This window comes from Streptomyces sp. FXJ1.172 (genome assembly GCF_001636945.3).
In the GTDB taxonomy this organism is placed as follows: Bacteria; Actinomycetota; Actinomycetes; order Streptomycetales; family Streptomycetaceae; genus Streptomyces.
In genome coordinates, this window is record NZ_CP119135.2 from 1 (window position 1) to 191,380 (window position 191,380).

Here is a 191,380-nt window from a genome sequence, read left to right on the forward strand (position 1 = left end):
AAGCTGTTGACGCGAGACTGGACAAGAAGGCAGTTCCCCTCAGGTGTGCTTCAAAATGAAGCCTGGACCAAAACTGGACAGCACGCCCCGCCGATGACACCCCTGCCGCGTCACCTATCGGCGGTCAGTGAAACTGCGCAACCACCCAACCAACCTGCGCATTCCACCGCACACCGCGAGGAACCACAGGTCAGAGAGCCAACAGCGTGCTGCAACGCGCAGATTGACTGACCAACACCAACCGCGATCCCAACCAGTCAATCTGCGAAACCCCAGGTCAGCACTCGCACCACTGCGCAGATCCACTGGCCAACGACAGCCGCCAGAACGTCACCATGACGTGTCACAGATTCAGCACACGACCCAGACGAGGCCTGTGGCGTACCTGGAGCCCCACCACAACGGTGTCGCGTGTGTGGCTGCGGCGGGGTCGTCAACCGCCTGGCGCAGCGCACCGAGCGCACCACTCAACCAGCCTAAGTAGCTCACCCTCCAACAAACCCCCAGGCCAGACCACTGACAAGCCCGGCTGCTGAGCCACCAGGGCGCGCTGCGTCTCGATCACCTGCGCGGGTACGCCGGGGACATCGGCCTGGAGCGCTTCGAGCGGGACCTGCATCCCAAGGTCCTGGCGCGCATCGCCGAGGACGTGGAGTCCGCAGACCTCAGCCAGGTGGCGGGGACGCCCACCTTCTTCGTGAACGGGCGCAGGCATCACGGTGCCTACGACATCGCAAGCCTCTCGGCGGCGGTGCGGGCCGCCCGGACCAGGGCGGCGCTCGTCACGCGCCGAGGTCCGCCGGCGCCGGGAATGCGGGGCCGGCGGATGCCGTTGTACATCTTGCCTGACATGCCCGGGTCAACCGACTCGGGTGCACGTGAAAGGGGCACCTCATGGCACGCAGCACCACGCGGCCCGTCGTGAAGCTGAGGTCGACTGCCGGCACCGGCGTCACCTACGTGACCCGCAAGAACCGCCAGAACGACCCCGACCGGCTGGTCCTGCGCAAGTACGACCCGAAGGCCAGCGCCCACGTCCTCTTCCGCGAAGAACGCTGACCCCTGCCCCTGTCGCCCGGCACCCCGGGCGACAGGGGCACCCAGGAAGGACACCGTCATGAGGCATGGCATCCATCCCGTTTCCCGCCCCGTCCTCTTCCGCGACCGCGCGGCCGGCTTCGAACTGCTCGTCCCCTCCACCGCCGCCGCACAGCACACGGTCCAGTGGAAGGACGGCAACACCTATCCCGTCGTCGACGTCGAGGTCTCGTCGGCGAGCCACCCCTTCTACACCGGCACCTCCCGCATCGTCGACACAGCGGGACGAATCCAGCGGTTCGAGCGGCGCTACGCAAGCACCACTCGGGCCGGCCGTTGACGGCAGTGCCATCGACGACGCCCCCGGTTCGACCGCACGGAAAGGAGACGGCCATGAAGGTACGCAAGTCGTTGCGCTCGCTCAAGAACAAGCCCGGCGCCCAGGTGGTCCGCCGGCACGGCGTGACATACGTGATCAACAAGAAGGACCCGCGCTTCAAGGCCCGCCAGGGCTGAAGCCCGACACACATGAGCGGCCCGGCACCGGCAACACGGTGCCGGGCTGCTCCGCGTCCGGTGGGCGCGACATCGGTCGGGCCGGTCCCGCCGGCCGGCGCCCGGCGGCAGTGGCTCCCCCGCCGACGCGTCGGCGGACGGACTGACCTCCGGTCCGGAGGCCGATCGTGTCGGGCAGGTGTTCCGGCCGTGGGGAGCCGCCCGGGCCCCCGACACCGTTGGATTGCCCGTCGCACGCGCAGTCGCCGGGCGCTTGTCCGCCCGGCGTCGCGCGCGGCCCCGCCGACGCGCGCGAGGACCACCAGCGGCGCCCGATCCCCTCGCCCGCCGCACGAGACCTGTCCCACCCACCCACTTTCCTTGTTCTTCCTGCTGTGGGACGTGGACTCGGGGGCGTAGAGGGGATGTCGGCCTGCCGACCACGGCCGGACCAGCGTGGTGACCTGCGGGTTCGCGGGTGGGCGCGGCAAAGGGTGCGGACGGTTGTCGGCCGGGTTGTCGGCGGGGATGTGGGCCTGGTCCACGGAGGTGTTGTCGCTTCGTGACCGTGGTCGGGCCTTCGTGGTCGGTGCTCTGGTCGGGGCCGGCTGCTGCTGTAACTGGTACGCGCAGCACCGGGCAGGCCGGTGCCGCACCGGGCAGGCCGGTGCCGCACCGGACGGGAAGCGAGCGGATCCGTGATGATCGGCGTGGACGTGGGTAGCGGGGACCGGATGGCGCTGGGCGTGCTGACGCAGTACCGGATGGCCACCAGCGAGCAGATGCACCGGGTGATCGCCCCTGAAGTGCGCATCGAGCAGACGAGGCGCAGGCTGGCCAGGCTGCGCGTGGAGGGGCTGGTCGACCGCATCACCCTGCCGCAGGCCGGACGGACCCGGGTGTGGTTCCCCACCGCGTACGGCGTGCAACTGGCCTTCGAATGGCCCGAGATGCGCGGGCGCCGGCCGTCCAGGACGGTGTCCGATCCGACCGCCGTACGGCTGAAGGCCGGCCACACGCTGACCGTGACCCAGACCGCGCTCGCCTTCCTCGAGGACGCCCGCCGCCACGGCGATCTGTGCCGGCCGCTGGACTGGATCTGCGAGGTCCACCACCCGATCGGGAGCGGCGAGGCCGTCATCCCCGATGCGCTCCTGTACTACCGGCGCGGCCCCGTCGACGGCGAGCACGGGCCGATGCTGCGGGCGTTCGTGGAAGTCGACCGGGCCACCATGGGCCCCGAACGCCTCGCCGCCAAGCTCACCGCGTACGAGCGCCTCTACCGCTACGTGCCCGCGGTCCCAGGGCGCCGACCAACCTTCCAGGAACCAGCGGTGGAGGAGTGGCACCGGCGCTACCCGCTCTTCCCCCGCATCCTGTTCGTCCTGGACGGCACCGGACCCGCCGGCATCGAGAACCGGATCAGCGCCCTGCGCGCGGCCGCCAGGCCACTGGCACCCTTCCTACGGGACGTCCCCGTCCTCGCGGCCCCGCTGGCCAGCCTGCTCCACCACGGCCCCGGCGCCCCCGGTGTGGCGCCCCGTCCACAACCCCGACCAGCGAATCCCCTGGACCGGCTCCGGGCATCGGCAGACATGAAGCACGGCCGCCGCAGAGAAGCGTCAGCCGTGCGCTGACCAGCCATGGTCGGGGCTGGGCGCGGCATGACCGTACCCGTGGTCGGCCTCACATGCCGCACGCCGAAGCGATCGAGGTCCGTGACAGGTGATGCAGTACTTCTCCCCCTCCGCCGCGGGCAGGGCTGGTGTCGTCTTGCGATCTGTGGGAGCAGTTCAGTGAGCTGGTCCCCGGCGCCATCCTGCCGGACTCTGCCGCCGTGGGGGTTTTAGTCGCAGCTGTTGAGCATCTCGGTGAGCTTGTTCTTCTCAGGGGCCGTGACGCTCAGTCCGTACACGTACTTCACGTCGGTCCAGGACCGCGAATAGGTGCACCAGTAGTCCTTGTTCGGCGGCGCCCAGGAGGACTTTCTCCAGGACGGTGGGCGGCTGGTCGTCTGAGGCGGGGATCAGGCGCTGGGCCCATTCATGGGCAGTGGCGCAGGTTTCCGGATGCACGCTGGTTACGGCTCCGGTGTGCCAGTCCTGGCCGCCGTCCCAGCGCTGGGCGAAGGTCGCGACGCGGTGCGCGAGGATGTCGCGGCGTTCGGTGATCGCCAGCCAGCCCGCGCGGCGGACCATCTCGGTCGGCTCCTGCGGATCAGGGCGTGTGAGCGGGGCCGGCACCGCGCCGAGGACCAGGTGAGCGCCGTCACCGCCTTCGGCGGCGTTCTCGCCCAGCTCGGCGATGTTACGGGTGGTCGAGGCGTGTCCCCGCCAACGGACTTCCCGGGCTAGGTCCCGGTTGCTGGCGTTCATCACTGACACTGCGGTCAGCACGTTCCGGGCCGACAGCCACTACGTTCTACTGCCAGTGGGAACCTGCGGGCCCGGGGCCGCTGTACACAAGCGATGACAGCCGATACCCCCCGGCAACGAGGGTCAGACCGGTTGGGTGGGGGCAGCCAGCACGGGCACCTTGTCGTCCGGCGTGACGGCGGTGCGCGAGCGGGTGCGGTGGTGGAAGGTGAGGAGGCTGATCAAGGCAACTGCCGCGAACCACAGCAGCTGAGCTAGTAGGTAGGCGGGTGTGCGCTGGGTGGAGAAGCAGGCGGCGGTGGCGGCTTGGACAGCGCCGTAGGAGGGCAGCAGCCGGATGAAGGGACTGTTGGCCCCGGAGCTCGCCAACGGGTTTTGCATGGCCACGTCGATGACGCTGGTCATGATCAGCGCGAACATGCCCTCCACTTCCCGACACAGCACCGAGCCGTAGATGACGCCGAGGGCTCCGTAGGTTAGGGCTGCGCTGAACAGGGCCGCGCCGAGCTGGAGTGGCTGCACAGGTGACCAGGCGGCGCAGATGACGGCGGTGGCGTAGGCGGCGACCGCTGCGGAGGCGAGGGTCAGGGAGGTGGTCTTGGCGGCGACCAGGTGAATGCGGGGGTAGCCCGCCATGGCCAGGCGCCGGTCGAAACGGCCTCCGCTGAAGGTGGCGGCAAACATCATGAAACCGGTGATCAGCGTGACGGCGTTGATTGCCCCCGTGATCTGCGTGAGCAGGTTGCCGGCCGGGGCCAGCCGCTCCCCGGTGGCGTCCAGCCGGAACGGCACAGGCCTGTCAGGGATGTTGAGGTACACGAGCGTGATCCACGCGGGGACGAATAGGACGACCAGCAGCATCGCGAAGCGGTTGCGGGCGTGCTCGACCAGGTCGTACCGGGTCGCGGTGGTGTACAGGGTGAGATGTCTCCTCATGCCGCCACCGCCGGGTCAAGCACGAGGATGCCGCCGTCCAAGCGCCACAGTTCGTCCAATCGTTCCAGGTCGTACGCCAGGTGGGATACGACGAGCACGGAGCGCCCCTCGGCGCGCAGGCCGTCGGCGAGGCGCCAGAACCGCTGGTAGGTGTCCCAGTCGAAGCCCTGGTAGGGCTCGTCCAGCAGCAGGACCTGCGGGTCGTGCATGAGCGCGAGCGTCAGGTTGAGCTTCTGCCGGGTGCCGCCACTGAGCACTCCAGCGCGCACGTCGGCGTACTCGGCGAAGCGCAGCTCATCCATGATCTCCTCGGCGCGCTGAAGGTCTGTCAGGCCATACGCGGCCTGGAAGAACTTCAGGTGCTGGCGGACGGTCAGGGCGTCGTTGAGGGCGACGTCCTGCGGGCAGTAACCGAAGCGTCCCTGGTGGAACACTGTTCCGGCATCCGGGCACAGCTCGCCGGAGAGAATCTTGAGCAGGGTGGACTTGCCGGCTCCGTTCTCTCCGACGATGCCGACCAGCACTCCCGGTCCGAGGTCCAGGTCGATACCGCGCAGCACCTGCCGCCGGCCGTAGGCGTGCCGCAGTCCCCGGACCTTCATCACTCACCTGACACGGTCGACGACCGTGACGGTCAGCGCTTCCAGCAGGTCCCGGGCCTGCGATGGGGGAAGTGCGGCCAACGCTTCGCGGGCCTTGACCGCGTACCCGCGAGCCATCTCGGCGGCCTGATCGACAGCCTCGCTGCGGGCGAGGATCTGAGCCAGCAGGCGGTGGGCGGTGACGGCGTCGGAGTCGTCACAGAACAGCTCCTGAAGCCTGTCCAAGTCCTCCGCGCTGGTGGCGTCCCGGGCCAGGAGGACCGGCACGGTCGGCTGCCGGTTGGCCACATCGGTCAGGCCCCCCGACTCCGCGGCGCCGACGTAGGGAAGAAGGTCATCACGGATCTGGAACGCCATGCCCAGTTCCTCACCGTAGGCGCGCAGCGCCGCCTCGTGGGCAGCGGGCGCGTCGGCCAGAATCGCTCCGGCCTGACACGCTGCGCCGAACAACGCGGCAGTTTTGCCGCGGATGATCTCCAGAACCTTCTCCAGCGTGCAGCCGAGATCCTCGCGTACCAGGGTCTCCTCGCCGATGGCGGCCACTGTGCGCTTGACCGCGGCTGCCACCACGCGAGTCGCCTGCACGGCACGGGCGGCCGGCACGCCTGCCTCCGTGGACGCGAGCATGGCCTCATAGGCGGTGGAGGCCAGCCCGTCGCCGGCCATCAGGGCCACGCTGATCCCGAAGTGCTCGGCCGAGGAAGCCCGCCCGCGACGCTCGGGGGCACGGTCGACGACGTCGTCGTGCATCAGCGTCGCCACGTGCATGCACTCCAGGCCCGAGGCGAAAGCCAGGGCCTGCTCCATGCTGCCGCCCACGGCGGCCGCCGACCACAGACACAACCGCGGCCGCAGCAGCTTGCCCGACGGAAACAGCGCGTCGCGGCAGGCCACCCCCATCAGATCCTCCTCGGCGCCCGCCCACCGCCGAAGTTCACCTTCCACCAGCTCATTGACCGCCCTCTCATCCTCTGAGGACTGCACCCCATCTGCGGTGTAGGGCCCCTTCGTCGTGGTCATGAGTTCCTTCCCAGAACTTTGCTCAACGTCATCTCATTCACCGGGAGGTCACGTGGGCGGAGCGCCACAAACTCATCCCTCCCCGGACCATCGGTCCTGTCGGCGGAACGGCCACTCGACGTAGCAGGGACGGCCCCGCTTCCAACACGGCCGCGCACAAGGGGCGGATGTACTCGTCCAGGGCCGAGCAGAACGGATACAGCCATGGATGAGCGCGTGCCATCTCCAGCACGGCCGGCATGCGGCCGGTGATGCGCGCTACTTCGAAGGCGACCAGGTCGGCCGTGGCCGACGTCCAGCGTCCGGCCTCCAGATCCTCCCTGCGGACACCGAACCGGTCGAGATCCTCAAGCGGCAGATACAGCCGGCCCTCCCTCGCATCTTCGGACACATCGGCCAGGCAATCCACCAGCTGAGCCATGTACCCGTACTCCCGGATGATGCGTTCGCCGCTCTCGCCGTACTCCCCCCGCATGGACAGCGTCCACAGCATCGCCGCGCCGGCACTGCCGGAGGCATAAACCTGCCAGTCGGCATAGGTGGGGAACTCGCGAAAATCAAGATCGCTGCGCGCGGCCGCGAAGGCCTGATCCATCAGCGCTCGCGTCGGCTTTACAGGAGCGACGCGGTGCGCGTGCGCCGCCGCGTGCAGAATGGGCTCGGCACTGGAACCGGAGTCCAGCGCGGCATACCAGGCGTCGACCCACTCGCCGAAACGCTCAAGACGCTGCTCGTGGGGCCCTTCGTCCGCCCGGGCGTCAGCCTCCAAGATCACCATTGCCGCGGCTGCAGTCAAAGGACGCGCGCGTGACGGTACTGACAGAATCCCCAGCCAGGTAACGCCGGCACGATCGCTCAGAGCCCTGCGGCATGCGACGGTGTAAGCCGCCCTCAACGCCGGATCAAAGACCCCGGCCACGTCCAACCACCGTCGTACCAGCACCAAAACCCCCCACTCAATGCCTCGGACCGACAGGACGCTCCCATGCCCGCTGGGCGATACGAGCCGGGTGGGGATCCGGTTGACTCGATCGAGTGAACCGACCAAGCTTCAGCTTGATCACCAAGGGTCAGCGCTGACGCCATGCGGCGTAGGTCTCTTGGTTTTGATCCAGTGACGCAAAGCTGAGCACGCACCTGGGCAGACGGGCCAACTACAGGGCTCGCACAGCCGATGTGACTGAGCGCCTCGACCTCGACGTAGTGGAAAACGTCGGCCCGGGCGGCCTCGCGGGTCTCCCACATGGTCGTCCCGATCTCCGCTTTCAGGATGGCGAACCAGCTTTCCGCGGCGGCATTATCGTAACAAGAGCCGACGCGCCCCATCGACTGCCTCATGCGCAACTCGCGTATTTCGCTGCGGAATTCGTCACTCGTGTACTCGCTGCCGCGATCCGTATGCATGACGCAACCCTGCTCCAGGCCGCCACGCCCGGCCGCCATCCGCAAGGCGGCGACCGGCAGCTCGGCGCGGTGGTGGTCGGCCATCGCCCAGCCGACCACCTCCCGCGTCGCGAGATCGATACAGGTCGCCAGAGATCATCGTGATGGAGGTGCGGGATCCGCTCGTGACGCCGGGGCGGCTGATGAGTGAGGAGCGGTATGAGGAGAAGGTGCGCGGGCAGCGGCTGGGTGCGCTTCAGGCCTCGCTGCTGGACACCATGGCGCAGCATCGGCTGCAGACGTGCATCACCTACCACCACCGGACGATAGAGGCGCAGGCGTACGCGGAGGGCCTTGAGCGGGTGGCGAAGCGGCTGCACGGGGATCAGCCCGAGCAGTATCCGGCGCGGGTGTGGGCGGACTGGCTGTGCGGGGAGCACGCGCCGGAGCGCCGGCGGGCGGTGCTCGCGGAGTTCGGGTCCACCGCGCGGCGGGCTGTCCTCTCGAACTGCCGCGTGCTGAGTGAGGGCGTGGACATCCGGGCCGTGGACTGCGTGGCGCTGCTGGATCCGAAAGGCGCGCCGCATGACATTGTCCAGGCGATCGGGCGGGCTTTGCGGCAGAAGCCCGGAGAGGGGAAACTCGCGTCTTTGATCGTGCCGGTATTCCTCCAGCCCGGGGAAGAGCCGGAAGACATGTTCACTTCCGCTTCGTACCGGCCTTTGGTCAAGGTGCTTGAGGGGCTTAGAGGTCATCTCATTTGGTGAGTCTGCGGTAGCAGATCAGGGTGCAGGCGATGCTGGTGAAGGCCAAGAAGTGGACGGCCTTGCGTTCATAGCGGCGGTGCAGGCGGCGGCATCCGGCGAGCCAGGCCATGGTGCGTTCGATGGTCCAGCGGTGGCGTCCCAGGCGCTGGGAGGACTCGATGCCTTTACGGGCGATGCGGTGCCGGATGCTGCGCTGGCGTAACCATCGGCGCAGGTGGTCGTAGTCGTAGCCCTTGTCGCCGTGGAGCTTGGCCGGCCGTCGTCGGCGCGGACCGCGACGGGAGCGGATGGGCGGGATGCCGCGAACGAGCGGTTCGAGGGCCTGGCTGTCGTGCAGGTTGGCGCCGGAGATGCCGATGGAGATGGGCAGTCCGGTCCGTTCGGTGATCAAGTGGATCTTCGAACCGTACTTGCCTCGATCTACTGGATTCGGACCTGTCAGGCCCCCCTTTTCAGGGCCCGCACGTTCACCGAGTCGATCGCACAGCGAGACCAGTCCAGTTCACCCCGGGAGCCGAGTTCGTCGAGGACCAGGCGATGGAGCTTCGCCCACACCCGGGCTTTCGACCACTCGGTGAAACGCCGGTGAGCCGTGGGTCCCGACGGTCCGAACGAGGCGGCCGGCAGCTGCTGCCACGTACAGCCCGACGTGGCCACGAACACGATCGCAGCCAGCACCTCCCTGTCACCGTGCCGGCGCCGGCCGCCTCCCTGAGGCCGACTCGGCGCCTCCGGCACCACTCGCTGGAACAACTCCCACAGCTCATCCGGCACCAGCCGCTCAACGATCCCCACACCCGGAGCCTATCGAATGCGCCAAATGAGATGACCTCTTAGGGCTCATGATGAGGAGGCCGTGGAATTGCTGGCTATTCCTCAGGAGCCGCAGAAGAACGCCGTTCAGCCGTCGGTGTCCATCGGTACGGAGCCAGAGGAGGGCGAGGAGGAGGCCCGGCTGCTGCTGCGGTTCGCGGCCCCACGCGACCCGGTGACGGTCGCCGAGTGGGTGTCGTGGAACGTGATCGACACGGAGAAACAGGACTGGGCGCGCGGCTGGTCGAAGCTGAAGGCGTTCACGACGCGGGAAGGGCACGCGCGGGTACCGTACGGGCACAAGGAAGGCGCCTACCCCCTCGGCCAGCGGGTCGCGGAACAGCGGCGCGCCTACGCGGCCGGGCAGATGACGGGCAAGCGCGCCCAGCGGCTGGAGCAGCTCGGCATGCTCTGGTCGGTAGCCGACGCCAGCTTCCAGGAGAACCTGGAAGCCGCCCGCGCGTACTACGAAGTGCACTGGACGCTGTGCGCGCCCAGGACCCCGACCGCGCTGGACCGGCCGATCGGGCAGTGGCTGTCCAACCTGCGCCGACCCGGCGCCCTCAACGGCCACCCCACATGGAAAGCCACACTGGAAGAGATCGACGAGCACTGGAACCCGGACTGGCCGGCCACCTGGCAGCGACACTACGCCGCCCTGCGTGAACTGGTCGGCGAAGAAGAGGGCCAGGCCGACGTCCTGCCCGGCGTCACCATCCACGCCATGGACATCGGCAAATGGCTCGCCCGGCAACGGCAGCACACCGTCTGGCAGAGCCTGACGGCCAAGCAGCATGAGCTGCTGGAGGCCATCGGCGTCGTACCACTGCCCCCGGAGCAGGAAGTACCGGCGGCGGCCTCCAAGGGCGGCTATGGGGCCTTCGAGCGGGGTGTCGCAGCCCTTGCGCAGTACAAGGCCCGTACGGGCTCTGTAGGGCCCATCAGCCGCACCCACGTAGAAGTCCTCCCCGACGGGACAGAGGTCCGGCTTGGGGTATTCCTCTCCAACACCAAGACCAGGCGCGGGAAACTCACCACCGACAAGCTCCACCAGCTCGCCGAACTCGGACTCCACTGGGCGGTGCAGGGCATGGTGTAGGACAGGGACAGGCACAACGGCGGGTGCCCGAGGAGATCGGTCCGGGCGCCCGCCCCGGGGCAGTCGCGGCGCCGTCCGGCGTGTTTACCGCACCGATTCGCCAGGCTGGCGACACCCGCCCTCGCGGGAGGGCCGGCTCACCACTGTGCGATCTCGTGCCGGGCTGCACGACAAACAGGCCCTGGCGCAGCCGCCTCCCGTAACACGGATCAGTCATGGCTTTCGTAGCGACACGCAGCCAGCGGAGGGTGAGCAGGCGTCAGCAGTTCATCCGGGGGGGCTAATGGTCATTCAATCTGCCTGGTCTTCGAGCTGCTTCACATTCTGACGGTGCACCAGGCAAGGCCGTATATACCCCGGTCGGCCCCCTGCCGCACAGCTTTCGATATGACCCGGTATGACAGCTGTGAGTACTTTTGGTCGCAGTCGGCTGACGAGCCGACATCTCCGAGACATCCAGACAGGAGAAGCGACATGAAGCTCGCTCGTTCCACCATGGTGGCTGCAGGTCTCTCGTCCGCCGCGGCGCTCGCCGTGACCGGCATCACCTACGCCTCGGCGGCCTCCGCCCCGGCGCCCCAGGCGGTCCCGGCCGCCGCCTCGGCAGCACCCTTCGGCGGCGACTCCGGACAGAACAAGGCCAACAACAACGAAGGACAGGGCAAGGGCAACGAAGGAAAGGGCAACGAAGGCCGGGGCGAGCGGCGCGAGGAAGGCCGGCGCCACGAGGACAGAGGCCGGATCGAGATCAACGAGCGGTCCTACTCCGCCCACCCCGGCGACTGCATCACCGTCGTCAGCGGCCTGGGCGCCAAGACCCTCAACATCCGCAACGACAGCCACAAGCGCCTCGAGGTCTTCCGCGGAGCCGTCTGCGACAACGGCGCCCCCATCGCCACCGTCGGCCCCTGGAGCTCCTCCGACGGCGTCTGCCCGACGATCAAGGACGAGGACGAGAAGAAGAACGGGAACGAGAACGAGAACTGCGAGGAGCGCGAGCACCACGAGAACGGCGAGCACGACGAGAACGGCAAGCACGACGAGAACGGCAAGCACGACGAGAACGGCAAGCACGACGAGCAGGGCGAGCACCACGAGAAGGGCGAGGACGGCGTGAAGGTCAAGAACGGAGTCGTCGCCAGCTTCCGCGTGGTCTGCGACCACGACGACCGCGGTGAGGGCGGCGAAGGCGGCTGGGGCGGCGAGGGCGGCCGGGACTGACCCCGAAGCCGAGCAGCCCAATACGGGGCCCCGGCCCGCCGGAATCGGGCCGGGGTACTCCCATCTCATTGTCCGACAACCCACGCGCCATGCGCGCACCACCGGCCCGGACACCAGACATCACACCCCTGGTGCCCGGGCCGACGCTCTTTCCCTTGTTGGTCGATCCACCTGGGGATATCCATCCCGAACGCTTCCCGCGGGCACAACTGACCGCGCCCTCGCCAAACGTTTTCCCTCCCGGCGTTTCCACCGCCCCGAACGGGTGAGAAAACGCGCTGGCGGAACGGACGAGGACGTATGCACGGACACGGGCACAGGCGGCCCATTGCGATGTGCCGTCTTCGTGGCAGTGAGCCAGCTGGGGACGTACCGCCCCATGACAGCCGCGAGGTCGCGAAGTACCACCGCCGTGTCAGTGGCAAGCCCCGCCAAGGGCCGACGACCAGCAGGAACACGGTGCTCCCGCTCAACAGTGACTGACACGCTCTCACTGACACGAAGCCGACACATCGCAGCGAGCCTCTAGAAGTGACGCGGGCGCTTTGGTGACGCCTTTGCGCGGGTGCACGTTGCGGGCAACGGCGAAGTACTGGTCCCATGCGTCATGATGCGTGTGCATCCCGTGATGCCCCATGTGCGGCTATCACGGGTGATCTGTCTGCCGACCGAGAGGGGCCTGTTCGTGGCGCTGAAAGAAGTGACCGACGCTTCCTTCGACGAGGACGTCCTCAAGAACGACAAGCCCGTCCTGGTGGACTTCTGGGCCGAATGGTGCGGTCCGTGCCGCCAGATCGCCCCGTCCCTCGAGGCGATCGCCGCCGAGCACGGCGACAAGATCGAGATCGTCAAGCTCAACATCGACCAGAACCCGACCACGGCCGCCAAGTACGGCGTCATGTCCATCCCGACCCTGAACGTCTACCAGGGCGGCGAGGTCGCCAAGACCATCGTCGGCGCCAAGCCCAAGGCCGCCATCGAAAGGGACCTGGCCGACTTTCTTGGCATGTGAGAGCACACCTCGCGGAACGACCATCCCCGACTGCGATGTGCCGCCTTCGTGGCAGTGAGCCAGCTGGAGCTGTACCGCCCCATGACAGCCGCGAGGCCGCGAGGTCGCGAAGTACCACCGCCGTGTCAGTGGCAAGCCCCGCCACGGGCTGACGACCAGCAGGAACACAGCTGAACGCGTCCGGCACAACCTCGAATGACTGATCAGACCACCGGCGGCCCCGCCTCGATGCGACGCAGCACCGGAGGGAGGCGGTCCAGGTCGGAGCCGGTCTGGACCTGCCGCTCGTCCCACCAGGTGGCGCCGGCGTCGTGCAGCGGGCCGATCACGTCCCTGGCTTTGGCCGCGTCCAGGGGTGTGGCACCGCCGAGCACGAACTCGAAGGGGCGCTCGGCCTCGGCCGTACGGTGCTTGCGCACATAGCCGACCAGCTCGCGTACGTCTGCCACGTCCGGCACATGCCCGTGTCGGGCCGTCTCGAAGAGCGGCACCGCGCCGTCCCACCGCGCTGCCCGCCGCATGGGCGCACGGCGCGGCCAGAACCCGCCGATCCACACCGGCGGACCGGGCCGTTGCACGGTGGGGGGCAGCAGCGCCACGTCCCGGATCTCGTAGTGCCGGCCGTAGTGGTTCACCGGCTCGCCGGACCAGAAGCGCCGCAACAGCTCCACTCCCTCGTCCAGCCGCTCGGCGAGGAGGCGCGGCTCAGCGGTGTCGCCGAAGCTGCGGTACTCGTCGTCGATCGGGCCGCCCAGGCCCGCGGCGAAGGTCACCCGGCCGCCGCTGAGGTGGTCCAGGGTGGCCACCTGGCGGGCGAGTTGCTGCGGACGGTAACGAGGGACCGGCGTCAGCAGTGTGCCCAGTCGGATCCGTGAAGTTGTCAGCGCGGCCGCGGTCAGCAGCATCCAGGGGTCTGCGAAGGGACGCCCCTGGTGCTGCCGGTGCAGTACGTGGTCCCAGACGAAGAGTCCGTCCCAGCCGGCCTGTTCGGCGGCAGCCGCAACGGTTGCGACATTACGGGGGTCGGCGAAATCACCGAAGTTCGGGATGTTGATGGAGAAGCGCATCCCAGCAGGATGCGCAGCCGGTCATGAAGCGGCAACCGGATTCGCATACAGGCCGCTTGGCGGCAGGCTGCGGACCACGCATGATCCATCAGGATCCCCGAACCACCGGACGGACAGGACTGACCAGTCGGACTCCGCATCACGAACGGGACGGTAGATGCTACGGCCGCCTGGGGAATTGTGTTTGACCGGCGACAGTCACGCAGGAGGCGGGCCACCGCATACGGCACCGAGCGGAGCCACGGCACGGCGCCCCGGTGACGCGGCGCCGCGTCAGCCGCCACCGCTATTTCCCGTTCCGATACCGAGACCCCTCGCCACGTTCAGGCATCCGCCACCACGTAGCCGAGCAAGCGGGCACGGTCGGCTACCGTCTCGAAGCCCGCCACCGGATTGAGCACACTGACCGTCCGACGGTCCAGTGGGGCGCCCGACAGGATCGCGGCAACAGCCTCCCGGTCCACCGGCCGTTCGTAGTAGTCCTGAGCGACACTGCAGACGGTCTCGGCACTGCCGTCGGTCAGCACCCTGAAAAGCCAACCGGCCCCATCCGACTCCCCCGGCGCGAACACGACCGGACCGCATCGCCACGAAGCCGCATCCGCCTCGCGCCACACGCACACCGTCGCGTCAAAGAACCCCTCGAACTGCAGCTCCGGATCGGCCGCATAGTGCGCCAGCGCAGCAGGCAGACCCTCCAGCAGCCCAGGCCAGTGCGCCCTGGGCCACTCACGCCACGGCGTGGCATCGCATTCATGGTCGAAACCGTAGAGAAAGACCCCGGCCGGATCGAAGACGACCCCGTACAGATCACCGGAGCCGTTCTCCATCGTGGCCAAGTCCACGCCCGCACGCCAGCCCGGGAAGTAGTCGTGCCTCGGAGCGGAACCGCCGAGCACAACGTCGAGCAGCGCCAGCGCCCGACAACGGGCACGCAGGACGTCGGGATCGGCCAGCACGGACACGAGCTCGTGAACATTCATGGCGGACATTGAACAGGCCGCCGCTGACAGCCGGCCGAGCAGCCTGCACCCGCCCTCCCATCAGCAGCGCGTCAGAGACGCGTCAGGCCGGCCTGGCACCGTAGTACTCGTGAACGGCAGCGCAGGGAACTGCGGAAGCCGGGAACGAGGAGAGGTGCCCGGAGCGGCTCATCGGGGACCAGGGCAGCAGCCCAGTGTCGGACCCTCGCGGTCCACGCAGGTTCGAATCCTGCCCTCTCCGCAACAGACGACAACCCCGTCAGGGCGTCAGGTCGAGCACGCGGACCGGCTCACCGATCCACCGGTCGGGGGCAGTGGTGGCGATGATCGCGCCATCGGGGCGATCCGCGGTGGGCTGTGCGGCATGCTGGGCATGCGCTGCCGCCCAGGTGTGCCGGCGAGCCACCGCCAAGGCTGCCGGCAGGTCCAGGTCCAGGACGATGACGCCCGGGAGGGCGGCGAGGTGCTCCGCTGTGCCGGGCCGGGCGCGGTCCGCTTCGACGAGCGCGCACGCCGGGGCATAGACGTGCCAGCCGTCCTCGGCATGAGCACGGTGGATCAAGCGGGAAACGAGGACGTTGCCCCGGCCGGCCGCCGCCATGGCCGTGTCGTCCAGAACGATGTGCATGGCATCACTCACCGCGCCGCCGCCCGCCCCAGCCGACGGTCCAGCTCACTGTCGAGATCCTGCTCCTCGGCCGCGGTCGGCGCGTAACCGGTCCACTTCTTCAGAACGGCCCTGGCCTGCTCGGCCTGCTCCGCCCGCTCGGCCGGGGTGAGCAGCGTCTCGGCGAGCCGGGCCAGATAGGCACGGAGCGACATCCCCTCGGCCGCCGCTATGGCCGCGAGCCGGTCCCGGGCCTCCTCGGGAATCTGGAGTTCGGCCTCCGAGGCGCCCGACTCCTGGGCCGCGAAGAGACGGGCCGCGTAATCCGGGGGCAGGGCCAGGCTGACGTCACGGATACGGGGGTCGTCCGTCGAGCCCTCGGCCGCCCTGAAGCCGAAACGGGCCCGGGTGGAGGTGAAGATGCCGCCCCTCGTCGCCGCCTCGCGGCGGGCACGGGCGCGTACTCCCGGCTGCCAGCGGTGGCGGACCTCCTTGTACAGCCGGTCCGCCAGGGCCCGGCGAGGCTTCTTCAGCTCTCCCTTCACGTAGCGTTCCACCGTGCGCTGGGAGATGCCCAGCAGGTCAGCCACCGGTTTCGTGCCCTTCAACTGCCGTACCAGAAAGCGCATCTGGGCCGATGCCGACTTCGGGAGCGGGCGCGTGAAGTGACGGGCGTCCGCCTCATCCAAACCATCCCCTACGTCCACCATCGGCCCTCCCTGCGGTCTCGCCCATTCGATCAAGAAACGCAGGACAGCGTGAGCCGGTCACGGATGAGAGCGGACAAGCCGGCGCCGTTACGTGATCGGGATGCCGGTCATGCCCGGCCTGGCAAGGCGTCAGCCCGGCGTCAGCGGAAGGTGTCACAGTATTTCTCGAGAGCGGGACGGGGAACCGGACCAAAACTCAAGGAGAGGTGCCCGGAGCGGCTCATCGGGGACCTATAAACGGTCGGGTCCACGGACCCACGCAGGTTCGAATCCTGCCCTCTCCGCGGAGCGAGACGCCCCCACCCCTCAGGGCTGGGTGGGCAGGAATCCCATGACCGGCGGGGTTCCGGCCCTCCCGGCCCTTTCGTGTACCTGGGCCCGGCGACATCAGCATCCGGTCAGGGAGGTGTCAGTACGAACTGATTCCATCAACACATATGACCCCCGACAGTCGGTCCACTGTCCCACTTCTGCCCTTCCCAAGGCCCGACCGCGCGACTCAAGCGGTCGCCCGGGCCGGTGACGCCCTACGGAGCATGTGATGAGCGAACAGGCCCCGGCGGTGGAGAGTCTCTCCGCACTCCCCCGGTCCGAGCGATCGGAATTCCTTGAGAGCGTCGTCGTCGCGGAGTTCAAGAAGGTTCTCCTCATGAGCGACGACGAGGTGTTCCCCATCGACCAAAGCTATTTCTCGCTGGGATTCACCTCGCTCCGCATCATGGAGGTGAAGACCCGGATCGAGAAGCTGCTCGGATGCACGCTGAGCACGAATGCCCTGTTCAACAGGCCCACCGTCGAGAATCTGGTCGAATACCTGGCGGACGAGGTCCTCGGCGACCTCATATCGTGACCGCTGCGGGCTATCGAGAAGGGGAAAGACCGTAATGTCGATAACGTCGAACACCACGGCGTCAGAAAGCAGCGGGCCCGCCACGGTGATGGCCGTCGAGCAGCACAACGAGCCCATCGCGCTGGTCGGCATGGGTTTCCGGCTCCCGGGCGGCAACGAATCCCCCGAGGGTTTCACCGAGTTCCTGCAGGCGGGCGGCTCCGGCATCCGGCCCGTCCCCGAGGACCGCTGGGACGTCGCCGCGCTGTCACCGCGCCCGGAGGAAGCGGCCGAGTTGGCCGCGGGCGACGCCGAGCCCGAGCGCGGCAAGGTCAGGACGACGGGCGCCGGTTTCCTGGACCAGATCGACCAGTTCGACGCCCCCTTCTTCAATATCTCGCCCAAAGAAGCCGCGTTCGTCGACCCCCAGCAGCGGCTGTTGATGGAGACGGCCTGGCAGGCACTGGAGCACGCCAACATCAACCCCGACACCCTGCGGCACGGCAACGGCGGTGTCTACGTGGGCGCCAGCTCCATCGACTACGCGCTGGAGCTGGAGGGTCTGCCCTACGAGGAGCTGGATGGCCACCTCGCGGCCGGCATCACGCTGTTCCCGCTGTCCGGGCGGCTGTCGTACTTCTTCGGGCTTCGCGGCCCCAGCCTCACTGTGGACACCGCGTGCGCGTCGTCCCTGACCGCGACCCATCTGGCCGTGGAGGGCCTGCGCAGCGGGTCCTGCGACATCGCGCTGGCCGCCGCGGTCAACTGCCTGCACAACCCGCGCATCTTCGTGATGTTCTCGCATGCCAACATGCTGGCCCCGGACGGCCGTTGCAAGACCTTCGACGAGGACGCCGACGGCTACGTACGTGCCGAGGGCTGCGCCGTGCTGGTGCTCAAGCGCCTGTCGGACGCCCAGCGCGACGGCGATCGGGTCCTGGCCCTGATCCGCGGCACCGCCATCGGCGAGGACGGCGAGAGCGCGGGGCTGACCGTACCCAACGGCACCGCGCAGGAGACCGTGATCCGCGCGGCGCTGCGCAACGGTGGCCTGACGCCCGCCGACATCCAGTACGTCGAGGCACACGGCACCGGCACTCCGCTGGGCGACCCGATCGAGATGGGCGCCATCAGTGATGTCTTCGCCGACTCGCACACCGCCGAGCGCCCGGTGAGCGTGGCGTCGGTGAAGACCAACATCGGCCACACCGAGCCGGTGGCGGGCATCGCCGGTGTGATCAAGACCGTGCTGCAGATGCAGGCGGGCACGATCTTTCCGCATGTGAACTTCACCAAGCCCTCCGGCCGTATCCCCTGGTCGAGCATTCCCGTGACGGTGCCCACCGAGAGCCGCCCGTGGCCTGCCGAGGGCACCCGCCGGGCGGTCGTCAACAGCTTCGGTTTCGCCGGCAGCATCGCCGCGGCCGTCCTGGAGGAGCCGCCGGCCCTTCCGGCACCCGAGCCGGCCCAGGCCGGCACGCCGGACACCGCCGACGAGGGCGGCCACGTCTTCACCCTCTCCGCGAAGTCCCGCCGCTCGCTGGGCATGCAGATCGAGCGCTACCAGCAGCACCTGGAGAACAACCCCGGCGTGGACATCGGCGACCTCTGCTACACCGCCAATGTCGGGCGCAGCCACTTCACCCACCGCGTCGGCGGTCTCGTCACCGATCACGCGTCGCTGAGCGCGCTGCTGGCCCGGCACGCCGAGAGCGCGGGCCGCCGCAACGACGTGCGCAAGACTGCGTTCCTCTTCGCCGGACAGGGCTCGCAGTACCCGGGCATGGGCGCCGCCCTGTACCGGCAGTTCCCGGTCTTCGCCGCCCATGTCGACGAGTGCGACGCGCTGTTCGCGGCGAAGCTGGGCCGTTCTGTGCGCGAGCTGATGTTCGCCACCGGGGAGCGGGCGGCCGAGGAGCTGAACCAGACGCTGTACGCCCAGCCCGCGCTGTTCACACTGGAGTTCGCTCTGGCCAAGCTGTGGCTGTCGTGGGGGCTGCGGCCCAACGTGCTGATCGGCCACAGCATCGGCGAGGTCACCGCGGCGGCGGTGGCCGGTCTGTTCAGTCTCACGGACGCGACCTCGCTGGTGGCCGCGCGCGCCCGGCTGATGCAGTCGGTCTCCGAGCCGGGCGGTATGGCCGCGGTGGGCGCTGCGGTCGAAGACGTGTCACCGCTGCTGGAGAAGTACGAAGACCTGGCGGTGGCGGGCGTCAACTCGCCGGAGCAGACGGTGATTTCCGGCGGCGTCCAGTCGCTGGAGGAGGCCGTCGCGGCGCTCGAGGAACGCGGACTGCGGGTCAAGCGGCTGAATGTCTCGCACGCGTTCCACTCCCCGCTGATGGCGGATGTGTACGACGCGTTCCGTGCGGAGATCGCCGGCATCGAGTTCCATGAGCCGACGCTGACACTGATCTCCAACGTCACCGGTGAGGTGTCCAGGTTCCGCGACATCGCCACCCCGGACTACTGGGTGCGCCACATCGGCGCCCCGGTCGAGTTCGCCAAGGGGATGCGCACGGTGGAGCGCCGGGGCCGGCACGCGATGGTGGAGATCGGTCCGTCGCTGGGACTGAGCGCCCCGGCCAAGCAGTGTGTCACCGCCCAGGACCACCTGTGGGTGGCCAGCCTGCACCCGAAGGACACCGACGGCCGGACCGTGCGCAGCGCCGTTGCGCAGTTGTACGCCGCGAACTTCAGGATTTCGTGGACCGGCTTCCACACCGGCCGGGAGCGCACGCCCGTCGCGCTGCCCGGCTACGCCTTCGACCGCAAGCGGTACTGGCTGCCGGCCAACGCCAACCGGCACGGTCTGGGCGCCCGGATCGCCGGTACCAGCGCAGTGCAGCACCCCCTGCTCGGGGCCGAGACCAGCACCCCTGAGCAGCGCGCCGCCGGAGTACGGGAGTTCTCGACCACGATCAGTGCCGACCGGCCGGGCTATCTCGCCGCGCACGTGGCGATGGGCAACGTGGTCTTCCCCGGCACCGGCTACCTCGAGATCGTCCTCGCCCTGCAGGACGCGGTGCTCGGCCACACGCGCAGGGCGGTCCACGACGTCAGCCTGCGCGAGGCGCTCATCCTCGATGCGGGCGTCGCGACCCGGCTGCGGACCCGGCTGCGTCCGGGCGACGGCGGCACCTCGCTGGTCGAGGTCGCCAGCCTGACCGGCAGCGGTCAGGAGGAGGTCGAGCGGCTGCACGCGACGGCGGTGCTCTCGGCGACGGACGAGGCGCCCGACGGCCCGAGCGGGGCGGCGCGGGCGCTGGTCGAGCTGGCTGCCGGGGACGAGCGTCCTGAGGACGTGCTGCAGGCCGAGGACGTGTACGCCGCCTACGCGGGCGCCGGGCTCGACTATGGTCCCGCGTTCCGGCTGATGCGTTCGGTGACCCGCTTCCCGAGCGGGCTCACCGTCGGCGACCTGCAAGGCGTGGATGCCGGCCCGCTGGAGCATGTGCCGCCGGCCCTGCTCGACGCGGCCATGCACAACATGGGCGCCCTCGCCGACGACGGCAACTCCTACCTGCCGGTCCGCTTCGGCCGCTTCACCCTGTTCCGCAAGCCGCGGGCGCGGTCGCTGCGCACCCTGCTGCGGCTGGTCCCCTCCGACTCCGCCGACGTCGACATCTGCGCCGACGTACTGGTGCTGGAAGAGGACGAGCCGGTCATGGAGCTGCGGGGGCTCGGGCTGAAGCAGCTCGCCGCCGCGCCCGGCTCCGCTCGCCGCAGCTTCTTCCACCAACTGCGGTGGACCAAGCGGTCGGCGACAGGCCCGGACGGCGTCGTGGACCGCCGGGTGCTGCTGGTGGGCCGCTCGGCCGACGACTTCCATGAGGTGGCGGACCGGCTGGCCGAGGGCGGCGTGCGGATGGTCTTCGCCGACGATGCCGACGAGGTCGGCACCCTGCTGGCGCAGGAGCGGATCACCGACGTGTGCTGGTTCTGGCAGCACAGCGGGGACGGCGCGGGAGCGAGCGGCCTTCGGGCGGAGTCCGAGCGCAATTACGCCCGGCTGCTGGCTTTGCTGGCCGAGCTGGACCGGCGCGGCTTCGGCCGCGACCAGCGTCTGTGGCTGGTCACCGAGCAGGCGCAGCCGCTGCGCGGGGATCGTCCCGGGCAGGTGCGGCTCGCCGGTGCCTCGCTGTGGGGGTTCGGCGCGGTGCTGCTCAACGAGTACCCGTCGTACCGGACCACGCTGCTCGACCTGCCGGCCGACGGCTCCGCCGCGGCCGCGTTCGCCGCGGAGCTGGTCTCGCGGGAGTCCGGCGACTTCCAGGTGGCCTACCGCGGCGGCCACCGGCACGTTCGCCGCCTGGTGGCCGACGACGCCCGGGCCCGCGGGGACAACGGCTTCGGCCTGGCCGTCAAGGAGTACGGCACGTTCGCCGGCATCCGGCCGGAGCGCGTCGAGGAGGTGGCGCCCACCGGCGACGAGATCCAGGTCCAGGTGTCGGCGGTCGGCCTCAACTTCAAGGACGTGCTCAACGCCCTCGGCATGCTGAAGGAGTTCGGCGAGCAGCCGCTCGGCTTCGAGTGCGCCGGGACGGTCGTCGCCGCCGGGCCCGACGCCTCGTTCTCGCCGGGCGACGAGGTGATCGTGAACTACCTCGGTCTGATGCGCCGGCGCGTGACCGTGCCGTCGGCGGTCGCCGTGCGCAAGCCGTCCGGGCTGGACTTCACCCAGGCTGCCGGGCTGATATCGGTGTACGTCACCGCCTACTACGCGCTGCACCGGCTGGCCGGTATGAAGGCCGGTGACCGGGTGCTGGTCCACGCGGCGGCCGGCGGCGTCGGGCAGGCTGCGACCCACCTGGCCCGGCTGGCCGGAGCGGAGGTCTTCGCCACCGCCAGCCCGCACAAGTGGCCGCTGCTGCGCGCACAGGGCGTCGAGCACCTGATGAACTCCCGCACGCTGGACTTCGCCGAAGAGATCGGGCGGATCACCGGCGGGCGCGGTGTCGACATCGTGCTCAACAGCCTCAACAAGGACTTCATCCCGGCCGGGATGAAGTCCCTGGGGCAGGGCGGCCGGTTCGTCGAGCTCGGCAAGGTCGGGGCGTGGACGCCGGACCAGGTCGCGGCGGAGCGGCCGGACGTGTCGTACTTCAACTTCGACCTCAGCGAGCTGCCGCAGGACCGGCTGATCCCGCTCAACCAGGAGATCATGCGCGTGATCGTGGATCTGGTGGAGGCCGGCAAGCTGCCGCCGCTGCCGGTGACCGGATACACCCTCGACGAGGTCGAGGAGGCGTTCGGCGTGCTCAGCCGCGGCGCCAACATCGGCAAGCTGGTGATCGAGTTCGACGACCCGGCGGCCGGTGAGCCGCGCCCGGTCGAGATCCGGCCGGACCGCGTCTACGTGGTCACCGGCGGCCTCGGCGGCCTCGGCCTGGTGGCAGCGCAGAAGCTGGTGGACCTCGGCGCCCGCAGGGTGGCCCTGGTCGGCCGCCGCACGGAACCGGTGCCGGACGTGGCGCACCTGCTGGCGCGGCTGCGGGAGCGCGCGGAGGTGACCGTCCTGCAAGGCGATGTCTCCGACCCGGCGGATATGGGGCGGATCACCGCCATGCTGCTGAGTTCGCCGGTGCCGGTCGGCGGCATCGTGCACGCGGCCGGCACGACCGCGGACCAGCCGGTCGCCGACCAGACCTGGCAGTCCCTCGACACGGTCTTCGCAGCGAAGGTCTACGGCTCGTGGCTGCTGCACGAGGCTGCCGGCTCCTTCCCGGAGCTGGACTTCTTCGTCGGCTTCTCCTCGGCCGCCCCGGTGGTCGGCGCGCCCGGCCAGTCCAACTACGCGGCAGCCAACGCGTTCCTGGACGCACTGATGGAATGGCGCCACGCACAGGGCCTGCCGGCGCTGTCGGTGAACTGGGGCCCCTGGGCCGAGGTCGGCATGTCGGCCCGGCTGGGCGAGGCGCTGATCCGGCGCTGGGAGGACGAGGGCATCAAGCTCTTCTCGCCCGGTCGCGGCGCCCGCGCCTTCGCCTCGGTGCTGGGCCGCCCGCTCGGCCGCATCGTGGCGGGCGAGGCGGACTGGGACCGGTTCACCGCGGCCAAGCCGGTGCGCAACGCCCTGTACGAAAGGGTGGTGCAGCCCGGCGGCGCCCAGGCGCACAGCCTCGACCTCGATGCCCTGCGGCAGCAGCCACAGGCCGAACGCCTGGCCGCGCTGGAGCAGTTCGTGCGGATCAGGACCGCCGACGTGCTGCACCTGGACGACCCGGATTCCATCGACCCGTACGCCGAGTTCACGCAGCTCGGTCTCGACTCCCTGGTGGCGGTCGAGCTGAAGAACAAGCTGGAGGCGGCACTCCAGCTGCCGCTGCCGCCCCAGCTGGTCTTCGACCACCCCTCGCCGGACCGGCTCGCGGCGTTCCTGGAGCAGCAGCTCACGGCCGCGGCGGCGGCCTGACACCAGGCCGGACCGCTTCCCGCCCGCCTCGACACCATCGCATGACCCGGCACACCGAAAAGGAGACTTCCGTGGCCGGACCGAGCACGGACACCATCGCGAGCCGCTCCGCCCTGCACGCCGCCCGGCGGCCGGATCACCCGGCGATCATCTGCGAGGGCCGCGAGACCACCTACGCCGAACTGCACCGGGCGAGCAACCGCACCGCCCATGCCCTCTTGGCGGCGGGTGTGTCCCGCGGCGACCGCGTCGCCTTCCTGGGCCGCGAGAACGAGCACTACTACGACCTGGCCCTGGGGTGCGCGAAGACGGGCGTGGTGCTGGTGCCCATCAACTGGCGGCTGACCGCCGGCGAGGTGGACCACATCCTGCGCGACTCCGGCGCCTGCCTGGCCTTCGTCCAGGGCGAGTTCCTGCCCGCGGTCGAGCGGGTCCGCGGCAGTCTGCCGCAGCTGCGGCAGGTCCGCCGCTTCGACGGTGCGGGCCACCGGGCCGAGGGGTTCCTCTCCTGGAAGGGCGATGCCCCCGACACCGATGTGGATGTGCCGATCGGGCCGCAGGATCCGATGGTGCAGATGTACACGAGCGGCACCAGCGGGCTGCCCAAGGGCGTGGTGCTCGCGCACCGCACCTTCTTCTCCTTCATCGAGCACATGCGGCAGGCCGACTGCGACTGGATCGACTGGCGGCCGCAGGACCGCACGCTGATCTGCTTTCCCGGCCTGCACTCGGGCGGAATGGCGTGGTTCATGCACGCCTTCAATGTCGGCGCGACCTCCGTGGTGATGGAGATGTTCGTGGCCGAGGAGGCGGTGCGGCTGATCCCCGCCCACAAGATCACCACCGTGTGGGCGGCGCCCGCGATGCTCGACATGATGATGGCCGAACACCACGCCGGTCCGGAGACCTTCGCCTCCCTGCGCAAAGTCGTGTACGGAGGCGCGCCCATCTCGCCCGCCCAGCTGGAGCGCTGTCTGTCGGTGTTCGCCTGTGAGCTGGCCCAGATGTACGCGGCGGCCGAGACCGGCAGCGTGGTCACCTGCCTGAGCCCCGAGGACCATGTGCCGGGCAATCCGCGGCTGACCTCGGCCGGCCGGGTCTGCCCCGGCAATGTCGTACGGATCGTCGACGAGGACGGCAACGAGCAGCCGGCCGGCACCATCGGCCAGGTCTGTGTGTGGACTCCGGCGCACTTCGTCGAGTACTTCCGGCAGCCGGAGGTCACGGCCCGCACCTTGGCGGACGGCTGGCTCAAGCTGGGCGACGCCGGCTATCTCGATGAGGAGGGCTACCTCTTCCTGTGCGACCGGATCAACGACACGATCATCGTCGCCGGCCAGAACATCTACCCGGTCGAGGTGGAGAACGCGCTGCGGGCGCATCCCGCGGTCGTCGACGTCGCCGTGGTCGGTGTGCCCGACGCCCGCTGGGGCGAGACGGTCCGCGCCTGCGTGGTCACGGCACCGGGCAGCGAGACCACCGGCCGCGAGCTGCTCCTCTTCCTGCGCGGCCGACTGGCCGACTTCAAGATCCCCACCAGCTACGAGTTCCTCGAAGCCCTGCCCCGCAACCCCACCGGGAAGGTGCTGCGCCGGGAACTGCGCGAGCGCATCGCCACCGCGGCGGCCGTCTCCGGATGACCGGTACCCCGTGTCCGCAACCACCCGAAGGAGAACGATGACCGAGCCGGTCGCCGCCAGCGCGGACCGCTGGTTCCAGCCGGAGAGCGCGCCCGATGCCGGTACCCGGATCTTCCTGCTGCACTACGCGGGGAGCGGGGCGTCGGTCTACCACGACTGGCCACCTCTGATACCCGCCGATGTCTCCACCCAGTGCGTCCAGCTGCCGGGCCGTCAAGAGCGGCTCGGGGAGCCGATGTTCACCGATGTCGGCCTGCTGGTGGAACAGCTGGCGGACTGCTTCACCGCCGAGCTGGACGGTCGCCCGTACGCTGTCTTCGGGCACTGCATGGGCGCGCTGGTCGGATACCGGCTGGCCGTCGAGCTGCACGAGCGGGGCGAGCAGCCGCCGGTGCTGCTGGGCGCTTCCGCGTGGGCGCCGAAGGGCTTTCGTACCCCGCCCCCGGAACAGCTGCAGGTGCCGCAGGACGAGCTGGTGGAGTGGGCCCGCGGCCTCGGCTCACTGCCGGAAAGCATCCTCAACGACACCGAGGCGCTGAGCCTGATGATGCCGGCCATGCGGGCGGACCTGGAGGTCTGCGCCAGCTACGCCGACGACGACGCCCAGGTGCCGTGCCCGGTGGTCACCTACTGCGCCGACACGGACCCGCTGGTGGACGCGGAGGCCATGGCGTCCTGGGCGCCACGCACCACGTCCTACCTGGGCAACCGTCTCTTCCGTGGCGGCCACTTCTTCCTCCATGAGGAGACGACGTCGATCACCGCGGACTTCGTACGCCTGCTGCGCGGCCGGGTCGCCGCCGAAGCCAGGCCCGTGTTCTGAACCAATCAGGGAGGAGCCCCACCTTGACCGCCATCAATCCCAATGAGTTCGCCGACCGCTACGTCGCGGTCTGGAACGAAGCCGAACCGGAGGCCCGCCGCAAGGGGGTCGAGGAACTGTGGGCGCCGGACGGCACGTACGCCAACGCTGTCGCCGTCGTCCGCGGCCCCGAGGACATCGCCACTCAGGTCGGCTACGCCCACGACGCCTACGCCGTGGGCGGCTTCACCTTCCGCTCGTGCAACAACGCGCGCGGCCAGCACAACACCCTGCGCTTCAACTGGGTGATGGTGTCGCGGTCCACCGGCGCCCTGGAGGCCGTGGGGTTCGACTTCATCACCCTGGACGACGACGGCCGCATCGTCTCCGACCACCAGTACTTCGACACCCCGCCGAGTTATGTGGTGCCGCCGCCCGGCGAGGCGGCCTGACCACCACTGCACGGCCTACGCCGCCCCTGCCGGATCCGGTCCGGTGGGGGCGGCGGCGTGCAGGCGCGTGAGCATCTCGCCGGTTGTCCCGTCGGCCGGCAGGAACGCCTCGACCGCCAGTTCGGCGACGGTGACGTCGAGCGGCATGCCGAAGGTGGCGATGGTGCAGAACAGGGAGAGCTCCATGTCCCGGTACCGCAGCCGCAGCGGGAGGGTGAGGTCGGCGTTGTCGGTGCGGGGCGGCCGGCTCGGCTCACCGCCGTCCGGATAGGCGCACAGCTCCCGGTACAGCTCGGCCAGCCCCGGCTCCGCGGTCAGCTCCACCCGACGCTGCAGCCGCAGCAGCAACTGGGCCCGCCAGTCCGCGAAGTTCACGATCCGCGGCTGCATGCCCTCGGGGTGCAGCGCCAGCCGCAGCGCGTTGACGGGGTGGCGCAGCAGGTCGGGCGCGGCGCCCTCGGCGAAGAGCGCGAAGCCGCTGTTGCTGAGCACGACGTTCCAGTGGCGGTCCACGACGAGCGCGGGGAAGGGTTCGTGCCCCGCCAGGATCTGACGGAGCGCATCACGTACAGGGCGCATCTCGGCGACATCCAGGGGGGAGTCCGTGTAGGCGGGCGCGTAGCCGGCGGCCAGCAGCAGTTGGTTCTGCTCGCGCAACGCCAGTTCCAGTTGCCGGCCCAGCCGCAGCACCATCTCGCGGCTGGGCTTGGACCGCCCGGTCTCCAGGAAGCTGAGGTGACGGGCGGAGATCTCGGCCCGAGTGGCCAGGGCGAGCTGGCTGTAGCCTCGCTGTTCGCGCCATTGGCGCATCAACTCGCCCACCGGCCGGGACAATTGCGGACTTGCCTGCACCTCGGTCATTCCCTCACCCTGCATCATCCCGAGCACCGGGTACAACCGAGTCGGAAAGGCCCGCGGAACCTGGGCGCCGCGGGCCGGGAGTTCACGCCGGGTACTGGCCGGCTCCGGTGAAGCGGCGGTGCTCGCGGATCAGTCCCCGCTCGTCGCGCAGCAGGAAGTCCACGCCGGTCACGCCCGACTCCGTGCGCCACGGGTAGCGGAGGGCGTCGTGCTGCGCCGAGGCTGTGCCCGCCCGGGCGCGCGCGCCACCGGCCGCGAGCGCGGCGGCGATGGCGTCCACGCCGTCGTGCACGCCGTTGTCGTCGACGAGCCGGGCGTCGGGCAGATAGCGGTCGGCGGTCTCCTTGCGCAGCTGCTCGATCCCGGCGCCGTCCGAGGCCAGGTAGCGCTCGGCCTGCTCGTCGAGTTCGGGGGAGGCCATCGGGGGCTCGTTGAACTGGTAGTCGCGGACGATGCGGCCGGCGTCGTCCAGCAGCACCACGTCGAATCCGACCGCGAGCACCGTGTCGGCGTCGGCCGGTGACATCAGCCAGTTGAACGTCAGCGCGCCCTGGTGGCCGACCGGGTTGCCGGCCGACCGGAAGCGCAGTTTCTGGCCGCCCACGAACTGGTCGTACGCCTCGGTCACCCGGGCCACCAGGTCCTCGGTGCCCTGGAAGCGGCGGGTCTGGGTGAAGTGCAGTCCCTCCGGGGTCCACAGTTCCGCCACCGCGGCACGTCGGGCGGCGGCGTCGGGCTCGTTCCAGACGGCGACGTAGCGGTCCAGCAGTTCGTTCGCACTCACGTGCAGCACTCTTTCCATCGTCGGGTCCGCAGCGGCACGGGAGCCGCTGCGGACGGTCGTTTCGCCGTGGGTCACTTGCCGGCGTTCGTGCGGGGCAGCGCCTGGACCAGCAGGGCCAGTGCGGCGGCCACCGCCACGAGGAAGACGATCCCCATGTCGAAGGCGTGCGGGTAGGACGACGGCAGGGGGCGCTTGCCGAGCGCGTTGTAGAAGATGACGCCGATGATCGCGACGCCGAGCGAGTTGCCGATCTGCAGGCCGGTGGTCAGCACACCGGAGGCCGATCCCGCGTACTGCGGGTTGACCCGCGCGAGCACCGTGGATGCCAGCGGGGCGACCGCCAGGCCCATGCCGGCGCCGTCGATCACCAGGCCGGGGATGAGCCATGCGGTGTGGCCGCCCGAGCCCAGGTGCGCGGCGGTGAGGCCGATGACGACCAGGCCCACCGCCATCAGCAGGGCGCCGACCGCGAGCACCTGGCGGCCGAGCTTGGCGGCGAACTTCGTGGCGTTCATCGAGGTGTACATGTAACCGGCGCCGATCGCGGCGAACAGGAGGCCCGCCTGGAGCGCGGTCAGGCCGCGGCCGGCCTGCATGTACAGCGCCAGCACCAGGAAGAACGACGCCTGGCCCATCCAGAACACCAGTTGGCAGGCGAGGCCGACGACGAAGGCGCGGTCCTTGAACATGTCGATGTTCACCAGGGGCGAGCCGCCCCGAGCGGCGGTCGACCGCTCGACCGCCACGAACACGCCCATCAGGACCGCGAACGCACCGAAGGAGACCCAGGTCCATGCCGGCCAGCCGTGCTGCCGGCCTTCGATGAGCGGCAGCACGAGCGCGACCAGGGCGAGGGTGATCACGGCGACACCGGGGAAGTCCAGCTTCGGCCGGCCCTCGGCCCGTGACTCGGGCACCAGCTTCACGGTCAGACCCATGATCAGCAGGCCGATCGGCAGGTTCACCAGGAAGCAGGAGCGCCAGCCCAGGCCGGCGATGTCCGCCTCGATCAGCAGGCCGCCGATCAACTGCCCGAAGACCGCCGCCAGGCCCATGGCCAGACCGTATCCGGCGAACACTTTCAATCGTGCCGGGCCGGTGAAGATGGTGCCCAGCAACGCCAGTACCTGGGGCGCGAGCATCGCCGCGGACAGCCCCTGCAGCACCCGGGCGAAGACCAGGAAGTCGGCGGACTGGGCAACACCGCACAGCAGCGATGCGACGGTGAACAGGCCCAGTCCCAGCAGGAACATTTTCCGGCGCCCGTACAGGTCGCCCAGGCGTCCGCCGGTGATCAGTCCCACGCCGTACGCCAGGCCGAATCCGGCGACCACCCATTCGATGGCCGAGGCACCCGCCCGCAGATCCGTCTGCAGCGAGGGAATGGCGACGTTGACGATGAAGAAGTCCAAAGTGGTGATGAAGACGCCCGCCAGCACCGTCGGCAGAATCAGTCGATGCGGCACGGCCGGACTTCCGGCAGCCGCCACGCCCGGTGGCGGCGCCGAGGCACTGCGGGTGGTCTCGGTGGTCATCGTTCGTACTCCCAACGATCACAGGGGTGTTCACCTGGCGCCCACGGCCGGGTGGCCCCGTGGGCGGGTGCTGTGTCAAGCGTGTCGTCGGATTGCCGGAGGGGTCAATTACCTACCAGGTAATCAACGGGCGGCTCGAGCCGTTCTCTTGTCCCACGTCAGCGCCGCGTCAGCCCGGTCCGGACCGAATCAGCAGCGCGTCAGTGCTCGGTCAGCAAGGACTGTAATCATCGTCCAGATTTCGCCTGAACTCCCACTTCGATTGCATTTCCGAAGGGTCCGCCAGATGAATCCCGGGAAACAATTGCGCAGCTACGGGCTGTTTATCGCGGGGAAAGACATCGAAGGCGACGGCTGGGTTTACACCGTGAGTGCCAAGTCACTCCTGGAAGATGTCTTCACCAGCGTCAGCGTCAAACGCAGCCTCGAGAAGGACGCGGACTCCGCCGCCGCACAACACCCCTACGTCATCGGCCGGTGCGCGATAGCCGACGACGCCGCCATCGACCTCGCCACCGAGGCGGCGGCCGCGGCCGCCCCAGGCTGGGCGGCGGTCCCGCTGGAAAGGCGCATACGGCTCGGCGGCCTGTTCCGGGAAGAACTCCTGCGCCGCAAGGACGAGTTCGTGGAGATGCTGGTCGCCGAGTCCCACCCGGTCAGGCTCGCCCGGTGGGAACTGAGCTGCCTGCTCCAGGTCTACAGCGAAGAGAGCATCCGGTGGTACGCGCGCCAGATGCACACCGAGTTCGAGGACGGCGGGCGCCGGCTGATCGTCCGCCGCCAGCCTGACGGTGTGGTCGCCTTCAACCCGCCGCAGAACGCCCCGGCCCCCAGCGCAGCCCTGGCCGTGCTGGCCCTGATGGCCGGGAACGCGGTCGTGGTCCGTGCCCCGCGCAGCATCGCGCTGAGCACCCTGTGGGTACTGCGGGACGTGGCGGCTCCCCTGCTGGACGAGGTCGGAGCGCCGCCCGGCACGCTCAACGTGGTCTGCGCCAACCCCAAGCAGACCCTGGACCGCTGGATCACCAGCCCGCTGGTCGACGACATCTTCTACATCGGCGGCAGCCAGGAGGGCCTCCGTTTCCAGGAGCAGTGCGTGGCCAACGGCAAGAAGCCGATCCTGGAGCTGGCCGGCAACGACGGGATCATCGTCTGGAAGGACGCCGACCTCGCCTACGCGGCCGAGGCGATCACCGAGTCGTTCTACGGTTCCGGGCAGATCTGCATGGTGCCCAACTACGTGCTGGTGCACCCCGATGTCGCCGACGACCTCATCGCCGAGGTGGAGCGCAAGCTCGTCGACGTGCGCCCGGGTTACCCCGACGAGGAGGACGTACTCCTGTCTCCGGTGCGCCGTACGGAGCGGTTCTTCGGCCTGCTGGAGCGGGCTCTGGAGCAGGGCGCGCAGCTGGTGACCGGCGGCAGGCGCACCGAACTGGACGGCACGCCCTCAGAGACGGGGGTCTTCCTCCAGCCGACCGTGCTGCGGGTGGACGGGCTCGGCGCGGCCCGCGAGCACGAGGTGGTGCGGCACGAGACGTTCTTCCCGCTGCTGCCGATCGTGGTCGCCGAACCGGAATCCGACGAGGTCCTGCTCGAACGCTTCCTGGACTTCGTCAACACCAACGAGTACGGGCTGCGCAACTCGCTGTGGGCCAGGGACGAGACCGTCGTCGACACCTTCGTGCAGCGGGTCGTCAACGGCGGCCTGCTGAAGGTCAACGACTCGCACATCGGCTTCCTGCCGTACCTGCCGAGCCACGGGGGGACGGGTCTGACCGGTGGGGTCTTCGGCGAGGCCAACTACCCGATGCTCAAGACCTCCCACGTCCAGGGCGTCAGCATCGCACGCGACGTCAGCCCGCATCGAACCGTCTTCGGCGGCTGACCCCCGCCCGCCGGCCCGTCGCCGGCCGGCCCGTCGTCGGCCGGCCGCCACCCGCGAACTTCCCTGAACGAGGTGACACCCGTGAGATCTCTCGACGCCGCCCGCGACACCTGCGAGCGCTTCCATCCAGGGCTGGTGAAGGCCCTTTCGGACCTGCCGTTCGAGGAGCGTGAGGCCCCCGGCAGCCCGGTGGTCGACCTGTTCCGGTCGGCCGCCGGGACGGGATTGCTGATCCCCACCGAGTACGGGGGCCTGGGCGCCGACCCGGTGGACGCCGTACTGGTGCAGCGGGCCGTCGGCTCGCTGTCGCCGTCCCTGGCCGTCGCCTCGACCATGCACCACTTCACCGCCGCGATGCTCTACGCGCTCGCGGACGGCCCGGGCCGCCTGACGCCCGCCCAGACCCAGGTGCTGCACACGGTGGTACCCGAACAACGGCTGATGGCCTCCGGCTGGGCCGAGGGCCGCACCCAGCAGAACATCCTCAGCCCGGCGGTCACCGCCACCCCGACCGCGGGCGGATACCTGCTCAACGGCGCCAAGAAGCCATGCAGCCTGTCGCGTTCGATGAGTCTGCTGACCGCGAGCATCGCGGTGCCCGGCGCGGACGGCGGACAGGAACTCGCGCTGGCTCTGGTGGACTCCTCGTCGCCGGGCCTGAGCGTCCACTCCTTCTGGGCCGGCGAGGTGCTGGCCGGCGCCCAGAGCGACGAGGTGCGCCTGGCCGATGTCTTCGTGCCCGAGGACATGGTGATCCGCACCACCGCGGACGACCCGGACCGGATCGACGATCTTCAGAACGCCGGCTTCGTCTGGTTCGAGATGCTGGTGTCGGCCGGTTACGCCGGCGCGGCCGCCGGGCTGACGGAGGAGGTGCTGGCCCGCGGGCGCGGCAGCGCGAGCGAGCGGGGCACCCTGCTGGTCCGCACCGAATCCGCCTTCGACCTGCTCCTGGGAACCGCCCGCGCGGTGCGCGACGGGGTCGGCGGCGAAGAGGCCGTGGCGCAGGTGCTGATCGCCCGGTTCGCGGCACAGGAGGCGCTTTCGCTCGCCGCTCAGCAGGCCCTCGAACTGCTCGGCGGCATCGACTTCATCCGCTCCGCCGCCCACTCCCGGCTGGCCGCCTCCGTGCGGCCGCTCGCCTTCCACCCACCGTCCCAGGGCTCCACCGTCGAGCCGCTGCTGGCGTACGCCGGCGGTGCCCCGCTCGACCTGTCCTGAGAGAAAGCGAGTCACCGATGACCCCGAACGCCGACGTCCCGGCCGGCCAGGAGGAGGAGATCCTCCGGCTCTACCGGGCCCATCTGAGCAAGGGCCGGGCGACCCTGGCCGAGCTCTTCGGCACCCATATGGAGGTCGAGTCGCGGGGAGCCTGGCTGACCACCTCGGACGGCGAACGCTTCCTCAACGCGGGCGGCTACGGCGTCTTCATCATGGGTGCCCGCCATCCCGTCGTCATGGAGGCGGTGCGTCGACAGCTGGAGACCCACCCCGTGGCCACCCGCATCCTGCTGGAGCCGACCGTCGCCCGCGCCGCCGAAGCGCTGGTCTCGGTCACCCCGGAGGGCCTGGACCGTGTGCACTTCGCCCTCTCCGGGGCGGAGGCGGTGGAGACCGGCCTGAAGCTCGCCCGCGCCAACGGCCGCCGGCGGACGGTCTCGATGAAGGGCGGCTACCACGGCAAGACGCTCGGCGCCCTGTCGGCCACCGCCAAGGACGTCTACCAGGCGCCCTTCCGCCCGCTGATCCCCGACGTGGTGCACCTGCCGTTCGGCGACATCGACGCGCTGCGCGCGGAGCTGTCCGGCCACCCCGGTGAGGTCTGCGTGATCATCGAGCCGGTCCAGGGCGAGGGCGGCGTGATCATCCCGCCCAAGGGCTACCTCAAGCAGGTCGAGGAGGCGGTCCGGGAGTTCGACGGCTTCCTGGTGGTGGACGAGGTGCAGACCGGCATCGGCCGGCTCGGCGAGTGGTGGGGCCTGGACACCGAGGGCGTCCGCCCGGACGTGCTGCTGGCCGGCAAGGCCCTCGGCGGCGGCGTGGTCCCGGTCTCGGCGGCCATCGCCACCCGCAAGGCCTTCCGCCCCTTCGACAAGGACCCCTACGTCCACACCGCCACCTTCTCCGGCCAGCCGCTGCTGATGGCGGCGGTGCAGGGCACCCTCCGGGCGATCCGCGAGGAGGACCTGGTGTCGCGGGCCCGCGAACTCGGCGCCCGGCTGCTGCCGAGGATCACCGAGATCGCCCGGCGCAACATCCCCGACCAGGTCGTTCAGGTGCGTGGCCAGGGCCTGTTGATCGGCGTCGAGCTGGTCGAGCCCGGGCTGGCCGGCGAACTGCTCATCGAGCTGTTCAACCACGGCGTGGTCGCCAACCACTCGATGAACGGCTCCTCCGTGGTGCGGTTCACCCCGCCCGCGATCCTCACCGACCGGGATGTCGAATTCCTGCTCGACTCCTTCGACAAGGCCACCGTCGACCTCGTGCGGCGCTCGGCCACGATGCCCGAAGGCGGCAACTGACCATGCGACACGTCGAACTCCACGCCCTGGTGCACCTCGCCTCCGCCGAGGAGGTCTTCACGACCCTCCCGCGTTGGGAGCGTTACCCGGAACTCGCCCCGCACGTGCGGTCCACGCAGGTGCACGCGACGCTGCCCGAACCCGTCGGCAGCTCCGACTGGGAGCTGCACTTCCGCAGCGGGCTGCTGCGCTGGACCGAGGAGGACACCTTCTTCCCCGACCGCCTGGAGATCCGCTTCGAGCAGACCGACGGCGACTTCGACAGCTTCCAGGGCGTGTGGACGCTGCGTCAGGAAGGCCCGGACGTCTCGGTCGTCTTCACCGCCGACTTCGACTTCGGCATCCCGAGCCTCGCCAGCATCCTCGATCCGATCGCCGAGCGCGTCATCCGGGAGACCGTGGCCTGGGCCGTCACCGGTTTCTTCCCCGGCACCACGATCCTCGACGCGGACATCGACATCGACGCGGCAGTCGCCCCGAGCGCGGGCTGATCCCAAGACCCGCGACGGGCAGCCGGCCCGCCCCGGGCACCACATCCCCCATCGGAGCCGAAACAGGAGTCCAACCGTGGACCAGGCCAACCCCTTCGAGACACCCAGGACCTTTTCCCTGCACCGTGCCGAGTACCAGGTCGGCCTGGCGGTGACCACCGGTCTGATCATCTATCACTTCACCGACATCCGCTGGCTGCCGGCCATCGCGCTCTTCCTCTACATCGACCTGATCGGCTACCTTCCCGGCGCGATCGCCTTCCGGCGCTCGGCCGGGGCCCCGATCCACAAGGGCTACTACGTCGCCTACAACGTGATGCACAGCCTGATCACGCAAGGCGCCGTCGCCGCCCTGTGGTGCTGGCTGGTCAAACCGGAGTGGGCACTGCTGGTGCTGCCGTTCCATCTGTTCGGCGACCGCGGCCTGTTCGGCAACTTCATGAAGTCCTTCGCGCTGCCCTTCGAGCCGATCCGCCAGTCCGGCTACCTGCGGCTGCTGGACGACCTGGGGCTGAAGCACCCCAAGCCGGTCGGTCACGCGAGCGACCCGGTCCCGGTGGGCCACATTTCCGCCCCCGCCGCCCGGACGCTCAGCGAGGCGACCGCCCCGGCCGGACAGAAGGTGTCCCGGTGAGCACTCTCACGCTGCGCAAGCGCTGGAGCGCCCAGGACGGCGCCCTGAGCGCACTGGCCATGCCGGTGTCGGTGCTCACCGCCGTCCACGAAGGCCACCAGCACGGCACCACTGTCAGCACGATCACCCGGATCTCCCGCCGCCCACAGGTACTGGGCGTATGCCTGAAGCCCCAGTCGGTGCTGGCGAGGCTGGCCACCGCCGAGGGCCGGTTCGCGGTCAACGTGCTCAGTGGCCGGCAGGGCCACCTGGCCCAGTACTTCGCCGAGAGTTCCCGGCCCGACGGTGCCGCCCAGTTCCAGGGCATCGACTGGCGCCCGGCCGCCTACTCGCGCGCGCCGCTCTTCCGCGGTGCGCTGGCGCATTACGACTGCCGTGTGGTGGGCCGCTTCCAGGTCGGTGACCACGAGGTGCTGCTCGGCGCGGTCGTCCACGCGGACAGCTCCGAGGGGGATCACCTCGTCAGCCGGTCCGGCGAACTGTTCGCCGGGGCCCTGATGCCGGTCACCGGCAACGACGGCCGCACTGCGCTCGGCCCGGGCGCGGATCTGCTCGACGGCGCCCGGCCGCTCACCGTGCCGCTCACGCAGCCCGCCAAGGAGGACGTGTTGTCATGACGACGCCCACCGCCCACGAGGCCGACTGGGACACCGCCCCCGGCCTGCTCGACGGAGCCAAGGACCTGACCCTCGGCCCGGACCGGTGCAACCTGGCGTACTGGTTCACCGAGGTCGCACAGGGCACCCTGCGGGACCGCGGCGCGACCGGGCACCACGAGAAGGCGGACCTGCCCGAATTCCTTCGCCGGCCCGGGCCGTTGCGCGAGGCCCTGATCCTGGAGTTCGGCTTCCGCAGTCTGTCGGAGGAGATCGCCACCCGTCTGCTGGGCCACTACGTCTCCCGCGCCCCCGGGATCCCGGAGATGGAGTTCTACGCCACCCAGCTGATGGACGAGGCCCGGCACGCCCGGGTGTTCCGCAACCATCTGGTGGAGCTGGGCCTGCCGGAGCGGACACTGCTGGCCGACATCGACAAGATGGCCGCCGACTACCGGCGTGAGGTGCTGCAGCCGGTGGAGGACTTCACCCTGGAGATCATCCGCGATCAGGGTGACTTCCCCGGCGGGGTGGCCGTGTTCGCCATTGTCATCGAAGGGGTGCTCGCCCCGGCCGCCGAGCTGAGCGAGCGCAAGTGGACGCCGCTGTCGCAGGCCACGCAGGAGATCTCCCGCGGCACCGCGATCGACGAGATCCGGCATCTGACCGTGGCCAGCACCATCCTGCGCGACCACATCCGCGACCACCCCGAGTACCTGCCGCGGCTGCTGGAGATCCTCGAGGCCGGCACCGAGCTGTGGGACCGGGTACCGGACCGTCCCTACGTGCTCCACCGCGAGGAGCTGTTCCAGCAGGGCATGACGGAGCAGGCCGAGCTGATCGGCGACTACGAGGTCTGGCCGGGGGTGCGGCTGCTGGACACGACCCCGGAGCAGCGCTACGAGATGGCCGAGCGGTGGACCGACGAGATGGCCGCGAGCCGGATGACCTACATGGGCATACCGGCGGTCGGCGTGGGACGGAGTGAGCGTCCGTGACGCCGTCGTCTCCCGGCGCCCAGCCCTTCGGCGCCCCCTCCGGCCGGGCGGCCGTGATCGCCGGTGTCGGCGGACATGTGCCGCCGAACGTGGTCACCAACGCCGATCTGGTGGCCCGTCTGGACACCTCCGACGAGTGGATCCGCAGCCGTACCGGGATCGCGTCGAGGCACGTCGTCACGCCGGGCACCGCCACCTCCGACCTCGCCGTCGAGGCGGGCCGCCGGGCCCTGAAGTCTGCGCAGGACTCCCAGGTCGACGCGGTGGTGCTGGCCACCACCACGCCCGATCACCCCTGCCCGGCGACCGCGCCCGCGGTGGCCAGCCGGCTCGGCCTGACCGGGGTACCGGCGCTGGACGTGGCGGCGGTGTGCACCGGCTTCCTGTACGCCCTGGCCACCGGTGCCGGATTCATCGCCTGCGGCCTCGCCGACCGGGTCCTGGTCATCGCCTCCGACGCGTTCACCACCATCGTCGACCCGGACGACCGCGGCACCGCAGTGATCTTCGCCGACGGTGCCGGCGCCGTGGTGCTGCGGGCCGGCGAGGCGGACGAGCCGGGCGCGCTCCGCTCGGTGGTGCTCGGCAGCGACGGCGAACTCAGCGATCTCATCAGCGTGCCGGCCGGCGGCTCGCGGCAGCGTTCCTCGGGCACCCCGGGACAGCCGGGCGACGAGTTCTTCCACATGGCCGGCCGCGCCACCTACCGGCACGCCGTGGAACGCATGACCGCGGCCGCGCTGCGTTCGCTCGAGGACACCGGATGGCGCCCTGAGGACGTCGACCGGTTCGCCGCTCACCAGGCGAACGCGCGCATTCTCGACGCGGTCGCCGAACGGCTCGGCATCGGGCCGCAGCGGCAGCTGTCCAACATCGAGCACGTCGGCAACACCGGCGGCGCCTCGATCCCGCTGCTGCTGTCCCAGAAGGCGGCGGACGGCAGCCTGACGGCCGGCGACCGAGTGCTGCTGACCGCCTTCGGCGGCGGCCTGGCCTGGGGCGCTGCCACCCTCACCTGGCCCGAGCTGTGAGCAGCGTCCGGCCCCGCACACCCGCACACACGTACCGACCGCACACTCCGAGGACCATCGACCGAAGGCGAGCGCGCCATGTTCGAGCAGTTGAAGGAAATCCTGGTCAACAAGCTCAAGGTCACCCCTGAGCAGATCACACCCGAGGCCACCCGGGAGGACATCGAGCTGGACTCACTGGCTGTCGTCGAGCTGTCCCTGGTCCTGGAGACCGAACTGGGCGCGGCCGTCTCCGACGACGAGTTGCTGGAGGCGAACACGGTCGCGGACATGGTGGCGCTCATCGAGCAGCGGTGTGCGCGGGTGTGATGGCCGGCACCGACATCGCCGTCACCGGTCTCGGCCTGGTCACCCCGGCCGGGGTCGGGACCGCCGCAAGCTGGTCGGGCGTCCGCGCCGGACGCCCGACCGCGTCGTTCGACCCCGCTCTCGAGGGCAATCCGGTGCGGATCTCGTGCCGGGTGCCGGACTGGGACCCGGACGCCCTGCTCGGCGCCCGGCGTGCCCACCGGCTTGATCGTTTCAGCCAGTTCGCGCTGGTCGCGGCGGGCGAGGCGATCAGCGACGCCGGCCTGGACCCGGCCACGTGGGACGGTGCCCGGGTGGGCGTGGTGCTCGGGTGCGCCGACGGCGGACCGGGCACGGTGGAGGAACAGCACCGGGCGCTGGTGGAGCACTCGCCGAACCGGGTGTCCCCCCTGCTGCTGCCGATGCAGCTGCCGAACATGCTGGCCGGCCAGACGGCCATCGAGTTCGGCGCCACCGGACCGAACCTGGTGGTGGCCACCGCCTGCGCGTCCGGGTCCACGGCCATCGGGACCGCCCGCGACCTGCTGCTGCTCGGCCGGTGCGACGTGGTCCTGGCCGGCGGCAGCGAAGCCATGATCACGCCCCTGGTGATGGCCGGCTTCGCCCGGATGGGCACGCTGTCGCGGCGGGTCGACGACCCGGCCGCTGCTTCCCGCCCCTTCGATGCAGACCGCGACGGCTTCGTGGCCGGCGAGGGTGCCGGAGTGCTGGTCCTCGAGCGGTCCGCCGACGCCCGCGCCCGCGGTGTGCGGATCCGCGCCCGGGTGGTCGGGTACGGCGCCTCCGCCGACGCCCACCACGTCACCTCCCCGCACCCCGACGGGGTGGGTCTCGAGGCGGCGGTGCACGGGGCACTCGCCGACGCCGGCGCGCTGCCGTCGGACGTCGGGCACGTCAACGCGCACGGCACGGCCACCCGGCTGAACGACCTCGCCGAGGCCCGGGTCGTGCACCGCCTGCTCGACGACCCTCTGGTGACCTCCACCAAGGGAGTCACCGGACATCTGCTGGGTGCGGCCGGGGCGGTCGAGGCCGCGTTCACCGTACTCAGCCTGGAGGAGCAGGTGGTGCCGCCCACCGCCAACCTCGAGGTCCCCGATCCCGACTGCGAGGTCAAGGTGGCCGCCACGGCCACCAGAACCCGTTTCGACCTCGCCCTGAGCAACTCCCTGGGCTTCGGCGGCCAGAACGCCGTGCTGGCCATCGCGGCCGCCTGAGCCTGCCCGGCTCGGCCGCCACCGCACCGGCCCCGCCCAGACCCCCCGGTCCACCACATCCCAGGAGCCCGCGATGACCGCCGGAAGCCCTGCGCCCCCCGCCCCCGCCAGAACCCTGACCACCAGCTACATCGTCTTCATGATCGTCGCCGCGGCGGCCCCGCTGTCCGCGATGGTCGGCACCGTCCCCCTGGCCTTCGCCATCGGCACCGCCGAGGGCGTACCGGCCGCGTTCGTGTTCGCCGGCATCACCCTGCTGTGTTTCGCCGTCGGGTACGCCATCAGCGCCCGCCGCACCGGCGGCTCCGGCGGCTTCTACGCCTCCATCGCCGACGGTCTGGGCAGGCCCACGGCGGTCGGCAGCGGCTGGACGGCGGTCGTCTCCTACAACTGCGCGACCGTCGGACTGGTCGGCGCGCTGGGCTACTTCACCAGCCTGGTGCTGGCCGACCACGGGATGCACGTCTCGTGGGTGTGGTGCGCCACGATCGGCCTGGCGCTCGTGGCCGTCCTGGGGTACCGGGACATCGCCATCAGCGCCCGCGTGCTGGCGGTGCTGATGCTCGCCGAGATCGGCATCCTGGCCGCTCTGGACGTGGCCGTGCTGTTCCGGCACGGCGTGCACGCGCTGCCGGGCAGCTCGTTCTCCTGGCATGCGGCCACCGGACCGGGTGTCGGCGTCTCGCTGATGTTCGCCTTCGTGTCGTTCATCGGCTTCGAGTCGGCCGCCCTGTACGGCAAGGAGGCGAAGGATCCCCGCCGCAGCGTGCCGCGAGCGACCTATGTCGCCGCGCTGCTGATCTCCGGCTTCTACGCGCTGACGAGCTGGGCGGCGGTCGGCGCCATCGGCCCGGGCCAGGTGCGGCAGACCGCCGGGAAGCAACTCGGCGACCTCTTCTTCGTCCTGGGCGACGACTACCTCGGGTCCACCGGCAAGACGCTCCTGCAGATCATGCTCTGCTCCAGTCTGTTCGCCGCGACCCTGGCGCTGCACAGCGCCGCCAACCGGTACGCGCAGGTGATGGCCGACGACCGCCTGCTGCCGTCGTTCCTGGGCCGGCTGCACCCGAAGTACGGTTCGCCGCACCTGGCCGGTCTCGCCCAGGTGGTGGTGTGCGCCGTCGCCGTCGCCGGCTTCGCGGCCGCGGGCCTCGACCCGTACGCGAACCTCACCACCAGCATGCTGGGGCTCGGCACGCTCGGGATCGTCGTGCTCCAGGCGCTGGCCGCGCTCTCCGCGGTGGCGCTGCGCCGCAAGGGCGTCCGGCTGGGCTGGACAGGCACGGTGGCACCGCTGCTGGGCTTCGCCGGGCTGGCCGCCACGGTCTACCTGGTGGTCGGGAACTTCGACGTGCTGACCGGCGCGAGCGGCGGCGTCGTCGTCCAACTGCCTTGGGTGATCCCGCTGGTGGGCGCGGCGGGCGTGCTGTGGGCGCTGCGGCTGCGGGCCGTCTCCCCCGAGCGCTACCGGATGCTGGCAACGGCGCACGTCGCCCCCGCCGCGGACCGGGCGAACACCACCGGGGTGCCCCAGTCCGTCGCAGCTGTGTCCGAACCGGCGTGACGCCGGTTGCTGTTCACGCGATCCGGAGGGAACGCCATGCACGACGTACGTGAACTGCTCGAGAGCGGACCGGAGGCGGAGCGCCGGCTGGCCCGGCGCGGCCATCTGCTCGACCTCGACGCGCTGCGGTCCGCACAGCAGCGGCGCCTGGCCGCCCTGGAGGCGGTGAACGGGCTGCGGGCCACGCTGAAGAAGTCGTCCCGCGGCCCGCGCGGAGCGGCCGACGGGCCGGCAGCCGAGGGCGAGGCGGGTCCCGAGGGCGGCGACCCCAGGGAGCGCAACCGGCAGCTGCGCGCACGCGTGCAGGCCGCGGAGGCCGAGGCCCGGGAGGCCGGTCAGGAACTGGAGCGGCTGCTGCTCACGGTGCCGAACCTGCCGTCGGACGACCTGCCCGACGGCTTCAGTGAGAAGGAGGCGGCGGAGGTGCGGCGGGTCGGCCCGCAGCGCGGCTCCGGTCCCGGCCTCGGCCGGCACCACGCCGACCTCGGCGAGAAGCTGGGCGTTCTGGACTCCGGGGCGGCGGCCAAGCTGTCCGGAGCGCGGTTCAGCGTCAGCACAGGTGCCGGGGCCCTGCTGGAGCGGGCCCTGGCATCCCTGCTGCTCGACCTGCACACCCGGGAGCACGGGTACACCGAGTACGCGGTGCCCCACCTGGTCAGCCGGGAGACGATGACCGGCACCGGGCAGCTGCCGAAGTTCGAGGAGGACCTGTTCGCCACGACGGTGGGCGGCCGGGAGATGTTCCTGATCCCGACCGCGGAGGTGCCGCTCACGAACCTGGTGGCGCGAGAGGTTCTCGACGAGCGCCGGCTGCCGCTGGCGCTGACCGCCCGTACCCCCTGCTACCGGGGCGAGGCGGGCTCTTACGGCCGTGACACCCGCGGCATTCTGAGGCTGCATCAGTTCGACAAGGTGGAGCTGGTACGCATCTGCCGGGACGAGGACGCCGCGGAGCAGCTGGAGCTGATGCTCGGCCATGTCGAGGAGTGCCTGAAGCGGCTGGAGCTGTCGTACCGGGTGGTGCTGCTGCCGGCCGGCGACATCGGCTTCTCCGCCCGCAAGACGTACGACGTCGAGGTGTGGCTGCCGGGCAGCGACAGCTACCGGGAGATCTCCTCGGTGTCGGACTGCGGGACCTTCCAGGGCCGCCGGGCAGCCATCCGCTACCGGACGGGCGGCTCCCGGCGGACCGCGGCCACACTCAACGGCTCCGGCCTGCCGATCGGGCGGACCGTGGCCGCGCTCCTCGAGCAGGGACAGCAGCCGGACGGCTCGGTCCTGCTGCCACAGGCGCTGGCACGCTACACCGGTTTCCGGCGGCTGCTGCCCGGGGGCGCCACCGAGTGACACCCGGCGCCGGCCGGGCGGACGTGCGGAGGTGCCGGGCGCAGCGCGCCCGGCACCTCTGTGCCGTGGCCGTCCCGCACGGCGGGGCCGCGTCGCGCGACCACTGGGCCCCGAGCGCGTGTCCGACGTGGGCACAGCGGTGGCCGCCGGGGGCGCGAATACGGGCGAGGAGGCCGTCCGGCAGCGTGACCGCGGTGCGTGTACGCCTGCCCGTACGGTGCGCCTGCTCGCGTATGACACTGCGCCACACGGCCGCGTCGCGCCATGGTCCGTCTCGGCGCCGGCGGCAGAGACCGGCGTCCGCCCGGCGGCGGCAGGGCGGACTCGGGACGCCCGGATGCGCGGGCGGCTGTCAGGGCCGTGAGCACCTGCGCCGGGGCAGCGGGCGCAGGCCGCGGCGGGAACTCGCGGCAGGACACCCGATGCCCGGGTCAACGGGCCGTACACCGGGGCGAGTTCGTGTGTGGTCAAGTGCCCAGCCGTGTGTCGTGCGGAACCTCGTGGCAGGGCACGGTGGTGGGCGGGGCCGTGGGCCGTCCGCTTCCGGTCGGGCGCGCCGTTCGGCGGTGCCGTCGCGGGCGGCGGGCACGGCGGGGAATGTCATCGGCCGCCGCGCCGGTGACACGGCCGCCCCAAGGAGGCGCCGGCGGGGGGCGCCGTGCGCGTGGTCAGGCCGCCTGGAAGCGCTTGAGGTCGCCGCCCAGGCTCAGCACCGGGTCATGGGCGAGGATCGCCCGTTCGACGCCGCGCAGTGAGGGCGAAGGCTGTACGCCGATCTCCTCGGAGAGCCGGTGCCACATGATGCGGTAGGTGTCCAGGGCGTCCGCCTGACGGCCGGCCCGGTACAGCGCGATCATGAGCTGCTCACAGAACCGCTCACGCAACGGGTTGCTGATGTGCGCCTCGTTCAGCTCCGCAAGGATGCTCCCGTGCCGGCCGGCCGCGAGTTCGGCCTCGAACAGCATCTCCGTCGCCCGCAGCCGGTGCTCCTCCAGCCGGGCCGCCGCGAGCCGGCACACCGAGCCGCCGGAGACATAGCCGAAGACCGGCCCGCGCCAGTGGGCGAGCGCGGAGCGCAGCAGTCCGGCGGCCGTGACCGGGTGTGCGGGGAGGAGCCGTTCGGCGTCCTTGACCTTGCGCTGGAACTGGGCCGCGTCCAACTCCTGCTCCGCCACTGTCAGCCGGTAGCCGGAGGGCTGCATCGTCAGACGGGATTCCGTACGGCCCGGCTCCAGCGACCTGAGCCTGCGGCGCAGCCGACTGACGTGCGCCTGCAGGGCGTTGGCCTGGTTGTCCGGGGCCGAGTCCCCCCACATCTCCTCGATGAGGGCATCCCCCGGCACCGCCTGCCGGTCGCTCACCAACAGGGCCTGGATCAGCGTGCGTTGCAGGTCACCGGGTATCTCGGCTTTGCCGGACGCCGTGTGTATCTCCAGAGATCCAAGTATCGAAAAGCTCAGCACGCCATGCTCCCTTTGCCGTTCAACGTTGTTGAAAGGAAATGCGGATGCGCTCTCGCTCCGAGCCGTCTGGAGGGCAGGTGCGGCACCGGGCCTCAGGCCCGGCACGGCCGCGGCAGCCGGCTCAAGTCAGGTGCTCCCCCGTGCTTCCAGGAGCCGTGGGCGGCCTGTCGGTCCGTCCGGGACGTGGCTCCTGCTCGTGCTGTGCGAACAATCCTGGCACAAAAAAATTCCCACCGGAAGGAATGTTCCTTGACCGGTGAGTCGTACGGCTCCGCGCGACGGCCCGAACCCCTTCCGCGAAGGCGTCCGGGCCGTGGGATCACGCCTGGTCAGTGCATGGGCCGAGGAAGGAGGCGAGTGTCGCTGCGTGTCCGGGAATATGTTCGACGGCACGCATCCGGACCACGGCGCCCCACGCCAGATCGCAGTCGAAGACCACCTCTCCGGCACGGTCCACCAGACGGGCCCGCACGCTCGCGGTGGCCGCGCTGTCCGGGGTCCGCTCGAGCACGTCGATCAGTTCCCGGGCGTTGCGCCGGACCATGTCGATCCGCTCCGCGTGGGTCGTCGCCGAGATCACCCGGGCGATCTCCGTCTTCGACATGGCCGAGGCGTTGTCGATCCGGCCCTCCTGGCCGGCCAGGACCTGGCGGGCCGCGTCGGCCAGTGCCCGGTCGCTCAGCGCGATGTGCGCGAGCAGCCAGTCGGTCTGGGCCCGGTCCGCCTCGGCGAGCGGGCCGACGTCCGTGATGGCCTCGGCTGCGGCCAGCAGCTCCTTGTACGCGCGGGACAGGTCTTTGGTCTCCACGGCGGGCTCCAGATCGTAGGGATGGCGGCGGGGTCGCGACCGGGCCCTGCAGCTTGGCGGGCAGGTGGCCGATCGCGCCCGGGTCACCGGCGGACAGCGCGGCGCCCGCCCGGTGGCGTACGGCGGGGGCCATCTGGACCTTGCCCAGCGCGCTCGGGACGCCGCTGCCGACGTTCCGGATCAGCTCCGGATCAGCAGGGTGCCGGTGCGGGCCACACCGAAGACGCTGCCGACCTGACGGAAGGTGCTGGAGACACCGGCGTCCACCTCCGGGCGCGCATCGGCCCGTTGCCCGTTTCCGCGCACACGTCGACCCCGGCGGACCCTCATCTTCGTGATGGTCCACCGGGGTCGAACGTCTCCTCGCCGCGGCCGGGGGAACCGCCGAGGCTGCGCGGCGCCGGTCGTCCCTGAACCGACACCGCTGCCTTATCTGTCACTCCATATCCATCCGCCAAATATGGAGAGCGGAGAGGGCAGGATTCGAACCTGCGCGGGTCGTGAAAACCCGACCAGAGCCGTAGCTCAAGGTCCCCGATAAACCGCTCCGGGCACCTCTCCTCGCTCCCTGACCTGCCTTTTTGGTCGGTTGCGAGTACTACTGTGACAGCCCTCTCTGATGCGGTGCTGACGCGGGACTGACATGGCCTGAAACCTCATTTTTCCTCTTTCCAACAGGCAGCTTCGGATGCTCTACTTTCCTCGGAATAATCCCGCGGAGAAGGAGCATGAATGTGTCCGTGACGGATACCGCCAATCCTGTTCTCCAAGCAGTGATGGCGCATACGCAGGCGGAGAATCCGAGCGCGTTCCTCGCGGTCAACGAGGGCAACAGCACGTTCACCGTCCCGGGCCTCGACGGGGCGATCGTGTACCGCCGGGTCGGCCGCTACGCCGTACAGTTCGGTGGCCCCTTCGCCGCCCGCGACCACTACGACGAACTGCTGGGCCGGTTCCTCGACCACATCCACGACGAGGGCCTGCGGCTGGTCGGCGTGCAGTTGCAGCGCGACGACGCCGAGGCGTACGCCCGACGCGGCTTCACGGTCAACCAGATCGGCGCGTCGTGGGCGGTGCGCATCCCGGAGCTGACCCTGCGCGGCACCCGCTTCATGCAGCTGCGCAACAAGATCTCGCGCGCCCACCGCAACGGCCTGACCGTGACGGAAGTGCCCGCCGGCGAGTGGGCCGAGGCACTGGCCGGCATCGACCAGGTGTGGCTGGCCTCCAAGGGCGAGCATGTGCGTCCGCTGGAGTTCCTGGTCGGTCAGGTCGGCGGGCCGATGCAGCCGCTGCGCCGGCTCTTCCTCGGCCGCATCGAGGGCAGGCCGGTCGGCTACATCTCGTACTCGCCGGTCTACGGCGCCCGCGCCGGCTGGATGCACGACCTCAGCCGCCGCATCCCGGACGACTCCCCCGGGCTGATGGAGGCCATCAACGCGCACGCCCTGGAGCAGTTCCGCCAGGAGGGCGTGGAGTGGCTGCACTTCGGCTTCACCCCGTTCACCGGCCTCGACCAGGCGCATGAGGTGACGGGCCACAGCCCGGGCTTCCAGTGGCTGATGCACTTCCTGTGGGACCAGGGCGCGGCCCTGTACCCCGCGCAGACCCAGCTCGCCTACAAGAAGAAGTGGGCCGCGGACGTGTGCTTCCCCGAGTACGTCGCCTTCGAGCCGCACGCCTCGCTCGCCGGGTTCATCCACATCTTCCGTGCCAGCAACGCCTGCTGACGCACCGTTTCATTCACCGTGAAGGAGCCACAGCGATGTCCGATGCCCGTCTGAGTACCGATGCCCTGCGCCAGAGCGTGGTCGAGCAGCTGATGCGCCTCGTCGGGCTGCCCGACGACGAGACGGCGGCCCGTGAGGCGGACGAGACCCTGCTGGCGCTGGACGCCCGGCTGGGCGAGGAGGCCACGCTGCCCACCGGTTCGATCGCAGCCTGACCTCAAAGCCGGTGTGCGCGAAACGGCCGCCCCGTCGTCGTCCCGTCACCGGGCGCATCGGCCCAAGGAGAGCCTGCTGGACTTCGATCTGCGCCACTGCATCGGCGGGCAGTGCCGGGTTTCCCGAAGGCCGCCTGACGGGCGGCGGATTGGCAGGTCGCACATGAGCGGAATACTCACGGGCAAGCGGATCCTGGTCTCCGGAGTCCTCACGGACCGTTCCATCGCCTTCCACGCGGCCCGCACCGCGCAGCTGGAGGGCGCCGAGGTCGTCCTCACCGGCTTCGGCCGGCTGAGCCTGATCGAACGGACCGCGGCGCTGCTGCCCAAGCCGGCGCCGGTGCTGGAGCTGGACGTCACCGACGCCGGGCAGTTGGAGGGGCTCGCCGAGCGGCTGCGCGAGCACGTGGACGGGCTCGACGGAGTGGTGCACTCGATCGCGTTCGGGCCGCGGAGCGTCTTCGACTTCCTCGGCGCGCCCTGGGAGGACGTCGCGGGCGCCGTGCACGTGTCGGCGTACTCGTACAAGTCGCTCGCCCTGGCCTGCCTGCCGCTGCTGCGGCGGGGGGCGGGGATCGTCGGCCTCACCTTCGACGCGCGGGTGACCTGGCCGCACTACGACTGGATGGGCGTGGCCAAGGCCGCGCTGGAGTCCGCCAACCGCTACCTCGCCCGCGACCTCGCGGAGCGTGGCATCCGCTGCAACCTCGTCGCCGCCGGGCCCCTCACCTCGGTGGCCGCCCGGTCCATCCCCGGTTTCGGCGACCTGGCCGGCGTCTGGGACCACCGTGCTCCGCTCCCGTGGGATCCCGCCGATGCCGAGCCCGCCGGACGGTCCGTGGCCGCCCTGCTGTCAGATTTCTTCCCTCAGACCACCGGTGAGATCGTCCACGTCGACGGCGGGGTGCACATGACGGGCGCCTGACGGCCCGGGGCACCGGGGCCCGGCGCCATGCCCAGGGGCCGGGGCCCTCCGGCGCTCATGCCGCGGGCTTTTGCCGGTCGGACGGCTGCCGGTCCGTGCGCAGCGGCGACGCCTCGGGCGGGCTGGTCCACAGCAAGTCGCACAGCAGGTCCCAGTCGGCCGACACCACCTCGCACACGCCCGGCTGATGGGTCCTGCGGTCGGCTTCCGGGGCGGTGCGGGCCCACGCCCAGGCGTAGGCGAGGAGCATGCGGGCGATCGCCTCGGCGGGGTGCCGCGCCACCACCGCGCCCTCCTGCTGGGCATGGCGGATCAGCTCGGTCAGCCGCTGCCGGACCTGCGCGAGCGCCGCTGCGGTGCCGGGGACCTCCGCCCCGTCCGCGAGCAACCGGACGGCCGCCCGGACCCGGACATCGTGCGACAGCCCCTTCGCCAGGTTGCCGGTCAGCCGGTGCAGCGTGTCCGCCGCCGTCTCCCCGGACGCCTGCCCGGCGTCGGTCCAGCTGTCGGTGAACTGCCGGACCAGCTCCAGGGCGAGGCACTCCTTGGAGTCGAAGTGCGCGTACAGGGCCCCCTTGGTCATCCCGATCCGGGACGCCACTGCCTGCATCGTCGCGTCGCCGTAGCCGTACAGGACGAACTCGGCGGCTGCGCCGTCGAGTACCTGCTGCCGGGTACGCCGTGACCTCTCCTGCACCAGCCACCTCCCGTCGTCGAGGTGGGGTTCCCCAACGGACACCAGAATGATTCCATCGGGAAGGAAAATACGGAGAGATACCGTCCGGTCGTAACCCCATTTCCGGTCGATCACGTCCAGTCAGCCGGCCAGCAGGGTGGGCGGACACAGCCGCGGCCCCGGGGCGCCCGGCAGACGCAGCCCGTCGCGCGAGCGCACCTCGGCCAGCAGAACGGGGTCCTCCCCCACCACCGCCGGGTGGCCGACACAGCCCAGCAGGGGCAGATCGCTGGCGTGGTCCCCGTAGGCGTAGCAGTCCTCGGGCCGTGCGCCGGTGCGCGTCATCAGTTCCCGGGCCGCGTCCCGCTTCGCCTCGCCGATCATCGGCCGGACGATGTCGCCGGTCAGCAACCCGCCGTCGTCGACGGCCAGTTCGGTGCACAGGACGGTGGCCACCCCGAAGTCCTCGGCGACGGGCTCCAGACAGGGCCGGAAGGAACCGGAGACCAGGGCCACGACGTGACCGGCCGCCTTGTGGCGTTCCAGGCGCCGTACGACCTCGGTGACGTACGCCTGCTCGCCCTCCCGGTAGCAGGCGTACCAGCGGCGCCCGGCGTTCCGCAGCCGGCTCAGCGGGATCCCGGCCAGGCCACGGTAGTAGGCGCGGTTCTGCTCGACGCGGGTGGCGCAGGTGCGCCGGATCTCCTCGAACCAGTCGCCACTGCCGCCGGTGGTCTCCTCCCACCAGGTCCGGAAGGAGACCATCGTCTTGGCGGTCAGCAGCGTCTCGTCGACGTCGAAGAAGGCGATCGGACGCGCTCGCCAGCTCACCGGTCGCCCTCCCCGGCCCGGGCGAGAACGGCCTGCGTGTAGCCGGCGGCAGCCGTCTCCGGGTCGAGGCTGGCATGGCCGGCCACCGCCAGCACATCCCGCCAGCACCGCTGCAGCCGGTCCGTGTCGGCCAGGCCCGCGGCCCCGGCGGTCTGGAACAGCCGGGTCACGGCCTGCCGGCACAGGTCGACGGCGGCGACGGCATCCCGCTGGTTCTCGGCCACGGCCAGCGGTGTGACGGGCCCTTCGTCGGCACGGCGAGCCGCGGCGAGCAGCAGATACCCGGCGGCCTCGATGTCCGCAGCGGAGCGAGCGAACGCCTGCCGGCCGCTCGCCGTCTCCCCCACGGCGCTCCCGCCGGGCCGCCGCTTGGGCGCAACCGTCCGCGTCCACTCCCGTACGGCCGCCCGTGCGGCGCCCAGCGCGGGGATCGCGAACAGCAGCCCGGCCACCATCGGATACGGCACCTGGTGGCAGCGTGCGGCGTCGTCCTGCGGGCGCAGCAGGTCCTCGAGCGTCATGGCACGGTGCGCCGGGACGAAGACGTCCTCGGCGGTGACCGTGTTGCTGCCGGTGCCGCGCAGGCCCATCGACCGCCAGGTGTCCGACACGCGCACCTCGGCGCGGGGCACGGCGAAGATGCGGTGGCGGCGCTCGGTACCGGTGCCGGTCAGGGCGGCCAGGAGCACCCAGTGCGCGTGGTCCACCCCGCTGGCGTACCCCCAGCTGCCGCTCAGCCGCCAGCCGCCCGGCGTCTCGAGGGCCGTGCCCTGCGGGGGGACCACCGAGGCGGCGATCCGCACATCGGGGCCGTTGTGCCACAGCTCCTGCTGTGCCGCGTGCGGCAGGTAGGAGGCCAGCCGGCCATGGGCCGCGTACAGCACCGCGCACCACGCGGCCGACCCGCCGGCCTCCGCCAGCCGGGCCCCGGTCCGGAGCAGGGCTGTGAAGGTGCCGGCCGTGCCGCCCCAGTGGCGGGCGACGAAGTGCCGTGGGAAACCGGCCTCGGCGAGCGCCTGGGCCAGGGGCGGGGTCAGCGCGCGCCGCTCCTCGACGGCCGTGGCGTCACGCCGGGCCGCCTCCACGGCCGCCTCCAGGGCCGTGTCGGCGTCCACCGTCCCCGGCCCCAACTGCCCCTGGAATAAAGTGTTCTGACTGGTCGTCATGCGCTTTCCTCTCCCGCCCATTCCCAGTCGGCCGGACGGGCCCCGCCCAGCCGGGCCCGCAGCAGCGTCTGGCCGTGCTGGGTGGCGGTCAGCTGGAAGTCGAAGTGACCGAAGACCCCGTTCTGCTCCGAGGCGGCGACGGCGATCAGCACCGGCGCGTCCGGCTCGCCGAACCGCTCGAACGAGGCCGCGAGCGACAGCGGCGTCCACAGTTCCTGAACGGCGCACCGGGGACCGGCCTGCACGCTCGAGGCGTACGCGGCCTGGCGCACGGCCTCCAGCAGCACCATGCCGGGAACGTGATCGCTGCCGTGGTCGAAGTAGACCGGGTGGGTGCAGTCCAGGACGAGCTGCCAGCGGTTGCGCACGCCCTGCGGGTCCGCCGCGAGCAGCACGTCCTGGGCCCGCTCCCGCCCCACCACGGCCGGCGGCAACAGGTCCCGCCGTCCGGCGGGCGGTGCCAGCGGCGCCCCGGCGACGGGCTTCGGGCGGTTGCGGCTGCGCACCAGTGCGTACCGGTGCTCGTCCATCACCTCCCACACCACGCGTGCGCGGCCGCGTCGTACGCCACGGATGTAGAGCGTGACCTCCATCGCCATGCCGAAGCGGCGCGGTGCGGTGGTGGTGCGCGTGCACACCGCCTCCAGCAGCACGGGCAGCGCGTGGACGGGGTCGTACGGCAGGCCGGGCGCGTCGATGTCGACCTCGATGCCGGTCATGACGAACGAACGGCCCGTCAGCGGGACGTCGTAGAAACGGTGGCACAGGTAGATCGCGGCCTGACGGACCGTCTCCAGCAGGAAGGTGGAGTCGCCCGTGCGCCCCGCCCCCGGCCGGTACAGCCGGTGGTCGCACGGCCAGCGCACCGCCACCGCGAAGCGGTCCTTGCCCAGCCGTCCGGCGTCGGCCAGCAGGACCTCGGCCGTGTCCGACTTGTGGATGGCGGCAGCGGGCACGAGCCCGTCGTAGGAGAGTCCTCGTCCCAGATCGGTCGCCGGCAGCACCGGACTTGGCAACTGCCGGTATATGGGCTCCGAGTCGATCACACTCATAGAATGTCTCCTAAGTGAGCACAAAAGATACCTGCCGGAAGGTATATTCCAGCGTTGGATCACCTGTGTTGTGGCGCCATCACCTCAGCGAGAGGCAGCTCCTGTGAACGGCAAGCAATCCACTCCAACACCCCCGGCCGGCCAAGAACTCAAGCAGGAGCGGGCCATCCAGACACGGGCCCAAGTCCTCACGGCGGCTGCGGAGTTGCTCTCCGCCAAGGGCTACCGCAACACCTCGATGCAGGATGTGGCCGACCGTGTCGGCATGACCAAGGGCGCGGTCTACTTCCACTTCCGCTCCAAGGAAACCCTCGCCGTGGCGGTCGTGCAGCATCACTACGGACAGTGGCCGAACGTGGCCGAGCACATCCGGGCGAGCGGGCTGGGGCCGATGGACACCATCGAGGAGCTGCTCAACCGCGCGACCACGGCCTTCCAGAAGGACCCGGTCATGCAGGCCGGTGCGCGCCTGCAGCTGGAACGCCCGCTCATCGACGCCGAGGTTCCCCAGCCCTACGTCGACTGGACCACCCTGCTCACCCGGCTGTTCGCCGAGGCCGAGGCCGCCGGTGAACTGCGTGCGGGCGTCACCCCCGAGGCCGCGGCCCGGACGGTGATCGCAGCGGTCTTCGGCATGCAGCACATCTCGGACACCCTGACCCACCGCGCCGACCTCGACGCACGCTGGGGCGAGACCCGCGAAATCCTGTTCCACTCGCTGCGCGGCGGGCAGCCGTCGGACCACGTCTGACAGAGGTGCGCAGAGCGGCCCCGTACCGCTGCGTGTTCGGCTCCGCCCGGCCCGCGGGCGGCCGCGGAGCAACAGCCGCGCCGTCCCGGCCGGCACGCGAAGGCGCCTGCAGGATCTGTCCCGGTGCGGCGGAAGGCGGCCGGCGCGGCACCGCGGTGCGCGCGAGCCGCCCCGCGAACGACAGACCTTCGGTCGCTTCCGCCCGCTGCGGCCGGGCCACCGTTGCTCTGCGCCCTGCGGTCGCGAGATGAGCAGCGCGAAGGCGAGAGGCACCGGCTCCTCTTCCCCGGTCCCACCCCGTTCCGCCCGGAACACGCTCTCCACGCATCGCATCCGCCCGATCCCCTCCCCTCGCGGCCCGGCCATGCTCGGTCGGACGGCTCGAGGAAAGGTGAGGAATCGCTCGAGACCGGCAAGAGAACCGAAAGGTGACAGATCGCGGACGGGTCTCAGCAGCGAGGTGGCAGCTCGGAGGTTGCCGGAAGGTCAATCAAGACGTCCTCGAGACCGCACCTCATTGACGTGACGTACATGAGGTGCGGTCCGGGGAACGTCAGGTGGCGCGCCGGAGGGGGACGACCACCTTCTCGCCCAGCCGCTTGGGGTCGAGGCGGTAGTACTTGATGTGCCCGATCCGCTCGGTCTCCTCCAGCCAGCCCGCCTCGATGACCTGCTTGCGGGTGCGGGAGAAGACGGGCGGGGCCATGCCGACGAGCTTGGCCAGGTTGGCGGCGGTCTCGAGGACGGCGCCGGAGCGGTCGGTCGGGTGCAGGGCGTACAGCATGACGACGAGACGCTGGTTGGCGCTCATGCCGGCCGTCTTCTCCAGCAGTTCGAGGTTCTTCTGCTTGTCGTCGATGCTGATCACTGGACCTCCCACCGTGCAGGAACATTGTCGTCGAACCCGGGGATGTCCGGCGGGTTGCACGTCTTCACGGCGTCACGCTGTTCGATCCCTGTGCCGTGGAAGGCGATGTACGGGCTGATCCGATAGAGGTTGTAGTTGCCGATCCGTCCTCGGACGATCAGGATGCGGTGTTTGACCAGCTTCCTGTTGATCTTTCCGACGGCGTCGGAGGACATCCCCACTCGTTTGGCGATGTCGGCGCCGGTGGCTCGCAGTGGCTCCATACCCTCGGGCGAGACCCCGATCCACCACAGGACGAGAAACTTCTGACTGGGCGTGAACGCCCTGGACTCGGTGATCGCCTCGACGCGTGCCTTGTCCACCTGCGTATGCCTGCCGGAGAAGGCGTACGGCGCATAGGGGACCGGCTCGCCCGTGTCGGCGTCGACCAGTCTGCGTACGGCTCCCAAAGGGCCCTCCGTGCAACGGGGGTGATGGGTGGTTCAGGGGTTCATGAAGGACGGCCCTCAGGCCGACCAGATGAACCTAACGTACATGAGCAGGAAGTCAATTAAGTACGCCTGCCGGCCGTGTCGGATGCCGTCGTGTTCAGCAGCCGGGGCCGTTGATTTCGGGCGCTTCGGGGCCAGAGACATGTACGTCACGTCAATCTGGTGCTGTTCCAGGAACTGGGCACTCAGTTCCTGGGAACCGGGTACCCAGTTCCTACGGACGTGGTGGCAGTTCCCAGGAACTGCCTGGCAGTTCCTACGGTCTTGGTCATCCAGGGTGTTTGTGCAGGTCAGAGGGCATTTGGCGGCTGCGCTCTCTTACCTTGTAAACAAGCCCGCCGTTGTTCCTTCCCCGGGGCGCGCAGGTCCGTTGCCCGGTATCCGTGTGACGCTGCGGCTCCGTCCTGGACCACAACCGCCTCTGCCCTGCGACGGGTGCCCTCAAGTGCGCCTGTAGTCGGCGTCGGTGCCGTACCCCGGTGAGTTCGCCGGGTACCTGCCCCCGCCCGGCACCCGGACCCTCCGCTTGCCGGCGCGCACGGTCTGGGCCACGACGAAACGGATGCGCGCCGGGAAGTGGAGGGGCAGCGGGGTCCAGGGGCCGGCGAAGGCCCCTGGTACCACGCTGCCCAGCCAGGTCCGGGAGCGAGCACGCACGCGCGCTCCCGGCACCGGCCGTGCGGTGACCGGGCGCTGGGCGGTGGTGACCCGCACGCGGGGACCGGGCGCACCGGCAGGAGAGTTCTGCGCGTGGCGGGCAGACAGAGGCGGGGTGATTACGGCGTAATCACCCCCAGAGCCTCGCAGCTCACTCAAGAACGTCAGCAAACTAACGTGTAGAGGCTCATGAAGGGTCAGGAACGTTAGTATGGTGACGTCATGAGTTCTCCAGCCTCCTTCAGCGACCGCGAGAAGGTCGTCTCCAAACTGCCGGGACGGCTCCGGCAGAACCTGAAAGTCAGAGCCGCTCAGTACGGCATCGACATCCAGACCGCCGTGGAGCAGAGCATCAGGGACTGGTGCGTCCTGGCCTCGCCCGCGCAGAGCGTCGACACCTCCGGGGCCGACTCCTTCTCCACGTTCCTGCCGCCCGGGCAGTGGGAGGAGTTCCGGCAGGTCGCGACCGACCGGCGGGTGTCACTGATTCAGGGACTCGCCCAGTCCGTCCAGCTGTGGCTCGACTCCAACCCTGCACCGGACGTGGAGCGGCCGGAGGTCACCCGGCGCATCATCGTCTGCAACCAGAAGGGCGGCGTCGGCAAGACGGCGATCACAGCGGGGCTCGGCGAGGCCCTGTCCGAGGACTCCAACGTCCTGCACTCCGTGCGCGTGGCCAAGGCACTCACCCAGGCCCTGCGCGCGAGCGAGACCCACACGGGAGACGCCGAGCCGGCGGACGACCCGCTCGACATCGAGAACCTGCCCGGGCCCGGACTGAAGGTGCTGCTCGTCGACTTCGACCCGCAGTGCCACCTCACCAACCAGCTGGGCGCCACTCCCCTGCCGATGAACGGTGACAGCCTCACCAACCACATGGCGGGCGAGCCCAAGGGAGAGCTGCGCGACCTCATCGTCTCGATCGACGAGGACGTCTTCGGCGGCCGGCTGCACCTCCTGCCGGCCTGCAACGACGCCTTCCTGCTCGACGTACGGCTCTCCGCCGTACGGGCCCGGGAAGCGGCGCTGGAGCGGGCGCTGGCTCCGCTCGAGGGTGATTACGACGTAATCATCGTCGACTGCCCGCCGAGCCTCGGCCTGAGCATGGACGCCGCGGCGTACTACGGGCGGCGGCGCGACGGAGAGCGGGCCGGGCAGTCCGGCGCCCTCATCGTCGTCCAGGCCGAGGACAGTTCGGCGGACGCCTATGAGCTGCTGACGACCCAGATCGACGATCTGCGCGGGGACCTGCAGATCGACATCGACTACCTCGGCATCGTGGTCAACCTCTACGACTCCCGGCGCGGGTACATCGCCACTTCCTCGCTGCAGGGGTGGGTCGACATAAAGGATCCACGGGTCATCGGTCTGATCGGGGACCTCAAGGAGCAGAAGGAGGCCGTGCGGGTGAAGCGGCCGCTGCTGTCGTACGCGCCGAAGTCCCAGCAGGCGGTGGGGATGCGCGCGCTGGCCAGGGAGGTGTTGTGAGCAAGGCCGATCAGCTCGGCGCCGGCCGCTTCGGCGGGGCGGTCCGCCCGGTCAGCGCCCGCCGCCAGGCCGTCGCCGCCGCAACCGGTGTTCCCACCGAGGGCGTTGCGGCCCCCTCCGAGCTTCCTGTCGAGCGCATCAGCCCCAACCCCGACAACCCGCGCTCCAGCCTGGGCGACCTCACCGATCTGGCCGGGAGCCTGAAGACCCACGGGCAGAAGCAGGCGATCACGGTCATGAACCGGGATGCCTACCTCAAGGCCAACCCGGACCAGGAGGACGCCCTCGAGCCCGACACCCTGTACGTGGTGGTCGACGGCAGCAGCCGGCTCGCCGCGGCCCGGGAGGCCGGACTGGCCACCGTCAAGGTGATGGTCAGCGACGACCAGGGGGCCACCGCCGAGGAACTCCTCGAGTCCGCCCTCGTCGCCAACATCCACCGGCAGGCCCTCGAGGAGATCGACGAAGCCCGGGCGCTGGAGCGGCTGCTGGTGATCCACGGCAGCCAGCGGGCCCTGGCCAAGCGCCTGCACCGCTCCCAGGGCTGGGTGTCGCAGCGGCTGGCCCTGCTCAACCTGACCCCCGCGCTGCAGGCGCGGATCGGCGAGGAGCCCATCGACCTGCTGCGGGCGGTCGGCAACAAGCCCGCCAGGGAGCAGGAAGCGGCACTGGAGGAGCTGAAGGCGGAACGGGCCCGGAAGGACGCGAGGGAGGCCGAGGAACGGGCGCGTGCGGCCCAGTCGCCGCGGGCCCCGGGTGATTACGGCGTAATCACCCCTCGCACGGAGCCGGGTTCGGCGGGCGGGGACCCCTCCGGTGATTACGGCGTAATCACCGGCCGTCCGGAGACGGACTCGGACCCCGCGAGTGATTACGCCGTAATCACCGACCGCTCCGAGGCACCGGTGCAGAGCCCCGCTGGTGATTACGGCGTAATCACCAGCCCTCCCGAAGAGCCCGCGGCGGCGGGGGAGCCGGGGCAGCCGGGCGCTGCCGAGGCCCTCGAGGTGATTCCCGAGCCCCGGGGGCGAGTCTCCCCCGGCGAGGCCGGGGCCGGGGACACCGAGCACGGCGGCCAGTCGGAGCAGCGGCCGCGGAAGGTTCCGTACGACGAGCCCGGATCGCTCGCCATGCTGCTGGACGCGAAGATCGCCTCGGACGAGGTCTTCTTCGATCTGCTGCGCTTCCTCGCGGCGAAGGGCCTGGAGCGGGACCAGGGTCGGCTCGTCGAGCTTGCCCAGTCCCTGGTCAAGCAGGCCGCCACCCGGGTGGAGTGATCCGGGAAGCCTTTTCCGTCCTCGCGCTGGGCCGAGGACATCGGCAGGGACCGAACCGCAGTGACTGTCGCGCGGTTCGGTCCCTGTGCTTCAGTCCCTCAGAAAACCGCAGGTCAGAGCGTTTTGAGTGGCCCTTGAGGGACCGAAGGGACTCAACTTCCCAGTTATAAGTCTTTCTGCGTGCGCGCGTATGCACGCGCGTATATAAACAGCCTAATAAACATAACTAGCTCATAATTGGCGCTTTGAGTCCCTTCAGTCCCTTCCGGGGCCTCCATCACCGGCCTGACCTGCGCAGACACCCAGGGACTGAAGGGAGGGTCCGAAGCAGGGACTGAAGCGTCCGGTCCCTCGGACCCGTCCCCCAGAGTCACTTGAGGCGGGCTCAAGAATCGGCGGAAGCTGCGGGGCTGATGCCCCGCCACGCGGGAAAGCTGTTCCCTCAGTGGTGATCCGGGGTCCTAGAGTGTCCCGAAATACAGTCCCTACAGTCCCTGGCAGAAGGACGGACGCTTGCCCGGCCCCGCTGTGACGAGAGAGTCCGCAGTCCCAGTGCGGCCCGCATCACCCCATGCCGTGGCCCGCTGGTGCGCGGAGCAGGGGTGGCCGGTGCACCCCCTGGCTCCGGGCCGCAAGACTCCGGTCGCGAACTGCCCCTCCTGCAGGGACCGGGCCCATCAGCCCGCCGACTGCGCCTGTCTGCCCGCCGGCCGCCCGTGCCACGGGTTCCACGCCGCCACCACCGACAGCTCGCTCATCGACAGCTGGTGGTCCCCGGCCCCGCCCCGGGGGGTCGGGATCGCCTGTGGGGGAGCGGGGCTGGTCGTCATCGACGTCGACGCGCACAGCACACTGGTCCCCGACCGCAACCGGCTGCTGCCCGGCATCCCCATCCACGACTCCGTGAACCTGCGCGGGCTCGCCTCCGGCTTCGACACCCTCGCGCTGCTCGCCGCGCTGCGCGGGCAGCCCAGCCCGGCCGAGGACACCGGCACCCTGCGCGTGCGCACCCCGTCCGGGGGCCTGCACATCTGGTACCGCAATCCGCACCCGGCCACCCGGCTGCGCTGCTCGACCGGGTCCAGCACCAAGGTGGCACTGGCGTGGCAGGTGGACGTGCGGGCGGACGGCGGCTACATCGTGGCCCCCACCACCCGTACCGCGCAGGGCACTTACCAGCCCGAAGGACCGGCCCGGCTGCCCGCCCTGCTGCCCGAATGGCTCGGCGAGGAACTCGTACGGACCGGGCATGTGATCCAGCCGCGGCGGCTGTACGTCCGGGACGGGTCCGCCGGGCACCGGAGTGATTACGGCGTAATCACCCGCCGTCCGGCCGCCTCGGCCGCCGCCGGGCACCGGGTGCTCGAGCCACTGCTGGCCGAGGTCGCCGCGTGCGCCAGTACGCCCGAGGGCGCGGCGTTCACCGAGAAGCTGAACAAGGCCGCCTACACCGCTGGAGGGCTCGCCGCCGCCGGGCACCTGGACGAGGACGCTGCACGGGCCCTGCTGCGCGAGGCCGCCGAGACCGCGCGGCCCCGGCAGAGTGCCCGCAGCACACGCATCATCGACGACGGCCTCGCCGCGGGGTCCGCACGCCCGCTTCATCTCAAAGGACGTTCATGAGCAGCGCCGAGACCCCGCGCTTCGACGCCAGCGCCGCCGCTCAGCAGATGCTGGACCTCGAGCAGGCACCCGCCCGCCCGGCGGCTCTGCCCGCACAGGCACAGACCTCTCCCGCCGCTCAGGGGCCGGGTGATTACGGCGTAATCACCACCCGTGCGGAGGCGGGGCTGGACCCCGCGGGTGATTACGCCGTAATCACCGGGCGCCCGCAGGGGGGCATGGAGCCGGCGGGTGATTACGCCGTAATCACCCGGGTGCCCTCCACGCCGCTGCCCAGCAGTCTGAGCGACCGCGGCAACGCCAGGCTCTTCGTCCGGCTCTACAGCGACCAGTTTCGCCATGTCGAGGGCCTGGGCTGGTATGCCTGGGACGGCTACCGGTGGAAACGGGCCGGGGGAGAGAAGGCCGCTCTGTGGGCCGCGGGGGAGATGGCCGAGGAGTTGCCGGAGAGCGATCCGCGCGGGCTGTTCAGCGACCGCGACCTGATCCGGCACAAGAGGCGGACCCTGTCGACGACCGGCATGAAGGCGCTGCTGACCCAGGCGAAGGCCTCCCCGGACCTGTCCATGGACCCCGACACCCTCGACGGCGACCCGTACGCGCTGTGCACGCCGGCCGGTGTCGTCGACCTGCGCACCGGTCTGCTGCGCAAGCCCGACCCCACCCGGGACTTCCACTCCCGCGCCACCAGCGTGGCCCCGCGGCGCGACGAGACACCGCGCTGGCACCGGTTCCTCGCCGACACCTTCGGCGACGATCCCGAGGGCCGGGAGATGATCGAGTTCCTGCACCTGCTGCTGGGGTACTCGATCACCGGTGACGTCGGCGCCCAGGTCCTGCCCTTCCTGCACGGGCACGGCAAGAACGGCAAGAGCGTGCTGCTCGACACGATGATCCAGATCCTGGGGGACTACGCGGACGCCGCGCCACCCGGTTTCCTCATGGACCGGGGCGCCTTCTCCGAGCACTCCACCGAACTCACCGAACTGCACGGCCGCCGGCTCATCGTGTGCAGCGAACTCAAGCCCAACGACAAGTTCGACGAGGCCCGGGTGCGGCTGCTGACGGGCGGCGACAAGATCAAGGCGCGCCGGATGAGGCAGGACTACTTCTCCTTCTCCCCGACCCACCACCTGTGGCTGCTGGGCAACCACCGGCCCGAAGTCACCACGGGCGGCTTCGCGTTCTGGCGTCGTATCCGGCTGCTGCCCTTCGAGCGCACGGTCCCCGAACACCGCAAGATCGACAACCTGGCCTTCGAACTCGTCCGCGACGAGGGACCCGGAATCCTGCAGTGGCTCATCGACGGCGCCCGCCGCTACCTCACCACCCGCGACAGCCTCGAGGGCCCCGACCGTGTCCGCATCGCGACCACCGCCTACGCCAACACCGAGGACCACATCGGCCGCTTCCTCACCGAGTGCTGCACCCGTGACCTCGAGGCCCAGCCCGACCTCCGCGTCGAACAGGGCCTGCTCTACACGGCGTACGTGGCCTGGTGCAGCGCGGGCGAAGGCATCCGCCCCGCCGGCGCGCGGGCCTTCGCCACCCGGGTCCGCCAGGAGGTCGGTCTCGCTTCACCCGCCGACATGATCAAATCCAACGGCCGCAAGTACTACCCCCGCCTCGCCCTGCTGGACACGCACTCATGAATCCACCGTCAGCGCATCTCCCTCGGCCGGTCGTGGGTGATTACGGCGTAATCACCCTGGGGTCTGATTACGCCGTAATCACCTCCAGGTCCACGCGGTCCACCGGGTCCACGGAGTCCCTCGAGTCCTCCGAGTCCTCCGTGGGTGATTACGGCGTAATCACTCCGGGGCCTGATTACGCCGTAATCACCCACGGGCCCCCCGGCCGCCAAGACCCGCAGCGGGACCGGACTCCCCTACCGACTTCCTTCCGTCCGGCCTACGATCGTCCGGCAGCGCCAGGCTGCACAGCGGACGGCCCGCCCCAGCCCGAGGCGGCCCGCCGTCCAGCCCGGCACACACAGGAGGGGCGGCGGCCATGAGTTCGCTACTGACCGAGGGCGATCTCACCCATGAGGCGCATGTGGTGTGGCTGGAGGACCCCGAGAACCTCGACTACGTCCGCCAGGCCCTCGACAAGACGCCCCGGCGCCGCAACAAGCCCCGCTACGCCCGCGACGGCCGGATGGTCGGCTACGCCGAACTCGACGACCACGCCGAGGCGGACCCCGACAGCGGCCTGTACCGCCGCCGGGTCTTCTTCCTGCTGCCGCACGACCGGGACACCCGGCCCGACGGCCTGTACCAGGAGGGCGCCCCCGGTGAGGCCGTGGACCCGCGCACCATCGACGTCCGCAAGGTGGGGGAGAAGACGCCCCGGTCCCAGCAGGGCCCGGCTGCCGCGCAGGTTTCCCGCTAGGGGCGCCCCTGGAGCCGCCCCGGCCGTGCCCGGCTGGAGGGGGGCTCCAGGGCCGCTCGAGGGTTTCTGCTGCCGTTCCGGATACGGTCGCTGGCTTTCAGTCGCTTTTCGGTCGCTGGGGCTGGGCGGCCCGAGGCGCAGCGACCGAAGGGAAGCGACCGTCCATGGCGTCCGTCGCTGCCCGTCTGTGGGAAGAACTCGCAGGTCAGAGCGGTGAGTTGAGCGAGACAGCGACTGAAGCGACTCAAGGGTCGGGTATATGAGCTGCAATGCATGTGCGTGTGTGCGTCATAGATAGGAACCTTCAGTCGCTTCAGTCGCTGTTCGGTCGTCATACCTGCTTCCACCTGCGCTTTTGTGCAGCACCTGAGCCCGAGAGAGCGGCGCTCCCGGTAGCTGCCCCGTTGGCTCTTCGGTAGCTGCCCTCGGTCAGGGTGTCGAAAATTGTTTCCCACGAGTCACTTTGGCCGACGTAGGGCTTCGCTAGGCTGTGTCGGTCGCTCAGTCGCTTCGGTCGCTGACGGGGGGTGCGCATGGCTTCTGAGCTGGGGGGCTCACGCGACGTCGCCCGCAGGCGCGGGCAGGAGACAGGCGCCGGCGGCGCGATGGGTACGGGCCGGACACGGCCGAGGCTCGGGGGAGGCCGGCGATGACCTCCGACGAGCAGGCGGCGCTGTTCCGCTTCGACGCCCGGGCCGCCGCCGCGCAGATCCTCGCCCGGCCCGCCCCCCTGCCCGCTCCTCGGGACTTCCGCGACAGCGGCGGGAACGGTGACGCCGGCGGAGGCGAGGCCACGGCGGACGGCCTGCTGCCGGACACACTCAGCGACCGGGGCAACGCCAAGCTGTTCGTGAAGTTCTACTCCAACGACTACCGGCACGTGCCCGGGCTCGGCTGGTTCCGCTGGGACAGCACCCGCTGGCAGATCGACGAGGACGAGACTGTGCTGTGGGCGGCCGGCGATCTGGCCGAGTCCATCGCCACCACCGACCCGCGCGGCGTGCACAGCAGCAGCGCGCTGCAGCAGCACCGGCGCCGGGCACTGAGCACCAGCGGCATCAACGCGCTGCTCGCCCAGGCGAAGTCGGCGCCGGGCATGGTGCTGGGCGCCTCGCAGCTCGACGCCGACCCGTATGCGCTGTGCACTCCGGACGGGGTCGTCGACCTGCGCACGGGCCTGCTCCACCGGCCCGACCCGAACCGGGACTTCCACTCCCGCTCCACCACCGTGGCCCCGCGGTCGATGCCGACGCCTCGCTGGGACCGGTTCCTCGCCGACACCTTCGGCGACGATCCCGAGGGCCGGGAGATGACCGAGTTCCTGCACCTGCTGCTGGGGTACTCGATCACCGGTGACGTCGGCGCCCAGGTCCTGCCCTTCCTGTTCGGCTCCGGCAAGAACGGCAAGTCGGTGCTGCTGGACGTGGTGATGAAGCTGATCGGCGACTACGCGGACGCCGCGCCCCCCGGGTTCCTGATGGCCCGCCCCTACGAGGGCCACCCCACCGACCTCGCCGAACTGCACGGCCGCCGGGTCATCGTGTGCAACGAGGTCAAGCCGGGGGACCGCTTCGACGAGGCCCGGGTCAAGCTGCTGACCGGCGGCGACCGGATCAAGGCGCGCCGGATGCGGCAGGACTTCTTCAGCTTCCGGCCCACCCACAAGCTCTGGCTCCTGGGCAACCACCGGCCCGAGGTGGGCACCGGCGGCTTCGCCTTCTGGCGCCGGATGCGCCTGATCCCGTTCGAACGTGTCGTACCGGACGACCGCAAGATCGACAACCTGGCGGACATCCTCGTCAACGAGGAGGGGCCCGGCATCCTCAACTGGCTCATCACGGGCGCACGCCGCTATCTGGCGGGGGAGAAGCAGCTCAGCGGGCCGGAGCGGGTACGGATCGCCACGACCGCGTACGCCGAGACCGAGGACTTCACCGGGCGTTTCCTGAGCGAGAGCTGCCGGATCGAGTCCGGGATGCGAGCGGAGCAAGCCAAGCTCTACGCGGCCTACAAGACCTGGTGTCAGAATGAGGGAGCCCCGGCCGTGTCGTCCCGGGCGTTCGCGGCACGGGTTCGCGAGATGGTGGGGCTCGCGTCGCCCAGGGAGATGGTCCTGTCCAACCAGCGCAAGTACTACCCGGGCATCGGACTGATCGCCGACGAGGAGACAGCATGAGTGCCCTCATCGCAGAGGACGAGATCGCCCACGAGGTCGACTTCGTCTGGCTCGAGGACATCAGCAGGCTGGACTACGTGCGCCAGAGCCTCGACCGGCTGCCCACCCGCCGCAGCAGGCCCGCCTACCACCGCGACGGCCGGATGGTGGGGTACGCACTGCTCGGGCCCGAGGCCAAACCCTCCCGTTCTTCGGGCACGTTCCGCCGCCGCGTCTTCTGGCTGCTGCCGCACGACCGTGACACCGAGCCCGACGGCCTGTACGCCACCGGGGCACCGGCGGAGGCAGTGGACCCGCGCACCCTCGCCCCGGGTACCAAGGGCCGCAAGACGGAACGCTCGGGCGGCGGCCCCCCACCCCCCGCGGTACAGAAACTGGGCATCACCCTGCCGCTGTGACGGCGCCGGAGCCCCCCGTACCGCCGAGCCCGCTTGGGTGATTACGGCGTAATCACCCACCTGGCGGGCGCCGTGGACCGCCACCGGAGTGATTACGCCGTAATCACCCAAGCGGCGGGCTCCCCAGGACGCCGGGGTGATTACGCCGTAATCACCCGAGGGGAGAGCCCCGCGGGCCCGCAGGGTGATTAGGGGGGTGAGGAACATCCGTGTCAGATCGTGCGCTAAGCCTTCGCGGCCCTGTTCGGCGCTTTGACCTGGGCTGATCGTACGGCGGAGCCTTCGCGGGTCGATGTTGTCGATCTTCGGAGGCCCTGGTGGCGGTCGAGTTCTTGTCGGATCAACAGGCAGCCCAGTACGCGGCGTTCAACGGAGCGCCGTCTCGTGCGGAGCTGGAGCGGTATTTCTTCCTGGATGACTCGGATCTGGAGAAGGTGCAGGCCAAGCGGCGTGCGCACAACCGGCTCGGGTTCGCGGTCCAGCTGACGAGTGTGCGGTACTTGGGCCGGTTCATGCCGGACCCGCGGCAGGTGCCGGCGGAGGTCGCCGAGTACTTGGCCGAGCAGCTGGGGATCGCCGATGCGTCATGCCTGAAGGAGTACGGGGAGCGTGACGGGACGGCCCGAACGCACGCTGGTGAGTTCGAGCTGACTCCGCCGCTCGACTCGGACGCGGACGAGGCATGGCGGACCCAGCTGGTCACCCGGTTCGGCACTGTGCGGCCGTTTCTGAAGCTGTTGGTGACGGTGGTCGACTTCGGCGCTACCCCGGAGGGCCTGCCTGAATGCCTTGAAGTCGCTGCCGGACCTGATGGGCCGGAAGAAGGTCGGCCCCGCCGAGATCGACACCGGTTTGCTGGTCGGGTCGTGGCGGCGGCTGGTGCTGTCCGCGCCGCACCTGGAGCCGGGCTGGAAGGCGTACGCGTTCTGCGTGCTGGAGCACCTGCACCGGATGGTGCGCCGGCGGGAGGTGTTCGCGAAGAACTCCTCCAAGTGGGGCGACCCCCGTGCCAAGCTCCTCGACGGCGAGGCGTGGCAACAGACCAAGCCCACCGTGCTCGCCTCCCTCAACCTGCCCGCCGAGCCCGGGGAGCACCTGGCCGCGCGGGCCGCGCTGCTGGACGGCACCTACCGCGAGGTCGCCGCCCGGGTGCCGGCGAACTCCCAGATCGTGTTCGACGACGACGGACGGCTGCACTTCGCCGCCCTGGAACCGGAACCCGAACCCGCCTCCCTGCGGGCCCTGCGGGAGGCGGTGGAGGCGATGCTCCCCCGCGTCGACCTGCCGGAGGCCCTGCTGGAGGTGTTCTCCTGGACCGGCGCCGACCAGGCGTTCACCTCTGTCACCGGCGGCGAGCGAGGCTGAAGGACCTGCACGTGACGATCGCCGCGCTGCTGGTCTCGCACAGCTGCAACGTCGGCTACACCGGTCATCGGGGCCGCGGACGCGCTGAAGTACGGCCGTCTCTCTCATGTCGACCAGACCTATCTGCGGCTGGCGACGTACCGGGCGGCGAACGCCACGCTGATCGACTACCAGGCCTCCGTCCCGCTCGCGCAAGCGTGGGGCGGCGGCCTGGTCGCCTCCGTGGACGGCATGCGGTTCGTCGTCCCGGTGCCGTCGGTGTACGCGCGGCCGAACCCGAAGTACTTCGGGCGCCGCGGCGGCGCCACCTGGCTCAACATGATCAACGACCAGGCCGCGGGGCTCGGCGGGAAGGTCGTGGCTGGCACCCCGCGCGACTCCCTGTACGTGCTGGACGTCCTCTACGACCGCGATGGCGGCAAGCGCCCCGAGATGATCGTCACCGACACCGCAAGCTACAGCGACATTGTCTTCGGTCTCCTGACCTTGGCGGGGTTCGCGTACGCGCCGCAGCTCGCTGACCTGCCGGATCAGAAGATGTGGCGCATCGACCGCAGCGCCGACTACGGCGTGTTCCAGGACGCGGCCCGTGGCCGGGTCGACCTCGCGAGGATCGAACGCCATTGGGAGGACATCCTGCGGATCACCGGCTCCATCCACACCGGCGCCGTGCGCGCGTACGACGTGATCCGGATGCTGTCGCGGGACGGGCGTCCGACGCCGCTCGGCGACGCGATCGCCCACTACGGGCGGATCTCCAAGACCTTGCATATTCTGCGCATCGCGGACGAGTCCGGCTATCGGCGGCAGATCAAGAGCCAGGCCAACCTCCAGGAGGGCCGCCACTCCCTTGCACGGAAGATCTTCCACGGCAGGCACGGGCAGCTCTACCAGCGTTACCAGGACGGAATGGAGGACCAGATCGGGGCATTGGGGTACGTCCTGAACGCCCTTGTCCTGTTCAACACCCGGTACATGGACGCCGCGGTGAACCAGCTGCGCGCGGACGGCTTCGACGTCCGCGACGAGGACGTGGCCCGCCTCTCCCCGTTCGTAAGGCACCACGTCAACATGCTCGGCCGGTACTCGTTCCAGCTGCCCGAACTGCCGGGCGGCCTGCGCCCGCTGCGCGACCCGGACGCGGCCGAAGAGGTGTGACCCGGGTGCGGTGACCGTCACCGCCGGGGCTGTCCCAGCGGTGACGCTTGCACTGGTCACCGGCTCGTAGGGGGCCGGGAGCCGCCACACCGGCGGAGGGTGTGGCGGCTATTGCGTGGCGGCGGGTGCGGTAGGCGGCCGGTGAGAGTTCCGGGCTGCTGCTGGGCCGGGACTGGGGTGCGGGCGGCCGCCACACCGGGTGGGGGCGGCGGCCGTGGGCGGAATCGGATCGTGGTTCGAGTCAGTCAGCAGAGCGGCGGATCAGCCCGGCGTCACCGCACCCGCTGGCACTCCGAACCACTCCTCCAGCGCCTCCGCCAGCCCGGCCGTCGATGTCGGCGCCTGCGCCCCCGCGTCGGCCGCCCAGGCCGTGAAGCCGTCCGGACGGACGAGGACCGCCGCCAGTTCCGGGCGGGACGGGCAGCCGGCCGTCAGGGTGTGGACGCGGCTGGCATACCCCGCAGCGAGGGCCCGGAGCTCCGGGTCGTCGGTGAGGTCGAGCAGGAGCGCCCGGCCACCGTGGAGGTGGTCCGCGAGGCGGCTGCCGTCAGTGAGTTCGAGGTCCGGGGTGCTGCGGCCGGTCAGCGGGTGCTCGCCCGGCATCTTGTACCGCACCCCGCCACCGTTGAGCCGTGCGGTGAGGTACGTGGTGCCCGCGACCGTCTCCGCCAGGTCGCTGACGATCTCGCGCAGGGCCCGGGACTGCGGGTCCGGGCGCATGGCCGCGACCTGGGACCGGGTCCAGTTTAGGACCCACGCACCGACCGGATGCCGCTCGGAGGTGTACGTGTCCAGCAGCCTTTCCGGCGCCCGGCCGCCGATCACCGCGGCGAGCTTCCAGCCGAGGTTCATTGCGTCCCCGATACCCAGGCTCAGCCCCTGGCTCCCGAACGCGGAGTGCACGTGCGCTGCGTCGCCCGCCAGCAGCACCCGGCCCTTGCGGTACTCGGTGACCTGGCGGGCGTGGTCGGTGAAGCGGGTCGCGGTCCGCACCCCGGTGATCGTGACGTCCACGCCGGATACGTGACGCAGCCGCGCTTGGAGGTCCTCGGTGGTGACCGGCGCGTCCCGGTCGGCCGGCGGGCCGTCGAACTCCACGGTGACGACGCGGCCCGGCATCGGCCCGTGGGCGTATACCCCGGTGTCCGTGGCGGTCCAGCCGACCTTCAGGTCCTCGGCGCCGGTCATCTCCACGACCGCCTGGTGACAGGTGATCTCCGGGTCCGTACCGGGAAATTCGAACCCCGCGAGCTTGCGGACCGTGCTGCGGCCGCCGTCGCAGCCCACGAGCCAGCCGGCGCGTATGGCCCCGTGGCTGGTTCGCACGGTGACGGCCTCGTCGTCCGCGTCGAAGCCGGTCAGCTCCACTCCCTGGCGCACGTCGACGCCGAGTTCGTCCGCCCGCTCGCCGAGCAGCCGCTCGATGTCCTGCTGCGTCACGAAAGCGATCTCGGCGGCGGGTCCGGCGTCGCCGAGGCCCGGCTCCGTACGGTCGACCAGGTCGGCGCGCAGCATGATTCCGGCGAAGTGCCCGACGATCCCGAGCCCTTGGCCCGCGGCCCCGCCTGCGTCCCCGCCGTTCCGCTCGCGTATGAATGCCTGGAAGCGGTCTATTGCCTGCTGGTGCACCTTGGCCAGCGCGGGCAGCAAACCCCGGCGGTACAGCGCCTCGGCGCTGGGCGTGGTGATCGCCCCGCCCTTGATCGTCGGGTTCACTTCGGTGAGGCGCTCCAGGACGGCCACCCGCGTGCCTCCGAGCCGGAGCTCGCAGGCCAGCATCAGTCCGACCGGGCCGCCTCCGGCCACCACTACGTCATAGTCCATGGCGCCCACTAGGAACTTCCTCTCCGGCCGCCGTGCGGGCGACCGCTGTTGACGGTAGGGGGGCGGGTCTGTTCAGGTGGCGCTGCCCACCGGAGCGATGCGGGCGAGCGCGCCGATCTCGAGCGCGGTCCACAGGGCGCCGTCGGGACCGACGGTGATGCCGTGCGGTTCGGAGCGGGGAGTGGGCAGGTCGTGGACGGTGACGGAGCCGTCGGGGGTGATCGTGCCGACGCGGTTGCCTCCCCATTCGGTGAACCAGGCGGTGCCCTGTTCATCGACTGTGACGGCGTGCGGCCGTGCGGCGCGGTCGGGCAGCGGGAACTCGGTGATCTGCCCGTCGGGAGTGATCCGGCCGATCTGGCCGGCGGCGATCTCGGTGAACCACAGAGCACCGTCGCGGCCCGCGGCGATCCCCACCGGCGCCGCTTCCTTCGTCGGCAGGGAGTGGAGGGTGACCGCGCCGTTCATGTCGATCCGGCCGATGGCGGTGGCCTGGTTGAGGGTGAACCACATCCCGCCGTCGCCGCCGGCGGTGATCGCGGACGGGAACGCACCCGTGACGGGGAGCGGGAACTCGGTGACGTCGCCGTCGATGGTGATGCGGCCGATGCGGTCGGCGGCGGTCTCGGTGAACCACAGCGCACCGTCGGGCCCCGCCGCGATGCCGAACGGCCCGCAGCCGGGTGTGGGCACGTCGAATTCGTCGATGTCGCCGTCGATGGTGATGCGGCCGATGCGGTCGGCGGCGGTCTCGGTGAACCACAGCGCGCCATCCGGGCCGGGCGTGATGACGGTCGGTCCGCAGTCGGGGTCGAGGCGGTGGCTCGCCGGTTCTTCGCCGGGGACGAGCCGGCCGATCCGGCCGCTCTGCACGAGGGTGAACCACAGCGCGCCGTCCGGTCCCGTGGTGAGGGCGTAGGGTCCGGCCACTCTGTCGGCCACCGTGTGCTCTTCGACGGTCACGTGGGTCACAGAGGCCTCCCCAGGCCGTGCTCGGCGGCGATGCGTTGGATGTCGGCCGGGGTTCCGGCCATGATGGTGCGGGCGTGCTCGGTGACCAGGTCGGCGGGCCAGTCCCACCACGAGGCGCGCCGCAGCCGCTCGATGTCGGCGTCGGTGAAGCGCTGCCGGATAGGTCTGGCCGGGTTGCCGCCGACGATCGTGTAAGGCGGGACGTCGGCGGTGACCATGGCGCCGGCCGCGATGATGGCGCCGTCGCCGATCCGCACGCCGGCCATGACGGTCGCCCGGTAGCCGAACCAGACGTCGTTGCCGACGACCGTGTCACCGCGGCTGGGCATGGCGGTGACGATGTCCAGGGTCTGCTCGGCCCACCGGCCGCCGAACATGGTGAACGGGTACGTGGACACCCCCATCGCCGGATGCCCGGCACCGGCCATCAAGAAGGTGGTTCCCGAGGCGATCGCGCAGTACTTGCCGATGACGAGACGCTCCGGCCCGTAGGCGTAGAGGACGTTGCGGCGCTCGAAGTCCGTGGCGCCGTCCGGATCGTCGTAATACGTGTAATCGCCCACGTCGATGTTCGGCGAAGTGACCAGTGGTTTGAGGAACGCCACGCGCTCGTGTGCGGGCAGCGGGTGGACGGTGGTCGGATCAGGCGACAAGGTGCGCTCCTTTGCTGGGCAGGAACCGGACGTGACTCCATGCGTTGGGCTGTCAGGCGCTCTCGGGGCCGGACGGGGTGACCCATTCGGGCAGCGCCGCTCCGCTGCCTACGACCGCATGCGATGCACCCATGCGGATCCCCCTCAATCGGTAGTTGCGCCCGGCCACGGTCGACGCGAGTGGCGATACACCCGAGCGCTCTAAAGCAGCCAGTGGCTGCGTTAGGCGACTATAAGGAGGATCGCCCCACAAACGCAAGTCCTGGCTGCGTTAAGGTGAGGGCATGAACGAACGACAGCGAGCCCGGCGGCCCGGCGGGCGCAGCGCCCGCGTCGGCACGCAGGTGCACCAGGCCGTCACCGACCTGATCAGCGAGCACGGCTACGGCAACTTCACCGTCGGCGACGTCGCAGCCCGCGCAGGCGTAGCCGACAGCAGCATCTACCGCCGGTGGGGCAGCCTGGAAACCCTGCTCACCGACGTGGCGCTCACCCGCCTCAACGCGCAGTCGCCGATGCCCGACACCGGGAGCCTGGCCGGCGACCTGCGCACTTACGCGGCCCAAGTGGCCCGAGAGATCACCGGACCCGACGGCCCGGCGGTGCTGCACCTAGCCGTCGCCCTGTCGAGCAGCGGTCAGCTGCAGGCTGGTGACGACCTCCGCGCCGAACGCATGCGGCAATTGCAGTCCATGCTCGATCGCGCCCGCGAACGCGGCGAGCACGCACCCGACGCGTTCGACGTGCTGGACCACATCCTGGCTCCGATGTATATCCGCGTCTTGTTCGGCATGGTCCCGCTCACCCCGGACTACGTCGACGGGCTGGTCGACCGATTGCTGTGACCTCGACCCGGTTCCCGCGATCACAGGTGTGATACTGGTGGGCTCGCCTATTCAACTGTCGCCAGTTCCCCGGGGAGTCCAGCCGCCGAGGCCCGGCTCCGTACGGTCGACCAGGTCGGCGCGCAGCCGAAGTGCCCGACGATCCCGAGCCCTTGGCCCGCGGCCCCGCCTGCGTCCCCGCAGCGGCGAGTACCACGCTCGGCTTCCTCGCGGCCACCTCACTGGGACACGGCTGGAGTGCCCCGGCCGTCGCCACGGTGTCCGTGGTCTGTACCATCGGCTGGACCTCGCGCCGGGCGATGAGCCGGTCCACGGCCGCCTTCGAGCGGGCCGGGGTCTCGGAGTCCGGCACTGCCAGCCGCTTCGTCCAGGCCGGGACCGCCGGGCCGTCGTAGCCGTACGACTCGCACCAGCCCAGCCACGACAGCACCGCCGCCCGGCGGGCGTTCCAGGTGTTGACCGCCGCGGTGCCCCACAGCCGTTCCAGGGCCTCGCCGATCTCGTCGTCCGCGACCGACCCCAGCGGGCGGGCCTCCCCGATCCGCTCGGCGGTCTTGCCGACGCCGGTCGCGTAGCTGCGGACCGTGTTCGGGTTGCGGAGCGAGTCGAGGAAGGCGTCGGCCGCCGCTCGGACGGTCAATGCCTTCCCGGCCGGCAGTTGCACGACGTGGGCACGGCTTCCCCCTTGCCACGGATAACAGGGCCGCTTCACGTACGGCCCGGAGAACGTCACCGCAGGTGACGAACCAAGCTCCGGTAGATAATGGGGCGTTATCTGCGGGACGACTTCAGGCGGATCGCGGAGCCGACACCCCGTCAGCCACCCACCAGGGCCGACGAAGGCTTAGCGCACGATCTGACACGGATGTTCCTCAACCCCCGATTACGGCGTAATCACCTGGGCGGCGGGCTGCCCGGGCCGGCGGAGTGATTACGGCGTAATCACCTGGGCGCGGCGGGCGCTACAGCCCCGTGCCGCCGGAGGCGTCGATGCACTGGCCCGTCACCCAGCGGGAGTCCGCGGAGGCGAGGAAGGCCACGATGTCCGCCACGTCGGCCGGCCGGCCCATCCTGCCGAACACGGAGAACGAGGCGTGCAGGGCCTCGGCCTCGGGTGTGGCCCAGCGCTGCTGGTTCAGGTCCGTCGTGATGAAGCCCGGCGCCACGCTGTTCACCGTGATCTGCCGTGGCCCCAACTCCTTGGCGAGCGTGCGGGTGAGGCCCTCCAGAGCCGCCTTGGCCATGGAGTAGGCGAGCGAGGTCGGCAGGGCGACCCGGGTGGCCGCGGAGCTGATGTTGACGATGCGGCCGCCCTCGCGCAGCCGCGGCAGCCCTTCCTGTACAAGGAACAGCGGTGCCCGGGCATGGACGGCCATGAGCCGGTCGAAGTCCTGTTCGGTCACCTCCGCCACGCCGCCCCGGACGTTGAAACCGGCGTTGTTGACCAGGATGTCCAGCGCGGCGGGCTCGCCCAGGGCGCGCAGGCCGGCGTCGAGCCGGTCGTACACCGTGCGGACGTCCTCGGGCACGCCGAGCGGGCCGTGCAACGGGAAGGCGCGTCCACCGTCGCCGGTGATCCGGGCGACGGTCTCGCGGGCCGACGACTCGTCGCTGCCGTAGTGCACGGCGACGAGCGCGCCGTCCGCCGCGAGCCGGCGGGCGATGGCCCGCCCGATGCCCCGCCCGCCGCCGGTGACCAGAGCCGTTCTGCCTGCCAGCATGCCCATCTTTCCCCCACCATGTCATGAGCGCGTCCATATCAATCCCCGCGACGAGCATACGCTGTTGTAAAAACCGCGCATCCGGTTTAATATCCGGAGCATCACTTCACATCGTGTGTGCATGGTTCGTGGCGGCTCGACGTCCGGGGGGTTCTGCGGTGAGCTTGCGGCATCTGCGTCTGATCGCGGTGAACATCGACGGAGTATTGCTGAACGACACCTTCAGTCCGGTCATCCACCGGATGGTGGTGCGCAACGGGGGCGTCTACACCGCGGAGCTGGAGCGGTCGGTGCTGTCGCAGCCGCAGCTCAGGGCCGCGGCGGCGCTGGGGGTACCGGGCACGCCCGAGGAGGTGGTGGAGGAGTACTTCCGGGAGCGCGCCGCCTACCTGGAGAACGACCCGGTGCGGGTCCTGGAGGGGGCCGGGGCCCTGCTGCAGCGCCTGCGTGCGACCGGCGCGCGGATGGTGTGCTACGGCGGGCTCGCCCGCGGCCACTTCGACCGTCATCTCGGCGCGTACGCCTCGTACTTCGACGGGCCGGGCTATGTGTGCACGGACGCCTTCCGGCCCGGCGTGCGGGAGATCGCCGAGGATGTCTTCGGGCTGCGCTGCGACGAGGCGCTGTTCATCGACGACGTGGCACGGGTGGCCGAGACGGCGCGGGTGCTGGGGGCGGCGTTCATCGGGCACCCGACCTCCTACGAGCACAGCTTCCAGCGGCAGTTGATGCAGCGGGCCGGGGTACGGCACCTGGTGCGGTCGCTGGACGACATCGACGGGCCGCTGGTGCGGACCCTGGACGCGGAAGCCGCCGAGGGCCGCCTGTGGTCCCGCCGGGCCGCGGTAGCGGGCCACGCCGGGCGGGTCGGGGCCGGCGCCTGAGCAGACCGGGGGCCGGGGGAGGACGAGAACGGCAGGAACTCCACAAAACCTGCACGAGGGATGGTTTTTGAGCCGGGTTCAGGCATCCGCCGCGGGTGCCCGAACCCGGCTCAGGTCTACGACACCGGGACTTCGGGTAGATGTCGCCTGGCCGACCTGACCAGCGCGAATGCACTCCGCCGAGAGGCCGGGTGCGAGAGGCCGACGCAAGGAGCGGGCAAACAACCGGGGAACTCGGGTCTGTCCTTTACCCGGGCATGGAGATAAGGTACCTCCTAGACGGTTTGTTTGTAGCGCTCCGGTGTACGGCTCCGGCTCGCGTGGCTCGGGTGTTAGGAAAGGGAGGTCCAGTGGCCCAGCAGGAACGTGCGGTCAGGACCCGTCGTGCAGTGCTCGAGGCCGCTGCGGAAGTCTTCGCGGAACACGGGTACACGTCGGCCACGGTCGCCGACATCCTCAAGACCGCCGGGGTGACCAAGGGCGCCCTGTACTTCCACTTCGACTCCAAGGAAGCGCTTGCCAAGGGCGTCCTGGAACTCCAGACGGACCAGGTGCTCCCCGAGCAGGAGATCAAGCTCCAGGAACTGGTCGACGTCGCGATGTCGGTGGCCCACCGGCTGGTGCACGAGCCCCTGCTGCGGGCCGGCGCCCGGCTCTCGTCGGACCCCATCGGCCGACGGCACTACGGCAGCGCCTGGCCGCTGTGGGTCGGCATGCTCACCGACATCCTGACCGTGGCCCACCAGCGGGGCGAGACCCTGGGGCACGTGGTGCCGCGGGAGGTCGCCGAGTTGGTGGTCAGCTCCTTCAACGGGGTGCAGCTGTATGCCCAGTTGGAGACCGGCCTGCACGACGTCGAGTACCGGGCCTCGGTCCTGCTGAAGCACCTGCTGCCGTCCATCGCCTCACCCGCGGTCCTGATGCGCCTGGACGTGGCCCCGGACCGGGGCGCCCGCATCACCCGCGAGGCGGTCCCGGCCTCGATGCCGGAGGCGGTGTCGGCCTGAACCCGAGCCGTACGACGGCGCCCCCGGCGCGGACCGACCGGTGACCGACCGGTCCGCGCCGGGGGCGCCGTCGTACCGGACCCGGCGAAGCAGCACGTGCCCGGCCTGCTCCTGCCGCCGCCGGAAGACGCCTGGCCGTCCGGCCGCCGTGGCGCTGGCCTCTGTCCGCAGGCCGCCGTGCTCCTCGGGGCGCGGGAGCGACTGAAGCGACCCAGGGGCGGAGTTCTCCTCGGGCGCGGCCGGTTTCTGCGCACGCCGATGCGGCGCCCCGGTCGGGGCACCGCACCGCTCACACGGTCGCCGGTGCCACGGCCACGGTGGAGGTGAAGACGACCGCACCGTCCTGACGGCCCGTCACAAGGACGCGTTCCCTGCCCCGCGGGCACGGGGGGAGGGCGCAGGCCTCGATCAGGCACGGGGCGCTGAGTTCCGCGTAGCGGGTGAACTCGCTGGTGACGGCCACCGGCAGGCAGTCGCGTCCCAGGAACGCGATGGTCGCCTGGCGGGCCGCCTCCAGCAGCACCATGCCCGGCACATGGTCGACGGGGTGGTCGAAGAGCACGGGGTGCCGGGTGTCCACCCGCAGCTGCCAGGAGTCGCGGGCCGGCACGGGGGACAGGACCACGCTCGTGGGAGACAGACGGCCGACGTCCTGGGGGGCCACCGGGCTCGTCAGCGGGATCGCCGCCGCACCGGTGTCGCCGATCCGCGGGGCCCGCAGGCGCTCGTAGACGGCGGGCGAGGCGCAGGTGAAGGTGGCGGCCGCGGTTCCGGCCGGCCGTCCGTCACGGTGGATCACGGCGTCGAAGTGAAGCCCTGCGAGGTTCTTGCCGCGGCGCTTGATGTCCGAGCAGGCGATCTCGATGGCGACGGCGGCCGGTTCGGCGCCGATGCGGAGCTGTTCGGCCTCGAGGTCGACCGAGAGGTCCCACATCAGGAACTGGTGGCCGAGCGGGACACCGAACTCCGTGTGCGCCACGAGGAGTCCCGCCTGCCGGATCGTTTCGGCTACCAGGAGCGGGTCGTGGTAGCCGTCGAGAGTGGCGAAAAAGCTGTGCAGCCGAGGCCACTGTGCGCTTACCGTGAAGTGCTGTTCGTCCACCCGGTCCCAGTCGGTGAGCATCACCTCGGCGATGCTGGCGCGATGCACGAATTCCTTCGGGACTGTGGTGGTCAGAGACGTGTAACGAGGCTCGACGATCCCCTGCAGGCTCCCGAGGTCGCTCTCCGCGCACCGGATGGAGGCTATGGCGGACTCGACACGGAACGTGCTCACAGACATGCCTGTTCCCCCTGAGCGTCGTTGGCGTGTATCTGTTGGTGCTTCCAGGCCTGTGAAGATACATACCACCCGGTTTACTTTCCAGCGGTACGAAGCCTTCCGCCCTCACGATTTCTGGAGGTGGTCGTTCCAGATCGGGCTACGGCCCGGTTTTCCGGGACCCGCCCCGTGGCAGCCGCCGGCGGCTTCGGCCGGTGGGACCTCGGACGATGCCGCGACCGACTGTAGCCCTTGTGCGGGAATCGTCGTCCGAATCCAAACTCCCCGTGTGTCGCTGGCCGGATGAGGCCTCGAGCTGTTCCTCAGCGCTTCTCGAGTGCCCTGATCAACGATGACAGGGCCGTGAGGGGGGAATCGCCGGATGGAGAGCGTACAAACCGTGCTACGCGTGGAACGCGGGCATGCCGATGAGGAGGAGCTGGCCGCCATCGCTGTGGTGCTGCTCGCTCTGCGGGCCTGCGGCCAGGAGGCGTCCGAGCAGCCGGAGCCGGCGGGCTGGAGCTGGTGGAAGCGGCCGAACGGCTATGCCTCGCCCGACAGTTGGCGGTGAGTCGACCGCCGCCCCAGGCATCCTCCACCGTAAGGAAACCTAACCGCATATGCGGTTTTAAATGTTCTCGATGGAACCGGGGCGGGATCTCCTCGGTCTTGTCCCAGGAAGGGACCAGAGATGGCGATGACGACTGCCCCTGCGCCGGCCGGGACAGCGCCGGCCGACATACGTGGTCATGTGGCTGAACTCCACGCGATACGGGCCCAGGCGACGGCCGGTCCCAGCGAGAAGGCGACCGCGGCGCAGCACGCCAAGGGGAAGCTGACGGCCCGGGAGCGGATCGAGCTGCTCCTGGACCCAGGGTCCTTCCAGGAGGTCGAGCAGCTGCGCCGGCATCGCGCGCAGGGGTTCGGGCTGGAGGCGAAGAAGCCGTACACCGACGGTGTGATCACCGGTTGGGGCACGGTGGAGGGCCGTACGGTCTTCGTGTACGCGCATGACTTCCGGATCTTCGGCGGTGCGCTGGGCGAGGCCCACGCGACGAAGATCCACAAGATCATGGACATGGCGATCGCGGCGGGTGCGCCGCTGGTGTCGCTGAACGACGGTGCCGGTGCCCGTATCCAGGAGGGTGTCAGCGCGCTGGCCGGGTACGGCGGCATCTTCCAGCGCAACACCAGGGCGTCGGGTGTCATCCCGCAGATCTCGGTGATGCTCGGCCCGTGCGCGGGCGGTGCGGCCTACAGTCCCGCCCTGACCGACTTCGTGTTCATGGTCCGTGAGACGTCCCAGATGTTCATCACCGGTCCGGACGTGGTCAAGGCGGTGACGGGCGAGGAGATCACCCAGAACGGCCTGGGCGGCGCGGACGTGCACGCCGAGACGTCCGGCGTGTGCCACTTCGCCTACGACGACGAGGAGACCTGCCTCGCCGAGGTCCGCTACCTCCTCTCGCTCCTGCCGCAGAACAACCGGGAGGCCGCGCCCCGGGTGCGCAGTGGCGACCCCGTCGACCGGCGCAGTGACGTGCTGCTCAGCCATGTGCCGGCGGACGGCAACCGGCCCTACGACATGGCCAGGGTGATCGAGGAGATCGTCGACGACGGCGAGTACCTCGAGGTCCACGAGCGCTGGGCGCGCAACATCATCTGCGCCCTGGCCCGCCTGGACGGCAGGACCGTGGGCATCGTCGCCAACCAGCCGCAGACCCTGGCCGGTGTGCTGGACATCGAGGCCAGCGAGAAGGCCGCACGCTTCGTGCAGATGTGCGACGCCTTCAACATCCCGATCGTCACCTTCCTGGACGTCCCCGGCTTCCTGCCCGGTGTCGACCAGGAGCACGGCGGCATCATCCGGCACGGCGCCAAGCTGCTCTACGCCTACTGCAACGCGACCGTGCCGCGTATCTCGCTGATCCTGCGCAAGGCCTACGGCGGCGCCTACATCGTGATGGACAGTCAGTCCATCGGCGCCGACCTGACCTACGCGTGGCCGACCAACGAGATCGCCGTGATGGGCGCCGAGGGCGCCGCCAACGTCATCTTCCGCCGCCAGATCGCCGAGGCCGCGGACCCCGAGGCCATGCGGCAGAAGATGGTCAAGGAGTACAAGGCCGAGCTGATGCACCCGTACTACGCGGCCGAGCGCGGCCTCGTGGACGACGTCATCGACCCCGCCGAGACCCGCGAGGTGCTCGTCCGGTCCCTGGCGATGCTGCACAGCAAGCACGCCGACCTGCCCTCCCGCAAGCACGGCAACCCCCCGCAGTGAGCGGGCGCCCCCCGGGCCGCAGGGCGAAGACAACCGCACGAATGGTTTGTTATCCCGGCCCGAGGTTGCCTGAAGTTCCTGCATGATGGCCCGTTTGGCGCGGTTGATTCCCTGTCAGTTCGACGGTCATCTGTACGTACGTCTTGCGGGGCGATGGCGCCGAGTCGGGCAAAGTCGCACGTCAAGGCCTACTCGGTGAGATCCTGTCTGTCCCGGTGCACGATGCATCAAAACAGCGCACCTGGTTTGGTATTGACAAACCGTCCGGCCTGTTTTGTACTCGATGGGTGCCGGTATGACAGCACACTCACCTAGGGGGCAGCGGCATGCAGATCGACGTACTGGGCATTTTGGACGTCAGGGAGAACGGGGTGTCCATCGCTCCTACTGCGCCGAAGCCCCGGCAGGTGCTCGCTCTCCTGGCGCTGCACGCCGACCAGGTGGTGCCGGTCTTCGCTCTGACCGACGAGCTGTGGGCCGGCCGTCCGCCGCGCAGTGCGCGCACCACGCTGCAGACCTACGTCCTGCAGCTGCGCGACCTCATCACCCTGGCGCTGGAGCAGGAGACGTCCGCCGGGCCCGAGTCGGCCCCGCGGCGCACCGCCAAGGAGGTCCTGGTCACCGCGCCCGGCGGGTACATGCTCGTCTCCGGCGGCGGAACCAGCGACGTCCGCGAGTTCGAGCGGCTCGCGGGCACGGGCTACCGCGCCATCGACGCCGGGGACTTCAAGGAGGCCTCCCGGCTGCTGCGTGAGGCGCTCGACCTGTGGACCGGCCCGGCCTTCGCCGACGTGCAGACCGGTGCGCGGCTGGAAATGGAGGCCAAGCGGCTGGAGGAGAGCCGGCTGTGCGCCCTCGACCAGCGGATCGAGGCCGACCTCAGGCTCGGCCGGCACCGCGAACTGCTCGCCGAGCTGACCGTCCTGACCAGCCGTTACCGTACGCACGAGAACCTGCACGCCCAGTTCATGCTGGCGCTGCACCGCTCCGGCCGGCGCGGCGAGGCCCTGGAGGTCTACCACCGGCTGCGCGGCACCCTCGTGCGGGACCTGGGCCTGGAGCCCTCGGCGCGACTGCGCCGGCTCCAGCAGTCGATACTGGTGGCCGCGCCGGAGAGCCCGCTGGCGGCGGAGCCGCAGCCGTCCGCCACGGCTCCGCTCGCCCCCGCCCGCGTGGGCGGCACCGCCCGGTACGCCTGAACTGCCGTGTGAGGGACGGGCCTTGCCACAGCGGCGCAGATCACCGTGCCAGTGGCTGCTGTGCGGCGCGATAAGTGGGTAACCTCAGACGAAATGGTTAAGTTACCGCTTAGTAACTGACTTTCGCCGGTTCCGAGGAGCCCACTCATGCAACTCGCCGCGATCATCGTGTCGCTGACCCTGATGGCGGTCGGCTTCGCGCTGTTCTTCCGAGCCCTCCTGCAGATCTTCCACTTCATACGGCTCGGCCAACCTGTCCCCAAGGGCCTGCGGACCAACAACCCGTACTCCCGTACGGTGACGCTGGTCAGGGAGTTCGTCGCCCACACCCGTATGAACCGCTGGGGCGTCATCGGGGTGGCGCACTGGTTCGTGGCGGTGGGCTTCTACACACTGCTCCAGACGCTCGTCAATGCCACCGGCCAGCTCTTCCATCCGGACTGGGTGCTGCCCATCGTCGGTGACTGGACGCCGTACAACGTCTACGTCGAGTTCATCGGCACGATGACGGTCCTCGGCATCGCGGTCCTGGTCGTGATCCGCCAGCTGAGCAAGTCGAACAGGCCGGGCCGCAAGTCCCGCTTCGCAGGCTCCAACAAGGGCCAGGCGTACTTCATCGAGACCGTCATCCTCGTCGTCGGCGTCTGCATCATGGTGCTGCACGCCCTCGAGGGCGCCCTGCACCACGTCGACCACTACGAGGCGTCGGTCTTTCTCTCCTACCCGCTGGTCGCCTGGTTCCGGGGGATGGACCGCTCCACCCTGGACAACCTCGTCTACTTCTTCGCGGGTCTGAAGATCGCGACCTCCTTCATCTGGATGATCGTGGTCTCGCTGAAGACCGACATGGGCGTGGCCTGGCACCGCTTCCTGGCGTTCCCGAACATCTGGTTCAAGCGCAACGCGACCGGTGAGACCTCGCTGGGCGCGCTGCAGCCGATGACCTCGGGCGGCAAGCCGATCAACTTCGAGGACCCGGGCGAGGACGACGTCTTCGGCGTCTCCCAGGTCGAGCAGTTCTCCTGGAAGGGCCTGCTGGACTTCTCCACCTGCACCGAGTGCGGCCGCTGCCAGTCCCAGTGCCCCGCCTGGAACACCGGCAAGCCGCTGTCCCCGAAGCTGCTGATCATGTCCCTGCGGGACAACGCGCACGCCAAGGCGCCCTACCTGCTGGCCGGCGGCGGCAAGACCGCGGAAGGCGAGGAGAAGGCCTCCGAGGAGCAGCTGGCCGGCGTCCCCGCCGCCGCGCTGGCCGAGGCCGAGCGGCCGCTGATCGGCACCGCCGAGGAGAACGGTGTCATCGACCCGGACGTGCTGTGGTCCTGCACCACCTGCGGCGCCTGCGTCGAGCAGTGCCCCGTCGACATCGAGCACGTCGACCACATCGTCGACATGCGCCGCTACCAGGTCATGATCGAGTCCGCGTTCCCCTCCGAGGCGGGCACGATGCTCAAGAACCTGGAGAAGAAGGGCAACCCCTGGGGCCTGGCCAAGAAGCAGCGCCTGGAGTGGACCAAGGAGGTCGACTTCGAGGTCCCGGTCGTCGGCAAGGACATCGAGGACCTCACCGAGGTCGAGTACCTGTACTGGGTCGGCTGCGCCGGCGCCCTGGAGGACCGCGCGAAGAAGACCACCAAGGCCTTCGCCGAACTCCTGCACATCGCCGGCGTGAAGTTCGCCATCATGGGCGGCGACGAGAAGTGCACCGGCGACTCCGCCCGCCGCCTGGGCAACGAGCCCCTCTTCCAGGAACTCGGCATGGAGAACGTCATGGCCCTCAACACCGCCTTCGGCGAGGAGCTGGACGACGAGGGCAAGGCCACCGCCGAGTCGAAGAAGCCGAAGTCCGCCAAGAAGATCGTCGCCACCTGCCCGCACTGCCTCAACACCCTCGGCAACGAATACCCCCAGCTCGGCGGCGACTACGAGGTCATCCACCACACCCAGCTGCTCCAGCACCTGGTCGACGAGGGCAAACTCGTCCCCGTCACCCCGGTCGAGGGCATCATCACCTACCACGACCCCTGCTACCTGGGCCGCCACAACAAGATCTACACGCCCCCGCGCGAGATCATCGGCAAGGTCCCGGGCCTCAGGAACGAGGAGATGCACCGCCACAAGGAACGCGGCTTCTGCTGCGGCGCCGGCGGCGCCCGCATGTGGATGGAAGAGCGCATCGGCAAGCGCATCAACAACGAACGCGTCGATGAAGCCCTGTCGTTGAACCCCGACATCGTGTCGACGGCCTGCCCGTTCTGCCTCGTCATGCTCACCGACTCCGTCAACGGCAAGAAGAACGAGGGAACGGCCAAGGAATCCATCCAGGTCGTCGACGTCGCCCAGCTCCTCCTCGACTCCGTCAGGACCCCCGTCGACCCCGCCGGCGAGCCCGAGACCGAGAACGCACCGGAGCCCGAACCCGTCAAGTAGCGCCGTACGGAACGGCGTTGTGAAGCACTGAGGGGCCGCCCACGTGCGGCCCCTCAGTCATTGGCCAGCCCCCTTCCATCCTGCATATATTCGACCCCGGATATATGAAACCGCCTACGCGGTTTGTTAGGCTGGGAGGCGGCTCCTGCGCAGCCGTGCCTGCGGAACCGCGGATCCGTGGGCACGTCACCCTCGCGATATAGGTGTGCGTTGCAAGGGGCCTGAGATGTCGGTGTCCTTGCCGGCTCTCGACGTCCCGGTGTCCAGGAGGCAGCACATGGTCAAGCAGGAGCGAGCCGCCCGCACGCGGCGTTCGCTGATCCATGCGGCGGCCGAGGTGTTCGCAGAGGCGGGCTTCGTCCCCGCGTCGCTGGGTGTCATCAGTGCACGCGCCGGTGTCAGCAACGGGGCGCTGCACTTCCACTTCGCCAACAAGGGCATGCTCGCCGAGGCGGTCGAGGCGGAGGCCGTCGAGACCGTGCGGCGGATCACCGAGGCGGCACAGGCCCGGCACGAGAACGACCCCCTGCAGGCGGTGGTGGACGCCATGCACGCGCTGGTCGGCGCCCTGGCCGAGGACGTCGTGGTGCGCGCCGGCTTCGAACTCGCCGGTGACATCGCACGCCGTGCGGCCTCCCCGCTGCGCCAGGAGTGGCAGCGCTGGGTGGAGGACAGCCTCCGCCGGGCCGAACGCGCCGGTGCGCTCGCCGAGGGGGTGTCCTGGAAGGACGCCGCCCGGGTCGTCGTCGCGGTGAGCGTGGGCCTGGAGGTGCTCGGCGGCGAGGACGCCTCCTGGCTCTCCCGGCAGAGCGTCACCCGCATCTGGGACCTGCTGCTGCCGCTGCTGACCGACCGTCCGGACCTGGGTGCCCCGGTGCCCTCGGGCTCGCGGGCGCGGGCGGTCGTACCCCCGCGGGCGCAGTCGCGGCTGACGCGGCCCGAGCAGCGGTAGCGGGCGCCGGGTCCGTGCGCTGCTCGGCGGTGCCCGCGGGGGTGTGGCCGCCCGCGCTTGAGGTGCCGTCCAGAACGCCTTGCGTTTCGCTTGAACTCCGGTACAGCCGGGGATGGTTGCCGCTCTGCTGAGCCTATGGTATTTCTGGCTCCGGATAAGATAAATACGGGCTGTGCGGTTTGGTTTTGGTCGGTCTGAGGCAGCTCGGGCATGAGACAGGGGAGACCCCGTGAACATCGAGGTGCTGGGCGCCTTGGACGTCAGGGAGAATGGTGTCCGCGTGACGCCCACCGCGCCGAAGCCGCGCCAGGTCCTCGCCCTGCTCGCGCTCCAGGCCGACCATGTGGTCTCCGTGGCGGCACTCAGCGAGGAACTGTGGGGCAGCACGCCCCCGCGCAGCGCCCGGACCACCCTGCAGACCTATGTGCTCCAGCTGCGTGAACTCATCGCCGAAGCCCTGGAGCGGGATCCCAAGGGCCCGGTGCAGGACGCCGGGGCGCCGCGCACGGCCAAGGACGTCCTGGTCACCGTGCAGGGCGGCTATGTCCTGCGCAGCGGCGGCGGCACCAGCGACGTGAGGGAGTTCGAGCGGCTGACGGCCCTTGGGTACGAGGCCATGGACGCCGGGGACTTCCGGAGCGCGGCGCGGCAGCTGCGCCAGGCCCTCGGGCTGTGGACCGGGCCCGCCTTCGCCGACGTGCAGGCAGGAGAGCAGCTGCGCACGGAGACCAGGAGGCTCGAGGAGGCCCGGCTGTGCGCCCTCGACCGGCGCATCGAGGCGGAGCTGCGGCTCGGCCGGCATCGCGACCTGCTCGCCGAACTGACCGTCCTCGTCGGCCGCTACCCGACCCATGAGACCCTGCGCGGCCAGTACATGCTTGCCCTGCACCGCTCCGGCCGGCGCAGCGAGGCGCTGGAGACCTATCAGCTCCTGCGGGCCACGCTCGTACGCGAACTGGGACTGGAGCCGTCGGTCGATCTGCGGCGGATCCAGCGTCAGATCCTCGCGGCCGGACCCGACGACCCGCTCGACGGCAGGTCGGACGGCGACGGCGACCGCCTGATGCCGAGCGTCTGACCCCGGGCGTCTGACCCCGGGTGCCGGGTGCCGGGCGTCCGCCGGCAGGCGGTTGCCGGGGTGCCCGAATCGTCGGCGCGTATTTCCAGCCGCGTTTCCCGGCGCTTTCTTCCGCCTTCTTCGCGGAACACCTGCCGTGTTCCGTTCTTTGAGGATTGCTCAAATGCCACTGAAGGAACCGATGCCTCCGGTGTTCGTGCGGCTAGCGTGCAAGCTCGCCGACGACTTTCCGCCATCGGGAGTGCCCGACGACGAACGGAGGGAACCATGGAGATTCAGGTTTTGGGTCCGCTGTGTGCCGCCGTGAACGGGGACTCGATCGTCCCGACCGCGGGGAAGCCCCGACAGGTTCTCGCCTTGCTCGCGCTGTATCCGAGCCGCGTCGTGCCGGTATCGACGCTGATGGAGGAGATCTGGGGAACGGAGCTGCCCCAGAGCGCGATGACCACGCTGCAGACGTACATCATGCAGTTGCGCCGCTGCCTCGGCACCGCGATGGGGCCCGACGCGCCGGGTGCGGTAAAGAACGTTCTGGCCACTCGGCACGGTGGCTATCTGCTCCAGATACCGCCGGAGTCCGTGGACGTGCACACCTATGAGCGGCTCGTCTCCGAGGGCCAGGAGGCCTTCGAGGAGGGCGACGACGAACGGGCCGCCCGCTGCTTCAGGCAGGCGCTCGCGCTGTGGCAGGGGCCCGCGCTGGTGGACGTACGGCTCGGTCCGGTGCTGGAGATCGAGGCCACGCGACTGGAGGAGTCCCGGCTGGTGACCATAGAACGGCGGATCGACGCGGATCTGCGGCTCGGCCGGCACGCCGAACTCATAGCCGAACTCACCGACCTGATCGCCCGCCACCCCCAGCACGAGGGGCTGCACGCGCAGGCCATGGTGGCCCTGTACCGCTCCGGCCGGCAGGCCTCCGCGCTGAACGTGTACCGCAAGCTGCGCGAGGGACTGATCGAGGAGCTGGGTGTGGAGCCCTCGCCGCAGCTGCAGCGTCTGCATCAGGCCATGCTCGCCGTCGACCCGGAACTCGACGTGACGGCGGGGCCGCGGCGGGGCTCGACATTCGACCGCTATGCGGCGTAGCCGTAGGGCGACACGGTCCCGCGCTCTTTTGGGGCGCGGCTGCCGGACCGTGTCCTGAAATACGTGCCCTCGGCTCGTTCTTGAGCGGCGCTCGAGGCTTTGTGGCGATTCTCGAAATCCACCCGTGTGACCGGGCGGACGTAAAGGAGGAGCCATGTCGGACGACCAGCCTGTGCGGCTGTACTGTTTCGCGCACTCCGCTGAAGGCGTCTCCGTCTTCGACGACTGGGCGGCGCGCGTTGGAGCCGGTGTGGAGCCCGTCCCGGTCCCTCTGCCGGGCAGCGCCCAGCGCCTCGCCGAACCCCGGGTGAGCACGCGCGAGGCGCTGCTCGCCGACGTACTGCCGCTGTTCGCCGAGCCGCACCCCGGCCCGTACGTGCTGTACGGGCACGGCCTCGGAGCGATGGTCGCGCTCACTGTGGCGCGGGCCCTGCACGAGGCCGCCCTGCCCGGTCCGGCCCTCCTCGCCGTCGGCGCCTGGCTGGCGCCGCACCTGCCCGCCGGGCTGGCGGACCCTCGCGGGGCCACCGACGCCGAACTGCTGCACGTCCTCAGCGGCAAGGGCGCCGTACCGGCCGGCAGCGACGAGGGAATCTGGCTCAGGTCCATGCTGCCGGTGCTCCGCGCCGACCTGGAGCTGGCCCAGGACCTGCACGCGGCCGCCGCGAGGCCTTCCCCGGCCGGCCTGCTCACCACCCCGGTGCTGGTCGTCGACTCGCAGGCCAACCGGCTCGCCCCGGGCTCGACGGTGGCCGGCTGGGACCGGTGGACCGCCGGGCCGGTCCGCTCGCGCACCGTCCCCGGGCGCCACTTCTTCGTACGCGGCGGCCGGGAACTGCCCCGGCTTCTGGGCCGGGCCTGCCGCGTTGCCCGACGGATCGCCGCGGAGCCCGCGCCCGTCGGCTGATCCCCGTGTTCCGGAGCCACCGGACCCGGTCTTCTCATTCCGCCGTCCCGCCCGTGTCAGCGGCCTGGGCGGCGCAATGTGCACAGAGAGGTGTTCAGATGTCTGGTGAGCGTGTCGACAGGGCGACGCATCACGTGCACGTGTCCGCGCCCGCGGGCGTGGTCTACGCCGTACTCGCCGATGGGGGGAAACTGCCCCTGTACTGCTCCGGAAGCGTCCATGTGGAGTGCCTGGAGTCCGACGGCGGGCGGGAGCGCGTGCGGATGTGGTCCCTCATGAACGGCCAGGTGAAGTCGTGGACCTCGTGGCGGCACCTGGACCCGGTGGAGCGCCGTATGGAGTTCCGCCAGGACGCGCCCGCGTCCTCGCACAACTCGGTGGGCGGCGTGCTCACCATCCGGGCCGAGGGCCCGCGCGAGACCCAGCTGGAACTGCGCTTCGGCACCGACGGCCCGCCCGACGCGGCATGGCTGGAGCAGATGGCCGGCCTGGACATCCGCACGCAGCTCATGCAGCTGAAGAGCTTCGCCGAGCGGTGGACGCGCCTGGACGACCTGGTGCTCACCTTCGAGGACTCGATCCACGTGCACGGCCCGGCCGAGCTGGCCTACGACGTCCTGTACCGGGCCGGGAGCTGGCCCGAAGCGGTGCCGGGCATCGCCCGGGTCGCGCTCGCCGAGGAATCGCCCGGAGTGCAGCGTATGACCCTGGACCGGCTCACCGAGAGCGGCGCGCACACCACTGAGGCGGTGCGGATCTGCTTCCCCCACGCGGGCCGGATCGTCTACAAGCAGACGCGGACCCTCCCGCTGCTGGCGGCACACACCGGCGAGTGGTCCGTGGTCCCCGATGAGCGGGGCGCGACCGTCACCTCGAAGCAGACCGTCGTGCTGCGCGAGGAGGACATCGCCGCGGTGCTGGGCCCGCGCGCGGATCTCGCCGACGCCCGCCGGTATGTGCGCGGGGTGCTCGGCCGCGACAGCCTGGCCCTGCTCACCCAGGTCCGGCGGCACGCGGAGAGCGCCGTCCGCATGCTGTGACGCGCGGTCGACAACTGCTGTGGAAGACACAGGAGTTACGGGTGAACGGTCCCGGCGCCGCAGACCTCGGGACCCGCTCGGACCCCGCTGCACACCTGCTCGGGAAAACGGACTTCGGGCGCGACTGCCACTAGCGTGCTCATCTCGACCGTTGTGGACATGGGCAGGCCAGGAGGCTGCGATGGGGGAGAGGCAGTACGGCTCGGTCCGGGCGGCCGCGGGCGCCCCCGGGGCATCATGACGTCCCACCGCGTCCCGCAGGCCCCGGTCTCCGTGATCGTCGCCCCCGGCCCCTCTCCGCACCCGGTGCCGTGGGACCTCGAGCTGCGCGGACCGCTCGACGAGGCCGCGCTGGAACGGCTGCTGGAGGAGCTGACCGCCGGCGGCGACCCGGACCGGCCCGGCTGGCGGCACCGGCTGCTGCGGCACGGCCCGGACCACCACACCCTGCGGTTCTCCGCGCCGCAGGGGGCGCCCGTCGCATTCGTCGCGGGCCGCGTCGCCGACCACCTCACCGCACCGCCCCCACCGGCCGACCGTCCGCTGACCCCGGCCCAGCGCGCGGCTCTCGCGCGGGAGGGGGAGCGGCGGTACGAGGCGATGGTGCTCGACGCGGCGGCTGCGACCGGCGCGGGCGCGAGCCCGGACGCGGGCGCACTGCGTGCGGCGCTGGATGCCGTCGTGGCCGTCCACCCTCAGCTGCGGTCCCGGCTCGCGGGCGGGGACGGCTGGCACACGGCGCGGGCTCACGACGCGGCCCGCAGCCGCCAAGAGCGGGTGGTGGAAGGGGAGTTCACCGACGAGGCCGGATTCGCCGCACTGGTGGACGCGGCCGGCCGGACCCTCGACGCGTACGCCGGCGACCAGCTGCGCGTGCTGCTCGCCAGGGACCGCCGTACGGACGGAGCGCGGGCCGACCGGATCGCCGTGGTCGCTCTCGAACCGGCCGTGGATGCCGCGTCCTGGCGCATCCTGCTCGACGACCTGACCGCCGCCCTCGCCGCGGCGACCGGCGGCACCGCGCCGCGGCCCGAGCCTGACGGCCTGGCCGAGTGGGTCACCGAACTGCGCGCACTGGCCAGTGACGTGGCCGAGGCCCAGCACTGGAGCCTGGTCGCCGAGCGCCGGGCCCGCGCGGCCCGCGCGGTGCTGCGTCCGCCGCAGCGGGCCCTTCGGCCGGCCGACGGCGACAGCCGGACGAACGTCCGGGTGACGGGGGCGGATGACGGGCCCGCCGTCGTACCGGCGGGCACCCCGGACACCGGGTTCGTGGAACGCGCGGACGAGACGGAATACGCGGCCGAAGAGCCGCCGGGCGGGGCCCGGCACACCGGCTTCACCCTGGGCGAGGACGCCACCGAGCGGATCGCCCAGGGCCTCGCCGGGCGGCTCGCGCTGACCGCCGGGCAGGTGCTGACCGGCGCGTTCGCACTGGCCCTCGCCCGCTGGCAGGGAACCGACGAGGTCGGCTTCGACGTACGCAGCGATCCGCGCGGCGACCGGCCGGGGCTGCGGCGTCTGGCGGGGCGGCTGGCCGAGCCGTACCCGGTCCAGTTCGCCCTCGGCGCGGGCGCCGGACCCGTCGGACAGCTGACCGAACTGGCAGGCGCGCTGGCCGCCTGCGCCGGGCTGGCCGGGGGCGGAGCGGGGTTCGGGGCGTGCCGTGAGTGGAGCCCCGATCCGCAGGTGCGCCGTACCCTGCGCGAGCTGGCACCCGCGCGGGTCTGCCTGGCCGTCGACGACGCCGGCGGGCCGCTGCCCGACTCCGCCCGGCCCATGCACCGTGGCGCCCACCCCGTCGAGGTACGGGCGGAGATCCGCAGCGGCAGGCTGCGCGTCGGGCTCGACTGGCCGCGCGACCCTGCGCACGGCGTCACCGACGCCTCCGCGGGCGAACTGGCGTGCCTGCTGCGGGAGGTGCTGGAGGAGCTGGCCGCCGCGCCCGCGGCTCCGATCCCGCGTGCCTTCTTGAGGGCCACCCCCCAGCAGTCGGTGCTGTACACGGGCGGCGACGCGCGGCCCGGCACCGGACGCCATGTCGAGCAGCTCGTCTGGGTCTGGCGCGGCCCGCTCGACGTGCGCCGCTTCACCCGGTCCTGGCAGTCGGTCTTCGACTGCGAGACCGTGCTGCGCACCGCGTTCACCGACGGCCCCGAACCGCTGCTCGTGGTGCACGAACGGGTCGTACCCGAGATCACCCGCCGGGCGTTCCCCGACGGCGACTGGTCCGCCTTCCTCGAGGGCGACCGGCTGCGCGGCTTCGACCTGCGCCGCCCCGGTGCGCTGCGGTTCACCCTGCTGGAGACGGAGCGGACCCGGTCTGCGGACCCCGTCGCGCCCACCCGGATCCTGGTCACCTATCACCGGGCACTGCTGGACACCTGGAGCGCGCACCTGCTGCTGCGCGAGTTCTACCGCGCATATCTCGCGGGCGGCACCCTGCCCGGGGGCGAGCGCCGGCCCGACCTGCGCGACTACACGGCCTGGGTGGCCGCCCAGGACCCGGAGCCCGCCCGCGGGTTCTGGGCGGCGAGCGCACCACCCGTCGGCGCGGCCTCCTGGCCGGTGCGGTCCGCCGCACGGGCCGGACTGACCGGTGTCGGCCGGGCCCGGCTGCGCCTGGACCCCGTCGAGACCACCCGGCTCGCGCACTGGGCGGGCACCTGGGGCACCGCCGAGAGCAGCGTGCTCCAGACCGTGTGGGCCATCCTGATCTACTGGGCGTCCGGCGCCACCGGACCGGCCCCGGTCTGCTTCGCGGTGACCGTGTCGGGACGCGGTATCGCGCTCGACGGCGCGGACCGGATGCCGGGCCCGCTGCGCAACCCGCTGCCGATGACCGTCGAGGTGGACCCGGCGGGCACCGTGCCGCGGCTGCTGCGCCAGCTGCGTGACCGCGCCCTGGACATGGCTGCCTACGAATGGGTGCCGGCCGACTGGATCCGGGCCTGGCGCAGCGGCGCGGACCCCGGCACCGTCATCGTCTTCGAGGACCCTCCGCATCCGCTGGACGGCCTGGAGGCGCAGCTCGCCGCTCACGGCATCCACGCCGAGCTGCCCGACACCCTGCCGGCCCGCTCGGTGCTGCCCATCGGGCTGCTTGCCCACCACGACAGCGCGGGCGGCCTGGTGCTGACCGGGGTGCACGACCGGGCGCTGCTGGACGAGGAAGCGGCGGCCGAACTGCTCGCGCAGTGCGCCCTGTTGCTGCGCTCGCTGCCGCTGTCGGCGGGCGAGGCCACCACCGTGGGGGAGGCGCTGGAACTGTTGGAGGAGAGCGCCGTACCAGGCCTGGGAGACACCGGCCGGGACACCCCTCTGGTGACGCTGCGGGCGGCACGCCGGGAGCGGGCGGGCACGATTTGCCTGATCCCGCCGCCGGGCGCCCCCGAGACCTGCTACGACCTGCTCGCCAGCAGCTATCCGGGACCGCAGCAGCTCCTGCTGCTCACCGCAGGCGCCGACCCGGACCGGGCCCGGTCGGCCCTCGCGACGCTCCGTACCGCCCGGTCCCTGCTGTTCGCCGGGTTCTCCGGCGCCGGAGTCCTCGCGTGCGACCTGGCCCGGCGGATCGCGGCGGACGGCGGCCGTCCGCCCAGGGTCGTGCTCGCCGGCGCCTGTGCGGACGAGCGGGAACGGTTCGGCGCGCTGGCCCAGGTCCTCCTGGACGCCACCGGACCGGGGGTGTGACGTGCCGGAGGCGTGCGACCGGTCCACTCCTGTTCCGTCGCTGTTCGAGACTCCCTCGTCCGCCGTTCTGCATCGTGGGCGTCAGCGGCCCGAGTTCCCCCGCTCGGGCCGCTGACGCCGTACGTGCCGTGGGCCCGCAACCATCTGGAGTGACATGTCCCGCCGTCTGTTCACCTCGGAGTCCGTGACCGAGGGACATCCCGACAAGATTGCCGACCGGATCAGTGACACCATTCTCGATGCGCTGCTGCGCGACGACCCGTCCTCGCGCGTCGCGGTGGAGACCCTGATCACGACGGGGCAGGTGCACATCGCCGGCGAGGTGACCACGCAGGCCTACGCCCCGATCGCCCAACTGGTGCGCGACGCCATCCTCGAGATCGGCTACGACTCCTCCGCCAAGGGCTTCGACGGCGCCTCGTGCGGTGTCTCGGTGTCCATCGGCGCCCAGTCCCCGGACATCGCACAGGGCGTGGACACGGCGTACGAGTCGCGGGTCGAGGGCGAGCAGGACGATCTCCTGGACCGGCAGGGCGCGGGCGACCAGGGCCTGATGTTCGGCTACGCGAGCGACGAGACGCCGAACCTGATGCCGCTGCCCATCGAGCTGGCCCACCGGCTCTCCCGCCGCCTCACCGAGGTCCGCAAGGACGGCACCATCCCCTACCTGCGCCCCGACGGCAAGACACAGGTCACCATCGAGTACGACGGCGACCAGCCCGTGCGGCTGGACACGGTCGTGGTCTCCACCCAGCACGCCTCCGACATCGACCTGGAGTCGCTGCTCACCCCGGACATCCGCGAGGAGGTCGTCGCACACGTCCTGAACCGGCTCGCCGAGGACGGCATCAAGCTGGAGACCGAGGGCTACCGGCTGCTGGTCAACCCGACCGGCCGCTTCGAGATCGGCGGCCCGATGGGCGACGCCGGCCTGACCGGCCGCAAGATCATCATCGACACCTACGGCGGCATGGCCCGGCACGGCGGCGGCGCCTTCTCCGGCAAGGACCCGTCCAAGGTGGACCGCTCGGCCGCGTACGCGATGCGCTGGGTCGCCAAGAACGTGGTCGCCGCGGGCCTGGCCTCGCGCTGCGAGGTCCAGGTCGCCTACGCGATCGGCAAGGCCGAGCCCGTCGGCCTCTTCGTGGAGACCTTCGGCACCCACAAGGTCGACACCGAGAAGATCGAGCACGCCATCACCGAGGTCTTCGACCTGCGCCCGGCCGCGATCATCCGCGACCTCGACCTGCTCCGCCCGGTCTACGCCCAGACGGCGGCCTACGGCCACTTCGGCCGCGAGCTGCCCGACTTCACCTGGGAGCGCACCGACCGCGCGGACGCCCTCCGCAAGGCCGCGGGCCGCTGAGCCCACCCTCCCGGCCCCGGACCGTCGACGACCAGCGACCGAAGCGATCGAAGGAATCGAAGGAGTTCCCGTGCGCATCGCGGTGACAGGATCCATAGCCACCGACCATCTGATGGTCTTCCCCGGGCGGTTCGCGGACCAGCTGCTGCCCGACCAGCTCGCGCATGTCTCGCTCTCGTTCCTCGTCGACCGGCTCGAGGTGCGCTGGGGCGGGGTCGCGGCCAACATCGCCTACGGACTCGGCGGCCTCGGGCTGTCGCCCCTGCTGGTCGGGGCGGTCGGCACCGACTTCGCCGAGTACGAGGTGTGGCTGAAGCAGCACGGCGTCGACACCGGGGGAGTGCGGGTCTCCGCCGAACGGCAGACGGCCCGCTTCCTGTGCATCACCGACCAGGACGACAACCAGATCGCCGCGTTCTACGCGGGCGCGATGACCGAGGCGTCCGACATCGATCTGCCGGCCCTGCTCGCCGGTGCCGAACGCCCCGGTCTGGTCCTCGTCTCGCCCGACGACCCGTCGGCGATGCTGCGCCACACCGCCGCGTGCCGGGCCCTCGGCATCCCCTTCGCCGCCGACCCCTCGCAGCAGCTGGCCCGCCTGGACGGCAGCCAGGTCCGCGACCTGGTGGACGGCGCCACCTGGCTGTTCACCAACGAGTACGAGGCCGCGCTGCTGATGGAGCACACCGGCTGGAGCCGCACCGACGTCCTCGCCGCCGTCGGCGCCTGGGTCACCACCCTGGGCGGGCGGGGGGTGCGCATCGAGCGTGTCGGACAGTCCCCTCTCACCGTCCCCGCCGTCCCCGGCATCGAGCCGGTCGACCCGACCGGCGGCGGCGACGCCTTCCGCGCCGGATTCCTGGCCGCCGCCGGCCACGGCGCGCCGCTGGAGCCCGCGGCCCGACTGGGGTGCGCGCTGGCCTCCGTGGCCCTCGGCGCGGTGGGTTCGCAGGCCCACGAGGTCGACCCGGTGCACCTGGCCGGCATTGTCGAGCGGTCCTACGGCCCCGGCTCCGCCGAGCCGCTCGCCCCTCTCCTCGGCCGGGGCGAAGGCGAGGGCACGTCGTCATGAACGCCGACGGCAGGACCCGTGTCTCCGCCCTGCGCAGGGCACTTGCCACCCGTGTGGTGGTGGCGGACGGGGCGATGGGCACGATGCTCCAGGCCCAGGACCCGACCCTCGACGACTTCGAGCAGCTCGAGGGCTGCAACGAGATCCTCAACCTGACCCGTCCCGACATCGTCCGCTCCGTCCATGAGGCGTACTTCGCGGTGGGTGTCGACTGCGTGGAGACCAACACCTTCGGGGCCAACCATTCCGCCCTTGGTGAGTACGACATCGCCGAGCGGGTCCACGAGCTGTCCGAGGCCGGCGCCCGGGTGGCCCGCGAGGTGGCCGACGAGTTCACCGCGAGGGACGGGCGGCAGCGCTGGGTGCTGGGCTCGATGGGCCCGGGCACGAAGCTGCCCACCCTGGGCCACGCCCCCTACACGACCTTGCGTGACGCCTATCAGCGCAATGCGGAGGGTCTGGCCACCGGTGGTGCGGACGCGCTGCTGGTGGAGACCACGCAGGACCTGCTGCAGACGAAGGCGGCCGTGCTGGGAGCCCGGCGGGGTCTGGAGGCCCTCGGTCTGGACCTGCCGGTGATCGTGTCGGTGACGGTCGAGACGACGGGCACGATGCTGCTGGGCTCCGAGATCGGTGCGGCGCTGACGGCGCTGGAGCCGCTGGGCATCGACATGATCGGCCTGAACTGCGCCACCGGGCCGGCCGAGATGGGCGAGCACCTGCGCCATCTCTCCCGGCACGCGCGTGTGGGCCTGTCGTGCATGCCCAACGCCGGCCTGCCGGTCCTCGGCAAGGACGGGGCTCACTACCCCTTGTCCGGCGCCGAGTTGGCGGAGGCGCACGAGGGCTTCGTCCGCGAGTTCGGGGTCGGCCTGGTCGGCGGCTGCTGCGGTACGACGCCGGAGCACCTGCGCCAGGTGGTAGAGCGGGTCCGGGGTCTGACGCCGACCGTGCGGGAGCCGCGTCCGGAGCCGGGAGCGGCGTCGCTGTATCAGTCGGTGCCGTTCCGCCAGGACACGTCGTATCTGGCGATCGGTGAGCGGACGAACGCCAACGGGTCGAAGAAGTTCCGCGAGGCCATGCTGGAGGGCCGCTGGGACGACTGTGTGGAGCTGGCGCGGGAGCAGATCCGTGAGGGTGCGCACATGCTCGACCTGTGCGTGGACTATGTCGGGCGGGACGGCGTCGCCGACATGGAGGAGCTGGCCGGGCGTTTCGCGACCGCGTCCACGCTGCCGATCGTGCTGGACTCCACCGAGGTCGAGGTGATCCGGGCGGGCCTGGAGAAGCTCGGCGGCCGTGCGGTGATCAACTCGGTGAACTACGAGGACGGTGACGGCCCCGACTCCCGCTTCGCCAGGGTCACCAAGCTCGCCCAGGAGCACGGCGCCGCCCTGATCGCCCTGACGATCGACGAGGAGGGGCAGGCCCGTACGCCCGAGAAGAAGGTGGAGATCGCCGAGCGGCTGATCGCGGACCTGACGGGGAACTGGGGCATCCGTGAGGAGGACATCCTCATCGACGCCCTGACGTTCACGATCTGCACCGGTCAGGAGGAGTCCCGTAAGGACGGCCTGGCCACCATCGAGGCGATCCGGGAACTCAAGCGCCGTCACCCGGCGGTGCAGACCACTCTCGGCCTGTCGAACATCTCCTTCGGTCTGAACCCGGCCGCCCGGATCCTGCTCAACAGTGTCTTCCTGGACGAGTGTGTGAAGGCGGGCCTGGACTCGGCGATCGTGCACGCGTCGAAGATCCTGCCGATCGCCCGGTTCAGCGAGGAAGAGGTCGCCACGGCGCTGGACCTGATCCACGACCGCCGCTCGGAGGGCTACGACCCCCTGCAGAAGCTCATGCAGCTCTTCGAGGGCGCCACCGCGAAGTCCCTGAAGGCCGGCAAGGCCGAGGAACTGGCCGCCCTGCCGCTGGAGGAGCGCCTCAAGCGCCGCATCATCGACGGCGAGCGCAACGGCCTGGAGGCCGACCTCGACGCCGCCCTCCAGGACCGCCCGGCCCTCGACATCGTCAACGACACCCTGCTGGACGGCATGAAGGTCGTCGGCGAGCTGTTCGGTTCGGGTCAGATGCAGCTGCCGTTCGTCCTGCAGTCCGCCGAGGTGATGAAGGCGGCGGTGGCGTATCTCGAGCCGTACATGGAGAAGTCGGATGCCGAGGGCAAGGGCACGATCGTACTGGCGACTGTGCGCGGGGACGTGCACGACATCGGCAAGAACCTGGTCGACATCATCTTGTCCAACAATGGCTACAACGTGGTCAATCTCGGTATCAAGCAGCCGGTGTCGGCGATTTTGGAGGCGGCCGAGGAGCACCGGGCCGATGTGATCGGTATGTCGGGGCTGCTGGTGAAGTCCACGGTGATCATGAAGGAGAACCTGGAGGAGCTGAACCAGCGTGGTCTGGCGGCCCGGTTCCCGGTCATCCTGGGCGGCGCGGCGCTGACCCGGGCCTATGTCGAGCAGGACCTGCACGAGGTCTACGAGGGCGAGGTCCGCTACGCCCGCGACGCCTTCGAGGGCCTGCGCCTCATGGACGCCCTCATCGGCGTCAAGCGCGGGGTGCCCGGGGCCAGGCTGCCCGAGCTGAAGCAGCGCCGGGTGCGTACGAAGCCCGTGCTCGAGGTCAACGAACCGCAGGAACAAGGCCGTTCGGACGTGGCCACGGACAATCCGGTCCCCACCCCGCCGTTCTGGGGCACCCGGATCGTCAAGGGCATCCAGCTCAAGGAGTACGCGTCCTGGCTGGACGAGGGCGCCCTGTTCAAGGGGCAGTGGGGGCTGAAGCAGGCCCGCACCGGTGAGGGGCCGTCGTACGAGGAACTGGTCGAGAGCGAGGGCCGGCCGCGCCTGCGCGGTCTGCTGGACCGGCTCCAGACGGAGAACCTGCTGGAAGCCGCAGTCGTCCACGGCTACTTTCCCTGCGTCTCCAAGGGTGACGACCTGATCATCCTGGACGAGCAGGGCATCGAGCGCACCCGGTTCACCTTCCCGCGTCAGCGCCGCGGCCGGCGGCTCTGCCTGGCCGACTTCTTCCGCCCGGAGGAGTCCGGCGAGACCGATGTGGTCGGCCTCCAGGTCGTCACCGTGGGCTCGCGCATCGGCGAGGAGACCGCGAAGCTCTTCGAGGCCAACTCCTACCGCGACTACCTCGAACTGCACGGCCTGTCCGTGCAGTTGGCGGAGGCACTCGCCGAGTACTGGCACGCCCGCGTCCGCGCCGAGCTGGGTATCTCCGGGGCCGACCCGGCGCACCTCGACGGCATGTTCCGCACCGAGTACCAGGGCTGCCGCTACTCGCTCGGCTACCCGGCCTGCCCCGACCTGGAGGACCGCGCGAAGATCGCCGAGCTGCTGCGGCCGGAGCGGATCGGCGTCCAGCTGTCCGAGGAGTTCCAGCTGCACCCCGAGCAGTCCACCGACGCCATCGTCCTGCACCACCACGAGGCCAGCTACTTCAACGCCGGAGGCCGGGAGTGACCACCCTGCGCGACGTCCTCGACCGGGCGGACCCGTCGAACCCGTCGTTCTCCTTCGAGTTCTTCCCGCCGAAGACCGACGCCGGAGCCCGCACCCTGTGGCAGGCGATCCGCCGGATCGAGCCGTTGGCACCGGCGTTCGTGTCGGTCACCTACGGGGCGGGCGGCTCCTCCAGGGACCGCACCGTCGAGGTGACCAAGCGGATCGCGGCCGAGACGACCCTGCGTCCCGTCGCCCATCTGACCGCCGTCGGCCACTCGGTGGCCGAGCTGCGCCACATCATCGGCCAGTACGCCGACGCCGGCGTCCGGGACGTCCTGGCGCTGCGCGGCGATCCGCCCGGCGACCCGAACGCCCCCTGGATCCCGCACCCCGACGGCTTCACCCACGCCCATGAACTCGTGCGGCTGGTCAAGGAGTCGGGGGACTTCAGCGTCGGCGTGGCGGCCTTCCCCGAACGTCATCCGCGCTCGGCGGACTGGGACAGCGACATCCGGCATTTCGTCGCCAAGTGCAGGGCCGGCGCGGACTACGCCATCACGCAGATGTTCTTCCACGTCGAGGACTATCTCCGGCTGCGCGACCGGGTGGCCGCCGCCGGCTGTGACACCCCGATCATCCCGGAGATCATGCCGGCCACCGACGTACGGCAGATCGCCCGCTTCGCCGAGCTGAGCGGCGCGGCCTTCCCCGAGGAACTGGCCCACCGCCTGGACGCCGCGCGTGACCACCCCGCCGAGGGCCATCGCATCGGTGTCGAGTACGCCACCGCGATGGCCGAGCGGCTGCTCGCCGAGGGCGCCCCCGGACTGCACTACATCACGCTCAACCGCTCGACGGCGACGCTCGAGATCCACCGCAACGTACTGAACTCAAGGAGCACACGGCATGTCCTCGCAGCCCAGCGCTGACTTCACCGACTTCAAGGTCGCGGATCTCTCCCTGGCCGAGTTCGGCCGCAAGGAGATCACCCTCGCCGAGCACGAGATGCCCGGCCTGATGGCGATCCGCAAGGAGTACGCCGAGGCCCAGCCGCTGGCCGGCGCCCGGATCACCGGCTCCCTGCACATGACCGTCCAGACCGCCGTGCTCATCGAGACCCTGGTCGCCCTCGGCGCCCAGGTCCGCTGGGTGTCGTGCAACATCTTCTCCACCCAGGACCACGCGGCCGCCGCCGTCGCCGCCGCCGGCATCCCCGTCTTCGCCTGGAAGGGCGAGACCCTCCAGGAGTACTGGTGGTGCACCGAGCAGGCCCTGACCTGGCCCGGACACGCCGGCCCGAACATGATCCTGGACGACGGCGGTGACGCCACCCTCCTCGTCCACAAGGGCGTCGAGTACCAGAAGACCGGCGTCCTGCCGACCGCCGACAACGAGGAACTGGCCGTCGTACGGGCCCTGTTGGAGCACAGCTCCCTGGACTGGACGGCGCTGGCCTCCGGCATCCGCGGTGTGACGGAGGAGACCACGACGGGTGTCCACCGGCTGTACGAGATGCAGCGTGACGGCGTCCTGCTGTTCCCGGCGATCAACGTCAACGACGCCGTCACCAAGTCGAAGTTCGACAACAAGTACGGCTGCCGCCATTCCCTGGTCGACGGCATCAACCGGGCCACGGACGTCCTGATCGGTGGCAAGACCGCGGTCGTGTGCGGCTACGGCGATGTGGGCAAGGGCTGCGCGGAGTCGCTGCGCGGGCAGGGTGCCCGGGTGATCGTGACCGAGATCGACCCGATCTGCGCGCTGCAGGCGGCGATGGACGGCTACCAGGTCACGACGCTCGACGAGGTCGTCGACCAGGCCGACATCTTCGTCACGACGACCGGCAACAAGGACATCATCATGGCCTCGGACATGGCCAGGATGAAGCACCAGGCGATCGTCGGGAACATCGGTCACTTCGACAACGAGATCGACATGGCGGGTCTGGCGAAGGTGCCGGGCATCGTGAAGGACGAGGTCAAGCCGCAGGTCCACACGTGGACCTTCCCGGACGGCAAGGTGATCATCGTGCTGTCCGAGGGGCGGCTGCTGAACCTGGGCAACGCGACGGGCCACCCGTCGTTCGTGATGTCCAATTCCTTCGCGGACCAGACCCTGGCCCAGATCGAGCTGTTCACCAAGCCCGACGCGTACCCGGTGGGTGTGTACACGCTGCCCAAGCACCTGGACGAGAAGGTCGCCCGTCTCCATCTGGACTCCCTCGGCGTCAAGCTCACCAAGCTGCGTCCGGAGCAGGCCGCGTACATCGGCGTGGAGGTCGACGGCCCGTTCAAGCCGGACCACTACCGCTACTGACGAGGACCCAGCAGGAGGTGCAGGAGGTGGACGACACCGAAGCGACAGAGGAGGAGGACAGCAGGCCCCCGGATGGGCCGAGGGGCGATTGTCCGTACCCACCGCCCCTGCGGCTCGCCGGAATCGACGAGGACGACCTGTGGGAGCCCCACGTCGTGCGCGGCATCGACTGACACACACCGGACCGGCCGCCCGACAGCGGCCGTTCTCCACTGAGCCACGAGCCGACCTTGGGAGTCTGTGGAGGAGTTCACGAGCGAAGGGGCAAAAGGGGGCGGACATGAAACGTTTGCTGCGGGGCGGCCGGCGGGCGTTGTCGGACTATCTCGTACGACGGCTCTGGCAGTCCCTCGTGGCCTTCGGGGCCGCGCACGATCCCTTCCTGCACCTCGCCGGGGATGATGAGGTGCCGCCACGGCAGCGGCCCGGAGGGCCGCCGCCCGCCCACCCCGAGCGGCTGCGTGAGGACGTACCGCTGTCCGCGGAGGAACTGCGGATCCTGCGCGAGCTGTGGCCGACGTCCTACGCCGAACAGCAGGCCCCCGACAGCAGGTGAGGTGCCGGCCACGTGGCCGGCACCCTGCACGGGTCAGACGGTCGTGACGACCTCGTCGAGTGCGAGGCGCGGGGCGCGCTCGCCCCAGGCGCCGGGACCGGGCCTGCCGATGTTGACGACCAGCAGCGGGGTGTGGTCGTCGTCCAGGAACTCCGCCTGTACGCCGGGGTAGTCGAAGCCGTTCATCGGCCCGGCGGCCAGGCCGGCCGCGCGGATGCCGATGATGAAGTACGCGGCCTGCAGGACGCCGTTGAGCTGGGCGGACCGCTCGCGGACCGGACGCTCGGCGAAGAACACGTCCTTGGCCTGCGGGAAGTCGGGGAGCAGCTTGGGCAGCTCCTCGTGGAACTCGTTGTCCGTGGACAGGATCGCTACCAGAGGGGCGGCGGCCGTCTTGGCCTGGTTGACCGGGGCCATGTGCTTGACCAGGCGCTCGCGGGCCTCGGCGGTGCGGACCAGGGTGATCCGCAGCGGGCTCTGGTTGAAGGCGGTCGGGCCGTACTTCACCAGGTCGTAGATCGCCTGGACCTGCTCGTCGGTCACCGGCTCGTCGGTGAAGGTCTGGGGGGTGCGGGCCTCGCGGAACAGCAGGTCCTGCGCGGCGGGATCAAGAACGAGGGACATGGGTGCAACCTTTTTCGACGAAGACGAAGGAGAGCGGTCGGTCGTGGTCCGCGGCGGCCCTGTGGCCGCCACGTCACCACTCGACCAGAGCGAAACTCGCTGCCATGCCGCCGCCGAAGCCGGCCATGAGAATCAGCTCGCCCGGACGGATGCCGCCCGCGCGGACGGCCGCGTCCAGGGTGATCGGGATGGAGGCGGCGCCCGTGTTGCCGTAGTGCGACACGGTCTTGTGCATGGTGGCGTGCGGCAGGCCCAGCTCGGCGAAGACATCGTCGAGCATGACGCCGTTGCCCTGGTGCGGGATGAAGTGGCTGATGTCCGCGGCCTCGACCCCGGCCTCGTGGAGGAACCCCTTGACCAGTTGTGGCAGTTGCTCCACGACGAATCGGCGCACCTCGCGCCCTTCCATCGCGAAGTACTGCAGCCCGGCGTCCAGCCCGGCCTGGTCCAGGGGCTGCCGGCTGCCGCCCGCGGGCACCTGGATCAGGCTCGAGAGTTCGCCGAAGGTCTGCAGAGCGACATGCCTCACGACCGGGCCCCGGGTGGTCGGGCCGAGGACCATCGCGCCGGCGCCGTCCCCGAACAGGATCACCGTCTTGCGGTCGGCCGGGTTCAGGATGCGCGAGTACACGTCGGCGCCGATGACCAGGGCGTAACCGCCACGGCGCAGGATCACGCTGCCGACCGCGGACAGCGCGAACACGGTGCCGGAACACACCGCGTTGACGTCGAACGCGGCCGTGCCGGACGCGCCGAGGTTCTGCTGGACGTAGGCGGCCGTCGGCGGCTGAGGCCGGTCCGGCGTGGACGTGGCGACCGCGATCACGGTCAGCTGCTCGGCGGTGATGCCGGCCGCCTTCATCGCGGCCCGGGCCGCGGCCGTCGCCAGGTCGGACGTGGCCTGGCCGGGGGCGGCCCAGCGGCGCTCGCGGATCGCGGTCTTGCGGGTGATCCACTCTCCGTCGACCCCGGCCGGCGCACCGACCTCGTCGTTGGAGACGACCCTCTCCGGCACACAGGTACCCGTACCGAGGATCCGGACGTCCCGTATGGGGCTGCCCGTACTGAGGATCGCTGAGTGATCCATGCGGATGCCCTCCCCTCATATTGGTTGGAGAAAGAGCGCCCCGACGGGGCGCGGGGTTGTGCCTGATGCGCGGCTTTGCCGCGTGGGCGCGACCAGCCACGACGGTGCCGGACGAAAGACCGCCCGTCGTGGCTGATCGCGCGGAGCGCCTAGCGCTTCTCGTAGATCCGCTTGTGCCCGCTGATCCCGGCCAGCCGGTACGGAGCACCGGTCTGGGCCGGGTTGGTGTGGTCGCCGCCGTCGGACGGCAGCTTGTGCTCGTGCAGCTCGCGGTACTCGGCGTACGTGACGGGCTTGCGCCGGTCGATCGCCTCGCGGTTCGCCGCGGTGCGCAGGTGCTCCTGGTAGCCGGCGACGACGGTCCCCGCGAAGAACTCCGCGACGGACCCGGAGCCGTAGCTGAGGAAGCCGATCGACCTGCCGCTCAGGTCCTCGGCCTGGTCGAGCAGTGCGGCCAGGCCGAGGTACACCGACGCGGTGTAGCTGTTGCCGATCACCCGGTTGTAGGCGGTGGTCAGCCCGAGCGCGGCCGCGATGGCGTCCTTGTCGGTGTCGTAGCCGTTGAAGTTCAGCAGGTGGCTGTGGGCCTTGTAGGCCATCTTGGTGAACGGCTGGTGGTAGCAGAACGCGGCGAACTCCTCCAGCGAACGGCCGCCCTGCTCCTGGTAGTCCTTCCAGGTGCCCTCGACGGCCTGCAGGTAGGCGCCGATGGACTCCTGCCCGTCGACCAGGGCCGCGTCGCGGTAGTTCGGCCGCCAGAAGTCCATGACGTCGGCGGTGAACAGGCCGGAGGGGTCCTCGATGCGCACCAGCGCGGGGTCCACGCCGACCAGCATGGCCACCGCCGCCGCGCCCTGCGTGGCCTCACCCGGGCTGTCCAGGTCGTACTTGGAGACGTCACTGGCGATCACCAGGACCTGCTGGGCGGGGTCGCGCCGCACCAGGCCGATGGCGAACTGCAGGGCCGCGGTCGCGCCGTAGCAGGCCTGCTTCAGCTCCACGACCCGGGTGGCGGAGGACAGTCCGATCAGCGAGTGGACGTAGATGCCGGCGGCCTTGGCCTGGTCGATGGAGGACTCGGTGGCGAAGACGACCGTGCGGATCCGGTCGGTGCCGTGCTTGGCGACGATCGGCGCGGCGGCCGCGGCGGCCAGGGTGACGATGTCCTCGTCCTTGGCGGGCACGCTCATCGACTCCTGGCCGATGCCGATGTGGTACTTGCCGATCTCGGTGCCGTTGTAGGCGGCGAGTTCGGTGTGCTGCAGGACGAACTCACTGGTGGCGAACGAGAGATCGTGGATTCCGATGGAGATGGACATGCCCTATGCACCAACCTTTGCGGAGTTGTTGTCGCGTTCCAGCTGGACGTGCGCGCGCATGAGTTCGCCGGGGTTCGTCTGTGCCGCGAGCAGGGAGAGTTCACCGCACAGCACGGTCGCCGCCGCGATGACGGCGAGCCGGCGGGCGTTCTCCCCCGGCTCGCGGTCGGCCCGGCAGCCGAGCCGGGTCAGGTTCGTCTCCACGAAGCCGAGGCCCTTGCCGTTGCCGACCGTGCCGACGATCAGGTTCGGCAGGGTGCAGGCGAAGTACAGGTCGCCGTCGCGGTCCTCGGCCATGACCACGCCCTGGGAGCCCTCCACGATGTTGGCCGCGTCCTGGCCGGTGGCCAGGTAGAAGCCGAGCAGCATGTTCGCGAAGTGGGCGTTGGCCGAGCGGATGCCGCCGGCGAGCAGGGTGCCGAGCATGTTCTTGCGGATGTTCAGCTCGACGATCTTGGCGGCCGTCGTGTGCAGCACGTTCTCGACCACGTCACGCGGTACGAGCAGCTCGGTGACCACGTTCTTGCCGCGGCCGAGGATGCCGTTGATCGCGGTGGCCTTCTTGTCCGTGCAGTAGTTGCCGGAGATCGAGGCGTAGGAGATGCCGGGGACCGTCTCCAGCAGGTGCTTGAGGAGCACGTCGGAGGCGAGGGTGGCCATGTTGTGGCCGGAGGCGTCGCCGGTGGAGAACTCGAAGCGGATGAACAGCAGGTTGGCGTTGATCTCGTGGTGGATGTCGATCAGCTGGGCGAACCTGCTGCAGCCGCGCACCACCTCGCGCAGCTCCTCGATGCGTGCCTCGATGGTCCGCACGGCCGCGAGCGCGGTCTGCGCGTCCACCGCCTCGACCAGCACCGAACGGGTCATCCGCTCGTCCACCAGGGTGGCGACGATGCCCTTGTCGGCCAGCCGGGAGACCTTCGCGCCCCGGCCGACCGAAGGCCACAGCGGCGACTCGTAGGTGGCGAGCGGGACCTGGGTCTCGGTCTGGGCGACGTTCCCGGAAATGCGAAGGGGGCCCACCCAGCGCATCGGGACCCCGGCTATGGCGTGCGTGTCGGTCATCGTGTGCTTCCCGTCGTCTCGTGGGGGGTTTCGGCGGAGCTGGAACGCCGGGCGAGCGGGCCCGTCCCGATGCCCCGGTCGGCGCAGAAGTCCCTGAGCGAGCCGTGGATCAGCACATCGCAGTGCCGCAGACCGGCGGGGGTGCGGGCGCCGAGCATCGTCTGCAGCGCGGCCAGCTGGTCGAGCCAGGTGGTGAGCTGGGCGATCAGCGCGTCCACGCCGCCGTCGAGCAGGGTGCGCAGGAAGCCGCCGGAGGCGCCGACGCCGTGCGCGCCGAGCGCCAGGGCGCGGGCGACGTCGAGCGGGCTGCGCACACCGCCGGAGGCGAGCAGCGGCAGGCCCGCGCCCTGCGCGTCCAGCAGACAGGCGGGCGCGGACTGGCCCCAGCCGTGCAGGAAGGCGTACTCGCCCAGCTCCCGGCGGCCGTTCTCGATCCGGGCGAAGTCCGTGCCGCCCCGGCCGCTGACGTCGGCGACGGACACGCCGAGGTCCTTCAGCGTCTCGACGGTCTGCCGGCTCAGGCCGTTGCCGACCTCCTTGACGATCACCGGGATGTCGACGGCCGCCGCGATCTTCTCGATCTGCCCGGCCCAGGCGGAGAACGACCGGTCGCCCTCCGGCATCGCCGTCTCCTGCGCGGTGTTGATGTGGATCTGCAGGGCGTTGGCCTGGATCAGCTCGATGGCGCGCCACGCGTTGTCGACCGACGCGTTCGCGTTGACGTTGGCCATGACGAACCCGTCCGGGTTCTGCTCGCGCAGCACGCTGAACGTGCCCGCGCAGGACGGGTCCTTGAGGTAGGCGTTCATGGAGCCCGACGCGATCGGCACCCCGGTCTCGCGGGCGGCGATGGCCAGGTCCCGGTTGATGACACCGGTCTTGACGCTGCCGCCGGTCATCGCGTTGATGTAGATCGGCACCGGCCAGGAGATGCCGGCGAAGTCCGTGGCCAGGGACACGTCCGGGCGGTCGATGCCGGCCAGGGCGTGGTGCACGAACGACACCTCGTCGAACTGGTTGACCCCGCGGGGTGCGTCCTGCTGCTCGATGGCGAGCCGGACGTGGTCGTCCTTGCGTTGAGCGCTCATTCCTCGATCCCTTCCAGGGCGGGACGAATGGGCAGGGGCAGCACCCCGGCCGTGGCCCACCGTTGCCGTACATGGGAGATGTCGTGTGCCGCCTCGGCGTCCAGCAGGGCGATTCCGCAGTCGCCGCCCCCGGCCCCGGAAGGCTTGGCGGCGCCGCCGACGGCCTCGGCGGCGTCGCACAGTCGTGTCAGCTTGGGTGTGAAGATGCCGAGCCCGACCTCGTCGTCCAGGCGGGCCAGTTCCTGGCGGGCCGCGCGGATCTGGTCCAGCAGGCCCTGGCGGTCGCCGGATGCGAGCGCGTCGGCCGCGGCGCGCACGAAGCCGTTGCTGGTCTCGACGAACCTCTGGTGGGAGGCGGTGCCCCGCCAGGTCTTGCGGTGCAGGTCGGAGACCAGGGAGGCGGTGGAGACGGGTTCTCCGGTCCAGCCGATCTCCAGGGTCAGGTCCTTGGGCGCGGACAGCCGGTGCACCTCGTGGCCCGGCCAGGGCGCAGAGATCGTCCGCTCGACGCCGACGCGGCGGGCCAGGTCGAGGACGAAGGGCCGGTCGGGTGCCCGGTAGGCGATCCAGCCGCCCCAGGTGCTCGCGGCGAGGTCACCGCCGGAGGCCTTGGGGTCGATCCGCGCGGTGGCGAGCATGGCCAGCCGGTAGCGCTCGTCGGCACTCAGCTCCAGGCCGCAGTACGACGCGACGGCCGCGACGGTCGCCACGGTCACCGCGCCGCTGGAGCCCAGCCCGTACTTCCTGCCGCCGTCGTGAAGCCGGCTGCTGACCGTGACGCCCAGCGTGGGGATGGACAGTTGGCGTTCGGTCAGCAGCCGGCCCACGGTCTCGATGGCCGACACGACATGTGCCAGCCCGCCGCGGGTGTGCCCGTCGTCGTCCCCGCCCGGCCCGGTCAGCCGGCCGTCGTGCCAGCGCCAGGGCACCGACCGGGCACCGAGGTCGGTGGAGATCACCACGGCGGGCCCGTCGGCGCCGGCGCCGGGTTCCGGGCCGGAGACGGTGACGGTGATGTGCCGGTCGACCGCGACCAGGATGGCCGGGTTCCCCGGGTCGACCACCGCATACTCGCCCGCGACGAACAACTTGCCCGGCGCGTGCCGGACCACCGTGCGCCGCGGGGTCACCGTCCGTCCTCGTTCAGCAGCCGGGCGCCGCGGCCCGGCCCGGCGACGAGCACCCGGCCGTCGGGGACGGCGTCACGGACGGCGTCCGCCACCCGCTCGGCGTCCGTGCGGTGGCACAGCACCTTCACGTTGGGCCCGGCGTCCATGGTCGCGTAGGCGGGCACCCCGTCCTGGCGGAGCTGGAGCACCCGGTCGAGCACGGTGACCGTGGCCGACGACAGGTAGCGCACCGCGGGCCGCGCCGCCAGCATCGTGGCGTGCATGCCGAGCGCGTTGCGCTCCGCGATCTCGCCGACCGCCTCGAGGTCGCCGCGCCCGAGCGCCGCCCGCATGTCCGTCAGGTCGTCCCGGCTGGAAGCGGCCCAGGGCCGGTACAGCGGCGAGGTGTCGACGGTGCGGCGCATCGCCTCCCGGCTGGAGACGGCCTTGGGCCCGGCATTGACGACGGCGATGACCAGCGCCGGGTCGATGTCCGCCGTCGGGACCGGCTCGGCGTAGGAGCCGAGGTCCGCCTCCGCGTCCGTGCCGCCCTCAGGGCCGGCGTGCCAGACGGCGAAGCCGCCGAAGAGCGAGCGTGAGGCCGATCCGGAGCCGCGCCGCGCGAGGCGGGAGAGCGCGGTGGCGTCGAGGTCGATGCCGTACGCGGCCGCGGCGGCGACGGCGAGTGCGGCGAACCCGCTGGCGGAGGACGCCAGGCCCGCACCGGTGGGCACGGTGTTGCGGGTGTCCACGACGGCCCGCTGCTCCAGTCCGGACAGCTCCCGCACCAGCTCGAGGAAGGCGGTGATGCGCCGGCCCGCCTCGCCGGTGGCCGCCTCGCCGTTGAGGGTCACCTCGTCGTGCTCGGCGTCGGCGTCGAGCCGGACCCGGGTGGTCGTCGGGAAGACGTCGAGCGTCATCGACAGGCTGTCGGTCCAGGGCAGGATCAGGCGCTCGTCGCGCTTGCCCCAGTACTTGATCAGGGCGATGTTGGGGTGCGCGACCGCGGTGGCACCGTGTGTGGTGTCCCGCTGTGACGGCCGCGGCACAGTGGCCGGTTGTTCACGCAGCATGGTTGTCGAGCCCCTTCAGCGGTACGACCCACGTCTGTACGGCGCCTGCCTCGTGCAGCCGCCTGGTGACCTCCCGGGCCCGCTCCGGCGGGGCCAGCGCGATCATGCAGCCGCCCAGACCACCGCCGGTGATCTTGGCGCCGAGGCTGCCGGCCCGCAGCGCGGTGTCGACCAGGGTGTCGATCAGGCCGGTGCTCAGCCGGGCCGCGCGCAGCAGGGCGTGATAGTCCGTCATCCGCGTGCCCAGTTCCTCGGGCTTGCCGTCGGCGAGGGCCTGCCGGGCTCCCTCGGCCAGCTCCGACGCCCGCTCCACGAACCTGTCCTGCGCTCCGGCGTGGCGGCGGAACCCGTCGCGCAGCAGCTCGACCGCCTCCCTGGTGCTGCCCAGGGCGCCGCTGTCCGCGACGATGAACAACCCGTCGCAGCCGAGCTTGAGTTCCTCGGTGCGGCCCTGCTGGAACAGCAGCGGGCGCAGGGCGCCGACGGTCATGGCGTCGACGCCGCTGGCCTTGCCGTGCGCCATGTTCTCGGCCGTCTGCACCAGTTCGTACGCGGTGGTCTCGGTCAGTTCACGGCCGAAGAGGTCGGCGAGGGCGAAGGCGATCGCGCGCGAACTGGCCGCGCTGGAGCCAAGACCCCTGCCGTGCGGGATCGCGCCGTCGAGGATCACATCGAGATGCGTCCTGCCGGTCACGCCCATGCGCGCCTTGAACTCCGCGGTCAGCCGGCGCAGGCCGTCGGAGGCCTGCGTGACCAGCGCCCGCGAGGGAGTGCCGGTCATCGTGTACGACAGGTCGTCCTGGCTGTCGGAGGTGTGGGAGGACCACCCGGCGCTTGCCGTGACCGTGAGCTGCGGAATCGGAACAGCGAGCGCCGGAGCTCCGTAGACGACCGCGTGCTCCCCCAGCAGGATGGCCTTGGCGTGGGCGCGACCGATGCCGACCGAGCGGGCCCGGCGGCTTTCTGACACCCCCTCCGCTGAGGTCGGTAGAGTCAACGCACTCAGCTCCCTTTGTCTTTTCTGCATGGTGATCGCATGGTCATGGGGATCGATCGTCCAGAGTTCTGAGATGGAATGAAGCAGGACGTCGCGACAGCACCCAGGAAATGTGATGGACCGGATGCGGAAGAAGGCTGATGCCGTATGCGCCGGGATCCGGTCCGTATGTGCGCGGACGGGCGGCACGGCACGCGATCGACTGCCCCGCAGCAACTTTTGGGCAGGGTAGACGTGGGTAGATAGTGACACGGGTTTGACGCCACGTCCAACACCGCACCGAAGTGACCTGGGTCACCTGTTCCGGAAGAGGGAGCACAACACGCAAGGACGGCATGGTCGAGTGGAATTCCCCTTTGAATCCAGGGGTGTTCCAGGGGAATTCGAGCGGATGCCCAGAGGATTGCAAGCACACGAAATACACCGAGAGCCGCCCCGGGTTCCCGGGGCGGCTGGGGTACGTCGGTGTGTGTGAGGGTGCGTGGCCGGGGGTGTGCCGGGCACCGGGGCCCGGTCAGGGCCGGCGCTGCAGGGCGATCTCCGTGAGTTCCTCGATGTCGAACTCCGAGCGGCGGTGCGGCGCGCCGTAGCGCGTGATCTTCCCGCGGCTCACCCACTTGCGGATCGTCGCCTCGGACACCCCCACGGCGAGGGCGGCCACGTTGGTGGGGACCAGCCGGTGGCTCGGTGGCTTGGTCATGCGCTGACACCCTTTCGCTGCCGCTCCATGAGCTTCCTGAGACTCAGCCATTCGCGCACTTCCCATGAATGTCCTGAAGAGCAGGTGATGCTGCTGCCCGCACCCGCGCGGCGCTGCGCGGAGGCGCTGATCGTGCCCGGGCAGTTGTCCACGACGCACTGCCGGATGAGTGTGTGGAGGTCATTGGGTTCGGGATCTATGGTCCGGCGCAGCTCGCCGGTCAGAGCCTCGATCTCGTCGGCGAAGTCGACCGCTGGGGCCTGGCCGGCGAGCCAGTGCAGATGCAGCGTGAGAAACCGCGCCAAGGAGACGACGGTACGCGGCGGAGCGGGGGTCCTGAGCTTGTCCACGACCATTCCTGACCACGACTCGAGAATGGTCAGAATGTTGTGGCGGGCGTCGAGCACGGAGATGTCCAGACAGTCCTTGCTGCGGCTGCCCGAGACCTTGGTCGGGTTGGTGCGCCGGCCCGTCGGCGACACCTGGTGCAGGCATTCCTGGTAAAGACCGGGAAGTACGCGCAGATTCTGTTCCACCGTGTGGATGCAGGCAGCACAGAGGACGGATCCGGCGGCAGCACGGCTTTCCTGAGTGTGGCTTCTCGGACACGGCTGAGACTTCATCGAGGCTCCTTCACGAGGCGTCTCGCCTCCGGGCGAACAATCTCATTACCCGATGAGCGACTCGAGTCCCGATACAGCATCGTTCGGGGGCTGCCTCCGTAACTGTCCCGTCCTGACTGCTCCAGGCCGCTTCCACCCGGAACCGAGCCCTGATTGAGCGCCTGCACCGACGGTTGCCCGAGGAAGGAGGAACTGTGGACGGTACGCACGGAGGCGAACGCGCAGTCCGCGTCGAACTCCCCGCAGGGCCGATCGTCATGACGGCCGCTCAGTTTCCCCCGGGTGAGGCCTTTCCCCCCGGAGACCCAGGCACCCGCGCAACCGCCGCGCCGGCCGGGAACGGCACGCCGGCACACCTGGAGGTGTGTCTCATCGGCGCCGGCCCCCGGGGCCTTTCCGTACTGGAACGGCTCTGTGCGCAGGAACGGAAGTCGCCCCGCTGGGACACCGTCACCGTGCATGTAGTCGATCCTGACCCGCCGGGCTCGGGGCGGGTGTGGCGCCCGACGCAGTCGAGGCACCTGCTGATGAACACCGTCGCCTCCCAGGTGACGGTCTACACCGACGCCAGCGTCCGCATCGACGGCCCGCTGGAGGAGGGGCCGAGCCTGTACGCGTGGGCCAAGGCCCTGGAGTCCGGCACCCTCGAGAGCGGCCCGGAGGGCGGCTACGACGACGAGGTCATCGCCGAGGCACGCGCGCTCGGCCCCGACGTCTATCCCACCCGCGCGCTCTACGGCTCCTATCTGACCTGGGCGTTCGAGCGGGTCGTGGCGAACGCCGCCGCACATGTGACCGTACGCACCCACGCGGTGCGGGCCGTCGCCCTGGAGGACGCCGACGACACCGCCGCGGGCGCGGGCGCGCAGACCGTCACCCTCGAGGACGGCACCCGGCTGACCGGGCTGTCCGCCGTCGTCCTCGCCCAGGGCCATGTGCCGGCCCGCCCCTCCGACACCGAGCGTCGCCTGGCCGCCTTCGCCGCCCGGCACGGGCTGACGTACATCGCCCCCGCCAACCCCGCCGACGTGGACCTCTCGTGCGTCCGGCCCGGCCAGAGCGTGCTGCTGCGCGGGCTCGGGCTCAACTTCTTCGACTACATGGCGCTGTTCACCCACGGCCGGGGAGGCACCTTCACCCGCGTCGACGGCCGCCTGGTCTACCGGCCCTCGGGCCGCGAGCCGCGCCTGTACGCCGGATCCCGGCGCGGCGTGCCGTACCAGGCGCGCGGCGAGAACGAGAAGGGCGCCCACGGCCGCTACTTCCCCCGGCTGCTGACCGCCGGGTACATCGCCTCGCTGCGCGCCCGGGACCGGCACAGCGGGGCCATCGACTTCGCCGCCGACCTGTGGCCGCTCATCTCCAAGGAGGTGTGCGCCGTCTACTACACGGCCCTGCTCGCCGAACGCGGTGAACCCGCCTCGGTGACCGAGGAGTTCACCGAGCGGTACCTGCAGGCCGAGCCCGGCCCGGCCGAGGACCGGCTGCTCGACGCGGCCGGGATCGAGGCGGCCGCGCGCTGGGACTGGGAGCGCATCGCCCGCCCCTACGGCAGCCGCGTCTTCGGTGACCTGGCCGCCTTCCGCAGCTGGCTGCGCGGCCACCTGGACGAGGACGTCCGCCTCGCCCGCCAGGGCAACGTCAGCGGACCGGTCAAGGCCGCCCTCGACATCCTGCGGGACCTGCGCAACGAGGTGCGGCTCGCCGTCGACCACGCCGGACTGACCGCCGCCTCCCACCGCGACGACCTCGACCGCTGGTACACCCCGCTCAACGCCTACCTGTCCATCGGCCCGCCCGCCTCCCGCATCGAGGAGATGGCCGCGCTCATCGACGCCGGTGTGCTCGACGTGACCGGCCCGGACCTGCGTGTCGGCACCAGCGCCAACGACCCCTCGGGCCCCTGCTTCACCGCCACCTCCGGCGAGATAGACGACGTACGGATCCGGGCCGGCGTCCTCATCGAGGCCCGCCTGCCCGAGATCGACCTCAGGCGCACCGCCGACCCGCTGATGAACCAGCTGCTGCGCACCGGCCAGTGCCGCCCCTACCGCATCCCCGGGGACAACGGCGGCGCGGACTACGAGACCGGCGGGCTCGCCGTCACCGAGCGGCCCTACCACCTCATCGACGCGGCGGACGTACCGCATCCCCGGCGCTTCGCCTACGGCGTGCCCACCGAGTCCGTGCACTGGGTGACCGCCGCCGGCATCAGGCCCGGCGTCGGCTCGGTCACCCTCGAGGACTCCGACGCCATCGCGGCGGCGGTCCTGGCCGTGCCCGAAGCCGTGCCGGGGGCTGCCGCGCTCCCGCACCGGCCGTCCGCGGCCGTGGCCGTCACCCCGGGCACGAAGGCAAGCGCATGACCTCCCCGCAGCCCCCCGCGCAGCACTCCCCGCGTCCCGCGCCGCGGTCCGCCGCCCTGCCCGGCCACCTCGACGCCGGGCTGCTCTCCCCGGTGCGCGCGGGCACCCCCGTCGAGGCGGCCGTCGGCGACAGCGCCTGGCTGCAGGCCATGCTCGACGCGGAGGCGGCCCTGGCCCGCGCCCAGGCCCGCTGCGGCACGGTGCCCGCCGACGCGGCCGAGGCCATCACGGCCGCCGCCCGCGCCGACCTGCTCGACGTACGCCAACTCGCCCTGACCGCACGGGAGACGGCGAACCCGGTGGTGGGCCTGGTCAAGGCGCTGACCGCGGTGGTGGCGGAGCGCTCCCCGGCCGCCGCCGAGTACGTCCACCGCGGCTCCACCAGCCAGGACGTCTTCGACACCGGCGCGATGCTGGTGGCAGCCCGCGCACTGCGCCTGATCGTCGCGGACCTGCGGGAGGCCGCCGACGCCCTCGGCGCCCTCGCGGTCCGGCACCGGGACACCGTGATGGCGGGCCGCACCCTGGCCCTGCACGCCGTCCCCACGACGTTCGGGCTCAAGGCCGCCGGGTGGCGCCGGCTGGTCCTGGACTCCGTCGAGCGCCTCGAGCGCATCGCCGACGGCGGGCTCCCGGTGGCGCTCGGCGGCGCGGCCGGCACCCTGGCCGGCTATCTCCAGTACGCGGGCAAGGACGCCGACCCGGCGGCCGTCCTCGAGGAACTCGGGGCCGCGTTCGCCGCCGAGACCGGCCTTGCCGCCCCCGACCTGCCCTGGCACGCGCTGCGCACCCCCGTTGCCGACCTGGGGGCCGCCCTCGCCCACACCACCGGCGCCCTCGGTAAGATCGCCGCGGATGTGCTGGTCCTCACCCGCACCGAGATCGGCGAAGTGGCCGAGCCCGCGGTCGCCGGGCGGGGCGCCTCCTCGGCCATGCCCCACAAGCGCAACCCGGTGCTCGCCACCCTGATCCGCTCCGCCGCCCTGCAGGTGCCCGCCCTGGCCGCCGTACTGATGCAGTGTCTGCCCACCGAGGACGAACGCTCGGCCGGGCTCTGGCACGCCGAGTGGCAGCCGCTGCGCGAGGCCCTGCGGCTCACCGGCGGCGCCGCGCACACGGCCGTCGAACTCGCGCGGGGACTTACCGTGCATCCGGAGCGGATGCGCGCCAACCTCGCCGCGACCGGCGGACAGCTGGTCTCCGAGCGGGTCTCGGCCGTCCTCGCCCCGCGCATCGGCAAGACGGCCGCCAAGGAGCTGCTCACCCAGGCCTCGCACCTCGCCGCCGCCACCGGCCGGCCGCTCGCCGCCGTGCTGTCCGAACTCCCGCAGCTGGCCGGGGTGCTGGACCCCGGTGAAGCGGCAGCACTGCTCGACCCGGACGGCTACACCGGCCTCGCCGGCCCCCTGGTGGACCGGGCCCTTGGCGCACCGGCGCTCAAGACCCCCTAGGAACACGCTTGAGCGCCCCTCGAACTCCCCTTCCCGATTGCCCGAACGCCTGCCCCACCGGCGGCCGGTGCGCGCATGATGCAAGCACAACGCAGTGAAGGGGTGGGGGAGTTGGGGGAGCCGACGCAGGGCGTGCAGGTCACCGGCGATCATGGCGGCGGCCACGGCCGTGCCGTGGTCATCGGCTCGAGTTACGCCGGGCTCACCGCGGCACGGGCCCTGGCCAACTTCATGGACGAGGTCACCGTCGTCGAACGCGACTGGGTGCCCCGCGGCCCCGGGCGGCGCCGGGGTGTGCCCCAGGCGCGGCACACCCACACCCTCATGACCGCCGCCCAGCAGGGCCTGGAGGAGCTGTTCCCTGGCATCGGCCAGGACCTGACCCGCGCCGGCGCGGTGCGCGTGCGGATGCCCGAGGACATGCTGCTGCTCGGCCCGGGCGGCTGGCTGCCGCGGACCGGCGGCGCACAGCTGTCGATGCTGAGCGCCGGCCGCGATGTGATCGACGCGGTGATACGCGACCGGCTGCGCGCCGATCCCAAGGTGTCCTTCCTGCCCGAGCACGAGGCCGTCGCGCTGGAACCGGGCCGCAACGACACCGTCACCGGCGTCTGGGTGCGCGGCCGCGACCGCAAGGCACAAGGCGGCTGGACCGCCCGGCGGCTGATACCGGCCGACTTCGTGGTGGACGCCACCGGACGCGGCTCGCGCGCCCCCGAGTGGCTCGCCGAACTCGGCTACGCGCCGCCGAAGGAGACGCGGTCGGAGCCCTGCACCGCCGTCGCCACCGCCCTGTACGCGCCGCCCATCGGCCATGTCGCCGACTGGAAGAGCCTGCTGCTCCTGCCCGCGCCCGGCCACCTGGCCCAGGGCATGCTGCACCCCGTCGAGGGCGGCCGCTGGTCGGTGTCCCTCGGCGTCGGCGACGGCGCCCGCCCGCCCGCCGACCACACCGAACTGCTGCACGCCGCGGGCCTCCTGCGCCACCCGCTGCTGCGCGACGTCCTCGAGGCCGCCACCCCGCTCGGCCCCGTCTACACCAGTGCGCCCGCCGGCAACCGCTGGCGCCACTACGAGAAGCTGCGCCGCTGGCCCGACCAGTTCCTCGTCGTCGGCGACGCCTTCGCCGCCCTCGACCCGGCCTACGGCCAGGGCATGACGGTCGCGGTGAGCTGCGCCCTCGTCCTCGACCACCTGCTGGCCGGCCACGGCACGGCGATCGGCCTCGGCTACCGGTTACGCCGGGCCATCGCCCACCGGCTGGCCCCCCTCTGGCAGACCTCCACCCTCGCCCTGCGCGCCGCCCACGGCTGCCAGGACCCGCGGGCCGGCCTGCGCGCCCGGCTCAGCGGGCGCTACGCGGCCCGGCTCGCGGCCGCCGCGACCACCGACCCGTCCGCCGCGGCACTGCTCCTCGGCCTGATGCACTCGGCGGCCACGCCCGCCGCGGCACTGCGCCCGGCGCTGCTGCGCGCCGCACTGCTCGGCCCGCGCGGCCCGCTCCCCGCGGCCCCGCCCAGCACCACCCACGGCCAGGGCGCGCGCCGCCGCCGCTCGATCGCCCCGGACCGGCCCGCCATCGGCGTCTCCACCGGCTCCGCCCGCTGGCGGTCCACCGCCGGATCGTCGGCCCAGTGGCCGCCCGCGGCCCCGGTCTGCGACCAACGCCGCCCCTGAAAACAACACACCCGTGAAACCCGGTGGCAAGGCGTACCCGGCCGTGCGCCGAAAAGTCGGCGGGCCTACTCTGCACGCATGAGAAAAGCAGATCAACTGGCATCTGCTGGAGGCGACTTGCCGGACGTGTGGCTGTATTGCGCACGTAACGGGCCAGCAAAACCAGCCCAGTTGAGACAGAGGAAGATCGAATTCCGCTCTCGCCACTCGAAACTCACTCAAGGATCACTTGAGTTGAGCCTGGACTTAGACTCAAAGGCGGTTGTGGAGCCGCATCGCGCGTCGATAGCGTTCCAGCTGCTCGAAGGCACGGGCCTGCTTGCGCCGCGGCAGGCCACCCCGGCCACCGACCGCTTGCCGGCCGGACCGGATGTGCCGGTGACGGCCGAGCGGCGAGGGGAGGGTGCGCGGGTATGAGCACGACCGAAACGGCGCCACCGGGTGCCCGCACCGAGGTACCGAAAGGCGAGCGCGTCGCCGACTGGGTGGACGGACGGCTCGGGATCTACAACTTCAGGTTCCTGATCCGGAAGGTCTTTCCCGAGCACTGGTCGTTCATGTTCGGCGAGATCGCGCTCTACAGCTTCGTCGTCCTGCTTCTGACCGGGCTGTGGCTCACGTTCTTCTTCGACCCGAGCATGTCCGAGACGGTCTACCACGGACCGTACGCCCCGCTGCAGGGCGTGCAGATGTCGCAGGCCTACTCCTCCACCATTCACATCAGCTTCGAGGTGCGCGGCGGTCTGTTCATCCGCCAGCTGCACCACTGGTCGGCGCTGACCATGATCGGTGCGCTGTGCATCCACACGCTGCGGCATTTCCTCACCGGCTCGTTCCGCAAGCCGCGTGAGGTCAACTGGCTGATCGGCTTCGTGATGCTGGTCCTGGTCACCCTCGAGGGCTTCGTCGGGTACTCGCTGCCCGACGACCTGCTCTCCGGCACCGGCCTGCGCATCGCCGAGGGCGTCACACTCGCCATTCCGCTGGTCGGCACGTATCTGTCGATGTTCCTGTTCGGCGGCGAGTATCCGGGCCACAACGTGATCGGCCGGTTCTACAGCTTCCACATCCTGCTCATCCCGGGCATCGTCGTGGCGCTGCTGACCGTGCACCTGATCCTGGTCTTCTACCACAAGCACACCCAGTTCCGGGGTGCGGCCCGCACCGAGAAGAACGTCGTCGGCCAGCCCCTGTTCCCGCACTACACGGCCAAGGCGGGCGGCTTCTTCTTCATCATCGCCGGTGTGCTCTCGCTGCTGGCGGGCATCGCCCAGATCAACCCGGTGTGGACGTACGGCCCCTACCGGCCAGACCAGATCTCCCAGGGCTCCCAGCCCGACTGGTACATGGGCTTCCTCGAAGGCGCCCTGCGGGCCATGCCGGCCTGGGAGTTCTCGGTCGGCGGCTACACCGTCAACATGGGCGTGGTGCTCCCCGCCGTCGTCCTGCCCACGCTGATGATGGCCGTGATCGCCCTGTGGCCGTTCCTGGAGGCCTGGGTCACCGGGGACCGCCGCGAGCACCACCTCCTCGACAAGCCGCGCGACCACCCCACGCGGACCGCGTTCGGCGTCGCGTTCGTCGCCCTGTATCTGGTGCTGTTCTTCGGCGGCGCCAACGACGTCCTGGCCGAGAAGTTCCACCTGTCCCTGAACGCGATCACCTATTCGGTGCGGGTCGGCATCTTCCTGGTCCCGGCGGTGGCGTACGTCGTCACCCGGCGCATCTGCCTGGGCCTGCAGCGGCGCGACCGCGACAAGCTCCTGCACGGCCGCGAGACCGGACGCATCAGGAGGCTGCCGCACGGCGAGTTCGTCGAGGTGCACGAGCGCCTGGACCGCCAGCGCGAGTACGCGCTGCTGGCCCGCAAGGGCTACGAGCCGCTGCCGGCGCCCCAGACGGAGCACAACGGGGTGCCCAACCCCCACCTGCGCAAGCAGATGCTGCGCTACAAGCTCAGCCGCTGGCTGTACGGCAACCAGATCGCGAAGCCGACCGAGCAGGAGATGCAGGAGGCCCTGGCCCACTTCGCCCACGCGAACGGGCATGGCGCACTGGGCGGTCACGGCTCGGCGGGCGGCCACGCGGAGATCGGCGCCCAGCGCTCCTCCGCCGAGGGACGGGAGCCGGACCAGGAACTGCTCTGACCCGGCACACCGCACAGGACCGGGCCAGTGAGGGCGGCGCGGGCGACCAGGGGACGGTCACCCGCGCCGCAGTCTTTCCAACTCCCCATCTGAAGCGGGCCGTTCGACGCCCGCACGGCCTGCGCCACCCTCTTTGATCCCACGCTGCCGGCCGCCCGGCCGCCGCATGCCGCGCAGCAGCCCCCAAGAGCCCACCCCGTACGGCACCGGCATGCCCGCGTACCGGTCCTGTTCCCCATCCGGTTCCGGCCCTCGCGCCGGAGTGTCCACGGAGGCCCGATGAGCAAAACCCCATGGCGCCGGGACGCCCTCCCGGCCGAGTCCATCACCCGCGCCCGCACCGGCCTGACCCGCGACCTGCGCGGCCGCCAGCGCCGCTACCTCATGGCGATGCTGGTGCGCACCGCCTGTGTCGTCCTGATGGCCGCCACCTGGAACCGCTGGCCCGTCGTCGCGGCCTGCGCCCTCGTCGGCGCGGTCGTCATCCCGTACGTCGCCGTGGTGGTCGCCCAGGCCCACTGGCGCCAGCAGCGCGGCACCCGCTACACGGTGACCCTGACCCGCGAAGAACCGGCTCCCGCCACCCGCGTCGTGCTCGAGCCGACGCTGATCCTGCCGCCGGAACGGGAGACGGCGGGCTGAGCGCCCACACGAAAGGGGCGGCGCACTCCGACGGGGTGTCGGTGTACGCCGCCCTCGGGCGGGACGGGGTGCGGTGGTGGCCCGCGTCGTCATGCCGGTCGGTCTACAGGCTGCGGGCGGTGATGTCTCCGTAGGACGTGGTCGCGTGGATGCTCAGGCCGGCGGCGTCGCCGTCGGTGTTCCTGAGCGCGTTGCTGACACGGCCGCAGGAGGTGCCGGCGTCCAGGGACGCGGAGACCTCGCGGGCGGCGCCGACGGTGATGTCACCGGCCTGGGTGCTCAGGGTGACGGTGCCGCTCACGGCCTCGGCGATCCGGATGTCGCCCTTCTGGGTGCTGATCTGCGCGGGGCCGTTCAGGCGGCCGACCGTGACCTCGCCGTCGTGGGCGGTGAGGCGGGCGCTCGCGGCCTCGTCGAGCTTGACCGAGCGGTAGCCGCCCGTGAAGTCGACGTCACCGAGCCGTCCGACGCCGCGGAACTCGGCGGCCCCGGACTTCGCCTCGACGCGGAGCCGGCGGGCAGTTGGACCGTGACCTCGACGGAGCCGGGGTGTCCGAGGACCCGGTTCTTCGCTTCCCGGGCCTGGATGCGCAGGACGCCGTCGGCGTAGGCGACGTCGATCTGCTCGGCGGTCTTGATGTCGCGGTTCTTGCCGGGGCTGGCGGGCCGGACCTCGACGGTGGTGTCGGCGCGGTCCGCGGCGATGAGCTGGATGCGTCCGGCGGGGATGTCGACGACGGCCTGGACGGGGGCGGGGGTGAGGAACTTCTGCATCGTGCTCTCCTTCGGCTGCGTTGTTTCCGATGCAGGAAAAGCTACGTTGCGTTCGCGTCGCTGGCAACAACATCGTTGCACTTGAACGTCATAACTGCAGGTAGAGGCAGGGAAATTGTTGCAACGACCTGAAGGGTAACGCAACATCCTTCATCATCTTCGTTGCAATGGAGTGGAGGTGAACGCTATGCTGGAGACATCAGGGCCACGAGAGACCGCGAAGGAGACCGCGATGCCGGGAGGCAGGCTCACCCAGCAGGAACGCCAGCAGATCGCGCTGGGGCTGGCCGACGGCCTCGCCTACGCCGAGATCGCCCGAGGCCTGGACCGTCCGACCTCGACCGTCACACGCGAGGTCATGCGCAACGGCGGCCCCACCGCCTACCGCGCCGACCTCGCCCATCGCGCCAGCGGACACCGCGCCCAGCGCCGCAGGCAGGCCGCGCCCCGGAACCCGAAGACGCCGCCGCAGCCCCACGGACGCGACGCCGAGGCCGTGCGCGCGTACGAGGAGAGGCTCACCACCGTCTTCATACAGTCGGGCACGCCCAAGATGATGGCCCGGGTCCTGGCCTGCCTCTGCATCAGCGACTCCGGCGGCCACACCGCGTCCGAACTCGTCCAGCACCTCCAGGTCAGCCCGGCATCCGTCTCCAAAGCGGCCGCGTTCCTCGAGAGCCAGGACCTCATCCGCAGGGAACGCGACGAACGCCGCCGCGAACGCTACGTCGTCGACGACGACGTCTGGTACCAGTCCATGATGGCCAGCGCCCGCGGCACCGCCCAGGTCGCCGAGACCGCACGGCAGGGCATCCCCGTCCTCGGCCCGAACACCCCCGCCGCCACCCGCCTCGAGAACATCGCCCGCTTCCTCGACTACGTCTCCGAAAGCATCACCCGCGCCGCGGACCAGGCCCGCGAAGTCCTCCACACAAGGCCCGAAGCGACCCCGGATGGCGCCGTGCGCCCGTGACCGCTAGGTTCGTTGCCGGACATGGGGGAGTGAATCTTTGCAGACCGAGTTAGAGCCCGAGGCCGAGACCACCGACAAGCGATCTGTACGGCACGCGCTGCTGATCGCGCTGGCGAATGGGATCGGCTACCTGCCGTTCGCTTTGACCATCCCGATCCTGCCCGGCTACGTCACGGACCGGCTGCACGGCGGCCCGGCGGAGGTCGGCGCGGTCATCACCGCCTACGCGCTGACCTCGCTGCTGTCCCGCCCGGTGTCGGGCGCGCTGATGAACCGCCTCGGTGCCCGGGCCCTGACCATCGGCGGAACGGTGCTGACCACGCTCGCCACCGTCTGCTATCCGCTCGCCGGCTCGATCGCCGAACTCATCGCCCTGCGCCTGCTGGTGGGTGTCGGCATGGGCGTGATGCTGGCCGCGGCCGGGGTCTGGCCGGTGCAGCTGGTCGGCAAGGACCGGCAGAGCTGGGCGCTGGGACTGAGCGGCACCGTCAACTATGTGGCCATCGGCCTGGGCGCTCCGCTGGGTACGTTGACCGAGAACCTGGTGGGCACGGCGAGCACGTTCGTGATCGCCGGGCTGATCGCCCTGCTCGTCATCCCCATCGCCCTGTGCGTACCCGAGGTGCGCTTCCCCCCGAAGGCGGAGCGGACCGGCATCGAGCAGGGCCGGGCGCTGCTCGGCACCGTGCTGCCCAGCGTCGCGCTGATCTTCACCGCGTTCGGCTTCGCGGCCGTCTCCAGCTTCGCGGTCGCGAAGTTCAACGCCCTCGGCATCTCCGGGGGAGCGGCCGTGGTCACCGCGTACTCCCTGACCGTGGTGCTGTTGCGCATAGCCGGCACCTGGATCCGCTGGGAGGCCAAGCAACCAGTGGCGCTCGCCGGTCTGTTCCTCGTCGAGGCTCTGGGGATCGTGCTCATCGGGGTGTCGCACGGCCTCGGTGTGGGTGTGCTCGGCGGCGTACTCATCGGTGTGGGCATGTGGCAGATCTACCCGGTGCTGGGACTGTTCGTGGTGCGCTCGGTCAGCGAACGCCAGCGCGCCACGGCGCTGTCGGCCTTCGGGGCCTGCTTCACCGCGGGCCTCGCCGCCGGCAGCGGCTGCCTCGGCCTGGTCGCCCAGGCCACCGGATACCAGGTGATGTTCCTCGTCTGCGCAGCCTGTGTCGTTCTGGGACTGCTGGTGGCCGTGGCCGCGGCCCGCGTCGCCCGGATCGGCTGACACCTCCCGATGACGGGGTGTCCTCGGGAGGTGAGCGGCGTACGCGCGCGATGTGTCCTGACGTCCCGCCGGACCCGTGGACGCGCTGACCGGGTCCGGCGACCGACGTCACCGGTCGGCTTCGCCGAGCCGCCGGACGAGTTCGACGAACTGCGCCGCGGTCGAATGACCGTAGAACTGCTTCGGTGACACCTTCGGCAGGTTTCGTTCCCGCATCTCGGCGAGAACCCGGACGACCAGCAACGAGTTCCCGCCCAGGGTGAAGAAGTTGTCCTGCAGGCTCACCCGGGTGTTCAGCAGCTTGCTCCAGATGCTCAGGATGTCATCGGCGATTCCACTGGAGGCGGCCTCCTGGGCATCGGGCGCGTCCGGTGCGCCGGGTGCGCCGGACGCACCGGCCGGCCCGGTACGTGGATCGGGCAGACCGGAGACATCCGCTTTCCCGTTGATCGTCAGCGGAATCTCCGCGACCTCGGTGATCGTCGCGGGCATCATGTAGTCGGGAAGTACCGCCTTGGCATGCGCGAGCACCTGTGCGGGGTCCGCGGCTTCCTCGAGGACGACGTAGGCGTCGATCCGGCTGCTCGCCGGATCATCCGGCTGGTCCCGGTTGACCACGACGGCCGCGGCGGTCACCTGGGGTGCACCCAGCAGCACCGTGCGGATCTCATCCAGTTCGATGCGGTGCCCGCGCACCTTGACCTGGTTGTCCAGCCGGCCGAGATGGTCAAGGCGGCCATCGGGGTGCAGCCGCCCCTTGTCGCCGCTGCGGTAGATCCGTTCACCGGTCAGCTCATCGAGGATGAACCGCTGCTCGGTCAGCTCGTGCAGGCCGAGGTAATGGCTGGCCACCCCCGCGCCGCCCACGTAGATCTCACCCGGGGGACCGGGCGGAAGGACCCGCCCCCGTTCGTCCCGGATGGACACCGACCACCCCGGCAGCGGACGGCCGACCGATCGTGAGCCCGCCACGACCTCCTGCGGGGTGATCGTCTGGGCGGTCACGTGCACGGTGGTCTCGGTGATGCCGAACATGTTGACCACCCGGCAGTCGGTGGCCGGGTGCCGGGCGAACCAGGGAGCCAGCATGCGCACGTCGAGTGGTTCGCCGCCGAAGATGACCAATCGGAGGGCCAGGTCACCGCGGACGCGCTGATCGGTGTGGATGAGTTGCGCGAACGCCGACGGCGTCTGGTTCAGCACCGTGACGCGCCGCTCGGCCAGCAGGGCGTAGAACTCCTCGGTGTCGCGGGTGGTCCAGTAGGGCACGACGACGAGGCGGCCGCCGGTGAGCAGGCACCCCCAGATCTCCCACACGGAGAAGTCGAAGGCACTGGAATGGAACAGCGTCCAGGTGTCGTCCGGGCCGAGGGCGAAGTCCTCGGCGGTGGCCCGCAACAACGCCAGCACGTTGCGGTGCGGCACGACCACGCCCTTGGGCGTGCCGGTGGAACCGGAGGTGTAGATCACGTAGGCGGGGTCGTCACCCTCGGCGGAAGGCCGTGCACCGGCCAGCGGCCGGCCCGCTCCGAGTTCCGTCAGCGCGCCGGGGGCCAGCAGCCGGATCCCGGGAACCGGGGGAAACTCCGGTGCGGACGTGATGATGACGGGCATCCCCGCGTTCTGCGCGGTGAAGCGCAGGCGCTGCGCCGGATAGCGCGGATCCATCGGCACGTACGCACAGCCCGCCTTGAGCACGCCGAGCAGGGTGACCACCAGATCGGCGTCCCGTTCCAGGCAGACACCGATCCGGCTGCCCGGCTCGATGTCCAGCGCGCACAGGCCCGCCGCCACCGCGTCCGCCCGCTCGTTCAGCTGACGGTAGGTCAGCTGCTCCTCGCCGGCCAGCAGCGCCACGGCTTCCGGCTGCCTCGCGGCCACCTCCTCGAAGGCGCGATCGATCCGCCCCCGCACGTGCGGAGCGTCACCCGCTCCGCCCGCCCCGAGGAGCGCCGCCTGTTCGGCGCGCGGCAGCAGTTCCAGCCCGGACAGCGGCCGATCCGCTGCGCCGCCCGCCAACTGCCCGGCCAGATGCGCCACATGCGCGCAGAACCGCTGCGCGACGCCGGCGTCCACGATGCCCCGGTCGAACCGGCAGATGGCGTGTGACGAGCCCCGGTCCAGCTGGACGGTGAGCGGGAAGACCGGCGTCAGACAGGCCGTATAGCTGCCCTCCTCGAAGGGCGGGCTCAGGACGACCCCGACCGACGGCGGCTCCTGCGGTGTGCTCGGCGCCTGGTCGAACCGGCGGAGGAAGTCCGCGACCGAGGACTGCGGATGCTCGTCCACCGAGTGGACGCGGACATGTTCGCCCGTGCTGTCGTCCAGGTCCAGCACACCCAGCTCCGCTCGGCTCCCGCCGCCGTACCGGCTCAAGGCCAGGGCGATCGCGGGAAGGAAGAGCCGTTCGGCCTGCCCGCCGAGGACGGTGAGGTCGATCCGCGCACTGCCGACGACCCCGCGCAGCTCCGGATCGCCCAGGCCCCACTCGAGGCCGCCGCGATGCACGAAGCCCGGCCGGGCGGCGGCGGGCCAGCGCGGCACGCCGTCGCCGGGCCCCTCCAGCGCCAGATGGGCGATTCGCCGCAGTGCGGCCGGCGGGACCAGCGCGCGGACGGCCACCAGGACCAGGTCCACGGCTCCGTCGGCGTACCGCAGGGCCACGACTCGTAATGGGGGGGCATCCCGATGGATGGGCCGCAGGGACTCGGCGCGCCTGCGCTCCTCGGCCGCCGGCTCGTCCGCGCCGGCCGGCACCGAGGTCTGCCAGACCTGGACCGGATCGGGCAGCACCCCGGACAGCAGGCGCTCCGGATCCGCCGTGCCGGGCAGCCGCAGCACGAGGCTGTGGCATCCGGCGGCGGGATCATCGATCGTCGTTGTCGTCACGGGTGGGCTCTCCTGGTCATCGGGAGGTGAAGCCGCCGTCCACGGTCAGCACGCTGCCCGTGACCTGGCGGGACTCGTCCGCCGCGAGCCACAGCGCCGCGCTCGCGATGTCGGACGGCTCGATCAGCGCGTTCATCGGCTGATCCCGGACGAAGATCCGCTCGTGCTCGGCGACCGGGACCTCCAGCGACCGGGCGATCTCGGCGAGCATCCGGCCCTCCAGCACCGGATCGTCCCTGACCGACCCGGGGCACAACGCGTTCACCCGTACCCGCATCGGGGCGTAGTCCAGGGCCGCGGCCTTGGTCAGTCCGATCAACCCGTGCTTGGCCGCGACGTAGCTCGCGAAGTGCCGGTATCCGACCGTGCCCGCGGTCGAGGACACGTTGATGATGCTGCCGGATCTGCGGTGGACCATCACCGGTGCGACCGCCTTCATCATCCGCCAGGCGCCGGAGAGGTCGATGTCGAGCATGAGCGACCACTCCCGCTCGGTGATGTCATGGGCGATCTTCCCGGAGGGCGAGGCGATTCCGGCGTTGTTGACCAGTGCGTCCACCGTGCCGAACCGGTCCAGCGCCTGGTCGACCGCCAGTTCACACTGCCGGGCGTCCCGCACGTCGACGGCGGCGGTCACGGTCGCGGCGCCCGCGCGTTCGCACAGGGCCGCGGTGTGTTCCAACTGGCTGGAGGATCCGAGCGGGTAGGGCACGTCGGCGAGATCCCGCGTGATGTCCAGCAGGAGCAGGTCGGCTCCCTCGTCGGCGAACCTGAGCGCGCAGGCGCGGCCGAGGCCGCGGGCCGCGCCGGTGATGATCACGGACTTGCCGGTCAGCCGCCCCATGCCGGACTCCCGGCTATCGCGCGCAGCACCTGGTCCGGCTCGTCGACCAGATACATGTGACCGCCGGGAAGTTCCCGGTAGGCGAACGCACCCCGCGTCTGGCCGGCCCATTGTTCGGCCTGCTCCCGGGAGACGAGTTCGTCCTGTTCGCCGCGCAGGGCGGTGATCGGCACCGAGAGCGGCTCGGTGCCGGTCGCCCGGTAGTTCTCGTGCATCTGCACGTCGGCGCGGAGCACCGGGAGCAGGACCTCGGCCAGTTCGGGATCGTCGAAGGCCGCATGCCGGTAACCGGCGAACCGTTGTACTCCGGCCAGGAACTCCTTGTCGGGCAGGCCGGTCGCTCGTTCGGCCCGTCCGTTGTGCGGCCCCGGTGATCCACTGACGAACAGGTGACACAGTCCAGGGTGACCGATCCGCTCGAGTTCCCTGGCGATCTCGTAGGCGAGCACCGCGCCGAGGCTGTGCCCGAACAGCGCGAGGGGCGCTCGTCCGCCGGCGTCGGCGAGGATCTTCGGTGTCAGTTCGGCGACGGCGTCGGCGACTTCGGTGAACGGGTCATCGAGGAATCGCTCCTCGCGCCCCGGCAGCTGGACCGGAAGCACAGTGACTTCCGACACACCTAACTTTTCCCATCCCCGGAAGAAACCGGCACCACTGCCCGCGAAAGGCAGACAGGCGAGAAAGAGCTGCTGCGACATGGACCCCCATCTTTCCCCGTCGTTCATGACGTGTTCCGACAACCCAGTTCCCAGTGCCACTTCGCAGCGTAACCCCGTGAATGAGTAATCGTAAAGACCGTGAATAATAGGTCGGCTTTGGTGTGGTATGGGTGAGGTTTGCGGGTCTGCGGGCGAGGGTATGGTGGTCCATCGGGAAAGCCGCTGGGGTTTATCGGACGGGGTGATGTGATGGCTTCTTTACACTGGGCGATATCCACTGATCAGGGAAACGGGCGACGCCGGGACGTGATGCGGTGAGTACCCGTCAGCCCCCGGTCACCCAGACGGAGCGGATCCTCGCCGAAATCTGGTGTGACGTGCTCGAACTCGACGAGGTTGGCGTGCTCGACAACTTCTTCGAAGTCGGCGGGTACTCGATGCTCATGCAGCTGGTGCGAGAGCAGATCACCCAGCGCATCGGTATCCGGCCGACCTTGCCCGAACTGTTCATCCACTCCACGATCCGGTCGTGCGCCGCTTTTCTTGACGGATCGGCACAGGAGCAGGAACCGGTTACGGTTTCGCAGGGCAGGGCTGAGAGTCCGGACTCCGTTGATTCAGGAGCCGGACAGCGTGATACGGATATCGCCGTCATCGGACTGGCCTGCCGTTATCCGGACGCCGTGAATGTCGACCAGTTCTGGGACAATCTCGTGTCCGGTGTGGACAGCATCAGTCGTTTCTCCCCGAAGAGCATGGCCGGTGTCGGCGGCAGAACGCGGGAATATGTGCCCGCGCGTGGATTGCTGCAGGAACCGGAATGGTTCGACGCGAGTTATTTCGGCTACACCCCGCGTGAGGCCCTGCTCATCGATCCCCAGCACCGGGTCCTGCTGGAGTGCGCGGTCGAGGCGATCGAGGGCGCCGGCTACGACCCGGACCGATTCCCCGGCCTGATCGGCATCTACGCCGGGTGCAGCCTGTCCTCCTACACGGAGATCCTGCGGGCCAAGCAACAGGAAGACGGCTCGATCACCGACTGGGACATCCTGACCGGCACCACCAGCGACTACCTGGCCAGTCGCGTCGCCTACAAGCTGGGTCTGCGGGGACCGACCGCCAACGTGCAGGCGGCGTGCGCGACCTCGCTGTACGCCGTGCATTTCGCCGCGCGGGCACTGCTCGCCGGGGAATGCGATCTCGCCCTGGCCGGCGGCACTTCGGTACGGCTGCCCGCCAAGCTGGACAACGCCCGGGTCAGTGGAATCACCTCGCCCACCGGCACGTGCCGCCCCTTCGACGCGGCCGCGGACGGGCTGATCGGTGGTGAGGGATGCGGCATCACCGTGCTGAAGCGGCTGTCCGAGGCCATCGCCGACGGCGACCACATCCATGCCGTGCTGCGCGGTTCCGCGGTGAACAACGACGGCAGGGACCGTGCGGGGTTCACCGCGCCAGGAGTCCGCGGGCAGGTCGAGGTGATCAGGGCCGCCCACAGCGCCGCGGGCGTGACGCCCTCGTCCATCACCTACGTCGAGGCACACGGCACCGGCACCCGGGTGGGAGATCCGATCGAGGTCGCCGGGCTGAACCAGGCGTTCGCCGACGGCAAGCCACGCGAACAGCCGTGTCTGCTCGGCTCGGTGAAGGGCAACATCGGTCACACCGATGCCGCCGCCGGTATCACCGGGTTCATCAAGACGGTGCTCGCCGTGGAACGCGGGATCATCCCGCCGAGCCTGCACTACTCCGAGCCGAACCCGGACATCGACTTCGCGGCGGGCCCGTTCGCCGTGGTGACCGAGCCCACGCCGTGGGCCCCCTCCGGGCTGCCGCGGCGGGCCGGTGTCACCGCGCGCGGGCTCGGCGGTGGCAACGCGCACGTCGTGCTGGAGCAGCCGCCCACGCCGCTGCCGAGGGCGAAGACCGCGGACGACCAGGTGCTGGTGCTGTCCGCGCACACCCCGGCCGCCCTGGACGAGCTGACGGCGCGGCTCGCCGGCCGGCTGGCCGATCACCCCGAGCTTGAACTGCGGGATGTGGCGTGGACGCTGCAGGTCGGCAGGCGGCTGCACGGGTACCGCCGGTATGCGGTGGTACGTGACCGGCAGGACGCACTGCGGGTGCTCGGCGGGGACGCGCCGCAGCGGCTGGTCACCGGTGACCACGCCAGGGACGGGCGAGCCGTGGCCCTGCTGGTGCCGGAGACGGCCGACGCGGAGGAGGTGCGGCGCTGGAAGGCGCTCGGGCTGAATCCGGACCTCGTCCTGCACCCGGACAGCGGCGACGCCGAGATCCGGTCCGCTTTGGACACTCCGGGCCGGCTGTTCCTGGAGACCGGCGGCGCAGGGCTGTCCGCGCGCCTGCGGGAGCATCCACAGTGGACGCCGGAGCACATCGCCGTCACGGTCACCGATCCACTGGCAGCACTCGGTGAGCTGTGGCTCGCCGGGCTGCCGATCGACTGGGCGGCAGCCCACACGGGACAGGTGCGAAGGGTGCCCCTGCCCGGCTACCCGTTCCAGCGGCAGCGTTACCTGCTGGAGGCGGGGACCGCCGCACAGCCGCCGTCGTCCGCTGCGGACGCCGGGCTGGACACGGAACAGACGGTGTCCATGCTGTTCACCGAAATGCTCGGCCTGCCGAACATCGACCCGCACGACAGCTTCTTCGATCTCGGCGGGGATTCACTGGTCGCGACCGACCTGGTGGCCAGGCTCGAGCAGTTGCTGCCGGTGGAACTGGAGGTGCGGTCGATGTATCTCGCGCCGTCGGTGCGGGAACTCACCGCGCTGATCGAGGAGCAGATGCGCGACTCGACGAGTGCGTCATGACCAAAATACGGGTGATCGAGCGCCCGGCGCCGGCCACCGCCGTGACCACCCTGTACTGCTTTCCGCACGCGGGCGGCGCGGCGGGAGAGTACGCGCGGTGGGCGGCGCACACACCTGGCCTGGGGCTGTCGGCCGTCCAGCCACCGGGCAGGGCGCACAACCTCGGGGAGCGGGCGTTCACCGAGATGCCGGAGCTGGTGCGCGAGATCCTCGCGCAGGTGCGGTTCACCCCGCCGTTCGCCCTGTTCGGCCACAGCCTCGGCGCGCTCGTCGCGTTCGAGGTGGCCAGGGCCCTGGAGCCGAAGCCACTACGGCTCTTCGTCTCGTCGTGCCCGCCTCCGCCACTGCACCGGCCGGCCCAGCCGCTGCACGCGCTGGACGATCCCGGGCTGCACGCCGAGATCGAACGACGCTGGGGCCCGCTGCCCGCAGCGACCAGATCCGACAAGGACCTGCTCAGCGCCGCACTGGCCTGCTACCGCGCGGATCTCCAGGTGCTGGAGACCTACGAGTACGTGCCCGGCCCCCGGCTGCGCTGCCCCGTCACCGTCATCGCCGGCGCACAGGAGCCGAACGGCCGGGCGTGGATGACGGGATGGCAGGAACACACCGACGCGGCCGTCGAGTCGTGCGAGCGGCCAGGAGGTCACTTTCACACCCGGGAGGACCTCGACGGCCTGGGCAGGCTGCTCAGCGACACGGTACGCACCGATCTGATCCGAGCCGAGAGAGCCGTGACCAGATGACAGGCCAAGGGGCCGGCAGGGCGGTTGTGGGCCGCCGGGATCGGCACTGAGCGGCCGTCGCCTGCCCGAGTGATCGCCCCCGTGGGGACGTCGGCGCCGCCTACGGGGGTGAACAACCCGACGTGCGAACAAGACACAGTGGAGTTCAGCCGTGCACCGGAGTATCACCGGGACCTACCTCAAGCATTACGCGAACGTCCGCGACGGAGCCGACGAGCTGATGCCACTGACCGGCGCGCAGCGCAGGTTCCACCACACCAGGTCCGCCGATCCGCACGACCGGGTCAGGATCCTGCCGGTCTTTGTGGAATTCCCGCCCGGCCTGTTGTCGGCTCACCGGCTGGAACAGGCAGCGCGATCGGTCCTGCTGCGGCATCCGGCGTTGCGCGGCACGGCGGACACGGCCGGCGGGGTGCCGGTCCTGCGGATAGGTCCGCTTCCCGCGGATCCGGTCGTGCGGGAAATCGTGGCCTCGGACGACGGCGCCGTATGGGCCGCGCTGGACGACTGGCCCGCCGGGCGGGGTTCGTTCCGGGTGCTCCTGGCCAGGGACGAGAAGCGGGATCTGCTGGCCATCGGGTTCGACCACCTGGTCTGTGACGGCGAGTCCACCGGCCTCGTGCTGGACGCGCTGGTGTCCGGCTATCAGAGCGGGGAGCGGGTGCCGGACTCCGTGGCCGCCGCCGAACTGCGCCGCTACCGGGAAGCGGTGGAGCAGCAGCTGACGAGGGAACACGAGGCGAGCGGGCCGGAGGCGTTGGCGCACTGGACATCACGGGTGCGTGACGCGGGGCCCGGCCTGTGGAGCAGGAACGCGGGCGAAGCGGGCGGGCAGGCCTCGGCCTGGCAGCGCGTCGCGCTGCCGGATTCGGCCACGGACCGGCCGTTCCCGGTGTTGCTGGCCGCCTGCCACACGGCGCTGACCCGGATACCGGGAACCGCGCCGGTCGCCTATACCTGGGGAGGCCACGACGAGGCGGGTGTGGTCGGCTGCTTCATCAACACGGTGCTGGCCAACCCGCAGGGCGAGGGCGTTCGCGAGAGCTGGTGGGAGGACCTGGAGTTCGTGGACACCCCGTTCGACGAAGTCGTCCGGGCCGCCAGGGCGTCACACGCGCCGTGGACCGGCCACCTCGACCTCGTGCTGACCCTCATCGATCGCACGCGCCGCCCGGCGCCGGTGCTGGACGGCGTGCCCGGCCGGTTCAGGTATCCGCCGGGCAACAGCATCGAGGAACCGGTGATCGTCACGGCCGTCCACGACCAGGGGGAGTTGTCGCTGCGCATCGATCACGATCCCACGATCGTGCCCGGCGCCGCCGCAGCCGGGATCGCCGGCGTACTGCGTGAATCCCTCGTGGACGCCGGCCATGCCGAGGGCTGAACCCACCGCCCGGTCACTGTTGATCTGCGTTGACGAGCGCTCACCGGTCGTGGAGGTGCCCAACGGCGACAGTGTGCTGTTCGGCTGGCGGGGCGGGGAGATCACCGTCGGCACCGACCAGGCGCTGACCGCGGGCCGGATCCACGCGTTCGGCGACTACTGGCTGATGTCGAACTGCGGCGCGGTGGGCACCTACTGCGTGGAGAACCTGGAGGGCGCGGGGGAGTACGTGAAGGTGCGGGCGGGCCGGGTCGGGGTGCCCATTCCCTTCGAGCTGAGCCGGGTGACGCTGACCGTGGGCGCCGGGGGCAACAGCTTCACCGTCTATGCCCCCGAACGCCGGACCACCGCCGGGCCGGGCGGCGCCGGGATTCCATTGCTGGACGAGGAGAGCCGGTACTTCCAGGTGCTGGTCTGCCTCTGCGAGCCGAGACTGCGGGACTGCGGTGTGGCGGCGGTACCGACCCCGGCGCAGGTCTCGGCCCGGTTGTCCGCCGCCGACCGGCCGCTTGGCCGCTCGGCGGTCAACTACCACATCGACTACCTGGCCACGAAACTCGGGATCGTGGCCCCGCGCGGGATGACCCGGGCGTGGAAGCGGGACACGCTGGTGACGCTGGCGTTGAAGTTCGACCTGGTGCGCCCCGAGCATCTCGGTCTCATTCCCGGACCCGTGCCGGCCTGAGGACGCGTCCCGGCGGGCTCACCCGGAGGTGACGATCTCCGTGACCGCCTCGGTGAACTCACCCAGGGTCGTCTTCTGGAACATGATCCGCGCCGGTACGCGGTGGCCCAGCTCCGCGCGGATCCGGCCGACCGCGCGCACCGCGAGCAGCGAATGCCCGCCGCGCTTGAAGAAGTCGTCGTCCTCCCGCAGCTCGATGCCGCCGAGAAGTTCGGACCACACCCGCCGGACCACCTCCCGCACCGGGTCTTCGGCGGGCGCCGGGCCGTTCGCGGTGCGCACCGGGCTCGCGGCGGGCGTTGCGTGCGTGGCACGCAGGGCCGCGAGATCCACCTTGCCCCGGTCGGTCATCGGCAACCGGTCCACGAACGTGATCACGTTGGGCACCATGTGGTCCGGCAGCCTGTCCCGCAGGTAGTCGTGGATCTCATCGGCCGACCGCCGGTTCGCCGTGGCCACCACGTACCCGGCGAGCGTCTGGTCCTGGGGCAGGACCACACAGTCCGCGACGTCCGGATGCGTGCGCAGAGCGGACTGCACCTCCCCGATCTCCACCCGGTGTCCGTTGACCTGAACCTGGTCGTCATCCCGGCCGAGGAACTCCCACACGCCCGCAGCGGTCATCCGGACACGGTCACCGGAGCGGAACACCCGCCCCCCGTCCGGCAGTTGGACGAAACGCTCCGCCGTGAGCGCGGCATCGCCGAGGTAGCCGCGCGCTACGCAGGCGCCGCCGATCAGCAACTCCTCCTCCGGCGAGACATGCAGCTCGGCCCCGGTGACGCCGAGGCCGATCGGCACATCCGGCCCGGTGTCCGTGCCGGCGTCGAACTCGTGGTAGGTGACCGCAACGGCCGCTTCGGTCGGTCCGTACCGGTTGAACAGCCTTACTCCGGGCAGCAGTTCGGTGATACGGCGGGCCACCGAGGCCGGCAGCCGGTCCCCGCCGCTGATCAGGTACCGCAGGCCGGTGGCCTTGCGGAAGGCCGGCTCGTCGAGCAGCAACGGCAGCATCGCCGGGGGGAGCCGGACCGCGGTGATCTCGTGCTCGACGAGTGCGGTGGCGATGGCGAGCGGGTCCAGATGATCGCCCTCGGCGAGTGAGATCACCGTGGCGCCCGCACCCAGTGGCCAGAAGAAGTCGGTCAGCGAGGCGTCGAACGTGTAAGGCGCCACCTGCAACAGCCGGTCGCCCGGCCCGAGCGGCAGTCGCTCGGCGAGCCAGTCCAGGTGGGGCGTGAGGTTGCGGTGCTCGACGACCACGCCCTTGGGCGTGCCGGACGATCCGGAGGTGTAGATGACGTACGCGGGATCGTCCGGGGTGGTGCCGACGGCGGCCGGTTCGCCTTCCGCGTCCCCCGCCACGCCGAGCGTGCGGACACCGTCGTGCCGGAACCGGGCCGTCGTCGCGTCGTGCACCAGCACCACGGCCGGTGCGCAGTCCGCGAGGATCCGTGCCAGCCGAGGGGCGGGTTCCTGCAGACCGAGCGGCACGAACGCCGCACCCGCCCGCAGCACACCGAGCATGGCGACCGCCATGTCGGCCCCGCGCTCCAGGAACAGCGCGACCCGCTCGCCGGGGCCGGCTCCCGCGTCGGCCAGACGCCTCGCGAGCCGTGCCGACCGCTCGGCCAACTCCTCGTAGGTCAGCGGCCGTCCGGCACTGTCGAGCCAGGCCGGGGCCGCCTGCGCCCCGTCGGGAACCCGGGTGTGCAACAAGCCGTTGTCCGACATCCTCATCTCCCCGCGGGTGGATCACTCACCGAGGTTCGATCCGATCACAGTCCGGCGGCCGAGTCATCCTGTCGAACGTCAGGGGCGGCCCCCAGTAACCGGGTTGTAGGGTGACCGGGGAATTGCCTCAGATGACCGCACGGACGATGAGGAGACGCCACGCTCATGGACCCCGTGTCGAGTGTTCCGCTGTCCGTCGGTCAGGAGGGGTCCGGGCGGGCCGGGGTCCGGCGGGCGAGCGCCGTGGATGCGGGGCAGCTGCGCCGGATGGCCGCCGTGTGGGAACAGGTGCTGAAGAAGGACGGGATCCAGCCGGAGGACTCGTTCTTCACCCTGGGCGGGCAGTCCCTGATGGCCGGTGCCCTGGTGAGTGCGGCGGGGGAGCGGTTCGGGGTGCGGATCCCGATCCGGACGCTGTTCGAGCACTCCCGGTTGGGCGAGTTCACCGAGCATGTGCTGGGACTGGCGGCGCCCGCGGCACCGCTGCCCGATGCCGTCTCCACGGATGTTCCCTTGGAGATGACCGCTTTCCAGCGGCGTATCTGGCTGGCCGAGCTGATCGATCCGAGCGTGCGCAATCACGTGCCGCTCGCCTGGCGGGTGGAGGGCCGGCTGGACCCGGACCGGCTGCGCGTGGCGCTGGGCCGGCTGGTGGCCGAGCACGAGATTCTCCGTACCCGGTTCGTCGATGACGACGACGCGTTGTCCGTGCAGTTGGGGGAGCCGTGGGTGCCGCCGTTGGAACTGCTCGACCTGCGAAACGCCCCCAACGGCATGATGGACTGGCAGGAAGCCGCCCTGCGCCGGCCGTTCGACCTCGAGTCCGGACAGCTGCTGCGGGCCGCCCTCGGCGATCTCGGTGATGGCCGGCAGGTGCTGCTGCTCTGCCTGCACCACCTGGTGATCGACGGGGAGTCGATTCCCGTCCTGCTCGCGGAGCTGGACCGTCACTACACAGCCCCGGGCAGGCCGCGAGCGGTCGTCCAGTACCGGGAGTTCGCCGCCTACCAACGACGCCAGCGCGACAGCGATGCCTGGAAGGCGGATCTGGAGTACTGGGCGTCCGCACTGGAGGGAGCGTCCGCGGATACGCCGCTGCCCGCGCCGAGGGAGCCGGAGCCGAACGGCGCGTTCCAGATCCCGTTGCCCGAGGGACTGCTGGATTCGCTGCGCGCGGTGCAGTCCGAACACAACGTCAGCTGGTTCATGGTGGCCGCCACCGCGCTGGCGGTGACGCTGCACCGCTGGACCGGCCTCGACGACGTCACGTTCGGGTCTCCGACGGCGAACCGGAATCAGCCCCGGTTCGCCGAACTGCTCGGCCCGTGCCTGAACACCGCGGTGCTGCGCTCCCGGGTGACCGCGGACAGCACAGTGCTGGACGCACTGCTGCGGATGCGCGGCGAGGCGCTGGGTGCGCTGGAGCACCAGAGCGTCGAGTTCGACGACGTGATCACCCGGCTGAATCCGGTCCGGCGGTTCGGACACACCCCCTATGTGAACGTCACGCTGAACATGAACCTGCTGGACGACCACGCCGCCGTGCTGGACGGGACACGGCTGACGCCGGTCCTGGACGACTCACTGCGCAGCAACAACGCCAAGTTCGGCCTGACGGTGACCATGGCGCAACGGGACGGCCGTTTGATCGGGCTGGTGGCCCATCGCGGAGATCAGCTCGGCGCCGGACACGCCCGGGAGGTGGCCGACGAGCTTGCCGGCCTGCTGGCCCGGTTCCCCAAGGCCCTCGATGAGCCGGTCATGCGGCACGGCTGAGCCGGCGCCGTGACGCGAGCGCCTCAGTGCTGGCCGGGCAACTGCGTGATGGGGTGCCCGGAGACGTTGTGCGGCTGGTACGGCTCTTCGAGGTAGTTGATCTCTTCGTCGTCGAGTTCCACGTCCACCGCGGCGATGGCGTCCTGGAGATGGCTCATCTTGGTGGCGCCGACGATGGGGGAGGTGATCTCCGGCTTGGAGAGCATCCACGCCAGCGCGAGCTGTGCCATCGGCAGCCCGCGTTTGGCGGCCAGTTGTCCGAGCCGCTCGACGATCTCGCGATCGGTGTCGAGGTAGAGGGTCTTGCCGAACTCGTCGGTCTCGCTGCGGGCGCTGACGCTGTCCCATTCCCTGGCGAGCCGTCCCCTGGCCAAGGGGCTCCAGGGGATGACGGCGACGCCCTGGTCGGCGCACAGGGGCAGCATTTCCCGCTCTTCTTCGCGGTAGATCAGGTTGTAGTGGTTCTGCATGGTGGTGAACGGAGTCCAGCCGTTGCGCTCGGCGACGTACTGGGCTTTGGCGAACTGCCAGGCCCACATCGACGACGCGCCGATGTGCAGTGCCTTGCCCGCCTTCACCACGTCGTGCAGCGCCTCCATGGTGACCTCGATCGGCGTCGCCGGGTCCCACCGGTGGATCTGGTAGAGGTCGACGTAGTCGGTGCCGAGCCTGCGCAGGCTGTTGTCGATCTCGGCCATGATCGCCTTGCGGGACAGTCCCACGCCGTTGGGTCCGGGGCGCGTCCGCCCGTGGACCTTGGTCGCCAGCACGATCTCTTCGCGGTGGCCGTATTCGCGCAGTATCTGCCCGACGATCTGCTCGCTGGTCCCGGCGGAGTAGACGTTGGCGGTGTCCACGAAGTTCACCCCGGACTCCAGGGCGTGCAGCAGCATCGGCCGTGCTTCGTCCAGGTCCAGGGTCCAGCGGTGGACGCCCTGGCCGGGCACGCCGAAACTCAGGGCGCCCAGGCAAATCCGCGATACGTCCACGCCGGTCGAGCCCAGCTTGACGTACTTCAAGGTGTTCCTCCTTGATTGGATCAGTGTCGGAACAAGCACTTGATGTTGGCAAGGGCGCAGACTTCCCCGCAAGTGTTGGCGAAATTCGATGCCTTCTCCGGGATCTTCGGAACGGCCTGGTGGACGGCGTCGGCGACGGTCGTCGTGACGCAATGCGACTGCGACGGCCAACTGCCCCGGCGGGAGAGCCGGTTGAGCAAGGAGCCGGTGCCGCCGGCCCGGCCGGCGCGCATCACCGGCCGGCGTCTCAGCGGCGGTCGGCCGGCTGCTTCGCCGGCTGCTCCTGCGGCCGGTTCTCCCAAGGACGGCACATGACCAGCAGGGACACGATCGCGCCCAGCGCGCTGCCCGTCTGCACCGCGGCCATCGGCACCGCCGTGCCCTTGCCCGCGATGCCGACGAGCAGCGTGGCGACCGCACCCGTGGCGAAGCACGAGACGCCGACCAGCGCGGACGCGGAACCCGCGGCGTGCGGAGTGCGCATCAGGGCGAGCGCGCTGGTGTTGGGCAGGACCAGGCCCAGCGCGGAGATCATGACGAAGAGGCAGCAGGCGACCGGGACCGTGCCCGCGTGGCCGAAGGCACCCCCGGTGATCAGCAGCAGTACCGTCCCGGCGCAGGCGATCACGCCGAGCCCGACCCCGAGCGCCTTGTCCAGGCGGACCCGGCCGACGAGGAGCTTGCCGTTGATCCGGCCGACGACCATCATGCCGAGCGAGTTGAGGCCGTAGAGCAGGGAGAAGGTCTGCGGGGACGCGCCGTAGATCTCCTGGATCACGAACGGCGAGGCGGCGATGTACGAGAACAGCGCACCGTAGGCGAAGCCGTTCACCATCACGTACCCGCCGAAGACCCGGTCGGCGACCAGTCCGCGCATGGTGAACAGGGCCCCGAGCACGCCGCCGCCCCGGCGCCGCTCGGCCGGCAGGGTCTCGGGCAGCCGGCGCCAGACCAGCGCGGTGAGTGCGACACCGATGACGGCGAGGACGAGGAAGACACCCCGCCAGGCGGTGAACCGCAGCACCTGCCCGCCGAGGATGGGCGCGATGACCGGAGCGAGGCTGGAGATCAGCAGCAGCGTGGAGAAGAACCGGGCCATCTCCAGGCCGTCGTAGAGGTCACGTACGACGGCACGGGCGATGACGATCCCGGCCGCACCCGCGAGACCCTGCAGCAGCCTGGAGCAGATCAGCAGCTCCACATTGGGCGCGACGGCGCAGCTCACGGAGGCTACGACATAGACGAGCAGCCCGATCAGCAGCGGCCGGCGCCGTCCCCACCGGTCGCTCATCGGACCGACCACGAGCTGTCCGAGCGCCATGCCGGTCAGGCACGCGGTGAGGGTCAGCTGGCCCATCGTGGCCGACGAGCCCAGCGTGCGGGTGACGTCCGGGAGGGCCGGGAGGTACATGTCCATCGACAGCGGGGGGACCGCGGACAGGGCGCCGAGGATGAACGTGACGAGTAACCCGGTCCGGCGCAGCCTGTTGAGCTTGCCGACGGACGAGCCGCCGCCCTGCGCCGGTCGTTTCGGGAACCGCTTGTTTCCGACGGTGGCTTCCTCGGCGCGAGACATTCGCCCTCCGTGTGCAGTCGTGTGGGTCTCGCCGATGGTGACAGCAGAGCGCTACAGAACCGGTCGGGTTCGGGTGGCGTGAACACTGCTGCGTCCGGGGGAAGTTGGCGTGACCTACGTCACTTTGAGGCGCCCTTGGCGGGCGGATGCCGAACGTGTCACTATTCCGGCACGCCTTGCCTGCCCAAAAACGGTCGCAGGGCGGTGGATTGAGCACCACACCCGATCCGGGTGGTGGTGCTTTTGCTGTTACGGCAGCCGGACATCGCGGGCGCCCGACGTATGTGCGCATCCCGGCACATGTGCGCATCACAAAGGCCCTGCGATGCTGCCTGGGCCGCCCGTACGGCCTTCAGGCGCCCATTCCCTCCAGGCCCGCCGGCCCGAAGGCCGTGGCAGGCCCGGCTGTGCATTCCTCACCGGCCGGCCGTCAGGCGCGCTTTACGCCCGGAACCGCCAGCTCGTATCAGGAGCCCTTCATGGAGCACCTCGTCCAGCATGCCGTCACCACGATCCGCGAACGGTTCTGGGAGCCGCTGAGCCTCGACGAGCTGGCGCGCAGCGCGATGGTCAGCAAGTACTACTTCCTCCGCGTCTTCACCCGGGTCACGGGTGTCACGCCGGGACGGTTCCTGTGCGCCGTGCGGCTCCAGGAGGCCAAGCGGCTGCTGCTGAACACTTCGTTGACGGTCGCCGACATCTCCGTGCAGGTCGGATACAGCAGCACGGGCAGCTTCACCCGCCGTTTCACCGAGTGGGTGGGGCTGTCTCCCACGCAGTACCGGAAGCTGTCGCTGGCGGCGCCCGGCGAGAGGCGGGAGCAGCCCGCGCTCACCGAAGTGGCCGGGCCGGCGCCGCAGGCACGGGCCACCGGCTCGGTGACAGGGGTGCTGCGCACCGCAGGCACCGTGCTCTCGCCCGTCTACGTCGGCGTCTTCGACAGCACCATGCTCCAGGGCACCCCCGCCTCCTGGACCAACGCGTCCGCGTCGGGGCGCTTCACGCTGGCCCGCGTGCCCGTGGGCACCTGGTACATCCACGCGGTGGCCCACGGCAGGCATCCCGAGTGTGCCGCCGAGGCGGAACTCACCCCGCTGACGGCCACGGTGGGCCCGGTGCGGGTGAAGGGCGACGCGGCCCACCGCCTCGGCATCACCCTGACCCCGCCGGACTGGACCCGGCCACCGATCCTCTCCGCCCTGATGGACCTCGACCCACAGCCGATGGCGGCGTGATCCCGGCCGGACGCTGTGCTCACAGCACATACCCCAGGCAGACTCTAGAGAAAGTGGATCCAGATATGCCCAGGCTATGCAAGCCCGCGGTACAGGCTCCGGAACACGTCATCACGATGGAAGAGACTCTGGATTTTGCCGCCAGGGTCCACGCAGGAAAGCCGCAGCTGCCGTTGGCGCTCCGCCTGATCCGGAACACGGGAGTGCAGACGCGGCATATCGTCCAGCCCATCGAGCAGACGCTCAAGCACCCGGGCCTGACGGAACGCAACCGCATCTACGAGGCCGAGTCGAAGAAGTGGACCCCTCTGGTCATCGAAGAGGCCCTGAAGAACGCCGATGTGGCGGCCCGTGACATCGACGCCATCATCTATGTGTCGTGCACCGGCTTCCTGATGCCGTCGCTGACCGCGTGGATCATCAACAAGCTGGGCTTCCGCCCTGACACCCGTCAGATACCCATCGCCCAGCTCGGCTGCGCAGCCGGTGGTGCGGCGATCAACCGCGCCCACGACTTCTGCGTCGCCCACCCCGGCAGCAACGTCCTCATCGTCTCGGCCGAGTTCTGCTCGCTGTGCTACCAGCCGGACATGGACGACATCGGCTCCCTGCTGTCCGACGGCCTGTTCGGTGACGCCGCCGCCGCCGCCGTGGTGCGCGGCAACGGCGGCATCGGCATCGAGCTGGAGCGCAACGCCTCCTACCTCATTCCGAACACCGAGGAGTGGATCTCCTACGCGGTGCGCGACACCGGCTTCCACTTCCAGCTCGACCGCCGCGTGCCCGGCACGATGGAGCCGCTCGCCCCGGTGCTGCGGGAGTTCGCCAAGGACCACAGCTGGGACGCCGGCAAGCTCGACTTCTACATCGTGCACGCCGGCGGTCCGCGCATCCTCGACGACCTCGCCAAGTACCTCGAGGTCGACCGCAATGTGTTCCGCCACAGCTGGTCGACGCTGAACGAGTACGGCAACATCGCCAGCGCCGTCGTCCTCGAGGCCGCCCGCAGGCTGTTCGAGGAGGACACCCCGGCGCCCGGCGCGACCGGTCTGATCGCGGGGTTCGGTCCCGGCATCACCGCCGAGATGGCGCTGGGCACCTGGGCCGAGCACACGCCGCAGACCCTTGACTGAGCCCACGCCCGGAAAGGAAGCGACCGTATGACCGACCTCATCCTCCCGGCGGGCGCGGGGCGGAAGCTGATCTCGCCGGCCCAGGAGGTGACCTTCAAGGCCACGAAAGAGATGGGTTCCTCCGTCTCGATCTTCGAGGTGATCGTTCCGCCCGGTTTCGACGTCGGGGCTCATGTGCACAGCCACGCCCAGGAGTTCTTCTACGTCCTCGACGGCGAGCTGGACCTGCTGTGCTTCGAGCCGACCGAGCGCACGAAGGACTCCTGGCACCGCTGGGAGTCTCCCAAGGGCGACCGCGTCGTCCGGGCGGGCGAGGGCGGCTGCATGTTCGTACCGTCCGGCATCCCGCACGCGTTCCGGAACCCCACGGACAAGCCCGCGAAGATGATCTTCCAGTGCCTGCCCTCGCCCGATCACGAGGACTACTTCGAGGAACTCGCGGAGATCTGGGCGCGCGGCACCACGGTGGACCCCGCGGCCATAGCGGAGATACGCAAGCGCTACGACGTCAGCCAGCTCACGCCGCAGCGCTACGAACCCCCCACCTCGGTCCCTGCCCAGTCGGCACCACAGCGCGGAGCGTGACGGAGAAATGAGCACGAACGATTCGATCCCCCTGGTCCACGCGAGCCTGGGCGAACAGGAACTGGCCGCGGTCGCCGAGGTGTTCGCCTCCGGCTGGCCGGCCGGGCAGGGCCCCAAGGGCAAGGCGCTCGAGGCGCAGCTGGCCGAGAAGTACGGCGTCGCCGACGCGGTCGCGGTGAGCAACTGCGGTGCCGCCCTGCACCTGGCCATGATGGCGCTCGGAGTGGGCCCGGGCGACGAGGTCATCGTCGCCGACTACGGCTTCCCGGCACCCGCCCAGGCCGCCCTCTACGTCGGCGCCACCCCGGTCTTCGCCGACGTACGCCCTGACACCTACACCGTCGACCCGCAGGTGGTGGCCGGCCTGGTCACGCCGCGTACCGTCGGCATCATCGCCGTGGACACCGTCGGCATGCCCGCCGACTACGTCGAACTGCAGGCGATCGCCGACCGCCACGGACTGTTCCTCGTCGAGGACGCCGCCTGCGCGGTCGGCGCCACCTACCGGGGCCGCCAGGCCGGTTCCCTCGCCGAGATCGGCTGCCTGTCCTTTCACGGACGCAAGGGCGCGTCCAGCGGCGAGGGCGGTGCGCTGCTCGCCGCCGACGCGAAGATCGGCAAGGACGCGCGGCTGCGCTCCTCCTTCGGCATCGGCTCCATCTTCGACATGGGAAAGGTCGTCGGCCTGCCCATCCCGACGTTCACCGAGATCGGCTACAACTTCAAGCTGTCCGACATCGCCGCGGCGATCCTGCAGGTGCAACTGGGCCGCATCGACGAACTGCTGGGACGGCGTGACGTGGTCGCCGGGCAGTACGCCGAACTCCTCGGCGACGACGAGCTGCTGACGGTGCCGACGGTGCCGGGCGACCGTACCCACGCCTGGCAGACCTACATGGTGACGCTGGATCCGGGCGTGGACCGCGGCGCGGTCGCCAGCGAGCTGCGCGGGAGGGGCATCGGCTGCGGGCACGGCACCTTCGCCGGCCACATCCAGCCCGTGTTCCAGGCGAAGCAGGAGTGCCCGGTCTCGGCCGATCTCGCCCGGCGTCAGCTCGCCATACCCATGCACGCCGAGCTGACCGAGGACCAGGTCGCCCGGGTCGCCGAGGTTCTGCGCGGCGCCGTGCGCGCCAACGCGAGCACCGGCCGGCGCGCCGCGTAGCGCGGGCACGGCCCGGTGCGCCACGGCTCCCGCACAGCGCGTCGCCCACCCCGCAGCGTGCACCGAAGGAGACACTCCCCATGAAGGGCTCGACAGCCTACACATCGATACAGAAGCGCGGCCTGCACATCGGCCTCCTGCCGGAGATGGCCGCGGCCGTGAATCCCTCAACGCCCATCTCCCTGGACCACGACCTGGACGTACTGCCCGAGGCGGGCCGGCGTCTGACGGTGGCTCAGTACGCCGGGCACGTGGATGACCTGGCCGCCCGCCTGTGGGCGGCCGGCGTCAGGCCCGACGAGCGCGTCGTGATCTACAAGACGGCCAATGCCGACCACTGGATGCTCGCCTCCGCGGTCTCCCGTATCGGCGCGGTCGTCGTGAACCTCTCACCGGCCCTGGACCCTGCCACCGTGGCGGTCCTGCTCGAGCGGGTCGACCAGCCGACCCTGCTCACCGATGGGACCAAGTTCGACCTCCTCGCGGACGTGCCGCTGACGGTACTCACCCGCCGGGTGATCACCTCGGCCGGGGAGCGGCCCGGGGCGATCGCGCTCGCCGGCCTCGCCGGCGCGCCGCGGGTCAAGCCGGTGGTCCGGCCGATCGACGAGGCCGCCGTCATCACCCACACCTCCGGCACCACCGGCATCCCCAAGCTTGTGGTGCACACCCCGCGCACCCAGGGCATCCGCCTGCTGCCGCAGTGGCGGCTGCTGTCTCTGATGCGCAAGAAGGACACCGTCGCCATCCATGTGCCCTTCGTGCACTCGCGGATGGTCGCGGCGATGTCCCTGGCGCTGTTGAAGGAGTACCCGGTCCTGCTCCTGCGCGAGACGGACCCGGCGATCGTCGCCGAGCAGTTCCTGCGCCACCGCCCGGGCTTCATCGAGGCGCTGCCCAACTCGCTCATGGAGTGGGAGGGGCTCACCGAGGACCCGCGGATGCCGTTCGCCTCGGTGAAGGTCTTCAGCAGCACCTTCGACGCCATCCACCCCGGGACGATGAGCAAGCTGCTCAACGCCTCCACCCGGCGCGGGGCACTGTTCTTCCAGATCTACGGCCAGAGCGAGGTCGGCCCCGCCGTCGGCCGCGCCTACTTCCGCCACTCCGCCCACAAGGCCAACGGCCGCTGCGTCGGCTGGCAGATGCCCCTGGGCGCGGCCAAGGTGCGCGTCGTCAGCCGTGACGGCAAGCGCCCGACGGAGCAGAACCCCGGCCGTATCGAGGTCGCCTGGCCGGGCATCGCCAAGACGTACTTCGGCGAGCAGGAACGCTACGACGACAACCGCAAGGGCGAATGGTGGGGGACCGGCGACGTCGGCTACTTCACCCGGTTCGGCTGCCTGCACATGCTCGACCGGGAGGTCGACATGATCCCCGGGATCAAGAGTTCCCTGGAGATCGAGGACGTCGTGCTCAGCAAGCTGGACGAGCTGAGCGAGCTGGTCGTGGTGCAGGGACCGAACTCCGAACCGGTCCCGGTGATCTGCACCGTCGACGACAAGCCGCTGGACCCCGCCCGCTGGCGCGCCGCCGTCGCAGGTTTCCCCCAGCTCGCCGACCCCGTCCAGATCCCGCAGGCCGAACTGCCGAGGACGGCCACCTTGAAGGTGCAGCGCCTCGCGCTGGCCCGCCGGTTCGAGAACCAGCTTCAGGAGCGGGCGTGACCCGCCGTACATCGACCACCACCGCGATGGAACCACACGATTCGAAAGGGGCCACAGCCTTGACACCGGAAGCCACACTCGCCCGATTCCGCGAGTACATGGTGGGACCCTCGCGCTTCATGAGCCTTGTCGCCAGCTTCGAACTGGGCATCGTCGACACGCTGCGCGAGACCCCGGGCCTGACCGCGGACCAGCTCGGTGCCGCCGTCGGCACCAAGCCGGACGTCGTGGAGCAGCTGCTGCTCCTGCTGGTCAAGGAGGGCTTCGTAGCCCACGACGACACCGCCGGCACCTACACCCTCGACGCGCTCGCGCACGTGCCCGTCAGCGACCTGAACCGGGCGCTCAACTACATGAACCTGATCAAGGTCACGGCGCTGAGGCAGCTGTACTGGCTCACCGAGAGCGCCCGGACCGGCACGATCGTGGGCTTGAAGGAGCTGTACGGCGCCGAGGGCACCCTGTACGACGCGGTCGCCGACCACCAGGACCTGAACGACGCCTGGCTCAGGCTGATGAACAACGTCACCGCCAACATCGACCCCTGGTTCTTCGACAACATCGACGTCCCGGCCGGCGCCAAGGTGCTCGACGTCGCCGGCAACACCGGCCTCGGGGCGATCCACACCTACCGCCACAAGCGCTCCGAGGGGCTGAAGGTGACCACCTTCGACCTGCCGGACAAGGAGCCCGAGGCGCTGAAGAATTTCAAGGCCGAGGGCCTCGAGGAGCACCTGTCCTTCATCGGCGGCAACGTGTTCGACGAGATCCCCCAGGGCTACGACGTCGCCCTGATCAAGCACTTCCTGGACATGTTCGACAAGAGCGACGTGGTCAGGATCCTCCAGGGCGTGCACAAGTCGCTGAACGTGGGCGGCACGGTCAACATCCTGGTGCCGGTCTACCCCGAGAACATCAAGGACACGGACAACTACAACGTCGACTTCTTCCCGGCCTTCTTCATCGGCTGCGCCATGGGCCAGGGCGGTCCGCAGAAGCTGTCGACCTACGCGCGCTGGCTGGAGGAGTGCGGGTTCAAGGTGACCCAGGCGATCACCAAGAACGCCGCGGAGATCCCGCCGGACGTCATTCCCGTCCAGGGCCTGCTTACCGCGACGAAGATCGCGTGACCGGCTGACCCCGGACCCCTTGATCGCGCCCTTCGCGACCGCCGCTGTGTGGGGCAGTGCCCAGCCGCCCGAAAGGCACTGCCCCGAGACGTCGGCACAGGCCACAGCAACGACAAGACAACGCAACGAAAGGACAGCACGGTGACCACCTTGATGCTGCTGCCGGACGGCATGCGCCGCTGGTCCCAGGCACATGGCGCATCTCTCGACGACGGCTACACGGCGATGGCGGACAAGCTGATCGAGTTCATGGGCTGGGCCCGGGAGGAGGGCGTCAAGACGCTCGTCGTCACGGCTTCCTCCGCCGCGAACTACAGCCGTCCCGAGGCCGCGGTGACCACGTTCATGAACGCGTTCAACGACGTGGCGCGCCGCATCTGCGACACGTACAACTTCGACTTCTCCGGGTCGCTCGACCTGGTGGCAGCCCCCTACATCTCCGAACTGGAGGAGCTGCGGGACAAGTCGGCCAAGGACGCCGACTTCACGCTGCACTACATCCTGGGCATGTCCCTCCAGCACGAGGTCGTCAGCATCTTCAACAAGCTCAACGGGAAGATCCCGGAGCTGACCGAGGAGATCCTCGCGGAGAACGCCTATGTCCCGGCGCAGGTCGACTACCTCATCCGCACCGGCGGTGCGGTCCGTATGTCGTCCTTCTTCCCGCTGATGTCCCCGTACGCGGAGCTGTACTTCTCCCCGGTCCTTTTCCCCGACATGACGCGGGCCGACTTCGACGCCGCTCTTGCGGACCTGCGTGCACGGGACCGGCGCTTCGGCGGCTACCCGGTGGGAGGCTGAATGTCCAGGACCGCTGAGATAGAAAGGGTGTACTCGGCCATCGAGGAGGGCTCTCGACTGCTGGGTGCAGCCTGCTCACGTGACAAGGTCCTGCCGGTACTGGACGCGTTCGGGGATGCGCTCCCGGAGGCCATGATTGTTTTCGGCGGGCAGGCCGGCGACCGCCACAAGGGAGAACTCGACTACAGCTTCACGGTTCCCCGGTCGATCGGTGACCCGTATCCCCATGCGCTGTCGAAGGGGCTCGTGGCCGAGACGGACCATCCCGTCGGCTCCGTGCTCTCCGACATCCAGGGGCGCTGGCCCATCGGGGAGTACTTCGTCGACGCCGGCGTCGTCGGCGGATTCAAGAAGCTGTACGCGCATTTCCCGGACGACATGCAGAAGGTGTCGGAGATCGCCGCCATTCCGTCGATGCCGCGCGCCGTGGCCGCGAACGCGGATCTCTTCGCCCGCTACGGCCTGGACAAGGTGGCGATGGTCGGAGTCGACTACCGGCACAAGACCGTGAGTGTGTATTTCCACTTCGGTCCGGACGGGCGTCCGACGCCTGGCACCATCCGCGCGATGCTGGGCGACCTCCACATGCCGGACCCGGCACAGGAGATGCTGGAATTCGCGCACCGGTCGTTTCGCGCCAACATCACCCTGGGCTGGGATTCCCCGGACATCATCCGGGTCGCCTTCGCTCCGCCGCCGGTGCGCGGACTGGATCCGTCGGCGGTGCCCGGCCGTATGGCGCCGGGAATGGAGGAATTCGCGCGCACCGCTCCGCGCGTCTACACCGGCGGGCGTGTGAACCTGTACGCCGTCAAGTGGATGCGCGGCGAGGAATTCCTCGAGGTCAACACGTATTACCAGCTGGCGGGCCTGCAGGAGAAGCTCGTCGTCGAGGCTCCCAGGGAACAGGGCTAGTGCCCCAACAGGCAACGTTCGCCCCGTCGCGACGCCCGGCACGCTCCCCCAGCCTTCGGCCGGGAGGTGCCCCCACTCGCCGCACCGCCCGGAAGCCCAAGTACGTCCAGTACGAGGGCATCCGGCCGGCACGCCGAGAGCACGCACCGGACGCCGCTCCTTGACGGGCAAACGTTGCCTGCCGGGGCACTAGGCCGGCGGGAACAGGTGGTTCTCCGCCCGCCTCGCCCGACCGGCCCTCCGGCCGGGTGGGCCGCCCTCGCACCAGCGCTGAAACCAACACCTGGAGAAGACATGCCCGGAGCGACCGAGGTGGCGAACGCGGGACCGGAGAACCTGGCCGCATACGCGAACGCGCTTTTCGAGGAGGCCATCGCCGGGCCGCGCGAGCAGCTCGGCGAACGCCTCTTCCGGATGTCCCTGACAGCCTGGGAAAACCCTCAGCTGAGGCCACAGCTCCTGGAGAAGATCCGGTCCGCGACCACCAGCGAGGAGGGCGCGGCAGCGCTTCGCGACCACTTCTCCGCGATGCTGGTCGAGCGGGTGGGTGAGGTGGTCGGGGCGTCGCGGCTGCACCTCAACGCGGTGGTGGCCCAGGTCGTGGGCCTGATCATGCTGCGCTACGTGATGCGGATGGAGCCGATCGCGTCGGCGTCGGTTGGCGAGTTGGTCGACACCTTCGCCCCCACGATCCAGCGCTATCTGGACGCCTAGGCCGAGTTCGCCACGCTTCAACAACAGATCCAAAAATGTTTGGAGGATGAATGTCTGGGAACGCGGCGGACAAGCTCTACTCGGCCATCGAGGAAACCGCCGGCCTGCTGGATGTGACCTGCTCGCGTGACAAGGTCTGGCCGGTGCTGACCTCGTTCGAGAAGTTTCTCCCGCAGGCCGCCATTCTCTTCCGGGTGGCGACCGACGCGCGCCACGCGGAAGAACTCAATCTGCACTTCATGATGCTTCCGGGTGACGTCGACCCGTATGCCCTCGCGCTGTCGAACGATCTCATCGCGAAGACGGACCACCCCGTCGGCAGCCTGCTCTCGGACATCGCGGAACAGTTCCCGGTCGAAACCTACGGCATCGACTTCGGAGTCGTGAAGGGCTTCCAGAAGACCTGGTCGTGCTTCCCCGGCAGCAGCATGCAGAGCCTTGCGAAGCTCGCCGACATCCCGTCCGTGCCGCGCGGCCTCGCCGAGAACATCGGCTTCTTCTCCCGCTACGGCCTGGACGAGAACGTGACCCTGGTCGGCATCGACTTCGGGCACAAGACGATGAACGTGTACTTCGGCGACGTGGCCGAATGCCTCGAGCCGGACGTCATCCGCGCGATGCTGCGCGACATCGACATGCCGGAGCCGAGCGAGCAGCTGCTCAACTTCGCCCAGCAGGCGTTCGGCTTCTACGCCACCTTCAGCTGGGACTCCCCGAAGATCCAGCGATTCTGCTACGCGGCGATCGCCCCGGATCCGACGGCGCTGCTCGACCGGATCGAGCCGAAGATCGAGCACTTCCTGAAGACCGTCCCGTACGGCGTCGACGACCCCAAGGCCGTCTATGCGGCGACCTCTCCGGCAGACGGGGAATTCTACAAGATCCAGTCCTACTACCAGTGGCGGCCCCGCCTGGTGAACCACATGCACACGAGCGTGCCCGACTCCAGCGAGTAACGTTCGCGGATCTCTCACCGGCCGCTTTCAATGGGCCGCTTTCCGGGTGACGACGACAGGGAACCACCTCGGTTTCCTGTCCTGCCAGACGTTCAATCGTTTCGGACAACAACTCGCCGAGGAATCGTTATGGGCCTTCTTGAGAAGATTCACCGTCCAGAAGATGTCCGGAGGCTGGATTCTTCGCGGTTGCCGGAACTCGCCGCCGAGATCCGCGACTTCCTGGTGGACGCGGTATCCAAGACGGGCGGGCATGTCGGGCCGAACCTCGGCGTCGTCGAGTTGACCATCGCGCTGCACCGCGTCTTCGAATCCCCCCGGGACCGGCTGCTGTTCGACACCGGCCACCAGGCCTACGTCCACAAGCTGCTGACCGGGCGCCGGGCCGGGTTCGACCGGCTGCGCCAGCGCGGCGGGATGTCCGGATACCCGAGCCAGGCCGAGTCCGAGCACGACGTCATCGAGAACTCCCATGCCTCGACCGCGCTCTCCTACGCCGACGGGCTGGTGAAGGCCCAGCAGCTCACCGGCAGCGACGGCAGCGTCGTCGCCGTCGTCGGGGACGGCGCGATGACGGGCGGCATGGCCTGGGAGGCGCTGAACAACATCGCGGCGTGCGCGGGCCGCCCGGTGGTGATCGTGCTCAACGACAACGGCCGCTCCTACTCACCGACCGTCGGGGGCTTCGCCAGCCATCTGGCCTCGCTCAGGCGTGCCGCCGGCCGGGACAGCGCGCCGGAACCCACCGAGCAGGGTCCGGCCCCGCAGTCGATGTTCGAAAGCCTCGGCCTCACCTACCTCGGCCCGGTGGACGGGCACGACCTGTCCGCCCTGGAGGAGGCCCTCGGCGCGGCGCGCGCCCTCGCCCGCCCGGTGGTCGTGCACTGCGTCACCAGGAAGGGCTACGGCTACGCCCCGGCGGAGAACCACACGGAGGACTGCTTCCACGGCCCCGGCGCCTTCGACCCGGTCACCGGTGCCTCGCGGGTCGCCTCCGACACCTCCTGGACGGAGGTGTTCGGCTCCGAGCTGGTGAAGATCGGCGCTGAGCGCGCCGACGTCGTGGCCCTCACGGCCGCCATGCTGCACCCGACCGGCCTCGCCGAATTCGCCGAGACCTACCCCGAGCGCGTCTTCGACGTCGGCATCGCCGAACAGCACGCGGTCACGTCCGCGGCCGGTCTCGCGCTCGGCGGGCTGCACCCGGTGGTGGCGGTGTACGCCACCTTCCTCAACCGCGCCTTCGACCAGGTCCTGATGGACGTCGCGCTGCACCGGCTGCCGGTAACCTTCGTCCTGGACCGCTCCGGCGTCACGGGCAGCGACGGGCCCAGCCACAACGGCATGTGGGACATGTCGATGCTCTCCCTGGTACCCGGCCTGCGGATCGGCGCCCCGCGCGACGGGGCCCGGCTGCAGGAACTCCTGCGCGAAGCGGTGGACGTCTCGGACGCGCCCACAGCCGTGCGGTACCCGAAAGGCCCGGTGCCCAAGGACATCGACGCCATCGGCAAGTTCGGCACCATGGACGTGCTGGCCCGGCACATCGGCCTGGGGCACACCAGCCACGACGCCGAGGAGGTGCTGCTGATCGGCGTCGGCTCCCTGGCCGGTATGTGCGTGGAAGCCGGACGCCTGCTGGCCGCTCAGGACCTGGGCGTCACGGTCGTGGACCCCCGGTGGGTCAAGCCGCTGGACTCCGCCCTCGCCGACGCGGCCCGCCAGCACCGCCTGGTGGCCGTGGTCGAGGACAACGGCCGGGTGGGCGCCGTGGGCGACGCGGTCGCCCGGCTGCTGCGCGACGCCGGCATCCCCACGCCGGTGTGCACCTTTGGCATCCCCCAGGAGTTTCTCGAGCACGCCAGCCGGTCCGAGATCCTCACCGACATCGGGCTGAGCGCCCAGAGCCTCGCCCGCACCATCGCACACCTCGTCGAGCAGACGTCCGTCGCTGCCCACGGCGATGACTGGTCCATGCCATTGCCTGCTTGAAAGGAGACCCGCTCGTGCCGAATGTCGATCTAGGTGTACCGCAGGTCCCGCAGCGACCGACGGTGAAGCGGCGACGCTCCCGTCCGATCAAAGTGGGATCCGTCGGGGTGGGCGGGGACCACCCCATCTCGGTGCAGTCGATGACCACCACACTGACGGCCGACGTCAACGCGACCCTGCAGCAGATCGCCCAACTCACCGCCGCCGGTTGCCAGATCGTCCGCGTCGCCGTCCCCTCCCAGGACGACGCCGACGCCCTGCCCCAGATCGCCCGCAAGTCGATGATCCCGGTGATCGCCGACATCCACTTCCAGCCCAAGTACGTCTTCGCGGCGATCGACGCCGGCTGCGCGGCCGTACGGGTCAACCCGGGCAACATCAAGAAGTTCGACGACCGGGTCAAGGACATCGCCCAGGCCGCCTTTGAGGCCGGCGTGCCCATCCGGATCGGCGTCAATGCCGGCTCGCTCGACAAGCGGCTGCTGCAGAAGCACGGCAAGGCCACCCCGGAGGCGCTGGCGGAGTCCGCGCTGTGGGAGGCGTCCCTGTTCGAGGAACACGGCTTCCGGGACATCAAGATCTCGGTCAAGCACAACGACCCGGTCGTGATGATCGAGGCCTACCGGCAGCTGGCCGCCCAGTGCGACTACCCCCTGCACCTCGGCGTCACCGAGGCCGGGCCCGCCTTCCAGGGCACCATCAAATCCGCCGTGGCCTTCGGCGCGTTGCTGAGCGAGGGCATCGGCGACACCATCCGGGTCTCGCTGTCCGCCGACCCGGTGGAAGAGGTCAAGGTCGGCACCAAGATCCTGGAGTCGCTGGGCCTGCGCCAGCGGGGACTCGAGATCGTCTCCTGCCCCTCGTGCGGGCGCGCCCAGGTGGATGTGTACAAGCTGGCCGACGAGGTCAACGCCGCCCTGGAGGGCTTCCCCGCTCCGCTGCGGGTGGCGGTCATGGGGTGTGTCGTCAACGGACCCGGCGAGGCCCGTGAGGCCGACCTGGGCGTGGCGTCCGGCAACGGCAAGGGCCAGATCTTCGTCCGGGGAGAGGTCGTCAAGACCGTGCCCGAGTCGCAGATCGTCGAGACGCTGATCGAGGAGGCCATGCGCCTCGCCGAGGAGATGGGCGTCGACCCGCTCGCCGACAAGGAGACCGGCTCCCGGGCGGCCTGAGGCCGGCTCCGCCAACTGCTCGAAGTGCGCTTGAGAACCAGGGTGGTTGGTGCTCGAGGGGCTTTGACGGATCCGTTGTGCCGTTTTTAGCGTGAGTGACCGCCTGAGCCAGACGCGCATCCCTCGCGACGAAGACGGAAAACCCGATCATGACGACGTCCGGACGTTCCCCCTTCTCGATCTTCTTACCACGGCGCAGATCGCTGCTGATCGGAACGGCCTCGACCGCGGTGCTCGCCACCCTGGGCACCGGCACGGGCGCCGCCGGCACCCGCTCGGCGGCGGCCGTCGACTTCGACTTCGACGCCGGCAACTTCCACCGGGACCTGCTCAGCACGCCGGGCAACCTGTCCGACGAGCCCATTGGCCCCATGGACGCCTCCGTCCTGATCTACCTCACCCATCTGACGATGGCCGCGTGGTTCGACGCACTGGCGCCCTACCACCGGACCGTGCTCGGTGTGTACTCGCGCATCGCCCGCCGTCCCGCGAGCGAGTCCGCCACCAATCGGAACAAGAACATCGCCGCCCTGCACGCCGGGTACCGGGTGATCAAGAACACGTTCGCGGAGTGGGAGCCGGCCTACCGGCAGTTGATGACCTCGCTCGGCCTGAACCCCGACGACGAGTCGATGAACCCGGCCACTCCCGTAGGCATCGGCAACCGGGCCGCCCAGGCCGTGCTCAGGGCACGCGCGCGTGACGGCATGAACTACCTCGGTGGCGGGCCGGGCGACAAGAGCATCTTCGTCATCCAGAAGTTCGCCACCCCGCAGCTGGCGCTGGTCAGGGCCGACACCTGCGAGGCCCCGGGCCAGTTCGAGCTGGCCCCGCCCGACCACACCGCCCACACCCACCCTCGCCGCTACAAAAGCTCGGTGGACGAGATGCTCGCGGCATCGGCCGGACTCACCGACGAGCACAAGACGAAGGCGAAGTTCTTCGACAACAAGTTCCTCGGCATCGGCCAGTCGACGAAGGCCGCGGCCGAGGCCCACGATCTGGACCTGCAACCCGTCCGGTTCCACGACGCTGTGCGCCGCAAAGACACAGGCGGCGCGGCGCTTCCTCGGCGACGACGTCCTGAACTGGACGTACAAGGTCGCCGCCGGCTCGTTGCTGACGGAGCCGGGGCACGTTCCCGCCAAGGACATCGAGCTGCACTTCGCCACCTGGAGCGAGTTCGAGAAGAACTGCGCCATGAGCCGTGTGTGGGCCGGCGTGCACCTCCCGACGACGGCCGAGAGGTCCCTGAAGTCGGCCGGCGGTTCGGTGACCGGGCCTATGAGCTGGTGCAGCGCTATGCCAAGGGCGAGGCCAGGGACCGCCCCTGACCGGATGCCGGCCCACCGGCGGTGAGAGCCGGCTCCGCCTCGGCCCCCATGTCACAGCTCGGCCGGTCTGTCTCGTCGTATGAGTGACGCCTCAAGTCCGTTCGTTGGAACAAGGAGAAGATCATGGCAGCAGGAAGCGCAGCCCCCGCGGCCGCGCCGGCATCGGGTACGGCTGAGGATCCCAGGCGGTGGCTGATCCTCGCTGTCATCTGCATCGCCTATCTCACCGTCGGTCTCGACATGACCGTGGTGAACCTCGCGCTTCCCTCGGCGCAGAAGGCGCTGGGCTTCTCGGACACTGACCGGCAGTGGATCGTGACGGCGTACGCCCTCTCGTTCGGCAGCCTGCTGCTGTTCTGCGGGCGGTTGTCCGACCTGATCGGCCGTAAGCAGCTCTTCCTGATCGGCGTGTCCGGCTTCGCGGTCGCCTCCGCCATCGGCGGTGCCGCGAACAGCTTCGGGATGCTGGTGACGGCGCGCGCCCTGCAGGGTGCCTTCGCCGCGATGCTCTCGCCGTCCTGCCTGGCCCTGCTGGCCACCACGTTCACCGACCCGAAGGAGAAGGCCAAGGCCTTCGGTGCGTACAGCGGCGTGGCGGCCGCGGGTTCAGGCTTCGGCCTGATCGTCGGTGGTGCGCTGACGTCCGCGCTGAACTGGCGCTGGTGCCTGTACGTCAACCTGGTCTTCGCCGCGGTCGCGCTGGTGGGCGGTCTGGTACTGATGAAGAGCCAGCCCAAGATCGGCGCCCGGATGGACTTCCCCGGTGTGCTGCTGGCCTCGGGCGGCATGTTCGGCGTGGTCTACGGCCTGTCCAACGCGGCCGACAAGAGCTGGCACACGCCTTCGACCTGGGGAACCCTCGTGGCGAGCGGTGTGCTGCTGGCCGCCTTCGTCGTCTGGCAGACGCGCGCCGCGAACCCGCTGCTGCCGCTGCGGATCCTGCTGGACCGCAACCGCGGCGGTGCGATTCTGACGGTCCTGTTCGTGGGCACCGGGATGTTCGGCATCATGCTGTTCCTCGTCTACTACATGCAGGACAGCCTCGGTTACTCCGCCATCAAGTCCGGTTTCGGGATTCTGCCGATGATCGTGTGCACCATGGTGGGAGCCGGCGTGGGTGCCGCGAAGCTGATGCCGAAGCTCGGCCCCAAGCCGTTGATCAGCAGCGGCATGGTGCTCTGCGCGCTGGCCATGGCCTGGCTGACCCGGATCGGCACCAACTCCGGCTACGCCTCGCACCTGCTCGGCCCGCTCCTCATCGCCGGCGTCGGCTTCGGCCTGATCTACGCGGCGGCGCTGAGCACCGGCACCGCCGGGGTGCAGCCCCAGGACGCGGGCATCGCCTCGGCGTCTGTGAACACCGGCCAGCAGCTCGGCGGCGCCATCGGCACCGCGCTGCTCAACACCATCGCCGCCACCGCCACCACCAACTGGCTGAGCGACCACGCGCACGACAAGCCCTCGGCGCAGCAGCTCCAGCTCGCATCGGTCCACGGCTACACCACGGTGTTCTGGTGGTGCACCGCCATCTTCGCCGTCGGCGCCGTGATCAGCGCGCTGTTGCTGCGCAACGGTCCGCTGCCCACGCCCACGCCCGCACACGCCCCGGCCGGGGACGCGCCCGGGCAGGCCGCGGCAGCACACTCCTGACGATGCGTCAGAAATCTGGATCCGTCGGCTGACGGCCGGCGATACCGGAACCGGTCCGGTCATCGCCGGCCGCGCCCGCAAGCGGGCCGGGACCCCATGATCCACCTGCACCTGCCGTACCCCTGAGGATCATTAAGGAACACACCATGACGACGTCCGACACTTCTCCCGCTCCAGGCTCCTCGAGCGCCGGCGCCGCGGCCGGGCCGGGCGGCTTCGACCTGGACAACGGCAACTTCTACACGGATCTGATCGGCAAGGCGGGTGACACCACCGGGCAGCACCAGGCCCTGGACCCCCAGGATGTATCCATCATCATCTGGATCCAGGACATGCTGCAGGCGGCGTGGTTCGACGCGCTGGCGCCCTACCACCCGACCGCGGTCGGTGTGTTCTCCCGGATCGCCCGCCGTCCCGCGAGCGAGTCCGCCACCAACCGGAACAAGAACATCGCCGCCCTGCACGCCTCGTACCAGGTGATCAAGCCGGTGTACCCGGACCGGGCGGATGTCATGCGCCAGCTGATGACGTTCGTCGGCCTGGACCCCGACGACGAGTCGGAGGACCCGACCACCGCCGTCGGCATCGGCAACACAGCCGGCAAGGCCGCTCTGAAGGCCCGTATGCGCGACGGCATGAACTTCCTCGGCGACGAGCGCGGCGCGTACAACGGCCGGCCCTACGACGACTACACCGGCTACGAGCCCGTCAACACCGCCTACAGGCTGACCGACCCCTCCAAGTGGCAGCCGCAGGCCGGGCCGCACCGCCGCCGGGTCGGCGGGGGCCCGGGCGACAAGGACATCTTCGTCATCCAGAAGTTCGCCACCCCCCAGCTGCGGCTGGTCAAGGCCCACTGTTACAAGGACCCGGCCCAGTTCGAGCTTGCCCGGCCCGAGCACCTCGACCACACCGACCCCACCCGCTACAAGCGCGCGGTGGACGAGGTCCTGGCGGCGTCGGCCGGACTCACCGACGAGCAGAAGGTGAAGGCCGAGTTCTTCGACAACACCTACCTGGGCGTCCTGCAGTCCACGAAGGCCGCGGGCCTGGCCCACAAGCTGGACCTGGACGGCTGGGTCCACCTGCTCTTCACCAGCTCGGTCGCACAGCTCGACAGCCTGATCGCCGCCTGGCACCACAAGCACGAGGCCGACGCCGTGCGCCCGGTCAGCGCGGTCCGCCACGTGTACGGCAAGGCCCCGGTGACCGCCTGGGGCGGCGTCGGCAAGGGCACGGTCGACGACATCCCGGCCGACCAGTGGGCCAGCTATCTGCCCGCGGGCGACCGCCCCGAGTACCCGTGCGGTACCACGACGCTCGTCGCCGCCCAGGCGCAGGCGGTGCGCCGCTTCCTCGGCGACGACGTCCTGGAGTGGACGCAGCCGTTCCCCGCCGGCACGACGCAGACCGAGCCGGGCATCACCCCCGCCAAGGACATCGACCTGCACTACGCCACCTGGAGCGAGTTCGAGAAGGACTGCGCCGAGAGCCGGGTGTGGGCCGGCGTGCACTTCAAGAAGACGGCCGAGCGGTCCCTGGAGTACGGCAAGCAGTTCGGCGACCTGGCCTACGAGTTCGTGCAGCGGCACATCAACGGCGACGTCGAGAACTGACTCCCGACAAGGCAGCACACCGGCGCCGCCGCCCGGACGAACCGGGCGGCGGCGCCATGTCACAACCGGCCGGGCTGTCTCGTCTCAGGAATGAGGGACAGACTCTCGACGACGCGGCGTACGCCGCCGTCCTGGTCGCAGAGCAGAAGGTGAAAAGCGTGGTCAACACCGTCGACGAGGGACAGCCGCGGCTTCAAGGAGGAGCTGGCGTGACCCGGACCGAGCAGTTCGAGGGGCTGCGGCCCCTGCTGTTCTCGATCGCCTACCGGATCCTGGGCAGTGTGAGCGAGGCCGAGGACGCCGTCCAGGAGACCTGGCTGCGCTTCGACGCCTCCCGGACCGAGCCCACGTCGCTCAAGGCCTTCCTGTCGGCCACGGTGACCCGGATCTCGATCGACGTGCTGCGCTCGGCCCGGGTCCGGCGCGAGGAGTACGTCGGGCAGTGGCTGCCCGAACCGCTGCTCACCGACCCCTACGAGGATCCGGTGCGCTCGGCGGAACTGGCCGACTCGCTGTCGATGGCCGCCCTGCTGCTGATGGAGCGGCTCTCCCCGCTCGAGCGCGCGGTCTTCGTCCTGCGGGAGGTGTTCACCTTCGGCTTCCCCGAGATCGCCTCGGCCGTGGGGCGCTCGGAATCGGCCTGCCGCCAGCTCGCGGTGCGAGCCCGCCGGCACATGGACGAGGGACGGCCCCGCTTCGAGGCCGACCGTCAGGAGCGGCAGGAACTCGCCGAGCGGTTCTTCGGCGCCCTGCGGGAGGGCGACGTCGACGGGCTGCGTGAACTGCTCGCCGCCGACGTGCAGTTGATCGGGGACGGTGGCGGAAAGGTGCCGCAGCTGGCCCGGGCCGTCACCGGCGGCGACAACGTGGCACGGCTGCTCGCCTGGTTCTTCCCCATGCTCATGCGGGTCGATGTCGCGCTGGAGCCCCAGCAGCTCAACGGCCAGCCCGGCGCGATCTTCCGCGACCGGGACGACAAAGTGCTCAACACCTGGACGCTCGACGTGCTCGACGGACAGATCCAGACGATCCGCGCGGTGAGCAATCCCGACAAGCTCGGGCATCTGGGGCCGGTGGCGGATGCCTGGGCGGTCAACCGCGAGGCGAACCGGGCCCGCCGCTGCACGGACTGACCGTACGAGACGACTGCGCCTGCTCGAGCACACGCTTTTCGGCTACCTCATCCCGGCTGAGACCAGGCAGTGGCACCCCCGAATCGCACTCTCCGTCGCGGCGGCCTGGACTCAGGGAGGAGCGAGCATGAGCCGGATCGAGGAGTTCGAGCAGGCGCGGCCCCTGCTGTTGTCGATCGCCCGTCGGATCCTGGGCAGTGGGCGCAAGGCCGAGGACGCGGTGCACGAGACGTGGCTGTGCTACGAGGCCCAGCCCCCGCAAGCCCCTTCGGACCGGGCGTTCCTGTCGGCCACGGTGACCCGGATCTCCATCGACATGCTGCGCTCGGCCCGCCCCGGGCCGGAGGGTGGGGCACAGCCGTGGCGTTCCGAGCAACTGCCGGCCGAACCGGCCCAGTCCCAGTCCCCGTCGGCGGCGGCCGTGGCGCTACTGGAGCGGCTGCCCCCGCTCGAGCGCGCGGTCTTCGTCCTGCGGGAGATCTTCGGCTGCGGCCTGCCGGAGATCGCATCGGCCCTGGGGCGTACGCAGGCGGCTTGCGACCGGCTCGCCGCCGCAGTGCCGAGGGCGGGCGACGGACGCGGCACGGTCCGGTGGCCGGGGCGTATCGACGGCGCGGAGGCGGTGGTTCGGGCGTTTGCCGCGATCGTCCCGTCGCTGACCCGCATAGACGTCACGATGGAGCCGCAGCAGGTGGGCCGCCGGCCGGGCGCGGTCTTCCGCGACCGTGAGGGCACGGTCCTTTGCGCGCTGGCGTTCGACGTTCTCGAGGGGCGGATCCAGACGATCCGCTGGCTGACCCGCCCGTACCCGTTCCGAGGCCCGGTGGCCGACGCGCCCGCGACCTCCTGACGGCAGGGATTCCCCGGCCCGGGCGACCACGTTTCCCACGGCGGCCGTCCGTGCCAGGAGGGGGAAGGCGGTCACCGACACCGAGAGTCCGACGAACACGGTGAACATGGCGGTGTTGTGGCCGGGGCGGCCCCGCACATGAACAGCGCCGTCCCGACCGATGCCGGCACCGTGAGCAACGGCCGTACGCCGGTCGGGACGAACGCGGGGCCTGGACCTCAGCCGGCGGCGGGAGCCGAGGCGTCGGCGATCAGGTCGTCGAAGTTGAGGCTGAACAGGGCGTGGTTGCCGGTGAGTCCGGAGACCAGCTTGACGAAGTCCACCTGGGCGTCGTTCTTCTTCTCCGGGTCGGTGATTTCCTGCGCCAGGTTGAAGTAGAAGCCCTTGGTCTTCGAGCGGTCGTAGAACTGCTCCACGAAGACGCGGATGTCGTTGAAGAAGTCCTGGTACGCGGAGGCGTACCGGTCGAGCGCCTTCTCCTCGATCTCCGGGTGCTCGACGATCCGGTCAACGACCTTCGCCAGCGAGCTGGCCGCCATGGTCGCGAGCGCGACACCGGTCGAGAACAGCGGGTCCACGAAGGCGGCGGCGTCGCCGACCAGCACCCAGCCGTTCCCGTAGAAGCGCTCGTTGGTGTAGGACCAGTCGCGCGCGGTGCGGAAGCCCGAGGTCTGGTGGGCGTCCTTGAGGAGTTCCTTCAGCTTGGAGGTCTTCGCCATCTCGGAGACGAAGAGGTCCTCCAGGGCCTTGTCGCTCGCGCTCGCGGTGGCCGAAGGCGTCACATACCCGACGCTGAAGACGCCCTTGTCGATCGGGATGCCCCAGAACCAGCCGTCCTGGATGCCCTCGATGAGGATGTTGGTCCACTCGTCGCCGGGGAGCCGGTGGCAGCCGTCGAAGTACGTCCACACCGCGACGTTCTGCAACTGGTCGTGCCAGTTGATCTCGGAGTACTTCCGGCCGATCACCCGGGCCTGCCCGGAGGCGTCGATGATCAGGGAGCCGCGGGTCTCGACGACGCCCTCGACGCCGCGCACGGCGTAGCGGACGCCGACGACGCGGCCGTCCTCCTCGATGGTGTCCTTCACCGTCGCCTCTTCCACGACGACGGCACCCAGCTCGCGGGCCCGGTCCAGGATCATCGTGTCCAGGTCGGCGCGGCGCGTGTGGTAGGAGTACGGGATCTTTCCGCCGGTGCTGAACGAGAAGTTCCACGGGATCTCGTTGTTGCCCCAGACCAGCGTGCCGCCGTACTTGCGCTCGAAGCCCTTCGCCTCCATGCGCTCGGTCAGGCCGAGTTCCTCCATGGGAAGCATGAATCCGGGAATGAGCGATTCCCCGATGTGATAGCGGGGGAACCGCTCACGGTCGAGGACGAGAACACGACGGCCGCGCTGGGCGAGAAGCCCCGCGGCGGTCGAACCGGCGGGCCCGCCGCCGATGATGATGACGTCGAAATCGTCAGCTAGCCCAATCATTTTGGACGACATGCGAGACCTTCCCCAGATTCGACATTCTCGCGTTGCGTGAAGACTTTCTCCGCTCCCGCAGAGCGCGTTTCACAGACCAGGGTGCGGGGGCCGGTCAGACCATGTCACCGCTCAGATTGCTCAGGGCATCGTCATGCGGGTCGGCCGGGCTGGTAGTCGCCGGCGGGCAGTTGGAGATGGAGCCGCGGCAGGTGGGCCGTCGGCCGGGCGCGGTCTTCCGCGACCGTGAGGGCACGGTCCTTTGCGCGCTGGCGTTCGACGTTCTCGAGGGGCGGATCCAGACGATCCGCTGGCTGACCCGCCCGTACCCGTTCCGGGGCCCGGTGGCCGACGCGCCCGCGGCCTCCTGACGGCAGGGATTCCCCGGCCGTCCGCGGACAGCATGCCCGGGCCGCCGCCCGCCGCCTGGGCGGCGGCCCGGGCGACCACGTTCACCACGGCGGCCGTCCGTGCCAGGAGGGGGAAGGCGGTCACCGACACCGAGAGTCCGACGAACACGGTGAACATGGCGGTGTTGTGGCCGGGGCGGCCCCGCACATGAACAGCGCCGTCCCGACCGGTGCCGGCACTGTGAGCAACGGCCGTACGCCGGTCGGGACGAACGCGGGGCCTGGACCTCAGCCGGCGGCGGGAGCCGAGGCGTCGGCGATCAGGTCGTCGAGATCGGGGTTGAACAGGGCGTCTTTGCGGGCGAGTCCGGAGATCAGCTGGACGAAGTCCACGTGGGCGTCGTTCTTCTTGTCCGGGTCGGTGATCTTCTGAGCCAGGTCGAAGTAGAAGCCCTTGGTCTTCGAGCGGTCGTAGAACCCCTCCACGAAGACGCGGATGTTGGCGAAGAAGTCCTGGTACGCGGAGGTGTACCGGTCGAGCGCCTTCTCCTCGATCTCCGGGTACTCGATGATCTTGTCGACGACCTTCGCCAGGGAGCTGGCCGCCATGGTCGCGAGCGCGACACCGGGCGAGAACAGCGGGTCCACGAAGGCGGCGGCGTCGCCGACCAGCACCCAGCCGTTCCCGTAGAAGCTCTCGTGGTTGTAGGACCAGTCGCGCGCGCTGCGGAAGCCCGAGGTCTGGTGGGCGTCCTTGAGGAGTTCCTTCAGCTTGAAGGTCTTCGCCATCTGGGAGGCGAAGAGGTCCTCCAGGGACTTGTCGCTCGCGCTCGCGGTGGCCGAAGGCGTCACATACCCGACGCTGAAGACGCCCTTGTCGATCGGGATGCCCCAGAACCAGCCGTCCTGGATGCCCTCGATGAGGATGTTGGTCCACTCGTCGCCGGGGAGCCGGTGGCAGCCGTCGAAGTACGCCCACACCGCGACGTTCTGCAACTGCTCGTGCCAGTTGATCTCGGAGTACTTCCGGCCGATCACCCGGGCCTGCCCGGAGGCGTCGATGATCAGGGAGCCGCGGGTCTCGACGACGCCCTCGACGCCGCGCACGGCGTAGCGGACGCCGACGACGCGGCCGTCCTCCTCGATGGTGTCCTTCACCGTCGCCTCTTCCACGACGACGGCACCCAGCTCGCGGGCCCGGTCCAGGATCATCGTGTCCAGGTCGGCGCGGCGCGTGTGGTAGGCGTACGGGATCTTTCCGCCGGTGGCGAACGAGAAGTTCCACGGGATCTCGTTGTTGCCCCAGACCACCGTGCCGCCGTACTTGCGCTCGAAGCCCTTCTCCTCCAGGCGCTCGGTCAGGCCGAGTTCCTCCATGGGAAGCATGAATCCGGGAATGAGCGATTCCCCGATGTGATAGCGGGGGAACCGCTCACGGTCGAGGACGAGAACACGGCGGCCGCGCTGGGCGAGAATCCCCGCGGCGGTCGAACCGGCGGGCCCGCCGCCGATGATGATCACGTCGAAATCGTCAGCTAGCCCAATCAGTTTGGACGACATGCGAGACCTTCCCCAGATCCGACATTCTCGCGTTGCGTGAAGACTTTCTCCGCTCCCGCAGAGCGCGTTTCACAGACCAGGGTGCGGGGGCCGATCAGACCATGTCACCGCTCAGATTGCTCAGGGCATCGTCATGCGGGTCGGCCGGGCTGATAGTCGCCGGCGGGCAGTTGGAGCATGACGTTGCCCCGGTTGAAGGCGTTGATGAGGGAGATGGTGCACACCAGGGCCGCGAGCTGTTCCTCGTCGTAGTGCTTGGCGGCCCGGGCCCAGGCCTCGTCCGTGACCCCGCCGGCCGCGTCGGCGATACGGGTGCCCTGCTCCGCCAGCTCCAGCGCGGCACGCTCGGCCTCGGTGAACACGGTGGCCTCCCGCCAGGCCGCGACCAGGTGCAGCCGCTGGTGGGTCACCCCGGCGTGCGCGGCGTCCTTGGTGTGCATGTCGACGCAGAAACCGCAGCCGTTGATCTGGCTGGCGCGCAGCATCACCAGTTCGCGGATCGCGGCCGGCAGCGACGAGCCCTCGAGCACCTTGGCCGCCGCGACCAGGCGCTTGCCGAACTGTGCTGTGACGTGGCTCTCGACCGGGTTCAGGCGGGCGTTCATGGCACTCCTCGGATCGTCGACGCTGATACATACCCTTGGACGGATCAGCTCTGCCCCCTGTGACACGCGCACTAAAGTGCCCCTCTGTTGCTCTTCGTTAGCCTCCGGCCAGGGCCGTGATCCTCCCGGCGCCGCCCTCAGGATTCGCCGCCGGACTGACAGGAGCAGACACATATGTCTATCGAGCAGAAGGGCAAGGGCGACCTCGCCGCGCTGCTGGCCGGCGGCGACACCTGGACGGTCGTCGGCTGACACCGCCTGAGGAAGCACCGGGCATGCGCACGAGAACGGCTCGACGCAGACGCTGCCCTGCCTCGACCACGCGGCGGAAAGCTGCTGTCCGGCCCCCTCCCGGGGCTATGAGCCAGGACACCATGTACCGCTCTGGTGCCCGGGTTTCCCTCTCATTGTCCGTCCTGCCTGCCCGCCCGGGCTGCGCGCACTGCACAGAGGCACAGGACGGACGGCACCTCACGGAGACGGATGTCATGGATACGCATCAGACCTCGTCACTACTGATCGGCCTCGCAGCCATGGTGCTCCTGGCCTGCCTGCTCGGTGCGCTGGCCCGGCAGCTGGGCCAGCCGGCCGTGATCGGTGAAGTCCTCGCCGGTATCGCGCTGGGACCGACCCTGTTCCATGGGGCGATCGCCAAAGGTCTCTTCCCGCACGATATCCGGCCCCTGCTCAGCGCCCTGGCCGCGGTCGGTGTCGCGGTCTTCATGTTCCTCGTCGGCATGGAGTGGGACGCGGCGATGATCCGCGGCAGCGGAAGCCTCGCGGCCACCGTGTCGCTCAGCTCCATTCTGCTGCCGTTCGGCCTCGGTCTGCTGCTGGCGCTGTACCTGATGGGCGACTACGGCACCGGTGACAAGACGTCGTTCATGCTCTTCATCGGCATCTCCATGTCCATCACGGCGTTTCCGGTCCTGGCCCGGATCCTCACCGACCGGCGCATGACCCACACCCCGCTCGGTGTGATGGCCCTGGCCTGCGCCTCCATCGACGACGTCCTCGCCTGGTCCCTGCTCGCCGCCGTGGTCGCCATCAGCGGCTCGGTCGGCCCCGACCAGTGGCGCATCCTGCTCGCCGTCCCCTACCTGCTGGGCATGCTCTTCGTCGTGCGCCCCCTGCTGCAGCGTTATGCGGCTCGCAAGCCCGGGCTGCGGCTCACCCCGACCGCGTTCGCGTGCGTCCTGGCGGGTGTGCTGCTGTCCGCCGCCGCCACCGAATGGGTCGGCCTGCACTACATCTTCGGCGCGTTCCTCTTCGGCCTGATTCTCCCGCGCACCGGCACCGAGCAGCTGCGCGCCGAAGTGCACGGCAAGCTCGGGCAGATGAACAGCACGCTGCTGCTACCCGTGTTCTTCCTGGTCGCCGGCTTGAACGTCGACCTGTCAGGGGTGGGCGCGGCCGGGCTGGGCACCGTGGCGCTGATCCTCCTGGTGGCCGTCGGCGGCAAGTTCACCGGCGCGTTCGCCGCCGCCCGCCTCAACGGGATGCCGGTCAGGCAGTCCGCCGCGCTCGCCACGCTGATGAACACCCGCGGCCTTACCGAACTCATCGTGCTGAACGTGGGCCTGCAACTGGGCTTCCTCAAGCAGGACCTCTACTCGCTGATGGTGGTGATGGCCGTGGTCACCACCGCGATGGCGGGTCCGCTGCTGACCTGGATCGTCGGCCGGCCGACGGCGGAGGACATGCCGAAGGGCCACGACGTCTCCGAGCACCTGGCGGGGACCGCGGGCAAGGCCGCCTAGCTCGTGGCCGCCGGGGACACGGAGGACAGGGAGAGCGGCGAGTGAGCGTCACGGTACGGGTGCCGGCGAAGGTCAATGTCCAGCTCGCGGTCGGTGCCGTGCGCCCGGACGGATTCCACGGCCTGGCCAGTGTCTTCCTCCTCCCGGACATGAAGCCCCGCCCCGAGCCCGGCCGGCCGTCGGCGCCGGCCGCACACGTGCCGGACAGCGGAACACGGCGAGTCTGACTTGGCCGCCCGGACACCACCGCGGACAGCGGACACCATGCCGGACACGCGAACTGCGCACGTACGTACGCACGAAAGGGCTCGCTCATGACCACGGATGCTTCGCCACGGCTGAGTCCGCAGGAGTTCATCGACCACAGCCCGATGAGCCGCAGGCAGTGGCTCATCGTGACTCTGGGCCTGCTCATGATGATCGCCGAAGGCCTCGACGCCACCATCGCCGCCTTTGTCTTCCCCCGGATCAAGAAGGACTGGGGGACCGGGATCGACGCCGTGACCATCACCGTGACCCTGGGCATCCTGGCGATGGTCGTCGGCGGTGTGGCCGTGGGGCCGCTCGCCGACCGCCGCGGCCGCAAGGGCATCACCGTCGCAGGCATCGCCGTCTTCGGCCTGGGCACGGCCGGTATGGGGCTGACCCAGGGCATCGGCGCCCTCGCCGCCCTGCGGGTCGTGGCCTGTCTGGGGCTCGGCGCGGTCCTGCCCGGGGTGCTGGCCCTGGTCGCGGACTGGACCCCGGCCAGGCGCCGCAGCCAGATGGTCGCGCTCGCCTTCACCGGCGTCACGGCCGGCACCACCCTCGGCGGAGTCCTCTCCGCTGCCCTCATCCCCGCGTTCGGCTGGCGCACCCTCCTGGCCGTCTGCGGACTCGCCCCGCTGCTGCTGATCCCGGCGGTCGTCCGCTGTGTCCCGGAGTCCGTGGGCGTGCTCGCCGCCCGCGGACGGCCGCAGGACGTCCGCCGGGCCCTTGCGACCGTGCTCCCGGACGCGGACCCGTCCCATGTCACCCCGGACCGGACCGCCACCGCCGTAGGGCACACTCCGCGCCCCTCCGCCCGTCTCATCCTGTCCCGTGGCTTCAGGGCGACCACCCTCCTGCTGTGGCTGTGCTTCTTCGTGGGCCTGGGCGTCGTCTTCGTGATCCTCAGCTATCTGCCCCTGCTGACCGAGCACATGGGTCTGACGGATGCCCAGGCGGGCGTGGCCGTCGCGCTGTTCGGCTGGGGCGGCCTGGCAGGACAGCTCTCGATGTCCTTCGCCCTCAAACGCTACGACCGCTTCCGGGTGCTGACCGCCTTGTGGGCACTGAGCGTCCTCGTCCTGGCGGCGGCCGGCCTGTGGGCTCACGGGTTCGCGGCGCTGCTCGTGGGGGCGTTCGTCCTCGGCTTCTGCCTCCCGGCGGCCAATGCCGCCCTGCAGGCGATTGCCGTGGCCGTTTACCCGCCCTCCCTGCGCGCCACCGGCATGAGCTGGGCGAGCAGCATGGGCAAGCTGGGCCCCGTGGTCTGCGGCGTGCTCGGCGGTCTGATGGTCAAGGCGGGCTGGACGCTGGGCACGGTCCTCCTCGTCCTCGCCGTCCCCGTCGGCCTGTGCATCCTGGCCGCGTTCGCTCTGCAGGCACGAAGCCGTGCCCCGCACGCCGAACCCCACCATGCCACGCGCCCGCTCCCGGTCGCGGAACACTCGTGACGGCGGCCCGCGAAGACCTGGGCGTCGAGGCACGCCCACCACGCCATGGTTGTGGATCTTCCGGGCGCAACAACCTCCACTCGGCAGAACGCCCCTCGTTGGGAAGACCGGGATCGGGCCCCCGGGCCTGCGTGCGCGGTGTGTTCTACCGGCGGTAGAATCGACGCCATGAGCAAGCCGACGAGCATCAAGACCAGCGAGGAAGTACGTGACCGGCTGCGCGTCCTCGCGGCCGAGCGCGGCACCACCATCACGGAGCTGCTGGAAGAGCTGGCCGCCCGCGAGCTGACCGCGGCCGAACGGGAGCAGCGGGCCGTCGAGGCCGCCCGTGAGCTGGGCATCGACTACACCGAGGAAGTCCAGCAGGCGGGCCAGGACGCCTGGGCGAGGATCCGCGCCCATCAGGGCGGCGCCGCCGCATGACCCTGACCGCCGTCCTGGACCACACCGCACTCACGGCCCTGTACCGAGCGGACCCCTTCTTCACCGGCCTCTACGTCGAGGCCTCCCGCGGCACCGGCCGCGTCATCATCCCGTCGCTGTCCCTCCTCGCCGCCGAGCACCAGGCCGCCGGGGCGGGCAGACACGCCGCGACCCTGCGCTTCGCCGCACACACCCCGTTCACCACGGAGCACGCGGCGGAGGCGATGGACTGGAAGAACGTGGACTGGCCGGTGGCCCACGCGGCGGCGATCGCCTGGCACGCGCTGAAGGCCGGAACCCCGCTCACGGTCCTGTCCCTGCAGCCGGAGCTGTACCGGGGCACGGGCATCACCCCGCTGAACCCCCTCTGAGGCGTGCGGCGGAGCGCCCCCGCTGGCCAATTGTTGCTCAAAGTAACGGCACCGTGCCGCGCCGGCTGACATTATCGGCTCTACTCGCGGCAGCTCTCGAGGAAAGGCGCGCCGGCGAGAGGACCGGGCGCCGGTGCGACATGCCAAGACAGTCAGGCCTGCCTGGCCTGCGCACGCCGGCGGCGGTCCGGTCTGTCCGTGGGACGTCTTGGGGGCGCCGTCGATGAGTTGGTTTCACCACGCCTGGTCGGTCCATTACGTGTTACCGGCCACCGTGAGCGCCGCCGTCGCATGGATCGGGCTGGCCCGCGAGTTCGCCGGCAAAGGACGGCTGCTGGGCAGCTGGGCGTCGTCCGGTCTCACGCTGCTCGTGCTGGCGCTGATGGGGGTGGTGGCGGCCGGCGCGGTGATCCTGCTGCCGCACGCGGCGAAGATCCCGCCGGTGCTCGCGGGCGCCGCGACGGGCGCCACCGCGCTGCCCCGGCGCAAGCAGGACGAGACGGCGCAGCCCTACGTCAAGTTCATGACGCTGGGCATCGCCCTGGCCAGGGAGCGGCTGGCGCAGCGGGTGCACCTCGACACCTGCACCTGGTCGGACCGCTTCCTCCACGGCATCGAAACGTCCGCCCAGCTCAGGGTGTTCGCCCACGACCTCAAGCTCTACCTGCTGGACCGGCATCCGCTCGCCGCCGAGACCAAGACGGTCAACACCATGTACGCGGAGGCCGAGAAGGCGATCGACACGGCGCTGGACGTGCAGACCCGCATCGACGAGGCACGCCGGGCCGGTGACGTCGCCTGGCAGCGCGATCCCACCGACGGGGAACTCTTCGAGCAACGCCGGGCGTTCGGCACCGCCCGCGCCCAGTGCGGACACCTGCTGCAGTTCGCGTACACCCACGGCCGCCGAAGCGAGAACGAGGAACTGCGGACCCTGCGGGCGAAGGCGATGTCGAACGACGCCTTCCACAGCCCGGGACTGCCACCGCAGCGACGCTGGTACGACCGCTGGCTGACCCGCGGACGGTAGGCGGCGGGCCGGCGACGACTTTGCGCCATACGCGCCGGCACGGACGTTCAGTGGTGGGCCGGAGACCCCATGCTCCGCACGGCCGTGGAGTCGCTGTCGCGGCAGCCTTGGGCGCCCGCCGACTGCGGCCGTGGGCAGAAGGTGATCTGGACGTCGGCATCCAGCGCCTCCGCCACGGCGGCGAGCGTGCGCACCGTCAGATTCGCGTCCCCCGACATGATCTGGCTGACCCGTCCCGGACTGACACCCATCGCCTTCGCCAGATCGGACCGCGTCTTGCCGAGCCCCGCCAGCAGCCCGGCCAGTGAGGCCGTGGCCTGCCGCGCCACCTGTGAGGCCGCTAATTCCGTCCGGCTCTCGTCACGGGCGAAGATTCCCATGTGTCACCCCCAACTCACTGTGCGGCAACGCTTGTTGCCACACCATCAGGATGCCACCTTTAGCTATAACTAAAAACTCGCTTGGTGGAAATTCTCCGTCCTACGCCCGCCACTCACCCCGCTGACCTGCGACAACACCGGTCCCGGGCGTGACGCGAAGTCACCCTGCCGGGCTAGGGGGTGTCGTTCGGATCAAGCCGGCGTCACGGGCTCTCGGCGTCGTCGGCCCAGGCCCGGACGGCTTGCGCGTGTTCGCGGATGAGGGACATGCGGGCCTGCCACTCGACGCCGTCGCGGTGGTCGGGGTGGGCGGTGATCTGCCCGGCGTGTTTGCGGTAGACGAGGCCGGTCTCGCCGATGAACCAGCCGTCCGTGAGGGCGTCGAGGCCGAGGAGGAGCCCGGTGTCACCGGAGGCGGGCAGGGCCATCCAGCCGCCGAGCAGGGCCAGCAGGGTGCGCCGGACGCACAGGGTGGCGGGATGGACCTGGGGGCGGTGGTGCTCGGCCCAGAACGCGAAGGCGCTCCCGCGCGCGAGGAGGCCCGGCGGCGGGTCGCTGAGTTCGAAGGAGACGGTGCTGCCGTCGTCGAGGAGGTCGACGACCCGGGAGGTGGTCCAGCCCACCGAGGGCCGGTTCTCCAGTACGGCGAGGTCGCGGGCGAGGGCCCCCGGGGTGAGCTGGTCGTCGGAGTCGAGGGTCTTCACGTAGCGGCCGGTGGAGCGGGCGAAGGCCATCGTCCGCGCCACATGGGGTCCGCCGGCCCGGGAGGCGGAGATCCGGATCCGCCGGTCGTCGGCCGGAAGACACTCCTGCGCGCGCACGCCGCTCCCGTCTTCCTGCACGCACCACTCCCATGACCACCCGTCGGGCAGTTCCTGGGCGAGCAGGGAGGCGTAGGCGTCGGGGAGGAACCGGGCGGCGGCGCCGTGTACGGGAGTGACGACGGAGACGACGTTCATGAGCCTGAGCGTATCTGTGCTGATCAAACTCCCGCGCCGGCGCCCGCGGTGCTGTGGCGGAGAGGGCCCGGCGCAGCCGGCAGCGGGCGGTGCCGCATAGCGTTCACCTTCATTCCATTGCAACGTCAAGGTCAGGAACGTTGCGTTACCGTCCAGATCGTTGCAACGAAATACAGGCATCTACTTGCAGCTATAGCGATTCTGCGCAACGAACGTGTTGCCGGATCCATGAATGCAACGTAGCGTTTCTGTCATCGGAAACAACGAGCCGAAGGAACGCACGATGCAGAAGAACCAGAGCACGATGCAGAAGTTCGACACCCCCGCCCCGATCTCCGCCGTCCTGGACATCCCCGCCGGGCGCATCCAGTTCATCGCCGCCGACCGCGCCGACACCACCGTCGAGGTCCTGCCCGCCAACCCCTCCAAGAGGCGCGACGTCCAGACCGCCGAGCAGACGGAGGTCGTCTACGCCGACGGCGTCCTGCGGATCCGCACCGGCGAGCCCAAGAACCAGCTCTTCGGCCCCTCCGGATCCCTGGAGGTCACCGTCAAGCTGCCCGCCGGCTCCCGCGTCGAGGCCAAGTCCGCCGCCTCGGAACTCCGCAGCGTCGGCCGCCTCGGCGACGTCACCTTCGAAGGCGCGTACCGCCAGATCAAGATCGACGAGGCCGGGAGCGTCCGTCTCACCGCGACCGACGGCGACGTCGAGATCGGCCGGCTGGGCGGCTCCGCGGAGATCAGCACCGCAAGGGGCGACATCCGGATCAACGAGGCCGTGCGCGGCACGGTCGAACTGCGCACCCAGTCCGGCGACATCACGGTCGGCGCCGCCGTCGGCGTCTCGGCCGCCCTGGACGCCGGCACCTCCTACGGCCGCATCAGCAACGCCCTCAAGAACGACGGCACCGCCGAACTCGACATCCGCGCCACCACCTCCCACGGCGACATCACCGCCCGCAGCCTCTGAAGAGCACCACCAGGACGGCCCGGCCGTCCGCCCCGAGGGCCCTGCGATCCACGTGCAGGGCCCGGGCAGGCCCCACAAGACACCTCACGCGACCAGGGGGATCCCATGACGAAGAACAGCACTTCCTCGACCGGTTCGAAGTGGACCGGCATGGTGCCGGTGGACGACACGGCCCTGGCCGTCACCGACACCGGCGGTCCCGGTGTCCCCGTGGTCTACCTCAACGGCCAGTTCGCCACCCAGGGGTACTGGCGGCGGGTCGTCGCCGAACTGGGGGCGGGATGGCGGCACATCACCTACGACGAGCGGGCTCGCGGCAGGAAGTCGAAGCGCTCGGCGGACTATTCCTTCGAGGCCGCCGTCCGGGACGTCGATGCCGTTCTCGCGGCCAGGGGTGTGGACCGGGCGCTGGTGGTGGGCTGGTCCTACGGAGCGGTCGTCGCTGCGCACTGGGCCGGCCGGAACCCGGGGCGGACCCTGGGCGCGGTCCTGGTCGACGGCGCGTTCCCGTACGACTGGCTGGACGAGGCGATGGAGCAGCGGATCCGCAAGCAGTTCCGGCAGTGGGGCTGGTTCATGCCGCTGATGCGCCCGACGGGCCTGACCCCGCGGATGAACGCCGAAGAGATGGCGAACAGCAACATCGAACTCGGCGTGCTCTCCCGCGAGCGTGAGCTGGGCCCCGTGCTGGACGGCATCACCGTCCCGGTGCGGTACGTGGTCGCTTCGGGCACCTCACTGGGAAGCCGCGGCGACGAGCAGGAACGGATACGCACCAGCCTCGACGCGGTGACCGCACGCAACCCGAACATCGACATCAGCGCGAAGGTCGCCAGTAACCACGGTGCCCTCCTGAAAAAGGACTTCCCGGCCATCGCCGAGGCCGTACGAGAGATCACCGCCCTCGACCGCAGGGGGCACTGAAGTCCCTTGCCGGGCAATGGTGTTGTGGCGGAGAGGGCAGGATTCGAACCTGCGTGGACCACGAGGGTCCGACTCCGGGCTGACGCCCTGGTCCCCGATAAGCCGCTCCGGGCACCTCTCCTCGCTCCCGGCCTTCGCGGTGTCCCGCGGTGCCGTTCACATGGATTACGGTGCCAGACCCGGCTGACGCACCTCTGACGCGCCGCTGACCACGCCGCGGCGCACCCTCACCCTGCCCCTGCACCGGGTCCCCCGAACAGAGTCCCCCTGCTGTTACTGAAGCCACTGGGCCGTTCGAAGGAGGTGAGGCAGCGAGACGGCCAAGAACATGACAGCCCGTCAGCTGCGCTTCTTCCTGGTCGCAGCGTGACCCCCAGCTGGGGCAGGGCCGGCACCCGGCCCCTCCCCGGCATCAATGGGCCATACAACGGAGAGTCACGGATATATCCGCTCTTTGCAACACGAATCGTCTCCGCCGTCTGGTGTCGCCGCGGAGGGCCACAGTGTGAGGCCTCGGCACCGAGCCGGGAACTTCGGATGGCACGCCCGGCCCCGACCGGGGTCGGTGTGCACGATCGTGAGGTGACAGATTCATGTCTGTTTCTCGTAAGACGGTCCGTCTGATCGCCACTTTTGTGGCTTCGGGCGCCCTCGTCGGCGCGGCCGCCATGCCGGCCCTGGCCGCCGGAGCCGGCCATGACCGCGACCACGGGAGGAGTTACTCGCACAGCCAAAGGAGCGACCGCGACCGCGACGGTCACTTCCGCGACCGCGACCGGGACCGGGACCGCGACGGTCACTTCCGGGACCGCGACGGTCATTTCCGCGACCGGGACGGGGACCGGAACCGGGGCTGGCATCGGGACGAGGGCCGGCACCACGGCTGGCACAGCGACCGGCACCGGGACCACGACCGCTACCACGGCCACTACCGCGGCCACCGCTGACCCGCCACACAGGCCGTGCTGTGACGCGGAGGCCCACCACACCCTCTGACCCGTCGTCATAGCCGGCACGGCCGCTCCACCCCGCCGGGGGCTGGGCGGAGCGGCCGTACGGCGACGTACCACCACCCAACGCGCCCGGCACGGGACTTCTGAAGTCCCGTGCCGGGCGTATGCGTTGTTGTTGTGGCGGAGAGGGCAGGATTCGAACCTGCGTGGACCGCGAGGGTCCGACACTGGGCTGCCGCCCTGGTCCCCGATAAACCGCTCCGGGCACCTCTCCTCGTTCCCGGCTTCCGCAGTTCCCTGCGCTGCCGTTCACGAGTACTACGGTGCCAGGCCGGCCTGACGCGCCTCTGACGCGCTGCTGATGGGACGGCGGGCTGAGTGGCTACGGGGGGACCAGGTCGCGATGCCGCTCGTCGGCATCAGGACGCGTGAGGTCCCTGCAGCCCCTGGAGAAGGAGAGCGATCAGGCGTCGGGGGTCGTAGCGGGGGTCGTTGTCGCGTCCGATGCAGAGGTTGCCGATGCCGCGCATCAACTCATACGGCTGCGTACCGGGCCTGATGTCACCGGCCTCGACCGCAGCGTCGAGCAGTTGGGCGCAGACGGGCAGCAGACGGTCGAGGAAGTAGGCGTGCAGCGCGGCGAAGCGGTCGTGGTCGGACTGCAGGGCGTCGGCGAGCCCATGCTTGGTGACGAGGAAGTCGACGAAAAGGTCAACCCACTGACGCAGTGCGTCGACCGGGGAGTCGACACTGGCCAGCAGGTTCGGGCCGGCCTCGGCGCATGCCTCGATCTGATGGCGGTAGACGGCCGTGACGAGATCCGCCCGGGTCGGGAAGTGGCGATAGATCGTGCCCATCCCGACGCCCGCCTGGGCCGCGATCTGGCGGATCGGTGCGTCGACGCCGGAGGTGACGAACACCTCGGCGGCGGCAGTGAGCACCGCCTGCCGGTTGCGCTGTGCGTCGGCCCGCTTGCCTCGGGACGGCGACTGCCCTGCGGGGTGTCGGTGGCCATCGCGCACTCCTTCCACACCGATTGACAAAACGGAGCGTCGCTCCGGATACTAAGTGGAGCGATGCTCCGCTTCAGGTTAGCCGAAGCAGGATGCTCCTGCCCACCTTGTCCGTCGTCGGTCGCAGGAGACCGGCGGACAGCAGGTTGCCACCGAGAGGGAACCCACACCGTGAGCACATCCACTGTCACCAGCGCCGACCCCTTCGGCACACCCGTCCCGGTCTTGTCCTTCAGCCCCGTAGTCCTCTCCGTGCCCGGACGTCCCGTGGACCTCCAGGTACGCGTCTCCGCACCCGCGAGCGGAACCGGCCTTGCCGTCATCCTCCTCTCTCACGGCCACGGCCCCTCGAACAACCTCTCCTCGCTCAACGGCTACGCGCCGCTCGCCAACTTCTGGGCCGCCCACGGATTCGTGGTCATCCAGCCAACCCACCTCTCCTCCAGGACGCTGAGTCACCTGGTCGCCGACGCCCCCGGGGCGCCGTTCTTCTGGCGCTCGCGCCCCGAGGACATGTCGCACATCCTCGATCGACTCGACATGATCGAGAAGGCCGTGCCATGGCTCTCCGGGCGGATCGACCACACCAAGGTCGCCGTTGCCGGGCACTCGTTCGGCGGCTTCACCTCCAGCCTCCTGCTCGGTGCCCGGGTCACCGACCCCGACGAGGGGAAAGTGGTGAGCCTTCTCGAACCGCGGATCAAGGCGGGCGTGCTGCTCGCCGCGCCCGGCAGGGGTGACGTCCTCAACGGACCGATGGCCGACGCGCTGCCGGTCCTGCGGACCATCGACTTCTCCACCATGACCACACCCACGCTGGTCGTCGCCGGCGACGAGGACGACTCCCGGCACTTCACGGACATGGGGCCCGACTGGCACGCCGACCCCTACACCCTCGCTCCCGGACCCAAGACCCTGCTCACCCTGTTCGGCGCGGAGCACGGGCTCGGCGGGATCGCCGGATACGACGCCGCCGAGACCACCGACGAGAACCCCGAACGAGTCGCCGCCCTCGCCCGGCTCACCGCGGCCTACCTCCACACCCAGCTTCGCCCCAGTGCCCCCACGTGGCAGGCCGAGTGCGAGGCACTGACGACCGACCCCGATCCGACAGGGCGACTCGAATCCAAGTAAGCCCCCGCCCCGCGGCCACGTCCCTCCTCGGCCGGTCCGCGCCATCGGGCGCATGGAGTTCACGTTTCGTGGCGGTCGTGGTGTGTGCGTGAGAGGGCGGCGGCGCCGTGGCAGGCGAGGGTGGCGGCATCGTCTGCGTACTGGGGGAGGTCGTCGGGCCATTTGGAGGTGGGCTGGAGGATCAGTAGTGAGACGGCGCCGTGCAGGCATGCGCAGATGGCCCGGGTCAGTGCCGTCACATCGCCGTGGAGTACGCCGGCGTCGGCGCATCGCTGCACCGTTTCCCTCAGGAATCGGAAGCAGGCGTCGGCGACCTGCTCGGTGGCGGCTGTCGCGGGTCCGGTCGCGACCAGGCGGTAGCGCAGGGGGTGGTCGAGCCCGAACCTGATGTAGGCGACACTGCGTTGGTGGAGTTCGGTGAACGGGTCGGTGGTCCGGGCGCTGATGTTCAGCATGTGTTGGCCGAGTTCGTCCCAGATCCCGAGGCACACGGTGTGCAGCAGTTCCAGTCGGTTGTCGAAGTGCAGATATACCGAGGGGGTGCTGACCCCGACGGCCTGTGCCACCGCTCGGATGGTCACGCCGTCCTCGCCGGCGTTGTCGAGCAGTGTGCCGGCTGCTTCGATGAGTTCGTCCCTCAGTCGGCCGCCGTGGCCTCGCTTGGCGCGGCTGCGCCGACGGCCTTGGGTTGTGCCGGCGCGGTCGTCGGTCGTGGTCTGGCCGGGTCCCTCAGTCATGGCGCCTGCGCAGGGCGGCGAGTTGGGTGACGCGGGCGCAGAGCCGGTCTTTGTCGTCCCTGATGTCGATTTCCACGGTGACCGTCGACTTGCCGACGTGCAGCGGGCGGGAGGTCGCGAAGGCGCCGGTGCCGTGTACGGGCCGCAGGAAGTGGGTGGTGGATTCCATGGTCGCGGGGACGGTGTCGGCGGTCCCGTTCAGCGTGGCGCACACGGCGCCGGCTACATCGGCCAGCCCCATCAGTGCCCCGCCGTGCATCGCGGCGCCGACGGTGGACTGCTCGGGCGTGTAGGCGAGTTGCGCGGTGACGGCGTCGGCCTTGAGGGATCCGAAGCGTATCCCGAGCGTTCTGGCGAACGGCGCCAAGGTGTAGACGTCTTGCGCGGTGACGGTCATCGCGGCCCCTCGGATTGTCGCCGTTAAGTTAACGGTGACATGTTATGTGGGCGTCACGGTTCGCGTCCACGCCTGTGGCGCGAGGCTGCAGGGCTGTGCGGTCTTCCGGTGCCGATCGCAGGCGCGCTGCTCACCGCCTACCGTGCACGAGTTCGTCAGCGCGCTTGAACTGGCCACTGGCCGCGCCGGACGGTTCCCTCACCGGGCGGTCAGTCCGCCCGGCCTGGCCATCGCCACCGCGAGACCGTCCATGTAGTCGCGGCAGTGAACGATCAAGCCGGCCCGGATCCGCAGCACCAGCAGGCTCGGCACGCCGAAGGCAGGCCCCTCCGGCCCCACATGTCCGCGGGTGTGCTGCTCCACCACGACCACCTCCTCGTCAGAGGTCCGGTGCAGCGCCGTGGTATCCACGCTGTCGATCACGACCGGGCTGGCACTCCACATCGCGCCGTAGGCGGCCCGGATGGCCTCGCGGCCCTCGAACCTGGGAGGGAACCCGGGAACGGTGAAGGGGACCTCATGGACCGCGTCCTCGGCATACAGCGCGGCCAGCGCGTCGGCCGACTTCTTGCGCATGGCCTCTTGGTAGCGCATCACAGTGGTGTCCATATCGCCTCTCCTTCGCAATGGTCAGCTGCCAGGACACCAGTGTGTCGTCCACCCGGATCGGATGGTCATGGTGCCCAGCGCTCCTTCGGTCGAACTTCGGCCCTCACAAGTCCGACAAGACAGAACGCCGGGATGTGAGGTCAACGCGCCGCCTCACATTCGGGCACGCCGCATCGTCGGAGTTGGTGGGAGACAAGGACATCACGAGCAGGAGGAACCATGACCACTTCCATCAAGGCCGCGCAGTTCGCCTCCCCCGCGCCGGCGCAGCGTCTGGAACGGGCGGCCGCGGCGCTGACGGAACACGGCTTCGTCGTCGAGATCCTCGACGACGCTGCCGCCGCGAGGGCCCGTATCGAGGAACTCATTCCCGAGGGCGCGAGCGTGTTCACCGGGGCCAGCGAGACGCTTCGCATCTCCGGCATCGACGACGACATCAACACCAGCGGTCGGTACGACTCCGTCAAGGCCCGAGGGTGGCAGATGGATCGGGCCACCCAGAGGAACGAGATCTGGCGGGCCCTGTCGGTCCCCGACTTCATCGTGGGCAGCATCGCCGCAGTCACCGAGACCGGCTCCCTGGTGGCCGCCTCGGCCAGTGGAAGCCAACTGCCCGGCTACGGCGGAGCCGCCGCCCGCGCGATCTGGGTCGTCGGAGCCCAGAAACTGGTGCCGGACCTGTCCACCGCACTGCGCCGGGTCGAGGAGCACTGCCTGCCGCTGGAGAACGAACGCGCCCAGAAGGCCTACGGCGTGCCCAGCGCCCTCAACCGGATCCTCATCCTCAACGCCGAACCCGACCCCGGCCGCGGCACCGTGCTGCTGCTCCGCGAAGCCATCGGGTTCTGAGTGGTTACGGCGTCTCTTCCGCGAGCGTGTGGTGCGCCATGGTGAGGAGTCGGGCGATTCTCAGGGGTGCGCAGAGGGTGGCGGGGGAGTGGATGGGTACGGCCCAGTGGGAGGGGTAGGCGCGGGGGTTGTGGTCGATGTGTTGGAGGCTGGGTACGCCGAGGTGGGCACCCCGTCCGAGCAGCTCGACGTCGAGCTGCGTGCGCCATGTGCCGGCGGCGTGGTGCCAGGCGCGGGGCATGCTCGCGGGGACGAGCACGTAGTACCGGAGGCTGTGTGGGTCGCAGATGACCGGCCCGCCGTCGAGGGCGTCATCGAGGAAGCCGCCGATTTCGTCGGGCTCTTCTGACTCCGCTACGGCATGCACGAGCCGGCCGGGGATGCGTACGGCGGAGAAGAGGGTGCCTAGCGGCAGGAGGGCTACTCCGTGTTCCTGCCATTCCAGGCGGGCCTGGCTGGGTTCGGGACGGGTTGAGAGCAGCCAGTGTCTCCGCATGGGCTGCATCCGCTGGCAGCACGAAGGTTTCCCCATCCCCGGCGACTCCCATGAGCCGGGACCGCTGGCCCGGCTTGTAGCAGGCCATGCCTGCCATCGACACCCGTCCCGAGCCCCGATTCCTAAAGCAGCAGCCGGGGCCCGCTGCCAGGGCGTGAGTACTTGGCCTACAACGATTGCCTCCCGCATACGGCTCCCAGCCGTCAGGATTCCTCTATGGACTCAGGAGTGGCTGCCGTTATGGGTGCAGCCGTGGGAGTGGTGGGTACCACCCTCGCGGCTGCTGTTGCCGGCTTATCAGCCCAGCGACAGGTCAGGGCAGAGCACCGGCACTGGCGTCGGCAGCTCCGCCGCGACGCGTACTCGGCATTCACGGCCAGGGCGGACGAGCTGCGCAAGGTGCTGAAGGAGATCAATGCCGAGCTGATCACGCCGGGAGCGGATCTCGACGCCGTCCGCACCGCCCTCGATGGCGCCCGCGGACTACTGAATGGCAGGCTCGCCGACGCTCAGGCGACGGTGGAGATCGAAGGGCCGGAGAGGCTGGCACGCATGGCGGAGGAGCTGTCTCGCTCACTCTCGGCCTGCGTCGCCGCCATCAGCGCGGCCACCCTTGGGCGCGGCGCCGGCAGTACCTCCGCCGTGACGGATCCCCAAGGTGCTAGGCGATTCCTGGACCACGCATCGTCGAAGCGCACCCAGTTCGTTGAACACGCTCGAAGGACCATCGACGTGTGAAGCCAGCCGTCGGTCCCGGCACCCCAGGCGCTCAATCTTCGCTGAGACCGCTCAACCTTCGTTGTTCGCCGGGCTGTACGCCGCCCTGTACCCGGGCGTGCGCAAGCCCACTCGGGTGAGCGGACGCGGCGGCGGGCCTGCCCGTCGCGGAGGACCCGAGACCTTCTCGCTCCCTGACCAGCCTGAGCGTCTAGTGGTGCCCCAGTCGCTTCTCGAGACCATGCGCATGGTGGCCGCTGAGCCAAGGCCACCTGCTCTGTGCCGCTGAGTTCTAGATACGAGCTGGTCGTGGGGGTGAACACGCTGTCCGTCGCCGCGACCGACGTGCTCTTCTCCCTCGATGACGCCGACTGAGCAGCCGGATGGGCTCACGAGGGCGCCCTTGGATCCTGGTGACCTCCCAATTCCGAACTGCCCGCTGAGACGAGCTGCCGTTGTCGCTCGTACGATGACCGCGTGACAGCCCGCCGTACCCTTGGCGCTGACCCCCAGGCCCTGCACAGCATCCGCGCCGCCCAGGCCGACCTGCTCGACGCCCTCCCCGGGGTTCACCTCCCCGACTTGGACGAGCTGCGGACCCGTGGCGTACTCGGCACCCGCCCGGCGACGACCCCGGCCCCGCGGCGAATGCTCGGCGCCGGCGGCCGCACCGACGACGAACCGCCCCACCCCGCCGTCTGACGTCGGAGCCGACCAGGACGACCGACCGCTGCGCTATCGACGGGACAAGGCGAGGGCGACCGTAACAAGCAGGGTCACGGCGCCGAACGCCGTTCCCAGAGGGGCGCCCAAGGACGGGTGGCGCCACGTCAGGTAGGCGAGCCCGGCGCCGACGAGCAGGATCACGAGCACCAGGACCAGGATCAGCAGCGGCCAGATCGCGCGGGCAGGCGCCGTGGGTCCCTGGGGATGCGGGTCCACAGGGGGAGGCGTGGTTGCAGGCATGAGACTTCCTTGTCTGAGCGTGACCGAGTCACGCGTGAACTGGGCAGTGGAACCTTGGGGCACCGAGGTGTTAGCCCCGCAAGTCCCTCCGCTTCTTGAGCTGGGCTCGCCTCGTGGTCGACAGGACCGGGACACGAAAAGCCCCCGGCATCGGTCAGGAGGCAGGCGGGGCGAGAGCAGAAGAGCAGTCCGGCGGATGGCATTCAAGGTTCGTCCGGCATCTCACCCTCGAAGTCTTCTAGCGAGTCGAACACCCGGTAGACCGAGGCGAATCAGGCGCCTGCACGCGTGCACGAGCACACGACTGCTCCGGCGACCGGTCCGCCGGTCCCCGGAGCAGTCGCGCCGAGGTGTAGAGGAGCGTCACCACGGCTACAGACCAACAGGGCGGCCCGCAGGCGGGTGGCGGTACGCGACGTATCCGACGAACGCTCCAGCGAGGAGAAGGACGAGCACGCGCAGGTCGAGGGGACCGTTCACCGGGTCACCCCCGAACTGACCGCCGCTGTGCGGTGCGGCGGCGCTGCTCGGCTGCTCGGCGCCTGGCCTTGCGCCGGACTCGTTCACCGAAGGCCTCCGGGTCGGTGGCGCCAGCGGCAGCCGCGGCCTCTGTCCAGGTGGATCCCTCACCTTCCGCGTACGCGAGGACGACCTGCCGCTCGGCTGGATCCAGGCTGCGCAGTACAGCGTTGAGCCGCTCGTCCTCAAACACCCCGGACGCCGTTCGCGTGAGCAGGTCGGCATCGGCGGCGACCAGGTCGTACAGCGACAGCCCGTCACCGAGTTCCGCGTCGAGAGACAGCACCCGCCCGTGCCGGGTCCGCCGTCGCCAGACCGGTACCAGCTGCCGGTGCAGCATTCGTGCCTCCGCCTTCAGGGAGCCGATGGCGGTGTGGGGTAGGTGGCCGGTGCTGAACAACGGTTCGCACCAGTCGCCGAGAAGCGCGGTTGATAGTGCCCGCCGCCATCGCTCGCTGCGCGGCATCGTCAGGGCGTGGGCGGCGAAGCGGTCTACCGACTCAGGATTGAAGTCGAGAGCAATCATCGTGGTGTTCGCCCAGAACGGCGCGGTTACTGCCAAAGCGCCGCGGCGGAGTTGTAGCGCCCATAGCAAGTCCCGCGCGTGGAAGACGCCGGCGTTACGAACGTGCCTCTCCGGACTGACCAGATGGATGCCGCCGTCCGAGGCCGTAGCCACGTCGAGCCGACTGCCGTGGAGGACAGTGTCTGCGCAGGACTGACCATGACTGGACTGGGGTTCCACGGTGGGCTGCTCCTTCGGTAAGCGGGGGTGTTCACCTCTCGGCCCTGGGGGGCAGGTCTACCGGCAACGAACTTGCCTACGCTGTTGTGTGACGTCAATCACGGCTCGCGTGGGCTCTGTCCGAAGGGGGCTCGCCCTCGCGCCGGGTGGCGCCTCACACTCTGGGCCCGCACATTCGGAGGGCGCCACCGGACGATGCACTTCGCCCTCGCCGGACGCGAGCACGAACTGGCCTGGCTCCGGGTGCGCGACATCGCCGACGACCCCGAGGGCCGCGGACTCATCGTGGACATCCGGGTGTCCAAGATCGCCCCCCGCACGGTCGAAGTGCCCTTCGGCTCACGCGCCCACCTCTGCCCGGTCCGCTCATGGCGCCGCTGGAAGGACGAGCTGGGCGAGGACGCCGACCCCGACAGCTTCGCCTACCGGTCTGGCCAACGTGGCGCGGTTGCGGGAGAAGGCGGGGGACTGGGAGAGCGCCGAGACCCTCTTCCGGCAGGCCGCCGACGCTGGCCACACCAGTGCCCTGATCGAACTGGCGTGGATGCGGGAGCGGGCCGGGGACCGGGAGGGCGCCGAGACCCTCTTCCGGCAGGCCGCCGACGCCGGCGAATCTTGGCTCAGCGTCGTAAGGCAGTGGCCGTACATCAACGGGCTGCGGTTCATCACGATCGAGGCCTACGACACGGAGGCCGCGCTGACCGCCACCGAACTGCTGCGCGCCGGGCACTCCTGGGCGGCCGGCCACGCCATCCACGCCGCCCGCCCCTCCGCCGACTTCCCCACAGGCCGCTTCCTGCTCACCCTGACACCCGAGCTGTACGAAGGAACCGGCGTCCAAGCCGTCCACCCCGACGACTAGGGCCTGTCTGACAATGTCCAGGGCCGTATCGGCGGCGTCTATGAAGGCGGTGTGGGACGCGGTCTAGGACGCGTCCTCGCTGACCGCCTCGCTGCGGTGCGGCTCCAGGTGATCGACTGCTTGCTCGCTCCATGCCCGGATGACTGATGCCTGCTCGGGGGTCAGTGAGTCGAGGAAGTGGCGGCGGATGTTGCCGCCGTGCACGAGGATGGCACTCTGGGCGGCCCGGCGCCCCTCGGCGGTCAGCCCGATCCCCGCGCGGCGACCATCGGCCCCGTACTGGGTGCGCTTGACGAAGCCGCGTCTTTCCATGCGCGTCAGCTGATGTGAGACGCGGCTCTTGTCCCAGTCGAGTGACTCGGAGAGTTCGCCGACACGCATCTCGCGGCCGGCGGCCTGCCACAGCGTCACCAGCACGCTGAACTCGGCCTTCGAGATGTCGCAGTCACGTTGTAGACCACGCTCCAGCTCCCTGGTGAGCAGGCGCTGCGCGCGCATCCAGGTATCCCAGAACTCCCACTCCTCGGGTTCCAGCGATCGAGTCTCCGTCATGTCGCCGAGGATACCGCGACCAGCAGAGTTGTCACTTCAACTCTCTCCGATCTAGAGTTGACGTGACAACTCTCCCGGAAGGAAGACCATGCCACTTCGCATCGCAGTCATCCTCGGAAGCACCCGCCCCGGACGCCGCGGCGACCAGATCGCCGCCTGGGCACTGGAGGCCGCCCGTGCCCACGGTGGAGCCGACTACGCGCTCATCGACCTCGCCGACCACGACCTCGGCAACCTCGACGAGCCCGGCAACCCGAACTTCCAGCAGTACCAGCACGACCACACCCGCGCCTGGGGCGCACTCATCGACAGCTTCGATGGCTACGTCTTCCTCGTCCCCGAGTACAACCACTCCTTCCACGGAGCCCTGAAGAACGCCCTGGACTACGTCTACCGGGAGTGGAACGACAAGGCCGCCGGGATCATCAGCTACGGCGGCTGGGTCGCCGGGGCCCGGGCCGCCGAGGCGCTGCGGCTCGTCCTCGCCGAACTCCAGGTGGCCACGGTCCGCGCCCAGCCCACCATCTCGACACACCCCTCGTTCCGCACCGGCACCTTCGTCCCCCAGGAGGGCCTCGACACCGCCGTAGGCGACATGCTCGACCAGGTGATCGCCTGGTCCGGCGCCCTGCGCGGGGTACGCCAGGTCAAGACGCAGACGCCCACGGCTGCATGAGGCCCAGTTCGTGACCGATCACGTGACAGGACGCGCCGAGCTGACGGACGTAGCATGGGAGGCGCTGAAGCCCATGCTGCCGGCTGCCGATGGACCAGGCCGTCCGTGGCGCGACCACCGGCAGGTAATCAACGGCGTGTTATGGCGGCTGCGAACAGGTGCTCCCTGGCGTGACCTGCCGGAACGCTACGGGCCGTGGCAGACGGTTTATGAGCGGTTCGCCCGTTGGGAGCGGGACGGGACCTGGGCCCGCCTCCTGGAGCAGATTCAGGTGCGGGACGACTCCGTCGGAGTGGTGGAATGGACGGTGTCGGTGGACTCCACCATCAACCGCTCCCACCAGCACGCGGCCGGCGCCCGGAAAAGGGGGCGGGCGCGAACGGCGGGGTGGAAGGTTCGGCACGCTCGGCGGCCGACCAGGCGCTGGGCCGCTCCCGCGGCGGGCTGACCACCAAAGTCCATCTCGCCTGCGACGGCCGGGGCCTGCCCCTGGCTGTCGTCCTCAGTCCCGGCAACGTCAACGACTGCACCGTGTTCAAAGCGGTGCTGGAATCTGTGCGGGTGCCTCGGGCAGGCGCCGGGCGGCCGCGGCAAAGACCCGACACGGTCATCGCGGACAAGGCGTACTCGTCACGGGAGGTCCGACAGGACCTGCGGCGCCGGGGCATCCGCGCAGTCATCCCGGAGCGGGCCGACCAAAGGGCCAATCGCCAGCGCCGCGGCAGAGCCGGTGGCAGACCACCGGCCTTCGACCCTGAACTCTACAAAGCCCGCAACGTGGTCGAGCGCTGCTTCAGCCGCCTCAAGCAATTCCGAGCCATCGCAACGCGCTTCGACAAGCTGGCAACCCGCTACCGGGCCGGACTCCACATCGCCTCACTCATCCTTTGGCTCCGCCAACCCGCTCACGAACGATTGCCAGACACGGTCTAAGTCTGGTGACCCGCGTCACAATCGGGGCGCCGGCTCGTTCAAGGGGTACGCGAACGAGACTGGAGCACCGCCATGAAGCACCGCATCGTCGTACTCGGCGCCGGCTACGCCGGGGCCTTTGCCGCCGGAAACCTGGCCCGGCGGCTCTCCCCCGCCGACACCGAGATCACCGTCGTCAACGCCGTGCCCGACTTCGTTGAGCGGATGCGGCTCCACCAGCTCGCGGTCGGCCAGGACCTCGTGTTCCGCAAGCTCGCTGACGTATTCGCGGGCACCGGGGTGCGGCTGCGCGTGGCGCGGGTCGCCGGCGTCGACCCCGAGCGCAGGACCGTCGCCGTGACCGGCGAGGACGGCGAACTCGCGTACGACACGCTTCTCTACGCGCTCGGCAGCTCGGTAGCCCATCATGGCGTCTCCGGTGTGGCCGAGTACGCCTACGATGTCACGGGCCGGTCCTCGGCGCTGCGTCTGCGTGAGCGCCTGGCCGGTCTGGGCGAGGGCGGCACCGTGCTGGTCGTCGGTGAGGGGCTGACCGGCATCGAGACCGCCACCGAGTTCGCCGAGTCCCGGCCCGACCTCTCGGTCGCGCTCGCCGCCCGCGGCGAGCTGGGCGCCTGGCTCTCCCCTAAGGCCCGCCGTCACCTGCGCCAGGCCTTCGACCGGCTCGGCGTCACCGTCCACGAGCACACCACCATCGAAGCCGTCGAGCCGACACGGGCGATCGCCGCCGACGGTACGTCCATCCCGGCAGAGGTGGCCGTGTGGTCGGCCGGGTTCGCCGTGCACCCCATCGCGGCCGCAGGCGGCCTGGAGGTCGCCGAGACCGGCCAGATCGTCGTCGACCGCACCATGCGCTCGGTCTCGCACCCGGACGTCTACGCCGCCGGTGACTGCGTCTACGCGATCGGCGACAACGGCCGGCCGCTGCCGATGTCCTGCGCCTCGGCCGGTTACACCAACATGCAGGCGACCGCCGCGATCATCGCGCGCCTGACGGGCAGCAAGGTCCCGACCATCGGGCTGAAGTACTACGGCAACCACATCAGCCTCGGGCGGCGGGACGCGATCTTCCAGATGGTGGACGGGGACGTCCGGTCGAAGCCCTGGTACCTGGGCGGCCGGACCGCCGCGTGGCTCAAGTCGGGCGTGCTCAAGGCGGCCGGGTGGAGCATCGACCACCCGACCTTCGGCATGCCGAAGCGCAGGCGCCGCCTGGCCACCGCGCCTGACCGGGCTGGTGTGAGGGGTGCCTCATAGGCTCCTTCGCATGGACAGCGCGGCCATCGATCGCTTCGAGGCCAGCCGGGGCCGGCCGGGCTCGCTCGCGTACCGTCTGCTCGGCTCGGCGGTCGACGCCGAGGACGCCGTGCAGGACATGTTCCTGCGCTGGCAGGCCGCGAATCGGGAAGAACCACATTTGGGATCGATGTGGGCGCTGCCCTGGGGTGACGGTGTGACTTCGGAGTCTCAGAGCCTGGTTGCTTTCACCGTGATTCCGCCCTGTTTCCCGCTGGTTCTGATGCGGTTATGGTGCGGCCGGAACACGTGGCGCCACGTTCAATGCGCGCGGAGGCCGCACTCAGCTGGGATCGCGTCCCATGAAGTGGTGTAGCTGGTGGTCGACACACCGCTAGAGCGGCTGAACCGGGAGATCAAACGGCGGGCCGACGTCGTCCAGGTCTTTCCCAACCCCGCCGCCCTGGACCGGCTCGCCGCCGCGGTGTTGGCCGAACTCCACGACGAGTGGCAGGCCTTCGACCGCCGCTACCTGTCGGAAGCCTCCATGGCCGAGTTCTTCACCACCAAGCCAACCGAACCCGAACCGCAGATCACCCCACAACCGGAACCGAAACAGCTGCCGTGACTACACCACCCCGCGGGACATGACCGCGTCGAGCCAAAGACCACGGAGGCAAGGCATATCGAGCCTCTGCTGATATGCCCCCGGACGGAAATGCCGACGCTGGGCGGGCGAGGTAATGGAAGTCGGCTCTGAAGCGGAGGGCTGTCTCGTCGGCAGGCACGGTGTTTTCCAGGCTGTACCACGACGAAGCCCGCGGCGAGGGCGCCGGGGGCTGATGGCGGGGAGGGTGCGGCGAACCGATCCTCCTTGAGCGCGGAGGCCCCGATGGGTGCCCGGAGCATCCGGTGCCCGGACCGACGGTGCCCCCGGTCGGGAGTGGAGTCCACCGCGGTGCCCATCGGATGGGGAGTGGAGTCCACTCCGGGCGCACTGGCCGATGGGGGAGTGCAGGACCTCCCGGCCCTGGTGCGGCACTCGCTTCGGTGGTGCGCACCGCACGCCCGACCGGACGCGGCAACGCCGCCCGCGTCCCGCGCAGCCCCTGGCAGGAGAACATACGCGGAGCCGTCCCTCCAACGTCCCCTTTCCGCCGCTGCTGTTCGTCTTCGCTCCCTCCCGCGCCGTGCGGCCCCGGCCATCCGGGAAGCGGTCTTCCACCAGCGCGCCTGGCACGTCCACAGCGTGAACTACCGGATCGTCGTGGCGACCACGACGCTGGCGCAGCTGACCCAGCACGGGCCCGATGAGCCGGTGTGGCGCGTGGCCGGCCGCGGCGTGGGGGAGGAGCGCCGATCTCTGGACGCGTTGCTGAAGGCGAGGTGAGCACGGCGGGTCCGGCCCGGCCTGGATGAACGGAGGCGCGGGCCGGGCCCGCCGTCGCGCGGGGTGTTGTCGGTGTCGGCTGCGACGCTGGTCGGATGAACGGTGATGAGCAGCTGCTGAACGGACGCGTCTACGGCCACGACCACGACGACCCCAACCCCGGACCGCTCCCGCACCGGACCTACGCCGAACTGGTCGGCGGCCCGCTGGACGGCCTTCTGCTGGACATCCACGGGTGGCGGACCGAGGAAGTGGACGACGGCGTGGCCTTGTCCACCGAGCTATCGCGGTGGCCTGGTGGCCGCGCCCTGTACGACCCGCGCCCTGGCGAACCCCGTGCACAGGGGCCCGGGGTCGTGTGCCGCTTCTACTACTCCGGTGACACGCCCTGACCACAGGCCCGACCGCGACACCGGTCGCCCGGACCAGGTGCCCGACCACGGCAGGCCAGAGTGCTGCTCGCCCCCGCCAGCTTGCTACGACCGGCCCTCGGTCAGTTGACTGGCGGTGTTTTCGATCCACAGCAGCGTCCACTCGACTCCGGCCTGCCATCGGCGTTCCGCGCCGGCGTACCGGCCTTCGGCGTCGGCGTGGGTGTTTGGCCGCGAGGGTGCGCAGGTCCTTCTGCAGTCCCTGTCGCTGTGCCGTGGCCGTGGCCTGACGCATCTCGTCAGTAATGGCACCGGGTCGGAGTTCGCTCATCGCCTCACCTTGGACGACCGCCTCCCCCGATGGCCAGATCGACCACAGCGGCGACCATGCTGCCGTCAACCCCGTCCATGGCTGGTCAACGGGACGCGGTCGCCGCCCACAGTGCTACGAGCCGGGTTCCTGGCTCAAGTCCAGGAAGCACCGCGGCCGCACACCGGGCTCGCCGGGCTCCCGGGTCGTGCGGTCCGCCGGGGCGATGGCGCACCGTGCGGCGAGCAGCTCCTGGATGGCGAAGGCGGTCGTGTCATCGGCGGCCGCGACCTCCACCACGGCCAGGGCCGGCACCGCCACATGCGCGTCATTGATCTGCCTCACGCACAGCACGACGTCCCGACGTTCCGAGGTCCGCGGAAGTTCTCCAGCCGCGGCGTCTTCACTCGACCGGGTACCCGCTAACTGGGGCAGGGCGGCGCGGACGGGTCGGGCTCCGCGATCGGCGGCGGGGGAGTGGTCATGGTGCTCTTGTTCCGGAGACGTCTTCCAGTCACCTCGCCCGCGGAATAGCGGTGCGGATAAAACTGCTGTTCGATCCGCGCTCGCCCGGGCGGCAATATCTCTTGCGCCAGCCCTTGCGTCTTCTCCTGTGGCATCTCTTGCGACTTCTCTTGCGTGAGCCTCGCCGACGCCGCCGCGTCTGTGCAGTTCACCCCCGCCGCACGGGCCTGGTCGGGGGTCTGACATCCCCGTTGCGGCCGCTTTCGCCCCTGTCCCTGGCTGGAGTTGAGGGTGAGGGACAGGGCGGGATGGGCGGCGCGGCCGAAGCCGGGGATCGGGGCGTGCTCACCGGTGTTGCGCGTCGGTGGGGCCGCCGCGCCCGGCCGCCGGCAGAGCGGCGGCCGCCGTCGGGAGCAGGGAATGTGAAGGACCGGGTTGCGGTGGGTGTTGCGATGGATGTTGCACAGAAGCGTTGCGGTGGGTGTTGCGGTGGATGTTGCGCAGTCCGACACAGCGTTCTGGAGTGTGCCCAGGTCACCACGGGCGTACGGCGTGGTCGGGCCGCTGACATCCCCGTTGCGGCCCCTTTCGCCCCTGTCCCTGGCTGGAGTTGAGGGTGAGGGACAGGGCGGGATGGGCGGCGGGGCCGCGGCCGGGGATCGGGGCGCGTTCGCCGGAGTCGCGCGTCGGCGCCGCCGCCGCGCAGAGCCGCCGACACAGCGGCGGTCGTCAGAAGCCAGGCGGCTCGTGGTGGTGCCTGTGCGCATCACATCCTGGGCGGCGCCCACACGGCAGGTCCGGCGCCCCGCCACTCCACCCAGTCCGCGCTCGCCACGTCCTCCGGCTCGACGCCTTCGGATCCGGCGCGGTACAGGAATTCGACGATGTCGTGCAGCGTGTACGCCATGCCCACGAACCGGCTGCCGAAGCGGACGCGCCTGCCGCCGTCGTCGGCCGGCGGGTAGACGACGACCTGCGGCATCTCGGTCACGTCTTCAGGGTGCGGCGTGCGCCGGGAGCGCGCATGCGGGACGCCGGAGCCGTTCGTAGGCTGGGGGTGCTCGGGGCCATCACGGAGGTCTGCCGATGCCCCGAACCATATGGTCAGGCGCTATTTCTTTCGGATTGGTCACCGTTCCGATCAACGTACAGAGCGCCACCGAAGATCACAGCATCCACTTCCACCAGTACCACCTGGAGGACATGGGGCGTGTCCGCTACCGCAAGGTGTGCGAGCTGGAGGACCGAGAGGTCGACCACTCCGAGATCGGCAAGGGGTACGAGCTGACCCGGGACCGGCTCATCCCGATCACGGACGCGGACTTGAGCAACCTGCCGCTGCCGACGGCGAAGGCGATCGAGATCGACGCCTTCGTGCCGCTGGAGGACATCGATCCGATCCGGATGGGCGCCGGGTACTACCTGGCCGCCGGCGGGCACGTCGCGAAACCGTACAAGCTCCTGGTCGAAGCGCTGCGCCGCTCCAGCAGGGTGGCCATCGCGAAGTACGCGTGGAGCGGCCGCGAGCGGCTGGGCATGCTCCGGGTCCGCGGCGACACTTTGGTCCTTCAGGAATTGCTGTGGCCCGATGAGATCCGCGACCCCACCGAGCTGCTCCCCGCGCCGACGGAGGTGTCGGAGGAGGAGATCGAAGGCGCGCTCGCCCTCATGGACACCATGACCATCGACGCGCTCGAAGGTGAGGAGTTCCAGGACCACTACACCGAGGCGCTCGGCCAGATCATCGAGGCCAAGCGCGGGGAGAAGCCGCTTCCCGAGGTCCCCGAGACGGAGCAGCCGGCCCAGGTCCTCGACCTCATGTCCGCGCTGAACGCCTCTGTCCAGCAGGCTAGGGCGTCCCGGGGTGAGGAGGCCGCCCCCGCCGAGGTCCACGAGCTGCCGAAGCCGAAGAAGAAGGCGGCCACGAAGAAGCAGCCGGCCAAGAAAGCCGCGGCGAAGAAGACCACCGCCAAGAAGACGACGGGCGGCCGCCGACCACGTAGCGCCTAGTCCAGGACACCCAGCTCGGTATCCGGCCGGCAGAACTGGCACGGTTTCACGCCGGCCGCGAGGGCGCGCCGGACTGTGTCCGAGTCCGTGGGCTTCGATCGCTTGCCTGCCATCGTGCACTCGCCTGTGTGCACCGCGGTCGGCAAGGCGTCCCGGTTGAGTCCGTACTCGATCATCCAGTCCGGGGGTTCCGGCCGGGCCTGCTCGCCCTGTAGGCGCTCGGTCTTGCGGCGTTCCTCGTCGATCCAGCGGCGGGTGCGGGCCAGGTCTTGTTCCTGGACGCGTTCGAGAAAGCGCAGGAGATCGAGACGCGAGGAAGCAGGATCGTTCACATGTTCGATTTTAGGCTAGGTGACCTGAGCAGCGCGACGGGCAGGAGGAACGAGGTGGACCACACCGACCACATCACCGTCGACGAGCTGCTCGCCCGCCACACCGTGAACCCGTCCCGCCTGGAGCCGGCGTCGTCCGAGGCGTCCGGCCGGGACGTCCGCGCACGGCTGCGCGAGCCGGTCGTGCGCCCGTGCACGGTGTGTGGCGAGGACTACCGCACCTCGACGGTGGTCACCTTTCACGGGGGCGGTCCGCGCTGGGTGGACCTGTGGCGAGAGCACACGCTCGCCACCATGGGGCCGTGGCGCGGGCCGGCGACAGTGCAGGGGGTCCTCGCCGACCTGCGGGAAGTGGCCGCAGAGCTGGCGGCCGAGAGCGGCAGGCCGACACGGGTGCGGACCTGGACGGATGAGGAAGGCTGGCGGGATGAGCGGCACGCCTGAGGCTGGCCGCTACCAAAACACCGGGCCTCCCGTACATGTAGGCACTACTGGCCAGGGTGCGCCAGGCCGGCAACCCACGACAACGTGCGAGCGAGGCCCGGCCCAAACCGGCACCTACATACCGTCTAGTTGTTGCTGGCCATGACGTTGGTGACACCCACGTGGAGGCGTGAGACCGGAGGACGGTTCCCGGCGCGGTGTGAGGCCGGTGGTAGTTGTAGTGGACGTTCCAGACCGCAATCGCCCGCGCCCGTTCTGCTTCAGAGGACCACTGCCTGGCATACAGGAGTTCTTCAGCGAGGATGCGCTGGTAGCGCTCGACCTTGCCGTTGTGGCGGGGCGTGTACGGCTTGGTCCGCTGATGGCGGGAGGCCCACGGGATGAGGGTGCGCTCGAAGACCGCGGCGCGGTAGTTCGCGCCGTTGTCGGTGACCACACGCACGACCCGGTGGATGCCGTGGGCGGCGAAGAACGCGCGGGCCCGGCTGAGAAATGCCACGGTGGTGGCGGCCTTTTCGTCGGCAAGGGGCTCGGTATAGGCCAGGCGGGAGAATCCGTCGACGGCAGAGTGCAGGTAGACGTACCCGCCCTTGGCCCCACCGGTCTTTGCGCGCTGTGCGGCCCTGGCCTGTTCGGAGCCGCGTCCGTGGGCCCGCCACCCGCCGCCGTCGGGGATACGCCCGACCTTCTTGACGTCCAGGTGGACCATGTGGCCCGGGTAGCGGGCCACGATCCGTTTCGGACGCCTGTTGGTCGAGCCGTCGGGGTCGAGGAAGCGGCGCTGGTTGATGCCCAGCCGCGCCAGCCACCGGCCTACGGTGCGTTCGCTGATCCGCACGCCTTGGCTCGCGAGTTCAAGGGTGATCCGGCGGGCGGACCACTTGTTGTCCCGCCGCAGCTGCTCGATCCGTTCGACGACATCGGGCGGGATCTGGGTCGGTGAAGACCGCGGGACGCTCGGACGGTCCTGCAGCCCGACTTCGCCGTGCGTGTCGTACCGGTTCTTCCACTTGGACAGACAGGCGCGGGAGACATCGGCCTCGGCGGCGACGTGCGCGATCGGACGGGTGCGGCAGCGCTCCACAAGCCGTCGGCGTCCCTCGATGTTCAAGGGCGCGTTCGCATGTGTCACCGCAGCACCTCCGTGTTCCGGCTGGCCGTGATGACGGTGAGGAGGGGGAATGCGATGAGCAGCGCGACCGCGACGAGAAGCCCGCTTGTCCAGAGCGGTCCGAGGGCCCCGGCTTCGGTGCCGAGCGTGGCTGCAGCGACGACGGGGCCGACGGCGGCGCCCACGTTCAGCGCCGCAGTCGCATACGAGCCGGCCATCGTGGGGGCTCCCGCAGCCTCGTAGAGGACCCGTGTGATCAGCGTGCTGCCCAGCGCGAACGACAGCGCGCCCTGCACGAACACGAGGGTGAACAGGGCGGCCGGCTCGTTGGCCAGCACCGCCAGAGTGGGCCAGCCGATGAGCAGCAGCGGACCGGCGATCGCGATGACCGGGCCGGGACTTCGGTCGGACAGCCGTCCGGCGACGGTGACGCCCACGAAGGAACCGGCACCGAAGAGCACCAGAGCGACAGAGATCCACAACTCGCTCAGCCCGGCGCTGTCGGTCACCACGGGGGCAAGGAAGGTGAGGCTGCCGAAGGTTGCCGCGTTCACCAGCGCGCCGAGCAGCATCACCAGGATCAACCGCGGCCGGGCGAGCTGGGCGAGCTCCGCTCGCAACGCCGGCCTGCCGGTCGCCTCGTCCTCGTCACGTCCTGCGGGGATGCCTTTCAGGATGCCGAGAGCGGCAGGCAGGCAGAGAGCGGCGACTGCCCAGAAGGTGGCCCGCCAGCCGAGCGCCGTGCCGAGCACCGACCCACCGGGGACACCGGCGATCGTGGCCACCGTCGTGCCCGACAGCAGGACGGCCAGTGCGCGTCCCTTCCTGTCGGGTGAGACCAGAGTGGCCGCAGCCGTCAGAGCGACGGCGAGGAACCCCGCGTTCGCGACTGCGGCGACGACTCGGGTAGCGAACAGGATGGGGAAGCTCGTGGTGACAGCGCCCAAGGCGTGAGTTGCCGCGAAAACGAGGACGAACCCGAGAAGGGCCGGGCGCCTGGGCCAGTTGCGGGCAAGCGCGGCCACCAGGGGTGCGCCGACGATCATGCCGATCGCGAAGGCCGAGGTGAGTACGCCTGCTGTCCCGACGGTGACGTCGAAATCCGAGGCGATGTCCGGCAAGAGGCCGGCGAGCATGAACTCCGAGGTACCCATGGCGAAGACCGCCATGGCAAGCAGGTACAGCGGGAGAGGCATCGAGTGGCTCCGAGGTGAGGAGAGGTACGAGAAGGTCATCTCGTCACCGCGGCCAGCCCCGAGCGCAAACTCGTCCCACCACAGAAAGCGGCGCGACGACAGGGCTACGAGCTCAGTGGTTCAGGGGGCTGACGGCGTGACCGAAAGCCCCCACCTTGTCTGACTCAGGACTCGACATGGCCCGCACGCTACCCGACCGACGCCCGTCGAAGCATCCTGCTTTCCCAGACATCGGCCTGCGTCACCAACGTCCTGTCCCGCAACATCTAGTTTCCCCAGCCACAGTGCTGGAGCCCGGCGTGGAATTCCTTGTTGGAGTCGACGTAGTCGCCGTAGAGGTATCCGCTGTGGTACTGCCAACCTTCCCAGCTGTAGTACACCTGCTCGGTGTAGTACCAGACGTTTCCGCCGTTATTGATGTCGTCGCCTCTGACCCAGCAGTACGCGATGATGGCGTCTTTGTGGTCGTGGGGGCCGGGGCACAGGTCGGGCACGCCGGTCTTGCCCAAGTCGACCCGCCACGACTTGTAGACCCCGGCGCAGTGGCTCGGGCTGCTCAGCCAGACGATAGTCTCCGCGTGGGCGGGTGTGGTCGTGAGCGCCGCGACACCGGTGACGGCGGCGACGAGGCCGGCGGCCTTAGCCGCGAGTCGGCCCTTGATGATCTGCATGGGTCCCCTTCCATGGTGCAAGCCTTCCGAGTACGCGAACGCCTGCTCCGCAGAGCTTTCGTGGCGGCCGGTCTGAAGCAGGCGGTTCAGTAGAATCGCGGGCTCTCCACATCGCCGTAGTAGTGGCCGTTTACCCAGGCTCCCGCGGAGATCACATATGGGTCGTTCGTCGGCGGGGTAAAGGTTATGCCGCCGTTAGGCGGCGTGTAGTAGGTGCCCGGCAAGGCGGTGCCGTTCTGTGCCGCGGTCGGGGTAGAGCACCCGAAGTCCCAGGCCCAGGGGCCGCTGGGGTTGAGGGCGTCGATGGCATGTGCGCAGTACGTGACGGTCTGGCCGGTGTAGTTTTCGAAGTCGAAGACGCTGCTGACGCTTCCGTCGGACCATCCGCGGAAGCAGGAGTCGATCTTTATGTTGGGTACGATCTGCGCGAGGCCAACGCCCGGATTGTCCGACCGTCACACATTGGGTGCCGTGGCGCTGGCGCTGGGCGCCATGAACAGGCTGCCGCCCAGCGCGGCGGCGAAAGCCGCGGCGGTCGCGACAAGGGCTTTCATCGAACGCATGGTTTCTGACTCTTCCTGTGATGACTGATTGACCGTTGTGCCCGCTTGCCAGCGCCTCGCTCGAGCGCCATCGAGCCTCCGGTCCCCTGCAAGGCCGGTCCAGTTGCCGTTTCCGGGCGAGGTTTGTGCGGTCCCCCTGAGGTCCGTGGGGCACAGACTGTGCTTCGCCAATCATGTCGGTGAACGGTCATGGCGGAGAATGATGTTGACTTGACGTTAGCTAGACGCTTCGGGCTGCTGCGTGGGCATCCAGCGGCGACCGGTGCGGTTGATTCGCCTGTTGGGCCCCGTCAGAACGTTACGGCGGGTTCCGGGTGGGTGAAGGACCTGTTTGCACTGTGAAGCGGTCCTTCCGGTGTCAGTCTGCACAGTGAGTCCGTCGGCCGCCTCGACGTGGCCGTGGGGGAGTCGTGGTGACGTCGGCTCAGGATGTCGTGGAGCGGGTCGTCGCGCTCCTGGGCTGGGTCGGCGACGTCCGTATCGTGCCGGGCGGGGACGGGACTGAGGCTCGCATCGTGCACGACGCGGAGGCCTGGTGGCTCCCCATCACCGGGACCAGGCCTCAGGAGCCGCCCTGGCGCGCACTAGTGCGTGAAGGAGTCGGAGAAGACCATCTGGCCTGTGTGCACCGCTCACTTCGGGCGCTCGTGGGCCAGGGATGAACCCGATCTGATGCACGGCTGCCCGTACCCGCCTCCCCATACCCGCAAGACCATCGAAAGGCGCAAGAAGGGATGGCTACCACCGGACTACGGATTGCGCGAGCTTCGCCACCTGCGCTGAAAGCCTGCAGTTGGCCGTCACCGGGCAGAGCCGCCCTGCTCTCACTGGCCGTTCCACCAGAGAGCATGGGGTGACTGCCATTCAGCACACCGGCCAACACGGGTGGTTCACCCGCACGGGACGTACCAGACACGGTCTCCTCGGGCATACTCTCTGCAATGGCTGCCACGGATCCGCGCACCGGTCGGCGGCATGCGGCTCCGTTTGTTCGGCGACAGCTGTGAAGGATCCCCGTTCCAGAGGCCGTGATCTTTTCCAGATCAGATCCGCAGTACATTTTGAAGCAAATGAAGCTGCCCCTGTCAGAAGGTCCGGTTCTCGACAGGGCCGCATCTTGACGGCCAGTCACTCACCCCGCGCCTCCCGACCTCCCCGCTCCTGCTGCCGCACGGGCCGTAAGGCCCGTTGGATGGACCGCGCGAAGCGTGGCACATCCGGTGACGCAGCGCGTCACGGGTGGCTGAAGCGAAGCAGAGGCCACCAGGACGGCCGAAGGCCGGCCGCGCCCCGCAACGCGGGGCGCTCACTCCTGGAGCAAAG

The 191,380-nt window shown here is 70.2% G+C and carries 170 protein-coding genes, 5 tRNA genes and 10 pseudogenes; 115 read left to right on the forward strand and 70 right to left on the reverse strand.

Annotated elements, in window-relative coordinates; translation table 11 throughout:
- Positions 1-529: 529 nt before the first annotated feature.
- From A6P39_RS45755 to A6P39_RS44345, 5 genes and pseudogenes are all read left to right on the forward strand, one after another.
- A pseudogene (locus A6P39_RS45755) lies at positions 530-781 on the forward strand (DsbA family protein); the annotation flags it as partial.
- Between the two features lie 113 nt (positions 782-894).
- Positions 895-1,059 (forward strand): 50S ribosomal protein L33, encoded by a 165-nt coding sequence (rpmG, locus tag A6P39_RS44330; protein WP_275884506.1) that lies wholly within the window; start codon positions 895-897, stop codon positions 1,057-1,059.
- A gap of 58 nt (positions 1,060-1,117) precedes the next feature.
- The gene (locus A6P39_RS44335; protein WP_275884507.1) at positions 1,118-1,378 is read left to right on the forward strand and encodes a type B 50S ribosomal protein L31; all 261 of its coding nucleotides are present in this window, start codon (positions 1,118-1,120) and stop codon (positions 1,376-1,378) included.
- Between the two features lie 53 nt (positions 1,379-1,431).
- The gene (gene ykgO / locus A6P39_RS44340) at positions 1,432-1,554 is read left to right on the forward strand and encodes a type B 50S ribosomal protein L36 (RefSeq protein WP_270086932.1); all 123 of its coding nucleotides are present in this window, start codon (positions 1,432-1,434) and stop codon (positions 1,552-1,554) included.
- Between the two features lie 689 nt (positions 1,555-2,243).
- On the forward strand, positions 2,244-3,170 hold the full coding sequence (locus A6P39_RS44345; protein WP_275884508.1) for a replication-relaxation family protein: 927 nt from the start codon (positions 2,244-2,246) through the stop codon (positions 3,168-3,170).
- Positions 3,171-3,419: 249 nt separating this feature from the next.
- On the opposite strand, the gene A6P39_RS44350 is transcribed toward A6P39_RS44345, so the two are convergent.
- The 6 genes from A6P39_RS44350 to A6P39_RS44375 all read right to left on the reverse strand — a co-directional run bounded on the left by A6P39_RS44350 (position 3,420) and on the right by A6P39_RS44375 (position 7,954).
- Positions 3,420-3,908 (reverse strand): hypothetical protein, encoded by a 489-nt coding sequence (locus A6P39_RS44350; protein WP_275884509.1) that lies wholly within the window; start codon positions 3,906-3,908, stop codon positions 3,420-3,422.
- A 123-nt stretch (positions 3,909-4,031) separates the two neighbouring features.
- A complete protein-coding gene (locus tag A6P39_RS44355; RefSeq protein ID WP_275884510.1) occupies positions 4,032-4,844 on the reverse strand; it encodes an ABC transporter permease in 813 nt (270 codons plus the stop codon).
- Entirely contained in the window at positions 4,841-5,446 is a 606-nt protein-coding gene (locus A6P39_RS44360) for an ABC transporter ATP-binding protein (RefSeq protein WP_275884511.1), read from the reverse strand. The genes A6P39_RS44355 and A6P39_RS44360 overlap by 4 nt, the downstream gene beginning before the upstream one ends.
- Positions 5,447-5,449: 3 nt before the next feature.
- Complete coding sequence (locus tag A6P39_RS44365) at positions 5,450-6,466, reverse strand: polyprenyl synthetase family protein (protein WP_275884512.1); 1,017 nt, start codon at positions 6,464-6,466, stop codon at positions 5,450-5,452.
- A 37-nt stretch (positions 6,467-6,503) separates the two neighbouring features.
- Positions 6,504-7,409 carry a phytoene/squalene synthase family protein gene (locus tag A6P39_RS44370; protein WP_331454246.1) on the reverse strand — a complete coding sequence of 302 codons (906 nt, stop codon included), beginning with the start codon at positions 7,407-7,409 and terminating at the stop codon, positions 6,504-6,506.
- The gene (locus A6P39_RS44375) at positions 7,358-7,954 is read right to left on the reverse strand and encodes a DDE-type integrase/transposase/recombinase (protein ID WP_275884514.1); all 597 of its coding nucleotides are present in this window, start codon (positions 7,952-7,954) and stop codon (positions 7,358-7,360) included. The genes A6P39_RS44370 and A6P39_RS44375 overlap by 52 nt, the downstream gene beginning before the upstream one ends.
- A 47-nt stretch (positions 7,955-8,001) precedes the next feature.
- On the opposite strand from A6P39_RS44375, the pseudogene A6P39_RS44380 reads away from it, so the two are divergent.
- A pseudogene (locus A6P39_RS44380) lies at positions 8,002-8,604 on the forward strand (helicase-related protein); the annotation flags it as partial.
- Position 8,605: 1 nt separating this feature from the next.
- Here the strand turns inward: A6P39_RS44380 and A6P39_RS44385 are convergent.
- Positions 8,606-9,405, reverse strand: a protein-coding gene (locus A6P39_RS44385; protein WP_275884579.1) for an IS5 family transposase whose coding sequence is annotated in 2 segments (ribosomal slippage) — positions 8,606-9,066 and positions 9,066-9,405 — 801 coding nt in all. Because the reading frame shifts where the segments join, the coding sequence is not laid out codon by codon here.
- Positions 9,406-9,472: 67 nt separating this feature from the next.
- Between A6P39_RS44385 and A6P39_RS44390 the strand changes: the two genes are divergently transcribed.
- From A6P39_RS44390 to trxA, 3 genes are all read left to right on the forward strand, one after another.
- On the forward strand, positions 9,473-10,528 hold the full coding sequence (locus A6P39_RS44390; protein ID WP_443053136.1) for a helicase associated domain-containing protein: 1,056 nt from the start codon (positions 9,473-9,475) through the stop codon (positions 10,526-10,528).
- A gap of 474 nt (positions 10,529-11,002) precedes the next feature.
- The gene (locus A6P39_RS44395) at positions 11,003-11,749 is read left to right on the forward strand and encodes a hypothetical protein (protein ID WP_275884515.1); all 747 of its coding nucleotides are present in this window, start codon (positions 11,003-11,005) and stop codon (positions 11,747-11,749) included.
- Positions 11,750-12,434: 685 nt separating this feature from the next.
- Positions 12,435-12,761 carry a thioredoxin gene (trxA, locus tag A6P39_RS44400; protein ID WP_443053137.1) on the forward strand — a complete coding sequence of 109 codons (327 nt, stop codon included), beginning with the start codon at positions 12,435-12,437 and terminating at the stop codon, positions 12,759-12,761.
- Between the two features lie 203 nt (positions 12,762-12,964).
- Here trxA and A6P39_RS44405 read toward each other — a convergent pair whose 3' ends face one another.
- Both A6P39_RS44405 and A6P39_RS44410 read right to left on the reverse strand, forming a co-directional pair.
- Positions 12,965-13,828: an LLM class flavin-dependent oxidoreductase gene (locus A6P39_RS44405; protein ID WP_275884516.1), complete on the reverse strand. Its 864-nt coding sequence runs from the start codon at positions 13,826-13,828 to the stop codon at positions 12,965-12,967.
- Between the two features lie 323 nt (positions 13,829-14,151).
- On the reverse strand, positions 14,152-14,811 hold the full coding sequence (locus A6P39_RS44410) for a hypothetical protein (protein ID WP_275884517.1): 660 nt from the start codon (positions 14,809-14,811) through the stop codon (positions 14,152-14,154).
- Between the two features lie 148 nt (positions 14,812-14,959).
- Here A6P39_RS44410 and A6P39_RS44415 point away from each other — a divergent pair.
- A tRNA-Cys gene (locus tag A6P39_RS44415) sits at positions 14,960-15,052 on the forward strand.
- Between the two features lie 18 nt (positions 15,053-15,070).
- Here the strand turns inward: A6P39_RS44415 and A6P39_RS44420 are convergent.
- The gene (locus tag A6P39_RS44420) at positions 15,071-15,439 is read right to left on the reverse strand and encodes a hypothetical protein (protein ID WP_275884518.1); all 369 of its coding nucleotides are present in this window, start codon (positions 15,437-15,439) and stop codon (positions 15,071-15,073) included.
- An 8-nt stretch (positions 15,440-15,447) separates the two neighbouring features.
- Complete coding sequence (gene tpg, locus A6P39_RS44430) at positions 15,448-16,128, reverse strand: telomere-protecting terminal protein Tpg (protein WP_443053138.1); 681 nt, start codon at positions 16,126-16,128, stop codon at positions 15,448-15,450.
- A 200-nt stretch (positions 16,129-16,328) separates the two neighbouring features.
- Here tpg and A6P39_RS44435 point away from each other — a divergent pair.
- The 6 genes from A6P39_RS44435 to A6P39_RS44460 all read left to right on the forward strand — a co-directional run bounded on the left by A6P39_RS44435 (position 16,329) and on the right by A6P39_RS44460 (position 26,266).
- Positions 16,329-16,412, forward strand: a tRNA-Leu gene (locus tag A6P39_RS44435).
- Between the two features lie 257 nt (positions 16,413-16,669).
- Positions 16,670-16,978 (forward strand): acyl carrier protein, encoded by a 309-nt coding sequence (locus A6P39_RS44440; protein ID WP_275884519.1) that lies wholly within the window; start codon positions 16,670-16,672, stop codon positions 16,976-16,978.
- Positions 16,979-17,066: 88 nt separating this feature from the next.
- Positions 17,067-23,372 (forward strand): type I polyketide synthase, encoded by a 6,306-nt coding sequence (locus A6P39_RS44445; RefSeq protein ID WP_443053149.1) that lies wholly within the window; start codon positions 17,067-17,069, stop codon positions 23,370-23,372.
- 71 nt (positions 23,373-23,443) lie between these two features.
- Positions 23,444-25,012 carry a long-chain-fatty-acid--CoA ligase gene (locus tag A6P39_RS44450; protein WP_275884521.1) on the forward strand — a complete coding sequence of 523 codons (1,569 nt, stop codon included), beginning with the start codon at positions 23,444-23,446 and terminating at the stop codon, positions 25,010-25,012.
- Positions 25,013-25,049: 37 nt separating this feature from the next.
- Positions 25,050-25,835: a thioesterase II family protein gene (locus A6P39_RS44455; protein WP_275884522.1), complete on the forward strand. Its 786-nt coding sequence runs from the start codon at positions 25,050-25,052 to the stop codon at positions 25,833-25,835.
- A gap of 23 nt (positions 25,836-25,858) precedes the next feature.
- A complete protein-coding gene (locus A6P39_RS44460; RefSeq protein WP_275884523.1) occupies positions 25,859-26,266 on the forward strand; it encodes a nuclear transport factor 2 family protein in 408 nt (135 codons plus the stop codon).
- A gap of 15 nt (positions 26,267-26,281) precedes the next feature.
- Here the strand turns inward: A6P39_RS44460 and A6P39_RS44465 are convergent, their stop codons facing one another.
- From A6P39_RS44465 to A6P39_RS44475, 3 genes are all read right to left on the reverse strand, one after another.
- Positions 26,282-27,127, reverse strand: a complete 846-nt coding sequence (locus A6P39_RS44465) for a helix-turn-helix domain-containing protein (RefSeq protein WP_275884524.1) — start codon at positions 27,125-27,127, stop codon at positions 26,282-26,284.
- Between the two features lie 82 nt (positions 27,128-27,209).
- Positions 27,210-27,911, reverse strand: a complete 702-nt coding sequence (locus tag A6P39_RS44470) for a hypothetical protein (protein ID WP_275884525.1) — start codon at positions 27,909-27,911, stop codon at positions 27,210-27,212.
- A gap of 71 nt (positions 27,912-27,982) precedes the next feature.
- On the reverse strand, positions 27,983-29,446 hold the full coding sequence (locus tag A6P39_RS44475; protein ID WP_275884526.1) for an MFS transporter: 1,464 nt from the start codon (positions 29,444-29,446) through the stop codon (positions 27,983-27,985).
- Between the two features lie 286 nt (positions 29,447-29,732).
- On the opposite strand from A6P39_RS44475, the gene A6P39_RS44480 reads away from it, so the two are divergent.
- The 12 genes from A6P39_RS44480 (at position 29,733) to serS (ending at position 42,043) form a co-directional block, all read left to right on the forward strand.
- On the forward strand, positions 29,733-31,334 hold the full coding sequence (locus tag A6P39_RS44480) for an aldehyde dehydrogenase family protein (protein ID WP_275884527.1): 1,602 nt from the start codon (positions 29,733-29,735) through the stop codon (positions 31,332-31,334).
- Between the two features lie 81 nt (positions 31,335-31,415).
- The gene (locus tag A6P39_RS44485; RefSeq protein ID WP_275884528.1) at positions 31,416-32,555 is read left to right on the forward strand and encodes an acyl-CoA dehydrogenase family protein; all 1,140 of its coding nucleotides are present in this window, start codon (positions 31,416-31,418) and stop codon (positions 32,553-32,555) included.
- Positions 32,556-32,572: 17 nt separating this feature from the next.
- A complete protein-coding gene (locus tag A6P39_RS44490) occupies positions 32,573-33,856 on the forward strand; it encodes an aspartate aminotransferase family protein (protein WP_275884529.1) in 1,284 nt (427 codons plus the stop codon).
- A gap of 2 nt (positions 33,857-33,858) precedes the next feature.
- Complete coding sequence (locus A6P39_RS44495) at positions 33,859-34,347, forward strand: type II toxin-antitoxin system RatA family toxin (protein ID WP_275884530.1); 489 nt, start codon at positions 33,859-33,861, stop codon at positions 34,345-34,347.
- A gap of 76 nt (positions 34,348-34,423) precedes the next feature.
- Positions 34,424-34,981 (forward strand): hypothetical protein, encoded by a 558-nt coding sequence (locus A6P39_RS44500; RefSeq protein ID WP_275884531.1) that lies wholly within the window; start codon positions 34,424-34,426, stop codon positions 34,979-34,981.
- Positions 34,978-35,598, forward strand: a complete 621-nt coding sequence (locus A6P39_RS44505; protein WP_275884532.1) for a flavin reductase family protein — start codon at positions 34,978-34,980, stop codon at positions 35,596-35,598. Before A6P39_RS44500 ends, A6P39_RS44505 begins: the two co-directional genes overlap by 4 nt.
- Positions 35,595-36,575, forward strand: coding sequence for a VlmB-like protein (locus tag A6P39_RS44510; protein ID WP_275884533.1), 981 nt, complete (start codon positions 35,595-35,597; stop codon positions 36,573-36,575). The genes A6P39_RS44505 and A6P39_RS44510 overlap by 4 nt, the downstream gene beginning before the upstream one ends.
- Positions 36,572-37,606 (forward strand): beta-ketoacyl-ACP synthase III, encoded by a 1,035-nt coding sequence (locus A6P39_RS44515; protein ID WP_275884534.1) that lies wholly within the window; start codon positions 36,572-36,574, stop codon positions 37,604-37,606. Before A6P39_RS44510 ends, A6P39_RS44515 begins: the two co-directional genes overlap by 4 nt.
- A gap of 78 nt (positions 37,607-37,684) precedes the next feature.
- Entirely contained in the window at positions 37,685-37,915 is a 231-nt protein-coding gene (locus A6P39_RS44520; protein WP_275884535.1) for an acyl carrier protein, read from the forward strand.
- Positions 37,915-39,132, forward strand: coding sequence for a beta-ketoacyl-[acyl-carrier-protein] synthase family protein (locus A6P39_RS44525; RefSeq protein WP_275884536.1), 1,218 nt, complete (start codon positions 37,915-37,917; stop codon positions 39,130-39,132). The genes A6P39_RS44520 and A6P39_RS44525 overlap by 1 nt, the downstream gene beginning before the upstream one ends.
- Before the next feature lie 73 nt (positions 39,133-39,205).
- On the forward strand, positions 39,206-40,696 hold the full coding sequence (locus A6P39_RS44530) for an APC family permease (protein WP_275884537.1): 1,491 nt from the start codon (positions 39,206-39,208) through the stop codon (positions 40,694-40,696).
- Positions 40,697-40,732: 36 nt separating this feature from the next.
- A complete protein-coding gene (gene serS, locus A6P39_RS44535) occupies positions 40,733-42,043 on the forward strand; it encodes a serine--tRNA ligase (RefSeq protein WP_275884538.1) in 1,311 nt (436 codons plus the stop codon).
- A gap of 668 nt (positions 42,044-42,711) precedes the next feature.
- On the opposite strand, the gene A6P39_RS44540 is transcribed toward serS, so the two are convergent.
- From A6P39_RS44540 to A6P39_RS44555, 4 genes are all read right to left on the reverse strand, one after another.
- The gene (locus A6P39_RS44540) at positions 42,712-43,506 is read right to left on the reverse strand and encodes an AfsR/SARP family transcriptional regulator (protein WP_275884539.1); all 795 of its coding nucleotides are present in this window, start codon (positions 43,504-43,506) and stop codon (positions 42,712-42,714) included.
- 319 nt (positions 43,507-43,825) lie between these two features.
- The gene (locus A6P39_RS44545; protein ID WP_275884540.1) at positions 43,826-44,314 is read right to left on the reverse strand and encodes a hypothetical protein; all 489 of its coding nucleotides are present in this window, start codon (positions 44,312-44,314) and stop codon (positions 43,826-43,828) included.
- 180 nt (positions 44,315-44,494) lie between these two features.
- Positions 44,495-44,644: a hypothetical protein gene (locus tag A6P39_RS44550; RefSeq protein WP_275884541.1), complete on the reverse strand. Its 150-nt coding sequence runs from the start codon at positions 44,642-44,644 to the stop codon at positions 44,495-44,497.
- A gap of 138 nt (positions 44,645-44,782) precedes the next feature.
- A tRNA-OTHER gene (locus A6P39_RS44555) sits at positions 44,783-44,875 on the reverse strand.
- 167 nt (positions 44,876-45,042) lie between these two features.
- Here A6P39_RS44555 and A6P39_RS44560 point away from each other — a divergent pair.
- The 3 genes from A6P39_RS44560 to fabI all read left to right on the forward strand — a co-directional run bounded on the left by A6P39_RS44560 (position 45,043) and on the right by fabI (position 47,184).
- On the forward strand, positions 45,043-46,044 hold the full coding sequence (locus tag A6P39_RS44560; protein ID WP_275884542.1) for a DUF2156 domain-containing protein: 1,002 nt from the start codon (positions 45,043-45,045) through the stop codon (positions 46,042-46,044).
- 35 nt (positions 46,045-46,079) lie between these two features.
- Positions 46,080-46,259, forward strand: a complete 180-nt coding sequence (locus A6P39_RS44565) for a hypothetical protein (RefSeq protein ID WP_275884543.1) — start codon at positions 46,080-46,082, stop codon at positions 46,257-46,259.
- A gap of 163 nt (positions 46,260-46,422) precedes the next feature.
- Complete coding sequence (fabI, locus tag A6P39_RS44570; protein WP_275884544.1) at positions 46,423-47,184, forward strand: enoyl-ACP reductase FabI; 762 nt, start codon at positions 46,423-46,425, stop codon at positions 47,182-47,184.
- A gap of 55 nt (positions 47,185-47,239) precedes the next feature.
- Here the strand turns inward: fabI and A6P39_RS44575 are convergent, their stop codons facing one another.
- From A6P39_RS44575 to A6P39_RS44590, 4 genes are all read right to left on the reverse strand, one after another.
- Positions 47,240-47,923, reverse strand: coding sequence for a TetR/AcrR family transcriptional regulator (locus A6P39_RS44575; RefSeq protein ID WP_275884545.1), 684 nt, complete (start codon positions 47,921-47,923; stop codon positions 47,240-47,242).
- Positions 47,924-48,001: 78 nt separating this feature from the next.
- Positions 48,002-48,691 (reverse strand): HAD family hydrolase, encoded by a 690-nt coding sequence (locus tag A6P39_RS44580; protein WP_275884546.1) that lies wholly within the window; start codon positions 48,689-48,691, stop codon positions 48,002-48,004.
- Positions 48,688-49,857, reverse strand: coding sequence for an acyl-CoA dehydrogenase family protein (locus tag A6P39_RS44585; RefSeq protein WP_275884547.1), 1,170 nt, complete (start codon positions 49,855-49,857; stop codon positions 48,688-48,690). Before A6P39_RS44585 ends, A6P39_RS44580 begins: the two co-directional genes overlap by 4 nt.
- Entirely contained in the window at positions 49,854-50,909 is a 1,056-nt protein-coding gene (locus tag A6P39_RS44590) for a ScbA/BarX family gamma-butyrolactone biosynthesis protein (RefSeq protein ID WP_275884548.1), read from the reverse strand. Before A6P39_RS44590 ends, A6P39_RS44585 begins: the two co-directional genes overlap by 4 nt.
- Before the next feature lie 103 nt (positions 50,910-51,012).
- Here A6P39_RS44590 and A6P39_RS44595 point away from each other — a divergent pair, with 103 nt between their 5' ends.
- Complete coding sequence (locus tag A6P39_RS44595) at positions 51,013-51,660, forward strand: ScbR family autoregulator-binding transcription factor (protein ID WP_275884549.1); 648 nt, start codon at positions 51,013-51,015, stop codon at positions 51,658-51,660.
- A 553-nt stretch (positions 51,661-52,213) separates the two neighbouring features.
- On the opposite strand, the gene A6P39_RS44600 is transcribed toward A6P39_RS44595, so the two are convergent.
- The 3 genes from A6P39_RS44600 to A6P39_RS44610 form a co-directional block, all read right to left on the reverse strand.
- On the reverse strand, positions 52,214-52,525 hold the full coding sequence (locus tag A6P39_RS44600) for a replication initiation protein, RepL2 (RefSeq protein ID WP_275884582.1): 312 nt from the start codon (positions 52,523-52,525) through the stop codon (positions 52,214-52,216).
- Positions 52,525-52,977, reverse strand: coding sequence for a MarR family transcriptional regulator (locus A6P39_RS44605; protein ID WP_275884550.1), 453 nt, complete (start codon positions 52,975-52,977; stop codon positions 52,525-52,527). The genes A6P39_RS44600 and A6P39_RS44605 overlap by 1 nt, the downstream gene beginning before the upstream one ends.
- Positions 52,978-53,460: 483 nt before the next feature.
- Positions 53,461-53,733 (reverse strand): hypothetical protein, encoded by a 273-nt coding sequence (locus tag A6P39_RS44610; protein WP_331454247.1) that lies wholly within the window; start codon positions 53,731-53,733, stop codon positions 53,461-53,463.
- Positions 53,734-53,898: 165 nt separating this feature from the next.
- Here A6P39_RS44610 and A6P39_RS44615 point away from each other — a divergent pair, with 165 nt between their 5' ends.
- The 8 genes and pseudogenes from A6P39_RS44615 to A6P39_RS44650 all read left to right on the forward strand — a co-directional run bounded on the left by A6P39_RS44615 (position 53,899) and on the right by A6P39_RS44650 (position 65,552).
- Entirely contained in the window at positions 53,899-55,164 is a 1,266-nt protein-coding gene (locus tag A6P39_RS44615) for a ParA family protein (RefSeq protein WP_275884552.1), read from the forward strand.
- Positions 55,161-56,441: a ParB/RepB/Spo0J family partition protein gene (locus A6P39_RS44620; protein WP_275884553.1), complete on the forward strand. Its 1,281-nt coding sequence runs from the start codon at positions 55,161-55,163 to the stop codon at positions 56,439-56,441. The genes A6P39_RS44615 and A6P39_RS44620 overlap by 4 nt, the downstream gene beginning before the upstream one ends.
- Before the next feature lie 576 nt (positions 56,442-57,017).
- Positions 57,018-58,064 carry a bifunctional DNA primase/polymerase gene (locus A6P39_RS44625; protein WP_275884554.1) on the forward strand — a complete coding sequence of 349 codons (1,047 nt, stop codon included), beginning with the start codon at positions 57,018-57,020 and terminating at the stop codon, positions 58,062-58,064.
- Entirely contained in the window at positions 58,061-59,716 is a 1,656-nt protein-coding gene (locus A6P39_RS44630) for a DNA primase family protein (protein WP_443053141.1), read from the forward strand. The genes A6P39_RS44625 and A6P39_RS44630 overlap by 4 nt, the downstream gene beginning before the upstream one ends.
- A gap of 358 nt (positions 59,717-60,074) precedes the next feature.
- Positions 60,075-60,455 (forward strand): DUF6009 family protein, encoded by a 381-nt coding sequence (locus tag A6P39_RS44635; protein ID WP_275884555.1) that lies wholly within the window; start codon positions 60,075-60,077, stop codon positions 60,453-60,455.
- A 649-nt stretch (positions 60,456-61,104) separates the two neighbouring features.
- Complete coding sequence (locus tag A6P39_RS44640; protein WP_275884556.1) at positions 61,105-62,631, forward strand: DNA primase family protein; 1,527 nt, start codon at positions 61,105-61,107, stop codon at positions 62,629-62,631.
- Entirely contained in the window at positions 62,628-63,029 is a 402-nt protein-coding gene (locus tag A6P39_RS44645; protein WP_275884557.1) for a DUF6009 family protein, read from the forward strand. Before A6P39_RS44640 ends, A6P39_RS44645 begins: the two co-directional genes overlap by 4 nt.
- 317 nt (positions 63,030-63,346) lie before the next feature.
- Positions 63,347-65,552: pseudogene (locus tag A6P39_RS44650) on the forward strand (Tn3 family transposase).
- Positions 65,553-65,813: 261 nt separating this feature from the next.
- On the opposite strand, the gene A6P39_RS44655 reads toward A6P39_RS44650, so the two are convergent.
- The 3 genes from A6P39_RS44655 to A6P39_RS44665 all read right to left on the reverse strand — a co-directional run bounded on the left by A6P39_RS44655 (position 65,814) and on the right by A6P39_RS44665 (position 69,001).
- A complete protein-coding gene (locus A6P39_RS44655) occupies positions 65,814-67,376 on the reverse strand; it encodes an FAD-dependent oxidoreductase (protein ID WP_275884558.1) in 1,563 nt (520 codons plus the stop codon).
- Positions 67,377-67,448: 72 nt separating this feature from the next.
- The gene (locus A6P39_RS44660) at positions 67,449-68,348 is read right to left on the reverse strand and encodes a Vgb family protein (protein WP_275884559.1); all 900 of its coding nucleotides are present in this window, start codon (positions 68,346-68,348) and stop codon (positions 67,449-67,451) included.
- Positions 68,345-69,001 (reverse strand): CatB-related O-acetyltransferase, encoded by a 657-nt coding sequence (locus tag A6P39_RS44665; RefSeq protein WP_275884560.1) that lies wholly within the window; start codon positions 68,999-69,001, stop codon positions 68,345-68,347. The genes A6P39_RS44660 and A6P39_RS44665 overlap by 4 nt, the downstream gene beginning before the upstream one ends.
- Positions 69,002-69,285: 284 nt before the next feature.
- Here A6P39_RS44665 and A6P39_RS44670 point away from each other — a divergent pair, with 284 nt between their 5' ends.
- Positions 69,286-69,846 (forward strand): TetR/AcrR family transcriptional regulator, encoded by a 561-nt coding sequence (locus tag A6P39_RS44670; RefSeq protein WP_275884561.1) that lies wholly within the window; start codon positions 69,286-69,288, stop codon positions 69,844-69,846.
- Positions 69,847-70,129: 283 nt separating this feature from the next.
- Here the strand turns inward: A6P39_RS44670 and A6P39_RS44675 are convergent.
- Positions 70,130-70,486: pseudogene (locus tag A6P39_RS44675) on the reverse strand (integrase/recombinase); the annotation flags it as partial.
- A gap of 322 nt (positions 70,487-70,808) precedes the next feature.
- The gene (locus tag A6P39_RS44680; RefSeq protein ID WP_443053143.1) at positions 70,809-71,567 is read right to left on the reverse strand and encodes an SDR family oxidoreductase; all 759 of its coding nucleotides are present in this window, start codon (positions 71,565-71,567) and stop codon (positions 70,809-70,811) included.
- A 158-nt stretch (positions 71,568-71,725) separates the two neighbouring features.
- Here A6P39_RS44680 and A6P39_RS44685 point away from each other — a divergent pair, with 158 nt between their 5' ends.
- Complete coding sequence (locus tag A6P39_RS44685; RefSeq protein ID WP_443053144.1) at positions 71,726-72,451, forward strand: HAD family hydrolase; 726 nt, start codon at positions 71,726-71,728, stop codon at positions 72,449-72,451.
- A 350-nt stretch (positions 72,452-72,801) separates the two neighbouring features.
- On the forward strand, positions 72,802-73,458 hold the full coding sequence (locus tag A6P39_RS44690; protein WP_275884563.1) for a ScbR family autoregulator-binding transcription factor: 657 nt from the start codon (positions 72,802-72,804) through the stop codon (positions 73,456-73,458).
- Positions 73,459-73,747: 289 nt separating this feature from the next.
- Here the strand turns inward: A6P39_RS44690 and A6P39_RS44695 are convergent, their stop codons facing one another.
- On the reverse strand, positions 73,748-74,740 hold the full coding sequence (locus A6P39_RS44695) for a ScbA/BarX family gamma-butyrolactone biosynthesis protein (protein WP_275884564.1): 993 nt from the start codon (positions 74,738-74,740) through the stop codon (positions 73,748-73,750).
- A gap of 388 nt (positions 74,741-75,128) precedes the next feature.
- Between A6P39_RS44695 and A6P39_RS44700 the strand changes: the two genes are divergently transcribed.
- From A6P39_RS44700 to A6P39_RS44780, 17 genes are all read left to right on the forward strand, one after another.
- Complete coding sequence (locus tag A6P39_RS44700; protein ID WP_443053146.1) at positions 75,129-75,290, forward strand: acyl-CoA carboxylase subunit epsilon; 162 nt, start codon at positions 75,129-75,131, stop codon at positions 75,288-75,290.
- 126 nt (positions 75,291-75,416) lie between these two features.
- Positions 75,417-77,003: an acyl-CoA carboxylase subunit beta gene (locus A6P39_RS44705; RefSeq protein WP_275884566.1), complete on the forward strand. Its 1,587-nt coding sequence runs from the start codon at positions 75,417-75,419 to the stop codon at positions 77,001-77,003.
- Between the two features lie 326 nt (positions 77,004-77,329).
- Complete coding sequence (locus A6P39_RS44710) at positions 77,330-78,202, forward strand: AfsR/SARP family transcriptional regulator (RefSeq protein WP_275884567.1); 873 nt, start codon at positions 77,330-77,332, stop codon at positions 78,200-78,202.
- A gap of 147 nt (positions 78,203-78,349) precedes the next feature.
- Positions 78,350-80,632: a (Fe-S)-binding protein gene (locus A6P39_RS44715; RefSeq protein ID WP_275884568.1), complete on the forward strand. Its 2,283-nt coding sequence runs from the start codon at positions 78,350-78,352 to the stop codon at positions 80,630-80,632.
- A 277-nt stretch (positions 80,633-80,909) separates the two neighbouring features.
- Positions 80,910-81,584 carry a ScbR family autoregulator-binding transcription factor gene (locus A6P39_RS44720; RefSeq protein WP_275884569.1) on the forward strand — a complete coding sequence of 225 codons (675 nt, stop codon included), beginning with the start codon at positions 80,910-80,912 and terminating at the stop codon, positions 81,582-81,584.
- A gap of 229 nt (positions 81,585-81,813) precedes the next feature.
- Positions 81,814-82,662: an AfsR/SARP family transcriptional regulator gene (locus A6P39_RS44725; protein ID WP_275884570.1), complete on the forward strand. Its 849-nt coding sequence runs from the start codon at positions 81,814-81,816 to the stop codon at positions 82,660-82,662.
- Between the two features lie 267 nt (positions 82,663-82,929).
- The gene (locus tag A6P39_RS44730) at positions 82,930-83,751 is read left to right on the forward strand and encodes an AfsR/SARP family transcriptional regulator (protein ID WP_275884571.1); all 822 of its coding nucleotides are present in this window, start codon (positions 82,930-82,932) and stop codon (positions 83,749-83,751) included.
- Between the two features lie 154 nt (positions 83,752-83,905).
- The gene (locus tag A6P39_RS44735; RefSeq protein WP_275884572.1) at positions 83,906-84,658 is read left to right on the forward strand and encodes a thioesterase II family protein; all 753 of its coding nucleotides are present in this window, start codon (positions 83,906-83,908) and stop codon (positions 84,656-84,658) included.
- A gap of 98 nt (positions 84,659-84,756) precedes the next feature.
- Positions 84,757-85,698, forward strand: a complete 942-nt coding sequence (locus A6P39_RS44740) for an SRPBCC family protein (protein ID WP_275884573.1) — start codon at positions 84,757-84,759, stop codon at positions 85,696-85,698.
- A gap of 237 nt (positions 85,699-85,935) precedes the next feature.
- Positions 85,936-89,388, forward strand: a complete 3,453-nt coding sequence (locus tag A6P39_RS44745; RefSeq protein ID WP_275884574.1) for a condensation domain-containing protein — start codon at positions 85,936-85,938, stop codon at positions 89,386-89,388.
- A 154-nt stretch (positions 89,389-89,542) separates the two neighbouring features.
- A complete protein-coding gene (gene metK / locus A6P39_RS44750; protein WP_275884575.1) occupies positions 89,543-90,754 on the forward strand; it encodes a methionine adenosyltransferase in 1,212 nt (403 codons plus the stop codon).
- A gap of 70 nt (positions 90,755-90,824) precedes the next feature.
- Positions 90,825-91,826: a carbohydrate kinase family protein gene (locus tag A6P39_RS44755; protein ID WP_275884576.1), complete on the forward strand. Its 1,002-nt coding sequence runs from the start codon at positions 90,825-90,827 to the stop codon at positions 91,824-91,826.
- A complete protein-coding gene (metH, locus tag A6P39_RS44760) occupies positions 91,823-95,320 on the forward strand; it encodes a methionine synthase (protein WP_275884577.1) in 3,498 nt (1,165 codons plus the stop codon). Before A6P39_RS44755 ends, metH begins: the two co-directional genes overlap by 4 nt.
- On the forward strand, positions 95,317-96,231 hold the full coding sequence (gene metF / locus A6P39_RS44765) for a methylenetetrahydrofolate reductase [NAD(P)H] (protein WP_275884578.1): 915 nt from the start codon (positions 95,317-95,319) through the stop codon (positions 96,229-96,231). The genes metH and metF overlap by 4 nt, the downstream gene beginning before the upstream one ends.
- Positions 96,209-97,618 (forward strand): adenosylhomocysteinase, encoded by a 1,410-nt coding sequence (ahcY, locus tag A6P39_RS44770; RefSeq protein WP_275884421.1) that lies wholly within the window; start codon positions 96,209-96,211, stop codon positions 97,616-97,618. The genes metF and ahcY overlap by 23 nt, the downstream gene beginning before the upstream one ends.
- Positions 97,619-97,644: 26 nt before the next feature.
- Positions 97,645-97,791 (forward strand): hypothetical protein, encoded by a 147-nt coding sequence (locus A6P39_RS44775; protein ID WP_275884422.1) that lies wholly within the window; start codon positions 97,645-97,647, stop codon positions 97,789-97,791.
- 107 nt (positions 97,792-97,898) lie between these two features.
- Complete coding sequence (locus A6P39_RS44780) at positions 97,899-98,174, forward strand: DUF6059 family protein (protein ID WP_275884423.1); 276 nt, start codon at positions 97,899-97,901, stop codon at positions 98,172-98,174.
- Positions 98,175-98,207: 33 nt separating this feature from the next.
- On the opposite strand, the gene A6P39_RS44785 is transcribed toward A6P39_RS44780, so the two are convergent.
- From A6P39_RS44785 to A6P39_RS44830, 10 genes are all read right to left on the reverse strand, one after another.
- Positions 98,208-98,798, reverse strand: coding sequence for a malonic semialdehyde reductase (locus A6P39_RS44785; RefSeq protein ID WP_275884424.1), 591 nt, complete (start codon positions 98,796-98,798; stop codon positions 98,208-98,210).
- Positions 98,799-98,871: 73 nt separating this feature from the next.
- Complete coding sequence (locus A6P39_RS44790; protein WP_275884425.1) at positions 98,872-99,885, reverse strand: 3-oxoacyl-ACP synthase III family protein; 1,014 nt, start codon at positions 99,883-99,885, stop codon at positions 98,872-98,874.
- Between the two features lie 149 nt (positions 99,886-100,034).
- The gene (locus tag A6P39_RS44795; RefSeq protein ID WP_275884426.1) at positions 100,035-101,204 is read right to left on the reverse strand and encodes a hydroxymethylglutaryl-CoA synthase; all 1,170 of its coding nucleotides are present in this window, start codon (positions 101,202-101,204) and stop codon (positions 100,035-100,037) included.
- A 3-nt stretch (positions 101,205-101,207) separates the two neighbouring features.
- Positions 101,208-102,269 (reverse strand): hydroxymethylglutaryl-CoA reductase, encoded by a 1,062-nt coding sequence (locus A6P39_RS44800; protein ID WP_275884427.1) that lies wholly within the window; start codon positions 102,267-102,269, stop codon positions 101,208-101,210.
- On the reverse strand, positions 102,266-103,357 hold the full coding sequence (gene fni, locus A6P39_RS44805) for a type 2 isopentenyl-diphosphate Delta-isomerase (RefSeq protein ID WP_275884428.1): 1,092 nt from the start codon (positions 103,355-103,357) through the stop codon (positions 102,266-102,268). The genes A6P39_RS44800 and fni overlap by 4 nt, the downstream gene beginning before the upstream one ends.
- Positions 103,354-104,487 (reverse strand): phosphomevalonate kinase, encoded by a 1,134-nt coding sequence (locus A6P39_RS44810; RefSeq protein ID WP_275884429.1) that lies wholly within the window; start codon positions 104,485-104,487, stop codon positions 103,354-103,356. The genes fni and A6P39_RS44810 overlap by 4 nt, the downstream gene beginning before the upstream one ends.
- Complete coding sequence (gene mvaD, locus A6P39_RS44815; protein ID WP_275884430.1) at positions 104,484-105,539, reverse strand: diphosphomevalonate decarboxylase; 1,056 nt, start codon at positions 105,537-105,539, stop codon at positions 104,484-104,486. The genes A6P39_RS44810 and mvaD overlap by 4 nt, the downstream gene beginning before the upstream one ends.
- Positions 105,529-106,509: a mevalonate kinase gene (gene mvk, locus A6P39_RS44820; RefSeq protein ID WP_275884431.1), complete on the reverse strand. Its 981-nt coding sequence runs from the start codon at positions 106,507-106,509 to the stop codon at positions 105,529-105,531. Before mvk ends, mvaD begins: the two co-directional genes overlap by 11 nt.
- A gap of 541 nt (positions 106,510-107,050) precedes the next feature.
- On the reverse strand, positions 107,051-107,236 hold the full coding sequence (locus A6P39_RS44825) for a hypothetical protein (RefSeq protein WP_275884432.1): 186 nt from the start codon (positions 107,234-107,236) through the stop codon (positions 107,051-107,053).
- Entirely contained in the window at positions 107,233-107,772 is a 540-nt protein-coding gene (locus A6P39_RS44830; protein WP_275884433.1) for a hypothetical protein, read from the reverse strand. Before A6P39_RS44830 ends, A6P39_RS44825 begins: the two co-directional genes overlap by 4 nt.
- Before the next feature lie 344 nt (positions 107,773-108,116).
- On the opposite strand from A6P39_RS44830, the gene A6P39_RS44835 reads away from it, so the two are divergent.
- The 6 genes from A6P39_RS44835 (at position 108,117) to A6P39_RS44860 (ending at position 116,142) form a co-directional block, all read left to right on the forward strand.
- On the forward strand, positions 108,117-110,225 hold the full coding sequence (locus tag A6P39_RS44835) for an FAD/NAD(P)-binding protein (RefSeq protein WP_443053151.1): 2,109 nt from the start codon (positions 108,117-108,119) through the stop codon (positions 110,223-110,225).
- Positions 110,222-111,676 (forward strand): 3-carboxy-cis,cis-muconate cycloisomerase, encoded by a 1,455-nt coding sequence (gene pcaB, locus A6P39_RS44840; RefSeq protein ID WP_275884434.1) that lies wholly within the window; start codon positions 110,222-110,224, stop codon positions 111,674-111,676. Before A6P39_RS44835 ends, pcaB begins: the two co-directional genes overlap by 4 nt.
- 111 nt (positions 111,677-111,787) lie before the next feature.
- Positions 111,788-113,353, forward strand: a complete 1,566-nt coding sequence (locus A6P39_RS44845; protein WP_275884435.1) for an NAD(P)/FAD-dependent oxidoreductase — start codon at positions 111,788-111,790, stop codon at positions 113,351-113,353.
- Positions 113,354-113,431: 78 nt separating this feature from the next.
- The gene (locus A6P39_RS44850; RefSeq protein ID WP_275884436.1) at positions 113,432-113,770 is read left to right on the forward strand and encodes a hypothetical protein; all 339 of its coding nucleotides are present in this window, start codon (positions 113,432-113,434) and stop codon (positions 113,768-113,770) included.
- Positions 113,767-115,500 (forward strand): cytochrome bc1 complex cytochrome b subunit, encoded by a 1,734-nt coding sequence (gene qcrB / locus A6P39_RS44855; RefSeq protein ID WP_275884437.1) that lies wholly within the window; start codon positions 113,767-113,769, stop codon positions 115,498-115,500. The genes A6P39_RS44850 and qcrB overlap by 4 nt, the downstream gene beginning before the upstream one ends.
- A gap of 279 nt (positions 115,501-115,779) precedes the next feature.
- Positions 115,780-116,142, forward strand: a complete 363-nt coding sequence (locus A6P39_RS44860) for a DUF3099 domain-containing protein (protein WP_275884438.1) — start codon at positions 115,780-115,782, stop codon at positions 116,140-116,142.
- 103 nt (positions 116,143-116,245) lie between these two features.
- Here A6P39_RS44860 and A6P39_RS44865 read toward each other — a convergent pair.
- A pseudogene (locus A6P39_RS44865) lies at positions 116,246-116,916 on the reverse strand (DUF4097 family beta strand repeat-containing protein).
- A gap of 232 nt (positions 116,917-117,148) precedes the next feature.
- Here A6P39_RS44865 and A6P39_RS44870 point away from each other — a divergent pair.
- Both A6P39_RS44870 and A6P39_RS44875 read left to right on the forward strand, forming a co-directional pair.
- The gene (locus tag A6P39_RS44870) at positions 117,149-117,889 is read left to right on the forward strand and encodes a helix-turn-helix domain-containing protein (RefSeq protein ID WP_275884439.1); all 741 of its coding nucleotides are present in this window, start codon (positions 117,149-117,151) and stop codon (positions 117,887-117,889) included.
- Positions 117,890-117,926: 37 nt separating this feature from the next.
- A complete protein-coding gene (locus tag A6P39_RS44875) occupies positions 117,927-119,108 on the forward strand; it encodes an MFS transporter (RefSeq protein WP_275884440.1) in 1,182 nt (393 codons plus the stop codon).
- A 108-nt stretch (positions 119,109-119,216) separates the two neighbouring features.
- Here A6P39_RS44875 and A6P39_RS44880 read toward each other — a convergent pair whose 3' ends face one another.
- From A6P39_RS44880 to A6P39_RS44890, 3 genes are read right to left on the reverse strand one after another with little or no spacing between them, the layout of a single operon-like run.
- The gene (locus tag A6P39_RS44880) at positions 119,217-121,997 is read right to left on the reverse strand and encodes an amino acid adenylation domain-containing protein (protein ID WP_275884441.1); all 2,781 of its coding nucleotides are present in this window, start codon (positions 121,995-121,997) and stop codon (positions 119,217-119,219) included.
- 16 nt (positions 121,998-122,013) lie between these two features.
- Complete coding sequence (locus tag A6P39_RS44885; protein ID WP_275884442.1) at positions 122,014-122,841, reverse strand: SDR family oxidoreductase; 828 nt, start codon at positions 122,839-122,841, stop codon at positions 122,014-122,016.
- Positions 122,829-123,566 carry a thioesterase II family protein gene (locus tag A6P39_RS44890; RefSeq protein WP_331454243.1) on the reverse strand — a complete coding sequence of 246 codons (738 nt, stop codon included), beginning with the start codon at positions 123,564-123,566 and terminating at the stop codon, positions 122,829-122,831. Before A6P39_RS44890 ends, A6P39_RS44885 begins: the two co-directional genes overlap by 13 nt.
- A gap of 248 nt (positions 123,567-123,814) precedes the next feature.
- Between A6P39_RS44890 and A6P39_RS44895 the strand changes: the two genes are divergently transcribed.
- The 4 genes from A6P39_RS44895 to A6P39_RS44910 all read left to right on the forward strand — a co-directional run bounded on the left by A6P39_RS44895 (position 123,815) and on the right by A6P39_RS44910 (position 129,149).
- Entirely contained in the window at positions 123,815-126,334 is a 2,520-nt protein-coding gene (locus A6P39_RS44895) for a type I polyketide synthase (RefSeq protein ID WP_275884444.1), read from the forward strand.
- Positions 126,331-127,080, forward strand: a complete 750-nt coding sequence (locus A6P39_RS44900; RefSeq protein ID WP_275884445.1) for a thioesterase II family protein — start codon at positions 126,331-126,333, stop codon at positions 127,078-127,080. Before A6P39_RS44895 ends, A6P39_RS44900 begins: the two co-directional genes overlap by 4 nt.
- 151 nt (positions 127,081-127,231) lie before the next feature.
- Positions 127,232-128,464 (forward strand): condensation domain-containing protein, encoded by a 1,233-nt coding sequence (locus A6P39_RS44905; RefSeq protein WP_275884446.1) that lies wholly within the window; start codon positions 127,232-127,234, stop codon positions 128,462-128,464.
- Positions 128,451-129,149 carry a hypothetical protein gene (locus A6P39_RS44910; protein WP_275884447.1) on the forward strand — a complete coding sequence of 233 codons (699 nt, stop codon included), beginning with the start codon at positions 128,451-128,453 and terminating at the stop codon, positions 129,147-129,149. Before A6P39_RS44905 ends, A6P39_RS44910 begins: the two co-directional genes overlap by 14 nt.
- Positions 129,150-129,167: 18 nt before the next feature.
- On the opposite strand, the gene A6P39_RS44915 is transcribed toward A6P39_RS44910, so the two are convergent.
- Positions 129,168-130,883 (reverse strand): non-ribosomal peptide synthetase, encoded by a 1,716-nt coding sequence (locus A6P39_RS44915; protein ID WP_275884448.1) that lies wholly within the window; start codon positions 130,881-130,883, stop codon positions 129,168-129,170.
- A 165-nt stretch (positions 130,884-131,048) separates the two neighbouring features.
- Between A6P39_RS44915 and A6P39_RS44920 the strand changes: the two genes are divergently transcribed.
- Complete coding sequence (locus tag A6P39_RS44920) at positions 131,049-132,659, forward strand: condensation domain-containing protein (RefSeq protein ID WP_275884449.1); 1,611 nt, start codon at positions 131,049-131,051, stop codon at positions 132,657-132,659.
- A 23-nt stretch (positions 132,660-132,682) separates the two neighbouring features.
- Here A6P39_RS44920 and A6P39_RS44925 read toward each other — a convergent pair whose 3' ends face one another.
- Together A6P39_RS44925 and A6P39_RS44930 are read right to left on the reverse strand one after the other, a co-directional pair.
- Complete coding sequence (locus tag A6P39_RS44925; RefSeq protein WP_275884450.1) at positions 132,683-133,678, reverse strand: aldo/keto reductase; 996 nt, start codon at positions 133,676-133,678, stop codon at positions 132,683-132,685.
- A gap of 247 nt (positions 133,679-133,925) precedes the next feature.
- Positions 133,926-135,254 (reverse strand): multidrug effflux MFS transporter, encoded by a 1,329-nt coding sequence (locus A6P39_RS44930; protein ID WP_275884451.1) that lies wholly within the window; start codon positions 135,252-135,254, stop codon positions 133,926-133,928.
- Between the two features lie 479 nt (positions 135,255-135,733).
- Between A6P39_RS44930 and A6P39_RS44935 the strand changes: the two genes are divergently transcribed.
- The 18 genes and pseudogenes from A6P39_RS44935 (at position 135,734) to A6P39_RS45015 (ending at position 155,302) form a co-directional block, all read left to right on the forward strand.
- The gene (locus A6P39_RS44935; RefSeq protein WP_275884452.1) at positions 135,734-136,489 is read left to right on the forward strand and encodes a helix-turn-helix domain-containing protein; all 756 of its coding nucleotides are present in this window, start codon (positions 135,734-135,736) and stop codon (positions 136,487-136,489) included.
- A gap of 116 nt (positions 136,490-136,605) precedes the next feature.
- Complete coding sequence (locus A6P39_RS44940; protein WP_275884453.1) at positions 136,606-137,622, forward strand: type III polyketide synthase; 1,017 nt, start codon at positions 136,606-136,608, stop codon at positions 137,620-137,622.
- Positions 137,623-137,649: 27 nt separating this feature from the next.
- Positions 137,650-138,207: a cupin domain-containing protein gene (locus tag A6P39_RS44945; RefSeq protein ID WP_275884454.1), complete on the forward strand. Its 558-nt coding sequence runs from the start codon at positions 137,650-137,652 to the stop codon at positions 138,205-138,207.
- A 7-nt stretch (positions 138,208-138,214) separates the two neighbouring features.
- Positions 138,215-139,372, forward strand: a complete 1,158-nt coding sequence (locus A6P39_RS44950; protein ID WP_275884455.1) for a DegT/DnrJ/EryC1/StrS family aminotransferase — start codon at positions 138,215-138,217, stop codon at positions 139,370-139,372.
- Positions 139,373-139,452: 80 nt separating this feature from the next.
- Positions 139,453-141,039: a class I adenylate-forming enzyme family protein gene (locus A6P39_RS44955; RefSeq protein ID WP_275884456.1), complete on the forward strand. Its 1,587-nt coding sequence runs from the start codon at positions 139,453-139,455 to the stop codon at positions 141,037-141,039.
- A 98-nt stretch (positions 141,040-141,137) separates the two neighbouring features.
- Positions 141,138-142,169 carry a methyltransferase gene (locus tag A6P39_RS44960; protein WP_443053152.1) on the forward strand — a complete coding sequence of 344 codons (1,032 nt, stop codon included), beginning with the start codon at positions 141,138-141,140 and terminating at the stop codon, positions 142,167-142,169.
- Between the two features lie 141 nt (positions 142,170-142,310).
- Positions 142,311-142,970: an undecaprenyl diphosphate synthase family protein gene (locus tag A6P39_RS44965; RefSeq protein WP_275884458.1), complete on the forward strand. Its 660-nt coding sequence runs from the start codon at positions 142,311-142,313 to the stop codon at positions 142,968-142,970.
- Positions 142,971-143,885, forward strand: coding sequence for an aromatic prenyltransferase (locus tag A6P39_RS44970; RefSeq protein ID WP_275884459.1), 915 nt, complete (start codon positions 142,971-142,973; stop codon positions 143,883-143,885).
- A 294-nt stretch (positions 143,886-144,179) separates the two neighbouring features.
- Positions 144,180-144,599 (forward strand): TetR/AcrR family transcriptional regulator, encoded by a 420-nt coding sequence (locus tag A6P39_RS44975; protein WP_275884460.1) that lies wholly within the window; start codon positions 144,180-144,182, stop codon positions 144,597-144,599.
- 50 nt (positions 144,600-144,649) lie between these two features.
- Complete coding sequence (locus A6P39_RS44980) at positions 144,650-145,555, forward strand: aromatic prenyltransferase (RefSeq protein WP_275884461.1); 906 nt, start codon at positions 144,650-144,652, stop codon at positions 145,553-145,555.
- 129 nt (positions 145,556-145,684) lie between these two features.
- On the forward strand, positions 145,685-147,547 hold the full coding sequence (locus tag A6P39_RS44985; protein ID WP_275884462.1) for a 1-deoxy-D-xylulose-5-phosphate synthase: 1,863 nt from the start codon (positions 145,685-145,687) through the stop codon (positions 147,545-147,547).
- Positions 147,548-147,561: 14 nt separating this feature from the next.
- On the forward strand, positions 147,562-148,719 hold the full coding sequence (ispG, locus tag A6P39_RS44990) for a flavodoxin-dependent (E)-4-hydroxy-3-methylbut-2-enyl-diphosphate synthase (protein WP_275884463.1): 1,158 nt from the start codon (positions 147,562-147,564) through the stop codon (positions 148,717-148,719).
- A 410-nt stretch (positions 148,720-149,129) separates the two neighbouring features.
- Positions 149,130-149,384, forward strand: a pseudogene (locus A6P39_RS45760) (DUF6851 domain-containing protein); the annotation flags it as partial.
- Positions 149,385-149,439: 55 nt separating this feature from the next.
- The gene (locus tag A6P39_RS45765) at positions 149,440-150,078 is read left to right on the forward strand and encodes a hypothetical protein (RefSeq protein ID WP_443053153.1); all 639 of its coding nucleotides are present in this window, start codon (positions 149,440-149,442) and stop codon (positions 150,076-150,078) included.
- A gap of 98 nt (positions 150,079-150,176) precedes the next feature.
- Positions 150,177-151,703, forward strand: a complete 1,527-nt coding sequence (locus A6P39_RS45000) for an MFS transporter (RefSeq protein ID WP_275884464.1) — start codon at positions 150,177-150,179, stop codon at positions 151,701-151,703.
- Positions 151,704-151,849: 146 nt separating this feature from the next.
- Entirely contained in the window at positions 151,850-153,319 is a 1,470-nt protein-coding gene (locus A6P39_RS45005) for a DUF6851 domain-containing protein (protein WP_275884465.1), read from the forward strand.
- Positions 153,320-153,528: 209 nt separating this feature from the next.
- Positions 153,529-154,452: an RNA polymerase sigma-70 factor gene (locus A6P39_RS45010; protein ID WP_275884466.1), complete on the forward strand. Its 924-nt coding sequence runs from the start codon at positions 153,529-153,531 to the stop codon at positions 154,450-154,452.
- A gap of 127 nt (positions 154,453-154,579) precedes the next feature.
- Positions 154,580-155,302: a sigma factor-like helix-turn-helix DNA-binding protein gene (locus A6P39_RS45015; protein WP_275884467.1), complete on the forward strand. Its 723-nt coding sequence runs from the start codon at positions 154,580-154,582 to the stop codon at positions 155,300-155,302.
- 218 nt (positions 155,303-155,520) lie between these two features.
- On the opposite strand, the gene A6P39_RS45020 is transcribed toward A6P39_RS45015, so the two are convergent.
- Positions 155,521-156,792 carry an NAD(P)/FAD-dependent oxidoreductase gene (locus A6P39_RS45020; RefSeq protein ID WP_275884468.1) on the reverse strand — a complete coding sequence of 424 codons (1,272 nt, stop codon included), beginning with the start codon at positions 156,790-156,792 and terminating at the stop codon, positions 155,521-155,523.
- 191 nt (positions 156,793-156,983) lie between these two features.
- Here A6P39_RS45020 and A6P39_RS45025 point away from each other — a divergent pair, with 191 nt between their 5' ends.
- On the forward strand, positions 156,984-157,142 hold the full coding sequence (locus tag A6P39_RS45025; RefSeq protein ID WP_275884469.1) for a hypothetical protein: 159 nt from the start codon (positions 156,984-156,986) through the stop codon (positions 157,140-157,142).
- A 267-nt stretch (positions 157,143-157,409) separates the two neighbouring features.
- Here A6P39_RS45025 and A6P39_RS45030 read toward each other — a convergent pair whose 3' ends face one another.
- Positions 157,410-158,681, reverse strand: a complete 1,272-nt coding sequence (locus tag A6P39_RS45030) for an NAD(P)/FAD-dependent oxidoreductase (RefSeq protein WP_275884470.1) — start codon at positions 158,679-158,681, stop codon at positions 157,410-157,412.
- 131 nt (positions 158,682-158,812) lie between these two features.
- On the reverse strand, positions 158,813-159,286 hold the full coding sequence (locus A6P39_RS45035) for a carboxymuconolactone decarboxylase family protein (RefSeq protein ID WP_275884471.1): 474 nt from the start codon (positions 159,284-159,286) through the stop codon (positions 158,813-158,815).
- Between the two features lie 488 nt (positions 159,287-159,774).
- Between A6P39_RS45035 and A6P39_RS45040 the strand changes: the two genes are divergently transcribed.
- The 6 genes from A6P39_RS45040 to A6P39_RS45065 all read left to right on the forward strand — a co-directional run bounded on the left by A6P39_RS45040 (position 159,775) and on the right by A6P39_RS45065 (position 164,567).
- A complete protein-coding gene (locus tag A6P39_RS45040; RefSeq protein WP_275884472.1) occupies positions 159,775-161,046 on the forward strand; it encodes a cation:proton antiporter domain-containing protein in 1,272 nt (423 codons plus the stop codon).
- A 41-nt stretch (positions 161,047-161,087) separates the two neighbouring features.
- The gene (locus tag A6P39_RS45770; protein WP_443053132.1) at positions 161,088-161,273 is read left to right on the forward strand and encodes a hypothetical protein; all 186 of its coding nucleotides are present in this window, start codon (positions 161,088-161,090) and stop codon (positions 161,271-161,273) included.
- Between the two features lie 87 nt (positions 161,274-161,360).
- A complete protein-coding gene (locus A6P39_RS45050; protein WP_275884473.1) occupies positions 161,361-162,743 on the forward strand; it encodes an MFS transporter in 1,383 nt (460 codons plus the stop codon).
- Between the two features lie 168 nt (positions 162,744-162,911).
- The gene (locus A6P39_RS45055; RefSeq protein WP_275884474.1) at positions 162,912-163,166 is read left to right on the forward strand and encodes a ribbon-helix-helix protein; all 255 of its coding nucleotides are present in this window, start codon (positions 162,912-162,914) and stop codon (positions 163,164-163,166) included.
- Positions 163,163-163,537 carry a hypothetical protein gene (locus A6P39_RS45060; protein ID WP_275884475.1) on the forward strand — a complete coding sequence of 125 codons (375 nt, stop codon included), beginning with the start codon at positions 163,163-163,165 and terminating at the stop codon, positions 163,535-163,537. The genes A6P39_RS45055 and A6P39_RS45060 overlap by 4 nt, the downstream gene beginning before the upstream one ends.
- A 274-nt stretch (positions 163,538-163,811) precedes the next feature.
- On the forward strand, positions 163,812-164,567 hold the full coding sequence (locus A6P39_RS45065; RefSeq protein WP_275884476.1) for a hypothetical protein: 756 nt from the start codon (positions 163,812-163,814) through the stop codon (positions 164,565-164,567).
- Between the two features lie 47 nt (positions 164,568-164,614).
- On the opposite strand, the gene A6P39_RS45070 is transcribed toward A6P39_RS45065, so the two are convergent.
- Together A6P39_RS45070 and A6P39_RS45075 are read right to left on the reverse strand one after the other, a co-directional pair.
- Positions 164,615-164,947: a helix-turn-helix domain-containing protein gene (locus A6P39_RS45070; protein ID WP_275884477.1), complete on the reverse strand. Its 333-nt coding sequence runs from the start codon at positions 164,945-164,947 to the stop codon at positions 164,615-164,617.
- Between the two features lie 203 nt (positions 164,948-165,150).
- Complete coding sequence (locus A6P39_RS45075; RefSeq protein WP_275884478.1) at positions 165,151-165,906, reverse strand: glycosyltransferase family 2 protein; 756 nt, start codon at positions 165,904-165,906, stop codon at positions 165,151-165,153.
- Positions 165,907-166,210: 304 nt separating this feature from the next.
- Between A6P39_RS45075 and A6P39_RS45080 the strand changes: the two genes are divergently transcribed.
- Positions 166,211-166,876, forward strand: coding sequence for a DUF4097 family beta strand repeat-containing protein (locus tag A6P39_RS45080; RefSeq protein ID WP_275884586.1), 666 nt, complete (start codon positions 166,211-166,213; stop codon positions 166,874-166,876).
- A 105-nt stretch (positions 166,877-166,981) separates the two neighbouring features.
- Positions 166,982-167,800 carry an alpha/beta fold hydrolase gene (locus A6P39_RS45085; RefSeq protein WP_275884479.1) on the forward strand — a complete coding sequence of 273 codons (819 nt, stop codon included), beginning with the start codon at positions 166,982-166,984 and terminating at the stop codon, positions 167,798-167,800.
- Positions 167,801-167,825: 25 nt separating this feature from the next.
- Here the strand turns inward: A6P39_RS45085 and A6P39_RS45090 are convergent.
- Positions 167,826-167,921, reverse strand: a tRNA-OTHER gene (locus A6P39_RS45090).
- Between the two features lie 472 nt (positions 167,922-168,393).
- Between A6P39_RS45090 and A6P39_RS45095 the strand changes: the two genes are divergently transcribed.
- Positions 168,394-168,747, forward strand: coding sequence for a hypothetical protein (locus tag A6P39_RS45095; RefSeq protein WP_275884480.1), 354 nt, complete (start codon positions 168,394-168,396; stop codon positions 168,745-168,747).
- A gap of 184 nt (positions 168,748-168,931) precedes the next feature.
- On the opposite strand, the gene A6P39_RS45100 is transcribed toward A6P39_RS45095, so the two are convergent.
- Positions 168,932-169,027, reverse strand: a tRNA-Cys gene (locus A6P39_RS45100).
- A 145-nt stretch (positions 169,028-169,172) separates the two neighbouring features.
- Positions 169,173-169,694 carry a TetR/AcrR family transcriptional regulator gene (locus A6P39_RS45105; RefSeq protein ID WP_275884481.1) on the reverse strand — a complete coding sequence of 174 codons (522 nt, stop codon included), beginning with the start codon at positions 169,692-169,694 and terminating at the stop codon, positions 169,173-169,175.
- Between the two features lie 243 nt (positions 169,695-169,937).
- On the opposite strand from A6P39_RS45105, the gene A6P39_RS45110 reads away from it, so the two are divergent.
- The gene (locus A6P39_RS45110) at positions 169,938-170,900 is read left to right on the forward strand and encodes an alpha/beta hydrolase family protein (protein WP_275884482.1); all 963 of its coding nucleotides are present in this window, start codon (positions 169,938-169,940) and stop codon (positions 170,898-170,900) included.
- 59 nt (positions 170,901-170,959) lie between these two features.
- On the opposite strand, the gene A6P39_RS45115 is transcribed toward A6P39_RS45110, so the two are convergent.
- From A6P39_RS45115 to A6P39_RS45125, 3 genes are all read right to left on the reverse strand, one after another.
- Positions 170,960-171,637 (reverse strand): TetR/AcrR family transcriptional regulator, encoded by a 678-nt coding sequence (locus tag A6P39_RS45115; RefSeq protein WP_275884483.1) that lies wholly within the window; start codon positions 171,635-171,637, stop codon positions 170,960-170,962.
- Positions 171,630-172,034 (reverse strand): PaaI family thioesterase, encoded by a 405-nt coding sequence (locus A6P39_RS45120; protein WP_275884484.1) that lies wholly within the window; start codon positions 172,032-172,034, stop codon positions 171,630-171,632. Before A6P39_RS45120 ends, A6P39_RS45115 begins: the two co-directional genes overlap by 8 nt.
- A 198-nt stretch (positions 172,035-172,232) precedes the next feature.
- The gene (locus A6P39_RS45125) at positions 172,233-172,643 is read right to left on the reverse strand and encodes a nuclear transport factor 2 family protein (protein WP_275884485.1); all 411 of its coding nucleotides are present in this window, start codon (positions 172,641-172,643) and stop codon (positions 172,233-172,235) included.
- Between the two features lie 219 nt (positions 172,644-172,862).
- On the opposite strand from A6P39_RS45125, the gene A6P39_RS45130 reads away from it, so the two are divergent.
- Positions 172,863-173,492 carry an LUD domain-containing protein gene (locus A6P39_RS45130; RefSeq protein ID WP_275884486.1) on the forward strand — a complete coding sequence of 210 codons (630 nt, stop codon included), beginning with the start codon at positions 172,863-172,865 and terminating at the stop codon, positions 173,490-173,492.
- A 4-nt stretch (positions 173,493-173,496) separates the two neighbouring features.
- Here A6P39_RS45130 and A6P39_RS45135 read toward each other — a convergent pair whose 3' ends face one another.
- On the reverse strand, positions 173,497-173,988 hold the full coding sequence (locus A6P39_RS45135; RefSeq protein ID WP_275884487.1) for a hypothetical protein: 492 nt from the start codon (positions 173,986-173,988) through the stop codon (positions 173,497-173,499).
- A 49-nt stretch (positions 173,989-174,037) separates the two neighbouring features.
- Positions 174,038-174,112 (reverse strand): annotated as a pseudogene (locus tag A6P39_RS45775) (transposase); the annotation flags it as partial.
- A gap of 116 nt (positions 174,113-174,228) precedes the next feature.
- On the opposite strand from A6P39_RS45775, the gene A6P39_RS45140 reads away from it, so the two are divergent.
- Together A6P39_RS45140 and A6P39_RS45145 are read left to right on the forward strand one after the other, a co-directional pair.
- Positions 174,229-174,726 (forward strand): hypothetical protein, encoded by a 498-nt coding sequence (locus tag A6P39_RS45140; protein WP_275884488.1) that lies wholly within the window; start codon positions 174,229-174,231, stop codon positions 174,724-174,726.
- A gap of 456 nt (positions 174,727-175,182) precedes the next feature.
- Positions 175,183-175,407, forward strand: coding sequence for a hypothetical protein (locus A6P39_RS45145; RefSeq protein WP_275884489.1), 225 nt, complete (start codon positions 175,183-175,185; stop codon positions 175,405-175,407).
- 33 nt (positions 175,408-175,440) lie between these two features.
- Here the strand turns inward: A6P39_RS45145 and A6P39_RS45150 are convergent, their stop codons facing one another.
- Together A6P39_RS45150 and A6P39_RS45155 are read right to left on the reverse strand one after the other, a co-directional pair.
- Positions 175,441-175,671 (reverse strand): hypothetical protein, encoded by a 231-nt coding sequence (locus A6P39_RS45150; RefSeq protein ID WP_275884490.1) that lies wholly within the window; start codon positions 175,669-175,671, stop codon positions 175,441-175,443.
- A 484-nt stretch (positions 175,672-176,155) separates the two neighbouring features.
- Complete coding sequence (locus A6P39_RS45155; RefSeq protein WP_275884491.1) at positions 176,156-176,752, reverse strand: hypothetical protein; 597 nt, start codon at positions 176,750-176,752, stop codon at positions 176,156-176,158.
- Positions 176,753-177,044: 292 nt separating this feature from the next.
- Here A6P39_RS45155 and A6P39_RS45160 point away from each other — a divergent pair, with 292 nt between their 5' ends.
- A complete protein-coding gene (locus A6P39_RS45160) occupies positions 177,045-177,797 on the forward strand; it encodes a hypothetical protein (protein ID WP_275884492.1) in 753 nt (250 codons plus the stop codon).
- A 63-nt stretch (positions 177,798-177,860) separates the two neighbouring features.
- Here A6P39_RS45160 and A6P39_RS45165 read toward each other — a convergent pair whose 3' ends face one another.
- Positions 177,861-178,349: a MarR family winged helix-turn-helix transcriptional regulator gene (locus A6P39_RS45165; RefSeq protein ID WP_275884493.1), complete on the reverse strand. Its 489-nt coding sequence runs from the start codon at positions 178,347-178,349 to the stop codon at positions 177,861-177,863.
- A gap of 88 nt (positions 178,350-178,437) precedes the next feature.
- Between A6P39_RS45165 and A6P39_RS45170 the strand changes: the two genes are divergently transcribed.
- The 7 genes and pseudogenes from A6P39_RS45170 to A6P39_RS45200 all read left to right on the forward strand — a co-directional run bounded on the left by A6P39_RS45170 (position 178,438) and on the right by A6P39_RS45200 (position 182,976).
- Positions 178,438-179,025 (forward strand): NADPH-dependent FMN reductase, encoded by a 588-nt coding sequence (locus tag A6P39_RS45170; protein ID WP_275884494.1) that lies wholly within the window; start codon positions 178,438-178,440, stop codon positions 179,023-179,025.
- A gap of 22 nt (positions 179,026-179,047) precedes the next feature.
- Positions 179,048-179,958 (forward strand): IS5 family transposase gene (locus A6P39_RS45175; protein WP_275884587.1). Its coding sequence is split into 2 segments (ribosomal slippage): positions 179,048-179,387 and positions 179,387-179,958, totalling 912 coding nucleotides; the frame shifts between segments, so codons are not numbered across the junction.
- 72 nt (positions 179,959-180,030) lie between these two features.
- A complete protein-coding gene (locus tag A6P39_RS45180) occupies positions 180,031-181,215 on the forward strand; it encodes an NAD(P)/FAD-dependent oxidoreductase (RefSeq protein ID WP_275884495.1) in 1,185 nt (394 codons plus the stop codon).
- A 10-nt stretch (positions 181,216-181,225) separates the two neighbouring features.
- A pseudogene (locus tag A6P39_RS45780) lies at positions 181,226-181,390 on the forward strand (sigma factor); the annotation flags it as partial.
- Between the two features lie 189 nt (positions 181,391-181,579).
- Positions 181,580-181,822 (forward strand): annotated as a pseudogene (locus tag A6P39_RS45190) (transposase); the annotation flags it as partial.
- 621 nt (positions 181,823-182,443) lie between these two features.
- On the forward strand, positions 182,444-182,584 hold the full coding sequence (locus A6P39_RS45195; RefSeq protein ID WP_275884497.1) for a hypothetical protein: 141 nt from the start codon (positions 182,444-182,446) through the stop codon (positions 182,582-182,584).
- Between the two features lie 95 nt (positions 182,585-182,679).
- Entirely contained in the window at positions 182,680-182,976 is a 297-nt protein-coding gene (locus tag A6P39_RS45200; RefSeq protein WP_275884498.1) for a hypothetical protein, read from the forward strand.
- Positions 182,977-183,400: 424 nt separating this feature from the next.
- Here the strand turns inward: A6P39_RS45200 and A6P39_RS45205 are convergent, their stop codons facing one another.
- A complete protein-coding gene (locus tag A6P39_RS45205; protein ID WP_275884499.1) occupies positions 183,401-183,610 on the reverse strand; it encodes a DUF6207 family protein in 210 nt (69 codons plus the stop codon).
- Positions 183,611-184,496: 886 nt separating this feature from the next.
- Positions 184,497-184,712 carry a hypothetical protein gene (locus A6P39_RS45210; protein ID WP_275884588.1) on the reverse strand — a complete coding sequence of 72 codons (216 nt, stop codon included), beginning with the start codon at positions 184,710-184,712 and terminating at the stop codon, positions 184,497-184,499.
- A 104-nt stretch (positions 184,713-184,816) separates the two neighbouring features.
- Between A6P39_RS45210 and ku the strand changes: the two genes are divergently transcribed.
- Entirely contained in the window at positions 184,817-185,740 is a 924-nt protein-coding gene (gene ku / locus A6P39_RS45215) for a non-homologous end joining protein Ku (protein WP_275884500.1), read from the forward strand.
- On the opposite strand, the gene A6P39_RS45220 is transcribed toward ku, so the two are convergent.
- On the reverse strand, positions 185,737-186,072 hold the full coding sequence (locus tag A6P39_RS45220; RefSeq protein ID WP_275884501.1) for a DUF6233 domain-containing protein: 336 nt from the start codon (positions 186,070-186,072) through the stop codon (positions 185,737-185,739). The two genes, ku and A6P39_RS45220, sit on opposite strands and share 4 nt — an antisense overlap.
- A gap of 54 nt (positions 186,073-186,126) precedes the next feature.
- Between A6P39_RS45220 and A6P39_RS45225 the strand changes: the two genes are divergently transcribed.
- A complete protein-coding gene (locus A6P39_RS45225) occupies positions 186,127-186,516 on the forward strand; it encodes a hypothetical protein (RefSeq protein WP_275884502.1) in 390 nt (129 codons plus the stop codon).
- Positions 186,517-186,641: 125 nt separating this feature from the next.
- Here the strand turns inward: A6P39_RS45225 and A6P39_RS45230 are convergent.
- The 3 genes and pseudogenes from A6P39_RS45230 to A6P39_RS45240 all read right to left on the reverse strand — a co-directional run bounded on the left by A6P39_RS45230 (position 186,642) and on the right by A6P39_RS45240 (position 189,494).
- Positions 186,642-187,648 (reverse strand): annotated as a pseudogene (locus A6P39_RS45230) (IS481 family transposase).
- Positions 187,645-188,823 carry a Cmx/CmrA family chloramphenicol efflux MFS transporter gene (locus A6P39_RS45235; RefSeq protein ID WP_275884503.1) on the reverse strand — a complete coding sequence of 393 codons (1,179 nt, stop codon included), beginning with the start codon at positions 188,821-188,823 and terminating at the stop codon, positions 187,645-187,647. Before A6P39_RS45235 ends, A6P39_RS45230 begins: the two are co-directional and overlap by 4 nt.
- Positions 188,824-189,089: 266 nt before the next feature.
- Positions 189,090-189,494: a hypothetical protein gene (locus A6P39_RS45240; protein ID WP_275884504.1), complete on the reverse strand. Its 405-nt coding sequence runs from the start codon at positions 189,492-189,494 to the stop codon at positions 189,090-189,092.
- Between the last annotated feature and the right edge of the window lie 1,886 nt (positions 189,495-191,380).

What these genes read in the sequence shown, in the direction of transcription:
- A6P39_RS44640 (WP_275884556.1), top strand. Translation starts at nt 61,105, where the DNA reads ATGACCTCCGACGAGCAGGCGGCGCTGTTCCGCTTCGACGCCCGGGCC.
- A6P39_RS44870 (WP_275884439.1), top strand. Translation starts at nt 117,149, where the DNA reads ATGCCGGGAGGCAGGCTCACCCAGCAGGAACGCCAGCAGATCGCGCTG.
- A6P39_RS45165 (WP_275884493.1), bottom strand. Translation starts at nt 178,349, where the DNA reads ATGACGGAGACTCGATCGCTGGAACCCGAGGAGTGGGAGTTCTGGGAT.
- A6P39_RS44970 (WP_275884459.1), top strand. Translation starts at nt 142,971, where the DNA reads ATGTCCAGGACCGCTGAGATAGAAAGGGTGTACTCGGCCATCGAGGAG.
- A6P39_RS44565 (WP_275884543.1), top strand. Translation starts at nt 46,080, where the DNA reads ATGTCCGATGCCCGTCTGAGTACCGATGCCCTGCGCCAGAGCGTGGTC.
- A6P39_RS44920 (WP_275884449.1), top strand. Translation starts at nt 131,049, where the DNA reads ATGGACCCCGTGTCGAGTGTTCCGCTGTCCGTCGGTCAGGAGGGGTCC.
- A6P39_RS45210 (WP_275884588.1), bottom strand. Translation starts at nt 184,712, where the DNA reads ATGCCGCAGGTCGTCGTCTACCCGCCGGCCGACGACGGCGGCAGGCGC.
- A6P39_RS44405 (WP_275884516.1), bottom strand. Translation starts at nt 13,828, where the DNA reads ATGCGCTTCTCCATCAACATCCCGAACTTCGGTGATTTCGCCGACCCC.
- fabI (WP_275884544.1), top strand. Translation starts at nt 46,423, where the DNA reads ATGAGCGGAATACTCACGGGCAAGCGGATCCTGGTCTCCGGAGTCCTC.
- A6P39_RS44490 (WP_275884529.1), top strand. Translation starts at nt 32,573, where the DNA reads ATGACCCCGAACGCCGACGTCCCGGCCGGCCAGGAGGAGGAGATCCTC.
- A6P39_RS44710 (WP_275884567.1), top strand. Translation starts at nt 77,330, where the DNA reads ATGCAGATCGACGTACTGGGCATTTTGGACGTCAGGGAGAACGGGGTG.
- A6P39_RS44785 (WP_275884424.1), bottom strand. Translation starts at nt 98,798, where the DNA reads ATGTCCCTCGTTCTTGATCCCGCCGCGCAGGACCTGCTGTTCCGCGAG.
- A6P39_RS45235 (WP_275884503.1), bottom strand. Translation starts at nt 188,823, where the DNA reads ATGCCTCTCCCGCTGTACCTGCTTGCCATGGCGGTCTTCGCCATGGGT.
- A6P39_RS45180 (WP_275884495.1), top strand. Translation starts at nt 180,031, where the DNA reads ATGAAGCACCGCATCGTCGTACTCGGCGCCGGCTACGCCGGGGCCTTT.
- A6P39_RS45115 (WP_275884483.1), bottom strand. Translation starts at nt 171,637, where the DNA reads ATGACTGAGGGACCCGGCCAGACCACGACCGACGACCGCGCCGGCACA.
- A6P39_RS45200 (WP_275884498.1), top strand. Translation starts at nt 182,680, where the DNA reads ATGAACGGTGATGAGCAGCTGCTGAACGGACGCGTCTACGGCCACGAC.
- A6P39_RS44890 (WP_331454243.1), bottom strand. Translation starts at nt 123,566, where the DNA reads ATGAACGACGGGGAAAGATGGGGGTCCATGTCGCAGCAGCTCTTTCTC.
- A6P39_RS44525 (WP_275884536.1), top strand. Translation starts at nt 37,915, where the DNA reads ATGGCCGGCACCGACATCGCCGTCACCGGTCTCGGCCTGGTCACCCCG.
- A6P39_RS45040 (WP_275884472.1), top strand. Translation starts at nt 159,775, where the DNA reads ATGGATACGCATCAGACCTCGTCACTACTGATCGGCCTCGCAGCCATG.
- A6P39_RS44705 (WP_275884566.1), top strand. Translation starts at nt 75,417, where the DNA reads ATGACGACTGCCCCTGCGCCGGCCGGGACAGCGCCGGCCGACATACGT.
- ku (WP_275884500.1), top strand. Translation starts at nt 184,817, where the DNA reads ATGCCCCGAACCATATGGTCAGGCGCTATTTCTTTCGGATTGGTCACC.
- A6P39_RS44350 (WP_275884509.1), bottom strand. Translation starts at nt 3,908, where the DNA reads ATGAACGCCAGCAACCGGGACCTAGCCCGGGAAGTCCGTTGGCGGGGA.
- A6P39_RS44910 (WP_275884447.1), top strand. Translation starts at nt 128,451, where the DNA reads ATGCCGAGGGCTGAACCCACCGCCCGGTCACTGTTGATCTGCGTTGAC.
- fni (WP_275884428.1), bottom strand. Translation starts at nt 103,357, where the DNA reads ATGAGCGCTCAACGCAAGGACGACCACGTCCGGCTCGCCATCGAGCAG.
- A6P39_RS44510 (WP_275884533.1), top strand. Translation starts at nt 35,595, where the DNA reads ATGACGACGCCCACCGCCCACGAGGCCGACTGGGACACCGCCCCCGGC.
- A6P39_RS44745 (WP_275884574.1), top strand. Translation starts at nt 85,936, where the DNA reads ATGACGTCCCACCGCGTCCCGCAGGCCCCGGTCTCCGTGATCGTCGCC.
- A6P39_RS44915 (WP_275884448.1), bottom strand. Translation starts at nt 130,883, where the DNA reads ATGTCGGACAACGGCTTGTTGCACACCCGGGTTCCCGACGGGGCGCAG.
- A6P39_RS44480 (WP_275884527.1), top strand. Translation starts at nt 29,733, where the DNA reads ATGAATCCCGGGAAACAATTGCGCAGCTACGGGCTGTTTATCGCGGGG.
- A6P39_RS44985 (WP_275884462.1), top strand. Translation starts at nt 145,685, where the DNA reads ATGGGCCTTCTTGAGAAGATTCACCGTCCAGAAGATGTCCGGAGGCTG.
- tpg (WP_443053138.1), bottom strand. Translation starts at nt 16,128, where the DNA reads ATGGTGGACGTAGGGGATGGTTTGGATGAGGCGGACGCCCGTCACTTC.
- A6P39_RS44680 (WP_443053143.1), bottom strand. Translation starts at nt 71,567, where the DNA reads ATGCTGGCAGGCAGAACGGCTCTGGTCACCGGCGGCGGGCGGGGCATC.
- A6P39_RS44780 (WP_275884423.1), top strand. Translation starts at nt 97,899, where the DNA reads ATGAAACGTTTGCTGCGGGGCGGCCGGCGGGCGTTGTCGGACTATCTC.
- A6P39_RS44635 (WP_275884555.1), top strand. Translation starts at nt 60,075, where the DNA reads ATGAGTTCGCTACTGACCGAGGGCGATCTCACCCATGAGGCGCATGTG.
- A6P39_RS45085 (WP_275884479.1), top strand. Translation starts at nt 166,982, where the DNA reads ATGACGAAGAACAGCACTTCCTCGACCGGTTCGAAGTGGACCGGCATG.
- A6P39_RS44735 (WP_275884572.1), top strand. Translation starts at nt 83,906, where the DNA reads ATGTCGGACGACCAGCCTGTGCGGCTGTACTGTTTCGCGCACTCCGCT.
- A6P39_RS45035 (WP_275884471.1), bottom strand. Translation starts at nt 159,286, where the DNA reads ATGAACGCCCGCCTGAACCCGGTCGAGAGCCACGTCACAGCACAGTTC.
- A6P39_RS45015 (WP_275884467.1), top strand. Translation starts at nt 154,580, where the DNA reads ATGAGCCGGATCGAGGAGTTCGAGCAGGCGCGGCCCCTGCTGTTGTCG.
- A6P39_RS44975 (WP_275884460.1), top strand. Translation starts at nt 144,180, where the DNA reads ATGCCCGGAGCGACCGAGGTGGCGAACGCGGGACCGGAGAACCTGGCC.
- A6P39_RS45150 (WP_275884490.1), bottom strand. Translation starts at nt 175,671, where the DNA reads ATGCCTGCAACCACGCCTCCCCCTGTGGACCCGCATCCCCAGGGACCC.
- A6P39_RS44850 (WP_275884436.1), top strand. Translation starts at nt 113,432, where the DNA reads ATGAGAAAAGCAGATCAACTGGCATCTGCTGGAGGCGACTTGCCGGAC.
- A6P39_RS44360 (WP_275884511.1), bottom strand. Translation starts at nt 5,446, where the DNA reads ATGAAGGTCCGGGGACTGCGGCACGCCTACGGCCGGCGGCAGGTGCTG.
- serS (WP_275884538.1), top strand. Translation starts at nt 40,733, where the DNA reads ATGCACGACGTACGTGAACTGCTCGAGAGCGGACCGGAGGCGGAGCGC.
- A6P39_RS44440 (WP_275884519.1), top strand. Translation starts at nt 16,670, where the DNA reads ATGAGCGAACAGGCCCCGGCGGTGGAGAGTCTCTCCGCACTCCCCCGG.
- A6P39_RS44465 (WP_275884524.1), bottom strand. Translation starts at nt 27,127, where the DNA reads ATGACCGAGGTGCAGGCAAGTCCGCAATTGTCCCGGCCGGTGGGCGAG.
- A6P39_RS44900 (WP_275884445.1), top strand. Translation starts at nt 126,331, where the DNA reads ATGACCAAAATACGGGTGATCGAGCGCCCGGCGCCGGCCACCGCCGTG.
- A6P39_RS44585 (WP_275884547.1), bottom strand. Translation starts at nt 49,857, where the DNA reads ATGACGACCAGTCAGAACACTTTATTCCAGGGGCAGTTGGGGCCGGGG.
- A6P39_RS45095 (WP_275884480.1), top strand. Translation starts at nt 168,394, where the DNA reads ATGTCTGTTTCTCGTAAGACGGTCCGTCTGATCGCCACTTTTGTGGCT.
- A6P39_RS44670 (WP_275884561.1), top strand. Translation starts at nt 69,286, where the DNA reads ATGAACGAACGACAGCGAGCCCGGCGGCCCGGCGGGCGCAGCGCCCGC.
- A6P39_RS44560 (WP_275884542.1), top strand. Translation starts at nt 45,043, where the DNA reads ATGAATGTGTCCGTGACGGATACCGCCAATCCTGTTCTCCAAGCAGTG.
- A6P39_RS45030 (WP_275884470.1), bottom strand. Translation starts at nt 158,681, where the DNA reads ATGTCGTCCAAACTGATTGGGCTAGCTGACGATTTCGACGTGATCATC.
- mvaD (WP_275884430.1), bottom strand. Translation starts at nt 105,539, where the DNA reads ATGCTGCGTGAACAACCGGCCACTGTGCCGCGGCCGTCACAGCGGGAC.
- A6P39_RS44355 (WP_275884510.1), bottom strand. Translation starts at nt 4,844, where the DNA reads ATGAGGAGACATCTCACCCTGTACACCACCGCGACCCGGTACGACCTG.
- A6P39_RS44365 (WP_275884512.1), bottom strand. Translation starts at nt 6,466, where the DNA reads ATGACCACGACGAAGGGGCCCTACACCGCAGATGGGGTGCAGTCCTCA.
- A6P39_RS44930 (WP_275884451.1), bottom strand. Translation starts at nt 135,254, where the DNA reads ATGTCTCGCGCCGAGGAAGCCACCGTCGGAAACAAGCGGTTCCCGAAA.
- A6P39_RS44395 (WP_275884515.1), top strand. Translation starts at nt 11,003, where the DNA reads ATGAAGCTCGCTCGTTCCACCATGGTGGCTGCAGGTCTCTCGTCCGCC.
- A6P39_RS44825 (WP_275884432.1), bottom strand. Translation starts at nt 107,236, where the DNA reads ATGACCAAGCCACCGAGCCACCGGCTGGTCCCCACCAACGTGGCCGCC.
- A6P39_RS44375 (WP_275884514.1), bottom strand. Translation starts at nt 7,954, where the DNA reads ATGGCCGACCACCACCGCGCCGAGCTGCCGGTCGCCGCCTTGCGGATG.
- A6P39_RS44615 (WP_275884552.1), top strand. Translation starts at nt 53,899, where the DNA reads ATGAGTTCTCCAGCCTCCTTCAGCGACCGCGAGAAGGTCGTCTCCAAA.
- A6P39_RS44590 (WP_275884548.1), bottom strand. Translation starts at nt 50,909, where the DNA reads ATGAGTGTGATCGACTCGGAGCCCATATACCGGCAGTTGCCAAGTCCG.
- A6P39_RS45120 (WP_275884484.1), bottom strand. Translation starts at nt 172,034, where the DNA reads ATGACCGTCACCGCGCAAGACGTCTACACCTTGGCGCCGTTCGCCAGA.
- A6P39_RS44410 (WP_275884517.1), bottom strand. Translation starts at nt 14,811, where the DNA reads ATGAATGTTCACGAGCTCGTGTCCGTGCTGGCCGATCCCGACGTCCTG.
- A6P39_RS44740 (WP_275884573.1), top strand. Translation starts at nt 84,757, where the DNA reads ATGTCTGGTGAGCGTGTCGACAGGGCGACGCATCACGTGCACGTGTCC.
- A6P39_RS44530 (WP_275884537.1), top strand. Translation starts at nt 39,206, where the DNA reads ATGACCGCCGGAAGCCCTGCGCCCCCCGCCCCCGCCAGAACCCTGACC.
- qcrB (WP_275884437.1), top strand. Translation starts at nt 113,767, where the DNA reads ATGAGCACGACCGAAACGGCGCCACCGGGTGCCCGCACCGAGGTACCG.
- ahcY (WP_275884421.1), top strand. Translation starts at nt 96,209, where the DNA reads ATGTCCTCGCAGCCCAGCGCTGACTTCACCGACTTCAAGGTCGCGGAT.
- A6P39_RS45005 (WP_275884465.1), top strand. Translation starts at nt 151,850, where the DNA reads ATGACGACGTCCGACACTTCTCCCGCTCCAGGCTCCTCGAGCGCCGGC.
- A6P39_RS44860 (WP_275884438.1), top strand. Translation starts at nt 115,780, where the DNA reads ATGAGCAAAACCCCATGGCGCCGGGACGCCCTCCCGGCCGAGTCCATC.
- A6P39_RS44790 (WP_275884425.1), bottom strand. Translation starts at nt 99,885, where the DNA reads ATGGATCACTCAGCGATCCTCAGTACGGGCAGCCCCATACGGGACGTC.
- A6P39_RS45070 (WP_275884477.1), bottom strand. Translation starts at nt 164,947, where the DNA reads ATGGGAATCTTCGCCCGTGACGAGAGCCGGACGGAATTAGCGGCCTCA.
- A6P39_RS44520 (WP_275884535.1), top strand. Translation starts at nt 37,685, where the DNA reads ATGTTCGAGCAGTTGAAGGAAATCCTGGTCAACAAGCTCAAGGTCACC.
- A6P39_RS44645 (WP_275884557.1), top strand. Translation starts at nt 62,628, where the DNA reads ATGAGTGCCCTCATCGCAGAGGACGAGATCGCCCACGAGGTCGACTTC.
- ykgO (WP_270086932.1), top strand. Translation starts at nt 1,432, where the DNA reads ATGAAGGTACGCAAGTCGTTGCGCTCGCTCAAGAACAAGCCCGGCGCC.
- A6P39_RS44335 (WP_275884507.1), top strand. Translation starts at nt 1,118, where the DNA reads ATGAGGCATGGCATCCATCCCGTTTCCCGCCCCGTCCTCTTCCGCGAC.
- A6P39_RS45055 (WP_275884474.1), top strand. Translation starts at nt 162,912, where the DNA reads ATGAGCAAGCCGACGAGCATCAAGACCAGCGAGGAAGTACGTGACCGG.
- A6P39_RS45170 (WP_275884494.1), top strand. Translation starts at nt 178,438, where the DNA reads ATGCCACTTCGCATCGCAGTCATCCTCGGAAGCACCCGCCCCGGACGC.
- A6P39_RS44835 (WP_443053151.1), top strand. Translation starts at nt 108,117, where the DNA reads ATGACGGCCGCTCAGTTTCCCCCGGGTGAGGCCTTTCCCCCCGGAGAC.
- A6P39_RS45000 (WP_275884464.1), top strand. Translation starts at nt 150,177, where the DNA reads ATGGCAGCAGGAAGCGCAGCCCCCGCGGCCGCGCCGGCATCGGGTACG.
- A6P39_RS44945 (WP_275884454.1), top strand. Translation starts at nt 137,650, where the DNA reads ATGACCGACCTCATCCTCCCGGCGGGCGCGGGGCGGAAGCTGATCTCG.
- A6P39_RS44695 (WP_275884564.1), bottom strand. Translation starts at nt 74,740, where the DNA reads ATGTCTGTGAGCACGTTCCGTGTCGAGTCCGCCATAGCCTCCATCCGG.
- metH (WP_275884577.1), top strand. Translation starts at nt 91,823, where the DNA reads ATGAACGCCGACGGCAGGACCCGTGTCTCCGCCCTGCGCAGGGCACTT.
- A6P39_RS45080 (WP_275884586.1), top strand. Translation starts at nt 166,211, where the DNA reads ATGCAGAAGTTCGACACCCCCGCCCCGATCTCCGCCGTCCTGGACATC.
- A6P39_RS44795 (WP_275884426.1), bottom strand. Translation starts at nt 101,204, where the DNA reads ATGTCCATCTCCATCGGAATCCACGATCTCTCGTTCGCCACCAGTGAG.
- A6P39_RS44885 (WP_275884442.1), bottom strand. Translation starts at nt 122,841, where the DNA reads ATGGGGCGGCTGACCGGCAAGTCCGTGATCATCACCGGCGCGGCCCGC.
- A6P39_RS45140 (WP_275884488.1), top strand. Translation starts at nt 174,229, where the DNA reads ATGGGTGCAGCCGTGGGAGTGGTGGGTACCACCCTCGCGGCTGCTGTT.
- A6P39_RS44730 (WP_275884571.1), top strand. Translation starts at nt 82,930, where the DNA reads ATGGAGATTCAGGTTTTGGGTCCGCTGTGTGCCGCCGTGAACGGGGAC.
- A6P39_RS45060 (WP_275884475.1), top strand. Translation starts at nt 163,163, where the DNA reads ATGACCCTGACCGCCGTCCTGGACCACACCGCACTCACGGCCCTGTAC.
- A6P39_RS44550 (WP_275884541.1), bottom strand. Translation starts at nt 44,644, where the DNA reads ATGAGGGTCCGCCGGGGTCGACGTGTGCGCGGAAACGGGCAACGGGCC.
- pcaB (WP_275884434.1), top strand. Translation starts at nt 110,222, where the DNA reads ATGACCTCCCCGCAGCCCCCCGCGCAGCACTCCCCGCGTCCCGCGCCG.
- A6P39_RS44935 (WP_275884452.1), top strand. Translation starts at nt 135,734, where the DNA reads ATGGAGCACCTCGTCCAGCATGCCGTCACCACGATCCGCGAACGGTTC.
- A6P39_RS45075 (WP_275884478.1), bottom strand. Translation starts at nt 165,906, where the DNA reads ATGAACGTCGTCTCCGTCGTCACTCCCGTACACGGCGCCGCCGCCCGG.
- A6P39_RS44455 (WP_275884522.1), top strand. Translation starts at nt 25,050, where the DNA reads ATGACCGAGCCGGTCGCCGCCAGCGCGGACCGCTGGTTCCAGCCGGAG.
- A6P39_RS44420 (WP_275884518.1), bottom strand. Translation starts at nt 15,439, where the DNA reads ATGCACATCGTTCTGGACGACACGGCCATGGCGGCGGCCGGCCGGGGC.
- A6P39_RS44720 (WP_275884569.1), top strand. Translation starts at nt 80,910, where the DNA reads ATGGTCAAGCAGGAGCGAGCCGCCCGCACGCGGCGTTCGCTGATCCAT.
- A6P39_RS45020 (WP_275884468.1), bottom strand. Translation starts at nt 156,792, where the DNA reads ATGTCGTCCAAAATGATTGGGCTAGCTGACGATTTCGACGTCATCATC.
- metK (WP_275884575.1), top strand. Translation starts at nt 89,543, where the DNA reads ATGTCCCGCCGTCTGTTCACCTCGGAGTCCGTGACCGAGGGACATCCC.
- A6P39_RS44980 (WP_275884461.1), top strand. Translation starts at nt 144,650, where the DNA reads ATGTCTGGGAACGCGGCGGACAAGCTCTACTCGGCCATCGAGGAAACC.
- A6P39_RS44715 (WP_275884568.1), top strand. Translation starts at nt 78,350, where the DNA reads ATGCAACTCGCCGCGATCATCGTGTCGCTGACCCTGATGGCGGTCGGC.
- rpmG (WP_275884506.1), top strand. Translation starts at nt 895, where the DNA reads ATGGCACGCAGCACCACGCGGCCCGTCGTGAAGCTGAGGTCGACTGCC.
- A6P39_RS44655 (WP_275884558.1), bottom strand. Translation starts at nt 67,376, where the DNA reads ATGGACTATGACGTAGTGGTGGCCGGAGGCGGCCCGGTCGGACTGATG.
- A6P39_RS45050 (WP_275884473.1), top strand. Translation starts at nt 161,361, where the DNA reads ATGACCACGGATGCTTCGCCACGGCTGAGTCCGCAGGAGTTCATCGAC.
- A6P39_RS45135 (WP_275884487.1), bottom strand. Translation starts at nt 173,988, where the DNA reads ATGCGGAGACACTGGCTGCTCTCAACCCGTCCCGAACCCAGCCAGGCC.
- A6P39_RS44950 (WP_275884455.1), top strand. Translation starts at nt 138,215, where the DNA reads ATGAGCACGAACGATTCGATCCCCCTGGTCCACGCGAGCCTGGGCGAA.
- A6P39_RS45240 (WP_275884504.1), bottom strand. Translation starts at nt 189,494, where the DNA reads ATGCAGATCATCAAGGGCCGACTCGCGGCTAAGGCCGCCGGCCTCGTC.
- A6P39_RS44800 (WP_275884427.1), bottom strand. Translation starts at nt 102,269, where the DNA reads ATGACCGACACGCACGCCATAGCCGGGGTCCCGATGCGCTGGGTGGGC.
- A6P39_RS44630 (WP_443053141.1), top strand. Translation starts at nt 58,061, where the DNA reads ATGAGCAGCGCCGAGACCCCGCGCTTCGACGCCAGCGCCGCCGCTCAG.
- A6P39_RS45130 (WP_275884486.1), top strand. Translation starts at nt 172,863, where the DNA reads ATGACCACTTCCATCAAGGCCGCGCAGTTCGCCTCCCCCGCGCCGGCG.
- A6P39_RS44955 (WP_275884456.1), top strand. Translation starts at nt 139,453, where the DNA reads ATGAAGGGCTCGACAGCCTACACATCGATACAGAAGCGCGGCCTGCAC.
- A6P39_RS44495 (WP_275884530.1), top strand. Translation starts at nt 33,859, where the DNA reads ATGCGACACGTCGAACTCCACGCCCTGGTGCACCTCGCCTCCGCCGAG.
- A6P39_RS44960 (WP_443053152.1), top strand. Translation starts at nt 141,138, where the DNA reads ATGGTGGGACCCTCGCGCTTCATGAGCCTTGTCGCCAGCTTCGAACTG.
- A6P39_RS44445 (WP_443053149.1), top strand. Translation starts at nt 17,067, where the DNA reads ATGGCCGTCGAGCAGCACAACGAGCCCATCGCGCTGGTCGGCATGGGT.
- A6P39_RS44940 (WP_275884453.1), top strand. Translation starts at nt 136,606, where the DNA reads ATGGAAGAGACTCTGGATTTTGCCGCCAGGGTCCACGCAGGAAAGCCG.
- A6P39_RS45125 (WP_275884485.1), bottom strand. Translation starts at nt 172,643, where the DNA reads ATGGACACCACTGTGATGCGCTACCAAGAGGCCATGCGCAAGAAGTCG.
- A6P39_RS44475 (WP_275884526.1), bottom strand. Translation starts at nt 29,446, where the DNA reads ATGACCACCGAGACCACCCGCAGTGCCTCGGCGCCGCCACCGGGCGTG.